209 protein-coding genes and 1 pseudogene (1 of these 210 cut by a window edge) are annotated in these 230,686 nt (G+C 55.4%); 77 read left to right on the forward strand and 133 right to left on the reverse strand.

Going from position 1 to position 230,686, the window contains the following annotated elements; all coding sequences use genetic code 11:
- Nucleotides 1–126: 126 nt before the first annotated feature.
- Nucleotides 127–690, reverse strand: a complete 564-nt coding sequence (gene gmhB / locus V6940_RS11200; protein ID WP_035891989.1) for a D-glycero-beta-D-manno-heptose 1,7-bisphosphate 7-phosphatase — start codon at nucleotides 688–690, stop codon at nucleotides 127–129.
- Nucleotides 691–878: 188 nt separating this feature from the next.
- On the opposite strand from gmhB, the gene metN reads away from it, so the two are divergent.
- From metN to proS, 6 genes are all read left to right on the forward strand, one after another.
- Nucleotides 879–1,910, forward strand: coding sequence for a methionine ABC transporter ATP-binding protein MetN (gene metN, locus V6940_RS11205; protein ID WP_333495919.1), 1,032 nt, complete (start codon nucleotides 879–881; stop codon nucleotides 1,908–1,910).
- On the forward strand, nucleotides 1,903–2,556 hold the full coding sequence (locus V6940_RS11210) for a methionine ABC transporter permease MetI (RefSeq protein WP_185669202.1): 654 nt from the start codon (nucleotides 1,903–1,905) through the stop codon (nucleotides 2,554–2,556). Before metN ends, V6940_RS11210 begins: the two co-directional genes overlap by 8 nt.
- Before the next feature lie 40 nt (nucleotides 2,557–2,596).
- Nucleotides 2,597–3,412 (forward strand): methionine ABC transporter substrate-binding lipoprotein MetQ, encoded by an 816-nt coding sequence (metQ, locus tag V6940_RS11215; protein WP_035891986.1) that lies wholly within the window; start codon nucleotides 2,597–2,599, stop codon nucleotides 3,410–3,412.
- Between the two features lie 111 nt (nucleotides 3,413–3,523).
- Nucleotides 3,524–3,928, forward strand: coding sequence for an Rcs stress response system protein RcsF (rcsF, locus tag V6940_RS11220; protein WP_185669203.1), 405 nt, complete (start codon nucleotides 3,524–3,526; stop codon nucleotides 3,926–3,928).
- Nucleotides 3,925–4,632, forward strand: coding sequence for a tRNA (N6-threonylcarbamoyladenosine(37)-N6)-methyltransferase TrmO (gene tsaA, locus V6940_RS11225; RefSeq protein ID WP_185669204.1), 708 nt, complete (start codon nucleotides 3,925–3,927; stop codon nucleotides 4,630–4,632). Before rcsF ends, tsaA begins: the two co-directional genes overlap by 4 nt.
- A gap of 113 nt (nucleotides 4,633–4,745) precedes the next feature.
- Entirely contained in the window at nucleotides 4,746–6,464 is a 1,719-nt protein-coding gene (proS, locus tag V6940_RS11230) for a proline--tRNA ligase (RefSeq protein ID WP_333495920.1), read from the forward strand.
- 174 nt (nucleotides 6,465–6,638) lie between these two features.
- Here the strand turns inward: proS and nlpE are convergent, their stop codons facing one another.
- From nlpE to V6940_RS11245, 3 genes are read right to left on the reverse strand one after another with little or no spacing between them, the layout of a single operon-like run.
- Entirely contained in the window at nucleotides 6,639–7,340 is a 702-nt protein-coding gene (nlpE, locus tag V6940_RS11235; RefSeq protein WP_333495921.1) for an envelope stress response activation lipoprotein NlpE, read from the reverse strand.
- A gap of 36 nt (nucleotides 7,341–7,376) precedes the next feature.
- Nucleotides 7,377–7,790: an alternative ribosome rescue aminoacyl-tRNA hydrolase ArfB gene (gene arfB / locus V6940_RS11240; RefSeq protein ID WP_333495922.1), complete on the reverse strand. Its 414-nt coding sequence runs from the start codon at nucleotides 7,788–7,790 to the stop codon at nucleotides 7,377–7,379.
- Nucleotides 7,787–8,332: a YaeQ family protein gene (locus tag V6940_RS11245; RefSeq protein ID WP_333011671.1), complete on the reverse strand. Its 546-nt coding sequence runs from the start codon at nucleotides 8,330–8,332 to the stop codon at nucleotides 7,787–7,789. The genes arfB and V6940_RS11245 overlap by 4 nt, the downstream gene beginning before the upstream one ends.
- A gap of 176 nt (nucleotides 8,333–8,508) precedes the next feature.
- Between V6940_RS11245 and V6940_RS11250 the strand changes: the two genes are divergently transcribed.
- A complete protein-coding gene (locus V6940_RS11250; protein WP_035891979.1) occupies nucleotides 8,509–8,709 on the forward strand; it encodes a YaeP family protein in 201 nt (66 codons plus the stop codon).
- A complete protein-coding gene (gene rof / locus V6940_RS11255) occupies nucleotides 8,696–8,956 on the forward strand; it encodes a Rho-binding antiterminator (RefSeq protein ID WP_035891978.1) in 261 nt (86 codons plus the stop codon). Before V6940_RS11250 ends, rof begins: the two co-directional genes overlap by 14 nt.
- A gap of 1 nt (nucleotide 8,957) precedes the next feature.
- Here rof and tilS read toward each other — a convergent pair whose 3' ends face one another.
- The 20 genes from tilS to rpsB all read right to left on the reverse strand — a co-directional run bounded on the left by tilS (nucleotide 8,958) and on the right by rpsB (nucleotide 32,660).
- On the reverse strand, nucleotides 8,958–10,274 hold the full coding sequence (tilS, locus tag V6940_RS11260) for a tRNA lysidine(34) synthetase TilS (RefSeq protein WP_333496124.1): 1,317 nt from the start codon (nucleotides 10,272–10,274) through the stop codon (nucleotides 8,958–8,960).
- A 63-nt stretch (nucleotides 10,275–10,337) separates the two neighbouring features.
- A complete protein-coding gene (locus V6940_RS11265; RefSeq protein ID WP_333495923.1) occupies nucleotides 10,338–10,727 on the reverse strand; it encodes a VOC family protein in 390 nt (129 codons plus the stop codon).
- A gap of 62 nt (nucleotides 10,728–10,789) precedes the next feature.
- Nucleotides 10,790–12,928, reverse strand: a complete 2,139-nt coding sequence (gene ldcC / locus V6940_RS11270) for a lysine decarboxylase LdcC (RefSeq protein ID WP_333495924.1) — start codon at nucleotides 12,926–12,928, stop codon at nucleotides 10,790–10,792.
- Between the two features lie 105 nt (nucleotides 12,929–13,033).
- The gene (gene accA / locus V6940_RS11275; protein WP_220440826.1) at nucleotides 13,034–13,993 is read right to left on the reverse strand and encodes an acetyl-CoA carboxylase carboxyl transferase subunit alpha; all 960 of its coding nucleotides are present in this window, start codon (nucleotides 13,991–13,993) and stop codon (nucleotides 13,034–13,036) included.
- 12 nt (nucleotides 13,994–14,005) lie between these two features.
- Nucleotides 14,006–17,488: a DNA polymerase III subunit alpha gene (gene dnaE / locus V6940_RS11280; protein ID WP_333495925.1), complete on the reverse strand. Its 3,483-nt coding sequence runs from the start codon at nucleotides 17,486–17,488 to the stop codon at nucleotides 14,006–14,008.
- A 36-nt stretch (nucleotides 17,489–17,524) separates the two neighbouring features.
- Nucleotides 17,525–18,121, reverse strand: coding sequence for a ribonuclease HII (gene rnhB / locus V6940_RS11285; protein WP_333495926.1), 597 nt, complete (start codon nucleotides 18,119–18,121; stop codon nucleotides 17,525–17,527).
- A complete protein-coding gene (gene lpxB / locus V6940_RS11290) occupies nucleotides 18,118–19,266 on the reverse strand; it encodes a lipid-A-disaccharide synthase (protein ID WP_333495927.1) in 1,149 nt (382 codons plus the stop codon). The genes rnhB and lpxB overlap by 4 nt, the downstream gene beginning before the upstream one ends.
- Nucleotides 19,266–20,054, reverse strand: a complete 789-nt coding sequence (gene lpxA / locus V6940_RS11295) for an acyl-ACP--UDP-N-acetylglucosamine O-acyltransferase (protein ID WP_333495928.1) — start codon at nucleotides 20,052–20,054, stop codon at nucleotides 19,266–19,268. The genes lpxB and lpxA overlap by 1 nt, the downstream gene beginning before the upstream one ends.
- 3 nt (nucleotides 20,055–20,057) lie before the next feature.
- Nucleotides 20,058–20,513: a 3-hydroxyacyl-ACP dehydratase FabZ gene (fabZ, locus tag V6940_RS11300; protein WP_004145858.1), complete on the reverse strand. Its 456-nt coding sequence runs from the start codon at nucleotides 20,511–20,513 to the stop codon at nucleotides 20,058–20,060.
- 103 nt (nucleotides 20,514–20,616) lie between these two features.
- The gene (gene lpxD, locus V6940_RS11305) at nucleotides 20,617–21,642 is read right to left on the reverse strand and encodes a UDP-3-O-(3-hydroxymyristoyl)glucosamine N-acyltransferase (protein WP_333495929.1); all 1,026 of its coding nucleotides are present in this window, start codon (nucleotides 21,640–21,642) and stop codon (nucleotides 20,617–20,619) included.
- A 3-nt stretch (nucleotides 21,643–21,645) separates the two neighbouring features.
- Entirely contained in the window at nucleotides 21,646–22,131 is a 486-nt protein-coding gene (gene skp, locus V6940_RS11310; protein ID WP_106925578.1) for a molecular chaperone Skp, read from the reverse strand.
- A 126-nt stretch (nucleotides 22,132–22,257) separates the two neighbouring features.
- Entirely contained in the window at nucleotides 22,258–24,675 is a 2,418-nt protein-coding gene (bamA, locus tag V6940_RS11315) for an outer membrane protein assembly factor BamA (protein WP_333495930.1), read from the reverse strand.
- 31 nt (nucleotides 24,676–24,706) lie between these two features.
- A complete protein-coding gene (rseP, locus tag V6940_RS11320) occupies nucleotides 24,707–26,059 on the reverse strand; it encodes a sigma E protease regulator RseP (RefSeq protein ID WP_185669217.1) in 1,353 nt (450 codons plus the stop codon).
- A gap of 11 nt (nucleotides 26,060–26,070) precedes the next feature.
- Nucleotides 26,071–26,928 carry a phosphatidate cytidylyltransferase gene (gene cdsA / locus V6940_RS11325; protein WP_185669218.1) on the reverse strand — a complete coding sequence of 286 codons (858 nt, stop codon included), beginning with the start codon at nucleotides 26,926–26,928 and terminating at the stop codon, nucleotides 26,071–26,073.
- 12 nt (nucleotides 26,929–26,940) lie between these two features.
- On the reverse strand, nucleotides 26,941–27,699 hold the full coding sequence (gene ispU, locus V6940_RS11330; RefSeq protein ID WP_185669219.1) for a (2E,6E)-farnesyl-diphosphate-specific ditrans,polycis-undecaprenyl-diphosphate synthase: 759 nt from the start codon (nucleotides 27,697–27,699) through the stop codon (nucleotides 26,941–26,943).
- Between the two features lie 237 nt (nucleotides 27,700–27,936).
- Complete coding sequence (ispC, locus tag V6940_RS11335; protein ID WP_333495931.1) at nucleotides 27,937–29,133, reverse strand: 1-deoxy-D-xylulose-5-phosphate reductoisomerase; 1,197 nt, start codon at nucleotides 29,131–29,133, stop codon at nucleotides 27,937–27,939.
- Nucleotides 29,134–29,345: 212 nt separating this feature from the next.
- Nucleotides 29,346–29,903: a ribosome recycling factor gene (gene frr, locus V6940_RS11340; RefSeq protein WP_035891962.1), complete on the reverse strand. Its 558-nt coding sequence runs from the start codon at nucleotides 29,901–29,903 to the stop codon at nucleotides 29,346–29,348.
- Between the two features lie 151 nt (nucleotides 29,904–30,054).
- Nucleotides 30,055–30,780: a UMP kinase gene (gene pyrH, locus V6940_RS11345; protein ID WP_185669221.1), complete on the reverse strand. Its 726-nt coding sequence runs from the start codon at nucleotides 30,778–30,780 to the stop codon at nucleotides 30,055–30,057.
- Nucleotides 30,781–30,946: 166 nt separating this feature from the next.
- Nucleotides 30,947–31,798: a translation elongation factor Ts gene (tsf, locus tag V6940_RS11350; RefSeq protein WP_185669222.1), complete on the reverse strand. Its 852-nt coding sequence runs from the start codon at nucleotides 31,796–31,798 to the stop codon at nucleotides 30,947–30,949.
- Nucleotides 31,799–31,934: 136 nt separating this feature from the next.
- A complete protein-coding gene (rpsB, locus tag V6940_RS11355; RefSeq protein ID WP_185669223.1) occupies nucleotides 31,935–32,660 on the reverse strand; it encodes a 30S ribosomal protein S2 in 726 nt (241 codons plus the stop codon).
- Nucleotides 32,661–32,990: 330 nt separating this feature from the next.
- Between rpsB and map the strand changes: the two genes are divergently transcribed.
- From map to V6940_RS11375, 4 genes are all read left to right on the forward strand, one after another.
- On the forward strand, nucleotides 32,991–33,785 hold the full coding sequence (gene map / locus V6940_RS11360; protein WP_333495932.1) for a type I methionyl aminopeptidase: 795 nt from the start codon (nucleotides 32,991–32,993) through the stop codon (nucleotides 33,783–33,785).
- A 63-nt stretch (nucleotides 33,786–33,848) separates the two neighbouring features.
- The gene (gene glnD, locus V6940_RS11365) at nucleotides 33,849–36,521 is read left to right on the forward strand and encodes a bifunctional uridylyltransferase/uridylyl-removing protein GlnD (protein ID WP_333495933.1); all 2,673 of its coding nucleotides are present in this window, start codon (nucleotides 33,849–33,851) and stop codon (nucleotides 36,519–36,521) included.
- 34 nt (nucleotides 36,522–36,555) lie between these two features.
- Complete coding sequence (gene dapD / locus V6940_RS11370; protein ID WP_004872026.1) at nucleotides 36,556–37,380, forward strand: 2,3,4,5-tetrahydropyridine-2,6-dicarboxylate N-succinyltransferase; 825 nt, start codon at nucleotides 36,556–36,558, stop codon at nucleotides 37,378–37,380.
- 108 nt (nucleotides 37,381–37,488) lie between these two features.
- Nucleotides 37,489–37,869 carry a DUF3461 family protein gene (locus tag V6940_RS11375; RefSeq protein ID WP_333495934.1) on the forward strand — a complete coding sequence of 127 codons (381 nt, stop codon included), beginning with the start codon at nucleotides 37,489–37,491 and terminating at the stop codon, nucleotides 37,867–37,869.
- A gap of 113 nt (nucleotides 37,870–37,982) precedes the next feature.
- Here the strand turns inward: V6940_RS11375 and cdaR are convergent, their stop codons facing one another.
- From cdaR to dgt, 3 genes are all read right to left on the reverse strand, one after another.
- Entirely contained in the window at nucleotides 37,983–39,140 is a 1,158-nt protein-coding gene (gene cdaR, locus V6940_RS11380) for a DNA-binding transcriptional regulator CdaR (protein WP_035891956.1), read from the reverse strand.
- 158 nt (nucleotides 39,141–39,298) lie between these two features.
- Complete coding sequence (gene degP / locus V6940_RS11385; protein ID WP_185669225.1) at nucleotides 39,299–40,747, reverse strand: serine endoprotease DegP; 1,449 nt, start codon at nucleotides 40,745–40,747, stop codon at nucleotides 39,299–39,301.
- Nucleotides 40,748–40,882: 135 nt separating this feature from the next.
- The gene (dgt, locus tag V6940_RS11390) at nucleotides 40,883–42,397 is read right to left on the reverse strand and encodes a dGTPase (RefSeq protein ID WP_333495935.1); all 1,515 of its coding nucleotides are present in this window, start codon (nucleotides 42,395–42,397) and stop codon (nucleotides 40,883–40,885) included.
- Nucleotides 42,398–42,494: 97 nt separating this feature from the next.
- Between dgt and mtnN the strand changes: the two genes are divergently transcribed.
- From mtnN to V6940_RS11405, 3 genes are read left to right on the forward strand one after another with little or no spacing between them, the layout of a single operon-like run.
- Complete coding sequence (gene mtnN, locus V6940_RS11395) at nucleotides 42,495–43,193, forward strand: 5'-methylthioadenosine/S-adenosylhomocysteine nucleosidase (protein WP_333495936.1); 699 nt, start codon at nucleotides 42,495–42,497, stop codon at nucleotides 43,191–43,193.
- Nucleotides 43,186–43,986: a vitamin B12 ABC transporter substrate-binding protein BtuF gene (btuF, locus tag V6940_RS11400; protein ID WP_333495937.1), complete on the forward strand. Its 801-nt coding sequence runs from the start codon at nucleotides 43,186–43,188 to the stop codon at nucleotides 43,984–43,986. Before mtnN ends, btuF begins: the two co-directional genes overlap by 8 nt.
- 14 nt (nucleotides 43,987–44,000) lie before the next feature.
- On the forward strand, nucleotides 44,001–44,624 hold the full coding sequence (locus V6940_RS11405) for a TRIC cation channel family protein (RefSeq protein ID WP_185669229.1): 624 nt from the start codon (nucleotides 44,001–44,003) through the stop codon (nucleotides 44,622–44,624).
- Between the two features lie 138 nt (nucleotides 44,625–44,762).
- Here the strand turns inward: V6940_RS11405 and erpA are convergent, their stop codons facing one another.
- The 6 genes from erpA to tkt all read right to left on the reverse strand — a co-directional run bounded on the left by erpA (nucleotide 44,763) and on the right by tkt (nucleotide 51,096).
- Nucleotides 44,763–45,107: an iron-sulfur cluster insertion protein ErpA gene (gene erpA, locus V6940_RS11410; protein ID WP_035891950.1), complete on the reverse strand. Its 345-nt coding sequence runs from the start codon at nucleotides 45,105–45,107 to the stop codon at nucleotides 44,763–44,765.
- 82 nt (nucleotides 45,108–45,189) lie between these two features.
- Nucleotides 45,190–46,608, reverse strand: a complete 1,419-nt coding sequence (clcA, locus tag V6940_RS11415; RefSeq protein ID WP_333495938.1) for a H(+)/Cl(-) exchange transporter ClcA — start codon at nucleotides 46,606–46,608, stop codon at nucleotides 45,190–45,192.
- Nucleotides 46,609–46,887: 279 nt separating this feature from the next.
- Nucleotides 46,888–48,255, reverse strand: coding sequence for a PTS ascorbate transporter subunit IIC (locus V6940_RS11420; RefSeq protein WP_333495939.1), 1,368 nt, complete (start codon nucleotides 48,253–48,255; stop codon nucleotides 46,888–46,890).
- Nucleotides 48,256–48,295: 40 nt separating this feature from the next.
- Nucleotides 48,296–48,568 (reverse strand): PTS sugar transporter subunit IIB, encoded by a 273-nt coding sequence (locus V6940_RS11425; protein ID WP_185669232.1) that lies wholly within the window; start codon nucleotides 48,566–48,568, stop codon nucleotides 48,296–48,298.
- A gap of 33 nt (nucleotides 48,569–48,601) precedes the next feature.
- A complete protein-coding gene (locus V6940_RS11430; RefSeq protein ID WP_333495940.1) occupies nucleotides 48,602–49,066 on the reverse strand; it encodes a PTS sugar transporter subunit IIA in 465 nt (154 codons plus the stop codon).
- A 38-nt stretch (nucleotides 49,067–49,104) separates the two neighbouring features.
- Nucleotides 49,105–51,096 (reverse strand): transketolase, encoded by a 1,992-nt coding sequence (gene tkt / locus V6940_RS11435; RefSeq protein ID WP_333495941.1) that lies wholly within the window; start codon nucleotides 51,094–51,096, stop codon nucleotides 49,105–49,107.
- Nucleotides 51,097–51,559: 463 nt separating this feature from the next.
- On the opposite strand from tkt, the gene V6940_RS11440 reads away from it, so the two are divergent.
- Entirely contained in the window at nucleotides 51,560–52,294 is a 735-nt protein-coding gene (locus tag V6940_RS11440; protein WP_106925532.1) for a GntR family transcriptional regulator, read from the forward strand.
- Nucleotides 52,295–52,456: 162 nt separating this feature from the next.
- On the forward strand, nucleotides 52,457–53,737 hold the full coding sequence (hemL, locus tag V6940_RS11445) for a glutamate-1-semialdehyde 2,1-aminomutase (RefSeq protein ID WP_333495942.1): 1,281 nt from the start codon (nucleotides 52,457–52,459) through the stop codon (nucleotides 53,735–53,737).
- Between the two features lie 96 nt (nucleotides 53,738–53,833).
- Here hemL and fhuB read toward each other — a convergent pair whose 3' ends face one another.
- From fhuB to hrpB, 6 genes are all read right to left on the reverse strand, one after another.
- Nucleotides 53,834–55,816 (reverse strand): Fe(3+)-hydroxamate ABC transporter permease FhuB, encoded by a 1,983-nt coding sequence (gene fhuB, locus V6940_RS11450; protein WP_333495943.1) that lies wholly within the window; start codon nucleotides 55,814–55,816, stop codon nucleotides 53,834–53,836.
- Nucleotides 55,813–56,703: a Fe(3+)-hydroxamate ABC transporter substrate-binding protein FhuD gene (gene fhuD, locus V6940_RS11455; RefSeq protein ID WP_333495944.1), complete on the reverse strand. Its 891-nt coding sequence runs from the start codon at nucleotides 56,701–56,703 to the stop codon at nucleotides 55,813–55,815. The genes fhuB and fhuD overlap by 4 nt, the downstream gene beginning before the upstream one ends.
- Nucleotides 56,703–57,500 (reverse strand): Fe3+-hydroxamate ABC transporter ATP-binding protein FhuC, encoded by a 798-nt coding sequence (fhuC, locus tag V6940_RS11460; protein ID WP_333495945.1) that lies wholly within the window; start codon nucleotides 57,498–57,500, stop codon nucleotides 56,703–56,705. Before fhuC ends, fhuD begins: the two co-directional genes overlap by 1 nt.
- Nucleotides 57,501–57,548: 48 nt before the next feature.
- Nucleotides 57,549–59,762, reverse strand: a complete 2,214-nt coding sequence (gene fhuA / locus V6940_RS11465; RefSeq protein WP_333495946.1) for a ferrichrome porin FhuA — start codon at nucleotides 59,760–59,762, stop codon at nucleotides 57,549–57,551.
- A 309-nt stretch (nucleotides 59,763–60,071) separates the two neighbouring features.
- On the reverse strand, nucleotides 60,072–62,606 hold the full coding sequence (gene mrcB, locus V6940_RS11470; protein ID WP_185669240.1) for a bifunctional glycosyl transferase/transpeptidase: 2,535 nt from the start codon (nucleotides 62,604–62,606) through the stop codon (nucleotides 60,072–60,074).
- Nucleotides 62,607–62,728: 122 nt separating this feature from the next.
- Entirely contained in the window at nucleotides 62,729–65,158 is a 2,430-nt protein-coding gene (gene hrpB / locus V6940_RS11475; RefSeq protein ID WP_333495947.1) for an ATP-dependent helicase HrpB, read from the reverse strand.
- Nucleotides 65,159–65,231: 73 nt separating this feature from the next.
- On the opposite strand from hrpB, the gene thpR reads away from it, so the two are divergent.
- The 9 genes from thpR to panD all read left to right on the forward strand — a co-directional run bounded on the left by thpR (nucleotide 65,232) and on the right by panD (nucleotide 72,419).
- Nucleotides 65,232–65,765, forward strand: coding sequence for an RNA 2',3'-cyclic phosphodiesterase (gene thpR, locus V6940_RS11480; RefSeq protein ID WP_333495948.1), 534 nt, complete (start codon nucleotides 65,232–65,234; stop codon nucleotides 65,763–65,765).
- A gap of 12 nt (nucleotides 65,766–65,777) precedes the next feature.
- Nucleotides 65,778–66,500 (forward strand): DNA/RNA nuclease SfsA, encoded by a 723-nt coding sequence (gene sfsA / locus V6940_RS11485; RefSeq protein WP_333495949.1) that lies wholly within the window; start codon nucleotides 65,778–65,780, stop codon nucleotides 66,498–66,500.
- 156 nt (nucleotides 66,501–66,656) lie between these two features.
- Complete coding sequence (gene dksA / locus V6940_RS11490) at nucleotides 66,657–67,112, forward strand: RNA polymerase-binding protein DksA (RefSeq protein WP_035891939.1); 456 nt, start codon at nucleotides 66,657–66,659, stop codon at nucleotides 67,110–67,112.
- A gap of 69 nt (nucleotides 67,113–67,181) precedes the next feature.
- Nucleotides 67,182–68,078 (forward strand): tRNA glutamyl-Q(34) synthetase GluQRS, encoded by an 897-nt coding sequence (gene gluQRS, locus V6940_RS11495; protein ID WP_333495950.1) that lies wholly within the window; start codon nucleotides 67,182–67,184, stop codon nucleotides 68,076–68,078.
- Nucleotides 68,079–68,133: 55 nt separating this feature from the next.
- Entirely contained in the window at nucleotides 68,134–69,531 is a 1,398-nt protein-coding gene (gene pcnB, locus V6940_RS11500; RefSeq protein WP_220440858.1) for a polynucleotide adenylyltransferase PcnB, read from the forward strand.
- Nucleotides 69,528–70,007: a 2-amino-4-hydroxy-6-hydroxymethyldihydropteridine diphosphokinase gene (folK, locus tag V6940_RS11505; RefSeq protein ID WP_333495951.1), complete on the forward strand. Its 480-nt coding sequence runs from the start codon at nucleotides 69,528–69,530 to the stop codon at nucleotides 70,005–70,007. The genes pcnB and folK overlap by 4 nt, the downstream gene beginning before the upstream one ends.
- 118 nt (nucleotides 70,008–70,125) lie before the next feature.
- A complete protein-coding gene (panB, locus tag V6940_RS11510) occupies nucleotides 70,126–70,917 on the forward strand; it encodes a 3-methyl-2-oxobutanoate hydroxymethyltransferase (RefSeq protein WP_185669246.1) in 792 nt (263 codons plus the stop codon).
- A gap of 11 nt (nucleotides 70,918–70,928) precedes the next feature.
- Nucleotides 70,929–71,777: a pantoate--beta-alanine ligase gene (gene panC, locus V6940_RS11515; protein ID WP_185669247.1), complete on the forward strand. Its 849-nt coding sequence runs from the start codon at nucleotides 70,929–70,931 to the stop codon at nucleotides 71,775–71,777.
- 261 nt (nucleotides 71,778–72,038) lie between these two features.
- Nucleotides 72,039–72,419: an aspartate 1-decarboxylase gene (gene panD, locus V6940_RS11520; RefSeq protein ID WP_035891933.1), complete on the forward strand. Its 381-nt coding sequence runs from the start codon at nucleotides 72,039–72,041 to the stop codon at nucleotides 72,417–72,419.
- 32 nt (nucleotides 72,420–72,451) lie between these two features.
- On the opposite strand, the gene V6940_RS11525 is transcribed toward panD, so the two are convergent.
- The 4 genes from V6940_RS11525 to V6940_RS11540 all read right to left on the reverse strand — a co-directional run bounded on the left by V6940_RS11525 (nucleotide 72,452) and on the right by V6940_RS11540 (nucleotide 75,990).
- Nucleotides 72,452–73,681: a polysaccharide deacetylase family protein gene (locus tag V6940_RS11525; RefSeq protein ID WP_333495952.1), complete on the reverse strand. Its 1,230-nt coding sequence runs from the start codon at nucleotides 73,679–73,681 to the stop codon at nucleotides 72,452–72,454.
- A gap of 63 nt (nucleotides 73,682–73,744) precedes the next feature.
- A complete protein-coding gene (locus V6940_RS11530; RefSeq protein ID WP_333495953.1) occupies nucleotides 73,745–74,185 on the reverse strand; it encodes a PTS sugar transporter subunit IIA in 441 nt (146 codons plus the stop codon).
- Between the two features lie 111 nt (nucleotides 74,186–74,296).
- On the reverse strand, nucleotides 74,297–75,067 hold the full coding sequence (locus V6940_RS11535; protein WP_333495954.1) for an ABC transporter permease: 771 nt from the start codon (nucleotides 75,065–75,067) through the stop codon (nucleotides 74,297–74,299).
- The gene (locus V6940_RS11540; RefSeq protein WP_185669250.1) at nucleotides 75,064–75,990 is read right to left on the reverse strand and encodes an ABC transporter ATP-binding protein; all 927 of its coding nucleotides are present in this window, start codon (nucleotides 75,988–75,990) and stop codon (nucleotides 75,064–75,066) included. The genes V6940_RS11535 and V6940_RS11540 overlap by 4 nt, the downstream gene beginning before the upstream one ends.
- A 102-nt stretch (nucleotides 75,991–76,092) precedes the next feature.
- Between V6940_RS11540 and can the strand changes: the two genes are divergently transcribed.
- A complete protein-coding gene (gene can, locus V6940_RS11545; protein WP_106925477.1) occupies nucleotides 76,093–76,755 on the forward strand; it encodes a carbonate dehydratase in 663 nt (220 codons plus the stop codon).
- 90 nt (nucleotides 76,756–76,845) lie between these two features.
- On the opposite strand, the gene hpt is transcribed toward can, so the two are convergent.
- The 13 genes from hpt to V6940_RS11615 all read right to left on the reverse strand — a co-directional run bounded on the left by hpt (nucleotide 76,846) and on the right by V6940_RS11615 (nucleotide 85,107).
- Nucleotides 76,846–77,382: a hypoxanthine phosphoribosyltransferase gene (gene hpt, locus V6940_RS11550; RefSeq protein WP_333495955.1), complete on the reverse strand. Its 537-nt coding sequence runs from the start codon at nucleotides 77,380–77,382 to the stop codon at nucleotides 76,846–76,848.
- 207 nt (nucleotides 77,383–77,589) lie between these two features.
- Nucleotides 77,590–77,781, reverse strand: coding sequence for a hypothetical protein (locus V6940_RS11555; protein ID WP_045341218.1), 192 nt, complete (start codon nucleotides 77,779–77,781; stop codon nucleotides 77,590–77,592).
- Nucleotides 77,782–77,790: 9 nt separating this feature from the next.
- The gene (locus tag V6940_RS11560) at nucleotides 77,791–78,141 is read right to left on the reverse strand and encodes a hypothetical protein (RefSeq protein WP_103142694.1); all 351 of its coding nucleotides are present in this window, start codon (nucleotides 78,139–78,141) and stop codon (nucleotides 77,791–77,793) included.
- A complete protein-coding gene (locus V6940_RS11565; RefSeq protein WP_333496125.1) occupies nucleotides 78,138–78,737 on the reverse strand; it encodes a tail assembly protein in 600 nt (199 codons plus the stop codon). Before V6940_RS11565 ends, V6940_RS11560 begins: the two co-directional genes overlap by 4 nt.
- A gap of 13 nt (nucleotides 78,738–78,750) precedes the next feature.
- A complete protein-coding gene (locus V6940_RS11570; RefSeq protein WP_251995702.1) occupies nucleotides 78,751–80,412 on the reverse strand; it encodes a terminase large subunit in 1,662 nt (553 codons plus the stop codon).
- The gene (locus V6940_RS11575) at nucleotides 80,396–80,752 is read right to left on the reverse strand and encodes a phage terminase small subunit P27 family (protein WP_000113647.1); all 357 of its coding nucleotides are present in this window, start codon (nucleotides 80,750–80,752) and stop codon (nucleotides 80,396–80,398) included. The genes V6940_RS11570 and V6940_RS11575 overlap by 17 nt, the downstream gene beginning before the upstream one ends.
- Nucleotides 80,710–80,901 (reverse strand): hypothetical protein, encoded by a 192-nt coding sequence (locus V6940_RS11580; RefSeq protein ID WP_014072016.1) that lies wholly within the window; start codon nucleotides 80,899–80,901, stop codon nucleotides 80,710–80,712. The genes V6940_RS11575 and V6940_RS11580 overlap by 43 nt, the downstream gene beginning before the upstream one ends.
- 126 nt (nucleotides 80,902–81,027) lie before the next feature.
- Nucleotides 81,028–81,471 (reverse strand): HNH endonuclease signature motif containing protein, encoded by a 444-nt coding sequence (locus tag V6940_RS11590; RefSeq protein WP_014072018.1) that lies wholly within the window; start codon nucleotides 81,469–81,471, stop codon nucleotides 81,028–81,030.
- Nucleotides 81,471–81,764 carry a head-tail connector protein gene (locus V6940_RS11595; protein ID WP_333495956.1) on the reverse strand — a complete coding sequence of 98 codons (294 nt, stop codon included), beginning with the start codon at nucleotides 81,762–81,764 and terminating at the stop codon, nucleotides 81,471–81,473. Before V6940_RS11595 ends, V6940_RS11590 begins: the two co-directional genes overlap by 1 nt.
- Nucleotides 81,757–82,095 (reverse strand): phage head closure protein, encoded by a 339-nt coding sequence (locus V6940_RS11600; protein ID WP_014072019.1) that lies wholly within the window; start codon nucleotides 82,093–82,095, stop codon nucleotides 81,757–81,759. Before V6940_RS11600 ends, V6940_RS11595 begins: the two co-directional genes overlap by 8 nt.
- Entirely contained in the window at nucleotides 82,092–83,327 is a 1,236-nt protein-coding gene (locus V6940_RS11605) for a phage portal protein (RefSeq protein ID WP_333495957.1), read from the reverse strand. The genes V6940_RS11600 and V6940_RS11605 overlap by 4 nt, the downstream gene beginning before the upstream one ends.
- A gap of 1 nt (nucleotide 83,328) precedes the next feature.
- Nucleotides 83,329–83,889: an HK97 family phage prohead protease gene (locus V6940_RS11610; RefSeq protein ID WP_000848270.1), complete on the reverse strand. Its 561-nt coding sequence runs from the start codon at nucleotides 83,887–83,889 to the stop codon at nucleotides 83,329–83,331.
- A 51-nt stretch (nucleotides 83,890–83,940) separates the two neighbouring features.
- Nucleotides 83,941–85,107 (reverse strand): phage major capsid protein, encoded by a 1,167-nt coding sequence (locus tag V6940_RS11615; RefSeq protein ID WP_333495958.1) that lies wholly within the window; start codon nucleotides 85,105–85,107, stop codon nucleotides 83,941–83,943.
- 288 nt (nucleotides 85,108–85,395) lie between these two features.
- Between V6940_RS11615 and V6940_RS11620 the strand changes: the two genes are divergently transcribed.
- Nucleotides 85,396–85,866, forward strand: coding sequence for a hypothetical protein (locus V6940_RS11620; protein ID WP_039671529.1), 471 nt, complete (start codon nucleotides 85,396–85,398; stop codon nucleotides 85,864–85,866).
- 47 nt (nucleotides 85,867–85,913) lie between these two features.
- Here the strand turns inward: V6940_RS11620 and V6940_RS11625 are convergent, their stop codons facing one another.
- The 11 genes from V6940_RS11625 to V6940_RS11675 all read right to left on the reverse strand — a co-directional run bounded on the left by V6940_RS11625 (nucleotide 85,914) and on the right by V6940_RS11675 (nucleotide 93,880).
- Nucleotides 85,914–86,249, reverse strand: coding sequence for a hypothetical protein (locus tag V6940_RS11625; protein ID WP_023309421.1), 336 nt, complete (start codon nucleotides 86,247–86,249; stop codon nucleotides 85,914–85,916).
- Between the two features lie 342 nt (nucleotides 86,250–86,591).
- Entirely contained in the window at nucleotides 86,592–88,727 is a 2,136-nt protein-coding gene (locus V6940_RS11630) for a DUF927 domain-containing protein (protein WP_071284467.1), read from the reverse strand.
- On the reverse strand, nucleotides 88,727–89,092 hold the full coding sequence (locus V6940_RS11635) for a hypothetical protein (protein WP_045340734.1): 366 nt from the start codon (nucleotides 89,090–89,092) through the stop codon (nucleotides 88,727–88,729). The genes V6940_RS11630 and V6940_RS11635 overlap by 1 nt, the downstream gene beginning before the upstream one ends.
- Nucleotides 89,089–89,457 (reverse strand): hypothetical protein, encoded by a 369-nt coding sequence (locus V6940_RS11640; protein WP_071284465.1) that lies wholly within the window; start codon nucleotides 89,455–89,457, stop codon nucleotides 89,089–89,091. The genes V6940_RS11635 and V6940_RS11640 overlap by 4 nt, the downstream gene beginning before the upstream one ends.
- Nucleotides 89,454–89,681, reverse strand: coding sequence for an aminotransferase (locus tag V6940_RS11645; RefSeq protein ID WP_333495959.1), 228 nt, complete (start codon nucleotides 89,679–89,681; stop codon nucleotides 89,454–89,456). The genes V6940_RS11640 and V6940_RS11645 overlap by 4 nt, the downstream gene beginning before the upstream one ends.
- On the reverse strand, nucleotides 89,674–89,859 hold the full coding sequence (locus tag V6940_RS11650) for a hypothetical protein (RefSeq protein WP_078309651.1): 186 nt from the start codon (nucleotides 89,857–89,859) through the stop codon (nucleotides 89,674–89,676). The genes V6940_RS11645 and V6940_RS11650 overlap by 8 nt, the downstream gene beginning before the upstream one ends.
- Entirely contained in the window at nucleotides 89,852–90,154 is a 303-nt protein-coding gene (locus V6940_RS11655; RefSeq protein ID WP_333495960.1) for a host cell division inhibitor Icd-like protein, read from the reverse strand. Before V6940_RS11655 ends, V6940_RS11650 begins: the two co-directional genes overlap by 8 nt.
- 598 nt (nucleotides 90,155–90,752) lie before the next feature.
- Nucleotides 90,753–91,343, reverse strand: a complete 591-nt coding sequence (locus V6940_RS11660; protein WP_045340732.1) for a Rha family transcriptional regulator — start codon at nucleotides 91,341–91,343, stop codon at nucleotides 90,753–90,755.
- A gap of 20 nt (nucleotides 91,344–91,363) precedes the next feature.
- Nucleotides 91,364–91,648, reverse strand: a complete 285-nt coding sequence (locus V6940_RS11665; protein WP_045340731.1) for a helix-turn-helix transcriptional regulator — start codon at nucleotides 91,646–91,648, stop codon at nucleotides 91,364–91,366.
- A 94-nt stretch (nucleotides 91,649–91,742) separates the two neighbouring features.
- Nucleotides 91,743–92,561 (reverse strand): hypothetical protein, encoded by an 819-nt coding sequence (locus tag V6940_RS11670; RefSeq protein WP_127348256.1) that lies wholly within the window; start codon nucleotides 92,559–92,561, stop codon nucleotides 91,743–91,745.
- Between the two features lie 92 nt (nucleotides 92,562–92,653).
- Entirely contained in the window at nucleotides 92,654–93,880 is a 1,227-nt protein-coding gene (locus tag V6940_RS11675; RefSeq protein WP_045340728.1) for a tyrosine-type recombinase/integrase, read from the reverse strand.
- Nucleotides 93,881–94,282: 402 nt separating this feature from the next.
- Here V6940_RS11675 and V6940_RS11680 point away from each other — a divergent pair, with 402 nt between their 5' ends.
- Nucleotides 94,283–96,673 (forward strand): glucose/quinate/shikimate family membrane-bound PQQ-dependent dehydrogenase, encoded by a 2,391-nt coding sequence (locus V6940_RS11680; protein WP_333495961.1) that lies wholly within the window; start codon nucleotides 94,283–94,285, stop codon nucleotides 96,671–96,673.
- A gap of 76 nt (nucleotides 96,674–96,749) precedes the next feature.
- On the opposite strand, the gene V6940_RS11685 is transcribed toward V6940_RS11680, so the two are convergent.
- Nucleotides 96,750–97,274: a hypothetical protein gene (locus V6940_RS11685; protein ID WP_333495962.1), complete on the reverse strand. Its 525-nt coding sequence runs from the start codon at nucleotides 97,272–97,274 to the stop codon at nucleotides 96,750–96,752.
- A gap of 122 nt (nucleotides 97,275–97,396) precedes the next feature.
- Entirely contained in the window at nucleotides 97,397–98,962 is a 1,566-nt protein-coding gene (cueO, locus tag V6940_RS11690; RefSeq protein WP_333495963.1) for a multicopper oxidase CueO, read from the reverse strand.
- A 143-nt stretch (nucleotides 98,963–99,105) separates the two neighbouring features.
- On the opposite strand from cueO, the gene V6940_RS11695 reads away from it, so the two are divergent.
- Nucleotides 99,106–99,453 (forward strand): YacC family pilotin-like protein, encoded by a 348-nt coding sequence (locus tag V6940_RS11695; protein ID WP_035891920.1) that lies wholly within the window; start codon nucleotides 99,106–99,108, stop codon nucleotides 99,451–99,453.
- Between the two features lie 33 nt (nucleotides 99,454–99,486).
- On the opposite strand, the gene yacL is transcribed toward V6940_RS11695, so the two are convergent.
- Nucleotides 99,487–99,849 carry a protein YacL gene (gene yacL, locus V6940_RS11700; RefSeq protein ID WP_185669254.1) on the reverse strand — a complete coding sequence of 121 codons (363 nt, stop codon included), beginning with the start codon at nucleotides 99,847–99,849 and terminating at the stop codon, nucleotides 99,487–99,489.
- A gap of 215 nt (nucleotides 99,850–100,064) precedes the next feature.
- Nucleotides 100,065–102,662: a bifunctional aconitate hydratase 2/2-methylisocitrate dehydratase gene (acnB, locus tag V6940_RS11705; RefSeq protein WP_185669255.1), complete on the reverse strand. Its 2,598-nt coding sequence runs from the start codon at nucleotides 102,660–102,662 to the stop codon at nucleotides 100,065–100,067.
- Between the two features lie 466 nt (nucleotides 102,663–103,128).
- Between acnB and V6940_RS11710 the strand changes: the two genes are divergently transcribed.
- Both V6940_RS11710 and V6940_RS11715 read left to right on the forward strand, forming a co-directional pair.
- On the forward strand, nucleotides 103,129–104,793 hold the full coding sequence (locus V6940_RS11710) for a DUF3300 domain-containing protein (RefSeq protein ID WP_333495964.1): 1,665 nt from the start codon (nucleotides 103,129–103,131) through the stop codon (nucleotides 104,791–104,793).
- 11 nt (nucleotides 104,794–104,804) lie between these two features.
- Nucleotides 104,805–105,611: a DUF2950 family protein gene (locus tag V6940_RS11715; protein WP_333495965.1), complete on the forward strand. Its 807-nt coding sequence runs from the start codon at nucleotides 104,805–104,807 to the stop codon at nucleotides 105,609–105,611.
- A 52-nt stretch (nucleotides 105,612–105,663) separates the two neighbouring features.
- Here the strand turns inward: V6940_RS11715 and V6940_RS11720 are convergent, their stop codons facing one another.
- The 5 genes from V6940_RS11720 to pdhR all read right to left on the reverse strand — a co-directional run bounded on the left by V6940_RS11720 (nucleotide 105,664) and on the right by pdhR (nucleotide 113,340).
- Nucleotides 105,664–105,948: a hypothetical protein gene (locus V6940_RS11720; RefSeq protein ID WP_333495966.1), complete on the reverse strand. Its 285-nt coding sequence runs from the start codon at nucleotides 105,946–105,948 to the stop codon at nucleotides 105,664–105,666.
- Nucleotides 105,949–106,214: 266 nt separating this feature from the next.
- Nucleotides 106,215–107,639: a dihydrolipoyl dehydrogenase gene (lpdA, locus tag V6940_RS11725; RefSeq protein ID WP_185668615.1), complete on the reverse strand. Its 1,425-nt coding sequence runs from the start codon at nucleotides 107,637–107,639 to the stop codon at nucleotides 106,215–106,217.
- A 206-nt stretch (nucleotides 107,640–107,845) separates the two neighbouring features.
- Nucleotides 107,846–109,741, reverse strand: coding sequence for a pyruvate dehydrogenase complex dihydrolipoyllysine-residue acetyltransferase (gene aceF / locus V6940_RS11730; protein ID WP_333495967.1), 1,896 nt, complete (start codon nucleotides 109,739–109,741; stop codon nucleotides 107,846–107,848).
- 14 nt (nucleotides 109,742–109,755) lie between these two features.
- Nucleotides 109,756–112,419 (reverse strand): pyruvate dehydrogenase (acetyl-transferring), homodimeric type, encoded by a 2,664-nt coding sequence (gene aceE, locus V6940_RS11735; RefSeq protein WP_333495968.1) that lies wholly within the window; start codon nucleotides 112,417–112,419, stop codon nucleotides 109,756–109,758.
- A 156-nt stretch (nucleotides 112,420–112,575) separates the two neighbouring features.
- The gene (gene pdhR, locus V6940_RS11740; RefSeq protein WP_185668515.1) at nucleotides 112,576–113,340 is read right to left on the reverse strand and encodes a pyruvate dehydrogenase complex transcriptional repressor PdhR; all 765 of its coding nucleotides are present in this window, start codon (nucleotides 113,338–113,340) and stop codon (nucleotides 112,576–112,578) included.
- A gap of 537 nt (nucleotides 113,341–113,877) precedes the next feature.
- Here pdhR and aroP point away from each other — a divergent pair.
- The 6 genes from aroP (at nucleotide 113,878) to V6940_RS11770 (ending at nucleotide 121,549) form a co-directional block, all read left to right on the forward strand.
- The gene (aroP, locus tag V6940_RS11745; protein WP_220440854.1) at nucleotides 113,878–115,248 is read left to right on the forward strand and encodes an aromatic amino acid transporter AroP; all 1,371 of its coding nucleotides are present in this window, start codon (nucleotides 113,878–113,880) and stop codon (nucleotides 115,246–115,248) included.
- 102 nt (nucleotides 115,249–115,350) lie between these two features.
- Nucleotides 115,351–116,391, forward strand: coding sequence for a LacI family DNA-binding transcriptional regulator (locus tag V6940_RS11750; protein WP_333495969.1), 1,041 nt, complete (start codon nucleotides 115,351–115,353; stop codon nucleotides 116,389–116,391).
- Between the two features lie 141 nt (nucleotides 116,392–116,532).
- Nucleotides 116,533–117,603, forward strand: a complete 1,071-nt coding sequence (locus V6940_RS11755; RefSeq protein WP_220440856.1) for an SIS domain-containing protein — start codon at nucleotides 116,533–116,535, stop codon at nucleotides 117,601–117,603.
- Between the two features lie 41 nt (nucleotides 117,604–117,644).
- Complete coding sequence (locus V6940_RS11760) at nucleotides 117,645–119,024, forward strand: PTS transporter subunit EIIC (RefSeq protein WP_333495970.1); 1,380 nt, start codon at nucleotides 117,645–117,647, stop codon at nucleotides 119,022–119,024.
- A gap of 165 nt (nucleotides 119,025–119,189) precedes the next feature.
- Entirely contained in the window at nucleotides 119,190–120,599 is a 1,410-nt protein-coding gene (locus V6940_RS11765) for a glycoside-pentoside-hexuronide (GPH):cation symporter (protein ID WP_370631780.1), read from the forward strand.
- Complete coding sequence (locus V6940_RS11770; protein WP_333495971.1) at nucleotides 120,599–121,549, forward strand: glycoside hydrolase family 43 protein; 951 nt, start codon at nucleotides 120,599–120,601, stop codon at nucleotides 121,547–121,549. Before V6940_RS11765 ends, V6940_RS11770 begins: the two co-directional genes overlap by 1 nt.
- Before the next feature lie 79 nt (nucleotides 121,550–121,628).
- Here the strand turns inward: V6940_RS11770 and ampE are convergent, their stop codons facing one another.
- Both ampE and ampD read right to left on the reverse strand, forming a co-directional pair.
- Nucleotides 121,629–122,483: a beta-lactamase regulator AmpE gene (gene ampE / locus V6940_RS11775; RefSeq protein WP_333495972.1), complete on the reverse strand. Its 855-nt coding sequence runs from the start codon at nucleotides 122,481–122,483 to the stop codon at nucleotides 121,629–121,631.
- A pseudogene (gene ampD / locus V6940_RS11780) lies at nucleotides 122,480–123,041 on the reverse strand (1,6-anhydro-N-acetylmuramyl-L-alanine amidase AmpD). Before ampD ends, ampE begins: the two are co-directional and overlap by 4 nt.
- A gap of 98 nt (nucleotides 123,042–123,139) precedes the next feature.
- Here ampD and nadC point away from each other — a divergent pair.
- The 4 genes from nadC (at nucleotide 123,140) to hofC (ending at nucleotide 127,243) form a co-directional block, all read left to right on the forward strand.
- Nucleotides 123,140–124,033 (forward strand): carboxylating nicotinate-nucleotide diphosphorylase, encoded by an 894-nt coding sequence (nadC, locus tag V6940_RS11785; protein ID WP_333495974.1) that lies wholly within the window; start codon nucleotides 123,140–123,142, stop codon nucleotides 124,031–124,033.
- A 177-nt stretch (nucleotides 124,034–124,210) separates the two neighbouring features.
- Nucleotides 124,211–124,648: a prepilin peptidase-dependent pilin gene (ppdD, locus tag V6940_RS11790; protein ID WP_333495975.1), complete on the forward strand. Its 438-nt coding sequence runs from the start codon at nucleotides 124,211–124,213 to the stop codon at nucleotides 124,646–124,648.
- A 14-nt stretch (nucleotides 124,649–124,662) separates the two neighbouring features.
- Nucleotides 124,663–126,048, forward strand: coding sequence for a type II secretion system protein GspE (gspE, locus tag V6940_RS11795; protein WP_333495976.1), 1,386 nt, complete (start codon nucleotides 124,663–124,665; stop codon nucleotides 126,046–126,048).
- On the forward strand, nucleotides 126,041–127,243 hold the full coding sequence (gene hofC / locus V6940_RS11800) for a protein transport protein HofC (protein ID WP_333495977.1): 1,203 nt from the start codon (nucleotides 126,041–126,043) through the stop codon (nucleotides 127,241–127,243). The genes gspE and hofC overlap by 8 nt, the downstream gene beginning before the upstream one ends.
- 31 nt (nucleotides 127,244–127,274) lie before the next feature.
- Here hofC and V6940_RS11805 read toward each other — a convergent pair whose 3' ends face one another.
- Nucleotides 127,275–128,318 carry a GMP reductase gene (locus V6940_RS11805; RefSeq protein WP_333495978.1) on the reverse strand — a complete coding sequence of 348 codons (1,044 nt, stop codon included), beginning with the start codon at nucleotides 128,316–128,318 and terminating at the stop codon, nucleotides 127,275–127,277.
- A 225-nt stretch (nucleotides 128,319–128,543) separates the two neighbouring features.
- Between V6940_RS11805 and coaE the strand changes: the two genes are divergently transcribed.
- Genes coaE through yacG form a run of 3 tightly spaced genes read left to right on the forward strand, consistent with a single transcriptional unit; the run spans nucleotide 128,544 to nucleotide 130,111 of the window.
- Nucleotides 128,544–129,164, forward strand: a complete 621-nt coding sequence (coaE, locus tag V6940_RS11810; RefSeq protein WP_333495979.1) for a dephospho-CoA kinase — start codon at nucleotides 128,544–128,546, stop codon at nucleotides 129,162–129,164.
- Entirely contained in the window at nucleotides 129,164–129,907 is a 744-nt protein-coding gene (zapD, locus tag V6940_RS11815; protein ID WP_333495980.1) for a cell division protein ZapD, read from the forward strand. The genes coaE and zapD overlap by 1 nt, the downstream gene beginning before the upstream one ends.
- A gap of 9 nt (nucleotides 129,908–129,916) precedes the next feature.
- On the forward strand, nucleotides 129,917–130,111 hold the full coding sequence (yacG, locus tag V6940_RS11820) for a DNA gyrase inhibitor YacG (RefSeq protein ID WP_333495981.1): 195 nt from the start codon (nucleotides 129,917–129,919) through the stop codon (nucleotides 130,109–130,111).
- 82 nt (nucleotides 130,112–130,193) lie between these two features.
- Here the strand turns inward: yacG and mutT are convergent, their stop codons facing one another.
- The 23 genes from mutT to leuO form a co-directional block, all read right to left on the reverse strand.
- Nucleotides 130,194–130,583 (reverse strand): 8-oxo-dGTP diphosphatase MutT, encoded by a 390-nt coding sequence (gene mutT / locus V6940_RS11825; protein ID WP_333495982.1) that lies wholly within the window; start codon nucleotides 130,581–130,583, stop codon nucleotides 130,194–130,196.
- Between the two features lie 59 nt (nucleotides 130,584–130,642).
- A complete protein-coding gene (gene secA / locus V6940_RS11830; RefSeq protein WP_333495983.1) occupies nucleotides 130,643–133,348 on the reverse strand; it encodes a preprotein translocase subunit SecA in 2,706 nt (901 codons plus the stop codon).
- A 64-nt stretch (nucleotides 133,349–133,412) separates the two neighbouring features.
- The gene (secM, locus tag V6940_RS11835) at nucleotides 133,413–133,919 is read right to left on the reverse strand and encodes a secA translation cis-regulator SecM (protein WP_333495984.1); all 507 of its coding nucleotides are present in this window, start codon (nucleotides 133,917–133,919) and stop codon (nucleotides 133,413–133,415) included.
- A gap of 262 nt (nucleotides 133,920–134,181) precedes the next feature.
- Nucleotides 134,182–135,099 (reverse strand): UDP-3-O-acyl-N-acetylglucosamine deacetylase, encoded by a 918-nt coding sequence (gene lpxC / locus V6940_RS11840; protein WP_185668542.1) that lies wholly within the window; start codon nucleotides 135,097–135,099, stop codon nucleotides 134,182–134,184.
- Between the two features lie 100 nt (nucleotides 135,100–135,199).
- Nucleotides 135,200–136,351, reverse strand: a complete 1,152-nt coding sequence (ftsZ, locus tag V6940_RS11845; RefSeq protein ID WP_035893043.1) for a cell division protein FtsZ — start codon at nucleotides 136,349–136,351, stop codon at nucleotides 135,200–135,202.
- Between the two features lie 63 nt (nucleotides 136,352–136,414).
- The gene (ftsA, locus tag V6940_RS11850; protein ID WP_185668543.1) at nucleotides 136,415–137,677 is read right to left on the reverse strand and encodes a cell division protein FtsA; all 1,263 of its coding nucleotides are present in this window, start codon (nucleotides 137,675–137,677) and stop codon (nucleotides 136,415–136,417) included.
- Nucleotides 137,674–138,510, reverse strand: a complete 837-nt coding sequence (ftsQ, locus tag V6940_RS11855; protein WP_220440743.1) for a cell division protein FtsQ — start codon at nucleotides 138,508–138,510, stop codon at nucleotides 137,674–137,676. The genes ftsA and ftsQ overlap by 4 nt, the downstream gene beginning before the upstream one ends.
- A 1-nt stretch (nucleotide 138,511) precedes the next feature.
- Complete coding sequence (locus V6940_RS11860; RefSeq protein ID WP_333495985.1) at nucleotides 138,512–139,432, reverse strand: D-alanine--D-alanine ligase; 921 nt, start codon at nucleotides 139,430–139,432, stop codon at nucleotides 138,512–138,514.
- Nucleotides 139,425–140,900: a UDP-N-acetylmuramate--L-alanine ligase gene (murC, locus tag V6940_RS11865; protein WP_333495986.1), complete on the reverse strand. Its 1,476-nt coding sequence runs from the start codon at nucleotides 140,898–140,900 to the stop codon at nucleotides 139,425–139,427. The genes V6940_RS11860 and murC overlap by 8 nt, the downstream gene beginning before the upstream one ends.
- Nucleotides 140,901–140,953: 53 nt before the next feature.
- Nucleotides 140,954–142,021 (reverse strand): undecaprenyldiphospho-muramoylpentapeptide beta-N-acetylglucosaminyltransferase, encoded by a 1,068-nt coding sequence (murG, locus tag V6940_RS11870; protein WP_333495987.1) that lies wholly within the window; start codon nucleotides 142,019–142,021, stop codon nucleotides 140,954–140,956.
- Complete coding sequence (gene ftsW / locus V6940_RS11875; protein WP_333495988.1) at nucleotides 142,018–143,289, reverse strand: cell division protein FtsW; 1,272 nt, start codon at nucleotides 143,287–143,289, stop codon at nucleotides 142,018–142,020. The genes murG and ftsW overlap by 4 nt, the downstream gene beginning before the upstream one ends.
- On the reverse strand, nucleotides 143,289–144,605 hold the full coding sequence (gene murD, locus V6940_RS11880) for a UDP-N-acetylmuramoyl-L-alanine--D-glutamate ligase (protein WP_333495989.1): 1,317 nt from the start codon (nucleotides 144,603–144,605) through the stop codon (nucleotides 143,289–143,291). Before murD ends, ftsW begins: the two co-directional genes overlap by 1 nt.
- Nucleotides 144,606–144,607: 2 nt before the next feature.
- Nucleotides 144,608–145,690: a phospho-N-acetylmuramoyl-pentapeptide-transferase gene (gene mraY, locus V6940_RS11885; protein ID WP_035893027.1), complete on the reverse strand. Its 1,083-nt coding sequence runs from the start codon at nucleotides 145,688–145,690 to the stop codon at nucleotides 144,608–144,610.
- Nucleotides 145,684–147,042, reverse strand: a complete 1,359-nt coding sequence (gene murF / locus V6940_RS11890; protein ID WP_333495990.1) for a UDP-N-acetylmuramoyl-tripeptide--D-alanyl-D-alanine ligase — start codon at nucleotides 147,040–147,042, stop codon at nucleotides 145,684–145,686. Before murF ends, mraY begins: the two co-directional genes overlap by 7 nt.
- On the reverse strand, nucleotides 147,039–148,526 hold the full coding sequence (gene murE / locus V6940_RS11895; RefSeq protein WP_333495991.1) for a UDP-N-acetylmuramoyl-L-alanyl-D-glutamate--2,6-diaminopimelate ligase: 1,488 nt from the start codon (nucleotides 148,524–148,526) through the stop codon (nucleotides 147,039–147,041). Before murE ends, murF begins: the two co-directional genes overlap by 4 nt.
- Nucleotides 148,513–150,282 (reverse strand): peptidoglycan glycosyltransferase FtsI, encoded by a 1,770-nt coding sequence (locus tag V6940_RS11900; protein ID WP_333495992.1) that lies wholly within the window; start codon nucleotides 150,280–150,282, stop codon nucleotides 148,513–148,515. The genes murE and V6940_RS11900 overlap by 14 nt, the downstream gene beginning before the upstream one ends.
- A 15-nt stretch (nucleotides 150,283–150,297) precedes the next feature.
- Nucleotides 150,298–150,663: a cell division protein FtsL gene (gene ftsL / locus V6940_RS11905; protein ID WP_035893020.1), complete on the reverse strand. Its 366-nt coding sequence runs from the start codon at nucleotides 150,661–150,663 to the stop codon at nucleotides 150,298–150,300.
- Nucleotides 150,660–151,601, reverse strand: a complete 942-nt coding sequence (rsmH, locus tag V6940_RS11910; protein WP_185668559.1) for a 16S rRNA (cytosine(1402)-N(4))-methyltransferase RsmH — start codon at nucleotides 151,599–151,601, stop codon at nucleotides 150,660–150,662. The genes ftsL and rsmH overlap by 4 nt, the downstream gene beginning before the upstream one ends.
- A 2-nt stretch (nucleotides 151,602–151,603) precedes the next feature.
- Entirely contained in the window at nucleotides 151,604–152,062 is a 459-nt protein-coding gene (gene mraZ / locus V6940_RS11915) for a division/cell wall cluster transcriptional repressor MraZ (protein ID WP_185668561.1), read from the reverse strand.
- 593 nt (nucleotides 152,063–152,655) lie between these two features.
- Nucleotides 152,656–153,660: a catabolite repressor/activator gene (gene cra, locus V6940_RS11920; RefSeq protein WP_185668563.1), complete on the reverse strand. Its 1,005-nt coding sequence runs from the start codon at nucleotides 153,658–153,660 to the stop codon at nucleotides 152,656–152,658.
- Nucleotides 153,661–153,805: 145 nt separating this feature from the next.
- Complete coding sequence (gene ilvN / locus V6940_RS11925) at nucleotides 153,806–154,297, reverse strand: acetolactate synthase small subunit (RefSeq protein ID WP_035893016.1); 492 nt, start codon at nucleotides 154,295–154,297, stop codon at nucleotides 153,806–153,808.
- Between the two features lie 2 nt (nucleotides 154,298–154,299).
- Nucleotides 154,300–156,024 (reverse strand): acetolactate synthase 3 large subunit, encoded by a 1,725-nt coding sequence (ilvI, locus tag V6940_RS11930; protein ID WP_333495993.1) that lies wholly within the window; start codon nucleotides 156,022–156,024, stop codon nucleotides 154,300–154,302.
- Between the two features lie 392 nt (nucleotides 156,025–156,416).
- Nucleotides 156,417–157,388 carry a transcriptional regulator LeuO gene (leuO, locus tag V6940_RS11935; RefSeq protein ID WP_333495994.1) on the reverse strand — a complete coding sequence of 324 codons (972 nt, stop codon included), beginning with the start codon at nucleotides 157,386–157,388 and terminating at the stop codon, nucleotides 156,417–156,419.
- Nucleotides 157,389–157,989: 601 nt separating this feature from the next.
- Between leuO and leuL the strand changes: the two genes are divergently transcribed.
- From leuL to leuD, 5 genes are all read left to right on the forward strand, one after another.
- Nucleotides 157,990–158,076, forward strand: a complete 87-nt coding sequence (gene leuL, locus V6940_RS22765) for a leu operon leader peptide (protein WP_100249930.1) — start codon at nucleotides 157,990–157,992, stop codon at nucleotides 158,074–158,076.
- Between the two features lie 91 nt (nucleotides 158,077–158,167).
- Nucleotides 158,168–159,739 carry a 2-isopropylmalate synthase gene (gene leuA, locus V6940_RS11940; RefSeq protein ID WP_185668569.1) on the forward strand — a complete coding sequence of 524 codons (1,572 nt, stop codon included), beginning with the start codon at nucleotides 158,168–158,170 and terminating at the stop codon, nucleotides 159,737–159,739.
- Nucleotides 159,739–160,830 carry a 3-isopropylmalate dehydrogenase gene (gene leuB, locus V6940_RS11945; RefSeq protein WP_185668571.1) on the forward strand — a complete coding sequence of 364 codons (1,092 nt, stop codon included), beginning with the start codon at nucleotides 159,739–159,741 and terminating at the stop codon, nucleotides 160,828–160,830. Before leuA ends, leuB begins: the two co-directional genes overlap by 1 nt.
- Nucleotides 160,831–160,832: 2 nt before the next feature.
- Nucleotides 160,833–162,233 carry a 3-isopropylmalate dehydratase large subunit gene (gene leuC / locus V6940_RS11950; protein WP_333495995.1) on the forward strand — a complete coding sequence of 467 codons (1,401 nt, stop codon included), beginning with the start codon at nucleotides 160,833–160,835 and terminating at the stop codon, nucleotides 162,231–162,233.
- 12 nt (nucleotides 162,234–162,245) lie between these two features.
- Nucleotides 162,246–162,851, forward strand: a complete 606-nt coding sequence (gene leuD / locus V6940_RS11955; protein ID WP_333495996.1) for a 3-isopropylmalate dehydratase small subunit — start codon at nucleotides 162,246–162,248, stop codon at nucleotides 162,849–162,851.
- 145 nt (nucleotides 162,852–162,996) lie between these two features.
- Here the strand turns inward: leuD and V6940_RS11960 are convergent, their stop codons facing one another.
- Both V6940_RS11960 and sgrT read right to left on the reverse strand, forming a co-directional pair.
- Complete coding sequence (locus tag V6940_RS11960) at nucleotides 162,997–164,175, reverse strand: sugar efflux transporter (RefSeq protein ID WP_333495997.1); 1,179 nt, start codon at nucleotides 164,173–164,175, stop codon at nucleotides 162,997–162,999.
- Between the two features lie 83 nt (nucleotides 164,176–164,258).
- Nucleotides 164,259–164,396: a glucose uptake inhibitor SgrT gene (gene sgrT, locus V6940_RS11965; protein WP_333495998.1), complete on the reverse strand. Its 138-nt coding sequence runs from the start codon at nucleotides 164,394–164,396 to the stop codon at nucleotides 164,259–164,261.
- A 98-nt stretch (nucleotides 164,397–164,494) separates the two neighbouring features.
- Between sgrT and sgrR the strand changes: the two genes are divergently transcribed.
- The 4 genes from sgrR (at nucleotide 164,495) to thiQ (ending at nucleotide 169,753) form a co-directional block, all read left to right on the forward strand.
- On the forward strand, nucleotides 164,495–166,150 hold the full coding sequence (sgrR, locus tag V6940_RS11970) for an HTH-type transcriptional regulator SgrR (RefSeq protein WP_333495999.1): 1,656 nt from the start codon (nucleotides 164,495–164,497) through the stop codon (nucleotides 166,148–166,150).
- A 351-nt stretch (nucleotides 166,151–166,501) separates the two neighbouring features.
- Entirely contained in the window at nucleotides 166,502–167,485 is a 984-nt protein-coding gene (thiB, locus tag V6940_RS11975) for a thiamine ABC transporter substrate binding subunit (protein ID WP_333496000.1), read from the forward strand.
- A complete protein-coding gene (thiP, locus tag V6940_RS11980; RefSeq protein WP_333496001.1) occupies nucleotides 167,461–169,071 on the forward strand; it encodes a thiamine/thiamine pyrophosphate ABC transporter permease ThiP in 1,611 nt (536 codons plus the stop codon). The genes thiB and thiP overlap by 25 nt, the downstream gene beginning before the upstream one ends.
- Entirely contained in the window at nucleotides 169,055–169,753 is a 699-nt protein-coding gene (gene thiQ, locus V6940_RS11985; protein ID WP_333496002.1) for a thiamine ABC transporter ATP-binding protein ThiQ, read from the forward strand. The genes thiP and thiQ overlap by 17 nt, the downstream gene beginning before the upstream one ends.
- Nucleotides 169,754–169,763: 10 nt before the next feature.
- On the opposite strand, the gene V6940_RS11990 is transcribed toward thiQ, so the two are convergent.
- Together V6940_RS11990 and araC are read right to left on the reverse strand one after the other, a co-directional pair.
- A complete protein-coding gene (locus V6940_RS11990) occupies nucleotides 169,764–170,531 on the reverse strand; it encodes a DedA family protein (RefSeq protein ID WP_333496003.1) in 768 nt (255 codons plus the stop codon).
- Between the two features lie 129 nt (nucleotides 170,532–170,660).
- Entirely contained in the window at nucleotides 170,661–171,506 is an 846-nt protein-coding gene (gene araC, locus V6940_RS11995; protein WP_333496004.1) for an arabinose operon transcriptional regulator AraC, read from the reverse strand.
- Nucleotides 171,507–171,844: 338 nt separating this feature from the next.
- Between araC and araB the strand changes: the two genes are divergently transcribed.
- From araB to rluA, 6 genes are all read left to right on the forward strand, one after another.
- Nucleotides 171,845–173,551, forward strand: a complete 1,707-nt coding sequence (araB, locus tag V6940_RS12000) for a ribulokinase (protein WP_333496005.1) — start codon at nucleotides 171,845–171,847, stop codon at nucleotides 173,549–173,551.
- 10 nt (nucleotides 173,552–173,561) lie between these two features.
- On the forward strand, nucleotides 173,562–175,064 hold the full coding sequence (gene araA, locus V6940_RS12005; protein WP_333496006.1) for an L-arabinose isomerase: 1,503 nt from the start codon (nucleotides 173,562–173,564) through the stop codon (nucleotides 175,062–175,064).
- 128 nt (nucleotides 175,065–175,192) lie between these two features.
- Complete coding sequence (araD, locus tag V6940_RS12010) at nucleotides 175,193–175,888, forward strand: L-ribulose-5-phosphate 4-epimerase (protein WP_333496007.1); 696 nt, start codon at nucleotides 175,193–175,195, stop codon at nucleotides 175,886–175,888.
- A 122-nt stretch (nucleotides 175,889–176,010) separates the two neighbouring features.
- A complete protein-coding gene (gene polB, locus V6940_RS12015; protein ID WP_333496008.1) occupies nucleotides 176,011–178,380 on the forward strand; it encodes a DNA polymerase II in 2,370 nt (789 codons plus the stop codon).
- 132 nt (nucleotides 178,381–178,512) lie between these two features.
- Nucleotides 178,513–181,419, forward strand: a complete 2,907-nt coding sequence (gene rapA, locus V6940_RS12020; RefSeq protein ID WP_333496009.1) for an RNA polymerase-associated protein RapA — start codon at nucleotides 178,513–178,515, stop codon at nucleotides 181,417–181,419.
- A gap of 11 nt (nucleotides 181,420–181,430) precedes the next feature.
- Nucleotides 181,431–182,090, forward strand: a complete 660-nt coding sequence (rluA, locus tag V6940_RS12025; protein WP_185668589.1) for a bifunctional tRNA pseudouridine(32) synthase/23S rRNA pseudouridine(746) synthase RluA — start codon at nucleotides 181,431–181,433, stop codon at nucleotides 182,088–182,090.
- A 97-nt stretch (nucleotides 182,091–182,187) separates the two neighbouring features.
- Here the strand turns inward: rluA and djlA are convergent, their stop codons facing one another.
- Complete coding sequence (gene djlA, locus V6940_RS12030; RefSeq protein WP_185668590.1) at nucleotides 182,188–183,012, reverse strand: co-chaperone DjlA; 825 nt, start codon at nucleotides 183,010–183,012, stop codon at nucleotides 182,188–182,190.
- A 243-nt stretch (nucleotides 183,013–183,255) separates the two neighbouring features.
- Here djlA and lptD point away from each other — a divergent pair, with 243 nt between their 5' ends.
- The 6 genes from lptD to apaH are packed head-to-tail and all read left to right on the forward strand — an operon-like array spanning nucleotide 183,256 to nucleotide 190,010.
- Complete coding sequence (gene lptD / locus V6940_RS12035; RefSeq protein WP_333496010.1) at nucleotides 183,256–185,631, forward strand: LPS assembly protein LptD; 2,376 nt, start codon at nucleotides 183,256–183,258, stop codon at nucleotides 185,629–185,631.
- A gap of 53 nt (nucleotides 185,632–185,684) precedes the next feature.
- Complete coding sequence (surA, locus tag V6940_RS12040) at nucleotides 185,685–186,971, forward strand: peptidylprolyl isomerase SurA (protein ID WP_185668592.1); 1,287 nt, start codon at nucleotides 185,685–185,687, stop codon at nucleotides 186,969–186,971.
- Entirely contained in the window at nucleotides 186,971–187,963 is a 993-nt protein-coding gene (pdxA, locus tag V6940_RS12045) for a 4-hydroxythreonine-4-phosphate dehydrogenase PdxA (protein ID WP_333496011.1), read from the forward strand. The genes surA and pdxA overlap by 1 nt, the downstream gene beginning before the upstream one ends.
- Nucleotides 187,956–188,777 (forward strand): 16S rRNA (adenine(1518)-N(6)/adenine(1519)-N(6))-dimethyltransferase RsmA, encoded by an 822-nt coding sequence (gene rsmA / locus V6940_RS12050; protein ID WP_035895418.1) that lies wholly within the window; start codon nucleotides 187,956–187,958, stop codon nucleotides 188,775–188,777. The genes pdxA and rsmA overlap by 8 nt, the downstream gene beginning before the upstream one ends.
- Before the next feature lie 3 nt (nucleotides 188,778–188,780).
- Nucleotides 188,781–189,158, forward strand: coding sequence for a Co2+/Mg2+ efflux protein ApaG (apaG, locus tag V6940_RS12055; RefSeq protein ID WP_035895416.1), 378 nt, complete (start codon nucleotides 188,781–188,783; stop codon nucleotides 189,156–189,158).
- Nucleotides 189,159–189,161: 3 nt separating this feature from the next.
- Complete coding sequence (gene apaH / locus V6940_RS12060) at nucleotides 189,162–190,010, forward strand: bis(5'-nucleosyl)-tetraphosphatase (symmetrical) ApaH (RefSeq protein ID WP_333496012.1); 849 nt, start codon at nucleotides 189,162–189,164, stop codon at nucleotides 190,008–190,010.
- 102 nt (nucleotides 190,011–190,112) lie between these two features.
- Here apaH and folA read toward each other — a convergent pair whose 3' ends face one another.
- From folA to V6940_RS12090, 6 genes are all read right to left on the reverse strand, one after another.
- The gene (gene folA, locus V6940_RS12065) at nucleotides 190,113–190,592 is read right to left on the reverse strand and encodes a type 3 dihydrofolate reductase (RefSeq protein ID WP_035896030.1); all 480 of its coding nucleotides are present in this window, start codon (nucleotides 190,590–190,592) and stop codon (nucleotides 190,113–190,115) included.
- Between the two features lie 157 nt (nucleotides 190,593–190,749).
- Nucleotides 190,750–192,618 carry a glutathione-regulated potassium-efflux system protein KefC gene (gene kefC / locus V6940_RS12070; protein WP_333496013.1) on the reverse strand — a complete coding sequence of 623 codons (1,869 nt, stop codon included), beginning with the start codon at nucleotides 192,616–192,618 and terminating at the stop codon, nucleotides 190,750–190,752.
- On the reverse strand, nucleotides 192,611–193,144 hold the full coding sequence (kefF, locus tag V6940_RS12075; protein WP_220440357.1) for a glutathione-regulated potassium-efflux system oxidoreductase KefF: 534 nt from the start codon (nucleotides 193,142–193,144) through the stop codon (nucleotides 192,611–192,613). The genes kefC and kefF overlap by 8 nt, the downstream gene beginning before the upstream one ends.
- A gap of 120 nt (nucleotides 193,145–193,264) precedes the next feature.
- Complete coding sequence (locus V6940_RS12080) at nucleotides 193,265–194,575, reverse strand: MFS transporter (RefSeq protein ID WP_185668618.1); 1,311 nt, start codon at nucleotides 194,573–194,575, stop codon at nucleotides 193,265–193,267.
- A gap of 57 nt (nucleotides 194,576–194,632) precedes the next feature.
- Complete coding sequence (locus tag V6940_RS12085) at nucleotides 194,633–195,583, reverse strand: 2-hydroxyacid dehydrogenase (protein ID WP_333496014.1); 951 nt, start codon at nucleotides 195,581–195,583, stop codon at nucleotides 194,633–194,635.
- A 197-nt stretch (nucleotides 195,584–195,780) separates the two neighbouring features.
- The gene (locus V6940_RS12090; protein ID WP_333496015.1) at nucleotides 195,781–196,773 is read right to left on the reverse strand and encodes a LacI family DNA-binding transcriptional regulator; all 993 of its coding nucleotides are present in this window, start codon (nucleotides 196,771–196,773) and stop codon (nucleotides 195,781–195,783) included.
- A 253-nt stretch (nucleotides 196,774–197,026) separates the two neighbouring features.
- On the opposite strand from V6940_RS12090, the gene idnO reads away from it, so the two are divergent.
- Genes idnO through V6940_RS12105 form a run of 3 tightly spaced genes read left to right on the forward strand, consistent with a single transcriptional unit; the run spans nucleotide 197,027 to nucleotide 198,801 of the window.
- A complete protein-coding gene (idnO, locus tag V6940_RS12095) occupies nucleotides 197,027–197,791 on the forward strand; it encodes a gluconate 5-dehydrogenase (RefSeq protein WP_333496016.1) in 765 nt (254 codons plus the stop codon).
- Nucleotides 197,792–197,806: 15 nt separating this feature from the next.
- Nucleotides 197,807–198,337 (forward strand): gluconokinase, encoded by a 531-nt coding sequence (locus V6940_RS12100; RefSeq protein WP_333496017.1) that lies wholly within the window; start codon nucleotides 197,807–197,809, stop codon nucleotides 198,335–198,337.
- Nucleotides 198,334–198,801, forward strand: a complete 468-nt coding sequence (locus tag V6940_RS12105; protein ID WP_333496018.1) for a YhcH/YjgK/YiaL family protein — start codon at nucleotides 198,334–198,336, stop codon at nucleotides 198,799–198,801. The genes V6940_RS12100 and V6940_RS12105 overlap by 4 nt, the downstream gene beginning before the upstream one ends.
- Nucleotides 198,802–198,849: 48 nt before the next feature.
- On the opposite strand, the gene V6940_RS12110 is transcribed toward V6940_RS12105, so the two are convergent.
- Both V6940_RS12110 and V6940_RS12115 read right to left on the reverse strand, forming a co-directional pair.
- The gene (locus V6940_RS12110; protein ID WP_035896033.1) at nucleotides 198,850–199,083 is read right to left on the reverse strand and encodes a YgdI/YgdR family lipoprotein; all 234 of its coding nucleotides are present in this window, start codon (nucleotides 199,081–199,083) and stop codon (nucleotides 198,850–198,852) included.
- 113 nt (nucleotides 199,084–199,196) lie between these two features.
- Nucleotides 199,197–200,072: an ROK family protein gene (locus V6940_RS12115; RefSeq protein WP_333496019.1), complete on the reverse strand. Its 876-nt coding sequence runs from the start codon at nucleotides 200,070–200,072 to the stop codon at nucleotides 199,197–199,199.
- Nucleotides 200,073–200,242: 170 nt separating this feature from the next.
- Here V6940_RS12115 and V6940_RS12120 point away from each other — a divergent pair, with 170 nt between their 5' ends.
- Nucleotides 200,243–201,106, forward strand: coding sequence for a MurR/RpiR family transcriptional regulator (locus V6940_RS12120; protein ID WP_333496020.1), 864 nt, complete (start codon nucleotides 200,243–200,245; stop codon nucleotides 201,104–201,106).
- A gap of 157 nt (nucleotides 201,107–201,263) precedes the next feature.
- Here the strand turns inward: V6940_RS12120 and V6940_RS12125 are convergent, their stop codons facing one another.
- Nucleotides 201,264–201,659: a RidA family protein gene (locus V6940_RS12125; protein WP_333496021.1), complete on the reverse strand. Its 396-nt coding sequence runs from the start codon at nucleotides 201,657–201,659 to the stop codon at nucleotides 201,264–201,266.
- Nucleotides 201,656–203,116 carry an N-acyl-D-amino-acid deacylase family protein gene (locus V6940_RS12130; protein WP_333496022.1) on the reverse strand — a complete coding sequence of 487 codons (1,461 nt, stop codon included), beginning with the start codon at nucleotides 203,114–203,116 and terminating at the stop codon, nucleotides 201,656–201,658. Before V6940_RS12130 ends, V6940_RS12125 begins: the two co-directional genes overlap by 4 nt.
- A 202-nt stretch (nucleotides 203,117–203,318) precedes the next feature.
- On the opposite strand from V6940_RS12130, the gene V6940_RS12135 reads away from it, so the two are divergent.
- The gene (locus tag V6940_RS12135; protein WP_333496023.1) at nucleotides 203,319–204,539 is read left to right on the forward strand and encodes an amino acid deaminase; all 1,221 of its coding nucleotides are present in this window, start codon (nucleotides 203,319–203,321) and stop codon (nucleotides 204,537–204,539) included.
- Nucleotides 204,540–204,589: 50 nt separating this feature from the next.
- On the opposite strand, the gene V6940_RS12140 is transcribed toward V6940_RS12135, so the two are convergent.
- The gene (locus V6940_RS12140) at nucleotides 204,590–205,669 is read right to left on the reverse strand and encodes a MurR/RpiR family transcriptional regulator (RefSeq protein ID WP_333496024.1); all 1,080 of its coding nucleotides are present in this window, start codon (nucleotides 205,667–205,669) and stop codon (nucleotides 204,590–204,592) included.
- 272 nt (nucleotides 205,670–205,941) lie between these two features.
- Here V6940_RS12140 and V6940_RS12145 point away from each other — a divergent pair, with 272 nt between their 5' ends.
- From V6940_RS12145 to celB, 3 genes are read left to right on the forward strand one after another with little or no spacing between them, the layout of a single operon-like run.
- Nucleotides 205,942–206,247 (forward strand): PTS sugar transporter subunit IIB, encoded by a 306-nt coding sequence (locus V6940_RS12145; protein ID WP_322263876.1) that lies wholly within the window; start codon nucleotides 205,942–205,944, stop codon nucleotides 206,245–206,247.
- A gap of 16 nt (nucleotides 206,248–206,263) precedes the next feature.
- Nucleotides 206,264–207,568, forward strand: coding sequence for a 6-phospho-beta-glucosidase (locus V6940_RS12150; protein WP_333496025.1), 1,305 nt, complete (start codon nucleotides 206,264–206,266; stop codon nucleotides 207,566–207,568).
- A gap of 49 nt (nucleotides 207,569–207,617) precedes the next feature.
- Entirely contained in the window at nucleotides 207,618–208,967 is a 1,350-nt protein-coding gene (celB, locus tag V6940_RS12155) for a PTS cellobiose transporter subunit IIC (RefSeq protein ID WP_333496026.1), read from the forward strand.
- Between the two features lie 97 nt (nucleotides 208,968–209,064).
- Here the strand turns inward: celB and carB are convergent, their stop codons facing one another.
- The 4 genes from carB to V6940_RS12175 form a co-directional block, all read right to left on the reverse strand.
- On the reverse strand, nucleotides 209,065–212,289 hold the full coding sequence (gene carB, locus V6940_RS12160; protein WP_333496027.1) for a carbamoyl-phosphate synthase large subunit: 3,225 nt from the start codon (nucleotides 212,287–212,289) through the stop codon (nucleotides 209,065–209,067).
- Between the two features lie 18 nt (nucleotides 212,290–212,307).
- Nucleotides 212,308–213,456 carry a glutamine-hydrolyzing carbamoyl-phosphate synthase small subunit gene (carA, locus tag V6940_RS12165; RefSeq protein WP_333496028.1) on the reverse strand — a complete coding sequence of 383 codons (1,149 nt, stop codon included), beginning with the start codon at nucleotides 213,454–213,456 and terminating at the stop codon, nucleotides 212,308–212,310.
- A gap of 455 nt (nucleotides 213,457–213,911) precedes the next feature.
- Nucleotides 213,912–214,733 (reverse strand): 4-hydroxy-tetrahydrodipicolinate reductase, encoded by an 822-nt coding sequence (gene dapB, locus V6940_RS12170; RefSeq protein WP_333496029.1) that lies wholly within the window; start codon nucleotides 214,731–214,733, stop codon nucleotides 213,912–213,914.
- 269 nt (nucleotides 214,734–215,002) lie between these two features.
- Entirely contained in the window at nucleotides 215,003–215,635 is a 633-nt protein-coding gene (locus V6940_RS12175; RefSeq protein WP_333496030.1) for an alanyl-tRNA editing protein, read from the reverse strand.
- A 92-nt stretch (nucleotides 215,636–215,727) separates the two neighbouring features.
- Between V6940_RS12175 and V6940_RS12180 the strand changes: the two genes are divergently transcribed.
- The gene (locus tag V6940_RS12180) at nucleotides 215,728–216,636 is read left to right on the forward strand and encodes a LysR family transcriptional regulator (RefSeq protein ID WP_333496031.1); all 909 of its coding nucleotides are present in this window, start codon (nucleotides 215,728–215,730) and stop codon (nucleotides 216,634–216,636) included.
- Here V6940_RS12180 and V6940_RS12185 read toward each other — a convergent pair.
- The gene (locus V6940_RS12185; protein WP_333496032.1) at nucleotides 216,627–217,532 is read right to left on the reverse strand and encodes a LysR family transcriptional regulator; all 906 of its coding nucleotides are present in this window, start codon (nucleotides 217,530–217,532) and stop codon (nucleotides 216,627–216,629) included. The genes V6940_RS12180 and V6940_RS12185 overlap by 10 nt on opposite strands.
- A gap of 121 nt (nucleotides 217,533–217,653) precedes the next feature.
- Between V6940_RS12185 and V6940_RS12190 the strand changes: the two genes are divergently transcribed.
- On the forward strand, nucleotides 217,654–218,352 hold the full coding sequence (locus V6940_RS12190) for an SDR family NAD(P)-dependent oxidoreductase (protein WP_333496033.1): 699 nt from the start codon (nucleotides 217,654–217,656) through the stop codon (nucleotides 218,350–218,352).
- Between the two features lie 4 nt (nucleotides 218,353–218,356).
- Here the strand turns inward: V6940_RS12190 and rihC are convergent, their stop codons facing one another.
- From rihC to ribF, 6 genes are all read right to left on the reverse strand, one after another.
- Entirely contained in the window at nucleotides 218,357–219,271 is a 915-nt protein-coding gene (gene rihC, locus V6940_RS12195; protein WP_333496034.1) for a ribonucleoside hydrolase RihC, read from the reverse strand.
- 65 nt (nucleotides 219,272–219,336) lie between these two features.
- Nucleotides 219,337–220,287 carry a 4-hydroxy-3-methylbut-2-enyl diphosphate reductase gene (gene ispH / locus V6940_RS12200; protein WP_333496035.1) on the reverse strand — a complete coding sequence of 317 codons (951 nt, stop codon included), beginning with the start codon at nucleotides 220,285–220,287 and terminating at the stop codon, nucleotides 219,337–219,339.
- Between the two features lies 1 nt (nucleotide 220,288).
- Entirely contained in the window at nucleotides 220,289–220,738 is a 450-nt protein-coding gene (fkpB, locus tag V6940_RS12205) for an FKBP-type peptidyl-prolyl cis-trans isomerase (RefSeq protein WP_185668296.1), read from the reverse strand.
- Nucleotides 220,739–220,879: 141 nt separating this feature from the next.
- On the reverse strand, nucleotides 220,880–221,368 hold the full coding sequence (lspA, locus tag V6940_RS12210; protein WP_333496036.1) for a signal peptidase II: 489 nt from the start codon (nucleotides 221,366–221,368) through the stop codon (nucleotides 220,880–220,882).
- Nucleotides 221,368–224,217 (reverse strand): isoleucine--tRNA ligase, encoded by a 2,850-nt coding sequence (gene ileS, locus V6940_RS12215; protein ID WP_333496037.1) that lies wholly within the window; start codon nucleotides 224,215–224,217, stop codon nucleotides 221,368–221,370. Before ileS ends, lspA begins: the two co-directional genes overlap by 1 nt.
- A 33-nt stretch (nucleotides 224,218–224,250) precedes the next feature.
- A complete protein-coding gene (gene ribF / locus V6940_RS12220) occupies nucleotides 224,251–225,189 on the reverse strand; it encodes a bifunctional riboflavin kinase/FAD synthetase (RefSeq protein WP_333496038.1) in 939 nt (312 codons plus the stop codon).
- Between the two features lie 328 nt (nucleotides 225,190–225,517).
- On the opposite strand from ribF, the gene rpsT reads away from it, so the two are divergent.
- Complete coding sequence (gene rpsT / locus V6940_RS12225) at nucleotides 225,518–225,781, forward strand: 30S ribosomal protein S20 (RefSeq protein ID WP_003018940.1); 264 nt, start codon at nucleotides 225,518–225,520, stop codon at nucleotides 225,779–225,781.
- A 156-nt stretch (nucleotides 225,782–225,937) separates the two neighbouring features.
- On the opposite strand, the gene nhaR is transcribed toward rpsT, so the two are convergent.
- The 4 genes from nhaR to dnaK all read right to left on the reverse strand — a co-directional run.
- Complete coding sequence (nhaR, locus tag V6940_RS12230) at nucleotides 225,938–226,837, reverse strand: transcriptional activator NhaR (protein WP_333496039.1); 900 nt, start codon at nucleotides 226,835–226,837, stop codon at nucleotides 225,938–225,940.
- A 38-nt stretch (nucleotides 226,838–226,875) separates the two neighbouring features.
- On the reverse strand, nucleotides 226,876–228,045 hold the full coding sequence (nhaA, locus tag V6940_RS12235) for a Na+/H+ antiporter NhaA (protein WP_333496040.1): 1,170 nt from the start codon (nucleotides 228,043–228,045) through the stop codon (nucleotides 226,876–226,878).
- A 174-nt stretch (nucleotides 228,046–228,219) separates the two neighbouring features.
- Nucleotides 228,220–229,359, reverse strand: coding sequence for a molecular chaperone DnaJ (gene dnaJ, locus V6940_RS12240; RefSeq protein ID WP_185668290.1), 1,140 nt, complete (start codon nucleotides 229,357–229,359; stop codon nucleotides 228,220–228,222).
- A gap of 88 nt (nucleotides 229,360–229,447) precedes the next feature.
- On the reverse strand, nucleotides 229,448–230,686 hold the 3' portion of the coding sequence (gene dnaK, locus V6940_RS12245) for a molecular chaperone DnaK (RefSeq protein WP_035896220.1). Its footprint extends 684 nt past the window's final position; only the last 1,239 of its 1,923 coding nucleotides appear in the window; its start codon lies beyond the right edge, outside the window — the gene reads right to left on this strand; it ends in the stop codon at nucleotides 229,448–229,450.

Below are 230,686 nucleotides of genomic sequence, written 5' to 3' on the forward strand. Positions count from 1 at the left end.
CTGACCCGGCGGCTTGTTTGCCGTTGTTCCGTCTCAGTGGGGCCGCATTATAGGGCGTTAATTCAGGCTGACAAGAGGAAAAATGCATTTTTCTTTCAACCGCTCACCTTTTCGCCTCTTTGCCGCTTATTTCTGCTTTTTGATAGCAGCTGGCAGGTCTGCAAGGCTATTAATCACCCAATCCGCGGCTTTTTCCGCTTCTTCGGTAACCGGTTTGCCCGTACGCACCAGCACTTTAGTACCCACGTTCGCTGCCGCAGCTGCCTGCATGTCTTCTACTTTGTCACCGACCATATAAGAAGAAGCCATATCAATGTGCAGGAACTCCTGCGCTGATTTGAACATTCCCGGATGCGGTTTACGGCAATCACACACCTGGCGGTACTCTTCTACCGTACCCTGCGGGTGATGCGGGCAATAGTAGATGCCGTCCAGATCGACACCGCGGTCTGCGAGAGACCAGTCCATCCATTCCGTCAGCGTTTCAAACTGCGCTTCGGTAAACTTCCCGCGAGCAATACCAGACTGGTTAGTGACCAGCACCAGCGCATAGCCCATCTCTTTTAATTCGCGCATGGCGTCGATAACGCCATCAATAAACTCAAATTCATCGATTTCATGAACGTAGCCATGATCGACATTAATCGTGCCGTCACGATCGAGAAAAATAGCGGGTACAGACTTTGCCACCGTGTTGCTCCTGAATAAGGCATGTATTCTTAGTATCGCATGTTTCGACAGGCAAGAAAGCGTCGATCGCATAAATCAGATTGATTTAGCCGTCTAGATGCCTTAACATCCGTTTTGTTGACGGTCATCGCCCGTCTCTGGCAGAAGAAAATGCCACGGATAACTCCTAACCGATAATAAATAATCTAATGATTAAACTTTCGAATATCACCAAGGTGTTCCAGCAGGGCCACCGCACTATTCAGGCGCTGAACAACGTTAGCCTGCACGTGCCTGCGGGACAAATTTATGGCGTCATTGGCGCATCCGGTGCAGGTAAAAGTACGCTGATTCGCTGCGTCAACCTGCTTGAACGCCCAACAGAAGGCAGCGTTCAGGTTGGCGGCCAGGAACTTACCGCACTGTCCGAAGCGGCGTTGACCAAAGCGCGTCGCCAGATTGGCATGATCTTCCAGCACTTTAACCTGCTCTCTTCACGCACGGTGTTTGGCAACGTTGCGCTGCCGCTGGAGCTCGATAACACGCCTAAAGATGAAGTAAAACGTCGCGTCACTGAGCTGCTGGACCTCGTAGGTCTGGGCGACAAGCATGATAGCTACCCGGCAAATCTGTCCGGTGGGCAAAAACAGCGTGTGGCGATTGCCCGTGCGCTGGCCAGCAACCCGAAGGTTCTGCTGTGTGATGAGGCCACCAGCGCGCTGGATCCGGCAACCACTCGCTCCATCCTCGAACTGCTGAAAGACATTAACCGTCGCCTGGGTCTGACGATTCTGCTCATCACCCACGAAATGGATGTGGTAAAGCGTATCTGTGACTGTGTGGCGGTTATCAGCAACGGCGAGCTTATCGAGCAGGATACGGTGAGCGAAGTCTTCTCTCATCCGAAGACCCCGCTGGCACAGCAGTTTATTCAGTCCACGCTGCATCTGGATATTCCAGAAGATTACCAGGCGCGTCTGAAAGATGCACAAACTGCTGATAGCGTACCGATGCTGCGCATGGAGTTTACCGGCCATTCGGTTGATGCTCCGCTGCTGTCGGAAACCGCACGTCGCTTTAACGTGAACAACAACATTATTAGCGCGCAGATGGATTACGCAGGCGGCGTGAAGTTCGGCATTATGCTGACGGAAATGCACGGTACGCCTGAAGATACGCAAGCAGCCATCGCCTGGCTGCAGCAACACCATGTAAAAGTAGAGGTACTGGGTTATGTCTGAGGCCATGATGTGGTTACTGGCGCGTGGCGTCTGGGAAACGCTGGCGATGACATTCGTGTCGGGCTTTTTCGGCTTCGTGATTGGTCTGCCGGTCGGTGTGCTTTTATATACCACGCGCCCGGGGCAAATCATTGAGAACGGCAAGCTCTACCGTATTCTCTCTGCGCTGGTGAATATCTTCCGTTCCATCCCGTTCATTATCCTGCTGGTATGGATGATTCCATTTACCCGCATTATTGTCGGTACCTCTATCGGCCTGCAGGCCGCGATCGTTCCGTTGACGGTCGGTGCCGCACCGTTCATTGCACGTATGGTGGAAAACGCCCTGCTGGAAATCCCTACCGGGCTGATTGAAGCTTCCCGCGCAATGGGCGCCACGCCGATGCAGATCGTACGTAAAGTCCTGCTGCCAGAAGCGCTGCCAGGCCTGGTGAACGCGGCAACCATCACGCTGATTACGCTGGTTGGTTACTCCGCGATGGGCGGTGCCGTCGGTGCCGGCGGTCTGGGCCAGATTGGCTATCAGTATGGCTACATTGGATATAATGCGGTAGTGATGAATACAGTACTGGTATTGCTGGTCGTTCTGGTTTATTTAATTCAAGTATCTGGCGATCGTATCGTTCGGGCAGTCACTCATAAATAGCGTTACACACAACACAACTCAAAAGTTTAAGGATATAAGCATGGCGTTCAATTTTAAAACCTTTGCGGCAGTTGGAGCCCTGATTGGTTCTCTGGCACTTGTTGGTTGCGGCCAGGACGAGAAAGATCCAAACCACATTAAAGTCGGCGTGATCGTCGGTGCAGAACAGCAGGTTGCTGAAGTTGCGCAGAAAGTCGCGAAAGAAAAATATGGCCTGGACGTTGAGCTGGTTACCTTCAACGATTACGTTCTGCCAAACGAAGCGCTGAGCAAAGGCGACATCGACGCCAACGCCTTCCAGCACAAACCATACCTGGATCAGCAGATCAAAGACCGTGGCTACAAACTGGTTTCCGTCGGTAATACCTTCGTTTACCCAATCGCAGGCTACTCCAAGAAAATCAAATCTCTGGACGAACTGCAGCCGGGCTCCCAGATTGCGGTTCCAAACGACCCGACTAACCTCGGTCGCTCCCTGCTGCTGCTGCAGCAAGTGGGCCTGATCAAACTGAAAGATGACGTGGGCCTGCTGCCAACCGCGCTGGACATCACCGAGAACCCGAAAAACCTGAAGATTGTTGAGCTGGAAGCACCACAGCTGCCACGTTCCCTGGACGATGCGCAGATTGCGCTGGCCGTTATCAACACCACTTACGCCAGCCAGATCAACCTGACTCCGGCGAAAGACGGTATCTTCGTTGAAGGGAAAGACTCTCCGTACGTGAACCTGATCGTGACCCGCGAAGATAACAAAGACGCTGAAAACGTGAAGAAATTCGTTCAGGCTTACCAGTCTGACGAAGTGTACGAAGCAGCGAACAAAATCTTTAACGGCGGCGCTGTTAAAGGCTGGTAATCGTATTACCGCTAAGCAGTATCTTTCAAGACGGGCGCATGCCCGTCTTGTCATTTATGCAAGCACCTGATTCAATAGCCCCTCTGGTCTACCCTTTATAGAGGAATTACTATGCGTGCTTTACCGGTCTGTTTATTAGCGCTCCTGTTAGGTGGCTGTTCCATGCTAAACAGATCTCCTGTTGAACCTATTCAAAGCACTGCGACCCCCGCGAAAACGGAGACCGCGAAACCTAAAGCGCCACGCGCTACGCCGGTGAGAATTATCACCAACGCCGAAGATCTGGTCGGTAAACCGTTCCGCGATCTGGGCGAAGTCTCCGGTGATTCATGCCAGGCCACTAATCAGGATTCACCACCCAATATTCCAACTGCACGCAAACGCATGCAGATTAACGCCTCTAAAATGAAAGCCAATGCGGTGCTGCTGCACAGCTGCGAAGTCACCAGCGGCGCGCCAGGCTGCTACCGTCAGGCAGTATGCGTCGGATCAGCCCTTAACGTCAGCGCGCAATGAGCCCATTCGTTTTTGAACAAATAGGCGTTATCCGTTCTCCTTATAAAGAGAAGTTTGCCGTACCTCGTCAGCCGGGGCTGGTCAAAAGCTGCAGCGGTGAGCTGCACCTGCTGCCCCCCTACAACCAGGCCGATGCCGTACGCGGCCTGGAAGCGTTCAGCCATCTGTGGGTACTGTTCGTTTTCCATCAGACGATGGAAGGCGGCTGGCGTCCCACGGTGCGGCCGCCCCGCCTCGGCGGAAATGCACGGATGGGCGTCTTTGCCACCCGTTCAACCTTCCGTCCGAACCCTATCGGGATGTCGCTGGTTGAGCTGCGCGGCGTTCGCTGCCAGAAAGAGCACGTCATTCTGGAACTCGGCGGGCTTGATTTAGTGGACGGTACGCCAGTCGTCGATATTAAGCCCTACCTGCCGTTCGCTGAGTCGCTTCCTGACGCGCGCGCCAGTTACGCCCAGGACGCGCCGCAGGCCGATGTTGAGGTCACCTTCAGCGATGAGATTGCCCAGCAGCTTATCGGCCTGGAAAAACGCTATCCACATTTACGTCGTTTTATTGCCGAAGTGCTGGCCCAGGACCCGCGTCCGGCCTATCGTAAGAACGAGGAAGAGGGGAAAACCTACGCCGTCTGGCTGCTGGACTTTAACGTCCGCTGGCGCGTAACGCCCTCAGGATTTGAGGTCTTTGCCCTGGAAGCCCGGTAATTTCTCCGCGCTCTCTTTTGACATCCCTTTCTCGCTGGTAAACTAAATCACTTTTGTTTTTGTGCCAGGCTCAACTTGAGCCTGTTCGATCGTTCAACTGGAACCGTAACAACATGCGTACTAGCCAATACCTGCTCTCCACTCTGAAGGAGACACCTGCCGACGCCGAGGTTATCAGCCACCAGCTGATGCTGCGCGCCGGGATGATCCGCAAGCTGGCCTCCGGGTTATACACCTGGCTGCCGACCGGCGTGCGCGTCCTGAAAAAAGTCGAAAACATCGTGCGTGAAGAAATGAACAACGCCGGTGCGATCGAGGTGTTAATGCCGGTAGTTCAGCCCTCTGAACTGTGGGAAGAGAGCGGCCGTTGGGAACAGTACGGCCCGGAACTTCTGCGTATTGCAGACCGTGGCGATCGTTCATTCGTACTGGGTCCAACCCACGAAGAAGTAATCACCGACCTGATTCGTAACGAGCTGAGCTCTTACAAACAGCTGCCGCTGAACTTCTATCAGATCCAGACCAAATTCCGTGACGAAGTGCGTCCACGCTTCGGCGTGATGCGTTCCCGCGAGTTCCTGATGAAAGATGCCTACTCTTTCCATACTTCTCAGGAATCCCTGCAGGAAACCTACGACGCGATGTATGCAGCCTACAGCAAAATCTTCAGCCGTATGGGTCTGGATTTCCGCGCAGTACAGGCTGATACCGGTTCTATCGGCGGCAGTGCTTCTCACGAATTCCAGGTACTGGCGCAGAGCGGCGAAGACGATGTGATCTTCTCTGACTCTTCCGACTTCGCGGCAAACATCGAGTTCGCTGAAGCCGTGGCACCAAAAGAGCCTCGCGCAGCAGCTACCCAGGAAATGACCCTGATCGATACGCCGAACGCGAAAACCATCGCCGAGCTGGTTGAGCAGTTCAATCTGCCAATCGAGAAAACCGTGAAAACCTTGCTGGTGAAAGCAGTTGAAGGCAGCAAGTCTCCGCTGGTTGCCCTGCTGGTTCGCGGCGATCATGAACTGAACGAAGTGAAAGCGGAAAAACTGCCACAAGTTGCCAGCCCGCTGACCTTCGCCACGGAAGAAGAGATTCGTGCGCTGGTGAAAGCCGGTCCAGGCTCTCTCGGCCCAATCAACATGCCGGTTCCGGTCATTATCGACCGTACCGTTGCCGTGATGAGCGATTTTGCGGCTGGCGCTAACATCGACGGTAAACACTACTTCGGTATCAACTGGGATCGCGACGTGGCGACGCCAGAAGTGGCTGATATTCGTAACGTGGTTGCCGGTGACCCAAGCCCAGACGGCAAAGGTACGCTGCTGATTAAACGCGGTATCGAAGTGGGCCACATCTTCCAGCTGGGTACCAAGTACTCCGAAGCGATGAAAGCCTCCGTACAGGGCGAAGACGGCCGTAACCAGACCCTGACTATGGGCTGCTACGGTATCGGTGTGACTCGCGTGGTTGCTGCTGCCATCGAGCAGAACTTTGACGACCGCGGCATCGTATGGCCAGACGCTATTGCACCGTTCCAGGTTGCGATTCTGCCAATGAACATGCACAAGTCCTACCGCGTTCAGGAGCTGGCTGAGAAGCTGTACGCTGAACTGCGTGCGCAGGGTATCGAAGTGCTGATGGACGACCGTAAAGAGCGTCCAGGCGTGATGTTCGCCGATATGGAGCTTATCGGTATTCCTCACACCATCGTGCTGGGCGACCGTAACCTCGACAACGACGATATCGAATACAAATACCGTCGTAACGGCGAGAAGCAGCTGATTAAAACCGGCGATATCGTGGATTACCTGGTGAAAGCCATTAAAGGCTGATCCGCTCGGTGCCTTCCCGGAGTCGGCGTTACCGCCTCGTCCGGGCTACAAAAAAGCCTCGCATTTGCGAGGCTTTTTTTATCGTTACAGGCCGGATAAAGCGTTTACGCCGCCATCCGGCAATCGGTTCCAAATTGCCTGATGGCGCTGCGCTTATCAGGCCTACAAATGTCGTTACTTCGCGCTAGTACAGTCTTTACCCGGTGCAAACGTCCCGGCTTTATCAGTCGCCAGCGTTTTCACCATCGCGCCGGTATCCGGATTCGGTTCCACGGTAAAGTGCCCTTCGACCACCAGCAGAATCGGCTTGCTGTCACTGCCCTGCGCGGCGGCGTAGTCGCGCTCCAGCTGCGCGTTATTGGCTACCGCCACGCGCTGTCCGGTAGCACAATCGGTGAAGGTGGCCGCATCAGCCATATAGAAGTACATTCCGCGCATCGCCATCGGCGTGGTTGGCAGGCTAGCTTTCACCGGTTCCAGCGTGTAGTTAAGCTTTGACTCGATCGGATTACCTTCGCGGTCAAGCATCTCCAGCTTTTCGCCCTTCGCGCGATAGTAAGACTTCTCGCCTTCGCTGTCGGTCAGCACCAGCTTGTCGGCGGTACGCGCCCAGGTGCCGTAGGAACCAAACGACGACGGGTCACGGCTCACGCCCTGATAGCGTTCGTTCATCACCCAGGTACCGTCTTTCTCAAGGAACAGCGAGGTTTCAATACCTTCGCAATCGGCGCAAGGGATCACCCCACGCCAGCTTTGCTGCATCGGCGTCAACTCAGCCGCCTGAGTCGGCTTCAGGGTTTTCACTTCCGAATGGTTGCATCCGAAAAGCCCAAACAGCATCCCCGTAGCCGCAATGGCCAATATCGCTTTTTTCACCCTCAATTCCTTATTCTTATTACATCCACGTCCGGCTTAATAGCGAACTTTACCGCGCAAGTTTTTCACTGAAGATTTTTGCGCTTTCGACGTTAGCCGCCGCTCCTTCGATGCCCGGGTTGGGCGCGTTGGTCGTCGGCTTTTTTGTTCTGCGGTCAGCATCTGGATAACCGAAACCAGGCGAGCTATCGCCGCCTCACGGTTCATTTCCTGACTGCGGTACTCCTGCGCCTTAATAATAATCACACCATCGGCAGAAATTAAGTGGTGGCTGGCTTCGAGCAGGCGCTCTTTATAATACTCTGGCAGGCTGGAGGCCCGGATGTCAAAACGCAGGTGAATTGCCGTTGAGGTCTTATTCACGTGCTGACCGCCCGCCCCCTGCGCCCGGATGGCGGTAATCGTCAACTCCGTGTCAGGAATACTTACCTGCCGGGAGATAACAATCATGCCGGCAGCTGCCACGGCGTCAGATGAATTTCCAGATTATTCTGAGCGTCAGAAAGCCAGATCGCACCTTCCTGAATCGTCGCCTGTAGCGTCATAGTGCGCTCGGCAAAGGCGCTCAGCTTCGCCAGCTGTTCGTCATCGAGGTACCAGACCGTCAGGTTTTTAAAGCCCGCCATCTTGTTCTGGTTCTGCTGCCACCAGATTTCCGCAGCACGACTATTGTAGGTGAACAACGCCACCTCCTGAGACAAACTGCAGGCTTTTTTAATTCGACGGTCGTCCGGCAGACCCAGTTCAATCCACAGATCGATGCCCAGGTGATCGTTGCGTAGCCATACTTCCGGCTCGTCTTCAGACGAGAGTCCGCGGGTAAACTGCAGACGTTCATTCGCGTACTTAATCCACGCCAGCAGGCGCAGCATCATGCGCTCCTGAGTTTCGGAAGGGTGGCGAGCCAGCGTTAACGACGCGTCCAGAAACTGGTTGCGGTCGAGATCCGCGACATTCACCACCGCTTTATAAATTGTTGCTTTCAGCGCCATGACTTCACTCCTGCGAAAAATGGGGGTCATTGTAGCGAAATCAGGGCCAAAAGGCTGTCCTGAATTGCATCCGCCGTCACTCATCCCGCTGATAATGCTTAAATGAGTATGATATAGTCACCTTGCTAAACAGAGATTATCTTCATAGGCTTATTGAAGCGCAGACAGGAGGGCACGTGGGCAACTATTGTGAGTTGATTCGTCAACGCTACGCAGAGATTGCGAGCGGTGATTTGGGGTATATCCCGGATGCGCTAGGTTGTGTACTGAAAGTGTTGAACGATGTTGCGGCGGATAATGCCATTTCCGAATCAATCAGGGAAAAAGCCGCGTATGCGGCGGCAAACTTACTGGTGAGCGATTATGTCGATGAATGATACTTATCAACCCATCAATTGTGATGACTATGACAATCTTGAGCTCGCCTGCCAGCACCACCTCGTCCTGTCACTGGAGCTGAAAGACGGCGAAGTGCTGCAAGCCAAGGCTCATGATCTGTTATCGCGTAAGAACGTGGAATATCTGGTCGTCGATAGCGCGGGTGAACTGCGCGAACTGCGCCTCGACCGTATTACCAGCTTCAGCCACCCCGAAATCGGGACCGTGGTCGTTAGCGAATCATGATTCAATCACGGGCGGCGTCGCTGCCCGTTTTATCCCACCTCAGCGCAATGCCCTCACCTGCTTCACACAACCCGTCGACCGTAACAAAGACACCGGCAGCCGCAATAAGCGTTTCACCATAAAACAGCAGCGGCGTGGTATCGCGCAGCCAGGGTGGCACGCCCAGTTCCTGCCAGATTTTCTTTAGCTTACGGCCACCATGGCGCCCGACAATATGCAGCATTCCAGGCGCTTTAAACCGTACGGAAACCGGTTCATCTGCCTGCGGCGGACGAATATCGCCTCCGGTGATGCAGTGCAGCTCACCGAGTTGCCCCGGCAGCACCAGCGGCATCGTGCGGTCAGTCCACTCCAGCACCGATTCCGTTTGCCCCTCCAGCGTCTTCACCCACCAAAGCTGCTGCTGATAGCGGCGAACCTCGAAGTTGCCCAGACGCAGGCAAGGCGTCGCGTCTTCCCGCGCCAGCGCTACCTCCTGCCATACCCGCGCGAGCATCTCACGCGAAGGCATCGGCGCACCGTGCCACGCCAGCCAGCGGCGCAAAATCGCCGCCCGTTTTGGCGCGCTCATCACCATCATTGGTTCGATGGTCAACGTCCCGGCATCCGTACGCAGCCGTGCAAGCTCATCGGCCAGCAGCTCATCCAGTAGTTGTTCCTGCTCACCGCAGAGCGCCGCGCTTCTGGCCGCCGCTTCGGCAAAGTGGGGCCAGCGGGCGTTGAGTAACGGTAGGATGCGCAAACGCAGGAAATTGCGGTCGTAGGCATCGTCCTGATTGCTCTCATCCTCAATCCACGTCAGCGCATGCGTCTGTGCCCACTGCAGCAACGCCGCACGGGTTTCCTGGAGCAACGGGCGAATGAGCTGCGTGTCACCAAACGCCGCATGCGTTGGCATTGCCGAAAGACCGGCCGGTCCGCTGCCGCGTTTAAGCGCTAACAGTAGGGTTTCACTTTGGTCGTCCAGATGCTGCGCTGTGACCAGCACTTCACCGGGCATGATCACCTCGTGAAACGCCTGATAGCGCGCGGTTCTGGCTTCAGCCTCCAGCCCAATGCCACTCTGCGCCAGTGTCACCCGCTCCACCACCAGCGGCACCTGCCATTGCGCGCAGACCTGCTGACAGTGTTCTACCCAGCTATCGGCGTTCTGGCTAATACCGTGGTGAATGTGGATTGCGCGCAGCGATAGCGTTGGCTCCTGCTGTCGCCAGCAGACCAACTGATGCAACAGCACCGTTGAATCGAGGCCACCGCTGAACGCCACCAGAAACTGGCGGTGCGGTGAGAGTCGTTGCGCGAGCGAAGATGATGTCATGGCGGTGTCGTAATGGGAGATATAGCCCGGCACGTTACCGGGCCGAGCGCTCAGTGGCAAGCCTTACTGCTGGTATAGCTCCAGCGGCAGACCGTCTGGATCATTGAAAAAGGTAAAACGCTTATCGGTAAACGGGTCGATACGGATCGCTTCACAAGCCACGCCATGCGCCTCAAGGTGCGCCACAGCCGCATCAATGTCATCCACGCTGAACGCCAGATGACGCAGGCCGCAGGCTTCCGGGCGGCTTGGACGTGCCGGCGGGAACGGGAAGGAGAACAGCTCAATCACATACTGCCCGTTTAGCGCCAGGTCGCCTTTCCATGAATCACGCGCTTCCCGATACGCTTCGCTTTGCAGCGTAAAGCCGAGAATGTCGCAGTAGAAGGACTTACTCTTAGCGTAATCGGCCGCAATAATGGCAATGTGATGAATCTGTTTTAATCCCAGCATCGTTTGTCTCCGTTAACCGTTTATCAGCACGTTACTCGTGCAGGCCGTTATCACGCAACCCCTCAATGGTTTTTTAGGACTCTCACACGGTAGACGCCATTTTCATCGCGTTTTGCACCGTGGATATCGGTTTCAAAGCCCGGATAATGTCGCCCAACGGAGCAGAGCATCAGCAGGAAATCGAGCACCGAACGGCTCTCTTCGGTGATCATCTCACCCGGCATCAACAGTGGAACCCCCGGCGGGTACGGCAGGATCATATTGGCCGAAACGCGCCCAACCAGATCCTCCAGCGCGACCGTTTCCACCTCGCCTTTGATCTGTTTCTGCCACGCCCGATGCGGCGTGAGCCTCATCTCCGGCAGCACATCGAAAGCACGCAGCATCAAGCGCGGCAGATCGTGCTGGCGAATCAAGCGATGGATCCCCTGCGCCAGATCCTGAATACGCATATTGCGATAGAAGTCAGGATCTTCGGCATAGAGATCCGGCAGCATGTTTTTGACCCGCAGGTTAAGATCGTAGGCGCGCTTAAACTCAGTGAGCCCACGCAGCAGCCCCATCGCACGGGTTTTATCGATCCCAATACTGAACAGGAACAGCAGATTGTACGGCCCGGTTTTTTCCACCACCACGCCGTGCTCATCGAGGTATTTCGCCACCAGCGCCGCCGGAATGCCGTCATCGCTCATGTTGCCCTGTTCATCCATTCCCGGCGTCAGGATCGTCACCTTCACCGGGTCGAGGAACATATGATCGGCATCGGCATCGCTAAAGCCGTGCCACGCCTCACCCGGTGACACTGGCCAGCACTCCGCTTCGTCGATGGCTTCCGGCTGCCAGATATCAAAGAACCAGCTGTCCGACTCTTCGCGCAGACGCTGAACCTCTTTACGGAAATGCAGCGCGCGTTCCACAGAGCGGTTGATCAGCCTTTTTCCGGGGTTACCACGCAGCATGGCCGCCGCCGTCTCTATGGAAGCGACGATCGGGTAGCTTGGCGAGGTGGAGGTGTGCATCATAAAAGCTTCGTTGAAAGTGTCTTCGTCGTAGTCGCCCTTAATGTGAATTAAAGAAGCCTGCGACAGCGCCGCCAGCATCTTGTGCGTGGACTGGGTTTCGAAGAAGACCTTTCCCGGCACCCGCTCGCCGCTCATGCCGCTTTTGCCCTGATAGATCGGGTGGAAATGGGTATAAGGCACCCAGGCCGAGTCGAAGTGAATCGACGGCACGTCCAGCGTCTGTTTAATCCAGTTGGTGTTATACAGCAGGCCGTCGTAGGTGGAGTTGGTGATCACCGCGTGCACCGGCCACTCGGCGCCATCGGTACTGTTCACCTTCTGCTGCAGGCTGTCGCGGGTAAACTCGCGCTTCGGAATGCCGCCGAGTATCCCCAGCGCATTACGCGTTGGCTTCAGCCAGAGCGGCACCACGTCGTTCATCATCAGCAAGTGTGCCAGCGACTTGTGGCAGTTTCGGTCAATCAACAGCGTACTGCCGCTCGGTGCGGCGTACATGCCGACAATTTTATTCGAGGTTGAGGTACCGTTGGTCACCATATAGCTCTGCTCGGCGCCAAAAGTGCGGGCGATATACTCTTCGGCTTCAAGGTGCGGCCCGGTATGATCCAACAGTGAGCCCAGTTCGGTGACCGAAATCGACACGTCGGCCTTCAGGGTGTTGGCACCGAAGAAATCATAGAACAGGCAGCCTACCGGGCTTTTCTGGTAGGCCGTACCGCCCATATGCCCCGGCGTGCAGAAGGTGTACTTACCTTCTGTGACATAGGTAAACAGCGCTTTGGTGAACGGCGGCGTGATGTTATCGAGATACTCATCGGTGTACTGCCGGATGCGCGTGGCGATATCGTCGGCCTGGCCCAGTGCATACTCAAAGAACCACAGCGCCATGCGCATATCGTGTGCGCTAACGTCCATTGTCGAGTGGTTATTGATAAAAGCGTAGAGCGGCAGATATTCATTAAGCTGATTGATCTCACCGCAGAGATCGACGCTGTATTCGTCCCAGTCAAAAATCACCCCGCAGATACGCGGGTTGTGTTCGATAAACTTCAGCAGGTCGGCACTGTTCTGTGGCCAGATAATTTTGAAGCCTTGCGCCAGCAGTGCGCCTTCCAGCTCCTTAATCGGTTCGTCTTTGTAGTAGACGCCGTGCGGGCCCATAATGGCGATAATATTCATGCGTTCCTCCTGGAAATCCTTTACCTATCATAGCGCAGGTAGAACGCAGACAATAAAAAAGGGCCACAAACTGTGGCCCTTTTCAGCAAGGTCTTAACGAAATCGTTAGGCGTAGCCGTAGCTCATCAGGCGCTGATAGCGACGGTTCAGCAGATCTTCTTTGCTCAGCACGTCGAGATCCGCGAGGTCAGCCAGCAGCTGTGCCTTCAGGGATGCCGCCATTACCTCTGGGTTACGGTGTGCGCCGCCCAGCGGTTCTGGAACGATAGAGTCGATAAGCTTCAGCTCTTTCAGACGCGGAGCGACGATGCCCATGGCTTCTGCTGCCAGCGGTGCTTTGTCGGCGCTCTTCCACAGAATGGAAGCACAGCCTTCTGGAGAGATAACGGAATAGGTGCTGTACTGCAGCATATTCACTTTATCACCCACACCGATAGCCAGCGCGCCGCCGGAGCCGCCTTCGCCGATAACGGTACAGATAACCGGTACGCTCAGACGAGACATCTCACGCAGGTTACGTGCGATAGCTTCGGACTGACCGCGCTCTTCCGCGCCCACGCCAGGATAAGCCCCCGGGGTGTCGATGAAGGTGATGATAGGCATGTTGAAGCGCTCTGCCATCTCCATCAGACGCAGCGCTTTACGGTAGCCTTCCGGTGCCGGCATGCCGAAGTTACGACGGATTTTCTCTTTGGTTTCGCGACCTTTCTGATGACCAATGATCATCACCGGGCGACCGTCCAGACGTGCGATACCACCGACGATAGCTTTATCGTCAGCATAGGCGCGATCGCCCGCCAGTTCGTCAAATTCATCAAACGCCAGGCGGACATAATCCAGGGTGTACGGGCGCTGCGGATGGCGCGCCAGTTGGGCTACCTGCCATGCGCCGAGATCGGCAAAGATTTTGCGCGTCAGCTCTACGCTTTTTTCACGCAGACGATGCACTTCTTCGTCGATATTAATATCCAGTTTCTCATCCTGACGGCTAACCGCAGTCAGAGAATCGATTTTCGCTTCCAGCTCTGCAATCGGCTGTTCAAAATCAAGGAAATTCAGACTCATAGTATTCCTGTATTAGTCAAACTCCAGTTCCACCTGCTCCGAACCGATGAGGCCACGCAGATCGTTGAGTAAACGATCGCTCGGAGAGACACGCCAGGTTGCACCGAAACGCAACCGCGCACGTGCATCCGCCCTCTGATAGTAGAGATGTACTGGAATGGTTCCCGAACGATGGGGTTCCAGAGACTGACGGAGTCGGTTTAAAAGCTGGTCATCAATTTGCCTGTCCGTCAGCGAGATAGCAAGCCCGCGAGCGTATTTTTCCCGGGCTTCGTCAATGTCCATCACTTCGCGGGCCATCATTTTAAGGCCGCCGCTGAAGTCATCAAAGCTGACCTGTCCGCTGACGATAAGTATGCGGTCGTTTTCCAGCAGATGCTGGTATTTCTCCAGGGCTTCGGTGAATAACATCACTTCTAGCCGTCCGGATCGGTCATCCAGGGTGCAGATACCGATACGATTGCCTCTCTTGGTGACCATAACCCTTGAGGCAATCACGAGCCCCGCAGCCGTGGTCACTTTACCACGTTCTGTCGGATGCATGTCTTTCAGGCGATAGCCGCCGACATAGCGCTCAATTTCTTTGAGGTACTGGTTAATCGGATGACCCGTTAAGTATAAGCCTAACGTTTCCCGCTCACCTTCCAGTACCGTGTGTTCAGGCCAGGGCTGGCAGTTCGCATAGGACTGCTCAATTTGCTCCGGCTCCTCGGCCAACACGCCGAACATATCCGCCTGACCAATAGCTTCCGCTTTCGCGTGCTGGTCAGCTGCTTTTAACGCATCGCCCAACGAGTTCATCAGCGCGGCGCGGTGTGGACCAAGGCGGTCGAACGCCCCGGACATGATCAATTTTTCCAGCACCCGGCGGTTGAGCTTTTTGGTATCAGTGCGCGCACAAAGGTCAAACAGCTCGCGGAAGTAGCCGCCGTTATTACGCGCTTCGATGATCGCTTCAATCGGACCTTCACCCACGCCCTTAATCGCGCCGATACCATACACGATTTCCCCGTCATGATTAACGTGGAAATGATATAAACCGGAATTGATATCTGGCGGCAGGATTTTTAGCCCCATTCGCCAGCATTCATCCACCAGGCCGACCACTTTCTCGGTGTTATCCATATCGGCGGTCATTACCGCAGCCATAAACTCGGCCGGATAGTGCGCCTTCAGCCACAGCGTCTGATAGGACACTAAAGCATAAGCAGCAGAGTGCGATTTGTTAAACCCGTAACCGGCGAATTTCTCTACCAGGTCAAAGATTTTCATCGCCAGTTCGCCGTCAACGCCGCGACTTTTCGCCCCTTCTTCAAAGGTGCCGCGCTGCTTGGCCATCTCTTCCGGCTTTTTCTTACCCATTGCACGACGCAGCATATCCGCGCCGCCGAGGGTATAGCCGGAAAGCTCCTGGGCAATCTGCATGACCTGTTCCTGATACAGGATGATGCCATACGTTGGTTCCAGTACCGGCTTCAGGCATTCATGCTGCCACTGCACGTCCGGGTAAGAGATCTCTTCACGCCCGTGCTTACGGTCAATAAAGTTATCTACCATCCCCGACTGCAGCGGGCCCGGACGGAACAGGGCCACCAGTGCGATCATATCTTCGAAGCAGTCAGGCTGCAGACGTTTAATCAGGTCTTTCATGCCGCGGGATTCAAGCTGGAAGACCGCGGTGGTCTCCGAGCGCTGCAGCATATCAAAGCTTTTCTTATCGTCGAGCGGAATGGCCGCGATATCCAGCGGCGGCTCTCCGTTACGCTCACGTCGGGCATTGATCATCTCCAGCGCCCAGTTGATGATGGTGAGCGTACGCAGACCGAGGAAGTCGAACTTCACCAGACCGGCATATTCGACGTCGTTCTTATCGAACTGAGTAACCGGGTGCAGACCCTGCTCATCGCAGTACAGCGGCGCAAAGTCGGTAATTTTGGTCGGTGCGATAACCACACCACCGGCGTGTTTACCGGCGTTTCGGGTAACACCTTCAAGCTTACGCGCCATATCAATCAGCGCGCGAACCTCTTCATCCGCCTCGTAAATTTCCGGCAGCTGCGGTTCGGCTTCAAAGGCTTTCGCCAGCGTCATTCCCGGATCGGGCGGCACCAGCTTCGAGATACGGTCAACGAAGCCGTACGGGTGGCCCAGAACGCGGCCTACGTCGCGGATAACCGCTTTCGCCGCCATCGTACCGAAGGTAATGATCTGCGATACCGCATCACGGCCGTACATTTCCGCCACGTGTTCAATAACCTGGTCGCGTTTCTCCATGCAGAAGTCGACGTCAAAGTCGGGCATCGAGACACGTTCCGGGTTAAGGAAGCGTTCGAACAGCAGGTCAAACTCCAGCGGATCGAGGTCAGTAATTTTCAGCGCATAGGCCACTAAAGAACCCGCACCGGAACCACGGCCCGGCCCAACCGGCACGCCGTTATCTTTCGACCACTGGATAAATTCCATCACGATCAGGAAGTAGCCGGGGAAGCCCATCTGGTTGATAACTTTAAGTTCTATCTCCAGACGTTCGTCGTATGGCGGGCGCTTTTCCGCGCGCACCTGCGGATCGGGGAACAGAAATTCCAGACGCTCTTCCAGGCCCTCGCGTGATTTGACGACGAGGAAGTCCTCAGTGGTCATGTCGCCGGTCGGGAACTGCGGCAGGAAGTACTCACCCAGACGTACCGTGACGTTACAGCGCTTGGCTATCTCAACGGTGTTTTCCAGCGCTTCAGGGATGTCTGAGAACAGCTCGCACATCTCGTCTTCGCTGCGCATATATTGCTGCGCGGAGTAGTTACGCGGGCGTTTTGGATCGTCGAGAGTGAAACCATCGTGGATGGCGACGCGGATTTCGTGCGCATCGAAGTCGCCCGGCTCGAGGAAGCGCACATCGTTGGTCGCCACTACCGGCAGGCCGCGCGTTTCCGCCAGCTCTACCGCCGCATGCAGGTAGGACTCTTCATCCTGGCGGCCGGTACGAATCAGCTCGAGGAAATAGCAGTTGGGAAAATGTTCTTCATAAAAATCAACGCACTGATCCACCAACGCCATATTACCACGCAGCAGGCCGCGCCCGACATCGCCCATACGGCCACCGGAGAGCAAAATCAGCCCCTCTTTCAGCTCAACCAGCCAGTCACGATCGATGATCGGGCCAGCCGCGCCGTAGCCACGCTGGTAGGCTTTGGAAATCAACAGCGTCAGGTTCTGGTAGCCGGTATTATTAGCCGCCAGCACCGTTAAATGGGTCAGTTCGTCGCCGAAAAGCTCGCTCTGAACGTTAAAGTCAGCACCGACGATCGGCTTGATCCCGGCACCGTGGCCCGCTCCGTAGAACTTCACCAGGCCGCACAGGTTAGTAAAATCGGTGATCGCCAGCGCAGGCATGCCAAGCGCGGCCGCCTTTTTCACCAGCGGTCCGGTTTTTGCCAGCCCATCGATCATGGAGTAGTCGCTATGCACCCGCAGGTGCACGAAACGTGGTTCAGCCATCTTTAGATTCCGGTTTACTTATTCACGACACACGAATCAGGACACAAGTCCCAGTGCACGTTTGACGGGAGCGAAGCTGCGTCGGTGATGCTCGGTAGCGCCATATTGCGCCAGCGCTTCCAGATGGAAGGCGGTTGGATAGCCCTTATGCTGGGCAAAACCGTACTGTGGGAACACTTTATCCAGCTCGGTCATTTCGGCGTCTCGCGTGACTTTAGCGAGAATAGACGCGGCGCTGATTTCCGCCACTCGGCTATCGCCTTTCACTACCGCCATAGACGGCATTGGCAGCGCCGGGCAGCGGTTGCCGTCGATCAGCACATATTCCGGCGGGATAGAGAGCCCCGCAACGGCGCGCTGCATTGCCAGCATGGTGGCATGCAGGATATTCAGTTCGTCGATTTCATGCGGCTCCGCGCGACCAAGACTCCAGCACAGCGCTTTCTCTTTGATTTCATCAAACAGCGCCAGGCGGCGTTTTTCGCTCAGCTTTTTGGAGTCGTTCAGGCCGACAATCGGACGTGCAGGGTCGAGTATGACCGCTGCAGTCACCACCGCGCCAATCAGCGGGCCGCGGCCCACTTCATCCACACCCGCGACTAAATGGGTATGGGGATATTCAAATTCAATCATTGTGCAAGCTCCAGCACCGCATCTGCCGCCTGTTCATCCGCATTGCAGCGAATCTGCAGGTGCAGGTCGCGGAACGTATCGTGCATCGCGTGGCTGGTCTTACCGTTTGCCAGCAGTGGTTGCAGCGCGTCGGCTAACGCCTGTGGCTGGCAATCGTCCTGCAACAGCTCTTTCACCAGCTCGCGGCCGGCGAGCAGGTTTGGTAGAGAGACGTAGTCGGTTTTCACCAGACGCTGCGCCAGCCAGAAGGTAAACGGCTTCATACGATAGCCGACGACCATCGGGCATTTCGCCAGCATACATTCCAGCGCCGCCGTCCCGGAGGCCAGCAGCGCAGCATCGCTGGCGATCATCGCTTCACGCGCCATGCCGTCCAGCATATGAATGGAGAGATCCGGTGCCACTTCGGCCTTGATACGTTCAAACTGTTCGCGACGCTTCGCATTCACCAGCGGGACCACGACCTCAAGGTCAGGATACTGCTGACGTAAAAGCTGCGCGGTTTTTAAAAAGTCAGCGCTGAGCATTTCCACTTCAGCACCGCGGCTGCCGGGTAACAGCGCCAGACAGTGCACATCGTGGGCGATACCCAGCGTATCCCGCGCGGCATTTTTATCCGGATCGAGCGGCATGGCATCCGCCATGGTATGACCGATAAAGCGGCACGGGACGTTAAATTTGTCATAAAACGCTTTTTCAAAAGGCAGAAAAGCGAGCACCAGGTCGGTGGCTCTGCCAATTTTGAAGACGCGTTTCTGTCGCCAGGCCCAGACAGACGGGCTGACATAGTGAATGGTTTTGATCCCCTGCTTCTTAAGGTTGCCCTCAAGGGTGATATTGAAATCGGGGGCATCAATGCCGACAAAGACGTCGGGCTTGAGATCGGTAAAGCGTTTGGTCAGGTCAGCGCGGATGTGCAGCAGACGACGCAGTCGCCCCAGCACTTCAACGATCCCCATCACCGCCAGCTCTTCCATTTCGTACCAGGCTTCGCAACCTTCAGCCTGCATACGTGGGCCCGCAACGCCAACAAAACGGGCATTGGGAACTCGCGCCTTGAGGGCGCGAATCAGACCTGCACCAAGAATATCGCCGGAGGTTTCTCCGGCGACCAGGGCAATCGTTAGCGGACGCTGCTCAGTCATTAACGAATCAGGCCACGCGTAGAGCGGGCGAAGAAATCGCTAAATGGCTGAACTTCCGGATACTGCTTCGCCAGTTCGGCGATTTCCGGTTTAGCTTCGTCCAACGTTTTGCCACTGCGGTACAACGCTTTATAGGCGTTGCGGATCGCGGTGATCGCTTCACGGCTAAAGCCGCGACGCTTCAGGCCTTCGATGTTGACGCCAAATGGCGTCGCGTGGTTGCCCTGAGCAATAACGTACGGTGGAACGTCCTGAGCAACGCCAGAACAGCCACCGACCATCACGTGCGCACCGATAATGCAGAACTGGTGCACGGCGGTCATGCCGCCGATGATAACGAAATCATCCAGCGAAACGTGACCCGCGAGGGTCGCGTTATTGGCCAGGATGCAGCGGTTACCTACGGTACAATCGTGCGCCACGTGGGCGTTGATCATCAGCAGGTTATCGCTGCCCACCTTCGTCAATCCACCGCCCTGTACCGTGCCACGGTGAATGGTGACGCTTTCGCGAATGCGGTTGCGATCGCCAATTTCCACGCGAGTTGGTTCACCAGCATATTTCAGATCCTGGTTAACTTCCCCGATAGAGGCGAACTGATAGATCTCGTTATCACGTCCAATAGTAGTATGGCCGTTAACAACAACGTGAGACTTCAGTACGGTGCCTTCGCCGATAACGACGTTTGGCCCCACAATACAAAACGGACCAATGTGGGCGTTAGCGCCGATAACGGCACCCTCTTCCACAATGGCGGTAGGATGGATAAAGGCGGTTTTATCAATCACGGATCAGGCCTCCCGGCTACGCGCACACATCATCGTCGCTTCGCAAACCACTTTACCGTCTACCAGCGCAACGCCTTTAAAGCGAGTCAGGCCACGGCGAGTTTTCTCGAAGGTGACTTCCATAATCATCTGATCGCCAGGCACAACAGGGCGCTTGAAGCGCGCTTCGTCGATGCCAGCAAAGTAGTACAGCTCGCCCGGCTCCAGTTTACCAACGCTTTTAAACGCCAGAATACCTGTTGCCTGCGCCATTGCTTCCAGAATCAGCACGCCCGGTAAAATCGGCTTGCCAGGGAAGTGGCCCTGGAAAAACGGCTCATTTACGGAAACATTTTTCACTGCGCGCAGAAAACGACCTTCTTCAAAATCCAGCACGCGGTCTACCAGTAAGAACGGGTAGCGGTGCGGCAGAAGTTCTAAAATCTCTTCAATGTGCAGAGTATGAGTGTCAGTTGTCAAAATACTCTTCCTGTCAAAATATACTAAGGGGCAATAATAACACGGCCTGCCGGATTACAAGAATGCCGACAGGCCGGAAAGTATCATGCGATACAGATGAAAATTAGTCTTGATTATCAAGCTTGCGTTCTACTGCTTTGAGACGCTTGCTCATTTCATCAATATTCATCACCAGTGCGGCAGTTTTGCGCCATGCCTTATTAGGCTGGAGCGGAATACCAGACGAGTAAACGCCTGGTTCGGTAATAGGACGCATGACCATGCCCATACCGGTTACTGTCACTTTGTCGCAAATTTCCATATGGCCGTTGATGACGCTGGCACCGCCAATCATGCAATAACGACCAATTTTCAGGCTACCGGCCATGATAACACCGCCTGCAACCGCGGTATTGTCGCCAATCACCACGTTGTGCGCAATCTGGCACTGGTTATCAATGATAACACCGTTGCCGATCTGGGTGTCATCAAGCGCACCGCGGTCGATCGTCGTACAGGCACCGATCTCTACGCGATCGCCAATAATGACGCGACCAAGTTGAGGGATCTTCACCCAGTTGCCACGATCGTTGGCATAACCGAAACCATCCGCGCCGATCACGGTGCTGGATTGGATCAGGCAATTCTCACCGATCTCGACTTCGTGGTAAATGGTGACGTTAGCCCACAGACGTGAACCCGCGCCAATTTTCGTTTTTTTACCAACGAAACACCCCGCCCCAATCACAACGTTATCGCCCAGCACAACGTCAGACTCAATCACCGCATTCGCGCCAATGGAGACGTTGTTACCGAGTACCGCAGACGGATCAATGACCGCGCTCGGGGCGATATCCTGCGCCGGCTGTGGCGTGGTATCTAAAATTTGAGCCATACGTGCGTAAGTCAGGTAGGGATTCTTCACTACCAGCGCAGCGCCTTTGGCAAAAGGCAGTAAATCTTGCGTCAGGACAATCGCCGACGCTTCGCACGCAGACAGGTGATCACGGTACTTAGGATTAACCAGGAACGTGATGTGGCCCGCTTTAGCGGATTGCATGGACGCGACAGCGGTGATGACGATATCGCCATCACCGTGTAATTCCGCATCCAACTGCTGAGCTAAGTCAGCCAGTCGAATTGAAGGCATTACTTATTTAACCTGTTTCAGTACATCAGCGGTGATGTCTTTTACATCGCTGCTGTTGAATGCAACGGCGTTAGCATCAACAACCAGGTCAATGCTCTGGCTTGCAGCAACGGATTTCACAGCAGTCTGGATACGAGTAACCAGTTTGCCACGTTCTTCGTTGGTGCGACGCTGACGGTCCTGTTCAAAGGACTGTGCTTTCTGGGAGAAAGTCTGACGCTGGGAAGAGATGTCTTTTTCCAGCTTGGTGCGATCGGCACCTGCTTTCATAGACTGCAGACGCTGCATTTTAGACTGCAGGTCACCTTCCATGCGCTGAAGTTCGCCAGCACGGCCTTTGAATTCGTTTTCCAGGGTGCTGGAAACGCCAGTTTTCTGTGCAACTTGCTGGAACAGGCTACCCATATTAACAATTGCAATTTTGTCTGCTGCTTGAGCAGATGCGGCCATTGCTAAACCCAGACCTGCAGCGACTAACCACTTTTTCACAATAATACTCCTTACCATCCCATATGTACCCGAGGGTACTGTTCTTTTGGTGGCCGAAGCCACCTTGACGCTATCGCCTAATGCCAGCAAAACTACACTGAACTTGCATTCCTTTGCAAAGAGCAATTACCAGGTTTTACCAATGTTAAACTGGAACTGCTCAGATTTGTCTCCATCGTATTTTTTATACGGCTGGGCGTAGGAGAAGACCAACGGCCCCAGCGGTGACATCCATTGTAATGCGATACCCGCGGACATACGGATATTACCCGGATCGCCATAGTCAGGCACATTCGCGTTTGCAGGAACAGATGAAGAATCCCAGTTGGTATCCCACACAGTACCAGCATCCCAGAAGAATGATGTACGGACTGAGTTAGCATACTTATCGCTTATAAACGGCGTCGGGACAATCAGTTCCAGGCTAGCCACTGCCATGGCGTTACCACCGACAGCATCGTCAGACTTACAAACTGAATTGCTTGAATTCTCATCACAGTTATCCAGCCCGTTACCACGGTAATAAACAGCCTTCGGACCGATTGTGTTGGACTGGAAACCACGCACGGTGCTGGAGCCACCGGCATAGAAGTTCTCATAGAACGGCAGTTCTTTACCGCCTAAACCGTCACCGTAGCCCCACTTGGTACGACCCAGAACCACCCACTTGTGATCTTCATCCAGCGGGAAGTAGGATGCCGTATCCACCGTAACCTTATAGAACTCGTTATCGGAGCCCGGGATAGTCACTTTACCATTCAGGTTGACGCGTGAACCATCCGTCGGGAAGTAGCCGCGGTCGAGTCGGTTATAAGTCCAACCATAGTTAAAGGTGAAGTCGTTCGCTGAGAAGCCGTTATCATCGCTCGTCTTGCTCGCACTCTGGCCGATAGAGTCCAGATAACGCCACATCGCCACCTGCGGTTCCATATTGGACAGGTCGTTGTGGACATAGCCCAGACCGGCACGCAGTGAGTTGTATTCGTTAATCGGGAAGCCCAGCGTACCGTCTACACCATAACTTTTATTGGTATAGGACGACAGGTCAGCGTCATCGGCTTTAAAGTCATTGTAGAAGACACGGCCACCAAGGCTAACACCATCCACCGTAAAGTACGGGTTGGTCACAGAAAGCTCGGTATAGGTCTGGTAGTCGTTCTTGGTACCGTTGATACCAACGGAATAACCGGTACCTAACCAGTTATCCTGCTGAACGCCCGCCTGGAAGCTCACGCCGCTTTCCGTACCGTAGCCCACACCGAAGTTAAAGCTACCGGTGTTACGCTCTTTCACCTTGTAAACCACATCCACCTGATCCGGGCTGCCCGGCACGCGTTGGGTTTCGGTGTCGACGGTTTCAAAGTAGCCCAGACGGTTCAGACGATCTTTACCCTGGTCAACTAAATCACCGCCCAGCCACGCCCCTTCCATCTGACGCATTTCGCGACGCAGAACGGAATCTTTCGAGGTGTCGTTGCCTTCAAAGCGAATGTTACGCACGTAGAAACGGTTACCCGCATCAACGTTGATATGCAGCTTAACGGTTTTATCCGTGTCGTTGATTTCAGGCTGAGACTGTACGCGTGGATACGCGTAGCCGTAGCGACCAAGAAGTTTCTTAATGTTATCTTCCATTTTGGTCACTTTCGCGCCGTTATAGAGCTCGCCTGGTTCAATCTTGGTCAGGCCTTCAATTTCAGCCGAATGCCCCGCCAGGTTACCCGTCACCTGCACGCCAGACAGTTTGTACTGGTCGCCTTCAGTGATGTTAACGGTGATGTAGATGCCTTTTTTATCCGGCGTCAGGCTCACCTGCGTGGAATCAATGTTGAAACGGGCATAACCGCGATCCAGGTAGTAGCTGCGCAGGGTTTCAAGGTCACCCGCCAGCTTCTGTTTCTGGTATTTACGATCGCCGACCACGTTCCACCACGGCACTTCGTCACGCAGCTGGAAGGTTGAGATCAGATCTTCGGTACTGAACGCATGGTTACCGACGATGTTGATCTGTTGAATCTGGGCGGAAACCCCTTCCTGGAAGACCAGCTTCAGGTCGACACGGTTACGCGGCAGTGGCGTAACAACCGCCTTCACGCTCGCGCTGTACTTACCGACGCTGTAGTAGAAATCTTCCAGTCCTTTTTCGATATCGGACAGGGTTGTACGGTCGAGAGATTCACCAACACGGACACCTGAAGCCTCAAGGTTCTGCTTCAGCATGTCATCTTTCACCGACTTATTGCCGGAGAAGGTGATGCTGGCGATCGTTGGGCGTTCTTTGACCTGCACCAGTAGCACATCGCCGTCTCTCAGAACGCGAACGTCCTCAAAGTTACCCGTGGCAAACAGGGCGCGAATGGTGTTACTGATATCATCATCAGAGACGGTATCGCCAGGACGTACTGGCATACTGAGAAGGGCCGCACCAACAGCGACACGCTGCAAGCCTTCGAAATGAATGTCCTTCACTACGAACCCGTCAGCACCGTATACGGTTGCGCTGCTAAACAGCAGCGACGCTATAAGCAACTTTTTCATCGCCATCGTTATTATGCGTTCTTCCTAACTAACTCTCTTACAACCGAGAGAAATCATTGAAAAGTGCAAGCCCCATTAACATCATCAGCAGGATCGAGCCGATGCGATAACTAAAGTCTTGAACTCGCTCGGATACCGGGCCGCCTTTCAGCTTCTCAATCGCTAAAAACAGCAAGTGTCCCCCATCTAATACAGGGAGCGGGAACAGGTTGATTATGCCTAAATTCACGCTGATGAGTGCAAGAAACATCAGGTAGTAAATCAGCCCATACTCCGCAGACATCCCAGCCCCCTGGGCGATCGAAATCGGCCCACTGAGGTTGTTCAGTTTGACGTCACCGGTGATCAATTTTCCCAGCATACTGACGGTCAGCTTCATCAACTGCCCGGTTTTTTCCGTGGCTTCGACGATAGCGCTGAACGGCCCATACTGGCGCACTGTTTTATATTCCTCAGGCAGCGGGATAACCTTTGGTACTACCCCTGCAAACCCTTCTGTTTTTCCGCTACCGTGTTTTGTATCCGGTATCAGAGTTAAAGACAAGAGACTCCCCTGCCTTTCGATCTCTAGCGGTAATGCCTTGCCTGGATTGTCGCGCACCAGCGTGACAAAGGTCATCCACTGCGTCAGCGGTTGACCGTTGACTGTAACGATCCGATCCCCTGCTTGTAAACCGGCTTTACGCGCCGCAGAGTCAGATTGCACTTCCGCCAGCACCGGTTCAATTTGCGCACCACGAGGATGAATACCGAGCGTCGTGACCGGGTCTTGCTTATCCGGTTCGAACGCCCAATGACGCAGATTAAGGATTTTATCCTGCCTCTGGTCGCTGCCGAAAGGGGCAACGGTGAGGGTGGTACTGTCATCACCAATTTTCGCCACTAACGCCATGCGCACAGCATCCCAGTCAGGCGTTTCGATACCGTCGACGGCTTTTAGTTCCGTGCCTGGTGCAATTTGTGCTTCTGCAGCGATGGAGTTGGCGGTTATTTCGCCAACTACCGGACGAACAGCCGGGACGCCGATGATAAACACCAGCCAGTAGGCGAAAATAGCAAAGAGGAAGTTGGCGATAGGCCCGGCAGCAATAACGGCAGCACGCTGGCCGACCGTTTTGTGATTAAACGCCATATGGCGCATCTCAGGCGCCACCGCGTCAACGCGCTCATCAAGCATTTTGACGTAGCCGCCCAGCGGGATAAGGGCGATAACAAATTCGGTGCCGCGTTTGTCCACGCGGCGCCAGAGCGCTTTACCAAATCCTATGGAAAAGCGCTCTACACGGATACCACAGCGCCGAGCGACCCAGAAATGACCAAATTCATGTACGGTGATCAATATCCCTAGCGCGATAATAAACGCGGCAAGGTTCCAGAGAATGCTCAGCATAAGTCCATCCGTTAAATCGTCCTGAAAACTAGCAGCAGCAAGCAGGCGAAGACCGGAACCGCCGCCGTCAGGCTGTCAATGCGATCAAGGATGCCACCGTGACCGGGGATCAGATGACCGCTGTCTTTGATACCGGCTTCACGTTTGAACATGCTCTCAGTGAGATCGCCCAAAACGGAGGCCAGCGCTGCCACGATGGAACAGGTTAACAGTGTGGATGGGGCAACGTCCAGATTTGCCCACAGACCATAGGCCCAGGAAATAATTGCCGCCGTTACCAGGCCGCCGAAGAATCCTTGCCAGGTTTTCCCCGGAGAAACCTTCGGTGCCAGCTTATGTTTGCCAAACAGTTTGCCAAACATATAGGCGCCGGAGTCCGCGCCCCAAACCAGAATCATGACGTAGAGCAGCCACAGCGCGCCGCTGTAGTGGTTTTCATCATAATGCCAGGAACGCAGTGCCAGCATGCCCCAGAAGAAAGGAACGATAGTGACGATGCCGAAAATCAGGCGCAGCGCTTTGGATTGGCGCCAGATAGCGGCGGAGCCAGGATAAGAAAGCACCAGCAGTAAGGCCACCACCCACCAAATCAGGGAGGCCCACAGCGAGGTTTCTACCACCGGTTGATGGATATTATGGTGATATTCCGGAATTAAGAAGAGCATCACCGCCAGCAACAGGCCACAGAGTACCGCCAGCCACACGCGTTGTGTTCGCGAGGTGAAACCGCTTAATTGCCCCCATTCCCATGCCGCCAGCATACAAACCACCAGCGTGACAATAGCGAAGCCGCCGGGCGGCAGCAAAAATAGGGCTGCAATAACAACCGGTATTAAGATTAATGCAGAAATCAGGCGATACTTCAGCAAAAGCTACCCCCATCAGGCCTTGTCGCCACCAGGCTCGGTGCCACCGAAACGTCGTTCGCGATTGGCGAAAGCATGCAGCGCACCTTCAAAGTCTTGTTCATCGAAATCGGGCCAAAGAACATCAGTAAAGTAAAGTTCAGCATAGGCGATTTGCCAGATAAGAAAATTACTGATTCGATGCTCTCCCCCGGTCCTAATCACTAAATCAACGGGAGCCAGTTCATGCATGCAGATCTGCTGAGACAGCAGTTCTTCACTAATTTGATCGGGGCGGAGCTCCCCTTCCTGAACCTGTTCGGCTAAGCGCTGAACTCCCTGAACAATATCCCATCGACCGCCATAGTTAGCCGCGATGTTCAATGTTAACCCCGTATTATTTTCCGTCAGCGCTTCGGCTTTGCGGATCCGTTCCTGCAGGCGCGAATTAAACCGACGGGTATCGCCAATGATCCGCAACCGAACGTTATGACGGTGCAGACTTTTCACTTCGCTGTCCAGCGCCCAGACGAACAGCTCCATCAACGCACTCACCTCTTGCTCAGGGCGATTCCAGTTTTCACTGCTGAATGCGTATAGCGTTAATGCTTCTATACCGTTGCTAGCCGCGTAGGATACGGCACGGCGCACGGATTTCGCCCCGGCTTTGTGGCCAAAGGCGCGAATCTTACCTTGCTTTTTCGCCCAGCGACCATTGCCATCCATAATGATCGCCACATGACGGCAACCGTGGGCTGGCTGATTCTCGCTGGTTGGTTGATTAGCAGACAACATAACGCGTTTTTAATCCATGAAAAGGGATGAGCGGTACCCCGGAATACAGCTATACACTTCATCCTCCAGGCAAACCCGGATGATTTTACGTATTTTTGTCTCGCAAAAAAGCCGTGCTAAATCACGGCTCTCCCAACCCCCCGGCGAAAACGCACGGTAATTGGGTGGCGCAGACTATATCACTGAAGCCAGATGCTAACAAATGCCGTGACGGGTTGTATGCTGATTCGGCTCTCATTACCTGACGAAATGTTTCGTCTGTACCGCCGCCTCTTCGCGCGCCCCGGCATCAATCATCAGCACCTCTTCCACGCTCTGTGGTTCCCGATGGTTAAGATGATTGAGCACCGCCAGATTGACGTTGGCGATATCGGTAAAGCGGATTTGACCGTCAAGGAACGCCGCCACTGAGACTTCGTTCGCCGCGTTCAGCGCCGTTGTTGCCGCCTGCCCCTGCTCGAAGGCCTCCATCGCCAGCTTCAGACAAGGGTAGCGAGCATAATCCGGTTCGGAGAAGCTCAATGCACCCATCTTGCAGAAATCTAACGGCTTCGCGCCGGAAACGACGCGATGAGGCCACGCCATAGTATTGGCGATCGGCGTCCGCATATCAGGCTCACCCAGTTGCGCCAGTACGCTGCCGTCCTGGTACCGCACCATTGAGTGAATCACCGACTGAGGATGAATCAGTACTTCCATCTGCTTAGCTGAAGCATTGAACAGCCAGCGGGCTTCGATGTATTCCAGACCTTTATTCATCATAGTGGCCGAGTCGACGGAGATTTTACGTCCCATCGACCAGTTCGGATGACGACAAGCCTGATCCGGCGTCATTGCGCCGAGATCGCTGATGGGCGTCTCACGGAACGGGCCACCTGACCCGGTAAGCAGAATGGATGATACCCCATGCTGCTCCAGGTCAGCGTACCCTAAGTTGGACTGAAAACTTTGCGGTAAACTCTGAAAGATGGCGTTATGTTCGCTATCAACCGGCAGGAGCTGCGCGCGATGCGCTTTCACCGCCTCCAGGAATAGACGTCCGCAGGTCACCAGCGACTCTTTGTTCGCCAGCAGGATAGTTTTGCCTGCACGAATTGCCGAGAGCGTCGGCAGCAGCCCCGCAGCACCAACGATAGCCGCCATCACCTGATCGACCTCATCCAGAGCCGCAACATCACACGCTGCCTGTTGCCCACAAAGCACTTCCGTACGGCTGCCATGCTCACGCAGCGCCAGCTTCACCGCATCGGCGCTCTTCGCGTCATCCATTACCGCATAGCGAGGGGCAAACTCCAGGCACTGCTCAACCATCCGCTCGACGTTTTTACCTGCCACCAGCGCCGTTACCGCAAAATGTTCACGGTTGTGACGCACCACGTCCAGCGTGTTGCAACCAATAGAGCCCGTTGAGCCCAGGACAGTTAATTGCTTCATGAGATATTCCGGATAGATTGATTTACTCTATGGATTTCAAGCAGCAGGAAGGCGGCAAGTGAACGAGCCCGATGAGCTTACTCTAGTAAGTGATTCGGGTGAATGAGCGCAGCCAACGCACCTGCGGCTTGAAAGACGACGAGTAAAAGCAAAACGCCGCCAGCAAAGCAATAATGCTTCCTGTACGGCGTTCATCGCACAACTTACACAGCTTAGAACTGCATCAGTTCCGCTTCTTTCTCAGCCAGCGCCGCTTCAATTTTCTTGATAGCAACGTCAGTCAGTTTTTGTACGTCTTCCTGAGAACGGCGATCGTCATCTTCGCTGATCTCTTTGTCTTTCAGCAGCGCCTTCACTTTATCGTTCGCATCACGACGAACGTTACGCACGGAAACGCGCGCCTGTTCAGCTTCGCCACGGACGATTTTAGTCAGGTCTTTACGACGCTCTTCGGTCAGCGGAGGCAGCGGAACGCGAATGTCGGTGCCCGCGGAGCTTGGGTTCAGACCGAGGTCAGACGCCATAATCGCTTTCTCAACGGCAGGACCCATAGAGCGGTCGAATACGTTGATTTTCAGGGTACGGGTATCTTCAACGGTGACGCTTGCCAGCTGACGCAGTGGCGTAGCGGTGCCGTAATACTCAACGACGATGCCGTCCAGCAGGCTAGGAGAAGCACGACCCGTGCGAATTTTGCTGATTTGGTTTTTGAATGCTTCTACGCATTTGTCCATGCGTACTTCAGCATCTTTTCTGATATCGCTAATCACGTTACGAATCCTTGAAAACTAGTCTCAGTCGACCAGACAATGACACATTGCTATGAATGCGCTAAGTATAGTCTCGTTTAAATCATGCCACAGAATATCTCAATTCTGCCGGATAAACGCGAATCTTACCCGGAAATGGCCGCAACGGAAATTATTCCGTAATTAAAGTGCCTTCTTTTTCGCCCATCACCACGCGACGCAGTGCGCCTGGTTTATTCATGTTGAAGACGCGAATTGGCAATTTGTGGTCACGAGCCAGCGTAAAGGCCGCCAGATCCATGACTTTCAGTTCTTTATCCAGCACTTCGGTGTAGGTCAGCTGCTCATACATGGTGGCAGACGGATCTTTTGCTGGGTCAGCGGTGAACACACCGTCAACTTTGGTGGCTTTCAGAACCACGTCGGCTTCAATTTCGATGCCGCGCAGGCAGGCTGCAGAGTCAGTGGTAAAGAACGGGTTGCCGGTACCGGCGGACAGAATCACGACGCGGTTGTTACGCAGCAGGCTGATAGCCTCTGCCCAGCTGTAGTTGTCGCAAACGCCATTCAGCGGAATCGCTGACATCAGGCGGGCGTTCACATAGGCGCGATGCAGTGCGTCACGCATTGCCAGGCCGTTCATTACCGTTGCCAGCATGCCCATGTGGTCGCCCACAACGCGGTTCATACCCGCTTTCGCCAGACCCGCACCACGGAACAGGTTGCCACCACCAATGACGACACCCACCTGGATGCCCAGCTCAACAAGTTCTTTAATCTCTTGCGCCATGCGGTCAAGAATACTTGCGTCAATACCGAAGCCTTCAGTCCCCTGCAATGCTTCACCGCTAAGCTTGAGCAGAATACGTTTGTAGACAGGTTTTGCGTTGGTAGCCATTTTCTTTCCTGGAGTGTCACGATTGGGATGGTAAAAATTCTGGTGACATCATGCGTTCCTTGCCAGAGCGTCCCTATAGGAGCTGGCTGATTCTCACATGACGATTTTGTGCGTTAACCTTTAGCGCACAAAAGAGAGCCGCCCTCAGGCGGCTCCTTTACAGCAATTAAGACTGCTTGGACATTGCAGCAACTTCTGCTGCGAAGTCAGTCTCAACTTTCTCGATGCCTTCGCCCACTTCGAAGCGGATGAAGCCAGTTACGTCAGCGTTGTGCTCTTTCAGCAGCTGACCAACAGACTTGCTTGGATCCATAACGAATGGCTGGCCAGTCAGAGAAACTTCGCCGGTGAATTTCTTCATGCGGCCTTCAACCATTTTCTCTGCGATTTCTTTTGGCTTACCAGACTGCATCGCGATGTCCAGCTGTACCTGGTATTCTTTCTCTACCACTTCAGCGGATACGTCTTCTGGTTTAACGAATTCTGGCTTGCTTGCAGCAACGTGCATTGCCAGCTGTTTAACCAGCTCTTCGTCAGCGCCTTTAGCAGCAACCAGAACACCGATACGTGCGCCGTGCTGGTAGTTACCCAGTACTTCGCCTTCCAGGGAAGCCACGCGACGGATGTTGATGTTCTCACCGATTTTAGCAACCAGCGCAACGCGTTCTTCTTCGAACTGTGCTTTCAGAACGTCAACGTCGGTGATGTTACCAGCAACAGCTGCGTCCAGAACTTTGTCAGCAAATGCCTGGAAACCGGAGTCTTTAGCAACGAAGTCAGTCTGGCAGTTAACTTCCAGAATGAAGGCGATGTTGCCGTTGATTTTGGTTTTGATCACGCCGTCAGCAGCAACGTTGCCTGCTTTTTTCGCTGCTTTGATAGCACCGGATTTACGCATGTTTTCGATTGCCAGCTCGATGTCGCCATTAGCTTCAGTCAGGGCTTTTTTGCAATCCATCATGCCTGCGCCAGTACGCTCACGCAGCTCTTTTACCAGGGAAGCGGTAATTTCAGCCATTCTAAAATCCTCGGAAGATTTGATCTGCCCGGCGTCAAACCGCACAGATTTAAAAGTGAAAAAGGGGGCCATAAACAGGCCCCCTAACCAAACGTGTTACTACCTGGTTTATAAGGGCTCTTTCGAGCGTGCCTTATTACTCAGCTTCTACGAAGCTTTCTTCCGCCTGGGAAGCCAGATCAGAAGAACGGCCTTCACGAACGGTAGCAGCAACTGCGCTCAGGTACAGGGTCACAGCACGGATTGCATCGTCGTTACCAGGGATAACGAAGTCAACGCCATCTGGATCAGAGTTGGTATCAACGATAGAGAATACTGGGATACCCAGGTTGTTCGCTTCTTTGATAGCAATGTGTTCATGGTCAGCATCGATAACGAACAGTGCGTCCGGCAGGCCGCCCATGTCTTTGATACCGCCCAGGCTGTTTTCCAGTTTCGCCAGCTCACGAGTACGCATCAGCGCTTCTTTCTTGGTCAGCTTGTCGAAAGTACCGTCCTGAGACTGAGTTTCCAGATCTTTCAGACGTTTGATGGACTGACGAACGGTTTTCCAGTTAGTCAGCATACCGCCCAGCCAGCGATGGTTCACGAAGAACTGGTCGCAGCTGTTAGCAGCTTCTTTCACAGCTTCGCTTGCAGCGCGCTTAGTACCAACGAAAAGGATTTTACCTTTACGAGCGGAGATCTTGTTCAGTTCAGCCAGAGCTTCGTTGAACATTGGTACAGTTTTCTCAAGGTTGATGATGTGAACTTTGTTACGAGCGCCGAAGATGAAAGGCTTCATTTTCGGGTTCCAGTAACGGGTCTGGTGACCGAAGTGAACACCAGCCTTGAGCATGTCGCGCATGGAAACAGTTGCCATGGTTAAAACCTCTATAGATAAAGTTGGGGTTATGCCTCCACGTATCCCATATTACCGACCCCAAAGGGCACCCCGGAATATGTGTCGATACGTGTGTGTTATTTACACAAAGTGAGATTTGTCGCTTCCGGACAAAACAATGAACGGAAGTTCGGCGCGCTTTATACCATAAAATCGATGCCGACACCAACAGTTGTTATCATCACGCGGGGCACGAAAGGCGAACTTCAGAATGATTCTCAATTTGGCACAGGACGCTTCTGGCTGTTAACATTGACATCACTAATACTCAATTATTGTCGAAAAAATCGACACTGATGGACATATTCCATGGCGATTTCTATTAAGACCCCTGAAGATATTGAAAAAATGCGCGTTGCCGGCCGCCTGGCCGCTGAAGTGCTGGAAATGATCGAACCATACGTGAAGCCTGGCGTGACCACCGGCGAGCTGGACCGTATCTGCAATGACTATATCGTCAACGAGCAGAAAGCGATCTCCGCCTGCCTGAACTACCACGGTTTCCCGAAATCCGTCTGCATCTCTATTAATGAAGTGGTATGCCACGGTATCCCGGATGACGAAAAACACCTGAAAGACGGCGACATCGTCAACATCGACGTCACGGTCATCAAAGACGAGTTCCACGGCGACACCTCCAAAATGTTTATCGTCGGTAAACCCACCATTCTGGGCGAGCGTCTGTGCCGCGTAACTCAGGAAAGCCTGTACGTCGCGCTGAAAATGGTTAAACCGGGCGTGAACCTGCGCGAAATCGGCGCGGCTATCCAGAAGTTTGTGGAAGCGGAAGGGTTCTCCGTCGTGCGTGAATACTGCGGTCACGGCATTGGCCGCGGCTTCCATGAAGAGCCGCAGGTACTGCACTACGACTCTCGCGAAACTGACGTGGTGCTGAAACAGGGCATGACCTTCACTATCGAGCCGATGGTTAACGCCGGTAAGAAAGAGATCCGCACCATGAAAGACGGCTGGACGGTAAAAACCAAAGACCGAAGCTTGTCTGCGCAGTACGAGCATACTATTGTGGTGACAGACAACGGCTGCGAAATACTGACGTTACGCAAGGATGACACCATCCCGGCGATAATCTCGCACAACGAATAACGAAGAGCCGGCGAATGCCGGCTTTTTTAATGGGTGATAGTTTTTTCTTATGGGCGGCGCGCGATGAGTAACTCCATACCAGAACTGGCTTGTACAATCCTCCCTGCTCTGCCCGGTCAGCCAGAGAACCCCGTCAGTTGGCCCGAAAGCAACCTGAACTGCGCCGATATCAAAACGCGTCTCGATGAATTCCAGCGCTGGCTGGGGGTCGCTTTTGATGAAGGTATCTCTGCCGAGGTGTTGATTGAAGCGCGCACCGAGTTTATCGACCAACTGCTGCAGAGACTTTGGCTGCTGTACGGTTTTGGCGAAGTGGATGACGCTGCGCTGGTTGCCGTTGGCGGCTACGGTCGCGGCGAGCTGCACCCGCTTTCCGACGTTGACCTGCTGATTCTGAGCCGCAAAAAGCTGCCCGATGAGCAGGCGCAAAAAATTGGCGAACTGCTGACGCTGCTGTGGGACATCAAGCTGGAAGTGGGCCACAGCGTACGCACGCTGGAAGAGTGCCTGCTGGAAGGTCTATCAGACTTAACCGTCGCCACCAACCTGATTGAGTCTCGCCTGCTCATTGGTGACGTGGCGTTGTTCCTTGAACTGCAGAAACATATCTTCAGCGAGGGCTTCTGGCCGTCAGCGAACTTCTTCCCGGCCAAAGTCGCCGAACAGGAAGCGCGCCACCAGCGCTATCACGGCACCAGTTACAACCTCGAACCGGACATTAAAAGCAGCCCCGGCGGCCTGCGCGACATCCACACCATTCAGTGGGTCGCCCGCCGTCACTTTGGTGCGACCTCGCTCGACGAGATGGTGAGCTTTGGGTTCCTGACCGAGGCAGAGCGTAACGAGCTGAACGAATGTTTGCACCTGCTATGGCGCATCCGTTTCGCCCTGCACCTTGAACTCAACCGCTATGACAACCGTCTCCTGTTCGACCGCCAGCTTAGCGTGGCCCACCGTCTGAAGTACGAAGGCGAAGGCAATCAGCCGATCGAACACATGATGAAGGATTTCTATCGCGTCACTCGCCGCGTCGGCGAGTTGAATCACATGCTGCTGCAGCTGTTCGATGAAGCGATCCTCGCCCTCACCGAAGACGAAAAGCCGCGGGCGATTGACGACGACTTCCAGCTGCGCGGCACGCTTATCGATCTGCGCGATGACACCCTATTCATCCGCGAGCCGCAGGCTATTCTGCGCATGTTCCACATCATGGTGCGTAACAGCAGCATTACCGGTATTTACTCGACTACGCTACGCCATCTACGTCATGCGCGTCGCCACCTCAGTCAGCCATTGTGCTATATCCCGGAAGCGCGTGAGCTGTTCCTGAGCATGCTTCGCCATCAGGGCGCCGTCAGCCGCGGCCTGCTGCCGATGCACCGCCACAGCGTGCTGTGGGCCTATATGCCGCAGTGGTCATATATCGTCGGCCAGATGCAGTTCGACCTGTTCCACGCCTACACCGTGGACGAACACACTATTCGCGTTCTACTGAAGCTCGAGAGCTTCGCAAAGGAAGAGACGCGTTCGCGCCACCCGCTGTGCGTTGACCTCTGGCCACGGCTGAATCATCCGGAACTTATCCTGATTGCCGCCCTGTTCCACGATATCGCCAAAGGGCGCGGCGGCGATCACTCCATTCTCGGCGCACAGGATGTCCTGAAGTTTGCCGAGCTACACGGCCTGAACTCACGGGAAACCCAACTGGTCGCCTGGCTGGTACGTCAGCATCTGTTGATGTCGGTCACCGCCCAGCGCCGCGATATTCAGGACCCGGAAGTGATCAAGCAGTTTGCCGAAGAGGTGCAGACCGAGCATCGCCTGCGCTTCCTGGTGTGCCTGACGGTTGCCGATATCTGCGCCACCAACGAAACCCTGTGGAACAGCTGGAAGCAGAGCCTGCTGCGCGAACTTTACTTCGCCACCGAAAAACAGCTGCGTCGTGGGATGCAAAACACGCCGGATATGCGCGAACGCGTTCGTCACCATCAGATGCAGGCGCTGGCGCTGCTGCGTATGGACAACATCAACGAAGAGGCGCTGCACCAAATCTGGAACCGCTGCCGCGCCAACTACTTTGTGCGCCATACGCCAAACCAACTCGCGTGGCATGCCCGTCATTTGCTCAAGCACGACCTGACGCAGCCGATGATCCTGCTCAGCCCGCAGGCCACCCGCGGCGGTACAGAGATCTTTATCTGGAGCCCGGACCGTCCCTATCTGTTTGCCGCCGTATGCGCCGAGCTTGACCGCCGTAACCTCAGCGTCCATGACGCACAGATTTTCACCACCCGCGACGGCATGGCGATGGACTCCTTTATCGTCCTTGAGCCAGACGGCAGCCCACTCTCCGGCGACCGCCACGAAGCCATCCGCTTTGGGCTGGAGCAGGCGATCACCCAGCGCAGCTGGCAGCCACCGCAGCCACGTCGTCAGGCAGCAAAATTGCGCCACTTCTCGGTCGATACCGAGGTCAATTTCCTGCCGACCCATACCGACCGGAAATCGTTCCTCGAGCTTATCGCGCTCGACCAACCCGGCCTGCTCGCTCGCGTCGGCCAGGTGTTTGCCGACCTCGGGATCTCGCTCCACGGGGCGAGAATTACAACAATTGGTGAACGAGTAGAAGATTTATTTATAATCGCCACCGCCGACCGGCGTGCGCTTAATAATGTGCTCCAGCAAGAAGTGCAACAACGGTTGACAGCAGCCCTCAATCCAAACGATAAAGGGTGACGTATTTTTTTTAAGTAAATGGAAAGAGTAAACAATGCAGCAATTACAGAACGTTATTGAGTCCGCTTTTGAGCGTCGCGCCGACATCACGCCGGCAAATGTGGATACCGTAACCCGCGAAGCGGTTAACCAGGTGATTTCCCTGCTGGATTCCGGCGCGCTGCGTGTCGCTGAAAAGATTGACGGTCAGTGGGTGACTCACCAATGGCTGAAGAAAGCGGTTCTGCTCTCTTTCCGTATTAACGATAACCAGGTTATCGACGGTGCGGAAAGCCGCTACTTCGATAAAGTACCAATGAAATTCGCTGACTACGACGAAGCGCGTTTCCAGAAAGAAGGTTTCCGCGTAGTGCCACCGGCAGCCGTTCGTCAGGGCGCATTCATCGCTCGCAACACCGTGCTGATGCCATCCTACGTGAACATCGGTGCTTACGTGGACGAAGGCTCCATGGTAGACACCTGGGCAACCGTGGGTTCTTGCGCGCAGATTGGTAAAAACGTTCACCTGTCCGGCGGCGTCGGCATCGGTGGCGTACTGGAGCCACTGCAGGCGAACCCAACCATCATCGAAGACAACTGCTTCATCGGCGCACGCTCAGAAGTCGTTGAAGGCGTTATTGTGGAAGAAGGTTCTGTTATCTCCATGGGCGTGTACCTGGGCCAGAGCACCAAAATCTACGACCGCGAAACCGGCGAAGTCTTCTACGGCCGCGTACCGGCAGGCTCCGTTGTTGTTTCCGGCAACCTGCCATCCAAAGACGGCAAGTACAGCCTGTACTGTGCGGTGATTGTGAAGAAAGTAGACGCCAAAACCCGCGGTAAAGTGGGCATCAACGAGCTACTGCGTACTATCGATTAATAAGATGCGAAAAAGCGGGGGCAACCCCGCTTTTTTTTATTCGCAAGCTGGCGGAAATAGATTATTTCGTTAATTATTCAATAGTTAATTTAGATCAGGGGTACCGCTATGTACGATAATTTGAAAAGCCTGGGGATCACCAATCCCGATGAAATCGATCGTTACAGCCTCCGGCAGGAAGCCAACAACGATATCCTGAAAATCTATTTCCAGAAGGATAAGGGCGAGTTTTTCGCCAAGAGCGTGAAGTTCAAATACCCACGCCAGCGTAAAACCATTGCCGGCGATGGTCAGGGCTTTAAAGAAGTGCAGGAGATCAGCCCGAACCTGCGCTACGTGATTGATGAGCTGGATCAGATTTGCCAGCGCGATCGCACAGAAGTCGATCTTAAGCGTAAGATCCTTGACGATCTGCGCCATCTCGAAAGCGTCGTAACCAACAAGATCAGCGAAATTGAAGCCGATCTGGAGAAGTTGACGCGTAAATAGCGGCATGTAGGTGTATTCGTAGGCCGGGTAAGGCGAAGCCGCCACCCGGCTTATTTTTGCCTGATGGCGCTGCGCTTATCAGGCCTACACAGACCACACATTATGCAGATTTATCATCTCTGTTCATCCAACTGCAACGCAATATACAGCAGTAAACGATCGTCGAAATTCCCCAAATCCAGCCCGGTCAGCTCCGAAATTCGGTTCAGTCGATACTCCAGCGTATTACGGTGAATAAACAGCGCCTTTGAGGTCGCCAGCGGCTGAACGTTGTTGCGAAACCACGCCGTCAACGTACGACGCAGCAGGCCGTTGTTATCCATCGCCTTCAAACGCATCAACGGGCGCGACAGCTCATTGGCCTGCCAGCCACCGCGCAGGCTGTCGAGCAGCACCGGCAGCATCAAATCCTGGTAAAAATAGCTGCGGCTCTCCGGCATACGCTGTTTACCCACCATCATGGTGGTGCGCGCCGTACGGTAGGAACGGGCGATGCTGCCCGGCCCGGTAAAATAGTTGCCCAGCGCCACGCGAAAACGCAGATGCCCGTTCTCTTTCATGCGGGAGATCAGCTGTTCCACGCGCTTCTGGTGGTCTTCCGCGTCCCAGCGGCCAAACTGATTGAGCGCCGGTTTCAGCACCACCATCTCGGTCAGTGAGACTATGGCAATCAGGTTATTGCGCTCCGGCGTCGTCAGCGCATTTTGCAGCTGCTGAAGCTCCGCCATCGCGCTATCAACGCCCAGTTGCCCACTGTCGACCTCCACCACCGCCGCGACACGCGGCTGATTAAGGTCAATGCCCAGCCGCTGCGCCCATTCGGTCAGCGCCGGCGTGTTCTCCTCGGCCTGAATCAGGTTCATGACCAGCTCTTCACGCAGTCGGCTATCCTGGGCCAGCAGGTGCATCAGGCGCGATTGCTCGAGCATCATCTCTGCGGTCATGCATACCAGTTCGCCATATTTGCGCAGCGTTTCCGGTTCACCGGTCAGGCCGATAACGCCAACAATCTCGCCTTCCAGGCGCAGCGGCAGGTTGATCCCCTGACGTACCCCGTGCAGATGACGGGCTACGGCATCGTCGATATCCACCACGCGCCCCTGAGAGAGCACCAGCAGCGCACCTTCGTGCAATTCACCAATACGTTCACGATCGCCGCTGCCGATAATGCGCCCGCGGGCATCCATTACGTTGATATTGGTATCGATAATACGCATCGTGCGCGCCACGATATCCTGCGCCATTTTAGTATCAAGATGCCAGCTAGCCATGAACCCCTCCTGTGAGCAGGTTACATGATAGGAAAGATGCAAAAGCGCCGCACTGTGCAAATGCACAAAGCACGGTTGAGATCTATGGAGTTGTGGGGTGCTTCACATTACGAAGGGAAAAACCCTTTCCCCGGGCGGGGAAAGGGTTGAGGTCACGATTACTGCATCAGCAGATAGATGGAGCTATCGCCACGCTGGATATTCAGCGCCAGTACCGAAGGTTTGCTATCGAGGATTTTACGCAGCTCAGCGATGTTTTTCACCGCCTGCTGGTTGGCACCGACGATAATGTCCCCTTTCTTCAGGCCAATCTGCGCCGCCGGAGAACCCGCTTTCACGGTATTCACCACTACGCCTTTGTCCTGACCTTTGTTGCTCATTTCAGCCCCTTCAATACCGCTGAAGATTGAGCTGGAGTCAACCTGAGTCTGGCTGCTCTGCTGCAGTTCCAGATCCACCGTTACCGGCTTACCGTCACGCAGCAGACCGAGGCTGATTTTGCTGCCTACCGGCATGGTGCCAACCTGCGCACGCAGTGCAGCGAAGCTGCTGATCGCCTTGCCGTTCAGTGAGGTAATCACGTCACCGGCTTTAATCCCGGCTTTCGCCGCCGAAGAGTTCGGCATCACCTGACTCACGAAGGCACCGCGCTGGGCGTCGACTTTCATCGCTTTCGCCAGTTCGGAGTTCAGTTCGGTCCCCATGATGCCCAGCTCACCGCGTTTCACCTGGCCGAATTTCACCATCTGATCAGTCAGGTTTTTCACCATGTTGCTCGGGATAGCGAAGCCGATACCGATGTTACCGCCGTCCGGTGCGAGGATCGCGGTATTAATACCGATAAGCTCGCCGTTCAGGTTCACCAGCGCGCCGCCGGAGTTACCGCGGTTAATTGCCGCATCGGTCTGGATAAAGTTTTCGTAGTTTTCAACGTTCAGGCCGCTACGACCCAGCGCGGAGACGATACCAGAGGTCACGGTTTCACCCAGGCCGAACGGGTTACCGATAGCCACGGTGTAGTCGCCGACACGCAGAGCGTCAGAGTCCGCCAGCTTAATCGCCGTCAGGTTTTTCGGATCCTGAATCTGAATCAACGCGATGTCAGAACGCGGGTCTTTACCGACCACTTTCGCGTCAAACTTACGGCCGTCGCTCAGCTGAACCTTAATGGTGTTGGCATTATCCACCACGTGGTTGTTAGTCACGACGTAACCTTTCGCCGCGTCAATCACCACCCCGGAGCCGAGGGCCATAAATTTCTGCTGCTGCTGTGGCTGATTGCCACCGTTACCGCCATCCGGGCCTGCACCGCCCTGGCAGAACGGAGAGCTCTGGAACGGAGAACCGTCCTGGCAGAACGGCGAGTTGTCGCCAAAGAACTGCTGGAAGTTACGTCCCATACGCGGCGTGTTTACCGTTGTGCTGCCCTCAACATTAATGCTGACGACAGACGGCATAACCTTTTCCAGCATCGGTGCCAGACTTGGCATTGGCTGTGCGGCGGATGCGGAAGAAGATGCCGTCTCGGCCGCGCTAGCGGACAACGGAGACAGAGCCAGACTTAAACTAAGAGCCAGTGCACTCATTGCTAACGTGGTTTTTTTCATGTGTTTCAATCTCAATATCAGATTACGCAAAATTGCTGTGTTCGTGACTATCAGATTCACTTTATGGCACTAAGTTCCGTACAACTGCATCTGCTAAAAGTAAAAATTTATTGAGCGTCTTTACAAAACTTCTGATTATTCTACCGCCATCAACCGCCGATATTCATCCCAGGCGTAGAGGTCGGTCATCCCGCTGATATAATCCTGCAGCAGGCGGCAACGATAATAATATTCCATCACCGGAAACTCAACGGAATCACGGGAGAGTTTATTCACTGCCTCAACGTAAGCTAAACGATGACGCGTTGAGAGTTTGCAAAACAACCGTGATTCGATAGGCAAGTGACGGACGCGTTCATGCTCAACCAATTCGCTGAAGTCGCTTAAGGATAATTTAAGCAAAGGCGCATAAATATCTAATAACCCGCCAATCACCCGATATCCCTGCAATTCTAACTGTTCGACTTCCGGATGGCTAAAGACATGTTTTCTAGCTACATTTTTATATAGTTTCAACAACTGGCTATAGCTACTGTCATCTTCCAGCAGTGCATGATTAAAATCACCCGGGTAGATCTGCGGCAGATTTTCAATAAAACGCTGCGCCGCATAGGGCACCAGCTTATTTAAAGTATTCACCCGCAAATACATAAAGAACTGATCTTCCGTACTGCGGCTTAATGAATTCGCCCGAGATTTATCCCAGGCATTTTCCACCACCTGGGCGAACAGCGAGCCTTTGGTATGTTCAGGCCAGGCATCATATAAATGCTGGTACAGCTGCTCAACGCTGAAGATCCTTTTTTCTACCGCATCCTCGAGGTCAGCGACGCAATAAGAAATATCATCAGCGGCTTCCATAATCCACGTTAATGGGAATCGATTGTAAGGCGCTAAATCCAGTTCTTTACGTAAGCGTTCAATATAGTGCTCTTCCGCCAGGTAGTAGCCCGGTTTTTTCATTAAATAGCTGTGCGTCGCCGGGGTCTCCGTCGACCACCACGCCGGGCGAGTATATTTTAAAATACAGCCAACCTGCGCCCAGGTCAGGTTCATACGCATCAGGGTATGCACCAGGCGGATCCCTTGCGCATTACCTTCAAAATGACAAAGATCCTGACGCACTTTGCTGCGCAGCGTATTGAGCGTGTCTTCGCCTTCACGGAGTCGAAGGTCGATAACCTCGCAGCGGTCGTGGCTCAGCGGTTGACGCAGCGCGTCTTTTGGCGCCAGGCGCTGGCTGAACCAGTCGTTGATTGCCGCCTCGCCAAAATGACCAAACGGCGGGTTGCCGATATCGTGCATCAGACAGGCCATCTCAACGATGCTTTCAAACGGCCCGGTCAGTTCGTCCAGACCGTAGGCCGCCAGCAGATGTCTTTCCTTTAAGCGACTCAGCACCTCTTTGGCGATATAACGCCCTACCTGCTGTACTTCCATCGAGTGCGTCAGGCGGGTTCGCACCGCGGCGTTACGCTCCAGCGGGAATACCTGCGTTTTTTGCTGCAGGCGACGGATGGCCGGTGAGTTGATAATGCGCCCGCGATCGCTTTCAAAAATACGCAGAATCTCATGCTCGGAGCTGACACCCTGCGGCGAGCGATAGCGCCGACGCCAGTTAATTTTGTTGCGAAAATCAATCTTAGCCATAGCCTCTCCGTCGCGAGCTTCCTATTACAAGAAATGCGCTTCCCCTGAACCACATGATAAACTATGCCTTTAAACCTGGCACATCGCGAGTAAATCTATGAAAATCGGCATTATTGGCGCAATGGAAGAAGAAGTTACGCTGCTGCGTGACAAAATCGAAAATCGTCAGACTATCACCATCGGCGGTAGCGAAATCTACACCGGCCAGCTGAACGGCGTGGATGTGGCGTTACTGAAATCCGGGATTGGCAAAGTGGCCGCCGCAATGGGCGCAACGCTGCTGCTGGAGCGCTGCCAGCCGGACGTGATTATCAACACCGGTTCCGCGGGTGGCCTGGCGCCAACGCTGAAAGTGGGCGATATCGTGGTTTCTGACGAAGCGCGCTACCACGATGCCGACGTCACCGCATTTGGTTATGAAATGGGCCAGATGGCAGGCTGCCCGGCAGCGTTCAAAGCCGACGACAAACTGGTTGCCGCCGCTGAAGACTGCATCAAATCCCTCGACCTGAACGCCGTGCGCGGCCTGATTGTCAGCGGCGATGCCTTTATTAACGGTTCCGAAGCGCTGGCAAAAATCCGCACCAACTTCCCGCAGGCGATTGCGGTAGAGATGGAAGCGACGGCGATTGCCCACGTTTGCCACAGCTTTGCCGTGCCGTTCGTCGTCGTCCGCGCGATTTCGGACGTGGCCGATCAGCAGTCTCACCTGAGCTTCGAAGAGTTCCTGGCGGTTGCCGCCAAGCAGTCGACCCTGATGGTCGAAACGCTGGTGCAGAAACTGGCGCGTGGCTAAGCGACTCCTGACAGGGCTGCTCGCCCTGCTGCTTAGCACCCCGGCGTGGCTTGTTGCCGCGCCGCGGGTTATTACCCTCTCCCCCGCCAATACCGAACTGGCCTTTGCCGCCGGCATCACCCCCGTTGGCGTCAGCGCGTGGTCTGATTACCCCGCCGCGGCAAAAGAGATCGAACAGGTTGCCTCCTGGCAGGGTATTAACCTTGAGCGTATTGTCGCTCTGCACCCAGACGTCGTGCTGGCGTGGAAAGAAGGCAACGCCGAACGTCAGGTGAACCAGTTGCGTTCACTGGGTATCACCGTGCTGTGGGTCGATTCGCACAGCATTGAAGAGATAGCCGCAACGCTTCGCCAGTTGGCGAAATGGAGTCCGCAGCCTGAAAAAGCCGAACAGGCCGCCGCCACGCTGTTGCATGACTATTCGCAGCTAAAGGCGCAGTATGCAAAATCACCGAAAAAACGGGTGTTTATGCAGTTCGGCTTTAACCCCATTTTCACCAGCAACAAAAGCGCCATCCAGAACCAGATACTGGAAGTGTGCGGTGGTCAAAATATCTTTGCAGACAGCCGCGTGGCCTGGCCTCAGGTCAGCCGTGAACAGGTGCTGATGCGCCAACCGCAGGTGATTGTTGCCGCGGGCGATGCGAGTCAGATTCCGAAAATTCAGCACTACTGGGCTAGTCAGCTCACAATCCCTATCATTCCACTCAATAGTGACTGGTTTGAACGCGCAAGCCCACGTATTATCCTCGCCGCAAAACAACTCTGTACTGCACTATCGCAGGTTAATTAATCAGGTAATGGGTCATGCTTGTCTACTGGCTGGATATTGTTGGTACCATCGTTTTCGCTGTCTCCGGCGTCTTGCTGGCAGGGAAACTACGTATGGACCCCTTTGGCGTTCTGGTACTTGGCGTGGTGACCGCCGTGGGCGGCGGAACCATTCGTGATATGGCGCTCGCCAACGGCCCGGTCTTCTGGGTGAAAGATCCGACGGACCTGGTGGTGGCGATGGTCACCTCAATGCTAACTATCGTGCTGGTTCGTCAACCGCGTCGTCTGCCCAAATGGGTGCTGCCGGTGCTGGATGCCGTGGGACTGGCGGTGTTCGTGGGGATTGGCGTGAACAAGGCGTTTATCGCCCACTCCGGTCCGCTGGTCGCCGTCTGTATGGGCGTTGTCACTGGCGTCGGCGGCGGGATTATCCGCGACGTGCTGGCGCGCGAAGTGCCGATGATCCTGCGAACCGAAATCTACGCCACGGCCTGTATTATCGGCGGGATTGTGCACGCCACGGCCTATTACACTTTCCAGATACCGCTGGAGAACGCCAGTATGATGGGGATGGTGGTAACGCTGGCCATTCGCCTGGCGGCGATTCGCTGGCACCTGAAGCTGCCGACTTTTGCGCTGGACGATAACGGGCGTTAAACCTGTGTAGCCCGGCCAAGCGCAGCGCCGCCGGGAGATCCCCGGAGTCGGCGCTAATGCACCTCGCTCGAGCGACAAGAGATGAAAATAAAAAGCCCACCAAAAGGTGGGCTTTTTAATTTCATCTGGTCAGCAGGCTTAGATGCTGAAGGAAGAACCGCAGCCGCAGGTGCTGGTTGCGTTCGGGTTGGTCACGATAAAGCGTGAACCTTCCAGACCTTCGGTATAGTCCACCGAACCGCCTACCAGATACTGCAGGCTCATCGGGTCAACCACCAGGCCTACGCCCTGTTTTTCGATGGTCATGTCGCCTTCGTTGATCTGGTCATCAAAGGTAAAGCCATACTGGAAGCCGCTGCAGCCGCCGCCTGTGATATACACGCGCAGCTTCAGGTTTGGATTCTCTTCATCCGCAATCAGGACTTTTACTTTTTTGGCTGCGGCGTCGGTAAACTCCAGCGGCAGCACTACGTCATCACTCATTTTTTGCTCCCATTAATACAGCGGGTCTGGGCAAATAATAACCCGACTCTTTTGGTCATTATCTAATACCCTGGTAAATCGTTCAAGTATTCTCCGGGGCCGACTGCCTGGCCTTAGCCTCTTGCTCGGCCTCCTGCTTCGCCAGGGTGCGCGCCAGAATCGTGGCGTAGAGCGGCTGCCCGCCAAGGAACTGTGCTAATAGCGTGGCACCAAGGCCGGTAATAATCATTGGCAAAATGAGCTGATAATTGTCGGTCATCTCCAGCACCAGCACAATGCCGGTGAGCGGTGCGCGAACGGAAGCCGCCAGCAGCGCGCCCATTCCGGCAATCGCGAAGGTCCCCGCCTCCAGATTGTAGGCCGGGAACAGATGCATCGCCGCCATACCGAAGGCCGTTCCCAGCAGCGTGCCCAGCGCCAGCATTGGCGCAAAAATCCCGCCCGGCGCACCGGAGGAGAAGCACAGCAGCGTGGTGATAACGCGGGCGACAAACAGGAACAGCAGCGAACCGACGGTAAAGTTCCCCGCCGCCGCAATCGGGATCAGGTTAAACCCGCCACCCGCCGCTGCCGATTGAAACAGCCCCAGCACGCCGCAACCGCCGCCAATCAGGCCGCCAATCAGCACCCATTTTGTCGTGTTACCGCCGTGGATACGGAAAAACATATCCTGGGTTTTCAGCACCAGGGTATTAAACAGCGGGCCTACTACGCCAAAAATCACGCCCAGCACCAGATACAGCCACAGCGTGTTGACCGGCGCGTTGGTCAGTTTACCCACTTCAATCACCGGTGTTTCACCGTTGAAGATGCGGAACATGATGCTCGACATGATAACGCCGGTGAATACCGCTTTAATCGAGATCAGACTGTAGCGGAACTGCGGGCGCATCTCTTCGATGATAAACAGAATACCCGCCAGCGGCGCATTGAACGCCGCCGACAGACCCGCCGCCGCGCCGGTTGCCAGCAGCGTGTGGCGCGACTCTTCGTCACGCTGACGGAAAATATCGCCGACCATGCGCCCGATATTGCCGCCAATCTGCACCGTCGGCCCTTCACGTCCAAGCACCATGCCCGAACCCAGCGTACCCATCCCACCGAAGAATTTCACCGGCAGCACGCGCCACCAGCGTACCGGGCGGAGGTCTTCCAGCGCACCTTCAATTTCCGGGATCCCCGAACCGCCCGCTTCCGGCGCAAAGCGCCGCATCAGCCAATAACCAAACATCGCCAGCAGCGCCGATAGCACAAACGCCAGCGGCCAGACCAGATACCAGCGGTCGGCAACCTGCGCCAGCGTGCCAATACGCACGTTCAGCACCCAGTTCACCGCATGTTCAAACGCCACGCCGACCAGCCCCACGAGCGAGCCTACGATGGCGGACATCAGCAGCACCATCAACGGGGTTTTATCGCGGTTCAATAATTTACGCACAACGTCGCGGCGGCGTAAACGCACCATCCGTTGTGCCTCTAAAGGGGGTATCTCTGCTCTCATACCGTCATCACTAATTGGTAATACAAATACGAAGGGAGGGCATTTTACCTACTCATGCGCGCGACGTCGCGAAAAAATTGCGCGGCGAATGCTTTGTTGCTACAGAGTAAAAACGTAGTTCATCACAGGTTAGTAAGATTAGAGAGAAAGTGGCGCAGAAGATCGTTTGAACGGACCTGACCGGTTGACGTCCCTGGTGTTGAGATCTCTGCGCCTGATAAGAAAGGGCTATCGTCAACATGCCTCCAGGCGGAGGCATGTTTTATGTTGTGTAATACCTTACTCTTCTACTGGCTCAGGCTTCTTTTTCGCCAACAGGTTGTAAGCCACCAGCAGAGCGAAAATACCGGTAATCGTCATGGTGATGGTGCCTGGCGTCATAAAGCGCGCCATGTTGCCAAGAATAATCCCCACTACGCCGAAGTCGGTATCAGAGAAGGTGGTGTTGGTTAAGCCCAGCGCACCCAGTACTGGAATCAGCGCCACCGGTAAGAAGGTAATCAGAATACCGTGAGCGAAGGCACCGAGAATCGCACCGCGTTTACCGCCGGTCGCATTACCGAATACCCCAGCCGTTGCCCCACAGAAGAAGTGAGGTACGACGCCCGGCAGAATCAGTACCCACTTGAGCTGCCCAAGGATGAACAGACCCACCAGACCACCGACAAAGCTTGAGATAAAGCCAACTAACACCGCGTTCGGCGCATACGGGAAGACGATTGGGCAGTCCAGCGCCGGACGTGCGTTAGGCACCAGGCGCTCGGAGAAACCGGTAAATGCCGGAACGATCTCCGCCAGAATTAAACGCACACCCTGCAGGATAATAAATACCCCAGCAGCAAAGGTGATGGCCTGGATAAAGGAGTAGACCAGGTAGTTCTGACCATGGCTAAAGTTGCTCTCGACGTACTCTTTACCTGCGGAAATCGACAGGACCAGATAAATGATCATCATCGTCAGAGAGATAGAGATCGTGCTATCGCGCAGGAAGCTCAGGTTCTTAGGCATGTTCATCTCTTCGGTAGATTTAGAACCTTTACCGACGACAGAACCGATCCACCCAGAAAGCACGTAGCCAACCGTACCGGTATGTGCCAGAGCCACCTGGTCATTACCGATAATTTTACGCATATAAGGTTGGGCAATGGCCGGGAAGAAGCCCATTAACATGCCGAGCGCCAGCGAACCGGTATAAATAAGCTGAACGCCTTCGAAGCCGGCTACCGACAGAATAATGGCCACCATACAGGCCATGTAGAAGGTCACATGCCCGGACAGGTAGATATATTTTAAACGGGTGAATCTGGCGACCACGATATTCGCGACCATGCCGAACGCCATGATAAGCGTGGTTGGCGCGCCATATTTTTCCAGCGCAATAGAGACCATCGCCTCATTGTTCGGAATAATACCCTGCACATCAAAGGCCTGCTTGAAGATATCACCTAACGGCGATAGCGAGCCGACCAGAACTAAAGCCCCTCCGGATAACACCAGGAAGCCCAGTATCGTTTTAACGGTCCCTTTAATGACATCAGGGAAGGATTTTTTTTGTGCAACCAGGCCGAATAGCGCCACCAGCCCGACAAGGATTGATGGCACCTTCAGGATATCAACAATAAGCTGTAAAACGTTTTGAACAAACATATTAACCTCTGTCGCAGGGTATTTTTCTTGCCCGACTTAATTATTGCTGGTCAAAGTAGTCTTTTATTTTTTGTTCAACTTCGTTCAGGTCGATAATGTTATTAATCACAATAACTTTATCTGCCGGTAAGTTAGCGCTGAAGGCGATATCTTTCGCCATCACGAAAACATCAGCCACGTCGGGCGTGACGGAACCCAAATCAGAGTGTTCAACGTCCGCGGTGATATTGATTTTTTTGAGCACCTTTTTGATGTTCATTTCCATCATAAAGCTGCTACCCAGACCTGAACCACATACCGCCATAATTTTCATAGTAGACCTCATATTTTTACGATTGGGGTGTCATTAACAAGAAGCCGACGTTTCACCGAGTAAAATCGCCTGCAATTCTTCAGTACTTTGCGTGTTAAAAATCTGCTGCATCACCTCATCATCTGACAACACTTCAGCGAGCTGCGAAATCATTTCAATGTGGCTATTGCTGTCCGGGGCGGAGAACATAAAAATCGCGTCCACCGGATCGTTCTCTTCCGAATTGAACTCAACCGCCTGACCCAGTTTGACGATAGAGAGCCCCAGCGCCATTGCGCCCTGCTCGGGTCGCGTATGCGGCATCGCGATGCGCGGAGCAATCACGAAGTAGGGACCGATCTCTTCTTTCTGTTTGATAATCGAATCGATATAGGCCGGTGAAATCGCCCCTTCATCCAGCAGTGGGCGACCAGCAATCTGGATCGCCTCTTTCCAGTCACTTACTGATGGAACATACTGAACTTTGTTTTTATTCAGCCAGTTGGATAATGTTGGCATGGATATTACCTATCGTTCTTAATGATAAAAATGGGTGACTACAGCATGCGACGGGCCGTTTCCGTCACATTCTCTTTCGTAAAACCAAAGTATTTAAACAGGACGCTCGCTGGCGCAGATTCCCCAAAGGAGTCCATGCCGATAACCTTCCCATCCAGCCCGGTATAACGCTGCCAGAACCCTTCGATACTGGCTTCTATCGCCAGACGGTTACGCACGCGCTTCGGCAAAACGGACTCTTTGTAGGCGTCATCCTGCTTATCAAAACGCTCGGTGCACGGCATGGAAACCACGCGAATCTGGTGGCCTTCCTGCTGCAGCGTACGCGCTGCGGCAACCGCCAACGCCACCTCTGAACCTGCGGATATCAGGATCAGCTCAGGTTCAGCGTCACAGTCGACCAGCACATAGCCGCCACGCGCAATATTGTTAAGTTGTTCCGCACTGCGAGCCTGCTGTTCAAGCGGCTGGCGAGTCAGCACTAAGGCCGAAGGCCCATCCTGCCGTTCAATTGCCTGCTGCCAGGAGACCGCTACTTCCACCTGATCGCATCCGCGCCAGGTTTCCATATTCGGCGTCAGGCGCAGCGAAGCCAACTGCTCAACCGGCTGGTGCGTCGGACCATCTTCGCCCAGACCAATGGTGTCGTGGGTATAGACAAAGATGGAGCGAATTTTCATCAGTGCCGCCATGCGCAACGCATTACGGGCATATTCCATAAACATCAGGAAGGTGCCGCCGTAAGGGATAAACCCGCCGTGCAGCGCCAGGCCATTCATGATGGCTGACATACCAAACTCACGAACGCCATAAGAGAGGTAGTTCCCCGCCCCATGCTCGGCGGTAAAATCGACGGACTTCTGATGCCTGGTCAGGTTAGACGGCGAAAGATCCGCAGACCCGCCCATCAACTCAGGCATCATATCGGCGAAAAAATTTAAGCAGTTCTGGCTCACCTGGCGCGTGGCCAGCGATACAGGATTGGCCTGCAAATCGTCAATATAGCGCTGGATATTTTCCGCCCACTGCACAGGCAGTTCGCCCTTCATACGACGCACAAACTCGGCGGCCAGTTCAGGCCATTGCAGCGCATAATCGGCAAACAGCGCCTCCCATGCCTGCTCGTCCTGCGCCCCTTTTTCGGTCGCATCCCAGGCAGCGTAAATATCGTCAGGAATTTCAAACGGCGGATACGGCCACTCAAGGCGTTCACGCACCAGCGCGACTTCATCGGCCCCCAGCGCGGAGCCGTGACACTCATGGCTGTCCGCTTTATTCGGCGAGCCGAAACCGATAATGGTTTTACAGCACAGCAGGCTCGGTTTATCGCTGACCTGTTTGGCTTCGCGAACGGCAGCGTCAATCGCCTGCGGGTCGTGACCATCAATACCTTCAATCACGTGCCAGCCATAGGCGCGGAAGCGGGCTGCGGTATCTTCAGCGAACCAGCCTTCAACGTGCCCGTCGATAGAGATGCCATTATCGTCCCAGACGGCAATCAGATTCCCCAACCCTAAGGTTCCAGCCAGGCTGCATGCCTCATGGGAGATACCTTCCATCAGGCAGCCATCGCCCAGGAACAGCCAGGTGTGGTGATCGACAATATCAAACCCAGGCTTATTGAATTCAGCGGCCAGCGCTTTCTCGGCAATGGCCATACCGACGGCGTTCGCTACCCCTTGCCCCAACGGGCCAGTGGTGGTCTCAACGCCCGGTGTATAGCCATACTCCGGGTGGCCAGGCGTACGCGAGTGAAGCTGACGGAATTCACGGATGTCATTCATGCTCAGGTCATAACCCGTGAGGTGCAACAGAGAATAAATCAGCATCGAGCCATGACCATTCGACTGCACGTAGCGATCGCGGTTAAACCACTGCGGATTTTTTGGGTTATGGCGAAGGTGATGACGCCAGACGACCTCGGCAATATCAGCCATACCCATCGGCGCGCCCGGGTGGCCGGAGTTGGCTTTCTGAATCGCGTCGACGCTCAGAATTCGAATGGCATTCGCTAATTTTCTGTTGCTCATACGTCTCTCTTTTTACCTGGATTTTACGTTTAACAATAACGTTTTCGGGGTTTTCCCCACGCCAGAATGAATAGACATGTCGAAAGAAACCTTAGTTTTTATCATTGTATTGCCCCGCCATACGGTTCAACGCGGCTTGCATTCTCTTTCGGCAACCAGAAATAAAATAAACATTAAAATACAATGAATTACTTTATATCCTCGCGCTATTACTGCATCCTTACGCCTTTCAATATAAGTCTATACATGTTTCACTTGTCTAGTCATCTTGATGATGCACATAGACGTGTCCAGATACAATATGCAAAAATGCATTTTATCGCGATGCGGCGTTTGTTCACTCAAATTCGTTAACTTGCTCACAATATGACGTTAACTGTCTGGTCGACAGAAAACAAAGTCAGGCATACATGTAAACAGGATCCAGCGGCGTTATCGCCCACATTGGTTAGGAAGAAAGTCGATGGTTGATGGCATTACAGAGAAGCAAAAAGAGGTGGTCGATTACATTCTCAGGAAGATAAAGACCGATGGCCTTTTGCCAGGGGATAAACTGGACACAGAGATTGCCATTGCCAAAAATATCGGCATCACGCGAGCCACGGTGCGCGAGGCCACGCGCTTGTTGATCGAGCAGCAGCGTATTTATCGCGTGAAAGGCTCCGGTTTGTTCGTTGGCGCCATCGGTAAAAGCAACCATTCCGGCAGATTCCACGCCCTGTCGCCTTTTGATTTTCAGGCGCAGAAGAGTGGCCATAAAGGCGTCAGAAAAGTCATTAAATTCAGTATAATGAAAGTGCCATCGCCGGAAATCGCTCAGTCGTTACGGATAAAAAATAGCGATCAGATCTATAAAATTTTACGTCTGATGTGTTTTGACGATATTCCCGTCGCCCTTGAGCACATCCATCTGCCGGTCAATATGTTTACCAGCATGGAATTAAGCCAGCTCGAAATATCAAAATACAGCTATATCGAAAGCATCACCGGCAAAAAGGTCCAGCGCCGCGATCAGAATTTAACCGCGATAAACCTGGTCGATGAAGATATCCTTAATCTATTGAACCTTAAAGAGAATGACTCCGTTCTCGAACTTGATGAAACCGTTTATCTCGATGACGGCACGCCCTGCGAAGTCAATATTGCCATCATTAACACGCGTATTTTCCCCCTGAGACAAAACTCAACCCGCTCATAAGGCGGGCTATTTTCAGACCGACCTCGCCGCTGCTGATAACAAGGCAGCCACTATCATTTCTGTTGCCCAACATTCATGCCACAATGGTCAAAAATTTCATAACCTCTATGGAATAATTTAGAATAGCGAGCAAAACATTTTCCACGAACCAGGAACCTGGCAATGAGCAAATCTGAAAACCTGTATAGCGCTGCGCGTGAACTCATCCCAGGCGGGGTGAACTCGCCGGTACGTGCCTTCACCGGCGTGGGCGGTACGCCGCTGTTTATCGAGCGTGCGGACGGCGCGTATCTGTACGACGTGGATGGCAAAGCCTATATCGACTATGTCGGTTCCTGGGGGCCGATGGTGCTGGGTCACAACCACCCAGCCATCCGTAATGCGGTGATTGAAGCCGCCGAGCGTGGTCTGAGCTTCGGTGCGCCGACCGAGATGGAAGTCACCATGGCGAAACTGGTCACCGAACTGGTGCCGACCATGGACATGGTCCGTATGGTGAACTCCGGTACTGAAGCGACCATGAGCGCCATCCGCCTGGCGCGCGGCTTTACTGGCCGTGACAAAATCATCAAATTCGAAGGCTGCTACCACGGCCACGCCGACTGCCTGCTGGTTAAAGCAGGCTCCGGTGCGCTGACCCTCGGCCAGCCAAACTCACCGGGCGTGCCAGCAGATTTCGCCAAGCATACTCTTACCTGCACCTATAACGATCTGGCGTCCGTACGCGCGGCGTTCGAGCAGTTCCCGCAGGATATCGCCTGCATCATCGTTGAACCGGTTGCCGGTAACATGAACTGCATCCCACCGCAGGCTGATTTCCTGCCGGGCCTGCGCGCGCTGTGTGACGAGTTCGGCGCACTGTTGATTATCGATGAAGTGATGACCGGCTTCCGCGTGGCGTTGGCTGGGGCACAGTCCTACTACGACGTGGTGCCGGATCTGACCTGCCTTGGCAAAATCATCGGCGGCGGTATGCCGGTCGGCGCCTTCGGCGGTCGTCGAGACGTGATGGACGCGCTGGCACCAACCGGCCCGGTTTACCAGGCGGGTACCCTCTCCGGTAACCCAATTGCCATGGCGGCTGGCTTCGCCTGTCTGACCGAAGTGGCGCAGCCAGGCGTTCACGAAACCCTGACCGACCTGACCAATCAGCTGGCGCAGGGTCTGCTGGATGCCGCGCAGGAAACCGGTATTCCACTGGTGGTGAACAATGTGGGCGGCATGTTCGGGATCTTCTTCACCGATGCCAAAGAAGTGACCTGCTATCAGGACGTACTGAAGTGCGACGTTGAGCGCTTTAAGCGTTTCTTCCATATGATGCTGGATGAAGGTGTGTATCTGGCGCCGTCGGCGTTTGAGGCAGGCTTTATGTCTATCGCCCATAGCGAAGACGATATCAACAACACCGTTGACGCAGCGCGTCGGGTGTTTGCGAAGCTGTAAGTCAGCGACACATGCCGGGTGGCGGCTTCGCCTTACCCGGCCTACGTGAATCGCACAATCTGTAGGCCGGATAAGCGCATGCGCCATCCGGCTTTTTTATCGGCTCTGCTTTCTCAGCAAATAGATAAAATACGGCGCACCGATAAAGGTCGACAGCAGCCCTGCTGGCACCTGATACGGGAACATCAGCATACGCCCACACCAGTCAGCAAACACCAGTATCAGCCCACCAATCAGCGCCGACATCACGATATGCGGCATCGTCCGACGGAAGCCCATCATGCGCGCAATATGCGGTGCCATCAGCCCAACAAAGCTTAACGGCCCGATGGTCAGCGTGGCCGCCGCCGTCAGACACGCCGCGAGCAGCAGCAGGCTAATACGCGCTGGCGACAGCGCCATACCGATAGAGCGCGCCGTTTCGCCGCCCAGCGGCAGGATGGTTAACCAGCGGCGGCAAAGCGGTACCAGCAGCAGGAAAATCACCATGGCGGTGGCCGACTGCGCCACCTGCTTACCGGTCGCGTTATAGGTTGAACCGGCAATCCACGTCAGGATCTGCGCCATGCGCGGGTCACCGCTCGCCTGCAGCATCATCAGCAGCATGGTGAACGCGGTGCTCAGCGCCATCCCCGCCAGCAGCATACGATGCGGCGAAAACCCGCCGCGCCCGGCGGCAATCAGGATAACCAGCAGCGTGACCGCCGCGCCCAGGCTGCCCGCTGGCAGCAGCCAGACAAACGCGTTACCCGGCACCACAAACAGCATCAGCACCACGCCAAACGCCGCGCCGGAGCTGATCCCCAGCACTTCCGGACTCGCCATCGGGTTGCCGGTTAAGCGCTGAATAATACAACCCGCCACCGCCAGCATCACCCCGGCAATCAGCGCCGAAGCAATACGCGGCCAGCGCCACTGAATCAACTCGTCGAGCAGCGTACCGCTCGCCCAGTGCCAGCTGTGCGCATCGCGGCCCAGCGACAGTGCAACGAACACCGCCACCAGCAGAATCACCAGCCCGCCCAGCGCAAACCACTGCACGTGCTGACGTTCATTTGCCACGCTATCACTGGCATTCATCGACGGCGCGCTCATGCTACGCAGTCGCGGCAGCAGCCAGAGCAGCAGCGGTGCACCAATCAGCGCGGTCACCGAGCCGGTGGAGACTTCCATCCACACCCGGGTAAGCCAGAGGATTATCTGATCGGAGAGCCACAGGATCAGCGCGCCAATCAGCGGTGCCAGCATCAGGCGGGAGAGCAAGCGTCGTGCACCCAGCATCTTCGCCAGCAGCGGGGCAAACAGGCCAATAAAGCCGATAATCCCCACCGCGTTGACGAGAAAGGCGCTGATAACGATCGCCAGCGTTAGCGCCCCCAGACGCGCCAGCGATAGCGCCAGCCCCAGGTTGCGCGCCACGCCGTCATCCAGCCCCATCAGCGTTAACGGGCGCAGCAGCAACAGCGTGAGCATCACGCCGCCCAGCAGCTGCGGCCACAGACGTTGCACGATGCTCCAGTCGGTCTGGGTCAGCGTCCCGGTGCTCCACAGGAACATACTTTGCAACTGGTCGTGATGGAAAATCACCATCAGCTGGTTTATCGCACCGCAGTACAAACTCACCACCAGCCCGGCCAGAATCAGCGTCACCGGCGAGAGGCGTTTACCCCACGCTACGCCGAAGACCAGCGCGCCGACGATGCAGGCCCCTGCCAGCGCTGCAAACTGCGAGGCCAGCACGCCTGGAATGGCCCACAGCGCGGTAATGGTCATCCCCAACTGCGCGCCGGTAGCCACGCCAAGCGTGGTTGGCTCAGCCAATGGGTTACGCAGCACCTGCTGGAACAGCACGCCCACCAGCCCCAACCCGGCACCGACCAGCAGTGAGATAGTCAGGCGAGGCAGCAGGCTGTAGTGAAACAGCATTTGATCGATGGCGTTAATATCCGGCTGGCGCATCGCCTGGAACCAGAGCGCATGAGGCAGCGCGAGGTTGAAGTTAAACCAGGTCAGCGCCAGCCCGACAATAAACAGCGTCAGCAGCAACAGCGTGGCAAAAGGAGAGCGGGTCGTTTTCACGCTTTGCCTCCCAGTGCGTTATCAAGAATGTGAGCGAAGTTCATCGCCGACAGCGTCGCACCATAGAACCAGACCGCCGGAACGTTCTGCACCCGGTTCGCGCGAACAAACGGCATCGCCTGCCATAACGGCGTAGCGGCCAACTGGCGCATATCGGCGGCATTGCCGTGGTCAAAGCAGAGCACATCAACGTCTTTGTAGGCCGCCAACCGGTCGATCCCGACCACCGTGCTGCCCCAGAAGTTTGTCTCCCCCTGCCAGGCGTTCTTCACGCCCAGACGATCGAGGATCTCCTGGAAGAGGCAGTTCGGGCCAAACACCAGCATATGGCGCGGATCGAGCAGCGACATGATCAGCACGGGACGTTCGCCACGCGAGGCAAAGCGCGGCTTGAGGCTGTCGATGTAGGCATCAAATTCCGCCAGATGGCGATGAGCGACGTCCTGCTTATTGAGCAGTTCCGCCATCTCCAGTAGCGATCGCCGCGCCTGCTCCAGCGGCTGCTTGCCGTCGCTGAAAGCAAAGCTGCGCCCAGGCGCAATACGCGCGAGGATCTTTGGTGAAGGACCATATCCTGCAGACCAGACCAGCATCGATGGCTTCATCTGGGTTAGCAGTTCAAGATTGGGTTCGGTACGCAGTCCCACGTCAATCACCGAGTCCGGCAGCACCGGCTCGTTGACCCACATGCGATAGTTGGGGATATCCGCCACGCCGTATGGGGTGACGCCCAGCGCCAGCATCAGCTCGACCGGCAGCCACTCCAGCGCCACGATACGTTCAGCGTTCACCGGTGCGGCCTGGGCTTTTTGCATCTGCCAGAGCAGCGGCGAGAGCGCCATCGCCGCCAGAAAACGGCGACGGTTTATCAAATTCGAATCAGTCATCAATAGACAAAACTTACCGGTGCAGCACCGGCTGGATGCGGGAGAATGCCCATCGGGATGCCGTAAATCTGCTCCAGAGTGTCGCTGCGCATCAGCTCATCCGGCGTGCCCTGAGCAATCATTTCACCGCCACGTAGCGCCACCAGATAGTCGCAGTAGCGCGCCGCCATGTTGATATCGTGCAGAACCGCAACCACCGTCAGACCGCGCTGCTGGCTTAAGCGGTGCACCAGCGCCAGCACGTCAACCTGATGGGCAATATCGAGCGCCGAGGTTGGCTCATCAAGCAGCAGACAGCGGCTATCCTGCGCCACCAGCATGGCAATCCACGCACGCTGGCGTTCACCGCCGGAGAGACTGTCCACCAGGCGATGCGCCAGCGGTTTCAGCCCCACGAGGGAAATCGCTTCCTCGACCTTTTCACGATCGGCCACGCCAAAGCGGCCCAGCGCGCCGTGCCACGGGTAGCGACCAATCGCCACCAGTTCACGGACGGTCATCCCTTCTGCGGGCGGCAGCTGCTGCGGCAGATAGGCAACCTTACGAGCAAAGGCTTTGCTGTTCCAGCTCGCCAGCGGCTGACCATCCAGCAGGATCTCGCCTTCCGACGGCGGCTGATGGCGGCCAAGCATTTTCAACAGCGTGGACTTACCCGAGCCGTTATGACCGATAAGGCCGGTCACTTTGCCCGCAGGAAAAGTCAGGGAGAGAGGATGAAGAAGCGTACGGCCTGGAACGCGAAAAACGACCTGTTCCAGAGAAAAGGTCGTATCAGAATGAGTTGTCTTGTCCTGCATAACCGTCAACATGTTAAAGGGCGCGGAAAATCCGCGCCCTGGAGGTGGTTAGAAACGGAACGTTGCGGTAGCAACAACCTGGCGCTCAGCGCCCCAGTAGCACGCATATTCGCTGTAACAGCTGGAGACGTATTCACGGTTGAACAGGTTATTGACGTTAACGGCAATGGATGAACCCGGCAGGCCTACGCGCGCCAGATCGTATTTCACCATCGCATCAGCAACGGTATAACCGCCTACGCTAAACTGCTCGTTTTTCTTGCCAGTCGTGGTATCGCTTTTGTAGTAGCTGACGGTAGAGCCCGTATAACGAACGCCAGCACCAAAGGTCAGGCCACTCAGAGCGGTATCGTAGAAGGTATAATCCGTCCACAGAGAGGCCTGATTACGCGGTACTTCCGCCGGGCGTTGGCCATTGAAGGTTGTGTCATTCGTGTATTCAGCATCTGTATAACTGTATGCAGCCGTCACGTTGACGTTTTCATTCACCGCCGCTTTGGCTTCGAGTTCAAAACCGCGAGAACGAATTTCACCTGCCTGAATGCTGAACCCTGCGTTATTCGGATCTGCTGTCAGGTTTTTATTTTTGGTCAACTGATAAACCGCCCCCGTAATGACGACCGGCATATCTTTCGGTACATACTTCACACCCGTTTCATATTGCTTACCACGGGACGGATCAAAAGGCTGCCCCGCTTTGGTTGAACCGGATGTTGGTTCAAAGGATTCGCTGTAGCTAAAATATGGTGAAATACCATTATCAAACAGGTAGTTAACACCACCACGCCAGGTAAACTGCTGGTCATGATTCATTGCTTCAGAACCAGTGGTACGGGTCAGAGTAGACGTTTTCGCATAGTCATAACGACCGCCTAACGTCAGAACCCATTTGTCCCATTCCATCTGATCTTGAGCATACAGGCCCGTCTGCTCCATGCGATTCAGTACTTGATACTTCGCATAAGGACCGCTCACATTGATATTCGGGCTGCCGTATTGCGGATTCAGCATATCGATTGGATCGGCAGAGCCATAAAGTGCATCAACGTCATTACGCATGCGTGAGTAGTCCACGCCAGTCAGAAGAGTATGGTCAACATCACCGGTCGCAAAGTTGGACTGCAACTGCGTATCGACGGAGAAGGAGTTCATATCTTCATCAGAACGAACGTACTGACGGTTAATTTTACCCGCACCATCGTAGCCATAACCATAGACTGAACGGTACAGAGTTTTTACCTGGTCGTAGCGCAGGTTCTGACGCACGGTGAAGGTGTCGTTAAATTCGTGAGAGAAGCTGTAGCCCACCATCTGCTGGCGACGCTGCATTTTGTTATCTCTCTCACCTTCGTTGAAGTCGGTCGGCAACTTGTGAGAATTGCCGTTCGCATCAACGTAAGGAACCACTGTACCTTCACGCGGCAGCCAGCCGTAGTAACCCGCATCCGGATCGCTCTGGAAATTGCTCAGGAAGGTGAAGTCAGTTTTATCATCTGGTCGCCAGCTAAAGGACGGTGCAACGGCATAACGGCTCGACTTCGCCATATCCTGCTGCGCATCCTGGCTACGGCCTAAACCGGTCAGGCGATATGACCACACGCCTGCGTCATCAATCGCATCACTAAAGTCAAAACCGGTCTGCCAGAGGTTGTCTGTGCCCATTTTGAATTGAATTTCACGCAGCGGTTCAGTGGTCGGGCGCTTGCTGACCATGCTGACGATACCACCAGGGTTGCTGTTGCCGTACAGCACGGAGGTTGGTCCGCGCATCACTTCTACGCGTTCAAGGAAATACGGGTCTACTGAGACTTCAGAGTAGTTGTTGCCCTGCAGTTTCATACCATCCAGGTACTGGTTCGTGTTCACGGTACTGGAGGTGGTGAAACCACGGATAGTCACAACGTCATAGGTTGTAGAGCTACCGCGAGTCGCAAATACGCTAGGCGTGTATGCCATCGCTTCTTTAACGGTCGTCGGCTGATGGATATCCATCTCCTGACGGGTAATCACCGAAACAGACTGTGGAGTCTTCTCAATCGGAGTATCAGTCTTGGTTGCCGTTGCTGAACGCTTCGCCGCAATGGTCGGAGCCGGGCCCCAGGCACTTTCCTGAGCCGCCGGAGCTGCGGTGACGGTGATGGTTTCTTCTTTAGGTTGTTCTGCTGCCTGTGCGTATACAGACATGCCGCTAACCGCCGTGGCTACTACAACTGCGAGTTTACGCAGTGAGTGGGTTGGCTGAGCAGTTTTTAGACGCGCCATTGGTATATCTCTGATGAAGTGAATGATAACGTAAACGAGAATTATTATTATAACGATGGGAATAATAGGTCATGCATTGGACGCATAGCAAGCGATATAAGTCCCTACCAGAATTAAGGGGTTAAGAATTAGACAGATGAAAAAGTGGCGTTAATAAAAAGAAAAAACTTAGAGATAAAAAAAGCCCCTGCACGACGCAGAGGCTTAGTACTAATACGGTACCGAACCATCCCGGAGTCGGCGTGAACGCCTCGTCCGGGCTACAAGATAGGGTGTAGCCCGGCCGAACGAAGTGACGCCGGGGCGGTATTAATTCCCGCCGAACATATCCTTAATCCAGCCAGCCACGCCGTCGCTGTCTTTCTTCTCCTGCGCCGGCTGCTGCTGTTGCTGCTGAGGCTGTGAAGAAGATGAGTCAAACGGGTTCGCTGACTGCTGCTGCTCGATAGCCTGCTGGCTCTGCTGGCAGAGTGAATCCGGGTCGGTAGTCCAGACCGGCAGCATACGGGTGCCACCGCCGCCGCAGACAAAGTTACCGCCATCGTCCACGCCCATGTTCACCACATCTTCCGGCGGCGTCAGATCCAGCGCGATAGGCGACTGGGTCTCCAGATAACGCTGGTAGATAGACATCGCACCGCTGGCGCCGTACAGCTTGGTCGGCTGGTTATTATCGCGGCCTACCCAAGTGATCACCACTTCACGACCGTCAATCCCGGCAAACCAGGTATCGACGTTGTTGTTGGTAGTCCCGGTTTTCCCTGCCAGATGCAGGTTCGGGTATTTCGCGCCCAGCTGACGGCCGGTACCACGCTGCACAACCTGCTGCATGGTCCACAACGTCAGATAAGCCGCCTGCGCTGGAACGGCACGCTCAGCCTGCGGATAGCTCTGGTACAGCACGGTACCATCTTCCGCAATTACCGAACGCAGCGCCGACAACGGTGCACGGTTACCGCCGCTGGCGATGGTCTGGAACGCCTGGGCCACTTCAATCGGCGTCAGGTTCAGCGCCCCCAGCAGCATCGCCGGCACGGCGTTGAGCTGATCTTTCGGCGCACCCAGCTTCAGCCAGGTGTCAGTGACCGCTGGCAGACCCAGCGCCATACCGAGGTTAACGGTCGGCACGTTCATGGAACGCGTCAGCGCGTCCACCAGCATCACCTGACCGCTGTAGCGACGGTCATCGTTCTGCGGTGACCACACCTGGCCATTCGGCTGACGCAACGCAATTGGCGCATCGGCAATCCAGGTATTCAGGCGGTACTGGTTCGGCTGGCTTAAGGCCGTCAGATAGGTCGCCGGTTTTGCCAGAGAACCAATCGAACGACGTGCCTGCATGGCTCGGTTGTAGCCCGCAAACTGCGGTTCAGCGCCGCCAACCATCGCACGCACTTCGCCGCTGAAACGGTCGACCACCACCATCGCGGTTTCAAGGTCGCTCAGCTTACGCTGTTTCTTCAGCACCGGAATGCCATCGGTCGCCGCTTTTTCTGCGGCATCCTGCGCGACCGAGTCGAAGGTAGTAAAGATCTTCACGCCGGAGAGATCTTTCACCTTATCACCCAGCTTCGCCTGCAGCTCCTGACGCACCATCTGCATAAACGCAGGCTGCGGTGAAATCACCCCGCCGCGCGGCTGTACGCCCAACGGACGCGCGCTCAGCATGTCGTACAGTTCCTGATCGATAACCTTCTGCTGCTGCAGCAGGCGCAGGACCAGATTACGACGCTCCAGCGCCAGTTTTGGGTTACGCCACGGGTTGTAGACCGAGGCCCCTTTCACCATCCCCACCAGCAGAGCCTGCTGGTCAAGGCTCAGCTCTTCCACCGGGCGGCCAAAGTAATAGAGGCTCGCCAGCGGGAAGCCGCGGATTTCATTGTCGCCGCTCTGACCGAGGTATACCTCGTTCATATACAGTTCAAGAATACGGTCTTTGCTGTAGCGGGCGTCCATAATCAGCGCCATGTAGGCTTCGTTCGCCTTACGCCAGTAGGAACGTTCGCTGGAAAGGAACAGGTTCTTCACCAGCTGCTGGGTCAGCGTACTCGCCCCCTGCACCGTTCTCCCGGCGGTCAGGTTCGCCAGCACCGCACGGCCCATCGAGTAGAAACTGATACCATCATGCTCGTAGAAATGACGGTCTTCGGTGGCAATCAGCGTATCGATCAGCAGATCCGGGAAACCACTGCGCGGCACAAACAGACGCTGCTCACCGTTTGGCGAGGACATCATAGTGATAAGGCGCGGGTCGAGGCGGAAGAAACCGAACTGGCGGTTGCTGTCCAGGTTCTCGATGGTTTCCAGGTGATCGCCATCAAAGGTCAGACGCGCGCGCACCTGCCCCTCTTTGCTGTCCGGGAAATCGAACGGGCGACGGATCATCTCAATGCTGTTGGCCTGCACGGTAAATTCACCGGGCCGCGTCATCGCCGACACCTGGCGATACTGGGTTGCCGTCAGCAGCTGAACCATCTCTTTTTTGCTGATCGGCATGTCCGGCTCAAGGCTCACCATGCGGCCATAGACTGCCGCTGGCAGCTGCCAGACCTTACCGTCGATGCGGCTACGGATTTTTTGATCCAGATACACGCCATAAATGGCCATCAGCACGGCAAAAACGATGCCGAGTTTTACCAGGAACCAGAACCAGCGGTGTTTACCGCGAGGTTTTTTCCCTTTTCCGCCGCCTTTACGCGAGCGCGGTTTTTCATCGTCGTAGCCATCATCATCATAATCGTCGTCATACTCATCGTCTCTGAGCTGTCGACGGCTTACCTTTTGCTTTGCCGGACGTGCAGGCTTGCCTTTACGTCCAATCGGCTCGCGGTCATTCCCCGCCATGCTTTCTCTCCGCAACATTCAGGCATAAAGGCCTGATTCTCAATTCTTCTGCCACGGGACAGAAGAAGATATCTCTCAATTTTATGCAACACGTTCCCTATCCCACTGGGAGAGGGAGACAATCACGAATACTTTTTCGTCCGCCGCGTTGGCGCGGTGTTTGCCGGATCGTCCGGCCAGACGTGCTTCGGATAACGCCCTTTCATCTCTTTTTGCACTTCCCGGTACGCCCCCTGCCAGAACGCGCTTAAATCGCGCGTGATCTGCAGCGGGCGCTGTGCCGGTGAAAGCAGCTCGAGCACCAGCGCGACTCGCCCTTCGGCGATAGTCGGCGTGCTGGCTTCGCCAAACATCTCCTGCATACGCACCGCCAAAGCCGGTGGGTTTTCATCATCATAGCGAATAGCTATCCGACTTCCTGTGGGCACAGTGTAATGAGTTGGCAGCAAACTCACCAGACGTTGTCGTAATGACCAGGGCAACCACTCCAGCAGCGCCTGATGAACATCCAGCGATTTCAATCCGCGCAACGAGTGGACGCCGCTCATGTGCGGCAGCAACCAGCTCTCCAGCGCCGCCAGCAGCGAGGCGTCATCCACCGCAGGCCACTCATCTTCCGGCAGCCAGCGCGCGGCGCACTGTAAACGCAAGCGTAGCTGTTCCGCTTCGTTCGTCCAGTTGAGTACGCTTAACCCTTTCTCGCGAATGCCGGTGAGCATCGCCCGATGCAGTTCCTCTTCCGACGGTTTCGCCAGCGGGCGCACGCTCAGCGTCAACTGGCCAATCTGGCTTCGGCGCAGCGCTTTAAGCGTGCCCTGGTTATCATCCCACTCGATAGTGTCAGATTGTTGAAGCAGCTGCGGGCAGCGCGCCACCAGCGCATCAATATCCAGCGCACAGGCCTGCAAGATTCGCGCATCCGGCGAAGCATTGCCCTGTAACAGCAGCGGTGCAATCAGCCATTCGTGGCGATTCAGCGCATCGTCGGCGTCTAACATCGCCCCCATACCGTTAGCGAGCTGATAGCGTCCTTCCTGCCCGCGTCGGCGCGCGATGCGGTCGGGGAAGCCCTGCGCCAGCAGCGCGGGAATCGCGTCGCTGTCAGGCTGCCCTGCACGGCGATTAAGCCGCTTACAAAGCTGCTGGCTACGCTGCTGCCACTGCCCCTGCGAACGGGTGAAGGCCTGCATCAAATCGCCGCTGCCGCCGCGCGGAGGCTCTTCCAGAATGGCTGCCAGCCGCGCCGCCGTAGCCACTTCGTCGTCGCTATCCGCCGCCACCAGCATCGCGGCAAGACGCGGGTCGTTCCCCAGCGCCGCCATTTTCTGCCCTTTCGCCGTTAATCGCTCATCGGCCAACGCGCCAAGCTGCGTCAGCAGGCGTCGCGCCGCCGCCAGGTTCACCGCGGGAGGCGTATCCAGCCAGCAGAGCTGCGATGGGTCGTTACAGCCCCACTGCAAGAGTTCGAGCAACAGCGACGAGAGATCGCTTTGCAATATTTCCGCTTCGCTCTGCGCCGCCGCACGTTCGGCCTGATCTTTTGCTAACAGGTGCACGCACACGCCCGGCTCCAGACGTCCCGCGCGCCCCGCACGCTGGGTCATCGAGGCCTGGCTGACGCGCTGGGTTATCAGCCGTGTCAGCCCGCTACGTACGTCAAAACGCGCCACACGCTCCTGGGCGCTGTCCACCACCAGGCGAATACCTTCAATGGTCAGACTGGTTTCGGCAATATTGGTTGCCAGCACCACCTTCCGCTTGCCCGATGGCGCGGGAAGAATCGCCTGACGCTGTTCGCTCAGCGGCAGCGCGCCATAGAGAGGACAGAGCAGGACATCGTCGGCTACGCGCTCCGCCAGATAATTCTGCACTCGCTGAATTTCGCCAACCCCAGGTAAAAACAGCAGCAGCGAACCGCTTTCTTGACGCAGCAGCTCTGCCGTCGCAATAGCCACCGCCTCATCAAAGCGCTGGTGCGCAGGCAGCGACTGATAGCGACGATCCACCGGAAACGCCCTCCCTTCAGAGATAACCACCGGCGCATCCGGAAGCAGACGCTGCAGCTTGTCGTTATCAAGGGTGGCCGACATGATCAGCAACTTGAGGTCATCGCGAAGCCCCTGCTGAACGTCCAGCAGCAGCGCCAGCGCGAGGTCTGCCTGTAGACTACGCTCGTGAAATTCATCGAGGATCACCAGCCCCACGCCCGACAGTTCGGGATCGTGCTGGATCATACGCGTCAGGATCCCTTCGGTCACGACCTCTAACTGGGTAGTTGGCCCCACGCAGGTTTCCGCACGCATGCGGTAGCCGACCGTTTCTCCCGGCTTCTCACCCAGCAGTTCCGCCAGGCGCTGCGCCACGTTGCGCGCCGCCAGACGGCGCGGCTCCAGCAGCAAAATACGCCCGTTGATGCTGCCTTCGCGTAAAATTTGCAGCGGCAGCCAGGTAGATTTACCCGCCCCCGTTGGTGCGTTCAGCAGCACCTGCGGCGATTGCTGTAAGGCATGAAGGAGTTCAGGAAGGATGCTTGCGACCGGCAACAGGGACACGAATGGCTCCAGAGGGTTAACATTAAACGGCGGACATTGTAGCATCGCCTCAATTCATAACCGAGTCCCCACCATGTCAGAGTCAAAAAGGCTGTTTTTCGCCGTTGAGATCCCAAAGCCCATCCAGAAGCAGCTGGTGCAGTGGCGTGCCGATAATTTTGCTGACGATGCCGGTATTCCCGTCGTCGCAGCTAATTTGCACATCACGCTGGCGTTTTTGGGCGAGGTAAGTGAGGAGAAACAGCGGGCGCTGGCCGCCATGGCAGGACGAATCCGCCAGCCGGGTTTTACGCTGAACCTTGATGATGCCGGGCAGTGGTTGCGCTCGCGCGTGGTGTGGCTCGGCACGCGCCAGCCGCCGCGCGGGCTGCTGCAGCTCGCCAATATGCTTCGCGCTCAGGCTGCCCGCAGCGGCTGTTATCAAAGCCCGCAGCCGTTTCACCCGCACCTGACGCTGCTGCGTAACGCCGCGCAGGCGGTGCCTATTCCCGCTCCCGGCTTTCTCTGGACGTTTCCGGTGACCGAGTTCGCGCTATACGAATCACGCTTTGTTCGGGGACGCACAAAATATACGCCGTTACAGCGCTGGACGCTCAGCGAATCATAATAAGGAAAACGTATGAAGTTTACGCCACCGCTCAAGCACGCCACGCTGATCCAACGCTACAAACGCTTTCTCGCGGATGTTGTCACCCCCGAAGGTGAAACCTTCACGCTGCACTGCCCCAACACCGGCGCAATGACCGGTTGTGCAACCCCAGGTGACACCGTTTGGTATTCGACATCAGAAAATACTAAACGAAAATATCCACATACGTGGGAATTAACTCAAACCCAGCAAGGGGCATTTATCTGCGTCAATACGCTGCGGGCAAACACCCTGGCAAAGGAGGCAATTCTGGCCCAGCGCCTTCCCGAACTTACCAGCTACAACACCCTGAAAACCGAAGTGAAATACGGTGAAGAAAGCAGCAGAATTGACATCATGTTACAGGCAGATGATCGTCCCGACTGCTATATTGAAGTGAAGTCAGTCACACTTGCGGAAAATGAATTTGGTTACTTTCCGGATGCCGTGACCGTGCGCGGACAGAAGCATTTACGCGAGCTGATGGGCGTTGTCGCCAGGGGCGAACGCGCCGTTTTACTGTTTACTATCTTGCACTCAGCCATTGAATATTTCTCTCCTGCACACCATATTGATGCTAAATACGCAGAGTTACTCATTGAAGCAAAGAGAAAGGGGGTAGAGATTTTGGCTTATAAAGCGGAACTTTCTGCCGATAATATGACTCTGATATCGCCGTTACCCATTGCGTTATCACCGGGGGTATCTGCATAGAAAGTGTTCGGGCTGCGGCGCAAATACGCTTTTCTTCACAGCATTGTCAAGTGTTACGTTTAGATAATTGCCATGTGGAAAAGCATCTGTTATTTATAGCGGCCTGATTTTTCCCCCGAACACGGGGATCGATAGTGCGTGTTAAGGAGAAGCAACATGCAAGAAGGGCAAAACCGTAAAACATCGTCCCTGAGTATTCTGTCCATCGCAGGGGTGGAGCCGTACCAGGTGAAACCGGGCGAAGAGTATATGAACGAAGCCCAGCTGGCGCACTTCCGACGTATTCTTGAAGCATGGCGTAATCAACTTAGGGATGAAGTCGATCGCACCGTTACTCACATGCAGGACGAAGCAGCAAACTTCCCTGACCCGGTAGACCGTGCCGCGCAGGAAGAAGAGTTCAGCCTCGAACTGCGTAACCGCGATCGTGAACGTAAGCTGATCAAAAAGATCGAGAAGACGTTGAAGAAAGTGGAAGATGAAGATTTCGGCTACTGCGAATCCTGCGGTGTAGAAATTGGTATTCGTCGTCTGGAAGCACGTCCAACGGCCGACCTGTGCATTGACTGCAAAACGCTGGCAGAAATCCGCGAAAAGCAGATGGCAGGTTAATAGAACGCTAACGCTCTCACTTCAAGGCGGGAATCTCTCCCGCCTTGTTGTTTTTTTATTGCCATAAATATGTCAACACAACCATACATTGGGCGCTTTGCCCCTTCCCCTTCCGGTGAGCTGCATTTTGGTTCGCTGATTGCCGCGCTGGGAAGCTATCTACAAGCTCGTGCTCAGCAGGGCATCTGGCGCGTTCGCATCGAAGATATCGATCCCCCTCGTGAAGTTCCCGGTGCTGCAACCACCATTTTGCATCAGCTGGAACATTACGGCCTGCACTGGGACGGCGACGTTCTTTGGCAATCACAGCGTCACGAGGCCTATTGTGAAGCGCTGGCGTGGCTGAAAAGCCAGAACCTATGCTACTACTGCACCTGCACCCGCGCGCGCATCCAGAGCATCGGCGGCACCTACGATGGCCACTGCCGTGACCTCAACTACGGCCCCGAGAACGCGGCCCTGCGTCTGCGTCAGACGCACCCGGTAACCGAATTCACCGACCTGCTGCGCGGCACGATCAAGGCCGACGAACGTCTCGCGCGTGAAGATTTCATTATTCATCGTCGTGATGGTTTGTTTGCCTATAATCTCGCGGTGGTGGTCGATGATCAGTTTCAGGGGGTGACGGAGATTGTTCGCGGTGCCGATTTGATTGAACCCACCGTGCGACAGATTTCGCTCTACCAGCAGTTTGGCTGGCAGGCACCGGACTATATTCATCTGCCGCTGGCATTGAATGAAGAAGGTGCTAAACTTTCGAAGCAAAATCATGCACCTGCCCTACCAACTGGTGACCCGCGCCCTGTACTTATCGAGGCGCTGCGCTTTTTAGGCCAGGATATTCCGGCGCAATGGCAGGATTTCAGCACGGCAGAATTACTGCACAATGCGGTCGCGCTATGGTCGCTCAATCAGGTGCCTGAAATGGTGAAGATCAATCCGCCATTCTCAAATGCGTTATGCTGAGCTATGATTAGCCGCTATTTTTTTGTCCCAAAGTCAGATATTACCGAGGTGCACCATTTTTACCCGAGTCGCTAATTTTTGCCGCAAGGTGCTGAGCCGTGAGGAGAGCGAGGCTGAAAACGCCGTCGCTAAACCTGCTATGACCGTTATTCCGCGCGAGCAGCACGCTATTTCACGCAAAGATATCAGCGAGAATGCCCTCAAGGTTCTTTATCGTCTGAACAAAGCAGGCTACGAGGCTTACCTCGTTGGCGGCGGCGTTCGCGACCTGCTGCTGGGCAAAAAACCCAAAGATTTCGACGTGACCACCAGCGCCACGCCTGACCAGGTTCGCAAGTTGTTCCGCAACTGCCGTCTGGTGGGTCGCCGCTTCCGTCTGGCGCACGTCATGTTCGGCCCTGAAATTATCGAAGTTGCTACCTTCCGTGGTCACCACGAAGACGGCCAGTCCGATCGCACCACCTCACAGCGTGGGCAAAACGGTATGCTGCTGCGCGATAACATCTTCGGCTCCATCGAAGAAGATGCCCAGCGCCGCGACTTCACCATCAATAGCCTCTATTACAGCGTGGCGGACTTCACCGTTCGTGACTACGTCGGCGGTATGCAGGATCTGATTGACGGCGTGATCCGCCTGATTGGCGACCCGGAAACCCGCTACCGTGAAGACCCGGTGCGTATGCTGCGTGCCGTGCGCTTTGCCGCGAAGCTGGATATGCGTATCAGCCCGGAAACCGCTGAACCTATTCCACGTCTGGCAACCTTGATGAACGACGTGCCGCCGGCGCGCCTGTTTGAAGAAGCGCTTAAACTGCTGCAGGCAGGCTACGGCTTAGAAACCTACAAGCTGCTGCGCGAATACAATCTGTTCCAGCCGCTGTTCCCGACCATCACCCGTTACTTCACTGAAGACGGTGATAGCCCGATGGAACGCATCATCTCTCAGGTGCTGAAGAACACCGACACCCGCATTCATAACGATATGCGCGTTAACCCGGCGTTCCTGTTCGCCGCGATGTTCTGGTATCCGCTGCTGGAGATGGCACAGAAAATCGCTCAGGAGAGCGGGCTGGCCTATTACGATGCCTTCGCACTGGCGATGAACGAGGTGTTGGATGAAGCCTGCCGTTCGCTGGCGATTCCAAAACGCATTACCACGCTGGTGCGTGATATCTGGCAGTTGCAGCTGCGGATGTCCCGTCGTCAGGGTAAACGCGCCTGGAAGCTGATGGAGCATCCAAAATTCCGCGCCGCTTACGATCTGCTGGCTCTGCGTGCCGAAGCCGAACACAACGGTGAACTGCAGCGTCTGACTCAATGGTGGGGCGAGTTCCAGGTAGTTGCGCCACCGGCACAGAAAGATATGCTCAACGAGCTGGGTGATGAGCCAGACACCCGTCGTCGTCATCGCCGTCCGCGCAAACGCGCACCGCGCCGTGAGGGCAGTGCGTGACCGTTGCCTATATCGCCATCGGCAGCAATCTCGCCTCTCCGCTGGAGCAGGTGAACGCTGCCGTTGAGGCGCTCAATGCGATCCCGGAAAGCCGGGTCGCTGCCGTCTCTGCGTTCTACCGCACCCCGCCGCTCGGCCCACAGGATCAGCCCGATTACCTGAACGCCGCCGTGGCGCTAGAAACCGCGCTCGCCGCCGATGTGCTGCTTAGCCATACCCAGCGTATCGAACTGCAGCAGGGGCGTCAGCGCAAAGCCGAACGCTGGGGGCCGCGTACTCTCGATTTAGACATCATGCTGTTTGGTCAGGATATTATTCATACCGATAATCTGACCGTCCCGCACTACGACATGTACAACCGTGGCTTTATGCTGTGGCCGCTGTTCGAAATTGCCCCAACGCTTATCTTCCCGGATGGCATCAGCCTGCGTCAGCGCCTTGATGCACTGGCGGAAAACTGCCCTGCGCGCTGGTAGCGCGCCCTCCTTTTTTAGCGATCCCTGCGCTACCTGGTATCGTTTGCCTAAAGTCATTGCCCCCCTGATTTCGGCTGTTAGAATGCCGGGTAATACGATCTTACCATCAGGGATTATTATGAAACCGACCACCATCGCTTTATTGCAGAAATGCAAACAAGAGAAAAAACGCTTCGCGACCATCACGGCATACGACTACAGCTTTGCCAAACTGTTCGCAGACGAAGGCATCAACGTGATGCTGGTTGGCGACTCTCTTGGCATGACCGTGCAGGGCCACGATTCCACGCTGCCGGTGACCGTTGAAGATATCGCCTACCACACCCGTGCCGTTCGTCGCGGTGCGCCACACTGCCTGCTGTTATCCGATCTGCCGTTTATGGCCTACGCCACGCCGGAACAGGCGTTTGAAAACGCGGCAGCGGTCATGCGTGCTGGTGCCAATATGGTCAAGATTGAAGGCGGCGCCTGGCTGGTTGATACCGTGAAAATGCTGACCGACCGCGCCGTACCGGTATGCGGTCACCTGGGGCTGACGCCACAGTCGGTCAACATCTTCGGCGGCTATAAAGTGCAGGGCCGCGGCGACGCCGGTCAGGTTCTGCTCGACGATGCGCTGGCGCTGGAAGCCGCAGGCGCGCAGCTGCTGGTGCTGGAGTGCGTACCGGTTGAGCTGGCAAAACGCGTCACCGAAGCGCTGTCGATTCCGGTTATCGGCATCGGTGCAGGCAACGTCACCGATGGGCAAATCCTCGTGATGCACGATGCGTTCGGTATCACCGGCGGCCATATTCCTAAATTTGCCAAAAACTTCCTCGCCGAAGCGGGCGACATGCGCGCCGCGGTACGGCAGTATATGGCGGAAGTCGAGTCCGGGGCGTATCCGGGCGAAGAACATAGTTTCCATTAAGGAGTCATGTTGTGCTGATTATTGAAACCCTGCCGCTGCTGCGCCAGCATATCCGTCGTCTGCGTCAGGAAGGTAAGCGCGTTGCGCTGGTTCCCACCATGGGCAACCTGCACGACGGCCATATGACGCTGGTTGAAGAAGCCAAAACCCGTGCGGACGTAGTGGTAGTCAGCATCTTCGTTAACCCGATGCAGTTCGACCGTGTCGAAGACCTGGCGCGCTACCCGCGTACGCTGCAGGAAGATTGCGAGAAGCTGAACAAACGTAAAGTCGATTTCGTTTTTGCGCCGTCGGAAGCGGAAATCTATCCGCAGGGTACCGAAAGCCAGACCTTCGTCGACGTACCGGGCCTCTCAACCATGCTGGAAGGCGCGAGCCGTCCGGGACACTTCCGCGGCGTATCAACCATCGTCAGCAAGCTGTTCAACCTGATCCAGCCGGATATCGCCTGTTTCGGTGAGAAAGACTTCCAGCAGCTAGCGTTGATCCGCAAGATGGTGGCCGATCTTGGCTACGACATTGAGATCGTCGGCGTGCCGATTATCCGCGCCAAAGACGGTCTGGCACTCAGTTCCCGTAACGGTTACCTCACCGCAGAGCAGCGCAAAATCGCGCCGGGTCTGTACAAGGTGATGAGCCGCGTGGCGGAAAAACTGAAGGCCGGTGAGCGCGACCAGGGAGAGATGATTGCTATCGCCGAACAGGAGCTGAACGAGAAAGGCTTCCGCGCCGACGACATCCAGATTCGCGACGCGGATACCCTGCTCGACCTGACCGACAGCAGCAAACGTGCGGTGATCCTGATGGCGGCATGGCTGGGCCAGGCGCGTCTGATTGATAATCAGAGCGTAGAGCTGTAGTTTTCGCGCCATTCCCGGCGGCGCTCCGCTTGGCCGGCGACAATCAGGTAGCCCGGACGAGGTGCGTTAGCACCGACTCCGGGGTGTCATTCTGCAATGACGACATCGTTTGCAGCAGGTTATGCGTGACGATACGCAATTAATCGTAAGCAAGGTTATTCGCATATGGACACCTGGTATAAATCGGGCAATACTGCCTGCGAAATTTCTCAAAGCAGTCGTGAACTGCTTTGTTTCCGTTAAGAATTAAAGGTAGACGCTATGATTCGCACAATGCTGCAGGGCAAACTCCACCGCGTGAAAGTCACGCATGCCGACCTGCACTATGAAGGCTCCTGCGCGATTGACCAGGACTTCCTCGACGCCGCCGGTATTCTGGAAAACGAAGCCATTGATATCTGGAACGTGAACAACGGCAAGCGTTTCTCCACCTACGCCATCGCGGCTGAACGCGGTTCTAAAATCATCTCCGTCAACGGCGCTGCGGCGCACAACGCTGACGTCGGCGACATCGTGATCATCGCGAGCTTCGTCACCATGAGTGATGAAGAAGCCCGTACCTGGCGCCCGAACGTAGCTTACTTCGAAGGCGACAACGAGATGAAACGCACCGCGAAAGCGATCCCGGTTCAGGTTGCGTAATGCCGAGCGCTCCGTCACGGCGGAGCGCTTGTTTACCCCTGCGGTTGGTTGCTGATTAACCGCGACATCGTCTCCAGCGAATCCGTCCGCAGAATATACAGACGCTTCAACAGCATCGGATTATCCCCCGGCTTCACCTTCCCTTTCACCGTCGTCACTGCCAGATGAAAACCGGCATCACCCGCTGCCTGTATCGCCGTCGCGTTATAGCCACCAAACGGGTATGACAGGTACAGCACGTGCGGATTGAACTGCGAGAGCGCCCGTCGCGAGTGCGCAAAATCAAACAGGATATTGTGATAGCTACGGCTCAGTAAAATCGGCCGACGCTGCGCATCCACCCGGTGCAGGAAGTGGGTGTGTGACTGGAAATCAAAGACGTCTTTAATCTCTTCCAGCTCGGAAATGCTCATAAACTGCAGCGACTTCGGCGCCCACTTCTGCGGGTGGCGCTTAATACGCGAGGTGATAATAAACGCCGTGGCTTTAAAACCGTACTGCCTGAGTATCGGGTAAGCGTAGCGACTGACTGATTTCAACCCATCGTCAAAGGTGATCACCACCGCGCGGGCAGGTAAATTGGTACGGTTATGGACGTAATCCTCAAGCTGATACATGGTCAGCGTGGTATAGCCCATATCGCGCAGCCAGGTCATCTGGTTGCTAAAGGCGCGCACCGAAGTCGTGGTAGAGGTATGACGAAAACGGGTGTTCTCTTCATCGCGCAGAATATGGTGATAGGTGATGACCGGAATGCCGTTATCCACCTGGGCATCCAGCGCACTGATATAGGCCAGGCGTTCACCGATGCGAATCTGATACCAGGTCTGATTGAGGCGGTCTTTCAGCTTGTTGATAACCGGATAGCGCAGGTTCTCCGCCAGCGTACCGAACGGCGCGCTGCCGATATCCGGCGCGTTGTAGACGGGAGTATCTTTCCAGGTGACCAGATTCTGATTGCTCAGCGGCTTGTTTAAATCTCCCAGCCCATCCTCAATGCGCTGCTTCCCCTGTACCGGCTCAAGGTGCTCCTTATCGATAAAGCCCTTACCGAAGCCGAAGCTAAAGGTGTAGTAATCTTCCACGTCCGGCTCAATGGCGATAATTTGTCCGGCACGCAGGTTGCCGACGGTCATGGTTTTATTGCCGATACGTGCCCAGATAGCGGCGTCTTCCGTCGTCTGCATATAGCGCGTGGGCAACGCGGCAGCGACGCTACCGGTGAGGAAAAACAGCAGGAAAACAACCGAACGTATAGCCATGAGCAGTAACCGAAGCGGGAAACGACTCTACTATTGTAACAAAAGCTACATCAATACCAATGTTTAAGACTCATACAGGTCATGTAGCAGAACAAACGGCGGATTTTTCTGCTGCTGATGCCACAGGCTGGTCACTCCGGGCGAACCCAGCGTCACAATGCGTTCGCGAAAGTCGCTGCTGCTGAGGGAATCCCGCAGAGGAATCATTTGTTCGATTAATGAATAGTGGATGCCCGCGATCACTTCGCAACCGCTGTGCTTATGGCTCATCAGTGCGGCCACGCGATAGGGAGCGGCGCCCGCGTTATCAGTGAGAAAGATAACGCCCTCGCCGGAATCGGTCTGATGCAGCGCGTCACACATCATGCGGCTGAGCATATTTGAGCTCTGGCCTCGCCAATAATTAACTGCCCGACACTGCGGCAGCGGCCCATATTTTTTTTCCAGACGATCCAGCAGTTCCTGTGCTTTGTCGTCATGGCAGGAAATGACCCAACCTAACATTGCTTACCTCCTTAGCAGGCAAGCAGTTTAGCCGAGCAATCAATAAATAGGGGTGATGGCTGTCAAAGAACGGTTCCCGGCAGATAAAACCCGCCGGGAAATGCAGCATGATTAGCTGCGCAGGCCGCGGCCGCGCTGAATGAGATACCAGCACAGCAGGTAAAACGCCGCGATGAATACCACCAGCACGCCAAACGTCGTGACCAGCGGGACATCGTTAATGCCGAGGAAGCCGTAGCGGAAGCCGCTGATCATGTAGACGATCGGGTTCAGGTGCGACAGCCCCTGCCAGAACGGCGGCAGCAGCGTTAGCGAATAGAACACCCCGCCAAGGTAGGTCAGCGGCGTCAGCACGAAGGTAGGGATCAGGCTGATGTCATCGAAGGTCTTGGCGAAAACCGCGTTAAGCAGGCCGGCAAGCGAGAACAGCACCGCGGTCAGGATCAGCGTCAGCGCCACGAACACCCACGAATGAACCTGGAACGGTACGAAGAACAGCGAAATCGCCGTCACCAGAACCCCCACGCACAGACCGCGCGCCACGCCGCCGCCGACAAACCCGGCGATGATGACGTGCGTTGGCACCGGAGCCACCAGCAACTCTTCAATATTGCGCTGGAACTTAGCGCTAAAGAACGACGAGGCCACGTTGGCATAAGCGTTGGTGATCACCGCCATCATGATCAGGCCCGGCACGATAAACTGCATATAGGTAAAGCCGTGCATTTCCCCGATACGGGAGCCGATCAGATTGCCGAAAATAATAAAGTACAGCGTCATGGTGATGACGGGCGGCACCAGCGTCTGGATCCAGATACGCATAAAGCGGTGGATCTCTTTCGCCCAGATGCTTTTCAGCGCAACCCAGTAAAGCTGCATCATGCGCGATCTCCTTGTTTTTCATGAACCAGCGACACAAACAGCTCTTCAAGGCGGTTCGCTTTGTTACGCATACTCAGTACCTGTATTCCCTGCGCACTCAACTGCGCAAAAACGCTGTTAATCCCCTGCTCACGCAGCACTTCCACTTCCAGCGTCGAGGTATCCACCAGCGTGTGCTTGTAACCTTCGAGCTTCGGCAGCGGGCTTTTCGGCGCCAGGTCGAGAATAAAGGTTTCAGACTTCAGCTTGGAGAGCAGCGCTTTCATCGAGGTGTTCTCTACCAGTTCACCACGCTGGATGATGCCGATATTGCGGCACAGCATTTCTGCCTCTTCCAGATAGTGGGTCGTCAGAATGATGGTGGTGCCTTTATCGTTAAGATCTTTGAGGAAGCCCCACATGGAACGGCGCAGCTCGATGTCTACACCCGCAGTCGGTTCGTCGAGGATCAGCAGTTTCGGTTCATGCATCAGCGCGCGGGCAATCATCAGGCGACGCTTCATCCCGCCGGAGAGCATCCGCGCACGTTCGTTGCGTTTTTCCCACAAATCGAGCTGCTTCAGGTATTTTTCGCTGCGGATGACCGCTTCTTTATGCTCAACGCCGTAGTAACCCGCCTGGTTCACCACGATTTGCTGCACGGTTTCAAACGGGTTGAAGTTGAACTCCTGCGGCACCAGCCCGAGCTGACGTTTGGCATTGACCACATCTTTTTGCAGGTCATAACCAAATACGCTCACCCGCCCGGAGGTTTTGTTCACCAGCGAACTGATAATCCCGATGGTGGTCGATTTACCCGCCCCGTTCGGCCCCAGAAGCGCGTAGAAATCACCGGCTTCGACTTGCAGATCGATCCCACGCAGCGCCTGTACGCCACCGGGATAGGTCTTTGTCAGTTGCTCTAATTCCAGTGCAATGGTCATAGATTCTCGCTTACCTTACATTCTGATACTTGATATTTAGTTTTAATAATTCAGGAGTTGCCCTATATTAGCCCAACGCACTTCACTTGGTTACAAGCCTCCATGAAAGACATTGATACACTCATCAGCAATAACGCACTATGGTCAAAAATGCTGAGAGAAGAGGATCCCGGCTTTTTTGCGACACTGTCGCAGGCGCAAAAACCCCGTTTTTTATGGATTGGATGTTCTGACAGCCGCGTCCCCGCCGAACGTCTGACCGGGCTTGAGCCTGGCGAACTGTTTGTCCACCGTAACGTCGCAAACCTGGTTATCCACACCGATCTCAACTGCCTTTCCGTGGTGCAGTATGCCGTTGATGTGCTGGAAGTTGAACACATTATTATTTGCGGGCACTACGGCTGCGGTGGCGTACAGGCGGCGGTGGAAAATCCTGAACTGGGGTTAATCGACAACTGGCTGCTGCACATTCGCGATATCTGGTTCAAACATAGTTCATTGCTGGGCGAGATGCCGCCGGAACGCCGCATGGATACGCTATGCGAGCTGAACGTCATGGAGCAGGTTTATAACCTGGGCCACTCAACGATTATGCAATCGGCATGGAAACGTGGGCAGAAGGTGATGATTCACGGTTGGGCGTACGGTATTCACGACGGCCTGCTGCGCGATCTTGATGTAACCGCTGTCAGTCGCGAAACCCTCGAGCAGCGTTACCGCCACGGAATTTCCAACCTCAAGTTAAAGCATATCAATCATAAGTAAGGGAAATCATCCCTTATAGCCCGGCCGAACGCAGTGACGCCGGGCGTGTCCCGGAGTCGGCGTTCCGCCTCGTCCGGGCTACCTGCAAACTTACTCGTCTAACAGCACCACTTTGCCAACGTATGGCAGATGGCGATAGCGCTGAGCATAGTCAATACCGTAACCCACCACGAATTCGTCCGGGATGGAGAAGCCGACAAACTCAACCGGCACTTCAACTTCGCGACGGGTTGGTTTATCCAGCAGCGTACAAATCGCCAGCGACTTAGGCTCACGCAGGCCCAGAATCTCACGCACTTTCGACAGGGTGTTGCCAGAGTCGATGATGTCTTCAACGATCAGCACGTCTTTACCGCGGATATCTTCATCGAGATCTTTGAGGATTTTCACGTCGCGGGTGGTGGACATACCGCTGCCATAGCTGGATGCCGTCATAAAATCGACTTCGTGCGGAACCTGTACTTCACGGCACAGGTCAGCCATGAACATGAACGAGCCGCGCAGCAGACCGACTAACACCATTTCGCTACCGCTGTCCTTATAACGCTCGTTAATCAGACGACCCAGTTCAGCGATACGCGCCTTGATCTCCGCTTCCGGGATCATCACTTCAACAATATGTTTCATAATCTATATATCTCACTGATTTTAATCAGTTAAATTCAATCTCACACTATGCAATTCAGTAAATATTGATACACCGATTGATATACGGATTATCGCACAAACCAGAAAAAATGCGAAAGCATGAGTACCGAGGAAAGGCGGCGAGTATACAGCATCGAGCAAAATAATAAAAAAAGCACCGCATGATGTCGGTGCTTTAATGGTTGTTTATCGTCTGGGGTTTTCCGGTTTACGCCACTGATAAGGTGGAGACTTCATGCGTTGGCGGTGCCGCTGTTTAGCCCCCAACACCATAGCTGTTTTTGTGCGGATTAATAGCCTATCTTGCCCGTTAAGTTTATGGCCCTGTAGTTCGGCCGCGACCATTATTGCTTTCTCTATTACTGCCCGATCCAGCATACGCCCCCCTCAGTTGATTGACTGGCTGCAACCTGTGAAAAGCTGCTCATTTACCGTCATAACTTCTTTCATATGCTCATACCATCCGGCAAAAATAGCTTCATCTGTACCGGGGTAAGCTGTCAGAAAGCACATAAGTATTTCGTCGGTGAGTTTGTCCTGCTGATCCCAGTCAACAATGAATTGTCTAAACAGAGCGTAAGCCTTAGCTGGGTCTCTGTTCTGCCACGTTTCGACAACGATCTCGAAAGGAGGAACGGTGTAAGTGACTTCAACTGGTAATGGCTCGTACTTCGTCGGTATCAATACCTCTCGGGTAAATACCTCACCTTCCGGCCAGAGTTGTGCATGAGTTGTCAAAGTTGATCCTCCACATAGATACCAGCTGAGATAATTGCACCGCCGATACGGCGCTTACCGTAACCCAACGGTACGGGATTCCCCTGGGCGGTTGTATTCGTAACGCCGCCAAATGCGTATGAGGCTTTATTATCAGCGCTTTGTTTACTTGCAAGCCCCGTAGCCTGAGGGGAAAGAAGTTGAGCTACCCCTCCTACAGTCATCGCAGTACCAGCAGCAAACATCATATTACTTGCGGCAATTCCAATACCAGGCATCCAGATCGAGGCAGCCACAATAACAGCACCTAAAATAGTTTGTAGCAACCCTGCCTTTTTACTTCCAATTACCACCGGCACGATATGAATCTCGCGTCCATTGTTCGGAAATTCCAGGTCATCTGCCCCAATGTTCTTTTTTCCGACATAAATCGCATATGTTAAACCGCGAGCCCTGCTTGTATTCATGTATTTTTCGAATCCGGGAATTGTTACGGCCAGAGCCCGAAAAGCCTCATGCGTAGTCCTTACAAGGCGCTGGTGAGTTCTACCGAAGGTTTTGCCGAGCGGGCCAAACATACGGATAGTCGCAAGTGTTTCATTATTAGCTGTATTCATCATTCTACTCCTGTCAGATACCGTTAAATGTCGCCAGCCGTTGCTTGTGGCTGTCGCTCATATCGAAAGCAAAATCCTCATGCTCAGCCTGGAAGGTACCGAACGCCATCAGCGCAGATACAGCCGGGTCTATCTTGTTGGAGGATTTCTTCTTGTTGGGCTTAATGTTGGCGTTAGCGTCGGACTCCATCACCACGTTACCAATCGCCCAGGCCAGAACTGGATCGCCACGGTGGCGCACCACTCTGCGGTTAACGAACACCTCAAAGGATTTCGCTACCGGACTGAATTTGAGATAGGTTTGCGGGAACGGCTCCACATCGAGGCCCGCCCCCTGTAGCTGGGTGCGCAGGTGCGTGGCGTTCCACGTATCAAAGCCCACCAGCCGGATATTGAAGGTTTCAGCGTCGCGCAGAATATCGTCACGGATGCGGTCATAGTCGATGCAGTCGCCGGGTGTGGTGCGTATCCATCCCGCTTTTACCCACTGGCGGTAGATGGCGCGGTTTTTGTTGGCGACGTTAAGCAGCTGCGCTTCCGGCAGATAATGACGGGTAAGGAGTCTGATCTCCCTGTCGAACGGGAACGCATAGCTTACGCTGGTGATGTCGCTGGTAGAGGACAGGTCAAACCCGGCATAACACTCCATTCCGGCCAGATCGACTTCGGTATAGTCGAGCGCACAGGCATCCCATGCACCGGCGCCCATCCACGGCGTGGAGCCCTGACACCAGATATTGAAACGTTTGGTCAGCATTTCGACCCACTGCGACGGTATGCCCCGCGCTTTCTGGATGGTGGACTCCAGTTTCGCCGCATCCACGGACACATGCAGATTAGGGTTAGCCTTGATCCACATTTCCGGCTGTTCAACCTCGCTTTCGTCGTCCAGCTCGTAGATCAGGACAAACAGTGAATCGTTGCTCTCTTCCCCGGCCAGAATCTGACAGCAGTAGTCATAATGCTGCTTACATGCTGAGACAACGTTACTCCCGGCGGTCGTGATGGCGAATAAAATCGCCTCCGGACGTGCGCCCATACCCAACTCAAGCGCGGAATAAACACCGTTATCCGGGTGAAGGTGGTATTCATCGACAATCGCCAGGCTGGGGTTAGTCCCCTCAATGGTGGCCGCTTTCGCCGCCAGCGGCTTTAACAGGCTATTGCTCTTCGGGAAAATTACCTTATGCGCCTGGATATTGACGCGCTTTTTCAGCGGTTTTGACAGCAGGCACATCTGGCGGGCATCGTCGAACACGATTCGGGCCTGATCCCGACTAACCGCCGCCGTGTAGATATCCTGCTGGCCCTTCTCCATCACCAGAAACCAGTTAGCCAGCATGGCAGCCACGGTGGATTTGGCGTTCTTACGCGGCACCTCAATAAATGCGCTGCTGTACTTCCGGCGGTCTGACTCCCTGTTCTTAAAGCCCAGCAGGTTAGCAAAGGCGAACTGTTGCCACGGCTCCAGCTCTATAGGCTGGCCGCGCAGCGGGCCTTTGACGTGTGGACAGAGCCGGGAGAAAGCAATAAACCGCTCCACGGTCGCCGTATCGAACTCATAACGGGGGTCATTCAGGTCTGAAAAGTACCTTTCAACGGCCTGTTTTACGCGCTTACAGGCCGGAATTTCACCGGATTTAATGGCGTTTGCGTAATCATTCCAGACGGTCAAGCTCGTCCTCCTCTTCCGTTTCTACCGGATTACGGCGGCGGCTTACAGGATCAAAGCCCAGCAGCGACGACATTTTAATCATGATTTTTTCAGCGTCGGCCTTTGCGCTAAGCGCCGGATTACGGCTCTCGCCGCCCTGGCTGTTAACAATGCTGAATCCGCGGCTGGCAAGGTCTTCTACGGCTTTGCGGTACATCGAATAGTTAACGCAAAAAAGCTCAAGGTTGTTCCAGTCGGCGGGAGTCAGATCCCCGCGTTCGGCCAGTTGCTTTGCCTTCGCCTTCCACTGCTGCGCGGCTAACTCATCAAGGTAAGCGGGCGGTTTTGGTGGTCTTGCCATAAAAATTTTTCGTTTCCATCGCGTTTTATTTTCAAAAAAATCACCGTGCGTAAAAATTTGAGGGGGCAGGCGGTGCCTTGCAGCAGGGGGTTTGTCTTTAAAACCTCCCCCACCCCGCCCATGCCGCCTGTCATCGGTTGCGGAAGCATTCCATAAGCTCCCGGTCACGCTGGCTCATGCGCTTTGCTACGGGCTTCGTGTGCGCTCTCTGTCTGGCTGGTTGCCATGCCTCGCGCTGCTTTATCAGCCCACTAATCAGCCGCTGCTGTTCCTGCTCAGTCATTGTCAGCCTCATGCATCCAGTCATTGCGATGGGCTGCACGATCTTCCTGCTCACGATACAGCCCTGCTTTTCGCTTCGCTTTGGTGGTTGGGTCTTGCTGTGTGGTCTTCTGGTTATGATGCGCCTGGCATAACGGCTGATGATTCCACTCAGGCCAGAACAGAACATCATCACCGCCGTTGATAGGGATGATGTGATCGACAATCTTTGCAGGAACGTAGAGGCCCAGCTTCTGACACTCAACGCACAGCGGATAGCGCTTAAGGTACTGAGCGCGGTACTTCTCCCATGAGGCTGAATAACCACGGGCGCGTCGGTGGCCGCGTCTGGCATCCTCTGCCCGCCACGCTTCCCGCTTATGCTCGTCACACTTGCCAGACTTCACCCGTTTATTGCATCCCGGCTCTGTGCACCGGCGTAGTGGTTGCCACGGCATCAGTACACCCCCACATCTCGGTAGACAGACCACAACGCAGAGACAGCCATCGGTATCTCTTTGGCGTCGGTGTCACCGATCATCGTGCGGTACTCGTACAACTGAGAAACGTACATCAGACAGCCGATCTTGATAGCAGGGGTGAACTCCAGACCGTTATCAAATCGCTTGCCGATATGCTTCTGGCAGACCTCCAGCGCAGCTTCGATGTACGCCTGTATCAGCGTATCTTCGTAATCACCATCAATACGGCAATGCAGCTTTGCTTCTTCCAGACCGATTAACTCACTCATTGAAAATGCCTCCCTTGCACAGCAACTCAAGCCGGGTGTGATCCACATCAGGAATGACGGCCACGATGCCGTAAACCTGCCCCCGGACGTTTGGCGAGCGATACAGAATGCGGTTTGCGGTGGTGATATCGTCGCGGTAGCGCGTCCAGATTCGCACAGTGGCTTCGGAGTAAAGCGCCCCGGAAGACATGCGCTCACGCCCACTGATAGCACGAATTTCAGCCCAGACGGTGGCAAGGTCAGACCATACGTAGATAACCTGCCCCATCTGATCCCGATGAGATTCGGACTTCTGGAAGGTGATGCGGCGCTTCATCTTTCCGGCTCTCATTCATCACCTTCCTTGTTGTCCTTGCTGATCTTCACTTCCTGCTTCCATGCCTGGCTAAATTCGTCACCACCTTCACGCGGCGGCATCCCCTCACGTTCACGGGCTTCGTTCGGGTTCATGATCCCGTTCTTAATGCCGCGCTCATAAGTGGCGTAGCGTTCGGTTGGCGTGGCGCGGAGAAGGTCAGCGGAGTCAAACTCCACCTGATAGCGGGTTCCCGGAACCGGAGAGGCCACCAGCAGCGCAGATTTGATTTGTTGTTCGAAGTTCGCCAGCCACGGACGCATCGTCATGGTGAGAAATGCGCGGCTCGCTTCGCTGAAGTTGCTGTAGGTGCTGTTGCTGTATTCCTGGAGGAAAATAGGCGACACGTTGAACATGCGGGCAATATCTTCAATAGTGAAGCGACGGGAGGCCAGCCACTCGGCATCCTGATTACTCATGCCAAGCTGCTTATAGTCCATCCCACCTTCAAGGATCGGCACTTTCCCTGCATTTTTAGCGCCTTTGTAGCGATCCAGCGCATCCATAGCCTGCTTGCCCTTCACGCTGTCGAGATACTCTGATGTGGTTATGACTCCCGCCGCCATCATGCCATCTTTCATAATGCTGGCACCGTGGCGCTGTTGGGCCAGACCTAACCCCAGCGCCTCACGGCAGATGGATATCGGGGAGCGCCCCAGAAAGCCATCATCGGTGGAGTAACGCAGGTGCAGAATCTCTTCCTGCAGGTAGGTGCGCACAGCCCCGGTAAACGGCTCGGTAACGGTATATTTGTACTTATGCTGGCCGATACGCTCAGGTACAACCGCCCCGGGTGCATATGGATGCAAGGATTGCGGCTGGCCGTCGCGGCCCCACTGGATCACCGCATAGGCGTTACCGTTCAGCAGACAATGGCGCATCATTGTGCGTTTAAACTGGTAAGGGGTCTGGCAGTCGTTCGGCTGCTCGTTCAGGAGAAAATCTACCGGATGATTGCTCAGCCATTCCCGCGCCTCGCGCCCGTTATCGTTGCGCACGCGGTAGAGGTAGCAGGGCATTGTTGCCACCGCCTCACTGATAACTGACACGGCGTTCATGACCGCCGGCAGAGATTCCGCAGTACCCGCAGACACGTACTCGCCTGATCCGGTATTTGGAATCCCTGCCATCGCCAGAAACTCATCAATGGTCATGCTGCGCTGCTCAGAGGATTCAGACTTACGGCCAAACGGCCAGATATTCCACATATCAGAGCCCCGCTAATTCAGCCCAGCGGCGGCGGTTATCGCCAGCGCGGCGCAGTTCAGGATGTTGGGAGAAAAGCGAACGATGCGCGATTTCCACGCCAGACTCAGGATAAGCAGGCATAGAAGTAACTGTGATTTCCCGTAGTTCGGCAGCGGTCACGGTGCGTAGGTATGGAGACTGGCCGATATCCCACGCCTCTTTCAGCGCCCGGAAACCAAAGCTCATGCCGGAGATATCCCCGCGCTCCACCAGCTCCAGCACATCGTTGCCAAGCTGGGTATTCGGCGGGGTCAGCTCGAAGCGCAGCCCGGTATCGTCTTCGGACAGCACCAGCGTGCCGGATTTGGTGCGGCCCAGCAGTTGGGTATAGTTATGCTCGTACAGCGCACGCACATCGCTACCGGATGCCAGGCTGTCTTTAAACGCTCCCGGCGCAAACTGCTCGCGGAACTCGTCCCAGATAATTTCTGAGAGACTGTTCCAGCGCACGGCATAGCCCACCAGCTTTTTGTTGCTGGCGCTCACTTCGGAAGTACGGATTTCAAAATCGATAGTTTTCATTACTGGACTCCACAGAGGGCAAAAAGGGGCCGAAGCCCCTTAAACGTCAAATCAGGAACCGGAGCCGGAAAGCTCAAGCACCTTGATGGCGTTGGAGTCCACCACGCCGCCACCCAGGTATTTATCGGTATGCACCTTGTAGAAACCCGGTTCGGTGATGTTGTCAGGACGGGTACGCACGCCAGTGGTGTGATCCACGATGAAATAGCCGCGCTTGAAGTCGCCAACCGCGAGGAACGCTTTACCCGCCTCCGCATCCGGCATGGTTTCCAGATACTGAACAGGACGGCCCAGCAGCGTATCGGGAGAACCGGCAACCAGCCGATCGCGCCAGATGTAATCCCCGTTGCCGTTTTTCAGCTTTTGCAGTTTGGCGGCGGTGTTGGAGTTCATCACCCATACGGCGTTTTTGCGGTATTTGGCTTTCAGCTTATACAGCAGGTCAATCAGACCATCAGAAGAAACGTCAGCGGCTTCCATCTTCTCCAGCGTGCCGAACGGACGGGTTTTATCGGCAGTGGCCGCGCGAGGGTAAGACAGGAAGCCTTTGGATTTTTTATCACCGTCGCCGTTCACAAAGTCGCTTTCTTCGGTAGCGGTGAAGGTGTCAGCGATTTCAGAAGACAGCCAGCCCAGAATATCCACCTCGGAGAAGTCGAGAATCTCCTGGGTGGTTTTCGGGTAGGCGTAGATCGGGTTGAGTTTGATATCAACACGCTCCATCTTCGGCGTGCTGGTTTCGGTACGTGCTTCACCTTCTGTACCGCGATTAACGGTAGTGCCGCCCACAGATACCAGCTTCTGGTATTCGTTGGTTTTAGTGGTCTTCACCGTTGCGATGGAGCGCATCACGCTATCATCCTGCAACTGGCGCATAATCTCTTTGTCCAGCTCAGGGATAACGGTATAGCCGCCATCAGCCTGCACCAGCGTGGAGAGAGAACGGGTATCACCTGTCATGATGTAGTGGCGCAGCTCGTCGTTGCTTACTGGCTCACCTTCAACGGAAGTACCAGGCAGATTGCGCTGATCGTCGGCGACGGCTTCTAGACGGGTGATTTCAACTTCGAGCGCATCAGCCTGGGCGCGTAGTTCGTCGAACTTTTTGCCCTCTTCTTCGTTCAGGCTGCGCTTTTCGGTGTCAGCTTTGTCCAGCAAGGAACGCATCTGGGTTTTGAGTGCGGCTTTCTGCTGGCGTAATTCGAGTAATTTCTTCATGGAGTGGTTTCCGTAACAATTAACGTTGAGACGTGAAACCAGCGCTTGGAGGGAAGGCCGTTAAATCTTTTTCTGCATCCCACAGACTGTACTCGCTACAGCTTGATTTAACGGCCAGTGGCGGCTCACGTCTGAGTGCCACTCTTCAAGATATACATAATAATCAATGAGTAAACACCTCTATGTTGTCGCAAACAGCAGCGAAAACAGGAGAACAAATAATTTACAAAAGCAGGAATAAACCATATTGTTTTGAGGTTTACTTTTTACTCTGGACGAGGGATTAACATGTCTGACCACAACATCATGCAGGCTCTTTTTAACCAGCAGCGCATTCAGATAATGCATATCGGAAAGCATCACGATGAGTTCAGCAATGCTTACCTGTATGCTTGGGAGTCTGGAGTTTATCCAGCTCTCCATGATACGGACGGTAGCATCCCGCAAAAACCCCATGAACCCTTTGCTGATTTTTTCACTACCTCAAAGGAAAAAACACTTTTTCTTGCCAAGCGACTTGATGATGCATGGATAAAAAAAGAAAGGCTCACCTTCTACGCGCTAGAGGATGAACTTCAGGTTCGATACAAGCCTGAATGGGAACGAGGTGATCTCTTAGGAATTTGCCGATATTTTTACCTCGACCGTCGTTTCGATCAGAAGTTCTGGGAGACGCTGATTACTAACGGAGAATGCCCCTCAGAAGCCCACGGCATTATTGATGTATTCGAACGGGGAGAAGATATTTATTTCATGTAGTCTTGACGGCCTGGAGAAACCAGGCCTTTTTTTGCTAAGCAGGATGATTATTCTTTATCCAGCCCCCACTGATAGAAAGCCCAGCTTGCTGTTGATTGTGCGCTATGGATAGCGTTCTCAAGGCCAGAGGTTGGGTACGACAAATCAGCCGCCATCCTCTGTAGAAGATCGAGGTAAGCGCTGGCGTCTTTCGACAACTCTTGCCCCCCTTCTTCCAGCCCAGACTGGTACGCTTCCAGATCAAGCTTTTCAGAAGTGACAAAAGCGCTCAGTGCCAGAAAATCCGTCACCGTAATCTCATCTTTATTTGAAAGCTCATCAACGGCGCTGTAGAGAAACTTAAGATCGCTCATATGCCCGTTATCTTTGCCAATCAGTTTCATTAATGACCTCTTTATTTTTCACGTATATATACAAAACTATGTTGGTTCAGTTAGTTCAGTTGGTTCAATTTGTAAAGATGATTGTTTTATAAGGATTATTTTCCGTTAATTGAACCAACAATGCCCCGATTTGAACCAACATTGGATATTTTCATGTTGGTTCAGTCCATGAGGTTCTAAAATGTTGGTTCAAACTGCCCGTTTGTTGGTTCAAAACTGCTATTTGTTGGTTCAGTGTTGGTTCATTTTTTTGACATTAAACCCATATAAAACAGCCATATGAACATAACCAATAGACACTGAACCAACTGAACCAACTTTAATAACCCTCACATGTGTAATTTATTCTTCTCCATCTTCCGCAACCTGGTGAAGCACATAAACGTTGATTTGACGCCCATCAATACGCGGGGATTTCTGCTGGTATCCACGCCCGCTGGACGGCTCAGAAAGCAAGCCAGCAGCGGCAAGCACGCGGGCAAACTGCCTGGCGTTAAAGCCCTGAGCTATCTCCTTCTCAAACGTTGCGGGGAACGTATAGAACACCAGCGGCGCATCATCATGGCTGCTTTTGCGCTTTCGATACCCTGCCAGATCGCGAATCGGCATACTGGACGGATCATAGGGCAACGGTGCAAAGCGGCTTAAACCGTAGGCATTCAGGAACGCCTCGCACTGCTCGATGATCTGCTGGTGCTCCTTGTTACCCGTGCCGAACTCTTTCACCCAGGCGTTAAAGCTATGCTGGATAGCGTCACGGCTGGCCTGTTCACTCCATCCGGTGATTGATGCACCAGTTACCAGCGCGGCTTCGAGGATTGCAAAGCGTTCGGCCACGCGGTGTACCTGCTCACCGTAATCCGCCGGGATGAGGCCGCGCCAGCGCGTTTGCGCGTCACGTACCGCCTGTTTAGCCTCCTGCTGGTGGTTTGCCAGCCATTTAACCCACTCACGCCCCGCTGCGCCATGGTTATCAATCCAGGCTTCTTTCAGTGCGTCAGCATGAGCCTTGCCGTTTGGCAGGCCGTTAAAGGCCGTCGATTTCTCCATAGGGATGTTGAGCAAGCGCACCAGTTGGCCCGCTTTAACTTTCAGCCCACCAGCAGCCAGGAAGGTTTCAATATCCATTTCCCCGGTGCTGATCGCCACAGTGCGCCAGCGTTTAAGCTCCCGATTGCCGCCCTCTTTGGCTCCCTGCAATTTTCCGGCACCGTTAAACAGGGTGTAAGCAGAGGTGGCAACATCTTTGGCACTACTGCCCTGTCCTACCTCATCAAGCGGTAATAGGCTATCGTTATGCGCCTCCGCTTCATTTGCTATGCCAAGCGCAGTACCGTACCAGGTAAGCCGCAACGCATCAGGCTCACCCCAGAGACTGCTAGCAATATTGGCGGTGGTGGTCTTACCGGCACTCGACTGTTCGAACAAATGGACACCGAAACCATCAGCACCCACAAGGCCGATAAGCGGCGCGGATAATGCCGCGGCCACGCCCAGCATCATAGAAGGATTGCCCCCGGCCAGACGGGCGACGGAATCCCGCCAGGTGGCAGCAGTACCAGCAATGGCATACCCGGAAGATGCAGCGCTGCGACCGTTAAAGAGAATGGGTGTCTCTGGATCACCAATCACTTCACCATCAGGCATGATATATGCCCCATGATGCCAGCCAGTGGTATGGCTTATGATCCATTCGCGCCCTGAACCACATTGCTGCAACCAGTCGGCCAGAATCGCCCTGAAGGTGCTTTTAGTGGTCACATTCACTCCACCAGCTTTAAGTGAGCGCCAGCCGTCACGCTCACCGATATCAGCACAGGGGATCGCCCTAGTAATATCTTCGTGGCCACGCGGCGAACGCCAGCGCAAAACAAGATAGCGATCGGCACCGTCACTACCGGAGCCGACCACCTCGAGAGGCGAGCACAACCACGTTTCGTTATTGATTATTTCTCCGCTGTCCTTATCCACCTTTGGCGTGATCCAGTACAGGCCATCGTTACGGCTCTCTACGCGGGGTTTCAGTTCATCACCCGGTTCAGGCTTTGGCTCCCTTTTTTTCACAGGCAGATTTACCACAATACTTTCCCCACGCTCGGCCTCTTCCCTTAGCCGTGGAAGTACATCCGTCCAGTTCTCTTTTGGCTGGGGCTCAAACATACCGTTAAACAAACGTGCCTCTTTCACATCAGACAGTGCCAGTTTGGTAGCAATGATACTCACCTGAGTTTCTGAAAGCTCACCAGCTCTAATCACGCGGACGCAACGACGCCCCTGATCGATGATATTCAGCCTTTCAAGCTCCTCCAGCTGTTTTTTACCCAGATATACTGGCGGCACATCATCCCCCGCCCTTTTCCCCTCGCTCTCGATCCAGTGCTGCGCGTGTGAATAAGCATCATCACCCGCAAAAATAATCGCCTCAGTAAACTTGTCCTTTGGCAGACACTTAATGTTTGGAGCGTTTTTCATCTTCATCAGTGCAGCACCTTATTGGAAAGATCCGCTTCCAAATCTTCATGCAGGTATTCAAGGTGGCAGCTTTTCACTATCTGCAACCCCATTTCGCTAATATCGCCATCGTCGGTAAAGCAGGTCAGCAGAATATCGCGCAGCCTTGTTAATCCCTGATCACGGCCAAACTCTTTAGCACAACCGAAAACCATTGTTTTCGCCAACACGTTATAAGTGGCTACTGGTTCAAGCGTGAAGCGATAACGGGCCATATACTTATCGCTCTCCACCAGCAAGGTTGCCGAACCGGTTTCCGCTATCTGGTGAGCAATAACGGTTTCAGTGAGCTTACTGAACAATGATCCCAGCACTTCAAAAATATCGGTCATTGTGGGATACCTCCGCTCATCTGGAATTTACCGATCAGGGGATGGAACCAGTACGCAGAGCCATATTTACGCTTAGCACTGCGCAGCACCAACCGTGCCGCTTCCCTGAACTTTTCATCAGGCGCAACGAACCCGCCAGATTTCAGCTTAACCAGCATCACCCCTGTGTTTTTCGCCAGCTCCTCAGCCTTTTTGGTTGAGATTCCGTATTCAGCGGCCAGCGTTGCTACTGGCGTCATACCCGGAGGGATTTCTCCACCCTGACTATCGGTGAGTGACTTAACCTGTGCCTCAAGGTGCAAAACCTTTTCAACCAGCAGATCAACGCGGTTAGCCAGCTCGTTAAACTTCACATTGCTGATCATGGTTTTGCCTCCAGAGTTTCAGGGTCTGAAAAAGTAGAAATATCCAGTGAGTTTGCCAGTTCGTCAGAAAGGCGCTGAGCCAGGTGCGTTAAACTCATTACATGGATACGCTCCGCCTCCCCCTTGATAGTTGAAAGGTAAGCAGCACATGACAGAAGCGCGGCAACCTCTTGCGGCAGTAACAGCAAATCTTTTTTGCTGCGGTAGGTGTAAAAGTTATCCATTGAGCCCCCCCGTTGAATTCTGCTCGACCATGCTTGCCGCCAGTTGATCCGATACTCGTCTAGCCAGGCTGATAAGATTTTCACGCCCAACGGAATCAATTTCGCACTCTTCAACAACCATTAGCAAAACAGCCAGTTCGCAAGCCATTGAAGCGCTTTTATTTGCTAACTCACGCATGACGTACCTCCATGAGCTGAAAGGCATGTAATGGGAGGCGAGCTGCAAAAATGAGGTTTACCCCCGGCATAGTGTCGCGGGCCTCCTGCTCACTGGATGCGTTGACGTAGATCACCAATGGTTTGGCGGTAGGGTAGCGCTCAGAAGCGGAGAGAAATCTCCATGTAAATTCAGGGCGAGTTTGGGTATGCTGTTTATCAGCCATAACTGTTACTCCAATTAACGGTTTGGTAAGAGGCCCTGTCAGTGTTCGAGCACTACAGGGCTTCGTCATATTTAGCAGTTGCAAAACCATTTTGGTTACGTTGTAATTACAACCACCAGCCGATAATATGGATTTTGTAATTACAATGTCAAGCACTAAAACCAAAACTGACCAGTACCAGATCCGTCTCCAGCATGAGTTACGCGCACAACTTGAAGCTGAAATGAAAAAAGACGGAGACTCTTCTCTTGCCACTTGGATAAAGCGAGTTTTGCGGAAAGAGCTACAATCACGCGGCATCGAACCAAAAGGCTGATACCAAATATTTGAGTTTCCCCAGGGTTGGGGAGATGTACCGAGTTGCATTTGTGCAACTCTAAATGAGGTGCGCAAAATCAATGTACCCGCTACCGGCTCACACTCCCCCCATTGGGGGAAGTATTGGGTATGCTGCAATGCAGTACCCCCAACACTGAGAATACAACCGACTATCTTTGAGCTAACCAGACTCAAATTTGAGCTTTGCTTGGATATCAGTATGTTGTGATTTAACTGCGCCGTTGGCGCGGTTCCCGATGCACTAAAAATTGCATTGCCCGACCTTTGACCACCAGCAACTGGCCTGGTATGCTGTTTCTGCTTAAGTTTTTGGTAGTGACATTGGCAGCTCTGCAAAGCTGCCTTTGTTTTATTTCTCACCAGAAGTACCTCCCCCGAAGTTAAGCGGTAACTGACTCAGGTTTTTAACCAGATATTCCGCTCTCTCCAGTAGCACTAAATCATCCTGACGTTTTCTCAGTCGAAGACCTGCATCACTCGAATCCTCATCGGAGAACTGACGAGCGGAAGCAACAATATGCTGAAGTTCATTGATGGTATGGGCCAGATAACCGCCCTTCTGGCGATCCAGCTCTTCCATGTAGTCATATACTGCCGCCTGAAGTTCATAGCTGTAGCTCATAGCCATTAGGCAGGCTTCGCGCTTAGGGAACTGATAGCAAGGCAGATATCTTCCTGTACTGTCTTTGTACTGAGCGAAAAATTTCGCTGAGTGCTCCCCACCTAAAACCTTCGGAGTTTTCTTGAGAAAATCCTTGTGTTGCAGTACCCGGTATTCTTTACACGGGAAAGCCAACCCCTCCGCTTCGGACTTTGCTTTCCGATCAGCATTGATGTATTCAACCATTTGCAAGCTGCTCATCGTTGGTACTGAATTATCAATCAGGCTGTTTTCAGAGTGATCGAATCCCTGCCCCACGCGGGCATTTAATTTTTTCATCGTTGATTACCTGTAGTTAATTATGCTGATTTGCGGCTGTACGGATTATTGACGTTTTCCACGGCAGGAGGGTTCCGAACCCACCAGAGCACATCCGAAAGAAGCCAAGCGCAGCTATTGCGGCCAAAGTGGCAGCGGGGAGGAAAGCGGCCCTCTTGCTCCATCTTCCAACGGCTGGAACGGGAAAGACTGGTCATTTCACTGCACTCATCTTCACGAATACGGCGATCGAACTTGAATCCGTACTCTTCCAGAAGGCTGCGGCGTTGCTCAGGATTTGGCGGGGTAAAGATGATATTTGGCATGTTGCCTCCACTGTTTCTGCGTTTTGTGGAGGCTATTGTTACGTCTAGAAAAATGCTCTGCTGGAATTTTCCGGAAAATTACTGGATTTTCCAGTTATGATTTTCCTTCAATGAAGGGAATATCAACCATACTTAACCAAGCTTGCACAGTCCTGCCATTGGGAGCCTTTATTCCTTTTGCTTTAAAAAGCTCACTTATTTCACTATCAGGATTATCAAAGTATTTTCTTGGATTTTCAGCAACATCAGAATCGTACATTGTGTATAAAAGTGACTTGATAAATTGCGCACGGCTATTTATTGTTTTGGTCGATAATTTATCTTCATGTCTCACCAATAATTCACCATTGGGCTTAACATTGATATTATCGATATGTTCATCCGATCTATCAGGCAATCTCTTCCCTGCATAATTTATAATTTTTTCGATGTCAGCACCTAATATATACATATCTTCCGGTTGTATGTTTAATAATTGTTCAACACCCCACTCCGAACCGGGAAAATCTAGAATTGCAAGAAATGGTCTGTCAGTACCAGTCAAGACCACCATACCTTCACAGGGAATTTGTGTAAATGGTTGACCAAAATCAGAACAACGCAACATACCCCACAGGCCACTGATAAAAGCAGGAATTCTAAACTCATATTCATAATCCTCTGCATGTTCCATTGGTTCATCAACAGTCACAAACTCAGAGTATTTTCCGCGAGAAGACCATTCTGCTTCAATATCATAAACGGTTTCTTCATCTTTTTTGAAGACATGAACCATTGCCTTTGTTGATGAAGGTACTTTAATACAAATAGTTACCGTACCAATCTCACCAAAATGTAGTAAGTCGCCAATCTCACAGCCAATTAACTTTGATGCTCGCTCTAAAGTACAATATTCTGGTATTGGAATATTCATGACGCCACCCTCAACGCCCCTAAATAACTTGCGAGCCAGACGGGTAGGGTTTCCCGCTTTTCGGTTGGCCGACCTAGACCCGCAATATCAGTTTAATCTCTATTCATTACAGGTAACAGAACCACATTTTGATGATTACCCGCAAGAAGTTCTAATCGGTCATACCACTTATTCAAAGCGTCCAGCTTCTCAGGCAAGTACAGACTACGGTTATAAATCGCCATAACGCCTGGCAAGGCATGACCCAGCAACAGCTCGACTATATGCGGTGCTATACCCATATTGTTCAGCCCTGTGGAGAACGTGCGGCGTAAATCATGCAATGTCCACGGCTCGTTATGGTGAAAATCTTTAAAAAGCCTGCGTCCTTTCAATGATACAGCCTGACGGGTACGATCTTCTCCCAGTAACAAGCCTGTTTTCCCTGTCTCGCGCTTTAACTCTTCCAGCCACGGCCGTATAGCTTCTGGTATCGATCTCACGATTTTCTCGCGAGTTTTGCTGTGCTCTTTCGGTACTGTCCAAATCCACGAGGTAAAATCCCATTCTGACCATCGGGAAAGGCGAACCTCCATCGTTCGCGCACCAAAGAGCACCAACATTTTGAGAAGCCGTGAATAATACGGCTGCTGATCCTCGCTGTCAGTGCAGCGCCATACATCAGCCAGTTCGCTATCTGACAAAACGCGGTCACGTTGGCCGGATGGCTGGCCTACATCCTGAATGGTGAGAAAGACCAAGGCATCACTGGCAGCATAGCGGCGAACTTTGCAGAAACGTAACGCCTGTTTGGAAATCTGAAACATGCGACCGGCGGTCATGGGCTTAGTCTGGTTTATTTCATCAAAACAGGCCACCCAATGGCGGGTTTCACATCTGGAGAGTGGATAACGACCAAGGCGCGGGTAAATATGCTTGCGTAGCTGTGCCCTTACCAGTTCTTCATCGCTACGCTTTCTCCTAGCATAATTCACCAGCCAGTATTCAAGAGCATCCTGTACTGTCACAGGTTTAAGCGTTTCTTCTGTGCTCAGTTCAAGCTCTGTTTTTGGATCAAGTCCACCAGCCAGCCACTGGCGACACTTTTCCCGCTTTTCTCTCGCAGCTTTTAGCGACAAATCAGGGTAACGGCCAAGCGTTAGACGTTCGAGTTTGCTCCCCCTTCCACCCAACCGGTACGAGAATACCCAACTTAGTTGACCCTGTTTTGATGCCCTGACGCTTAAACCTTCACCATCAGCATACATTTCTGGCGCATCACGGCTGGCCCCCTGGAGTGCCTTGAGCTTTTTATCACTTAGCTTGTTAGTGCCCGCCATAGCCCGCCCCGCCTGAATTCGTGATTGAGATTGATACACCGATTGATACACCGTTCGTTGCTACAGTCGAAAAAACCGCATAAACACACAAACAAAAACAAGCGTATCTTACTGATAATAAAACTCAAAATAGAGAATTCACGAAATCATATAAAAGCATGAAAACATGAAGTTTTTTGCTTCAACAGTATGTTTCATTTAACTAACCACATGATTTTAAATGTAAATCACTCAACCCGTTAACCCAGAGCCGCGAGGTTGATCAGCAAGCGTGAAAGTATACCAGCAAAACGATTGACGCGGCTAATTCGATAATAAAGCTCAATTTGTGATTTCGATCACACTTGTTAAATCCTATAATGAAATGAAAGCAATAATTAACAAACAAACGGACACTTTTCTATGGCTGAAACAAATCATCAACGTCCAGGGCTGCTCGGGAGGCTAACCGCCCTCTTTGCGGCGTTCTGCGGCTTGTATCTACTGATTGGCGGCGTATGGCTGGTCGCGATTGGGGGTTCCTGGTACTACCCTATCGCTGGCCTGGTGATGCTGGGCATTACGGCACAACTCTGGCGCGCGAAGCGTTCAGCGCTGTGGCTTTACGCCGTGCTGCTGCTGGCAACCATGGTATGGGGCGTGTGGGAAGTCGGCTTCGACTTCTGGGCACTGACGCCGCGCAGCGACGTGCTGGTTATCTTCGGTGTCTGGTTGATTTTGCCGTTTGTCTGGCGCCGTCTGGTGGTGCCATCAAGCGGAGCCGTTGCGGCGCTGCTCGTCGCGCTGATTATCAGCGCCGGCATCCTCACCTGGGCCGGTTTCCACGACCCGCAGGAGGTTAACGGCACGCTGAGCACAGACGCTACACCGGCGGAACCAATCTCTCAGGTTGCAGATCAAGACTGGCCAGCCTATGGACGCAACCAGGAAGGCCAGCGCTTCTCGCCGTTGAAGCAGATTAATGCCGACAACGTGCATAACCTGAAGGAAGCCTGGGTATTCCGCACCGGCGACCTGAAGCAGCCAAACGATCCGGGTGAAATCACCAACGAAGTCACGCCGATCAAGATTGGCAATATGCTCTACCTCTGTACCGCTCACCAGCGCGTGTTTGCCCTGGATGCAGCGACCGGTAAAGAGAAATGGCACTTTGACCCACAGCTCGGCACTGACCCTAGCTTCCAGCACGTGACCTGCCGTGGCGTCTCTTACCATGAAGCGACCGCCGCAAACGCGTCACCTGACGTGGTTGCCGACTGTCCGCGCCGCATTATCCTGCCGGTAAACGATGGCCGTATCTTCGCCCTCAACGCCGACACCGGTAAGCTGTGCGAGAGCTTTGCCAACAAAGGTATTCTCAATCTGCAAACCGACATGCCAGTCACCACGCCGGGCATGTACGAACCAACTTCACCACCGATTATCACTGACAAAGTGATCGTGATTGCCGGTGCGGTCACCGATAACTTCTCTACCCGTGAGCCGTCTGGCGTGATTCGCGGCTTTGACGTTAACAGCGGCAAACTGCTGTGGGCGTTTGACCCGGGTGCGAAAGATCCAAATGCTATCCCGCCAGCGGGTTCGCACTATACCTTCAACTCGCCAAACTCCTGGGCGCCAGCGGCCTATGATGCGAAGTTGGATCTGGTCTATCTGCCGATGGGCGTAACCACACCGGATATCTGGGGTGGCAACCGTACGCCAGAGCAGGAACGCTACGCGAGCTCAATTGTGGCGCTGAATGCCACCACCGGTAAGCTTGCCTGGAGCTACCAGACCGTTCACCACGATCTGTGGGATATGGATATGCCGTCCCAGCCGACGCTGGCAGATATCAGCGTTGACGGTAAGACGGTGCCGGTCATCTACGCGCCTGCGAAAACCGGTAACATCTTCGTGCTCGACCGCCGTAACGGTGAGCTGGTTGTACCGGCCCCGGAAAAACCGGTTCCTCAGGGTGCAGCCAAAGGCGACTACGTCACCAAAACCCAGCCGTTCTCCGATCTGAGCTTCCGTCCGAAGAAAGATCTGACCGGTGCGGACATGTGGGGCGCCACCATGTTCGACCAACTGGTGTGCCGCGTGATGTTCCACAAACTGCGCTATGAAGGCATCTTCACCCCGCCGTCCGAGCAGGGCACGCTGGTGTTCCCAGGTAACCTGGGGATGTTCGAATGGGGTGGTATCTCCGTTGACCCTAACCGCCAGGTGGCGATTGCTAACCCGATGGCGCTGCCGTTCGTGTCGAAGCTGATCCCACGCGGTCCTGGCAACCCGATGGAGCCGCCGAAAGACGCGAAGTCGAGCGGTACCGAGTCTGGTATTCAGCCACAGTACGGCGTGCCGTTTGGCGTGACGCTGAACGCGTTCCTGTCACCGTTTGGCCTGCCGTGCAAACAGCCAGCCTGGGGTTATATCTCGGCGCTGGATCTGAAAACTAACGAAGTAGTGTGGAAAAAACGTCTGGGTACGCCGCAGGATAGCCTGCCGTTCCCATTGCCGGTTCCGCTGCCGTTCAATATGGGTATGCCGATGCTGGGTGGCCCAATCTCCACGGCCGGTAACGTGCTGTTTATCGCGGCAACTGCCGATAACTACCTGCGTGCTTACAACATGAGCAACGGTGAGAAACTGTGGCAGGGTCGTCTGCCAGCAGGCGGTCAGGCGACGCCGATGACCTATGAGGTGAATGGCAAGCAGTACGTGGTCATTTCCGCAGGCGGTCACGGATCGTTTGGCACGAAGATGGGTGATTATATCGTCGCCTATGCGTTACCTGACGACACGAAGTAAGCGTTAGCGCCATATCCGGCCTACAGGAATGTAGGCCGGATAAGGCATTTATGCCGCCATCCGGCCTACATTTCAGTCACTTATCAAACTTAATCGACAACAGCGAAGCCCTGGCCACATCCTTATACTGCCCTTCCAAATCCTTTGTCATGTTAAACGCAGCCTGCACGGCCTTATCGTTTTCTGACGTCACCAGCAGCATATTCAGAATGTCAGTATCCGGTGCCTGAGAGCGGAAGGTAATCAACCACGCCTTGTGCCCATCCACCGTAACGGCTTCCGCTTTCGGCTTGAAGTTATTCAGCATTTTCAGCGTCGCATCCTTTGCCACGTCGAGCTTGTCTGCGGGCAGCGCATGGCGGCCGTTGCTGATACCTAAGGACGCTTTACCGCGTTCGTCGCCATAGATCACCTGCGGGCGGTTTTCAGAAGGGTATTTGATTTTCGCCATGTCATCAGACATTGGCGTAAGCGTCTGCGGGATCTCGATGCTCAGCTTTAATGCAGGAATGTCTTTACGTTCCATCTTTATGTCAGCGTGCGCCGATACCGCCACCAGCATGACAAAAGAGGCTGCCAGAGCCTTACCAAAGATAGCCATTCTTACCTCATGATTAATCGTTAACCACAGGAGTATAGCGAGAAGTTGGCTGAATGATATGGCGGAAATCTGTATCTACGCCAGAGAGTTACCGGATAGCGGGGACGCTATCCGGTGGCAGGTTAAACGGTAAAGCCAAGCATCATGCCGGTATCTTCATGTTCCAGCAGGTGGCAGTGCGCCATGTAGGCCTGCTCTTTCGGGGCGCTATGGTCAAACTTCACCAGCACCTCGCTGACGCCGCCTTCAACGCGAACCGTATCCTTCCAACCTGCACGGTGCGCCGCCGGGGCCTGACCGTTCTCACGCAGTATGCGGAACTGGGTGCCGTGAATGTGGAACGGGTGCAGCATCATGTCGCCCTCGCCGGAAATGATCCAGCGCTCATACTGCCCTTTGGCCGCGGCAAACATCGGCACGTTCATATCGAACGCTTTGCCGTTGATGCGGTTAGCGTTGTGGAAATCAAACCCGCCGTCGCCGTGGTGCATATTGCCCATTCCGCCGTGATCCATTTTCATACCGCCGTGGCCCATCATGCTGCCGTGATCCATGCCGCCCATCGCCTGATTGCCATACTTCTGCATCAACGCCTGCATGCCCATCATGTCCAGCATCGGGTCCATTGAGAGCTGGAGCTTACGCTCGGTCAGCCCATCAAGCGACGGTAGTGCAGGCATTGCTACGAGAGTATCCGGCAGCGTTGCCGATCCCGGAATCCCGATAGGCTGCACGTGCAGTACCGGCACCGCCTTATCGAACGGCGCGACGGCCATGCCCATCTGCGTCACCGGGAGAGTCAGGAGATCGAATGGTTTACCGTCGCGAGCATCCACCAGCACTTCAAAGCGTTCGCCCATCAGCATCGGCAGTTCACTCACTTTCACCGGCTCGGCCAACAACCCGCCGTCGCTGGCAACGACATACATCGGGCGCTTATCGCTGGTCGCGATAGTCAGCGAACGTGCGTTACAGCCGTTCAACAGACGCAGGCGCAGCCAGCCTCTTGGCGGCGTATGCTGCGGGTAGGTCACACCGTTAGTCAGTAGCGTATCGCCAAACCAGCCCACCGCGGCACTCATCACGTCCAGCTGGTAGTCAATCTCACCGGCGGCGGTAAATCTTTTGTCCTGCATAATCACCGGCACATCGTCGATGCCCCACTGCTTAGGCAGCATCAGCTTCTGGCTATCTTCGTCTTCGATAAGCACGAGGCCGGCCAGCCCCATCGCCACCTGTCGGCCGGTTTTGCCGTGCTGATGTGGATGGAACCAGCAGGTCGCCGCGCGCTGGGTTGGCGTGAAGGTCACGGTTCGACTGCCGCCCGGTTGGATAACCCCCTGAGGGCCGCCGTCAACCTCACCCGGCACTTCCAGACCGTGCCAGTGCACGGTGGTCGCTTCCGGCAGGGTATTGTTAATTTTTACCGTAATAGGTTTGCCCTGCTGCAGCTGAATAGCTGGCCCTAACAGGCTGCCGTTGTAGCCCCAGGTTGTCGCTGATTTTCCAGCAAACGACGTCTTTCCGGCCTGAACGGTCAGCAAGATCTGATTATTGGCGTCGGCGGCAAGCAAGGGAGGAATGGGAAGCATGGTGCGCTCAGCGGCGAATACCGCACGGCTCCACAGAGGCAAGGCGCTGGCAACGCCGATAGCGGCGCTGAGTTTGATAAAATCACGACGATGCATCGTTACATCCTTTTCGGCTTCTGGTGATTAATTGAGCTTAAACCCTACCCCTGCGGGAAGGTCAAGCAGAAAGCTTTAAGAAAGCCTCCCGCCGCTTCTGGAAGTATGTTAACGTTGAATATCGACGATGTAAGGTAGAAGAAATGAAGACGTTTTTCCGAACGGTACTGCTTGGATCGCTGCTGGCGATGTCCAGTTCCAGTTATGCTTTAAGCGAGTCTGAAGCAGAAGATATGGCCGATCTCACGGCGGTATTTGTCTTCCTGAAAAACGACTGTGGTTACCAGAATCTGCCGAACACGCAAATTCGTCGCGCATTGGTCTTTTTTGCCCAGCAAAATCAGTGGGATCTCAGCAACTACGATACCTTTAACATGAAAGCGCTGGGTGAAGACAGCTACCGCGATCTCAGCGGCATCGGCATTCCTACCTCGAAGAAGTGTAAAGCGCTGGCTCGCGACTCGTTGAGCCTACTGGCCTACGTCAAATAATGCGCGTCGCGGAGCCCGCAGGCTCCGCATCCGTTAGCGCTGCTTCATAAACTCACGGTAGGCGGCAACGACCTGCAAAAAGTCCTCAACGCCGCACAGTGACAAGCTCTCTTCATCGTAGTAGCTCATCCCCTCTTCCATCTCATCGCCGGAAATCTCCAGCTGATTAGCGCGAACCATCACTTCTTCGCCGTCCAGCCACAGGGTGTATTCATGCCCCGCGCGCTGCCATGAGCGTTCGCTGCCTTTGACGGTACGTGCAGCCTGTTCGACTTCGTCCAGTAGCGAGAGGTTATCTTTGACCTCTTCATTAAACCAGTGACCGACCACTTCGTGGCCCATCGACATACGTACTTTTACCCCTCCGGTAACGTCACGCAGAAATTCATAATCCATAATCTGTTCCTCTACAAAGGCAATGCGTCACCGCTGCATTGTACCTATAGGTAATTATCGCAGTCCTAAGGAATAAAAAAAGCGTAGCGGCGGGAGGAATAGAAAATAAAAAAGGCGAGAGTTCAAACTCTCGCCTTTATGAGTTCCCCGGCCAAGCGTAGCGCCGCCGGGGAGCTCCCGGAGTCGGCGCTAACGCACCTCGTCCGGGCTACTTTTTATACTGCGGTCTGGAAGATGACGCCGTCCGCTTTCTCGGTGTACTGAGAGAGCTGGTCGAAGTTCAGGTAACGGTAGGTATCTACCGCCGTCTTATCCACCTGAGCCACGAAGGTCTGATACTCTTCCGGGGTTGGCAGCTTACCGATAAGCGCGGAAACTGCCGCCAGCTCTGCAGACGCCAGGAAGACGTTCGCGCCGGTCCCTAAACGGTTCGGGAAGTTACGGGTAGAGGTCGACACCACTGTCGCACCGTCTGCTACACGCGCCTGGTTACCCATGCACAGGGAGCAGCCAGGGATTTCGATACGCGCACCGCTCTTACCGAACACGCTGTAGTAACCTTCTTCGGTCAGCTGAGCCGCGTCCATACGGGTTGGCGGCGCCACCCACAGGCGGGTTGGCAACTGGCCTTTATGGTTATCCAGCAGCTTACCAGCAGCACGGAAGTGGCCGATGTTGGTCATGCAGGAGCCGATGAACACTTCGTCGATCTTCTCGCCCTGAACGTCAGACAGCAGACGCGCGTCATCCGGATCGTTTGGCGCACACAGAATTGGCTCTTTAATGTCAGCCAGATCGATGTCGATCACCGCCGCGTATTCTGCGTCAGCATCAGCTTCCAGCAGTTGCGGATCCGCCAGCCATTTTTCCATGCCCTGTACACGACGTTCCAGCGTACGACGGTCGCCGTAGCCTTCCGCGATCATCCACTTCAGCAGAACGATGTTGGAGGTCAGGTACTCAACAATTGGCTCTTTGTTCAGCTTGATGGTACAGCCCGCAGCGGAACGCTCTGCGGAAGCATCGGTCAGCTCGAACGCCTGCTCAACTTTCAGATCCGGCAGGCCTTCGATTTCCAGGATGCGGCCAGAGAAGATGTTTTTCTTACCTTTCTTCTCAACGGTCAGCAGGCCCTGGCGAATCGCGTACAGTGGGATCGCATGAACCAGGTCACGCAGGGTGATACCCGGCTGCATTTTGCCTTTGAAGCGCACCAGTACAGATTCAGGCATATCCAGCGGCATCACGCCGGTCGCTGCGGCAAACGCCACCAGACCAGAGCCCGCCGGGAAGGAGATACCGATTGGGAAACGGGTATGGGAGTCACCGCCGGTACCCACGGTATCTGGCAGCAGCATACGGTTCAGCCAGGAGTGGATAACGCCGTCGCCCGGACGCAGGGAGACACCGCCACGGTTCATAATGAAGTCTGGCAGCGTGTGGTGCGTGGTCACGTCTACCGGCTTAGGATACGCGGCAGTGTGACAGAAGGACTGCATCACCAGGTCAGAAGAGAAGCCCAGGCACGCCAGGTCTTTCAGTTCATCACGGGTCATTGGGCCGGTAGTATCCTGAGAACCTACGGAGGTCATCTTCGGTTCGCAGTATGCGCCCGGACGAATCCCTTTCACGCCACAGGCGCGGCCGACCATTTTCTGGGCCAGAGAGAAGCCGCGGCTGCTTTCCGCCACGTCTTTTGCCTGACGGAATACGTCACTGTGCGGCAGACCCAGCGCTTCACGCGCTTTGGTAGTCAGGCCACGGCCGATAATCAGCGGGATACGGCCACCGGCGCGGACTTCGTCGATCAGTACGTCGGTTTTTAGCTCAAAGGTTGCCAGCAGTTCGTCGGTTTCGTGGTTACGCACTTCGCCTTTGAACGGGTACACGTCAATCACGTCACCCATGTTCAGGTTGGAAACGTCGACTTCAATTGGCAGTGCGCCCGCATCTTCCATGGTGTTGAAGAAGATAGGTGCAATTTTGCCGCCGAGGCACAGGCCACCACCGCGTTTGTTCGGCACATGAGGGATATCGTCACCCATGAACCACAGTACGGAGTTGGTCGCTGATTTACGGGAAGAACCGGTACCCACAACGTCGCCCACGTAGGCCAGCGGGAAACCTTTCTGCTGCAGGGCTTCGATCTGTTTAATCGGGCCAACGGCGCCCGGCTGATCCGGGTCAATGCCTTCACGGGCGTTTTTCAGCATCGCCAGGGCGTGCAGAGGGATGTCCGGGCGAGACCAGGCATCCGGCGCCGGAGACAGGTCATCGGTGTTAGTTTCACCCGTTACTTTGAAGACGGTAACGGTGATTTTGTCTGCCAGCGCAGGGCGGTTCAGGAACCATTCGGCATCAGCCCAGGACTGAACAACCTGCTTAGCATAGGCGTTGCCCGCTTTGGCTTTCTCTTCTACGTCGTAGAAGTTATCGAACATCAGCAGGGTATGGGACAGCGCTTTGGCAGCAATCGGGGCCAGTTTTGCATCGTCCAGGGCATCAATCAGCGGATGGATGTTGTAACCACCCTGCATGGTGCCTAACAGTTCGATGGCTTTTTCTGGGGTAACCAGTGGGGAGGTGGCTTCGCCTTTTGCGACGGCAGCGAGGAAACCCGCTTTAACGTAGGCGGCTTCATCAACGCCCGGCGGCACACGGTTGGTTAACAGGTCTAACAGGAATTCTTCTTCGCCAGCAGGCGGGTTCTTCAGCAGCTCAACCAGCGCGGCCATTTGGGTAGCATCTAAGGGTTTGGCAACAATCCCTTCGGCGGCACGCTCAGCTACGTGCTCACGGTATTCTTTTAGCACGACGGTATCTCCTCGCTCTCATTGTCATATGCGGTCGGCGATCTCTTCACGCTCCTGTGAGACAGCAGTTTGTAGGGTAAAAGCCCGGTACCGCGAGGCCAGCATAGCAGGATTTCTGGAGGGTGTTAATCTGTTTACAAAAAAGCAACATTAAATATTTGCTGAATCGTTAATGTTGATATAACAGATTAAAAAAAGCCTTTTTACGATGAAAAAAAACCATCGATTGGCCGGGGTATTAAACATTTTGTTATGAAAGTATGACATCTAAGAGGATGAAAAACGGGCGATGCCGGCGTCGAAACCCGATTGTTTTTCCCTCTCTCTGCCAGAGTAAACTTGTGTCCGATTTCCCTGCTAACTGCAAAAATCCCTGCTTTAATCAAAAAATAAACAATAGCCTCATTATACTCGCGGCATATCCGACTCCTCTGTTACGGACTGTGTAGTTCCCTGGAGAACCACCATGACTTTGCCCTTTAAGCCTCACTATATTGCGCTTATCTGCAGCGCCGGGCTGCTCGCGGCCGCCGGTACGTTGTACGTCAAAAGCCGGGAGCCCGTCGCCCCTGACACTCCTCCTGCGGTCACGGCGACGGCACCTGAAGCTGCCCCTGCCCCGGTCACCTACACCACCGCGCAAATCACGCAGTGGGTAGCGCCTATCGCACTCTACCCAGACCCGCTGCTGTCGCAAGTGCTGATGGCCTCAACCTATCCGGATAGCGTGACACAGGCGGTGCAGTGGTCGAAAGATCACCCCGGTCAGCAGGGTGATGCGGCGGTGAAAGCCGTGGCGAATCAGCCGTGGGACGCCAGCGTAAAATCGCTGGTCGCTTTCCCGCAGTTGACGGGCATGATGGGGGAAGATCCGCAGTGGGTGACTAACCTCGGCAACGCGTTTCTGGCGCAGCCGCAGGACGTGATGGACGCCGTGCAGAAACTGCGCCAGCTCGCCCAGCAAACCGGCTCGCTGAAGTCGACGCCGCAGCAGACGGTCACTACCACCAAACGCGTGGCCTCATCTACCTCGACGCATACCGCCAGCAGCACGCCAACGGTTATCAAGATTGAGCCGAGCAATCCTCAGGTGGTCTACGTGCCGAACTACAACCCAACGGTGGTTTACGGCAGCAGTTGGCCTTATACCTCCGCACCGCCGGTCTATCTGCCGCCGCCTCCGGGAGAACAGTTTGCCGACAGCTTTGTACGCGGCTTCGGCTATAGCCTTGGGGTTGCCACTACTTACGCTATTTTCAGCAATATCGATTGGGATGATGACGACCATCATCATCACGACGATGACCATCATGACGATCACCATGACGATCATTATGATCACGGCGGCTATCAGCATAATGGCGATAACATCAACATTAACGTGAATAACTTCAACAAGATAAGCGGTCAGAACATCAGCGGCCAGACGATGGGCTGGCAGCATAACCCGGCGTATCGTGGCAACACGCCGTACCCAAACAACAGCGTGGCTCAGCAGTTCCACCAGACCAACGTCGCCGGGGGGCTGAGCGCCACACACCAGACGCCGGGCGTGGTTGCTCCACATCAAACCGATGTGGCCGGCGGGCTGAGCGCGACTCAGCACGCGCAGCCTAACCGCGACAGCCAGCGTCAGGCGGCGATGTCGCAGCTGCAGCAGCGTACACATACGGGTAGCGGCAACGCCAGCCCAGCAGCGCTGGGTTCGCGTGATGCCCAGCGTAATGCGGCAACACAGCAGTGGAATCAGGCGGCGCAGCGCAATAACTTCCGCGGCTATGACGCGCCGACAAACCGTACGCAGACGCACCCTGTACAGCAACGCGCGGCGGCGACTCAGCATACCCAGCAGCGTCCGCAGCTCAACGCGACTCAGCGTCAAAATCTGCAAACGCACGAGCGCTTGAACGGCCAGGCGCCGCATCTGAACGCCGGAATGATGGGCCAGAACAGCGCGCTACGCGCCAACGGCGGCGGTCTGCATAACACGGCGCTCAGCGGTAACGAAAGCCGCGCACCATCATGGCAGGCACAGCAATCTCGTGGGCTGCAGAGCCGCCATGCCTCCGGGCTAAGCGGCGAGCAGCACAGCGGTAGCCCTGCCGGGCACCATGAGTTCCGTCGACGCTAAAGGATAACGTGATGAAAAAGCAGATACAGATAGCGCTGCTAGCGCTGGCAATGTCACCACTGATGGCGCTGGCGCAGCAAACCTTCCCTACCCCAGACCAGGCCGCTAGCGCGTTGGTCAATGCGGTGACCCAGAAAGATGATGCTGAGCTGGATAAGCTACTCGGCGATAACTGGCAGCAGTTCCTGCCGCCGGACGGCGTCGACCAGGATGCCGTTGACCGCTTCCTGCGAGACTGGCAGGTCAGTCACCGCATTGTCACTCAGGCCAACACCGCCTGGCTGGACGTTGGCAACGACGGCTGGCGGCTGCCGATTCCGATGGAGAAAAGCGCCAAAGGCTGGGAATTTAACATGGCCGCTGGGAAAGATGAGATTCTGACTCGCGCTATTGGGCGTAACGAGCTGTCGGCTATTCAGGCGATGCATGCTTACGTCGATGCTCAGCAGGACTACTACCAGTTGAACCACGCCTGGGCGCAGAAAATCATCAGCAGCGACGGGAAAAAAGATGGCCTCTACTGGCCTGTAGCCCCAGGCGAAGCACCAAGCCCATTAGGGCCAAACTTCAGCCCGAATGCGCCGGGGGAAGGCTATCACGGCTACCGCTTCCGCATTCTGCCGGAAGGCGATAAAGGTGACGTTGCCCTGCTGGCCTGGCCGGTTGAGTGGGGGCAGACCGGCGTGATGAGCTTTATGATCGACCAAAACGATCGTGTCTATGAGGCGAATCTGGGCGCCGAGTCTGAACAAAAAGCGCAGGCGATTGCCCACTTTGATCCCGATGCCAGCACAGGCTGGCAGGCGGTCGCAGAGTAAAAAAATGCCCGGCGGCGTCTGCACGCTGCCGGGCACCCTTCACACCGTTAACTTAGCCCTGATGCGGCATCAGTTCCGGGTGGCCCTGCACCAACGGTTTGCTGCTGGTCAACGCGGCTTCATCAGCGCTGATGCTACCGGAGTTATCGGCCCATACCCCTTCCTGCGTCTTCGTAATCTGCTGATGCTGTGCATTCAGATCCTGCCCCATCGCGGCAATGTGCGTGCTTTCCGTACCGCCGCTATTATCCGCCCACGGGATTGTCGCATCACTCGCCATCGCCATACCGGAAACCAGCGTGGCCGCCAGGGCCGCCGTCGTCAGAAGCGTTTTCATTTTTTGCACTCCAATTTGTTAGTCTGCTATCAGTTTAGCTCGTGATTATTGTTCAAAGTGCAGCAAGCTATAACAGAACGTTTCACGTCTTAGGGAGGAAAAACGGAGGAAAGCGCCAAAAACGCGGCAGTGGTGCTGGGAAACTGTAACCCGCTTCGTAATCTTTGCTACGGTTTGACATAAGTCGTTGACAGAAAGCATAAAAAAAGCGGCCGTTAAGCCGCTTATTCTATGGTAGCCCGGACGAGGGGCTACGGGTCAGAAGATTACTTCTTCTTCGCTTTCGCGTTCGGCAGGTCGGTAATGCTACCTTCAAAGATTTCTGCCGCCAGGCCCACGGACTCATGCAGAGTCGGGTGCGCGTGGATGGTCAGCGCGATATCTTCAGCATCACAGCCCATTTCGATAGCCAGACCGATTTCACCCAGCAGCTCGCCGCCGTTGGTGCCGACAATCGCGCCACCGATAACACGGTGGGATTCTTTGTCGAAGATCAGCTTGGTCATACCGTCTGCGCAGTCGGAAGCGATAGCACGGCCAGAAGCAGCCCACGGGAAGGTGGCGGTTTCATAGCTGATGCCTTTCTCTTTCGCTTCTTTCTCGGTCAGACCAACCCAGGCAACTTCCGGATCGGTATACGCGATGGATGGAATCACTTTCGGATCGAAGTAGTGTTTCTGGCCTGCGATAACTTCTGCAGCAACGTGGCCTTCGTGAACACCTTTGTGCGCCAGCATTGGCTGACCGACGATATCGCCGATAGCAAAGATGTGCGGCACGTTGGTGCGCAGCTGTTTGTCGACGTGGATGAAGCCACGCTCGTCAACTTCTACGCCAGCTTTGCCCGCGTCGAGGTTTTTACCGTTCGGTACGCGGCCGATAGCCACCAGCACGGCGTCATAACGCTGTGCTTCTGCAGGTGCTTTTTTGCCTTCCATGGAAACGTAGATACCGTCTTCTTTTGCTTCAACGGCGGTCACTTTGGTTTCCAGCATCAGGTTGAATTTCTTGCTGATGCGTTTGGTGAAGACTTTAACGATGTCTTTGTCTGCAGCCGGGATAACCTGGTCGAACATTTCAACCACGTCAATCTCTGAACCCAGCGCATGGTACACGGTACCCATTTCCAGACCGATGATACCACCGCCCATAACCAGCAGGCGTTTTGGCACTTCTTTCAGTTCCAGTGCATCTGTGGAGTCCCAAACGCGTGGATCTTCATGTGGAATGAATGGCAGTTCGATCGGACGGGAACCCGCCGCGATGATAGCGTTGTCGAAGTTGATCACGGTTTTGCCGTTCTCGCCTTCCACTTCCAGGGTGTTTGCCCCGGTGAATTTACCCAGACCGTTTACCACTTTAACTTTACGGCCTTTGGCCATACCAGCCAGACCACCGGTCAGTTGAGTGATAACTTTCTCTTTCCAGGTACGAATTTTGTCGATATCGGTTTTCGGCTCGCCGAAGACGATACCGTGTTCAGCCAGTGATTTGGCTTCTTCGATAACTTTTGCAACGTGCAGCAGTGCTTTAGAAGGGATACAGCCAACGTTCAGACAAACACCACCGAGGGTGCTGTAACGTTCTACGATTACGGTTTCCAGACCTAAATCAGCGCAACGGAATGCAGCAGAGTAGCCCGCAGGGCCCGCCCCAAGTACCACGACCTGAGTTTTAATTTCAGTACTCATCATGACCTCTATCATTTGTATCCGGCGGTCTGACGTTATAGTTATTACGCCCATCATCCACCGGGACGTTCTATCCGCGTGTATTTTACAAAATTGTTAACAATTTTTAAACAACAAACGGCAAACGATTTTGTCCTTTGTTGCTGATAGCCCCAAATCACTCTGAGGTTACCAGAAAAAAGCCGGCCGTCAGGCCGGCTTTTTTATTACATCACCAGACGGCGAATGTCGGACAGCATATTGTTAATGATGGTGATAAAGCGCGCACCATCCGCACCGTCGATCACGCGGTGGTCGAAGGAAAGAGAAATTGGCATCATCAGACGCGGCATAAACTCTTTACCGTTCCACACTGGCTCCATAGAGGACTTGGAGACACCGAGGATCGCCACTTCCGGCGCGTTAACAATCGGCGCGAAGTGGGTAGTACCCAGGCCGCCGATGCTGGAGATGGTGAAGCAACCGCCCTGCATTTCGCCAGCAGTCAGCTTACCGTCACGCGCTTTCTTAGAGATCACAGTCAGTTCACGGGACAGCTCGGTAATGCTCTTCTTGTTCACGTCTTTGAAGACTGGAACAACCAGACCATTTGGCGTATCAACCGCAACACCGATGTTGATGTATTTCTTCAGGGTCAGGCGCTGACCATCTTCAGACAGAGAGCTGTTGAAGCGCGGCATCTGTTCCAGAGCGGCAGCAACGGCTTTCATGATGAAGACCACTGGGGTGAATTTCACGTCCAGTTTACGTTTTTCAGCTTCGGCGTTCTGCTGTTTACGGAACGCTTCCAGATCGGTGATATCGGTCTTATCGAAGTGAGTAACGTGCGGGATCATCACCCAGTTACGGCTCAGGTTAGCACCAGAGATTTTCTGGATACGACCCAGTTCCACTTCTTCGATTTCACCAAACTTGCTGAAGTCGACTTTCGGCCAAGGCAGCATGCCCGGGATACCGCCGCCAGCCGCTGCTGCAGCCGGAGCCGCTTCAGCGCGTTTAACGGCTTCTTTCACGTAAGCCTGAACGTCTTCGCGCAGGATACGGCCTTTACGACCCGTGCCCTTCACTTTCGCCAGGTTAACGCCGAATTCGCGCGCCAGGCGACGAATCAGCGGAGTCGCGTGAACGTAAGCGTCATTCTCAGCGAACTCGGCTTTACCTTCAGCCTTCGCAGCCGGTGCCGCAGCTGGTTTAGCAGCCTGAGCCGGTGCAGCAGCAGGGGCTGGAGCCGCAGCTGCTGGAGCGGCAGCTGGTGCTGCGCCTTCCACTTCGAAGACCATAATCAGGGAACCAGTAGACACTTTGTCACCGGTGCTGATTTTGATTTCTTTCACGGTACCCGCGAACGGAGCCGGAACTTCCATAGAGGCTTTGTCGCCTTCTACGGTGATCAGTGACTGCTCAGCGGCAACTTTGTCGCCCACTTTCACCATCACTTCGGTCACTTCAACTTCGTCACCGCCGATATCCGGAACGTGAACGTCTTTCGCGCCCGCTGCTGCTGCCGGAGCCGCCGCTGCTGGAGCTGCAGCCTGTGCCGGAGCGGCTGCTGGAGCGGCGCCCGCCACTTCGAAGACCATGATCAGGGAGCCGGTAGACACTTTGTCGCCGGTATTCACTTTGATCTCTTTCACGGTGCCCGCGAACGGTGCCGGAACTTCCATAGAAGCTTTGTCGCCTTCTACGGTGATCAGAGACTGCTCAGCGGTCACGGTGTCGCCCACTTTGACCAGAATCTCAGTGACTTCAACTTCGTCACCGCCGATATCTGGAACGTGTACGTCTTTTGCTGCTGCAGCAGCAGGTGCTGCCGCTGGCGCTGCTTCTTTCTTCTCTTCTGCCTTAGCAGGTGCAGTAGCTGCTGCACCGTCGGCGGAATCGAAAATCATGATCAGTTTGCCGGTCTCAGTTTTATCGCCAACAGAGACTTTGATCTCTTTAACGATACCAGCCTGAGGAGACGGAACTTCCATAGAGGCTTTGTCGCCTTCTACGGTGATCAGCGACTGTTCAACTTCAACTTTGTCGCCTACTTTGACCAGGATCTCGGTGATTTCAACTTCATCAGCCCCGATGTCCGGTACATTGATTTCGATAGCCATTGTTCTTTTACCTCTTACGCCAGACGCGGGTTAACTTTTTCTGCATCGATGTTGAATTTGGTAATTGCTTCCGCAACCACTTTCTTATCGATTTCGCCACGTTTAGCCAGTTCGCCCAGTGCCGCTACTACCACGTAGGAAGCATCAACTTCGAAGTGGTGACGCAGGTTTTCACGGCTGTCAGAGCGGCCAAAGCCGTCGGTACCCAGTACGCGGTAATCATCAGCCGGTACATAAGTACGAACCTGCTCAGCAAACAGTTTCATATAGTCGGTAGAGGCTACAGCTGGCGCGTCGTTCATCACCTGAGCGATGTAAGGCACGCGTGGAGTTTCCATTGGGTGCAGCATGTTCCAACGCTCACAATCCTGGCCATCACGTGCCAGTTCAGTGAAGGAGGTTACGCTGTACACATCGGAGCCAACGCCGTAGTCGTTCGCCAGGATCTGCGCTGCTTCACGTACGTGACGCAGGATAGAACCGGAGCCCAGCAGCTGAACTTTACCTTTGCTACCTTCGATGGTTTCGAGTTTGTAGATACCTTTACGGATACCTTCCTCGGCACCTGCTGGCATTGCCGGCATGTGGTAGTTTTCGTTCAGCGTGGTGATGTAGTAGTAAACGTTCTCTTGTTTCTCACCGTACATGCGCTCCAGACCATCGTGCATGATGACTGCAACTTCGTACGCGTAAGATGGATCGTAAGAGATACAGTTCGGGATAGTCAGAGACTGAATATGGCTGTGACCATCTTCGTGCTGCAGACCTTCGCCGTTCAGCGTCGTACGACCGGAAGTACCCCCTACCAGGAAGCCGCGAGCCTGTTGGTCGCCTGCCTGCCAGCACAGGTCACCGATACGCTGGAACCCGAACATGGAGTAGTAGATGTAGAACGGAATCATCGGCAGGTTGTTGGTGCTGTAAGAGGTCGCAGCAGCCAGCCAGGATGCGCCAGCACCCAGTTCGTTGATACCTTCCTGCAGAATCTGGCCTTTCTCGTCTTCTTTGTAGTAGGCAACCTGCTCGCGGTCCTGCGGAGTGTACTGCTGACCGTTCGGGCTGTAGATACCAATCTGACGGAACAGACCTTCCATACCAAAGGTACGCGCTTCATCGGCGATGATCGGCACGAGGCGGTCTTTGATGGATTTGTTCTTCAGCATCACGTTCAGGGCACGTACGAACGCGATAGTGGTAGAGATCTCTTTGTTCTGCTCTTCCAGCAGCGGGCCGAAATCTTCCAGGGTCGGCAGCTCCAGCTTCTCATCGAAGTTAGGCTGACGGCTTGGCAGATAGCCGTGCAGTTTTTGACGCTGGGCGTGCAGATAGGTGTGCTCTTCAGAACCTTCCGGGAAGGTAATGTAAGACAGTTTTTCAACCTGCTCGTCGGTGACAGGAACGTTGAAACGGTCGCGGATATAGCGCACGCCGTCCATGTTCATTTTCTTCACCTGGTGAGCGATGTTTTTACCTTCAGCGGTGTCACCCATGCCGTAACCTTTAATGGTATGGGCGAGGATTACGGTTGCTTTGCCTTTGGTTTCCTGCGCTTTTTTCAGTGCAGCAAAGACTTTCTTCGGATCGTGACCACCACGGTTCAGGGCCCAGATCTGCTCGTCAGTCCAGTCGGCAACCAGCGCTGCGGTTTCTGGATATTTACCGAAGAAGTGCTCACGTACGTAAGCGCCGTCTTTGGATTTGAAGGTCTGGTAGTCGCCGTCAACGGTTTCGTTCATCAGCTGGATCAGTTTACCGCTGGTGTCTTTACGCAGCAGCTCATCCCAACGACCGCCCCAGATAACCTTGATAACGTTCCAGCCAGCACCCGCGAAGATACCTTCCAGTTCGTTAATGATCTTGCCATTACCGGTAACCGGGCCATCAAGGCGCTGCAGGTTACAGTTGATAACGAAGACCAGGTTGTCCAGTTTTTCACGGGTAGCGATGGTGATCGCACCTTTAGATTCTGGCTCATCCATCTCGCCGTCGCCCAGGAAGGCATAAACGGTTTGCTTGGAGGTGTCTTTCAGACCACGGTGTTCCAGATATTTCAGGAATTTAGCCTGATAGATAGCACCGATTGGGCCCAGACCCATAGATACGGTCGGGAACTGCCAGAAGGTTGGCATCAGTTTCGGGTGCGGGTAAGAAGACAGACCTTTACCGTGAACTTCCTGACGGAAGTTGTTCATCTGCTCTTCGGTCAGACGGCCTTCCAGGAACGCACGTGCGTATACGCCCGGAGAGATGTGACCCTGGAAGTAAACCAGGTCGCCGCCATCCTGCTCGTTGCGCGCACGGAAGAAGTGGTTGAAGCACACTTCGTAGAAGGTCGCTGAAGACTGGAAGGAAGCCATGTGGCCGCCCAGCTCGAGGTCTTTTTTAGACGCACGCAGCACGGTCATGATGGCGTTCCAGCGGATAGCAGAACGAATACGACGCTCCAGCTCCAGATTACCCGGGTATTCCGGTTCATCTTCAACGGCAATAGTGTTGACGTAACCGCTAGCACCTGCACCCGCAGCTACCTGAACGCCGCCTTTGCGGGCTTCAGAAAGCAGTTGGTCGATAAGATACTGAGCGCGCTCAACACCTTCTTCACGGATGACCGATTCGATCGCCTGTTGCCAGTCGCGAGTTTCGATCGGATCCACGTCATTGAGTAAACGTTCTGACATGGGTTATTCCTTATCTATCTAGTACGTTGATTTGTCTGGAACCTGTCCCATTGTGTTTTCGTGGGAAAGCACAATAAGACAGGTTCTGCGTTTAGTTGCCGCGCTCTAATGGCGCATTTTCCACATTTCCCGGTCAAACGACTGCCGGAAAAAATATTAATCCTTTCGCTGCTGGAGACGGCGTAACGAGCGCTCACGGCGGCTCTGTTCACGGCTTCTGTCCAGCAAAATCTCTTCGATGAAGGCCAGGTGGCGGTGCGACGCTTCACGCGCCTGCTCGGGCTCGCCGGCCATAATCGCATCAAAGATGCTTGTACGGTGGTTACTGACCTGCGGGAGCATCTCCCGGCGGGCATACAGCAACTCAAAGTTTTGGCGAACGTTTTGCGCCAGCATAGGCTCCATACACCGTAGCAGATGAAGCAGTACTACGTTGTGGGCGGCTTCGGTGACCGCAATTTGATACTGGACGACGGCGTCAGATTCAGCGTCGAGGTCGCCCGACTGCTGAGCCCGTTCGATGGCCTGATGCAGCTCGCGAATGCGTACGCGATCCTCATCAGTGCTGCGCAGTGCCGCGTAATAAGCCGCGATACCTTCAAGCGCGTGACGGGTCTCAAGCAGATCAAATTGGGATTCAGGGTGATCGGACAGAAGCTCAACCAGCGGGTCGCTGAAGCTCTGCCATAGGCTGCTTTGAACAAAAGTCCCGCCGCCCTGGCGACGAAGCAGGAGCCCTTTGGCTTCGAGGCGCTGGATAGCCTCACGCAGCGAAGGGCGAGAAACGTCGAACTGTTTTGCCAGTTCGCGTTCAGGTGGAAGTTTTTCGCCGGGGCGTAACGTCCCCTCAAGAATCAAAAACTCCAACTGCTGCTCAATCACATCGGATAGTTTTGGTTGGCGGATTTTGCTGTAGGCCATTGTTCCCTGTCTCTGCCATTAGCCCGGAGTCAATTGGTCTTACCAATTTCAAGTTCGTAGCGCTAAAGTAACAAAGTATTCACCTTATGTCCATACAGGTTTTGATTGAAATCAGTAAACCCGGCACTTTTTAACAACATTACAGAAATGATGTTTCAGAAATGTAACTTTGCACAAAAAACAACTTTACCTATAAAGAGGTACAATTAACTAAATAAAAACAATATTACGCAAACTGAACCGTTTCAATTACCAATAAATTGAATATAAATTCACTTTAAAAATATAAATACTCATTAATAGGTCAATGTAATATTTGCACGCTCTCGTGACAGCTGTCGGCTTTTTACCCAGGTCGTCATCATCCCTTCATAAAGCAGGTGCATTCCGGCGCACTTACCACTATTCTGCACATGACGAAAGAGCCTTACCTCTATTTCAGAAAAGCGATTCGTAAACATAACAATACAGAAAACGGAATTTTCTAAGTACATACGCAGACAGCGTGACAATAATAACCACACACGAGGTTTCACAATGGAAGGTCAACAACAAGGCGCACAGCTTAAGCGCGGCCTTAAGAACCGCCATATACAGCTGATCGCTCTGGGCGGCGCTATCGGCACAGGCCTGTTTCTCGGCAGCGCCTCCGTTATCCAGTCTGCCGGTCCGGGTATCATTCTGGGTTACGCTATCGCGGGCTTTATCGCCTTTATGATCATGCGCCAGCTCGGCGAAATGGTGGTTGAAGAGCCGGTTGCAGGCTCCTTTAGCCACTTTGCCTATAAATACTGGGGCAACTTCGCAGGCTTCGCATCGGGCTGGAACTACTGGGTGCTGTACGTACTGGTTGCCATGGCGGAACTGACCGCTGTGGGTAAATACATCCAGTTCTGGTGGCCTGAGATCCCTACGTGGGTGTCGGCGGCCGTCTTCTTTATCGCCATTAACGCCATCAACCTGACTAACGTAAAAGTGTTCGGTGAGATGGAGTTCTGGTTTGCGATCATTAAAGTCGTTGCCGTTATCGCCATGATTCTGTTCGGCGCGTGGCTGCTGTTTAGCGGCACCGCTGGCCCGCAGGCTACCGTCCGCAACCTGTGGGAACAGGGCGGCTTCCTGCCTCACGGCTGGATGGGGCTGGTGATGATGATGGCGATTATCATGTTCTCCTTCGGCGGCCTTGAGCTGGTAGGTATCACCGCAGCAGAAGCGGATAACCCAGAGCAGAGCATTCCAAAAGCCACCAACCAGGTTATCTACCGTATCCTGATTTTCTATGTGGGCTCGCTGGCGGTACTGCTCTCTCTGATGCCGTGGACCCGCGTCACTGCAGACGTCAGCCCGTTCGTGCTTATCTTCCATGAACTGGGCGACTCGTTCGTGGCGAACGCCCTGAACATCGTGGTCCTGACCGCTGCGCTCTCCGTGTACAACAGCTGCGTCTACTGCAACAGCCGCATGCTCTTCGGCCTGGCGCAGCAGGGCAACGCCCCGAAAGCGCTGCTGAGCGTTGATAGACGCGGCGTGCCGGTGAACACCATTCTGGTTTCCGCCGTCGTTACCGCGCTGTGCGTGCTGATCAACTACCTGGCACCAGAATCCGCGTTCGGCCTGCTGATGGCCCTGGTGGTCTCCGCGCTGGTGATTAACTGGGCGATGATTAGCCTGGCTCACATGAAGTTCCGTAAAGCCAAACAGCAGCAGGGCGTTACCACTCGCTTCCCGGCGCTGTTCTACCCGTTAGGGAACTGGATTTGCCTGATCTTCATGGCGGCCGTTCTGGTCATCATGGTGATGACGCCGGGCATGGCTATCTCGGTATGGCTGATTCCAGTGTGGATCGTCATTCTGGGTATTGGCTTTATGTTTAAACAGAAAAGCGCCAAAACCGCGAAAGCACATTAATCCTGTCCACGCTCTGTACCCATTGGGTGCAGAGCGTTCTCCCCTGCGCAAAAGTGATGTACCATTCCAGCGTTACCGTCGACAAAAGGACCTGGGTGGCTAATGAAAAAAAATCTCACGATCAAAGACATTGCCGAGCTGGCAAACGTCTCTATTGCCACCGTGTCACGCGTGCTCAACAACAACAGTTGGGTATCCGACAAGACCCGCGCCAAAGTGCAGCAGGTCATCGACGAACACCAGTTCAGCCCTAACCTGATGGCGCGCAGCATGATATCGCGCAAAAGCATGACGCTGGCCGTTGTTGTCTCGGACATCACCAACCCCTACTTCGCTACCCTGGTTGAGCAAATCGAAAAAGCCTGCCTGCAGGCCGGGTACAAAATCATCCTTTTCGATACCCAATCGGCAAACAAACGCTCCAGCTCCTCGCAGGTGATTGCCGAAGATCAGATCTTCAGCACCATCATCGACAGCCAGCTCGACGGCGTGATTATCCTCGGTGGCAACATCGACTACCTGAAAATCCCTGAGAGCTATCTTGAAGGGTTGCAGAAGCTTATCGCCTCGCTGCCGGTACTGGTGGTTGGGCGCAAGCTGGCGCGCTACGACTACACCTGCCTCGAACGTGACCAGACTAACTGCGTGCAGATGATCACCCGTCATCTGATCGACAAAGGCTATCGCGAGATGGCATTCATCGGCGGCTCGTCTAACGTCTACATGACCGGACAGCGCGTCAACGCCTTCCTGAGCACGCTCAATACCGCCGGTATTGCCAGCGACAGCGCGGTGATTATCGAAACCAACTTCTACCCGGAGCATGGCTATGAGGCCGCGCTACGGCTGATTAAATCTGAACGTCCCCTGCCTCAGGCGATTCTGGCGATTAACGATCGCGTCGCCATGGGCGCGATGCGGGCGCTGAAAGATAACGGCCTGTCCGTTCCCGACGACGTGGCTATTGCCAGCTGCGAGTATTTCCCAGGCAGCGAGTATTTTATCCCGCGCATCACCACCGTTAACCATAAAAACGACGAGATTGGTCAACAGGTTATCCGCCAGATGATGACCTTGCTGCAGGATATGCTGCCAGAAGCTCATACCATTACACCGGTGCTGGTCGCCGGTGAATCCGCGTAGTTCCCCGGCTGGCCTGCGGGCCAGCCGAACACTAAATATTCAGATCCGCATCACAAATCAACATACGTAAAATTGACGATACATTTTCTCTCATAATATTTTACTGAAAACGTTTTCAGTTTTCAGTCAAGAGAGGCCGCAATGAAACCCACCATGATGACCTATATCCACGAAGAGCAAGCGACGCTTGCCCATATCCTGGATAACTATCCGCACAATGTTCCGGCCATTACCGATGCTCGCGAGTGGCTGGTGCTGGCAACCGGCTCCAGCGCGAACGCGGCGGTCAGTGCAAAATACTATGTGGAAAGCCTCTCCGCGGTTCGCCTGACCATCGCAGAACCGTTCCACTATCAGCATTTTGAAAAACATAATCCGGCGATTGGCACGGTTGTCGCCGTCTCACAAAGCGGTGAAAGCACCTCGACGCTGCACGCGCTGGAAACGCTGAAAAAGCAGTACGCCGTGCAAACCGTCGGCCTGACCAGCAAGCCTCAGAGCGAGCTAGCCAAAACGGCGGACCGCTTTGTCCTGCTCGATATCGGTGAAGAGCGCGTGGGCTACGTGACCAAAGGCTACGTTGCCACCATCCTGACGCTGATGCTGCTGGGGCTACGCCACGCTCGTGCCGTTGACGCTATCGACGATGCGCGTGAGCAGCAGGAGCTGGCGATGCTGCGCGAGGCGGTCAACGCTATCCCTTCAATCATTGATGCGACCGAAACGTTCTTTACCCGCTGGCAGCCAGAGCTGACCGCCTCCCCGCGCTTCACCAGCATTGGCTACGGCCCGGCGGTAGGCGTGTGCATGGAGATGGCGACCAAATTTACCGAAACGGTGCGCGTCCCTTCTCAGGGAATTGAGATGGAAGTCTTTATGCATGGCCCGTACTTCGAGATTAATCCACAGCACCGCCTGTTCTTCCTCGACGTGCCGAGCGTGGCCCGCGAGCGACTGGTGCTGCTGCGCCAGTATGAACAGCGTCATACCGACTACGTCTATACCGTCACCCCACAGGCAAGCGATGACCCGCATACCCTGGCGCTCAACGTCGCGCTGCCGGAAACCGCGCTGCCGCTGGTGATGGTGATTCCCTTCCAGATCCTCGCGCATCACATCGCCGAGGCGAAAGGCAATAACCTGCCGCAGCGCATCTTCACCGACTTCGGCGTGGCGGTAAAAAGTAAAACCAAACCAGGCGACTACGCCTGAACAACAGCCTGTACCCTACCTACTGATAAAGGTGCCTCGTTATGGCGACTCAATATTTAGCCGTTGCACAACACATCCTGACCGCCGTTGGCGGTCAGGAGAATATCGAACACGCAAACCACTGCGCGACTCGCCTGCGTCTGAATCTGAAAGACGATACGCAGGTCGATGAGAAAAGCCTGTATGAGCTTTCCGAGGTCGTGAAGCTGGTCAATAACGGCAGTCAGTTCCAGATTGTGATCGGTCCGAAGGTGGAGAAGATCTTTGCGGCGTTGAGCGAGCTGATGCCCGGCGCGCAGGGTGCCGCACCGGTGCATAAGCAGGAGCAAGAGCAGAAGGCGTCCACATTTAACCGCCTGCTGAGCACGCTTTCAGCGATTTTTACCCCCTATATCGGCGTCCTGGCAGGCGTTGGGGTGGTAAAAGGTCTGGTCGTGCTGCTGCAAACGCTGGAGCTTATTTCGACCAAATCCTGGCTGTTCGTGGTCTTTAACGCCCTTTCCAGCGGCGTGTTCGTGATGCTACCGCTATTTATTGCTGTCACCGCGTCGGATAAGTTCAAAACCAACCGCTTCACCGCGCTGGCGCTGACCGCTGCGATGGTCTTCCCGCTGACCGACGCCGCCACCCCGGATCACGTTGAGATCTTTAGCCTCGCCTTCCCGCTGAAAATCTACGGCGGTGCGGTGATCCCGGCGATTTTCGCTGTCTGGTTCCTCAGCTATGTCGAGCGCTGGTGCAAAAAGTGGGTGCCAGAAATCGCCGCGCTGGTGTTCGTGCCGTGCCTGTCGTTGATTATCAGTGGCTTCGTGGTATTCACCGTGATTGGCCCCATTGCTGACTATGTCGGTATCGGTATCGCTAATAGCTACACCTGGCTTTATAACCTGAGTCCAATGCTGTCTGGCGCGCTGCTGGCGGGAATTGGTCAGCTGTTTGTGGTCTTCGGCGTGCACTGGGGGATCATCCCGATTGCCCTGATTAACATGCAGGTTAACGGCTACGATACGGTGATGGCGATGTTTATGTCCGCAGTGATGGGTCAGTTCGGCGCAGCGTTTGGCGCTATCTTTATCGCCCGCAACCTGAAGGACAAGCAGCTGGCTATCTCCGCTTCCATCTCGGCCTTCTTCGGTATCACTGAACCGGCGCTGTACGGCGTGAACCTGAAGTATCGGATGCTGTTTATCTTCGGTTGTATCGGCGCGGCGCTGGGCGGGGCGATCACCGGGCTGCTGGAGGTCAAAACCTACAGCTTCCTGCCGGTGCTCAACGTCTTCGAGCTGGGGCTGTTCAGTGGGCCAGAGTCGAAAGCCATTTATGAAGTGTTTGCGATTATCGTCGCCTTCAGCGTCCCGATGATCCTCACCATTATCTACGGCAAAACCCGCGTGCTGGTTCCAGCCGCCGACCTTCGCTGATTATCCACATGTGGTAGCGGCTGCAAACCGCTACCACGGCCTGTTACCTGCTTCACACTTTCCCCATAGCAGCAATATTATCCATATCAACAACGTTATCCTGCTAAGCGTTCCCCCATTCTGCGGCCAATAATCGTCTCTATACTCCCCATGAGAGACCTGGCGATGAACACAAGTAAACTGTCAGTAAAAGAGAAGATTGGCTATGGTATGGGCGACGCGGGATGCAACATCATCTTCGGCGCTATCATGTTGTTCGTTAACTACTTTTATACCGATATTTTTGGTTTGGCCCCGGCGCTGGTGGGCGTGTTACTGCTGTCCATTCGCGTGATTGACGCGGTCACCGATCCCATCATGGGCGCAATGGCCGACCGTACTCGCAGTAAATATGGCCGCTTTCGTCCCTGGCTACTGTGGATAGCCTTCCCCTACGCCCTGTTCAGCGTACTGATGTTCACCACGCCGGAATGGAGCTATAGCAGCAAAGTTATCTATGCCTTTGTCACCTACTTCCTGCTCTCCATCACCTACACCGCGATCAACATTCCTTACTGCTCGCTGGGAAGCGTTATCACCAACGATCCGAAAGAGCGCGTGGCCTGTCAGTCCTATCGCTTCGTTCTGGTCGGTATTGCCACACTGTTGCTGTCGCTGACCCTGCTGCCGATGGCTGACTGGTTCGGCGGCGCGGATAAAGCCAAAGGCTACCAGATGGCAATGACCGTGCTGGCGTTTATCGGTATGTGCATGTTTCTGTTCTGCTTTGCCACCGTACGAGAACGTGTACGCCCGGCGGTGCAAACCAACGATGAACTGAAGCAGGATTTAAAAGACGTCTGGAAAAACGACCAGTGGGTACGCATTCTGTTGTTGACGCTGTGTAACGTCTGCCCCGGCTTTATCCGCATGGCGGCGACCATGTATTACGTCACCTGGGTTATGGGGGAAAGCACCCACTTTGCGACTATATTCATCAGCCTCGGCGTGGTCGGTATGATGATCGGCAGCATGCTGGCAAAAGTGCTGACCGACCGCTGGTGCAAACTGCAGGTCTTCTTCTGGACCAACATCGCGCTGGCGATTTTCTCCGTGGCCTTCTACTTCTTCGACCCACATGCCACCACGCTGATTGTGGTGCTCTACTTCCTGCTGAACGTGCTGCACCAAATCCCTTCCCCGCTGCACTGGTCGCTGATGGCTGACGTGGACGACTACGGCGAATGGAAAACCGGCAAACGCATTACCGGCATCAGCTTCTCCGGCAACCTGTTCTTCCTCAAGGTAGGCCTGGCGGTAGCAGGCGCGATGGTGGGCTTCCTGCTCTCCTGGTACGGCTACGACGCTGGTGCCAAAGCGCAAAGCGATACCACTATCAACGGCATTATGCTGCTGTTCACCGTCATCCCGGGCGTAGGCTATCTGATTACCGCAGGCGTCGTCCGCCTGCTGAAAGTAGACCGCAGCCTGATGAAACAGATTCAGGAAGATCTGGAAAAACGCCGCACCAACTACCGCGAGCTGAATGAATACCAGCAAGAGTTACAATCCACTGAACACGCAAGGAAAGCCTGATGAAGAACTGGCCTAACCCCTTTATTGAGCAACGCGCCGACCCGTTTATTCTGCATCATCAGGGGGCGTACTACTTTATCGCCTCGGTACCGGAGTATGACCGGCTGGAGATCCGTCGCGCCAATAGCCTCGACGGACTGAGAACCGCAGCGCCGGTTGTGGTCTGGCACAAGCCGGAAAGCGGCCCGATGAGCAACCTCATCTGGGCCCCCGAGCTGCACGCTATCGACGGTAAATGGTACATCTACTTCGCGGCGGCCCACACGCAGGCGCTGGATGCGCTGGGGATGTTCCAGCATCGCATGTTTGCACTGGAATGTAGCGATGCCGACCCGTTAGCTGGCACGTGGGTAGAGAAAGGCCAGGTCAAAACGCCGTTCGATACCTTCTGTCTGGACGCCACCACCTTCCATCATCAGGGAAAACAGTGGTATCTCTGGGCGCAGAAATCGCCGGATATTGCCGGTAACTCCAACCTCTATCTGGCCGAACTGGAAAACCCATGGACGATTAAAGGCGAGCCAGTATTACTCAGCAAACCGGAGTTCGACTGGGAGTGTCGAGGCTTTCTGGTCAACGAAGGGCCCGCCGTGGTGAAGCACGGTAACCGCCTGTTTATCAGCTACTCCGCCAGTGCCACCGACAAAAACTACTGCATAGGGCTGCTGTGGATTGATAAAGACGCCGATATGACGCAGCCCGCCAACTGGCACAAATCACCGCAGCCGGTGTTTACCACCAGCGATGAAAATCGTCAGTATGGGCCGGGGCATAACAGCTTTACGCAAACCCCTGAGGGCGAAGATGTGCTGGTCTATCACGCGAGGAACTACACGGAAATTGAAGGCGACCCGCTGTATGACCCGAATCGCCATACGCGCCTGAAAACGGTGCGCTGGAAAGAGGATGGCATGCCCGACTTCGGTATTCCGCCGGCAGATACGCTTTAACCCTTATGCCCGGTGGCACTTCGCTTACCGGTCCTACAATATCGTAGGCCGGATAAGCGCAGCGCCATCCGGCAACAAACTACACCAACGTTCCGTAAATCGTCAGCAGCGCCATCACCACCACCACCGCGTACGAGGTCTTCTTCGCCATCGACACCGCGGCTTTTGGCGTTGCCACTTTATCCACGTGCGGCTCGCGAGCGAGCGAATATTGCGCCAGATGAGTCAGCACCTGATACTGCGAAGAGTGACGGTCGCCCAGTGACGCAAACCACGCCGGAAGCGCTTTCTCACCGTGTCCAACCAGCGCGTACACCACGCCGACCAGACGTACTGGAACCCAATCCACCACGTGTAAAATCGCATCAATGCCCGACTGCAAACGATGATGCGGCGTCTGGTAGCGCGCCAGCCAGGACTGCCAGGCACGTAAAAACGCATACCCCATCAGCGCTACCGGCCCCCAGGAACCGCCCACCACAAACCAGAAAAGCGGCGCCAGATAGAAGCGGTAGTTAATCCATAGCAGCGCATTTTGCAGCTCCCGCAGAAATTCGCGCTCATCGCAGCCTGCCGGCACGCCGTGGATCATCGTCAGCTCGCTGGCCATCGCCTCACGCGCATGGGCATCGTCGCGGGATGCCGCTTTAAGATACGCATGGTAGTGCATGCGCACGCGGCCCGCGCCGATGCACAGCAGGCCTAGCAGGATCCAGAACAGCAGCTCCGGAACATTAAACAGCAGCCCATCCAGCGCACGCTGGATAATACCCACGATGACCATCGCGGCGATGGTCATCACCAGCGTGCCCGCCATGGAATAGTGCTTCACTCGCCGGAACAGCGTCTCGAGGCGGTGATCGAGCTGCCAGTGCTCGCCAAGCTTAAATAGCCGCTCCGCAAACAGAACCAGAAGCGTGGTAAACAGCGTCATGTCATCTCCTTATTCGACGGGGGTGACCAGTGCACGAAAACGAGCCCAATCAAATGCTGGGCCGGGGTCAGTTTTACGCACGGGCGCGATATCACAGTGGCCGGTCATATTATCTGCAATCGCGGGGTACTCGCGAATGAGCAGCTGGGTTAACGCCGCCAACTGCTGGTACTGCTCATCGGTATAAGCCAGCGTATCGGTGCCTTCAAGCTCAATGCCGATAGAAAAATCATTGCAGCGCTCGCGACCATGGTAGGAAGAGACTCCAGCATGCCAGGCGCGTTTATCAAAAGGAACGTACTGCACAATTTCGCCATCCCGGCGAATCAGGCAGTGGGCAGAAACACGTAAATGGGCAATTTCCGCAAAGAACGGATCGGCATTGGGATCGATCGTGCCGGTAAACAGCGCGTCAATCCACGGGCCGCCAAACTGGCCTGGCGGCAGACTAATATTATGCACAACCAACAGTGAAGGCGCTTCATCCTCCGGGCGACCATCATGGTGCGGAGACGGCACGTGCCGCACGCCCACCAGCCAGCCCTTATCTAACTGCATTCAGGATCTCCTTATATACGGCTTAAATATGGTTATGCTAGACGGTTCAGAGTAGCATGTTTCAAACTTTCGCATCGTTACCAATTTGGAGCTTTATTATGCCGCCTCGCCGTTATAACTCAGACCATCGACGTGACGCGCTACTTGAACGTATCAACCTCGATATTCCCAACGCGGTTGCCCAAGCGCTGCGTGAAGATTTGGGAGGAGAAGTTGATGCCCATAATGATATTACCGCACAACTGCTGCCGGAAAACAGCCATTCACATGCCGTCGTCATCACCCGTGAAGACGGCGTATTTTGCGGCAAACGCTGGGTTGAAGAGGTCTTTATTCAGCTCGCCGGTGATGACGTCACGCTCACCTGGCACGTGGCCGACGGCGACGCGGTAAAAGCCGACCAGCCGCTGTTTGAAATCGATGGCCCTTCCCGCGTGCTGCTGACCGGTGAACGCACCGCGCTGAACTTCGTGCAAACGCTCTCCGGTGTGGCCAGCGAAGTCCGCAAATATGTCGAACTGCTGGAAGGCACCCACACCCAACTGCTGGATACCCGCAAAACGCTGCCGGGCCTGCGTACTGCGCTGAAATATGCCGTACTGTGCGGCGGCGGTGCAAACCACCGTCTGGGGCTTTCCGACGCATTCCTGATTAAAGAGAACCACATTATTGCCTCCGGCTCCGTGCGTCAGGCGGTAGAAAAAGCCTTCTGGCTGCACCCGGACGTTCCGGTGGAAGTCGAAGTAGAAAGCCTGCAGGAACTGACCGAAGCACTGAAGGCCGGGGCCGATATCATCATGCTCGATAACTTCAATACCGAGCAGATGCGTGAAGCGGTGAATATCACCCAAGGCCAGGCACAGCTGGAAGTCTCCGGCAACGTCACCTTCGATACCATCCGTGAATTTGCTGATACCGGCGTGGACTACATCTCCGTCGGCGCGTTGACCAAGCACGTCCGCGCCCTCGATCTCTCCATGCGTTTCCGCTAAATCGTTACCCAATGCCCTCCTTCGCGAGGGCATTTTTTCGAGCCTGATTCCCGTATCCCCTGCAACGCTGCAACAGCAGTAAAAAGTCTGGGAGGCCGTTTCCTGTCTGCGTTTTTGTCCCTCGAGATGCCGGTACCGCTCTGACACAGTGGCTCCAGATTCAGCAAGGAGCAGATCATGGATAAACAAAAAGGCTTCACTCTTATCGAACTGATGGTGGTTATCGGCATTATCGCCATTCTCAGCGCCATCGGCATACCGGCCTATCAGAACTACCTGCGCAAAGCCGCACTCACCGACATGTTACAAACCTTTGTGCCCTATCGTACGGCAGTCGAACTCTGCGCGCTCGATCGTGGCGGCATAGATAACTGCGATGCGGGCAGTAACGGTATTCCTTCACCGACCACCACGCGCTACGTCTCAGGCATGAGCATTGCCAAAGGCACGGTCACGCTCACCGGGCAAGAGAGTCTGAATGGCTTGAGCGTTACGCTAGTCCCCGGTTGGGATAACGCCAATGGCATTACCGGTTGGCAGCGTACCTGCGCCATTCAAAGCGACAGTGCCTTGCAGCAAGCCTGTGAGGATGTCTTCCGCTTTGACGCACAATAACCAGGACTCTCACCATGAAACACGAACAGCTGTTAACGCTGTGCCAGCGCCATCACGCGGTGCTGTTGAATAATGACGTAGGGGAGCTGAATATTGCCGTCGTCGGCGCGCCGCCTGGAGAGCTGCTGGAGGCCCTACGCTTCGCGACCCAAAAGCGGGTCGATATTGAATGCTGGGACCAGCTGCGAATGGACAAATACCTGGAGCAAAATGCGCAAAAGGCGGCACCAACCGCTCCAGAAGAGAGTGATAACGTGGTAGTCAGACTCGATCGGCTCCTCAAGCAGGCGCTATCGCAGCGGGCATCCGATATCCATTTTGAACCTTCGGAACATTACCTGCGCATCCGGTTACGGGTAGACGGCGTGCTACACGCGCTACCCACGGTACCGCTGCCGCAGATGACGCCGCTGATTGCCCGCCTCAAGGTGCTCGGTAACCTGGATATTGCCGAACGTCGGTTGCCGCAGGATGGTCAATTTACGCTGGATATCGCTGGGAAGCCGCTCTCCTTTCGCATCTCGACGCTGCCCTGCCGCTACGGTGAAAAGGTGGTGCTGCGTCTGCTGCATAAGGTCGAACAGGCGTTAGATCTCCAGCGAATCGGCATGTCATCTGCAGCCTTAGCGCTATTTCAGACTTCGCTGAGCCAACCACAGGGACTTATCCTGGTGACCGGACCTACCGGCAGTGGGAAAACCGTCACGCTCTATAGCGCACTGCAAAGCCTTAACCATACCGGGGTGAATATCTGCAGCGTGGAAGACCCGATCGAAATTCCGCTGGATGGTCTTAATCAGACTCAGGTGAGCGTGAAAAGCGGGCTGACCTTTCAAAGCGTTCTGCGATCCCTGCTACGTCAGGACCCGGATATTGTGATGGTCGGCGAAATCCGCGACGGGGAAATGGCAGAGATAGCCATCAAAGCGGCGCAAACCGGGCATCTGGTGCTCTCAACGCTGCATACCAACTCAACGGTCGAAACCTTAATCCGTTTAGAGCAAATGGGGGTGGCGCGCTGGATGGTGTCGTCGGCGCTGGTGATGGTTGTTGCACAACGACTGGTACGCAAGCTATGTCCCCACTGCCGCCAGAAAACCAGCGATGAGCACACGTTCCCACACGCCCTATGGCCACGCCCGCTGCCGCACTGGGCGGCTCCCGGTTGCCGTCACTGCTACGGTGGCTATCAGGGGCGCCTGGCGCTGTTTGAGGTTCTCCCCGTCACCGCTCCCATACGCCAGGGCATTGCCAACGGCGCAACGCCTGCTGAACTAATGCAGCACGCCAGGCTGGCGGGAATGAGTACGCTCTTTGAAAGCGGCTGCCTGGCCGTGGAACAAGGACTGACGACGCAGGAAGAGCTGTTCCGCGTTCTCGGAATACCAAAAGATGAGTGAGCAGCTATGGTACTGGCAGGGATTAACGGCCAGCGGAGAGACACAAAGCGGCACCCTATGGGCCGCCCACCGTCCGGCGGCGCTGCTAGATTTGCAGCGCCAGCATATCACCGTGACCAAACTGAAGCGCCGTGCGGTCAACCGTGCCTTATGGCGAGCACAGCATAGCTGCGCGGTTATCAGCCAGCTCGCCACGCTGCTACAGGCTGGGCTTACGCTCTCCGACGGGCTGACGCTTCTCGCTGAGCAGCACCCTGCGCCGCAGTGGCAGGCGCTGCTCAGTACGCTTGCTGAACGACTGTCACAGGGCGTCTCGCTCTCCGAGGGCCTTCAGCAGTGGCCGCAGGCATTCCCTCCACTGTATCTATCGATGATTCGCACCGGCGAAATCACCGGTAAATTAGAGCACTGCTGTCTGGCGCTCGCCCATCAGCAGAAGGCCGAACTGCTGTTAAGAGCCAAAGTAAAAAAAGCCCTGCGCTACCCGCTGATTATTCTGTCGCTCGCCGTGCTGGTGGTTATGGCCATGGTCGGGTTTGTGTTGCCAGAATTCACCGCTATTTACCGCACCTTTAATACCCCGCTTCCCGCGCTGACCCTCGCGGTAATGGCCACGGCGGCATTCGTTGAGCGGTGGTTTGTGTTCATCATTGGAATCCTGCTTTTACCCTCTGGAATCAACGTCGCGTTACGTCACCATCCACCCTGGCTTCGCCTCCGCCAGCGGGTACTATTGGCGCTGCCAGTAATAGGAACACTTATCCATCGGCAGAGGCTTAGCCAGATATTTACCGTGCTGGCGCTTACGCAACGCGCGGGGATCGCGTTCTTACAGGGGCTGGAAACCGTAGAAGAGACGCTAAACAGCCCGTGGTGGCAAGATGTCGTGACAAAGTTACGCCAGGAGATAGCGCAGGGCAACGCTATCTGGCAGGCGATGGAAAACAGCCGTGCTTTTACGCCCTTGTGCTTACAGTTGGTGAGAACCGGCGAGGCGTCCGGTGCGTTGGATGACATGCTGGAGAATCTGGCGCGCCATCATCATGAACACACGCAAAATGTAGCCGAGAATTTAACCGCGCTGCTGGAGCCTGCGCTATTGATTGTGACCGGGGTGATTATCGGGACGCTGGTGGTGGCGATGTATCTGCCCATTTTTCATCTGGGCGATGCCATCAGCGGCGGGATGGGATAACGCTGGCGCAGGGTGCGCCAGCGTGAGCGAATTACAGGCTGTTGAACACGCGGTTCTCTTGTTCCTGTACGCGGATAAAGGTGGTGCGTTTGGTCAGCTCTTTTAAGCGCGATGCCCCAACGTAGGTGCAGGCAGAGCGCAGGCCGCCCAGGATGTCACGCGCGGTATTATCAACCGGGCCGCGCAGCGGCAGCTTAACGGTTTTGCCTTCGGCCGCACGGTACTGCGCAACGCCGCCGACATGACGCTTCATCGCTGACTCAGAGCTCATGCCGTAGAACAGCATGAATTTTTCGCCGTTTTCTTCCACTACGGTGCCGCCGCTCTCGTCGTGACCGGCCAGCATACCGCCAAGCATCACGAAGTCTGCGCCGCCGCCGAATGCCTTAGCGACATCGCCCGGCATAGTGCAACCGCCATCGCTGACGATTTGGCCGCCGAGGCCGTGCGCCGCGTCGGCACATTCGATAACCGCAGACAGTTGCGGATAGCCCACGCCGGTTTTCACACGGGTGGTGCACACGGAACCAGGACCGATACCCACTTTCACGATATCAGCGCCGGACAGAATCAGCTCTTCACACATTTCACCCGTCACCACGTTGCCTGCGCAGATGGTTTTGGTCGGCCAGGCCGCACGTGCTTTTGCCACAAACTGAACAAAATGTTCGGAGTAACCGTTCGCGACGTCAATGCAGACGAAGTTCAGCGACGGATGCAGTTTCAGGATCTGCTGCGTTTTTTCGAAGTCAGCATCGGAGGTGCCAGTTGATACCATCACGTGACGCAGGATGTCTTCAGACTCAGCCTGAACAAACGCGCTCCACTGTTCAACGGTGTAGTGCTTGTGTACGGCGGTGAGAATATCGAAAGAGGCCAGTGCTTTTGCCATCCCGAAAGTGCCCACGGAGTCCATATTCGCAGCAATGATCGGCACGCCAGACCAGCGTTGTCCTGAATGTTTAAAGGTGAATTCGCGTTCCAGTTCAACATCGGAACGGCTTTTAAGAGTAGAGCGTTTAGGGCGGATAAGAACGTCTTTGAAACCTAACTTCAGATCTTCTTCGATACGCATGTGCGAATTCCTGGGGTTAATGGCAATTAAATTGAGAGCACAACTCCAGTAATGCAATCATACGCACTAATCAGGGCTTCGCAAGACTGCGAATTTCAGTTTTTTTACGCTACAATCCCATAAATTTACCTGGCGAATAGTACCGTGCAACATTGATTCACGCGTACCGGCCTGATAGTTTTTTAACCAAATGATTTTTATACTAAAAATTCAGGGCTAAGCGGTATGACTTACACAGTAGCGTTAACGGGCGGCATCGGTAGCGGCAAAAGTACAGTCGCAGATGCGTTTTTTCGCCTGGGTATTTACGTTATTGATGCCGATATTATTGCCCGTCAGGTGGTCGAAACGGGTACACCGGCGCTAGCGGCTATTGCTGAACATTTCGGCGCATCTATTCTGACCGAGGAAGGCACGCTAAACCGTCGCGTGCTGCGCGAACATATTTTCGCCCATCCTGATGAAAAAGCCTGGCTAAACGCCCTATTACATCCCCTCATCCAGCAGGAAACGCAGTGCCAGCTACAGCAGGCTACCTCGCCTTATGTGCTCTGGGTTGTTCCTTTGCTGGTGGAAAATAGACTCTACGAACGGGCCGATCGCGTACTGGTCGTCGATGTATCACGTGAAACCCAGATTCTGAGAACCATGCAGCGTGACCAGGTGTCACGAGAGCATGCGGAAAATATCCTTGCTGCCCAGGCCACTCGCGAAGCGCGTCTGGCGGTAGCTGATGACGTCATTAATAACAACGGCACACCAGATGCGATTGCATCGGATGTCGCTCGCCTTCACGCCCTCTATCTTGAGCTCGCGGCACAGGCTGTATCACAGGAAAAATCGTAATGCACACCCACATCCTTTTTGAGCATCCCCTGAACGAAAAAATGCGTACCTGGCTGCGTATTGAATTTCTGACGGAACAATTGAACGCCAATTTACCCATCAGGGATCACGCCAGCGCACTGCATTTTTTTCGCAATGTAGGGGATTTACTGGATGTGTTCGAGCGCGGTGATATCCGCACCGAACTGCTCAAAGAACTGGAACGCCAGCAGCGCAAACTGAACGCCTGGAGCGAAGTTGAAGGCGTGGACTTAACCCGTATTGATGCTCTGCGCCAGCAGTTAAAGAACAGCAGCAGTATCCTGATGGCCGCGCCGCGCGTAGGGCAATTTCTGCGTGAAGACCGGTTGATTGCGCTGGTTCGCCAGCGTCTGAGCATTCCGGGCGGCTGCTGCAGCTTCGATTTGCCAACGCTGCATATCTGGCTGCACTCAAAGCAGCATCAACGCGATGTACAGGTTGATACCTGGCTGGAGAGCCTGGCGCCGCTGAATCAGGCGCTGTCGCTGATTCTCGATCTGGTACGCAACTCCGCCCAGTTCCGCAAACAGACTAGCCTTAACGGTTTCTACCAGGACAACGGTGAAGATGCCGACCTGCTACGCCTGAAGCTGGAAATTACCTCGCAGCTGTATCCGCAGATCTCCGGGCACAAGAGCCGCTTTGCCATCCGCTTTATGCCGCTGGATAGCGAGCATGGCCTGGTGCCAGAGCGCCTGGATTTTGAACTGGCCTGCTGCTAAGGAGAGACCATGACTGACGTCACCACGGTAAACTGCCCAACCTGCAACAAACCGGTTATCTGGGGCGAACAGAGCCCCTATCGTCCGTTCTGCTCCAAACGCTGCCAGCTGATCGATCTCGGCGAATGGGCGGCTGAAGAGAAGCGTATTCCAAGCAGCGGCGACCTCTCCGATAGCGACGACTGGAGCGAAGACCAGCAGTAAACCACAGGTAGCCCGGCCAAGCGTAGCGACGCCGGGGACTTCCCGGAGTCGGCGCTAACGCACCTCGTCCGGGCGACAAATCTTACTCTGCAATCAGCTTTTCAATCACCGGTGCGTTCGCAGGCGGAAATTCCTCCGCGACCAGTTTCTGCTGCGCCACCCAGCGTCCCGGCTGCCCTTCTTTACCCCACGGCTCGCCTTCCCAACCGTCAACCAACCAGAACCACAGCGTGATGTGGCGGTCCGGGAACTGATACTCCAGCTTATCAAACTGATGCAGCGACGTGGCAGCGATACCTACCTCTTCCTGCAGTTCACGGATAACCGCATCCTGAGGCGTTTCGCCTGCCTCAATTTTCCCGCCGGGAAACTCCCATTTATGGGCCATATGTGCGTCGGCAGCACGCTGGGTAATGTAGATCTCACCAGCGGTATTGCGAATGATGCCAACGGATATTTGCAGTATTTTCATTTTGTCTTATCCATAAAAAAGGCGCAGTCATCTGCGCCTTTTATCTTCTTATCGTAACCTTAGCTCAGACGGCCGTGGCACTGTTTGAATTTTTTGCCAGAACCACAAGGGCACGGATCGTTACGACCCACTTTACGATCGCCAGTTTGTGCAGCCAGATCTTCTGCAACGGCTTCGTCATCGCTCTTATGGCTCAGTTGCTGCATCTGCGCCAGACGTTCAGCTTCCAGACGACGCTGCTGCTCCATCTCTTCAACCTCTTCCGGCATGCGAACCTGAACCTTGCTCAGGGTGCTGATCACTTCATATTTCAGTGACTCCAGCATCGCAGCAAACATGGCGAAGGATTCACGCTTGTATTCCTGCTTTGGATCTTTCTGCGCATAGCCACGCAGATGGATGCCCTGACGCAGGTAGTCCATCGCCGCCAGATGCTCTTTCCACAGGGAATCGAGCGTCTGCAGCATCACGCCTTTCTCGAAGTGACGCATCATTTCGGTGCCAACCACTTCTTCTTTACGCTGATAAACCTCAACGGCGCTGGCCAGAATACGCTCACGCAGCGTCTCTTCGTGCAGCTCAGGCTCTTTGTCCAGCCACTCAGAGATAGGCAGTTCGAGGTCGAAATCGTTCTTCAGACGTTCCTGCAGGCCAGGGATATCCCACATCTCTTCCAGAGACTGCGGTGGAATGTGCGCATCGATGGTCGCTTTGAAAACATCTTCACGGATACTGTTGATGGTTTCGCTCACGTCAGACACGTCCAGCAGTTCGTTACGCTGGGTGTAGATAGCGCGACGCTGGTCGTTGGCAACGTCATCATATTCCAGCAGTTGCTTACGAATATCGAAGTTGCGGCTTTCTACTTTACGCTGTGCGTTGGCAATCGCTTTAGTCACCCACGGGTGTTCGATAGCTTCGCCCGGCTTCATCCCCAGTTTACGCATCATGCCGGACACGCGGTCAGAGGCAAAGATACGCATCAGGGCATCTTCCATGGACAGGTAGAAACGGGAAGAACCCGCGTCACCCTGACGACCGGAACGACCACGAAGCTGGTTATCGATACGACGAGATTCGTGACGTTCGGTACCAATGATGTGCAGACCACCTGCCGCCAGAACGGCGTCGTGACGAACCTGCCAATCGGCTTTAATCTGGGCAATCTGTTCTGGAGTTGGATCTTCCAGCTGTGCGACTTCCGCCTGCCAGCTGCCGCCCAGCATAATATCGGTACCACGACCCGCCATGTTGGTGGCGATGGTCACGGCAGAAGGATAACCCGCCTGAGCAACGATATCCGCTTCGCTGGCGTGGAATTTGGCGTTCAGCACGTTGTGCTTGATGCCCGCTTTGGTCAGCTCATGGGAAACCACTTCAGATTTTTCGATAGAGATAGTACCGACCAGCACCGGTTGGCCTGCGGCAGTACGCTCTTTAATATCTTCGATGATCGCCTGAATTTTTTCCGCTTCGGTCATGTAGACCAGATCCGGCATATCTTTACGGATCATTGGGCGGTTAGTTGGTACTACTACGGTATCCAGCTTGTAGATGGAGCTGAATTCGAAGGCTTCAGTGTCCGCCGTACCGGTCATACCGGCCAGCTTTTCGTACAGACGGAAGTAGTTCTGGAAGGTAATAGATGCCAGGGTCTGGTTTTCGTTCTGGATCTCAACGCCTTCTTTCGCTTCTACCGCCTGGTGCAGACCATCGGACCAGCGACGGCCCTGCATGGTACGACCGGTGTGTTCATCGACGATGATAACTTCGCCATCTTTGACGATGTAGTCGACGTCGCGGGTGAACAGCACGTGGGCACGCAGCGCAGCGGTAACGTGGTGCATCAGCATGATGTTAGCCGGAGAGTACAGGGACTCGCCTTCTTCCATAATGCCTTCGTTCACCAGCAGTTCTTCAATCAGCACCAGACCGCGTTCGGTCAGGTTTACCTGACGAGATTTTTCATCTACAGAGAAGTGACCTTCACCCTGGAAGGTATCGGAATCTTCCTTCTCCTGACGCACCAGGTGAGGGATGATTTTGTTCACTTTCTTGTACATTTCGGAGCTGTCTTCCGCCGGACCGGAGATGATAAGCGGCGTACGCGCTTCATCGATCAGGATGGAGTCAACTTCATCGACCAGCGCATAGTGCAGTTTACGCTGTACGCGCTCTTCCGGGCTGAATGCCATGTTATCGCGCAGGTAGTCAAAACCGTATTCGTTGTTGGTACCGTAGGTGATGTCCGCGTTGTAGGCTTCGCGCTTAGCAGGAGCCGGCAGGCCGGACATGTTGATACCGACGGTCATGCCGAGGAATTCGAACAGCGGGCGGTTGTTTTCGGCGTCACGCTGCGCCAGATAGTCGTTGACGGTAACCACGTGCACGCCCTTCCCGGACAGTGCGTTCAGGTAAGCCGGCAGCGTTGCGGTCAGGGTTTTACCTTCACCAGTACGCATTTCAGCGATGCAGCGGTCATTCAGAACCATACCGCCGAGCAGCTGCACGTCAAAGTGACGCATACCGAATACGCGCTTACTTGCTTCACGAACCACCGCAAACGCTTCTGGGATCAGGCTCTCAACAGATTCGCCTTTCTCAATGCGCGCGCGGAACTCGTTGGTTTTCGCTTTCAGCTCGTCGTCGGAGAGTTTTTCCATCTCCGGTTCCATCGCATTGATGATGCCTACAGCTTTGCGCATACGGCGCAGGGTACGGTCGTTACGGCTACCAAAAACTTTGGTCAATAATTTGATTAACATAATAAAATCTCAAACGCCCCGACATTTCGGAGTCAGAAAAATAAAGGATATAAAGCGGTTATTTTCAGACGAGGCGCTGCGGCCCGGCGCGGATGCCCTGCACCTGGCTTATCCAGGTCGGGATACTAAAAGCGCGAGGGGGTAATGCAGGTAAAATGACGGCCTGGGCGATCACCGCCGGCGGCTGACTTTCAACATTGAGTAACGCGTTGAGCGTATCGAGCAGAGCCAGATGCTGTGCAGCCTGAAGCGGCGACGCGGGCTCGGTGACCGGTGACGCAGTAGGCGCCATGGCAAAAGAGAGGTGGCGAATAACCGTGCGAATGGCATGCTGATGCCAGTAGTCCACGCTAAAGGATGGGCGGCGGTTGTTCTCAAGGCGCGCCAGCTGCGTGAAGTCGATTTTCTGCGACGGATGATGGTTACTGGTGGTTTCGCGGGCAGGCGACGCCGGCTCGGTATTACTCGCAAGCGCAGGCAAGCCAAAACTGGCAGCAACCATCCCCAACAGGAGATGCGGCCAGAAGTAGCGTCTGCCAAACTGTCGCCAACGCGTCAGCATTCCACTCACGTAATGTTCCACCTTCGGTTTTAAGTACCGTTATTCTATTTTCGCGCCAAGATATTATCATTAATGCAGCGCTGCGACAGCAGGAATGACGAAATCATCACCGAAAAACGGGTTAAGAAAGCAGCGGTTGCACAGGAGTGTGATCTTTGCAAAGACACTGACGGCGGGAAAAGGGAGTTTCGAGCGCTAAAAAGAAAAAACGACTGGTTCCCTGACCGGAGAGAGTGCCAGGTTGCCAGTCGAATTTACGCGATGGTCAGGCTTACGCCAGAACCATTGATGGTGCTTTGAACGCCAGCGGCAGTTCTGCGTCGTCCTGGAAGGTCACGAATTCCCAAGCTTCCTGTTTTGCCAGGACCGCTTGCAGAAGTTTGTTATTGAGCGCATGACCGGATTTGTACGCGGTAAATGCACCAATAATGTTGTGACCACACATGAACAAGTCACCGATAGCATCCAGCATTTTGTGACGAACGAATTCATCTTCAAAACGCAGGCCGTCTTCGTTCAGTACGCGATAATCGTCAACAACGATGGCACAATCGAAGCTGCCGCCCAGGCACAGGCCACGGGACTGCAGATATTCGATATCACGCATGAAACCGAAAGTACGGGCACGGCTGATCTGGCGCATGAACGCATCTGCGGAGAAGTTCATCGCATAACGCTGCGTGCTGGAATCAATCGCCGGGTGGTTAAAGTCGATGGTAAAATCCAACGAGAAACCATTGTACGGTTTGAATTCAGCCCACTTATCGCCATCTTCAACGCGAACGGTGTCTTTAATACGGACGAATTTCTTCGCGCAGTTCAGTTCATCGATGCCGGCATCCAGCAACAGATAAACGAATGGCGCAGCACTACCGTCCATAATCGGGATTTCTGGTGCATCGACTTCAACAACGATGTTGTCGATACCCAGGCCCGCCAGCGCGGCGTTGAGGTGCTCTACGGTAGAAATCCGCACGTCATGCTCGTTGACCAGGCAAGTACAGAGCATAGTATCACGCACAGATTTGGCATCGGCCGGGAAATCTACCGGAGGATTCAAGTCGGTGCGACGATAGATGACCCCGGTATTTGCCGGCGCAGGGCGTAACGTCAGTGTGACCTTTTTGCCGGTGTGTAAACCGACGCCAGTCGCCTGAACGATACGTTTAAGAGTCCTTTGTTTGATCATCGTATAATCTCGCCAAATTAACTATCCAACCGAAGTGTATAACACATTCGGTGGGCCAGTTTAGCACAAAGAGCGCAGATTCCCAACTTCCAGCTAATTCTTAGTCAGCTTGCTTACGCAGGAAGGCAGGGATATCCAGGTAATCCGGTTCTTTGGTGGTCTGCGGCGTATTGTCGTTGACCACTTTAGCTGCCGGTTTCTGTTCTTGCGTCAGCGGCGCCATTCCATGCTGCTGATAGCGATCCAGCGCGGGCTGCTGCGTCTGCTTGTTGGTCACCAGGGTAATCTCTGGACGCTTGTCCATGCCAATACCGGTGGCAACAACGGTAACGCGCAGTTCGTCGTTCATATCCGGGTCAAGGGACGTACCGATAACCACGGTCGCATTGTCCGACGCAAACGCACGGATAGTATTACCTACGGTTTCGAACTCATCCAGGCGCAGGTCGAAGCCCGCGGTGATGTTGACCAGAACGCCACGTGCGCCGGACAGGTCGATGTCTTCCAGCAGCGGAGAAGAGATAGCCATTTCAGCCGCTTCTTCCGCACGGTCTTCACCGCTTGCCACACCGGAGCCCATCATCGCGTAGCCCATCTCGGACATCACGGTACGGACGTCCGCGAAGTCGACGTTCATCAGGCCAGGACGGGTGATCAGCTCAGCGATACCCTGTACCGCGCCTTTCAGCACGTCGTTCGCCGCGCCAAACGCGTCGAGCAGGGAGATACCGCGACCCAGAACTTTCAGTAACTTGTCGTTCGGGATGGTGATCAGGGAGTCCACGTGCTTGGACAGTTCGGTAATACCCTGCTCCGCAAACGCCATACGCTTCTTGCCTTCAAAGTTGAAAGGCTTAGTCACGACAGCAACGGTCAGGATACCTAAATCTTTAGCCACTTCAGCAACCACTGGCGCTGCACCGGTACCGGTACCGCCGCCCATACCTGCTGCGATAAACACCATGTCTGCACCGTCTAACGCTGCACGCAGTGCTTCACGGTCTTCATCAGCCGCGTTGCGACCGACTTCTGGGTTTGCCCCAGCGCCCAGACCTTTGGTAATACCGCTACCGATCTGGATAGTCTGGCCAACCGCCGTTTTACGCAGTGCCTGCGCATCGGTGTTAACAGCAAAAAACTCAACACCTTCGATGCGTTCGCGCACCATGTGTTCAACGGCATTACCGCCGCCGCCACCGACGCCGATGACTTTAATCACCGCGTCGTTGGTCAGTTCCATAGGTTCAAACATAGTTTCTCTCCGTTTTGTGCCTGTCGCCCGAGACCGTGAATTGTGCATGGGTCTCTTTAAAAATTAAAACTCTTTGCGTAACCAGCTATTCAGTCGTTTGATCCACGATCCGACCGATGCGGTGACGCGCTTTTCTACCTCTGCTTCACCACTTAAGTGGGATTCTTTCCCGTAGTGCAGCAGGCCCACCGCCGTTGAATAATACGGCTCCTGGGCATAGTCCGTCAGACCAGTAATATTCAGCGGCGCACCAATACGAACCTGCGTATGGAACACTCGCTGTGCACAAGCCGCTAACCCTTCAATTTGCGCTGCGCCACCGGTCAATACAATCCCCGCCGCTAGATGGTGTTTGACACCCTGCTGACGAAGCTGTTCCTGTAACTGTAAAATCTCTTCATTGACGAGGTTCAGCAGCTCGGTATAACGCGGCTCAATGACCTCTGCCAATGTCTGGCGCTGCAGGCTACGCGGCGGACGACCGCCTACGCTTGGCACTTCAACGCTCTCATCTTTGCCCACAATGGAGCCCAGCGCGCAGCCGTGGCGCACTTTAATGGCCTCAGCATCGCTCGGTGGCGTGCCAAAGGCATAGGCGATATCGCTGGTCACCACATTCCCTGCGTAAGGGATCACTTTGGTGTGACGCAGCGCGCCGCCGGTATAGACCGCGATATCCATTGTACCGCCGCCGATGTCCACAACGCAGACACCCAGCTCACGTTCATCTTCCGTTAACACGGAATAGCTGGAAGCCAGGCCAGCAAAAATCAGCTGATCGACCTTCAGGCCACAACGCTCCACCGCTTTGACGATATTTTTCGCCATGTCGTTGTGACAGGTAATCAGATGTACCTTCGCCTGCATACGCACACCGGATAAGCCTACCGGGTTTTTGATCCCTTCCTGATAATCAATTGCGTATTCTTGCGGAATGACGTGCAAAACACGATGTTCATCACGTACGCGAACGGATTTCGCCGTGTGAACGACGTTCTCCACGTCTTCCTGCGTGACCTCTTCTTCTGAAATAGGCACCATACCTATCTCATTTTGACAGCTAATGTGCTTACCGGAAAGCGCCAGATATACCGAAGAGATCTGGCAATCCGCCATCAGCTCCGCCTGGTCGATAGCGCGCTGTGCGCATTTCACTACCGACTCAAGGTCGTTAACCCCGCCTTTATCCATACCACGGGACGGACAACTGCCGACCCCAATGATATTAATCACTCCGTCGGGCAGAACTTCCCCTACTAAAGCGGCTACTTTTGCAGTGCCAATCTCCAGTCCAACTACCAGTTTTCTGTCCGTCGCCTTGATCATTGTTGTTCTGCCTGTGCCTGATTCTGTTGTTGATTAGTATCCGCCGCAGGAGCAGGTTCCCAGCCTACTGCCGCCCCCGAGTCATAACGCAAATCAACATAACTAATCCGATTACCGTCTGTTTGCGCCTGCTGCTGTAGCACCGGGTACAGTTCTAAAAAACGTTCCAGCCGCTTCATCGTATCGCCCCGTCCCAGGTTCAGCTTGATACCGTTATCAAGCGTCAACTGCCACGAACGGCGCGCGGTCATCGCCGCAACCTTCAACGTGAACTTCCCTTTCGCGAGCATCGCACCCATGTCGTGATAGCCCTGCAATACTTCGCTTGCGCTGCCCTCAGGGCCATAGAGCATAGGTAAAGTTTGCTTACTGGTACGATCGGCGGGAACGCTAAAGGCATTCCCCTCGGCATCCACCATGTGCTGATCATTCCAACGTGCAATGGGCACATATTCAACCAGATGAATCTTCAATTCGTCCGGCCACTGCTTTCTGACGCTTGCCTGTTTAATCCACGGCAAGCGTTCAATCTGACTCTGGACGATATTCACATCCTGAGTCATAAAGGTTCCCGGCGATCCCAATGCCAGAATGGACTGTCGAATATCATCGTTACGCGTGTAATGACGATCGCCAGTCACCACCAGTTTTGAGATGGGCAATCGTTGCGCATCTTCCATCCAGCCCAGCACGACCCAGCCGCTAACAAACACGGTACACAACACCGCCAGCAGGAAAACAATTCCCACCAGATGCGTTCCATTATTGCGCCGTGAAGCGGCATACTCTTCCTCTTCTTCACGGTTCCGCGTATTCAGCGCAGCCTGCGACATATCACCCCGCCAGGTCCAGAATTCGTACTACCAGCTGCGAGAAGCTCATTCCCGCCTGACGCGCCGCCATCGGCACCAGACTGTGGCTGGTCATCCCCGGAGAGGTGTTCGCCTCCAGCAGATAATACTGGCCATCACTGTCCTGCATCACGTCAATGCGACCCCATCCACGGCAGCCTAAGACTTTCCAGGCTTTCAGTACTAAAGACTGCATTGCCGATTCCTGGGATGAATCTTCACAGCCAGGGCAGAAATATTTCGTCTCATCAGAGAGATACTTCGCTTCATAATCATAGAAGGTTCCGGCAGGTTGGATGCGAACTGTCGGTAAAATTTCTTCACCAAGCACCGCAACCGTAAATTCCGGCCCACTGAGCCATTTTTCTACCAGAACTTCGTCATCGTGTTGAAACGCTTGCGTTAACGCTTCAGCCAGATCAGCACTCTCGATGACTTTCGACATCCCGACGCTTGAGCCTTCACGACTCGGCTTAACGATAAGCGGCAGGCCAAGCGCAGCAATCTGTGTCTGAACCTCGCTAGAAAGCCCGGCATTAAAGGCTTCGCGCTCAACGGCGACCCAAGGAGCAACCGGTAATCCGGCCCCCTGCCACAGCAATTTACTGCGCAGTTTATCCATTGAAATGGCCGATGCCATCACGCCGCTGCCGGTATACGGAAGTTTTAAGAGCTCCAGTAATCCTTGCAGCGTGCCATCTTCGCCGCCACGGCCGTGCAGCGCAATAAACGCTTTCTGAAAACCCATATTTTTCAGTTGGGTAACATCAGTTTCTTTTGGGTCTACCGCATGCGCATCAATGCCCGCTTCGCGAAGACCGGCCAGCACCGCCGCGCCGGAGTTTAACGACACGTCGCGTTCGGCTGAGGTTCCACCCAAAAGAACCGCGATCTTATCAGCCATGACGCGGTTCCTCCTGAGTTTGCGGCTTCAGTTTGATTTCAGCTAAGTTACGCGCGATTTTACCAATATTTCCCGCGCCCTGAATTAGAACGAGATCATTACCCGTCAGTACTGATGCCAGCATTTCCGGGACCTGAGCGCTGTCAGAGACCAGAATCGGGTCCACTTTTCCGCGACCACGAATGGTACGGCACAGTGAACGGCTATCGGCACCAGGAATTGGCGCTTCGCCCGCCGGGTACACATCCAGCATCAGCAGCGCATCGACCTGAGTCAGCACGTGGGCAAAGTCATCATACAGGTCGCGCGTGCGGGTGTAGCGGTGCGGCTGGAATACCATCACCAGCTTTTTGTCCGGCCAGCCAGCGCGGGCGGCTTTGATCGTTGCATCCACTTCCGTTGGATGGTGACCGTAGTCGTCCACCAGCAGCGCGGTGCCTTCTTTACCGTTCACCTCTTCCAGTGGGAATTCCCCCAGGAAGTCAAAACGACGACCGGTGCCCTGGAAACTTTCCAGCGCGCGCAGAATCGCCTCATCTTCAATGCCTTCTTCCGTCGCCACTGCAACTGCCGCAGCGGCATTTAGCGCGTTATGACGGCCCGGCGCATTCAGCGTCACGCGCAAGTCTTCTTTATCCTGACGCACCAGCGTGAAGTGTCCCTGCGGGCCAATCTGCTGGTAGCTTTCCACACGAACGTCCGCATCGTCGCTGAAGCCGTAGGTAGTGGTCTGACGGCCAACGCGCGGCAGCAGCTCGCGAATAACAGGATCATCAACGCACATCACCGCACGGCCATAAAACGGCAGGTTATGCAGGAAGTTGATAAACGTCTGCTTTAAATTCTCGAAGTCGCCCTGGTAGGTATCCATATGGTCGGCTTCGATGTTGGTGACAATCGCCACCATCGGCTGCAGATGCAGGAACGACGCGTCGCTCTCATCGGCTTCCGCAATCAGGTAGCGGCTATGGCCCAGACGCGCATGCACGCCTGCCGCCTTTACCAGGCCACCGTTGACGAAGGTCGGGTCCAGCCCGGCTTCCGCATAAATGCTTGCGACCATCGCGGTGGTCGTAGTTTTACCGTGTGTCCCGGCAATGGCGATGCCGTGACGAAAACGCATCAGCTCTGCCAGCATTTCCGCGCGGCGAATCACCGGGATACGCGCTTCATGTGCGGCAACGATTTCCGGGTTATCGGCAGAGATAGCCGTAGAGACCACCACCACACTCGCATCGCGAACGTTTTCCGGGCGGTGGTTGAAATAGATGGTGGCGCCCAATTTCGTCAACTGCTGCGTCACCGGGTTCGGTGCCAGGTCGGAACCGCTGATCTGATACCCTTCGTTGGCCAGTACTTCAGCAATACCGCCCATACCGGCGCCGCCGATGCCAACAAAGTGAATGTGCCGGACGCGACGCATCTCGGGCACAATAGAACGCAGTTTCGCCAGTTGTTGTGTATTCATTCTCTAAACGCCATCACTTCTGAAATTCGGGCGACGCAAATGCGCCGCGATGATTAAGCCTTTGCAGCCAGGCTTACTTCTTTTGCTACCCGCTCGGTAGCGTCCGGGATGGCCGTCGCACGAGCACGCTCAGCCATCTCTAATAATGTGTTGCGATCCCAGCTTGCCAGCGTGTCAGCGACCGCTTGCGCCGTAAACTGCGGCTGCTCGAAGATCTTCGCCGCGCCGGCTTTCTCCAGCGGCAGCGCATTCCAGTACTGCTGACGGTCCTTATGCTGGAACGGCACGAAGATGGCAGGCAGCCCGGCTGCCGCAATCTCGCTGACCGTCAGCGCGCCAGAGCGACAGACGACGACATCGGCCCATGCGTACGCTTCGGCCATATCATCAATAAATTCGGTCACTTTATGCTGTGGCTGACCCGCATCGGCGTAAGCCTGCTCAACGGTCTGTTGACCGCCTTTACCGCTCTGATGCCAGATGGTTACCGCATCACCCAAACGCTGCGCCACCTGAGGCAGAGTCTGGTTGAGAATACGCGCCCCCTGAGAGCCGCCAACGACCAGTACGCGAATCGGGCCTTCGCGGCCGACCAGACGCTGTTCCGGCAGCGCCAGCGCCAGCACATCAACACGCACCGGGTTGCCGACCACTTCCGCATTCGGGAACGCGCCCGGGAAAGCCTGCATCACTTTGGTGGCAATCTTCGCCAGCCATTTGTTAGTCAAGCCAGCGATGCCGTTCTGCTCGTGCAGGACAACCGGAATACCCAGTGACCACGCTGCCAGACCGCCCGGCCCGGAAACATACCCGCCCATTCCCAGCACCACGTCCGGCTTAAAGCGTTTCATGATCGCGCGCGCCTGACGCCAGGCGTTAAAAATACGCATCGGCGCCAGCAGCAGCGCCTTCACGCCTTTGCCACGCAGGCCGGAAATATGGATAAAATCAATCTCGATGCCATGTTTTGGCACCAGGTCGGCTTCCATACGATCCGCGGTTCCCAGCCAGCGTACTTGCCAGCCCTGATCCATTAAATGGTGCGCAACCGCCAGCCCCGGGAACACGTGTCCGCCGGTACCGCCCGCCATCACCATTAACCGCTTTGTTTGACCGCTCATCGAGAACCTCGGGTAAACGCCTGGGCTTTCTCCAGACGCGTTTCATAATCAATACGTAATAAGAACATGATGGCTGTCGACATAATCAGAAGACTGGAGCCACCGTAGCTTATCAACGGTAGGGTCAGGCCCTTGGTCGGTAACATCCCGGCCGCCGCCCCTACGTTGACCAACGCCTGGAAGCTGAACCATACGCCGATTGCGCAAGCCAGGAAGCCAGAAAAACGTTGGTTTATCTCCAGCGCTTTGCGACCAATAGACATGGCGCGGAAAGCGACGAAGAATACCATTAAAAGTGCCAGTACCACACCGATATAACCCAATTCCTCGCCGATGATGGCGAAGATGAAGTCGGTATGTGCCTCCGGCAGATACTCCAGTTTCTGCACCGAGTTGCCTAAACCCTGGCCCCACATCTCACCGCGCCCGAAGGCCATCAGCGACTGCGTCAGCTGGTAACCGCTGCCGAACGGGTCTTCCCACGGGTTCCAGAACGAGGTCACGCGGCGAATACGGTACGGTTCGGCGAGGATCAGCAGCACCACGGCCGAGATACCCATGCCGATAATCGCGATGAACTGCCACAGCTTGGCGCCTGCCAGGAACAGCATCGCCAGGGTGGTGACAAACAGCACCACGACGGTACCGAGGTCCGGCTGCGCCAGCAGTAAAATTGCCAGCACGAAAATCACGCCCATCGGCTTTAAGAAGCCGCGCAGGTTGTTGCGCACCTCGTCGGCTTTACGCACCAGGTAGTTGGCGATATAGCAAAACAGCGACAGCTTGGTCAGTTCGGCAGGCTGGATACGCAGCGGACCGAAAGCAATCCAGCGCGATGCCCCGTTAACCGAGCTACCGACCACCAGTACAATCAGCAACATACCAATAGAAGCAATCAGCATGAACGTACTGTGCTTCTGCCAGAACGACATCGGCAGTCGCAGCGTCACTAGCGCCAGCACAAACGCCAGCAGAATATAGAGACCGTCACGCTTGGCAAACAGGAACGGATCGTTCGCCAGACGCTGACCCACCGGCATCGACGCCGAGGTCACCATAATAAAACCAATCGCCGCCAGGCCAAGCGTCAGCCACAGCAGCGTGCGGTCATACATAATCAGGCTATCGGTATCTTTTTCCCGAGAGCCCATCACCCAGCCCTTAAGCGCGGCAAACATCCAACCAAACAGCCATGCGAAAACGCGCATGCCCGGCAGACGCGGCAGCCTCAGTCGAGGCAGTCTCAGGCGCGGGAGCGATAAACGCATCAACCTAACTCCTTCGCCAGGCGAGCAAACACGTCGCCGCGCTGTTCAAAGCTTTTAAACTGATCGAGGCTAGCGCAGGCCGGAGACAGCAGCACCATATCGCCCGCTTTAACCTGCGGGGCAATCAGGCGCATTGCCTCTTCCATGGTTTCCGTTTGGGTGGCGATTTCCGGACGCAGCGCGGCCAGCTCACCGCCGTCGCGGCCAAAGCAGTAAAGGCGAATGTTATCGCCGGTCAGGTAGCGTCGCAGCGGTTCAAAGTCGGCAGATTTACCGTCGCCGCCCAGCAGCAGATACAGCGTGCCCGCTACGTGCAGGCCGTTTAAGGCCGCTTCGGTACTGCCGACGTTGGTCGCTTTTGAGTCGTTAATCCAGCGCACACCGCGGTGGTCGAGCACAATCTGGAAACGGTGAGCCAGCCCGGTAAAGGTGGTCAGCGCTTTCAGGCTGGTCGCGCGCGGCAGGCCGACGGCATCCGCCAGCGCCAGCGCCGCCAGGGCGTTGCTGTAGTTATGCTGCCCGGTGAGCGGCATCTCTTTAACGTTCAATACCTTTTCACCCTTCACGCGCAGCCAGGTCTCCCCTTGCTGGCGGTTCAGGTGATAGTCACCGACGTCCACGCCGAAGCTCACACAGCGCTCGTCCGCACCGCGGACCGGCATAGTCAGGCCGTCGTCAGCATTCACAACGCAAACTTTGGCGTTTTCATAGATACGCAGCTTCGCCGCACGATACTGCTGCAGCCCAAGCGGATAGCGATCCATATGATCTTCGGTGACGTTCAGAATGGTAGCGGCCGCGGCATGCAGGCTGGAGGTGGTTTCCAGCTGGAAGCTGGAAAGCTCAAGCACGTACAGCTCGCGGGCCGGATCCAGCAGCATCAGCGCGGGCAGGCCGATATTCCCACCGACGCCGACGTTCACGCCTGCGGCTTTAGCCATCTCACCAATCAGCGTGGTGACGGTGCTTTTACCGTTGGAGCCGGTAATGGCCACAATCGGTGCCTGCGCTTCACGGCAGAACAGTTCAATGTCACCGACGATTTCAATACCGGCATCCGCCGCACGGCTCAGCGACGGATTTGCCAGCGCCATACCGGGGCTGGCAACAATCAGATCGGCCGCCATCAGCCAATCTTCATTCAGCCCGCCGACGTAGCGTTCAACCGCTTCCGGCAGCTTATCCAGACCGGGTGGCGTCGCTCGGGTATCCATCACGCGTGGCGTAACGTTCTGCGCGAGGAAGAAATCCACGCAGGAGAGCCCGGTCAGTCCAAGACCAATGATAACGACGTTTTTACCCTGGTAATCTGCCATGATTAACGTACCTTCAGCGTTGCCAGGCCAATCAGCACCAGCATCAGCGAAATAATCCAGAAACGCACGATAACGCGCGGCTCTGGCCAGCCTTTCAGTTCATAGTGGTGGTGAATCGGCGCCATACGGAAGATGCGCTGACCGCGCAGCTTGAAGGAGCCCACCTGCAGAATCACCGACAGGGTTTCCACCACGAAGACGCCGCCCATGATCACCAGCAGGAACTCCTGACGCAGCAGCACGGCAATAATGCCCAGCGCGCCGCCCAGCGCCAGCGAACCAACGTCGCCCATAAAGACCTGCGCCGGATAGGTGTTGAACCACAGGAAGCCTAAGCCAGCACCGACAATCGCCGTACAGACGATGACCAGCTCGCCGGCGTGACGCAGGTAAGGAATGTGCAGATAGCTTGCAAAGTTCATGTTACCGGTCGCCCACGCCACCAGCGCAAAGCCCGCCGCCACAAAGACGGTCGGCATAATGGCCAGACCATCGAGGCCATCGGTCAGGTTAACGGCGTTGCCGGTCCCCACGATGACGAAATAGGCCAGCAGGATGTAGAGCAGACCGAGCTGCGGCATGATGTCCTTGAAGAACGGCACCACCAGTTCGGTGGCTGGCGTATCTTTACCGGCGAGGTACAGCGCGAAGGCCACGCCCAGCGCAATGACCGACATCCAGAAATACTTCCAGCGCGCGATAAGCCCTTTAGTGTCTTTGCGGACCACTTTGCGATAGTCATCAACGAAACCGATAATGCCGTAGCCAATCAATACCGTCAGTACGCACCAGACGTACGGGTTTGACGGATAGGCCCACAGCAGCACGGAGACCGTAATCGCGGTCAGGATCATAATCCCGCCCATCGTTGGGGTACCGCGTTTACTGAAGTGAGATTCAGGACCATCGTTACGAACAACCTGACCAAACGACATTTTTTGCAGACGGGCGATCATGCGCGGGCCCATCCACAAAGAGATGAACAGCGCGGTCAGCAGGCTGACGATGGCGCGAAACGTCAGATAGGAAAAGACGTTAAAGCCGGAATAATATTTGACCAGATGTTCGGCCAGCCACACTAACATGTCCCGTTCTCCTGTAATGCGCGTACAACCTCTTCCATGGCGGCACTGCGTGAACCTTTCACCAGAATGGTGATAGATTTGTGTTCGTTAATCAGCGTGTTAAGACGAGCAATTGCCGATGCTTTATCGGTAAAGTGCTCCCCTTCCCCACTGGCAATGCTAATCGCCTGGCTTAATTTGCCAACGCTCAGCACGCGATCAATACCCGCCGCTTTCGCCGCTTCGCCAACCTGAATGTGGCAAGCTTCGCTCTCAGCGCCAAGCTCGGCCATATCGCCGACCACCAGTACGCGGTAGCCCGGCATTTCAGACAGCACCTGTACCGCCGCCGTCATCGAACCAACGTTAGCGTTGTAGGAGTCGTCCAGCACCAGTTGGCTGTCCGTCAGATGAATCGGGAACAGGCGCCCCGGCACCGCTTTCAGCTGCGCCAGACCGGCTTTCACCGCGCCTAAGTCAGCACCCACAGCGGTTGCCAGCGCGGTTGCGGCCAGCGCATTGGCGATGTTGTGGCGACCCGGCAGCGGCAACAGCACATCAGTGTTGCCGTTCGGCGTATGCAGCGTAAATTCCGTACCCTGCGAGGTAATGCGCACGTCAGAAGCGTAGAAATCACTCCCCGCCGCGTTGGGTGAGAAACGCCAGACGGTACGCTCGCCAATCACCTGCTGCCAGTTGGCCCAGTCATTGTTATCGGCGTTCAGAATCGCAATGCCGCTGTCCGGCAGGCCGGTGAAGATCTCACCCTTCGCTTTCGCGACGCCCGCCAGCGAGCCAAAACCTTCCAGATGCGCCGCCGCCAGGTTGTTCACCAGCGCGGCTTCCGGGCGGGTCAAACTCACGGTCCAGGCGATTTCGCCCTGGTGGTTTGCCCCGAGCTCAATAACCGCAAACTGGTGCACCGGGGTCAGACGCAGTAATGTCATCGGCACGCCAATGTCATTGTTTAGATTGCCTGCGGTATAAAGCGTGTTGCCGCACTGCCCCAGAATGGCGGCGGTCATCTCTTTCACCGAGGTTTTACCAGAAGAACCGGTCAGGGCCACCACACGAGCAGGTACCTGCTGACGAACCCAGGCCGCCAGTTCACCGAAGGCCAGACGGGTATCACTCACCACCAGTTGCGGCAGGTCGATGTCCAGCTTGCGGCTGACCAGCAGCGCGCCTGCGCCGCCGTCTTTTGCCGTCTGCGCAAAATCATGCGCATCAAAACGTTCACCCTTCAGCGCCACAAACAGACAACCCGGGGTTAATTTCCGGGTATCGGTGGTCACATCTTCAATAAGGGCATCGCTGCCGCAAAGCTCGCCGTTCAGAACGTTGGCAAGCTGGCCAAGCGTTACGCCAATCATGCCACCACTCCCAGCAGACGCGCTGCGGTAATACGGTCGGAGTAATCGAGACGACGGTTACCCACAATCTGATAATCTTCATGGCCTTTACCAGCCACCAGCACGACGTCATCCGCTTTTGCCTGCATGATGGCGTTGGTGACCGCTTCAGCGCGGCCTTCCATCACCTTCACGTGGCCAGCATCAACCATGCCCGCGAGAATGTCGTTAATGATGTCACGCGGCTCTTCGGTGCGCGGGTTATCGTCGGTCACCACCACCACGTCGGAAAACTCTTCGGCAATGGCACCCATCAGTGGACGTTTGCCTTTGTCACGGTCACCGCCGCAGCCAAAGACGCACCACAGCTTGCCGGAGCAGTGCAGGCGCGCGGCCTGCAGCGCTTTTTCCAGCGCATCCGGCGTGTGGGCGTAATCGACCACCACCGTCGGTTTGCCCGGCGCGCTAAACACTTCCATGCGCCCACAAACCGGCTGTAAACGCGCTGCGGTTTTCAGCAAATCAGCCAACGGATAGCCCAGCGCCAGCAGCGTAGCCAGCGCCAGCAGCAGATTGCTAACGTTAAACGCGCCCATCAGGCGGCTTTCAATTTCGCCTTCGCCCCAGGTGGAGTCGAAGCGGATGGTCGCGCCGCTGTCGTGGTAATTCACCGTCACGGCGTTCAGCCAGCGGCCGTGGCAGTCTGGATTAATGTGACCGTCCATGGAGACCGCAACGGCATCCGGCAGGCGGCCTAACCAGCGACGGCCCACTTCATCGTCAGCGTTGACGATGGCCTGACCGCAGTGGTGAGTGGAGTACAACAGCCATTTCGCCGCTTCGTAGTGCTCCATATCGCCATGATAATCAAGATGGTCGCGGCTCAGGTTAGTGAACACCGAGGCGGCAAACTTGAGCGCAGCCACACGGTGCTGCACCAGGCCGTGAGAGGAAACCTCCATCGCGGCTACCGTCGCACCCTGCTCAACCAGACCGGCCAGCACGTGCTGTACGTCGACCGCCGAGCCGGTGGTGTTTTCCGTTGGGATGACTTTATCCAGCAGGCCGTTACCGACCGTGCCCATCACCGCACTGGTTTCACCCAGCAGTTGGCACCATTGTGCAATCAGCTGCGTGGTGGTGGTTTTACCGTTGGTCCCGGTCACGCCAATCAGGCGCAGGCTGTCGGACGGCTCGTGGTAAAAACGCCCGGCCAGTGCCGATAAGCGCTCGTTTAACTGGCTGAGGTAGATAACCGGCACGCCGTGCATCTCGCGGATTTCACCGTCGGCGGCCTCATCTTTTGCCTCGGCTATAACAGCAGCGACACCTTGCGCAATTGCCTGCGGGATATAACGACGCCCGTCCGCCTGATGACCCACCACCGCTACGAACAGATCGCCCGATGCAGCCACACGGCTGTCGAGCGTCATCTCTCGCAGTAATCGCTCCGGCGCATTTGGCACCCACGGAGCGAGAAGGTCGCGCAAATTACGATCTGCCACCTGTACCCTCGCCTTGATTCGTTACTAATTCACTTTTATCGCCGCCCGTCGCCAGCGCATCCGGCTCAATGTTCATCGTGCGCAGTACGCCGCCCATGATGGCACCAAAGACCGGCGCGGAAACGGCGCCACCGTAGTATTTACCCGCCTGCGGATCGTTGATCACCACCACCAGCGCAAAGCGCGGCTGGCTGGCTGGCGCAACGCCCGCGGTGTAAGCAATGTATTTGTTGATATAGCGCCCGTCCGGACCGACTTTTTTCGCCGTACCGGTTTTAATCGCGATACGGTAGCCTTTAATCGCCGCCTTCACGCCGCCGCCGCCTGGCAGCGCCACGCTTTCCATCATATGAACGACGGTGCGGACAATAGATTCCGGGAAGATACGCTCGCCGGGAACCGGCGGGTCAACTTTGGTTATCGACAGTGGACGGTAGATCCCGTAGCTGCCAATCGTTGCGTAGACACGCGCTAACTGTAACGGCGTTACCATTAGCCCGTAGCCGAAAGAGAAGGTGGCCCTCTCTATGTCAGACCACCGTTGTTTTTGAGGATATAAGCCACTGCGTTCTCCGACCAACCCCAAATTGGTCGCTTTTCCCAGCCCAAAACGTGAGTAAGTATCTACTAACGCTGAGGACGGCATCGCTAACGCCAGCTTGGAAACACCGACGTTACTCGACTTCTGTAGAACCCCGGTCAGGGTCAATTCGCTGTAGCGCGCCACGTCTTTGATTTCGTGGCCGTTAATACGGTAAGGAATGGTGTTCAGCACGGTGTTTTCGCGCACCACGCCGCGCTGTAGCGCGGTCATCACCACCATCGGTTTCACCGTAGAGCCCGGTTCAAACACGTCGGTGATGGCCCGGTTACGCATGGTGTCTTTGGCCGTACCGGTAAAGTTGTTCGGGTTGTAGGATGGGCTGTTGGCCATCGCCAGCACTTCACCGGTGCTCACGTCGACCAGCACGGCGCTACCGGATTCCGCTTTGTTAAACGCCACGGCGTTGTTCAGTTCGCGGTACACCAGCGCCTGCAGGCGCTCATCAATGCTCAACGCCAGGTTGTGCGCGGCCTGGCTGTCGGTTGAGGAGATATCTTCAATCACCCGGCCATAGCGGTCTTTACGCACGATGCGCTCGCCCGGTTGGCCGGTGAGCCACTTGTCGAAGCTCTTCTCAACCCCTTCAATCCCCTGGCTGTCAACGTTAGTGAAGCCGATGAGGTGAGCGGTTACTTCTCCGGATGGATAGTAACGGCGCGACTCTTCGCGCAGATAAATCCCTGGCAACTTGAGCTTTTTGATGTAGTCAGCCATGTCAGGGTTCACCTGACGCGCCAGATAGATGAAGCGCATGCGCGGGTTGGTATTGATACGGTTCGCCAGTTGGTCCAGCGGGATGTTCAGCGCATCAGCCAGCGCTTTCCAGCGGTTGTTCAGCATCACGCCGCCCGCTTCATGCAGCTCTTTCGGGTCAGCCCAAATCGCTTTTACCGGCACGCTCACCGCCAGCGGGCGGCCGGAGCGGTCAGTTATCATACCGCGAGAGGTGGAAACCTGCTGAACGCGCAGGGAACGCATGTCGCCCTCACGCACCAACTTATCCGGGGCAATAATCTGGAGCCAGGCCGCGCGTCCCAGCAGGAACGCGAGCGCGAGAAAAATACAGCCGCAAAGCAACGCAAAACGCCAACTGATAAAGTTGGCCTGTTCTTCCTGACGTTTTGGCTTATGCGTTTTTGCCGCTGGTTTCATGCGTTGCAATAATCCTTATTTCTGTACAACAATGTTTTCTTTTGATGGATCAACATGTTGCATCTGCAACTTTTCAGTAGCGATACGTTCGACGCGGCTATGATCGCCAAGAGCATTCTCTTCGAGGATCAGATTTCGCCACTCAATGTCTAACGCATCGCGCTCCAGCACCAACTGTTCTCGTTGGGCCGTTAACAGGCGAGTATGGTGGGCGGTCGTCACCACCGTTACCGCCGTGACAATGATGCAAATGAACAGACAGAGTGGCAGCTTCCCGAATTGCAAAAGGTCGTCGCGAATAACGCCAGGCAAGGCATGGCGCTCGCCGTTTCCTAACGACCCGGTTACTTTGCTTAGGGCTTCTGTCACTCTGCCGATCATGCGTTCGTCCTTTCTGCAATACGCAGTACTGAACTACGGGCACGCGGATTCTCTGCCACTTCATCTTCGCCCGGCATCAACTTGCCTAGCGCTCGTAAATGACGGCCACCCAGCTTCCTGAGTTGCTCTTCAGTCATCGGGATCCCCGCTGGAACTTGTGGACCGCGGCTCTGTTCACGCATAAAGCGTTTCACAATGCGGTCTTCCAGCGAATGGAAGCTGATGATCGACAGCCGCCCACCCGGGGCCAGCACGCCAAGCGAGCTTTTTAGCGCTTGCTCTATCTCCTCCAGCTCACTATTCACCCAAATGCGCACCGCCTGGAAGGTACGGGTTGCGGGGTGTTTGAATTTGTCTTTCACCGGCATGGCCGCCGCGATAACTTCCGCCAGCTCTTTGGTGCGGGTCATCGGCTGCTCGCGATTACGCTCAACGATGGCGCGAGCGATACGTTTACCGAAGCGTTCTTCGCCAAAGGTTTTAATCACCCAGGCAATATCCGCTTCCTCTGCCGTTTGCAGCCATTCTGCTGCTGACTGACCGCGGGTTGGGTCCATGCGCATGTCCAGCGGGCCATCGCGCATAAAGGAAAAACCACGTTCAGCGTCATCAAGCTGCGGTGAAGAAACGCCAAGATCGAGAAGGATACCGTCGATCTTGCCGACAAGGTCACGCTCGGCAACGTAGTCCGCCAGCGCTGAGAAAGGGCCATGCACGATGGAAAAGCGTGGATCATCGATGGTCTTAGCCACCGCGATCGCTTCTGGATCGCGATCGATCGCAATCAATCGCCCCTGTTCGCCAAGCTGCGACAGGATAAGGCGCGAGTGACCACCGCGACCAAAAGTACCATCAATATAGATACCGTCAGGACGAATATTCAGGCCGTTAACGGCCTCATCCAGCAGTACCGTGGTGTGTTTAAAATTTTCCATCATATTTATAAGGACAAATCCTGCAATCGCTCCGACAGCGCCCCTGAAGCAGATTGCTCAGCGTCGATATCTTCCTTGACCTGTTGATACCAGGCCGTTTCATCCCACAGTTCAAATTTGTTGAACTGCCCGACCAGCATCACTTCTTTGGTCAATCCGGCGTGTTGCCGTAAAACCGGCGCAATCAATAATCGCCCGGCATTATCCATCTGGCATTCGCTGGCATGCCCTAACAGCAATCGCTGTACGCGACGCTCAACGGGATTCATGCTCGACAAACGCGAGAGTTTTTGCTCGATAATTTCCCATTCAGGCAGAGGATAAAGCAGCAGGCAGGGGTGATGGATGTCAATGGTACAAACCATTTGACCGGTAGCGCTCTCGACAAGCTGGTCCCGATATCGGACAGGGACGGCTAAGCGCCCTTTGCTGTCGAGATTGACTAACGTTGCCCCTCGGAACATGCCAGCTTCACCCCCGATTACCACTTTGCCCCACAAATTCCCACTTTAAGGAGTTTACGGAGCAGAGGAAAAGCTTGTCAAGCCAGCATGAATGCCAACAGAGTCCAAAAAACCACTATTTGCGGCCGACAATAGCCCTGATTAATAATTATCCAACAGACGAGGCAAATTAACGCCATGAATACCCGTAAGAAAAATAGAGGCTGATTCACATGCCGTTAACGCGACTTAATATCATCGAAAGAATATATAAAGTGTCAGTTTGCGACGCGAGCGGCATTTTAGGACATTCTGTTGCTCGTTAACAGTCCCTCTGGCGCGCCCTTACAACGAATTCGGAGTAGAGGGATTGCCCATTCTGGTAGGTAAGCTGAGAAGTGTTTGTTATTTCGGCAATCCGCCGCGAGAATGTAACAAAATAATACACAAATAATTTAATTTTACTTTGCGTTCACATTATTAAGCACTATTCCGCGATCTTAGCGGGGGAATTAAATAGAGGGCTAACCAAAATGGAGAATTATCTTAATTAAGATTTGAAAGGCTTTTTTTGTTCAATGAAGGCCACTATTCGCAGCCTTCATTGAAAGAGTCTATCGACGGCTCAGGCTACCGCGACGATAAAGGTTACGACGAATACGGCTCAAGCCAGGCTTCGGCTTACGCGGTTCGTCGAGGCTTGCCAGCACAATCTCCAGCACGCGTTCGGCAACATCACGGTGACGCTGGGCAACCGCAAGCACCGGACACTGCAGGAAGTCGAGCAGTTCGTTATCACCAAAGGTCGCAATCGCCAGATCGGTCGGCAGCTTGCCTTCACGACGCAGCGTAACGTCCATTACCCCTTGCAGCAATGCAAATGAGGTGGTGAATAGCGCCTGCGGCATCGGGTGCGTTTCCAGCCATTTTTCAAACAGCTGCGCCGCCGCTTCACGTTCATAGCTATTGGCATACAGGAAGTGCACGTCGCGCGGGTCATCTTTCCAGGCGGTACGGAAGCCCTGCTCACGCAGGAAGCTCACTGACAGTTCCGGCAACGCACCAAGATAAAGTACGGTTTCTGCCGGGAAGGTACGCAGTTCTGCAGCAAGCATTTCCGCATCGTCCTGATCGGCGCCCACGACGCTGGTGAAGTGTTCACGATCGAGCGCACGGTCAAGCGCGACAATCGGGAACGAATCGTTCGCCCAACGCTGGTAGAAAGGGTGCTCCGGCGGCAGCGACGTTGACACGATGATCGCATCAACCTGGCGTTGCAGCAGATGTTCGATACAGCGCATTTCGTTATCCGGCTGATCTTCAGAACAGGCAATCAGTAACTGATAGCCGCGCTGACGGGCCTGGCGCTCAAGATAGTTTGCGATGCGCGTGTAGCTGGTGTTCTCCAGGTCGGGAATAACCAGCCCAATAGAACGAGTGCGTCCTGCACGCAGACCGGCGGCTACCGCGTTAGGGTGGTAGTTATGCTCACGCACAACGGCCATCACTTTTTCGACAGTCTTGTCGCTGACGCGGTACTGCTTAGCTTTGCCGTTAATCACATAGCTGGCGGTGGTTCGGGAAACACCGGCAAGCCGGGCGATTTCATCCAGTTTCACAATTGCCCCTTGCTTTATAAGTATAATCCGTAACATCTAAACGCAGATTGATCTCATCGGCAATAGCTTTTCTTCGCACTTATTGCTGATTTCGCAAAAAAAAGCCCGACTTCAGGCCGGGCTACGATAAAGCGATGAGAGGTGATTAGCGCATAATCTTGTCGCCACGCGACAAACCGACCACGCCGGAGCGCGCTACCTCAACAATTCTGGCGACGTCGCGCAAAGAAGCAAGGAACGCATCCAGCTTGTCGCTCGTCCCCGCCAGCTGCACGGTATAGAGCGATGGCGTGACGTCGATGATCTGCCCGCGGAAGATTTCCGTGTTGCGTTTCACCTCATCACGGCCATAGCCGCTGGCCTGGACCTTCACCAGCATGATTTCACGTTCAACGTGTGCGCCCTGCCCCAGCTCGTTCACTCGCAGTACGTCCACCAGCTTGTGCAGCTGCTTTTCGATCTGCTCGATGGTCTTTTCATCACCGACCGTCTGGATAGTCATGCGGGATAGCGTCGGATCGTCGGTAGGTGCGACGGTCAGACTTTCAATGTTGTACCCGCGTTGCGAAAAGAGGCCAATCACGCGCGACAGCGCGCCGGACTCGTTTTCCAGTAATACAGATAATATCCGGCGCATAATCAGGTTCTCTCCGTTTTGCTCAGCCACATCTCGTCCATTGCCCCGCCGCGAATCTGCATCGGGTAGACGTGCTCGCTGCCATCGACGCAGACGTCGACAAATACCAGGCGGTTATTGCGCACCTGCTCCAGCGCCTGTGTAAGCTTACTCTCAAGCTCAGCGGGCTCGGTGATACGAATACCCACATGACCGTAGGCTTCCGCCAGGCGGACAAAGTCCGGCAGCGACTGCATATAGGACTGAGAGTGACGGCCAGAATAGATCATATCCTGCCACTGCTTCACCATGCCCAGATAGCCGTTGTTTAGGTTTAGCACCAGCACCGGTAGCTCGTACTGCAGCGCAGTTGAGAGCTCCTGAATGTTCATCTGAATACTGCCGTCGCCCGTCACGCAGACCACGGTCTCTTCCGGCAGCGCCATCTTCACGCCGAGCGCCGCCGGCAAGCCAAAGCCCATGGTGCCGAGGCCGCCGGAGTTGATCCAACGACGCGGTTTATCAAACGGGTAATACAGCGCGGCGAACATCTGGTGCTGACCCACATCTGAGGTGACGTACGCTTCACCGTTGGTCAGCTTCCAGATAGTTTCCACCACTGCTTGCGGCTTAATCTGCCCGCTTTGAGTGTCATATTTCAGGCATTGGCGCGCACGCCATTGCTCGATTTGCTGCCACCAGTCGCGGATCTCATCCAGCGGCTGCGCGGCGCTTTCCTGATCCAGCAGCTCCAGCATTTGATCCAACACTTGCCCCGCATCGCCGACGATCGGAATATCCGCCGGTACTGTCTTAGAGATCGACGTGGGATCGATATCGATATGCAGCACCGTGGCATCCGGGCAGTACTTCGCCAGATTGTTGGTGGTGCGATCGTCAAAACGCACCCCGACGGCAAAAATCACATCGGAGTGGTGCATCGTCATATTGGCTTCATAAGTGCCGTGCATCCCCAGCATCCCCAACGACTGACGATGCGTTGCCGGGAAACCGCCCAGCCCCATCAGCGAAGAGGCTACCGGCAGGTTCAGTTTTTCAATCAGCGTACGCAGCTGCGTGTGGCATTCGGCGTTCACCACGCCACCCCCCACGTATACCACCGGCTTTTTCGCCGCGATAAGCGTCTGCAGCGCGCGTTTGATCTGACCTTTATGGCCGGTCGTGGTTGGGTTGTAAGAGCGCATGCTGACCGCATCGGGCCAGACGTACGGCAGCTTCTTAGCCGGGTTCATAATATCTTTTGGCAGGTCAACCACCACCGGGCCAGGACGGCCGCTGGCTGCCAGCCAGAAGGCCTTCTTGAGCACGCCGGGAATATCTTCGGTCTGCTTCACCAGGAAGCTGTGCTTCACCACCGGGCGCGAGATCCCGACCATGTCACACTCCTGGAAGGCATCATAGCCAATCAGCGACGTCGCTACCTGACCGGAGAGCACGACCAGTGGAATCGAGTCCATATAGGCCGTGGCAATGCCGGTGATAGCGTTTGTCGCCCCAGGGCCGGAGGTGACCAGCACCACGCCCACTTCCCCGGTCGCACGCGCCAGGCCATCAGCCATATGCACCGCCGCCTGTTCATGGCGCACCAGCACATGGTCAATACCTCCCACCGTATGCAGCGCGTCATAAATATCGAGGACGGCGCCTCCAGGGTAGCCAAATACCTGCTTTACGCCCTGATCGATTAACGATCGGACGACCATCTCGGCTCCAGACAACATCTCCATGGTTTGCCTCCCGGCTTCTGTGCTTAATGGCCCGAGAATTCATTTCTCTACGGCCATATACCAGCGGTACGCGATACGTCCACCGGCACTAAATTATCGGTAACGACCTAACATAACCGCTCGCCACAAGGCAGGCAATTCACACGTCTGACGTAGATGCGGTACTAAAAAGAGGAAAAATAAAGGGAAAAGGGAAAATGATGGATGATTACTTCAATGCCCGGAAAAGAATAGCGTAGATGCTCGGGCGAATGGAGCCATTACAGCAAAACCTGCATTTTTCACTTTATTGCCCCGACGACCAATCGGCAATAACAGCATAAAATTCTTATTTGTCACAAATAGACAAAACAAACAGAATGCAAATGCACCCTGTTTGCCTTCGAAGTCGATTACTGCTGACGGCAGGCGTTAATCAACAGTTCTTCCATCCATTGATGGCCTTTATCGCGACCGGCCGCTTCATGCCAGGAAAGATAGCAGGTACGACTGTTTAGCTTCATTGGCAGCGGTAAAATCTGCAGGTGAAGCTGTTCAGCAAACTCTTCGGCCAGACGACGTGGCGCCACGGCGACCATCTGGGTCTGGGAGACCACATTCAGAACGCTAATCAGCGCCATACCTTGATAGGCTACGCGACTTTGCTTATCAATGGTGTCATACCACGGCTGGCTAAACGATGCATAGCGATCGAGAGAAACAACGGCATGCTCTTCGTTATAAATATCGGTTTCCGTTACCGGACCATGCACCCGTGGGTGCTTGTTGCTTGCCACCAGAACCATTTCATCATTAAAGAGTGGAATGCAGGCAAACTCCGGGCGGCGGAACTCTTCATAGCCCAGCACAAACTCAATTTCCTGATAACGCAACTGATGTTCGGTATTTTGATTTAACGATGATTTGAAAACCATATGAATATGCGGCGCGACTTCATTCACTTTATTGAGAATGACGGAAGTCAGGTAATTATCGAGAGGGCTGCACACACAAAGATTAAATACGCGTTCGCTGCTCAATGGTTCAAAACCTGAGCCGGGTAATTCATTTTGCACCAGCTGCAAAGCTTGACGAACAGAACCAAAAAGCTGGAATGCACGCGCCGTCGGCTGAATACCGCGCCCATAGCGCACAAACAATTCATCATTGAACATGACTTTCAGGCGAGCGACAGCATTACTGACCGCAGGCTGCGACATGCCTAGCATGTGGGCTGCGCGCGTAATGTTTTGCTCCTGCATTACCGCATCAAATACGGTCAGCAAATTTAAATCAACCATCCGGAGCTGAGGTTTATTTCCTTCATTAGTTGATGTGCGTTGCTGCTCCGGCACGTTAATTACGCTATCAGACTCCAATGTCATACAAAACTCCCTTTGCAAAATAGCAAAAATATATTGAGGCTATATGATTTACCATGCATATAAGATCCAAAGAAGAGAATTCAATAAAAAATAGGAATATATAAAGAGGCAAAGTGACATTATTGATGAGTAAAAACCGACCTCATCTATATCACCAAGCGAATGACATGTAGTTTACCCATAGATCGGACGAATAGACAACAATCCAAAATCGGAACAATAAATTAAGTTTTATTAAAGTGTTTTATTTTTCTCGATTTTAAAATTAACATTTTATATCAAAAATGGCTTTTATCGATTTACAAAACAAGAGCCTGTTTTATATAAACATCTACTTATCATGCAGATAGCTTCAAACTTAAGAAATGTCAAACTCATGAGCATTTACGATGAATCATGTTCAGATGCGACAAAGTATGTAATTCGTGAATTAACAAAAGAAACTATCATCTATAGATAACGGCATTCTTCAGCACAATTAGCTAATTCAGCCGTTTCGTTTCCATAACGAATTCCCCTTCATTTCATACGTCAGGGTTGACATCAGAAACCATATCCAGTACCACTAAAAGCATATCGAATTCATCTGGAGAATGATGACATGTTCCGTACCACTCGCTTCAACGGCCTACTACTACTAAACGCCTCTTCTGTGCGCGGTAGGCTGGTGTGCGACGTTCAACGTTAAGTCATCATCAGTTAAACGAAAAACCCGCGCCGCTGCGCGGGTTTTTTTATGCTCGTAGCAAGGCGCCCCAAGTTAACCAAGGACCTAAACCATGAGCCAGCAAGTCATTATTTTTGATACGACCTTACGTGATGGTGAACAGGCATTACAGGCAAGCCTGAGCGTGAAAGAGAAACTGCAGATTGCCTTTGCTCTCGAGCGTATGGGCGTTGACGTGATGGAAGTCGGGTTTCCGGTCTCTTCTCCGGGCGATTTTGAATCGGTACAGACCATCGCGCGCAACATTAAAAACAGCCGCGTCTGTGCGCTGGCTCGCTGCGTAGAGGCGGATATTGATGTTGCCGCCGAGTCATTGAAGGTAGCCGAAGCGTTCCGTATTCATACTTTTATTGCCACCTCACCGATGCATATCGCCACCAAGCTGCGCAGTACGCTGGATGAAGTCATCGAACGCGCAATCTATATGATTAAGCGGGCACGTAATTACACTGACGACGTTGAATTCTCCTGTGAAGATGCCGGTCGTACCCCAATTGACCAGCTGGCGCGCGTAGTAGAAGCCGCGATTAACGCTGGTGCGACCACCATCAACATTCCAGACACCGTCGGCTACACCCTGCCGTTTGAATTCTCCAATATTATTACCGGCCTGTACGAACGCGTGCCAAACATCGATAAAGCGATTATCTCCGTTCACACCCATGACGACCTGGGCATGGCGGTCGGTAACTCTCTGGCTGCGGTCCATGCGGGCGCTCGTCAGGTTGAAGGCGCGATGAACGGTATCGGTGAGCGCGCGGGTAACTGCTCGCTGGAAGAAGTGATCATGGCGATTAAGGTGCGCAAAGACATTATGAACGTGCACACCGCTATCAACCACAACGAAATCTGGCGTACCAGCCAGACCGTCAGCCAGATCTGCAACATGCCGATCCCGGCCAACAAAGCTATCGTCGGCACCGGCGCGTTCGCCCACTCTTCCGGTATCCACCAGGATGGCGTGCTGAAGAACCGCGAAAACTACGAAATCATGACGCCGGAATCCATCGGTCTGAACCAGGTGCAGTTGAACCTGACTTCCCGCTCTGGCCGTGCCGCCGTGAAGCACCGCATGGAAGAGATGGGTTACAAAGATACCGACTACAACATGGACCACCTGTACGACGCATTCCTGAAGCTGGCGGACAAAAAAGGCCAGGTCTTCGATTACGATCTGGAAGCCCTGGCGTTCATCAACAAACAGCAGGAAGAGCCAGAGCATTTCCGCCTGGATTACTTCAGCGTGCAGTCAGGCTCCAGCGACATCGCCACCGCATCCGTGAAGCTGGCCTGCGGTGAAGAAACCAAAGCCGAAGCCGCTAACGGTAATGGCCCTGTTGATGCGATTTATCAGGCGATTAACCGTATTACCGGCTACGACATTGAGCTGGTGAAATACGACCTGAACGCCAAAGGCCAGGGCAAAGACGCGCTGGGTCAGGTGGATATCGTCGTTAACTATAACGGTCGTCGCTTCCACGGCGTCGGTCTGGCAACGGATATCGTTGAATCCTCCGCCAAAGCGATGGTTCACGTGCTGAACAACATCTGGCGCGCCGCAGAAGTCGAAAAAGAGTTGCAACGCAAAATTAAGAATAACGAGAACAACAAGGAAACCGTGTAATGTCGAAGAATTACCATATTGCTGTGTTACCAGGTGACGGTATTGGCCCGGAAGTCATGACACAGGCATTGAAAGTACTGGAAGCCGTGCGTCAACGTTTTGATATGCGCATTACCACCAGCCATTACGACGTGGGCGGCATCGCCATCGATCGTCATGGCGAACCGCTGCCGAAAGCAACCGTTGACGGCTGTGACCAGGCGGATGCGATTCTGTTTGGCTCCGTGGGCGGCCCAAAATGGGAAAACCTGCCGCCGAACCAGCAGCCAGAGCGCGGCGCGCTGCTGCCGCTGCGTAAACACTTCAAGCTGTTCAGCAACCTGCGTCCAGCGAAGCTGTATCAGGGGTTGGAAGAATTCTGCCCGCTGCGCGCTGATATCGCCGCTAACGGCTTCGATATCCTGTGTGTCCGTGAACTGACCGGCGGTATCTACTTCGGTCAACCGAAGGGTCGCGAAGGCAGTGGCCAGCACGAGAAAGCGTTTGATACCGAGGTGTATCACCGTTTTGAGATCGAACGTATCGCCCGTATCGCGTTTGAATCTGCACGTAAACGCCGTCACAAAGTGACCTCAATCGATAAATCCAACGTGCTGCAGTCCTCCATTTTGTGGCGCGAAATCGTCAGCGAAATCAGCAAAGAGTATGCCGACGTTGAACTGGCGCACATGTACATCGACAACGCCACCATGCAGCTGATTAAAGACCCGTCGCAGTTCGACGTGGTGCTGTGCTCCAACTTGTTCGGCGACATTCTCTCCGACGAATGCGCGATGATCACCGGCTCTATGGGCATGCTGCCGTCTGCCAGCCTGAACGAAGAAGGCTTTGGCCTGTACGAACCTGCCGGTGGCTCCGCGCCGGATATCGCTGGCAAAAACATCGCCAACCCGATTGCGCAAATCCTCTCTCTGGCGCTGCTGCTGCGCTACAGCCTGGACGCCAACGACGCGGCGACTGCCATTGAAAATGCCATTAACCGCGCGCTGGAAGAAGGCGTACGGACCAGTGATTTAGCTCGCGGTGCCGCGGCAGTCAGTACCGATGAAATGGGCGACATCATCGCCCGCTATGTTGCCGAAGGGGTGTAATCATGGCGAAGACCTTATACGAAAAGTTGTTTGATGCTCACGTGGTTTATGAAGCGCCAAACGAAACGCCGCTGTTGTACATCGACCGCCACCTGGTGCATGAAGTGACGTCACCGCAGGCGTTTGACGGCCTGCGTGCGCACAACCGTCCGGTGCGCCAGCCGGGTAAAACCTTCGCCACCATGGATCACAACGTCTCTACGCAGACCAAAGACATCAACGCCTCCGGCGAGATGGCGCGCATCCAGATGCAGGAGCTGATTAAGAACTGCAACGAGTTTGGCGTTGAGCTGTATGACCTGAACCACCCGTATCAGGGCATCGTGCACGTCATGGGGCCAGAACAGGGCGTGACCCTGCCAGGCATGACCATCGTCTGCGGCGACTCCCATACCGCGACGCACGGCGCATTCGGCGCACTGGCGTTCGGTATCGGCACCTCCGAAGTGGAACACGTGCTGGCAACCCAGACCCTGAAACAGGGTCGCGCCAAAACCATGAAGATTGAAGTGAACGGCAAAGCGGCGCCGGGCATCACAGCCAAAGACATCGTGCTGGCGATTATCGGTAAAACCGGCAGCGCAGGCGGCACTGGCCACGTGGTCGAGTTCTGCGGTCAGGCTATCCGTGACCTGAGCATGGAAGGCCGCATGACGCTGTGCAACATGGCGATTGAACTGGGCGCGAAAGCGGGCCTGGTGGCGCCGGACCAGACCACCTTCAATTACGTGGAAGGCCGTCTGCATGCGCCAAAAGGCAAAAATTTCGACGAGGCGGTTGCCTACTGGCAGACCCTGAAAACCGACGATGGTGCCACCTTCGACAGCGTAGTCACCCTGCAAGCGGAAGACATTGCGCCGCAGGTGACCTGGGGCACCAACCCAGGCCAGGTTATCTCCGTGAATGATAATATTCCGGACCCTGCCTCCTTTAACGATCCGGTAGAGCGCGCCAGCGCCGAGAAAGCGCTGGCCTATATGGGCCTGAAGCCAGGCATTCCGCTGACCGACGTCGCGATTGATAAAGTGTTTATCGGCTCCTGCACCAACTCGCGTATTGAAGATTTACGCGCGGCGGCAGAAATCGCCAAAGGCCGTAAAGTCGCCCCAGGCGTACAGGCGCTGGTTGTACCTGGCTCCGGCCCGGTGAAAGCGCAGGCGGAAGCCGAAGGTCTGGATAAGATCTTTATCGAAGCGGGCTTTGAATGGCGTCTGCCGGGCTGCTCCATGTGCCTGGCAATGAACAACGATCGTCTGAACCCAGGCGAACGCTGCGCCTCTACCAGCAACCGTAACTTTGAAGGCCGTCAGGGCCGCGGCGGTCGTACTCACCTGGTCAGCCCGGCTATGGCCGCAGCGGCCGCGGTAACCGGCCATTTCGCCGACATTCGTAGCTTGAAATAAGGAAACACCATCATGGCTGAGAAATTTACCCAACATACGGGACTGGTGGTGCCGCTGGATGCCGCGAACGTCGATACCGATGCCATCATTCCAAAGCAGTTTTTGCAGAAAGTGACCCGCACCGGCTTTGGCGCACACCTGTTTAACGACTGGCGCTTCCTGGACGACAAAGGCGAGCAGCCGAACCCAGAGTTCGTACTGAACTTCCCTGAGTTTAAAGGCGCTTCCATTCTGCTGGCGCGCGAAAACTTCGGCTGCGGTTCGTCACGCGAACACGCACCGTGGGCGCTGACCGATTACGGTTTTAAAGTGGTGATTGCCCCAAGTTTTGCCGATATTTTCTACGGCAACAGCTTTAACAACCAGTTGCTGCCAGTGACCCTGAGCGATGCGCAGGTCGACGAAATGTTTGAATTGGTGAAAACCAACCCGGGCATTACGTTTGAAGTGGATCTGGAAGCACAGGTAGTGAAGGCGGGGGAGAAATCCTACAGCTTTAAAATTGACGACTTCCGCCGCCATTGCATGTTGAACGGGCTGGATAGCATTGGCCTGACGCTGCAGCATGAAGACGCTATTTCTGCTTACGAAAACAAGCAACCAGCGTTTATGCAGTAATCCGTAACGCCGCTGCCTCCCCGGAGGCGGCGCTTTCGCGCCTTGTCCGGGCTACAAACGCGTGCCAATTGTAGGCCGGATAAGGCGTTTACGCCGCCATCCGGCGTAGCCCGGCCGAGCGCAGCGACGCCAGGACGGCTCCAGACTAAACGTCCTTCACCCGCGCGGTCATTACCAGCGCCACCAGCGAAATCCCGGCAATCACCCAGTACACCGAGAAGTGGCCAAAGCTCTGCGCCAGCGCCCCCTGAATAATCCCCGCCAGAATCACCCCGGTTGAAATGCTGTTGGTAAACAGCGTAGTCGCCGCTCCCGCACGACCCGGCATCAGGTCCTGGAACCACAGCATACCAATCCCGGCGACAATGCCGATAAACACCGCGTTAAACAGCTGGAGCACCAGCAACGACGTATGGCTATGGAAAAAGATTAGGCCTACGTAGAACAGCACTCCGGCGGCCACCGCCGTTACCATCATTCGCCGCTTGCCGAAGTGCTTCACGTAGTAACCCGCCAGGATCATCGCCGGAATTTCCAGCCCCGCTGCCGTCCCCATCAGGATCCCCGCTAGACTATCCGGCAGGCCGAGATCGCTGCTGATCCATAGCGGCATATCGATGATATACATGGTGTTACAGGTCCACATCAGCGTCGACGCGATAAACAGCATCCGCACGTTGCTGTCTTTCCAGCCGCTAATCTGGTTCTGCACCGCATCGGCGGGCTGTTCGACTCTGGCTACCGACGGTAGCGTCAGGGCAATCAGCGTCAGGCTAATGACGAAAATGACGGCAGCAATAGAAAACATGGCGGTAAAACCGTAGTTGAGCGCCAGCATAAAGGCCAACGGTGGGCCAATCACCCACGCCAGCGAGAGCTGCGCACGCATTACCGAACTGAACATCACTACTTCACGCGCCGAGCTATCGGCATATTCACGCGCCAGCGCGAACAACTGCGGCATCGCAGCATTGGCGATCGAGGCCAGCAGTACGCCGCAGGTAATCAGCGTCAGATAGTGGCGGTTGAAGGCGAAAAGTAGCGCGTTGCCCACCGCCATCAGGCAGCAGAACATAATCAGCTTGCGCCGATCGCCCCGGTTATCGGATCGTTTTGCCAGCCCAAGGCTGACGACGATCCCGGCGATGGCGTTGACGGTATAGAACAGCCCCACCCAGAATGGCTGCACACCGACTTCTCGACTGAGGTACAGGCTCAGCGTCGGCGCCTGCAACGCCCCCGCTATGCCCATCATAAAGGCCACCAGCATAAAGGCGGCATACACACCGTTGAGACGTCGTCCCATCGTCATTAACCAGAGCATCAGAGATCCTTTCGCGAAAGAATAAAAAAAAGCCAGCAGATGATACCTGCTGGCAAATACTCAGTCACACATGATTAGGCGAATTAATAATCAGAGGTCGGGTTCGTAACTTCCCACTGCATCAGATAGTTCAGCACTTCAAGCCGCTGTGCGGTCGCCTGACGGGCCAGCCAGGAAACATTTTTGGTAGCAGAGAAATAACGCTGGTAGAACTGATACATGGTGACCTCCTCATTTCCCCTTCGCTTCATCGAAATCAATTATTGGCTTAATATAGGGATTAATAAATTGCTGAGTTTTTATCAGGAGTTCCCCTTTTATGCCTTCAGGTCGATTACAGCAGCAGTTCATCCGTTTATGGCAGTGCTGCGAGGGAAAATCGCAGGAGACCACGCTCAACTCACTGGCCGAGCTGCTCAGCTGCTCTCGTCGCCATATGCGCACGCTTTTGAACACCATGGAGGCGCGGGGATGGCTGACCTGGGAGGCGGAAGCCGGGCGTGGCAAGCGCTCTAAGCTAACTTTCCTCTATACCGGGTTAGCCCTTCAACAGCAGCGCGCAGAAGATCTGCTCGAGCAGGACAGGATCGATCAACTGGTACAGCTGGTCGGTGACAAGGCCGCGGTACGACAGATGCTGGTATCGCATCTGGGCCGCAGCTTCCGTCAGGGGCGGCATATTCTGCGAGTGCTTTACTATCGCCCGATGCGCAATTTGCTGCCGGGAACGGCGCTCCGGCGCTCGGAAACCCATATTGCGCGGCAAATCTTCAGTGCGCTGACCCGGGTAAATGAGGTAAATGGGGAACTGGAAGCGGATATTGCGCACCATTGGCAGGCCTTATCCCCATTACACTGGCGTTTTTACCTACGTCCCGGCATTCATTTTCATCACGGTCGCGAACTGGAGATGGACGACGTTATCAGTTCGCTGCATCGCAGCATGACGCTGCCGCTCTTTTCCAACATCACGCGCATTCATTCCCCTACCGCCTGGACGCTCGATGTCCATCTGAGCGAACCCGACCGCTGGCTGCCGTGGCTGCTGGGCCAGGTATCGGCGATGATCCTGCCGCGCGAATGGCAATCGCTCAGCGACTTCTCGCGCATGCCGGTGGGTACCGGGCCGTATGCCGTCGCCCGCAACAATCAAAACCAGCTGAAGATTCATGCGTTTGATGACTATTTCGGTTTTCGGGCGCTGATTGACGAAGTGAACGTCTGGGTACTGCCGGAAATCAGCGATGAGCCGAACGGCGGCCTGACGCTTCAGGGCACCACCCAGAGCGAGAAGGCGGTAGAAAGCCGCCTCGAAGAGGGCTGCTACTATCTGCTGTTTGATGCGCGCAGTTCGCGCGGCAACAACCCAGCTGTACGCCAGTGGCTGAGCCACATTTTCCACCCGAACAACCTGCTGTATCACGCGGGCGAGCAGCACCAGAGCCACTGGTTCCCGGCCTACGGCCTGCTGCCGCGCTGGCACCATGCCCGTAGCCACGCATGTGAAAAACCGGCAGGTCTTGAGTCGGTCACCCTCACCTACTACCGCGATCACGTTGAACACCGGACGATCGGTCAGATCATGGAGGCGCTGCTGGCGGCCCATCAGGTCAGACTAGTTATTCAGGAAGTGGATTACGACGAGTGGCATCGCGGTGAAGTGGTCAGCGATATCTGGCTGAACAGCGCCAACTTTACGCTGCCGCTCGATTTCTCGATCTTTGCCTACCTTTATGAAGTGCCGCTGATCCGCCACTGTATTCCCATCGATTGGGAGCAGGACGCGCAGCGCTGGCGCGAAGGAGAGCTTTCACTGCCCGACTGGTGCCAAAGTCTGCTGGCAAATCAGTCCATTGTGCCGCTGATTCACCACTGGCTGATGCTACAGGGCCAGCGCAGTATGCGCGGCGTTCGCATGAACACCCTGGGCTGGTTTGACTTTAAATCCGCCTGGTTTGCACCGCCGGATCCTTAAGGCTTTTGATTTATTCACGTAATCATTACAATGTGCCGTTCTCAACGGGGTGCTGATAAACATACACAAAATCATTCGTGCTGTATCACAAAACGCTTTAGCGTTTTGAACAGCGCTAGCGCTGGCCCCAAAGGGGCGAGGCTGGAAGCCGAGTAACGCGGCAAGTGAGTGAGTCCCCAGGAGCATAGATAACTATGTGACTGGGGCGAGCGAGCGTAGCCAACGCAGAGACAGCGCGAAGGATGAAGTGTATGGGCTGAGAGATACCCGTCGAACCTGATCCGGATAATCCCGGCGAAGGGATTTGAGGCTAACTCAAAATCCTTTGCCACCATTTTATAAAGGTGCAAAGTGCTCAAAAAATTACTCCCCCTGCTGGTGTTGGTTGCCGCTCCGGCCCTCGCCAAGCCTGTACTGACCGTCTATACCTATGACTCTTTTGCCGCTGATTGGGGCCCGGGCCCGGCGGTGAAAAAAGCGTTTGAAGCCGACTGCAACTGCGAGCTGAAGTACGTAGCGCTGGAAGACGGCGTTTCGCTGCTCAACCGCCTGCGCATGGAAGGCAAAAACAGCAAAGCCGATGTGGTGCTGGGGTTGGATAACAACCTGCTGCAGGCGGCAACCGACACCAAACTGTTTGCCAAAAGCAATGTGTCTACCACCGACGTTACCGTCCCGGGCGGCTGGAACAACGACACCTTCGTACCGTTCGACTACGGCTACTTCGCCTTCGTCTATGACAAAAACAAACTGAAGAACCCGCCTAAAAGTCTGAAGGAACTGGTCGAGAGCGATCAGAAATGGCGCGTAATTTATCAAGACCCACGCACCAGCACGCCGGGTCTCGGCCTGCTGCTGTGGATGCAAAAAGTCTACGGCGACAAAGCGCCGGAGGCCTGGCAGAAGCTAGCGGCGAAAACGGTCACCGTCACCAAAGGCTGGAGCGAAGCCTACGGTCTGTTCCTCAAAGGAGAAAGTGACCTGGTGCTGAGCTACACTACCTCTCCGGCGTACCACATCATCGACGAGAAGAAAGACAACTACGCGGCGGCGAACTTTAGCGAAGGCCACTACCTGCAGGTTGAAGTGGCGGCGAAAACCGCAGCCAGCAAACAGCAGAAGCTGGCAGATGAGTTCCTGAAGTTTATGGTCTCCCCGGCCTTCCAGAACACCATTCCCACCGGCAACTGGATGTACCCGGTGACCAACGTCACCCTGCCAGAAGGCTTTAATGGTCTGGTGAAACCGCAAACCGCGCTGGAGTTTACCCCTCAGCAGGTGGCTACCGAACGTCAAACCTGGATTAACGCATGGCTTCGCGCAGCCAGCCGCTAATCCCCCGCTGGCTGTATCCTGGGCTGACGGCAACCACGCTGATGGTTGCCGTCGCACTGGCGGCGTTTCTGGCGCTGTGGTTGAACGCGCCGGAAACGTCGTGGTCAACGCTACTCGGCGATAGCTATCTGTGGCACGTGGTGCGCTTCTCCTTCTGGCAGGCGTTCCTGTCAGCACTGCTCTCGGTTGTACCCGCCATTTTCCTCGCCCGGTCTCTCTACCGCCGACGTTTTCCTGGCCGTACGCTGCTGCTGCGACTGTGCGCCATGACGCTGATTCTGCCGGTACTGGTCGCCGTCTTCGGTATCCTGAGCGTCTACGGACGTCAGGGTTGGCTGGCCCAGCTTTTTGCCTGGCTTGGCTGGCAGTGGCGCTTCTCGCCCTACGGCCTGCAGGGTATTCTGCTAGCGCACGTTTTCTTTAATATGCCAATGGCGACCCGCCTGCTATTACAGGCGCTGGAGCAGATTCCCGGCGAGCAGCGCCAGCTTGCTGCCCAGTTGGGGATGCGCGGCTACCCGTTCTTCCGTCTGGTGGAATGGCCGTGGATGCGCCGGCAAATTCTGCCCATCGCCACGCTGATTTTCATGCTCTGCTTCGCCAGCTTTGCCACCGTACTTTCACTTGGCGGCGGGCCTTCCGCGACGACTATCGAGCTGGCTATCTACCAGTCGCTGAACTTTGATTACGACCCGGCGCGCGCAGCGATGCTGGCGCTGATTCAGATGGGCTGCTGTTTGATGCTGGTGCTGTTAAGCCAACGATTAAGCCGGGCGATTGCCGTCGGCAACAGCCACGTTCACGGCTGGCGCGACCCGGACGACCGCTGGCACAGCCGGATAGCTGACTCCGTGCTGATTCTTCTCACTTTACTGCTGCTGCTCCCCCCGCTGCTGGCAGTGGTGATTGACGGAGTCAATCCGTCAATGTCGCAGGTCTTTACCCAACCGGTACTCTGGCAGGCGCTGGGCACCTCGTTACGTATCGCCATTGCCGCTGGGGTTATCTGCGTGGTGCTGACCATGATGCTGTTGTGGAGCAGCCGCGAGCTGCGCGCCCGCAACCAGCCGCTCGCCGGGCAGGCGATGGAGCTAAGCGGCATGCTGATCCTCGCGATGCCGGGTATCGTACTGGCGACCGGCTTCTTCCTGCTACTCAACAATACCATTGGCCTGCCCGACTCCGCCGACGGCATTGTGATTTTCACCAACGCCCTGATGGCGGTACCTTATGCCCTCAAGGTGCTGGAAACGCCAATGCGCGATATTACCGCCCGCTACAGCATCCTGTGCGAGTCACTGGGGCTTTCTGGCTTTAATCGCCTGAAGGTGGTTGAGCTGCGTGCCCTGAAACGCCCGCTGGCGCAGGCGCTGGCTTTTGCCTGCGTGCTGTCGATTGGTGATTTCGGTGTGGTCGCGCTGTTCGGCAATGAGAATTTCCGTACGTTACCGTTTTATCTCTATCAGCAAATCGGCGCCTACCGCAGTCAGGACGGTGCGGTCACCGCGCTGATTTTGCTGCTGCTCTGCTTCCTGCTGTTCACCGTTATTGAAAAGTTACCCGGACGCCATGCTAAAACTGAATGATGTCACCTGGCTTTACCAGCACCTGCCGATGCGCTTTAGCACCTCGATTGCCCGGGGCGAAAAAGTGGCTATTCTCGGCCCCAGCGGCGCGGGAAAATCGACGCTGCTCAACCTGATAGCCGGCTTTCTGACGCCCGCCAGCGGTACGCTGATGCTCGAAGGCAGGATACATACCCATACGCCACCGTCGCAGCGCCCGGTATCGATGTTGTTTCAGGAAAACAATCTCTTTAGCCACCTGACCGTGCGTCAGAACATTGGGCTGGGCATGAGTCCGCGCCTGTCGCTCACCACTGAACAAGTGCGAAAGTTACAGGTGATTGCCGGGCAGATGGGCATTGAGTCGATGCTGGACAGGCTGCCCGGAGAACTCTCCGGCGGGCAACGTCAACGCGCCGCACTGGCACGGTGTCTGGTGCGCCAGCAGCCGATTCTACTGCTGGACGAACCGTTTTCGGCGCTCGACCCGGCGCTGCGACAGGAGATGCTGCAGCTGGTTGATGAAGTGTGTCAGCGACAAAACTTAACCCTGCTGATGGTTTCACACAGCGTAGAGGATGCAGCAAGCATTGCGCCGCGCGCGATGGTGGTTGCGGAAGGACGTATTGCCTGGGACGGGGATACGCAGAAATTATTGAGCGGGAAAGCGAGCGCGTCCGCGCTGCTCGGCATTCGTGCGTGATGTTCACACATCACAACCCCACCACCTTACGCAAAATCTCGATATACACCGGCATCAGTGGGTGACGAATTACGCTCACCAGCGCCACCACGCCCACACCCAGCATCAGCGGTGCCAGCAACAGCAAGCGCTGGCGCGTTAACAGCGCGCTCAGACGATCGTGATTCTCTTTTGCGCTGCGCCATAAGCGCCAGCATAGCCACGCCGCCAGCCACAGCAGCAGCGCCGCCGCCAACAGCAGCCATTTAAAGCTTGCGCTGTGCTCATCCGCAGGAATGTCGATTGCCGCACCGGCGAGAATCCCCGGCAGGAAGTAGAGCGGCGGCCACAGCAGGCAGCCAATAATATTGGGGGTAATAAACTTAGAAACCGGCAGATCAAGCATACCGGCAACCATCGGCACCAGCGGCCGCGTCGGCCCGACAAAGCGCCCCACCAGAATGGTGAACATGCTGTGCTGATGCAGCGCATGCTCGGTTTTATCCAGCAGGGATTTGTTTTTCTTCATAAATGACCAGCGGTGCAGCGGCTTTTTAAAGCGCCAGCCCAGCCAGAAAGAGACCCAATCGCCCAGCAGACAGCCAATAATGCCCACCATCCACGCCTGCCAGAAATTCACCTCACCGCTGCCGATAAGCGCGCCCAGCCCCGCCATCATTACGGTACCCGGCAGAATCAACCCGACCAGCGCCAGAGACTCCAGAAACGCCACCAGCGCCACCGCAATCAGTGAATAGGTCGTGGACTGAGTAATAAAGTGTTCCAGCAGTGCTTGCATAGTGTGTCCGGTTTGAAAACGAAGCAGGGATTCTCCAGACCGTCTCCCCCATCGTCAAGCCTTCAATTGTCTTTAGAGTTTACTGGCAAAGACAAAAACCAACACACCGCATTTCCTTTTCTTTACTTTTTATTCACACCCCGCGCGAAATTCGCTGGGGCTCGCGCCGGTGCATTTTTTAAATACGCGGGAGAAATAGAGCTGATCCTCAAAGCCAACGTTGCGCCCTACCGTGGCGATAGGCATACGCGTGGTGCTGAGCAGTAGCTTGGCCTGGCTGATGCGCTGATCCTCGCGCCAGCTCAGCACGCTCACACCAAGCTGCTGGCGGAACAGGTGCGACAGGCGCGACGGCGACAGGCACACGTGCTGCGCCACGCTGGCGATATCGAAATGGCTATCGGCAAGATGGTCGCTGATGTACTGGCAGGCATCGCGGACGCGGTTGTCCATCGGCGGGTGCAGCGATTCATTGATGGCTTCCATGCGGCGCAGCAGCAGCTGCTCCAGCAGGTTAATCGCCAGGTGCTCAGAGTAGCGCCCGATGCCCTGCCCGGCGTCGATAATCTTGCCAAACAGCTCGGAAACCTCCGCCTGATGCGCTTCATCCGGGCGATAAAAACCGGTCTGCGCGACGATGGCTGGCCAGTTGAGCCACTCGTGCCAATAGGCGCGCGGACGGAAGTAGACCCACTGGTGATACCACTCGCTGGCGTCCGGATGGCGGCCATAGTGGTGAATCTCCCCCGGAGGGAACAGCAACATATCACCCTGCCGGCAGACGAACTGTTTGCCCTGATTCTCTATCACCCCTTCACCACGCACTGTCAGGTTGAGGATAAACCCCTTCATGCCCAGCGGACGGTCGATAAAGAAATCCAGATAGCCACCGGCTTCAATCGGCGTTAAGCCCGCGACCAGATGGGCGTTAAATGAATAGCCCGGTAGCAGGGGATCGTTTTGCATTTCAGCCATGGCTGCTCGCTCTCGCTTATCTCAGAAGAAACCAATTATCCATATTCGGCTTTTTAGCGTTATCCCCAGCATGCGCCAGGAGCAATGTCGGCCTTGCTTCAGACACCCCTTGATGAACAAGGCATTCAGAGAGCAAATCCGCGAATCTGTCCTCTTCAGGGTAACAACTAAAGTGTCTATAAAGACGGCAGAAAAGTCCACATTGAATATTTGCACGGCGTCACACTTTGAATGGTCACAGCAAGATTATCCATAAGATTAGCGGTTCCAGCCTGACGGTTTTTAGCGGGGATATCTACTGTTTCACTATCACGTATTCTTTGAGATGGAGTAACACGATGGCAATCGCAATTGGCCTCGATTTTGGCAGTGACTCAGTCCGTGCCCTGGCGGTAGATTGTGCGACGGGCGAAGAGATCGCGACCAGCGTCGAATGGTATCCACGCTGGCAGGAAGGGCGTTTCTGCGACGCGCCAAATAACCGTTTTCGCCACCATCCGCGCGACTATATCGAATCGATGGAAGCCGCGCTAAAGGGCGTAATGGCCGAACTCTCCAGCGCACAACGTGCTGATGTGGTCGGCATTGGCGTCGACAGCACCGGCTCAACGCCCGCGCCTATTGATGCCGACGGCAACGTGCTGGCACTCAAAGAGGAGTTCGCCAATAACCCGAACGCCATGTTCGTACTGTGGAAAGACCATACCGCAGTAGAAGAGGCGGAAGCCATCACCCGCCTGTGCCACCAGCCGGGCAAAGAAGACTACTCCCGCTATATTGGTGGCATTTATTCCAGCGAATGGTTCTGGGCCAAAATCCTGCACGTTACCCGCGAAGACAGCGCGGTGGCGCAGGCTGCCGCTTCGTGGATTGAGCTGTGCGACTGGATTCCAGCCCTGCTCTCCGGCACCACTCGCCCGCAGGATATTCGCCGCGGCCGCTGCAGCGCCGGGCACAAGTCGCTGTGGCACGACAGCTGGGGCGGCCTGCCGCCTGCGGCGTTCTTCGATGAGCTCGACCCTATTCTGAATCAACATCTGCCGTGCCCGTTATTTAGCGAAACCTGGACGGCGGATATTCCTGTCGGCAACCTGACCGCCGACTGGGCCGAACGTCTGGGGCTTTCCACCAAAGTGGCGATCTCCGGCGGCGCATTCGATTGCCACATGGGCGCCGTTGGCGCAGGTGCTCAACCCAATGCGCTGGTCAAAGTTATCGGCACCTCAACCTGCGACATCTTAATTGCCGACAAAAATAGCGTCGGCAGCCGCACGGTAAAAGGCATCTGCGGCCAGGTTGACGGCAGCGTAGTACCGAACTTTATCGGCATGGAAGCGGGCCAGTCCGCCTTCGGCGACATCTACGCCTGGTTTGGCCGCGTGCTCGGCTGGCCGCTGGAACAGCTTGCCGCGCAGCACCCCGAGCTGAAAGAGCAGATCAAAGCCAGCCAGAAACAGCTGCTGCCAGCCCTGACAGAAGCCTGGGCCAACAATCCGTCGCTCGACCATCTGCCGGTGGTTCTCGACTGGTTTAATGGCCGCCGTACCCCGAACGCCAACCAGCGTTTGAAAGGGGTGATCACCGATCTTAACCTCGCCACCGACGCCCCGGCGCTGTTCGGCGGGCTGATTGCCGCCACCGCTTTTGGCGCCCGCGCCATTATGGAGTGCTTCACCGAGCAAGGTATTCCGGTCAACAACGTGATGGCATTGGGCGGCATCGCCCGTAAAAACCGCGTCATCATGCAGGCCTGCTGCGACGTTCTGAACCGTCCGTTGCAAATTGTCGCCTCTGACCAATGCTGTGCGCTGGGCGCGGCCATTTTCGCCGCCGTTGCCGCACGCGTACATAGCGATATTCCGGCGGCCCAGCAACAAATGGCCAGCCGCGTCGAACACACCTTACAGCCGCGACTACAGCAGGCGCAGCGCTTTGAAGCGCTTTATCAGCGCTACCTGCAGTGGGCCGAGAGCGCCGAACAACACTATCTCCCTGCTGCATCCGCGGAAAAATCCGCGGCTTCTCAGGCAGCCCTGACTCATTAAGGATACGACTATGACCGTTTTTGATAATTATGAAGTGTGGTTTGTCATTGGTAGCCAGCACCTGTACGGGCCGGAAACGCTACGCCAGGTAACGCAAAACGCGGAGCAGGTCGTCAAAGCCTTAAATACCGAAGCGAAGCTGCCGTGCAAACTGGTGCTGAAACCGCTGGGTACGCGCCCGGATGAGATCACCGCCATCTGCCGCGATGCGAACTACGATGACAAATGCGCGGGAATGATCGTCTGGCTGCACACCTTCTCTCCGGCGAAGATGTGGATCAACGGCCTGACCATCCTTAACAAACCGCTGCTGCAGTTCCACACCCAGTTCAACGCGTCTCTGCCATGGGACAGCATTGATATGGACTTTATGAACCTGAACCAGACCGCGCACGGCGGCCGCGAGTTCGGCTTTATTGGCGCACGTATGCGTCAGCAGCACAGCGTGGTCACCGGCCACTGGCAGGATAAACGTGCCCACGAGCGTATCGGCTCCTGGATGCGCCAGGCCGTGTCTAAACAGGATACCCGTCAACTGAAAGTGTGCCGCTTTGGCGACAATATGCGTGAAGTGGCGGTAACCGACGGCGATAAAGTGGCGGCACAGATTAAGTTCGGTTTCTCCGTCAACACCTGGGCGGTCGGCGACCTGGTGCAGGTGGTTAACGCCGTGACCGACGGTGAAATCAGCGCGCTAATCGACGAATACGAAAGCAGCTACCGCTTCACCGCTGCCACCCAAGTCCATGGCGACAAACGCCAGAACGTGCTGGACGCGGCGCGCATCGAACTGGGGATGAAACGTTTCCTGGAAGAAGGCGGTTTCCACGCCTTCACCACCACTTTTGAAGATTTGCACGGCCTGAAGCAGCTCCCAGGCCTCGCCGTGCAGCGCCTGATGCAGCAAGGCTACGGCTTTGCCGGCGAAGGCGACTGGAAAACCGCCGCCCTGCTTCGCATTATGAAAGTGATGTCGACCGGTCTACAGGGCGGCACCTCATTTATGGAAGATTATACCTACCACTTCAACGGCGGTAACGACCTGGTGCTCGGCTCGCACATGCTGGAAGTGTGCCCGTCCATCGCCGTGGCGGAAAAACCGCTGCTTGATGTGCAGCATCTGGGCATTGGCGGTAAAGCGGACCCTGCGCGTCTTATCTTCAACACCCAGACCGGCCCGGCCGTTGTCGCCAGCCTGATCGACCTCGGCGACCGCTATCGCCTGTTGGTTAACACCATCGAAACGGTGAAAACCCCGCACGACCTGCCGAAACTGCCGGTAGCCAATGCGCTGTGGAAAGCCCATCCGAATCTGGAAACCGCCTCAGAAGCGTGGATCCTGGCCGGTGGCGCACACCACACCGTGTTCAGCCACGCGCTGACGCTGGACGATATGCGCCAGTTCGCTGAACTGCACGATATCGAAATTGCCGTCATCGACAACGACACCCACCTGCCAGCGTTCAAAGACGCGCTGCGCTGGAATGAAGTGTATTACGGGTTCAAACGTTAAGCCGATTTTCCCCTCACCCTAACCCTCTCCCCCCAAGGGGAGAGGGAACCGATCGCCCACATATTCGCCTTTCCCCTCTCCCTCCGGGAGAGGGCCGGGGTGAGGGAAATTCAGACTCGGAGCAAAACATGCTAGAAGAACTCAAACGCCAGGTGCTGGAAGCCAACCTGGCGCTGCCAAAACACAATCTGGTCACTCTGACCTGGGGCAACGTCAGCGCCGTCGACCGCGAGCGCGGCGTACTGGTTATCAAACCCTCAGGCGTCGATTACAGCGTGATGACCGCCGAGGATATGGTGGTAGTGAGCCTGGCAACCGGTGAAGTGGTTGAAGGCAATAAAAAACCGTCCTCGGACACCCCGACTCATCGCCTGCTGTATCAGGCATTCCCCACGCTCGGCGGCATTGTCCATACCCACTCCCGCCACGCGACCATCTGGGCACAGGCGGGACAATCCATCCCGGCAACCGGCACCACCCACGCGGACTATTTCTACGGCTCGGTGCCCTGCACGCGCCTGATGACCGACGCGGAGATCAACGGCGACTACGAATGGGAAACCGGCGCGGTGATCGTTGAAACCTTCCGCGAGAATGACATCGACCCGGCGCAGATGCCCGGCGTGCTGGTGCACTCCCACGGCCCGTTTGCCTGGGGCAAGAATGCCGAAGACGCGGTACATAACGCCATCGTGCTGGAAGAGATTGCCTATATGGGCATCTTCTGCCGCCAACTCGCACCGCAGTTGCCGGATATGCAGCAGACGCTGCTGGATAAACACTATCTGCGCAAGCATGGGGCAAAAGCCTATTACGGGCAGTAGCAGGAGATAGCCTGTAGCCCGGACGAGGCGCAGCCGACTCCGGGAACTCACCACCAACCCCTGTATAAACCACCAGCACTCTCCCGTAAACCAGGCTATAATCAAGCCTGGTTTTTTTATGGATGAGCTCACGCGTGACCCAGCCCCAAGCAGGTTTTCTCCTTACCCGTCACTGGCGGGATACCCCGCAGGGTACTGAACTGGCTTTCTGGCTAGCGACCGATAACGGCCCGCTGCAGGTCACGCTGCCGCCGCAGGAATCGGTAGCCTTTATCCCCGAAGCTCAGCGCGCGCAGGTTGAACGCCTGCTGCGGGGCGAAAACGGCCTGCGACTGGCTCCGCTCACGCTCAAAGATTTCCACCGTCAGCCAGTTTTCGGCCTCTACTGCCGCGCCCATCGCCAGCTGATGCGGCTGGAAAAACTGCTGCGTGAAAACGGCATTACCGTTTACGAAGCCGATATTCGTCCGCCAGAGCGCTACCTGATGGAGCGTTTTATTACCGCGCCGGTATGGGTGGAAGGCACGCCGCGCGGTTCGATACTGACGCAGGCGCGCATGAAGCCCAACCCGGAGTACCGCCCGCCGCTGAAGTGGGTGTCGCTGGATATCGAAACCAGCCGCCACGGCGAGCTTTACTGCATTGGCCTTGAAGGCTGCGGTCAGCGCACCGTCTATATGCTTGGTGCAGAACCTGAGCAGCCGCCGCAGGTGGATTTTCATCTTGAATATGTCGCCAGCCGCCCGCTGCTGCTGGAAAAGCTCAATGCCTGGTTTGCCGAACACGACCCGGACGTACTGATTGGCTGGAACGTGGTGCAGTTCGACCTGCGCGTGCTGCAAAAAAGCGCCGAACGCTACCGGGTGCCGCTGCTATTAGGGCGCGGCAACAGCGAGCTGGAGTGGCGTGAGCACGGCTTTAAGAACGGCGTGTTCTTCGCACAGGCTGCCGGTCGCCTGATTATCGACGGCATTGACGCACTGAAATCCGCTTTCTGGAGCTTTACCTCGTTTTCACTGGAGAACGTCGCTCGGGAGTTGCTGGGTGAAGGCAAAGCCATCGATAACCCATGGGATCGAATGGACGAAATTGACCGCCGTTTCGCCGAAGATAAACCCGCATTAGCTACCTATAACCTCAAAGACTGCGAGCTGGTCACGCGCATCTTCCACAAAACCGAGATCATGCCATTCTTGCTGGAACGCGCAACGGTCAACGGACTGGCGGTTGACCGGCACGGCGGTTCAGTGGCGGCCTTCAGCCACCTCTATTTCCCCCGTATGCACCGCCTCGGCTACGTCGCGCCCAATCTCGGCGAAGTGCCACCGCAGGCGAGCCCCGGCGGCTATGTTATGGACTCACGACCCGGCCTCTACGACTCCGTGCTGGTGCTGGACTACAAAAGCCTGTACCCGTCGATCATCCGCTCGTTTCTGATTGACCCGGTTGGGCTGATTGAAGGCATGGCGCATCCGGATACGCAGCGCAGCACCGAAGGCTTTCTCGACGCCTGGTTCTCTCGCGACAAACACTGCCTGCCGGGGATCGTCAGCCAGATCTGGCACGCCCGCGATGAAGCCAAGCTGCATAAAAACAAACCCCTGTCGCAGGCGTTGAAGATCATTATGAATGCCTTCTATGGTGTGCTGGGTACCAGCGCCTGCCGCTTTTTCGATCCGCGCCTGGCGTCGTCGATCACCATGCGCGGTCACGCGATCATGCGTCAGACTAAAGCGTTGATTGAGTCCCAGGGCTACGACGTGATCTACGGCGACACCGACTCCACCTTCGTCTGGCTTAAACGCGCACATGGCGAAGAAGAAGCTGGGGCAATTGGCCGTTCGCTGGTCGATTTTGTGAACACGTGGTGGGCCGACGAGCTGCAGAAAAAAGGGCTGACCAGTGCGCTGGAGCTGGAATTTGAAACCCACTTCTGCCGCTTCCTGATGCCGACCATCCGCGGCGCCGATACCGGCAGCAAAAAGCGCTATGCGGGGATGATTCAGGAAGGCAGCGAACAGCGGATGCTGTACAAAGGGCTGGAAACGGTACGTACCGACTGGACGCCGCTGGCGCAGCAGTTCCAGCAGGCGCTTTACCTGCGCATTTTCCGCAATGAGCCGTACCGGGACTTTATCCTTGAAACCATTGATAAGCTGATGGCGGGCGAGCTCGATGAACAGCTGGTCTACCGCAAGCAGCTGCGCCGTCCACTGGCGGAATATCAGAAAAATATTCCGCCGCACGTGCGCGCCGCCCGCCTTGCCGATGAGCACAACGTGCGGTTAGGCCGCCCGCAGCAATATCAGCAGCGCGGCAGCATTCGCTACGTCTGGACCACCAACGGCCCGGAACCCGTGGCCTACCAGCAATCACCGCTCGATTACGACCACTACCTGACGAAACAATTAGCCCCGGTAGCCGAAGGAATTCTCCCCTTTGTCGACGATGATTTTGCTACAATAGTGACAGGGCAACTGGGTCTATTTTGACAGGTGACTAACGTCTCGCCATCCAGTACCATAGCGCCCTTTCCATTCCTGGACCAAATTCACTCGCCGCCTGCTTTCAAAGGTGGTGGATGGATATTGCCTGCAATTTATTAAAGATAGAGCCGAACGCATATGCCTTTTACACTTGGTCAACGCTGGATCAGCGATACAGAAAGCGAACTGGGACTTGGTACCGTTGTTGCAATGGATGCACGCACCGTCACCCTACTCTTTCCGGCAACCGGAGAGAATCGTCTGTATGCCCGTAGCGACTCCCCCGTGACCCGCGTAATGTTTAATCCCGGCGACACGATCACAAGCCATGAAGGCTGGCAGTTGCTCGTTGACGAAGTTATCGAAGAAAATGGCCTGTTGGCCTACATTGGCACCCGCCAGGACACCGAAGAGACCGGCGTCATGATGCGTGAAGTGCTGCTCGACAGCAAACTGGTGTTCAGCAAACCGCAGGACCGTCTCTTTGCCGGGCAGATCGACCGTATGGACCGCTTTGCTCTGCGCTACCGCGCGCGTAAATACCAGAGTGAACAGTACCGCATGCCGTGGAGCGGCCTGCGCGGCCAGCGCACTAGCCTTATCCCGCACCAGCTCAATATCGCCCATGACGTGGGCCGTCGCCATGCGCCGCGCGTCCTGCTGGCGGACGAAGTGGGCTTAGGCAAAACCATCGAAGCCGGGATGATCCTGCACCAACAGCTGCTGTCCGGTGCCGCTCAGCGCGTACTGATCATCGTCCCGGAAACCCTGCAGCATCAGTGGCTGGTTGAAATGCTGCGCCGCTTCAACCTGCGCTTTGCGCTGTTCGACGACGAACGCTACGCCGAAGCCCAGCACGATGCCTACAACCCGTTTGAAACCGAACAGCTGGTTATCTGCTCGCTGGATTTCGTGCGCCGCAACAAGCAGCGTCTGGAAAACCTGTGCGAAGCCGAGTGGGATATCATGGTGGTCGACGAAGCGCACCACCTGGTGTGGAGCGAAGAGGCGCCAAGCCGCGAATATCAGGCCATTGAACAGCTCGCCGAACGCGTGCCTGGCGTACTGCTGCTGACGGCAACCCCGGAACAGCTGGGAATGGAAAGCCACTTCGCTCGTCTGCGTCTGCTGGATCCAAACCGCTTCCACGATTTTGAGCAGTTTGTTGAAGAACAGAAAAACTACCGCCCGGTAGCCGATGCCGTCGCCCTGCTGCTGGCAGGCAACAAGCTCAGCAACGGCGAACTGAACATGCTGGGTGAGCTGATTGGCGAGCAGGATATCGAAGCCCTGCTGCAGACCGCTAACAGCGATCGCGACGGCGCAGAAGCCGCTCGTCAGGAACTGATCAGCATGCTGATGGACCGCCACGGCACCAGCCGCGTGCTGTTCCGTAACACCCGTAACGGCGTGAAAGGCTTCCCGAAACGCGAACTGCACACCATCAAGCTGCCGTTGCCGATGCAGTATCAGACGGCGATTAAAGTCTCCGGCATTATGGGTACCCGTAAGAGCGCAGAAGAACGCGCCCGCGACATGCTCTACCCGGAGCAGATTTATCAGGAATTCGAAGGCGATACCGGCACCTGGTGGAACTTCGACCCGCGCGTAGAATGGCTGATGGGCTACCTGACCAGCCACCGCTCGCAGAAAGTGCTGGTTATCTGCGCCAAGGCCGCCACCGCGCTGCAACTGGAGCAGGTTCTGCGCGAGCGCGAAGGCATCCGTGCCGCCGTGTTCCACGAAGGCATGTCGATTATTGAACGTGACCGCGCCGCCGCCTGGTTCGGCGAAGAAGATAGCGGCGCGCAGGTACTGCTGTGCTCGGAAATCGGTTCGGAAGGCCGTAACTTCCAGTTCGCCAGCAACCTGGTGATGTTCGATCTGCCGTTCAACCCGGATCTGCTGGAGCAGCGCATCGGCCGTCTGGACCGTATCGGTCAAGCGCACGACATTCAGATTCACGTGCCGTTCCTGGAAAAAACCGCCCAGTCGGTACTGGTTCGCTGGTTCCACGAAGGGCTGGACGCGTTTGAGCATACCTGCCCAACCGGCCGTACCATTTACGACAGCGTGCATGACCAACTGATTAACTACCTGGCGGCGCCGGAGAACAGCGATGGCTTCGACGACCTCATCAAGAGCTGCCGCGAACAGCACGAAGCGCTGAAAACCCAGCTGGAACAGGGGCGCGACCGTCTGCTGGAGATCCACTCCAACGGCGGTGAAAAAGCGCAGGCGCTGGCGGAAAGCATCGAAGAGCAGGATGACGACACCAACCTGATCGCCTTCGCCATGAACCTGTTTGATATCGTCGGTATCAACCAGGACGATCGCGGCGAGCACCTGATCGTACTGACCCCATCTGATCACATGCTGGTGCCGGACTTCCCGGGTCTGCCGGAAGACGGTTGTACCGTGACCTTCGAGCGTGACGTCGCGCTGTCCCGCGAAGATGCGCAGTTCCTGACCTGGGAACACCCGCTGATTCACAACGGCCTGGATCTGATCCTCTCCGGTGATACCGGCAGCAGCACTATTTCCCTGTTGAAGAACAAAGCGCTGCCGGTGGGTACACTGCTGGTCGAGCTGATTTATGTGGTTGAAGCGCAGGCGCCGAAACAGCTGCAGCTCAATCGCTTCCTGCCGCCAACGCCAGTGCGTATGCTGCTGGATAAGAATGGCACCAACCTCGCCGCCCAGGTCGAGTTTGAGACCTTTAACCGTCAGCTCAGCGCGGTAAACCGCCATACCGGCAGTAAGCTGGTGAACGCGGTACAGCAGGATGTGCATACCATTCTGCAAAAAGGCGAAGCGCAGATTGAGCAAGCCGCTCAGGCGTTGATTACCGCGGCCCGTGAAGAGGCGGACGAGAAGCTCAGCGCTGAACTGTCGCGTCTGGAAGCGTTGAAAGCGGTGAACCCAAACATCCGCGACGACGAACTGTCCGCGATTGAAAGCAACCGCCAGCAGGTGATGGAAAGCCTGTCACAGGCGGGATGGCGTCTGGACGCGCTGCGTCTTATCGTCGTCACTCACCAGTAATCGGAGCCGCTATGGGCATGGAAAACTACCATCCGCCACGGGATCCGTGGCTGGTGATCCTCTACCAGGACGAGCACATCATGGTGGTCAACAAGCCCAGCGGCCTGTTGTCCGTCCCTGGCCGTCAGGAAGAGCATAAAGACAGCGTCATGACCCGCGTACAGCGCGACTATCCGCAGGCGGAGTCCGTACACCGCCTCGATATGGCGACCAGCGGCGTTATCGTCGTCGCCCTGACCAAAGCGGCAGAAAGAGAACTGAAGCGTCAATTCCGCGAGCGCGAGCCGAAAAAGCAGTATGTGGCACGCGTGTGGGGTCACCCGCAGCCGCAGGAAGGCCTGGTGGATTTACCGCTGATTTGCGACTGGCCAAACCGGCCAAAGCAGAAGGTGTGTTATGAAACCGGGAAGGCCGCGCAGACGGAGTATGAAGTGCTGGAGTATGCGCCGGATAACACCGCGCGGGTGAAGCTCAAGCCAATTACCGGGCGTTCACACCAGCTGCGCGTGCATATGCTGGCGCTGGGCCACCCGATTCTGGGCGACCGCTTTTATGCCCACGACGAAGCGTTAGCGATGGCGCCGCGCCTGCAGCTGCATGCGGAGACGTTAACCATTACCCATCCGCAGTTTGGCAACAGCATGACGTTTAAGGCGCCGGTCGATTTTTAACTGGCGTACATTGCCGGGGGCGCTACGCTTGCCCGGCCTACAACAAAAAATGTAGGCCGGATAAGGTGACAGCCGCCATCCGGCAACTCACCACACCTTACTTAAATCCCTTCTGTTCTTTTATTAACTCGTACGCTTTCTGAATTTCCTGTGCCTTCTGCTTGGCCATCTCCATCATCTCCGGCGGTAACCCTTTGGCCACCAGCTTATCCGGGTGATGTTCGCTCATCAGCTTACGATAGGCGCGTTTGATGGTCGTAGCATCGTCGCTCGGCTTCACACCCAGCACGTTACACGCATCTTCAAGCGTTGGGCCGCGCTGCGCCTGCTGCCAACCGCCCCCCTGGCCGCCCTGAGACTGCTGATGATAGCCGCCGCCAAACTGTGCGCCGCCCTGCATCATACGCAGGAACTGGTCAAACTGAGCGTGGGAGATCCCCAACTCTTCAGCAATGACGTACAGCACGTCGCGTTCGTTCGGGTGCAGAGAGCCGTCGGCAAAGGCCGCCTGGATCTGAATCTCCAGGAACATACGAATAAGATCAAAACGACCAAAGCAGACGCTACGGAACTGACGCATTTTTTCGCGCAGCGGGTAGTTATCGGCTTTACCAACGCGAAACGCCTGCTGCGCTGCGGTACGAGATTCACCGTGCAGATTCATCCGGTCCATAAACAGACTAGCGACATGAATATCCGCTTCGGTGACACGACCTTTCGATTTGGTCAGGTGGCCCATCACTTCAAAGGTGGTGGCAAAAAACAGCGACTGACGCTGCTGCTGATTGGCAAACCAGTTCATGCGACGGCTGCGCGCCTTATCAAACATGTGGCCCACGAGCAGCCCGAGGACAACGCCCCAGAACCCTCCGCCCATCATCAGAGCGACGGCCACACCAATCACTTTTCCCCAATACTGCATATACTCCCCAAATCGTCATGCCAGCGGCTAAAATATGCATTATCATACCTGTCATTCAATGCCGTGCATAACACCTCTGGCACGAACGGGCAGGATAGACTCGATCAATTTCACGTTGCGGCCTACGGTAATGCAACTTAGAAGCCGACGAGCATTAACACTAGCGTCATCACGATGAGTACGTTAGTCTCTGACCGTTTGCAAGCCGCAATGCTATAGATGACGGAACAACAAATACAACGTATGAAAAAACGTATTCCCACTCTCCTCGCGACTATGATCGCCAGCGCCTTGTACAGCCAGCAGGGAATGGCTGCAGATCTCGCATCTCAATGTATGCTTGGCGTACCCAGTTACGATCGCCCGTTAGTGAGTGGTAAACCTAACGACCAGCCGGTGACTATCACCGCCGATCACGCGAACGGTAACTACCCGGACAACGCCGTCTTTACCGGCAACGTCGATATTAATCAGGGAAATAGCCGTTTGCAGGCCGATGAAGTCCAGCTTCATCAAAAGCAGCCTGATGGGCAGCCTACACCGGTTCGTACCGTCGATGCACTCGGCAACGTTCACTACGATGATAATCAGGTTATTCTTAAAGGGCCGAAAGCCTGGTCAAACCTGAATACCAAAGATACTAACGTCTGGAAAGGTGACTACCAGATGGTCGGCCGTCAGGGCCGTGGTACCGCAGATGTCATGAAACAGCGCGGCGAAAACCGCTATACCATTCTGGAAAACGGTACCTTTACCTCCTGTCTCCCTGGCTCAAACACCTGGAGCGTGGTGGGTAGCGAAGTGATCCACGACCGCGAAGAGCAGGTAGCGGAGATCTGGAACGCCCGCTTCAAGCTTGGGCCAGTACCTGTATTCTACAGCCCGTACTTACAGCTTCCGGTAGGTGATAAGCGACGCTCTGGCTTCCTGTTACCAACCGCCAAGTATGGCAGCACAAACTATTTCGAGTTTTCGCTACCGTACTACTGGAACATCGCTCCGAATATGGATGCCACCATTACGCCGCACTTTATGGACAAGCGCGGCGGCGTGATGTGGGAGAACGAATTCCGCTATCTGTCGCGAGCAGGTGCCGGTATCTTTGAACTGGATTACCTGCCATCAGACGATGCGTATGCGGGCGAACCAGGTAACCAGGGTAAAGAGTCGCGCCGCTGGTTATTCTACTGGAACCACTCCGGGGTATTGGATCAGGTGTGGCGCTTCAACGTCGACTACACCAAAGTCAGCGATCCAAGCTACTTTAACGATTTCAGTTCAAAATACGGCTCGAGTACCGACGGCTACGCTACGCAAAAGCTGAGCGTCGGTTATGCGGTGCAAAACTTCGATGCCACCGTGTCAACGAAACAGTTCCAGGTCTTCGACCGCAGCAACAGCAACTCCTATTCGGCTGAGCCACAGCTGGATATTAACGCCTACCAGAACGATGTCGGTCCGTTTGATACCCATCTCTACGCGCAGGCGGTGAAGTTCACCAACACCAACAGCACCATGCCGGAAGCAACGCGTCTCCACCTGGAGCCGACCATCAACCTGCCGCTGGGCAACCGTTGGGGGAGCCTCAATACCGAAGCGAAACTGCTGGCAACGCACTATAACCAGAGCAATATCGACGACTACAACAACGACTCGAGCAACGCGAACACGCTGGCCAGCTCGGTCAACCGCACCCTGCCGCAGTTTAAGATTGACGGTAAAATGGTGTTTGAGCGCGATATGGTGCTGAGTCCGGGCTATACCCAGACGCTGGAACCACGTATGCAGTATCTGTACGTGCCGTACCGCGATCAGAGCAAAATCAACAACTACGACTCCACGTTCCTGCAGTCCGACTACTCTAGCCTGTTCCGCGACCGTACCTACAGCGGTCTTGACCGCATCGCCTCCGCAAACCAGTTAACGACCGGCATCACATCGCGTATTTATGATGACGCTGCCGTTGAACGTTTTAACGTTTCTGTTGGTCAAATCTACTATTTCACCGAGTCCCGTACCGGTGATGACAACATTAACTGGGAGAAAAACGACCAAACGGGCTCGCTGGTTTGGGCAGGTGATACCTACTGGCGCATCAGCAACCAGTGGGGCTTACGCAGCGGCGTTCAGTACGATACGCGTCTGAACAACATCTCCACCAGCAGTACAGCCATTGAATGGCGTCGGGACGAAGAGCGTTTAGTGCAGTTGACTTACCGTTATGCGAGCCCGGAATATATTCAGGCAACGCTGCCTACGAGTTATTCCACCAACGATCAGTATCGTGAAGGTATTTCGCAGGTAGGCGCCACGGCAAGCTGGCCAATCGTCGATCGCTGGTCCGTTGTCGGTGCTTACTACTATGACACCAACACCGGTAGCGCCGCCGACCAGATGCTGGGCGTGCAGTACAACTCCTGCTGCTACGCTATCCGCGTAGGCTACGAGCGTAAACTCAACGGCTGGGACTACGACAGCAACAGCAAGACTGGCGGGCAGGCCAAATATGACAACTCCATCGGCTTCAACATTGAGCTGCGTGGTCTGAGCTCCAACTACGGTCTGGGTACCCAGCAGATGCTGCGTTCCAACATCATGCCGTACCAGAGCTCTCTGTAATATCACTGGTTAGACACATCATCCGCATTGCGGTTAATTGAAATGGAAAAAGTATGAAGAACTGGAAAACGCTGCTTCTCGGTATCGCCTTAGTTGCGAATACCAGCTTCGCTGCCCCGCAGGTTGTCGATAAAGTAGCAGCCGTCGTGAACAACGGCGTTGTCCTTGAAAGTGATGTTGATGGTCTGATGCAGTCCGTCAAAATGAACTCCGGCCAGGCGGGTCAACAGCTGCCGGACGATGCGACCCTTCGCCACCAGATCCTGGAACGTCTGATCATGGATCAGATTATCCTGCAGATGGGGCAGAAAATGGGCGTGAAGATCTCTGACGAGCAGCTCGATCAGGCGATCGCCAACATCGCGAAGCAGAACAACATGACGATGGATCAGATGCGCAGCCGTCTGGCCTACGATGGGATGAACTACAACACCTATCGTAACCAGATCCGCAAAGAGATGCTGATCTCCGAAGTGCGTAACAACGAAGTGCGTCGCCGCATCACCGTGCTGCCGCAGGAAGTGGACGCGCTGGCAAGCCAGATTGGCAACCAGAACGATGCCAGCACCGAGCTGAACCTCAGCCACATCCTGGTTCCACTGCCGGAAAACCCAACCTCCGATCAGGTCAACGAAGCGCAGAGCCAGGCCGAATCTATCGTTGAGCAGGCTCGCAACGGCGCCGACTTCGGTAAGCTTGCGATCACCTACTCTGCCGATCAGCAGGCGCTGAAAGGCGGCCAGATGGGCTGGGGCCGTATTCAGGAGCTGCCAGCTATCTTCGCCCAGGCGCTGAGCACGGCGAAAAAAGGCGATGTCGTCGGTCCAATCCGTTCCGGTGTCGGCTTCCACATTCTGAAAATCAACGATATGCGCGGCCAGACGCAGAATATTAATGTCACCGAAACCCACGCTCGCCACATCCTGCTGAAGCCGTCGCCAATTATGACCGACGACCAGGCTCGTGCGAAGCTGGAGCAGGTTGCAGCAGATATCCGCAGCGGCAAAACCACCTTTGAGAAAGCGGCTAAAGAGCTGTCTCAGGATCCAGGCTCTGCTAACCAGGGCGGTGATTTAGGTTGGGCAACGCCGGATATCTACGATCCATCATTCCGCGATGCGCTGATGAAGCTGAACAAAGGCCAGATGAGCGGCCCGGTTCACTCTTCCTTCGGCTGGCACCTGATTCAGCTGCTCGATACGCGTAACGTTGACCGTACCGACGCGGCGCAGAAAGATCGTGCTTACCGCATGCTGATGAACCGTAAGTTCTCTGAAGAAGCAGCGACCTGGATGCAGGAACAGCGCGCAAGCGCCTACGTTAAAATTCTGAGCAACTAATGACGCAACACGCTCGTGTCGTTATCACTCCCGGCGAACCCGCCGGGATTGGTCCGGATCTCGTCATCCAACTGGCCCAGCGCGACTGGCCGCTTGAACTGGTCGTTTGCGCTGATGGCCGCCTGCTCACCGAGCGGGCCACGCTTCTCGGCCTTCCTCTCACGCTATTGCCCTACTCTCCCGAAAACCCCGCTGCACCACAGCGCGCCGGTACGCTCACGCTGTTACCTATCGCCCTGCATGCCGAGGTTACGCCGGGAACGCTCAATGTTGAAAACGGTCGTTATGTTGTTGAAACGCTCGCCCGCGCCTGCGACGGTTGCCTGAGCGGTGAGTTTGCCGCACTGGTCACCGGGCCGGTGCATAAAGGCATTATTAACGATGCCGGCGTCGCCTTTACCGGGCACACCGAGTTCTTCGAAGAACGTGCTGGCGCACCGAAAGTGGTGATGATGCTGGCAACCGAGGAACTGCGCGTCGCGCTGGCGACTACCCATCTGCCGCTGAAAGCGGTGAGCGATGCCATCACACCAGACCTGCTGCGGGAAGTGATTACCATCCTGCACGACGACCTGAAAAACAAGTTTGGCCTTGCCGAACCTCACGTTCTGGTCTGCGGCCTGAACCCGCACGCGGGCGAAGGTGGGCATATGGGTACGGAAGAGATAGACACCATTATTCCGGTGCTGGAAGAGATGCGGGCAAAGGGGATGAATCTAAGCGGGCCGCTGCCTGCCGATACCCTTTTCCAACCAAAGTATCTGGACCATGCCGATGCGGTGCTCGCAATGTACCACGATCAGGGCCTACCCGTGCTAAAATACCAGGGATTTGGTCGCGGCGTGAACATTACGCTCGGTCTACCCTTTATTCGCACCTCCGTTGACCATGGTACCGCCCTCGAACTGGCAGGCCAGGGGAAAGCGGATGTCGGCAGTTTTATTACGGCGCTTAATCTCGCCATCAAAATGATTGTTAACTCTAATGAATAATCGAGTCCATCAGGGCCACTTAGCCCGTAAACGCTTCGGGCAAAACTTTCTCAACGATCAATTCGTGATCGACAGTATTGTTGCGGCCATTAACCCGCAAAAAGGCCAGGCCATGGTTGAAATCGGGCCGGGTCTTGCCGCGCTGACCGAGCCGGTTGGCGAACGTCTTGACGAAATGACCGTTATCGAACTGGACCGCGACTTAGCCGCGCGTCTGCAAACGCACCCGTTCCTGGGGCCGAAGCTGACTATTTATCAGCAGGATGCCATGACCATGAACTTTGGCGAGCTGTCTGAGAAGCTCGGCCAACCGCTGCGCGTGTTCGGTAACCTGCCGTACAACATCTCCACGCCGCTGATGTTCCACCTGTTTAGCTATACTAACGCTATTGCGGACATGCACTTCATGCTGCAAAAAGAGGTGGTTAACCGTCTGGTTGCCGGTCCAAATAGTAAAGCCTATGGTCGTCTGACCGTCATGGCGCAATACTACTGCAACGTGATCCCGGTACTTGAAGTGCCGCCAACCGCGTTCACTCCACCGCCAAAAGTGGATTCCGCCGTCGTTCGTCTGGTGCCGCACAGCACTAAGCCGTACCCGGTAAAAGATGTCCGCGTTCTGAGCCGTATTACGACCGAAGCCTTCAACCAGCGTCGTAAAACTATCCGCAACAGCCTGGGCAATCTGTTCAGCGTTGAGCTGTTGACGGAGCTGGGTGTAGACCCGGCCATGCGCGCGGAAAATATCTCTGTTGCGCAGTACTGCCGGATGGCCAACTATCTGTCAGAGAATGCGCCCTCGAAGGAGAGCTAAACCATGATCGATTCGCCGCGAGTTTGCGTCCAGGTACAGAGCGTCTACATTGAGACGCACTCCCAGCCGGAAGAAGAGCGTTACGTTTTTGCTTATACGGTGACCATTCGCAATCTCGGGCGAAGCGCGGTGCAGCTTCTCGGCCGTTACTGGCTGATTACTAACGGCCACGGTCGTGAAACTGAAGTTCAGGGCGAAGGTGTGATCGGCGTGCAGCCGCACATCGAGCCCGGTGAAGAATATCAATATACCAGCGGCGCCGTGCTGGAAACTCCGCTCGGCACCATGCAGGGTCACTACGATATGGTCGATGTAGACGGCGTGCCGTTCTCCATCGACATTCCCGTTTTCCGTCTCTTTGTTCCCACGCTGATTCATTAAAACATGGCTACATACCTTATTGGCGACGTTCACGGTTGCTTTGACGAGTTAATTGCTCTGCTCGAGCAGGTGGCGTTCACCCCGGACGTCGATACCCTGTGGCTGACAGGTGACCTGGTTGCTCGCGGCCCCGGTTCGCTGGAAGTGCTGCGCTACGTAAAATCGCTGGGCGACTGCGTAAAAGTCGTGCTCGGTAACCACGATCTGCACCTGCTGGCGGTGTTTGCCGGCATCAGCCGCAATAAGCCGAAGGATCGCCTGAACCCGCTGCTGGAAGCGCCGGATGCCGACGAGTTGCTCAACTGGTTGCGTCGTCAGCCGTTGATGCAGGTCGATGAAGAGAAAAAGCTGGTGATGGCGCACGCGGGTATCACGCCACAGTGGGATATGGAAACCGCTAAACAGTGCGCGCGCGACGTTGAAGCCGTGCTCTCAAGCGACTCCTATCCGTTCTTCCTCGATGCCATGTACGGTGATATGCCCAACAACTGGTCGCTGGATCTCTCCGGTCTGGCGCGCCTGCGTTTTATCACCAACGCCTTTACCCGCATGCGCTACTGCTTCCCGAACGGCCAGCTGGATATGTACAGCAAAGAGTCGCCGGAAAACGTGCCTGCGCCGCTGAAGCCGTGGTTTATGCTGCCGGGGCCGATTACCGATGAGTACAGCGTAGCCTTTGGTCACTGGGCGTCACTGGAAGGTAAAGGTACGCCGGAAGGAATTTATGCGCTGGATACCGGCTGCTGCTGGGGCGGGGATTTAACCTGTCTGCGCTGGGAAGATAAAAAGTATTTTGTGCAGCCTTCAAACCGTAAGCTGGCGCCGGGCGAGAGCGAGGCGGTGGCGTCGTAGTTTTGTGCGCCCCATAGAAAAATAAAAACGCCGGGTTTTCACCCGGCGTTTTTTTGTTTTGGTAGCCCGGGCAAGCGAAGCGCCGCCGGGAAAGGCTCGGTCTTAACGACGCTCAAGCACCTCAAAGCAGTAGCTATGAGAGTTCTGCTCATCCGCATCATGGAACTCGCTGAACACCGACTCCCACTGGTCAGGATCGTAATCCGGGAAATGGGTGTCGCCTTCAACTTCCGCATCAATGTGCGTCAGATACAGCTTCTGCGCTTTCGGCAGGAACTGCTCGTATACGCGACCACCGCCAATCACCATAATCTCTTCCACGTCTCCGCAGGCAGCGATCGCTTCATCGACCGATTTCACCCACTGTACGCGGTCATCAGTGCCCGGCTGGCTGCTGATGACGATGTTCTTACGGCCCGGCAACGGGCGGCCAATGGACTCCCAGGTCAGGCGGCCCATTACTACCGGTTTGTTCAAGGTGTTACGTTTAAACCAGGCCAGATCGGCTGGCAGGTCCCAGGGCATGGCGTTTTCCATACCAATAACGCGATCTACCGCTAGTGCAGCAATCAGACTGATCATTGAGTGTGTCCCAGATACGAAAAAAAATTGTCGCCACTATACGGAAAGCTTAATCTTTCGTCGACTGGCAGCCAGGTAAAGAAGAAGAAAATTTTTCGTTTTGCTGGCAAGTCCACGGTAGGTTAAGTGGACAGCCAGCATTACACCTAATACGACATTAGAGCGTCGGCTTTACTTCTGGCTCATCTTCAGGATTGCCGCTGTGTTTTCCCTCTTCCGTGCCCTGCCAGCCGTGGCGCTGAATCACCGACAAGTGGTTGCGATCTTCGTTGATAATCTCGGTCAGCATGGCGCTGGTGCGTTTAAATGCCGCTGCCCGTGAAGTGTCATCGTTTTCCGCCATCTCCACCATCTCTTCCATCAGCTGGGTGTTAAAGCGGCGGAACAGGTCGGCACGCTCGCGCGCCTCATAGGCGCCAAGCCCCAGCGACTCCAGCGCCTGACGCCCCGACTTCAGCGCCCCTTCGAAGGTTTCACGCTCCGGTGCGTCTACCCCGGCCTGACGCAGCTTGATGTAGTGCTCAACGTCGCGGGCGCGTGCAATAATCGTCAGATTCGGGAAGTGCTCTTTCGCCACCTCGGTCAGCTCAAGGCTTGCCTGCGGATCGTCGATGGCGTTAATCAATACTTCCGCTTTCGCTGCCCCTGCTGACTCCAGCAGATCGGCCCGCGTAGCATCGCCGTAAAACACCTTCATATCGAATTTACGCAGCGTATCGACATGGTCCGGGTCGTGATCGAGGACCACCATCTTCACGCCGCTCGACAGCAGTAAGCGGCCGGTGATCTGCCCGAAACGCCCGAAGCCCGCAATAATCACCCGCGGCTGCTCTTCGTCGATTTCATCCGCTTCACGGGCATCGCCCGCGCTGTTGCGTTTTTCCAGGCGGGTCAGCAGCACCAGCAGAATCGGCGTCGCCGCCATCGACAGGGCTACCGCCAGCGTCAGCGCCTTCGCCCATTCTGGATCCAGCACGTTGGCCATCTGCGCGGCGCCAAACACCACGAAGGCAAACTCACTGCCCTGCCCCAACAGCGCCGCAAACCACAGGCGCTGCGAGCGCGGCACCTGGAGCGGTCTGGCAATCAGCCACAGCAGCACGGACTTAATCACCAGGAAGCCGACCAGCAGCGTAATAATGCGCAGCGGGTTATGAATCAGCGTACCAAAGTCGATGGACATCCCGACGCCGATAAAGAAAAGCCCCAGCAGCAGCCCTTTGAACGGCTCGATATCGCTTTCCAGCGCGTGGCGGTACTCCGAGCTTGCCAGCAGTACCCCGGCGAGGAATGCGCCCATCGCCATCGATAGCCCGACCTCTTCCAGCAATAAACCGAAGCCAAAGACCAGGAACAGGGCCACGGCGCTGAATACTTCGCGCAGACCGGAGCGCGCCACGAAGCGTAACAGTGGTCGTGTAACATAGCGCCCCAGCATCACCACCAGCGCCAACGCACCGGCCACCTTCAGCGCCGAGAACGCAAACGCGCCAAGCGTAGTGGAACCGCCGCTGCTCGCCAGCAACGGGATCATCGCCACCAGCGGGATAGCCGCGATATCCTGGAACAACAGCACCGCAAAGGCGCTACGCCCCACCTGCGTCACCGTCAGATTGCGCTCGTTCATCGCCTGCATAGCAATCGCGGTAGACGATAGCGCCAGCGTCATGCCGATAAGCTCCGCCACCTGCCAGCGCAGGCCAAGGAAGATACAGAAGACGCCGATTAACGCGCCGCACAGCACCATCTGCAACAGCCCGCCGCCAAAGACCGAGGCGCGAAGTTTCCAGAGGCGCTGCGGGTCCAGCTCGAGGCCAATCACGAACAGCATCAGCACCACGCCGATTTCAGCAAAGTGCAGAATAGACTCGGCGTCGGTCACCAGCCGCAGACCCCAGGGGCCAATAATGCAGCCCGCAATCAGGTAGCCGAGCACCGAACCCAGCCCCAGACGGACGGCGATGGGCACAATCAGCGCCGCGGAGCCGAGGTAAATCAGCGCCTGTATTAGCGTATGGCTATCCATTGTTGTGCTCCTCCTGCCAGGCCAGTAACCGTTGTTTGTAGTGTCGCGCCTGCGCCTGCAGCGTCTCTTCGTCGCAGATAAACGTACAGTGCACGGCAAACGGCGGCAGCCATTTCATGCCGCAGTACACCGCGGTGGCCTCCAGCGGCTGCCCCAGCACGTCAAAGCCTGGATGTGAGCCAATATCGAAGTGGCTTTCGCCGCCGCCGGTGGTAACCGCCCACATCACACTTTTGCCGTGCAGCGCCGTGCCACCGTGGCCATAGGCCCAACCGTGCGCCAGCACTTTGTCCAGCCACAGCTTCAGCAGCGGCGGCGTGCTGTACCACTGCATCGGGTGCTGCAGAATGACCAGATCGGCACGGGAGAGCGCCTCCTGTTCGGCGGCCACGTCGATATTAAAATCGGGATAGAGGTGATAGAGAGAACGGACTTCAACGCCGTCGAGCGTCCTTACCTGCTCAAGCATCCGCTTATTCGCATGCGAGTGATGCGGATAAGGATGCGCATAAATAATAAGAATCATAATTCGCCTGTCTTACTTCATTATTTTATTCCTGAGTTTAGACAGTTAATGATGACACTTACAGGATCAGTTCACACAACAGCAGGAATTGGGGGGCGTGTGAACCACGCCCCGGCAGGGTCAGGAAGGTTGGTTGGCCGGTTTATCCGCCACCGGCGGTTCGTCAGATGATGCGGTCAGGTCGCACTGTTTTGGCAGGAAGAAGGTGATGGTCCCGGCGATAATCAACGAGCCCGCCAGCGCACACACCGCCACGTTCTGACCATAGAAATAGATCATCACACCGACCAGATACGGCCCGCAGAAGCCACCCAGGTTACCCAGACCGTTGATCACGCCACGCGCGCTGCCCGCCACTTCCGGCATGGCAATACGCCCCGGGATCGACCAGAACGGGCTGGTCGCCGCTTTCAGGAAGAAGCCACAGACCACCAGCGCGATATAGGCCGCCACCACATGGTCGCGCAGCACCACCGAAGCCAGCAGCGCGGCGGCAAAACCGTAGAGCGAGAAGCGAACCCACAAACGCCGCTTCCCGCTGCGGTCGCTGAACAGGGAGATAATGTAGATCCCGGCAAGCGTGGCGATAAACGGCAGGATAGCCAGCACGCCCACGCTCGCCATATTGGCGCCAGTCAGGTTTTTGAGGATGGTCGGCAGCCACAGCGTGTAGCCGTAATCCCCGGTCTGGTAGAAGAAGTTGAGCAGCACCAGCTTCATCAGCCCTGAGTTGCGGAACACTTCCCGCACCGGCGCGTTGCTGACTGGCGCTTCTGACCGTCGAGCCTCTCGTTCGGCGGTCAGCGCGGTAATCAGATATTCACGCTCACGCTCCGGCAGCCAGCGCGCCTCTTCCGGCCGGTCGCTAATCATCAGCCACCATACGGTCAGCACTACCAGCGACAGCAGCCCTTCGATGATAAACAGCCAACGCCAGTCGAGCGCCGAGATAATCGCCCCGGAGACCGGCGCGGTGAGCATACCGCCCAGCGGCGCAAACATCATCACAAAGGCGTTCGCACGGCCAATCTCTTTTTCCGGGAACCAGTTACTGACCATCGTCAGCACCACTGGCAGCATGCCACCTTCGGACACGCCGAGGATAAAGCGCAGCGCCAGCAGTTGGTACTCGTGGGTCACAAAGCCGGTAGCAATCGAGACAATTGCCCACGCCAGCAGCGACCAGGCGATAAAACGCTTACCGCTGCCGTGAACCGCAATACGCCCGCCCGGTATTTGCAAAAAGAGATAGCCAATAAAGAATATCCCACTCGCTACCCCCGCCATCTGGCTGGTAATACCCAGGTCGGACTCCATACCGCCGGGCAGCGCAAAACTGATATTAACCCGGTCCATAAACGAAATAATGCACGCGATGAGAACAGGCGCAATGATGCGCAGCCAGCGAGTGCCAGGTATTTTCTCATTCATCATTCATACTCTCTCTCGAGGGGAAGCCATGCTCAGCACGGCGGAAAGAACCGAGGATTAATCAATGGCATTCGGTAATGGCGTCGCGTTGAAAAAGGCGTCGACATTTTTAAATACCACCTCACTCATCCGTTGACGGGTTTCGTGGGTGGCACTCGCCACGTGCGGCAACAGCACCACGTTATCCATGGCGATCAGCGCCTCAGGCACGTGCGGCTCCTCTTCGTACACATCCAGCCCAGCACCGGCAATGACGCCATTTTGCAGGGCGTGAATCAGGGCTTTCTCATCCACCAACGTGCCGCGCGCGATGTTAATCAGCCACGCGTGTTTTGGCATCACGTTAAACACGCTGGCATCAATCAGCCCGCGGTTTGCCGCGCCGCCTGAAGCGGCAATCACCAGAAAATCGCTTTCGTGGGCCAGGGTGTGCAGGTCGGCGCACCACTGATAGTCAACGTGATTTAGCTTTTTACGGTCGGTGTAGAGGATCTCCATATCAAATCCGCTGGCGCGACGGGCAATGGCCTGGCCGATATTGCCCATGCCGAAAATGCCGATGCGTTTGCCGCTAACCTGAGTCGCCAGCCCCGGCCCTTGTTTCAGCCATTTGCCTTCGCGAACAAATTTATCGCCCTGGCAGAGCTGACGTGCACCTGCCAGCAGCAGCCCCATCGCCAGGTCGGCAACATCGTTGGTCAGCACGCCGGAAGTGATGGTGACGGCAATGTCATGAGCGCGAGTGTATTCAAGGTCCACCGCGTCGGTACCGACACCAAACACCGCCACCAGCCCAGCGTTCGGCAATTGCTCCAGCACGGCGCGGGTGACACCGATATCACCACGGGTGACCACCGCCTGCACCTGATGGCCGACGTCGCGCAAGAAAGCCTGCGGGTCAGTCTGTTCGTAGAGGCGATAGACCTGGAAAGCAGTGGAGAGTTTATCCAGCAGGCCGTCTACGACCGGGGCAATCAACAGTACCGTGTTTGGGTTTGCAGTATTCATCGTGTTACCTGTTTAAGCGTTTAGAAATTTGTTACGCCTATCAAACGGGTTTTCACGATGTCATTTTGCGATCTGCATCACGCCAGATCGTGTTAGAAATCCGTGTTACGGATGGCGTGATCGTGGAAGCAAAAGCCCGCGGGAATGCGGGCTGGGTGGCAACAATTGAATAACATTACAGTGATGGCACACGAAAGCTAAATGGTTTCACCCATCGATAAACGATAGTGCAGGTCAACCTTCTCGATGGTAGGCAACCCTTTTATTTTCTTGATTAAAATCTCGGTAGCGACCTTGCCCATTTCAAAACGCGGGGTCAATACGCTCGCCAGACGCGGGCTCACCACCTGGCCAATTTCCAGCCCGTGGAACCCGGCAATCGCCATCTCCTGCGGCACCGTGATACCCGAAGCGATGCACTCCTGTAACACCCCGACCGCCAGGTCATCGTTGGTGCAGAGAATGGCGTCCATCTCTTTATACATCTGGCGAGCCAGGGTCATCATGCCGGTGCCAATCGACACCGAAGAGACCTTGTTTGGCGCAATGCGCCCAACTGCCAGACCCGCCTCTTCCATCGCCCGGCAGTAGCCCGCATAGCGCTGCTCATCGCGAATATCCGACATCGAGCCAAAATAGATAATCTGCTTTTTGCCGCTGGCCAGCAGCATGTTGGTCATATCCAACCCGGCGCGGTAATTATCAAAGCCCACGTTGATGCGGTCGGCGTTATCCGATAAGCCCATCACCTCGGCAATGGGTATTTTTGCGGCTTTCAGGTATTTCTCCGCCCGCAGCGTATGGACCGATTCGGTTAACAGCAGCGCCTTGACGTTCAGCGCCAGCACGGTAGCAATCTGTTCCTCTTCACGCTGGCTGTCGTAATCGTAGTTCACCACCAGCGTTTGATAGCCGTGGGCGGTGGTGACCGATTCAATGCCTGCCAGCACGTCGGAAAAAATCTGATTATTAAAAGAGGGGATCAGTACGCCAATGCGCGGCGCAACGTTACTACTTATGGCGGGATTGTCGGCATCCGGCTGGTAGCCCACCTCTTCAATCACGCTGGCAATACGTTCGGCAGTTTCCGGCTTCACCTTCTCGGGGGTGCGTAAATAGCGGCTGACGGTCATTTTGGTTACCCCCGCCAGCGCGGCGATATCCTCTAACGTGATGCGTTGTACTTTCATTAGTCCTGCCCGTCATTGGCGAAATCCTGTGGCCTATTATGCCAGCAGGTTACAAAAAAGAGAAAGCGATACCCCATCGTCAAAGCCCCGTATGGCGCGGTTTTCGCCCTGTTTTCCTCTTCAGGATCACACATGCTGTAACCCCTTTTTGTAACATAGTTGAGAGTGATCTTCATCACAGTTTCACCGAGGTAAAAACCGTGAGATAGGGAACATCTTCTTGGCGCATCGGCTCGCAATACAGGACACAGTGATGAACAACTTATTCAGCCTGCAAGGCAAACGCATTTTAATTACCGGTTCGGGACAGGGCATCGGCTACGTGATGGCTCAGGGACTGGCCCAGTACGGCGCGGAAATCATCATCAACGATATCTCCGCAGAGCGTGCCGAGCAGGCCGCGATGAAACTCCGCGACGAGGGTGCCGTCGCCTATACCGCAGTCTTTAACGTCACTGACCCCGAGTCGGTGGAAAACACCATTGCCGATATTGAAACTCGCATCGGCGCTATCGACGTGCTGTTTAATAACGCCGGCATCCAGCGCCGTCACCCGTTCACCGAGTTCCCGGTGAAAGAATGGAACGACGTGATTGCCGTGAACCAGACCGCCGTTTTCCTGGTGTCGCAGGCCGTGGCCAAACGCATGATGACGCGCGGCGCAGGGAAAATCGTCAATATCTGCTCGATGCAGAGCGAACTGGGCCGCGACACCATCACCCCGTACGCCGCCGCCAAAGGCGCAGTCAAAATGCTGACCCGCGGAATGTGCGTGGAGCTGGCGCGCCATAACATTCAGGTTAACGGTATTGCCCCAGGCTACTTTAAAACCGCTATGACCCAGGCGCTGGTCGACGATAAAGCCTTCACCGACTGGCTGTGTAAACGTACGCCAGCCGCCCGCTGGGGCGACCCGCAGGAGCTGGTTGGTGCGGCGGTATTCCTGTCGTCGAAAGCCTCTGATTTTGTGAATGGGCATCTGCTGTTTGTTGACGGCGGCATGCTGGTTGCCGTTTGAGTCGGGAGCAAAACCATGGCAGGACAATGCATTATTTTAATGGGCGTCTCCGGCACCGGAAAAACCACTGTCGGACAAGCACTTTCCCAGGCGCTGGGAGCGAAGTTTATCGACGGCGATGACCTTCACCCACGGGCCAATATCGTCAAAATGGCCGCCAGCCAGCCGCTGGAGGATAGCGACCGCCAGCCGTGGCTGGAACGTATTGGCGATGTGATCTTTAGCCTCGGGCAGAAAAATGAGTCCGGCGTGCTGGTCTGTTCGGCGTTGAAAAAGCGCTACCGCGACCAGCTGCGCGCGGGTAATCCACATCTGCGTTTTCTGTGGCTAACCGGCGACTACGACTGCATCTTGCAGCGTATGCAGGCGCGCAAAGGCCACTTTATGCCGGAAGCGCTGCTGCAAAGCCAGTTTGCCGCACTGGAAGCCCCTGACGATCGCGAGCCGGACATTCTGCCGGTCGATATTTCCGGCGATGTTCCGGGCATTGTTGCCCGTTCGCTCACCCTTTTAGCCCATCAACCCGCATCGGGAGTTCCGGCATGATTATCGACACGCTGTACAACGCGGAGAAAACCGCCTTTTATCCGCAGGTTATCCGCAAGGCGCTACGCGCCGTGATCCAACAGGAACCACACACCCTGCCGCCGGGTAAATATACCGTCGATGGCGATAACCTGTTCTTCAACGTGGTAGAGGGGGAAAGCAAGCCGCTTGCCGAGCAGCGCCCGGAGTACCATCGTCAATATATTGATATTCATATCGTACTGAAGGGTGAAGAGATTATTGGGGCAGGAAATAAAGGGCTGGAGATTATCGAGGACGGCGCCTTTAACGACGCGCATGATATCGGCTTCTGCACGCAAATCAGCAGCGAAACGCTGATTCACCTACACCCAGAGGAGATTGCGATCGTCTTCCCCGGCGAGCTTCACCGCCCAATGAGCAGCCTCAGTGCGGGCGCGCCGCTGCGTAAGATCATTGTCAAAATTAATAGTGCACTGATTTAAACGTTACGGGCCAGCCCCGCACAACACTCGCGGGGCCACGAATAACGTTTAATTATCGAGCTCACCCATCGACCGCACCTGATCGCGGTTGATCTGTTCGGTTTTGCCGGTTTCAGCATTTTTGTACGACACCAGGCCGGTATCCTCATCGACCTGCGGTTTCCCATCAGTGACGATCGTTTTCCCGTCGGTGGTTTTTAACGCCTGGTTGGATGAACACCCAGCAACGGTAAAGAGCGCGCCGGCGGTCAGAATCGCTACGGTAAGTCGCTTATATTGCATCATGTTTCCCTCCTGCTTCTCAGCTAAAATCGTTATCACTCTAACCATTTTAGATTAGCTGGCTGAATGCGAGAGGGAAACCAGAACACTCCGAAGCGGCGCTTTCGCCGATTTTAGCCCCGCTGTTGCTTAAAGCTCACCGCCGCACCGATAAGATTGGCATCATTGCGGTACTGGCAAAGCAGCAGTTTCGGCATAAATTCCGCGAGATCCTTTTCCGCGACCAGATCCGTCAGGCGAGAGGCGATCCCGGCAAAAATAGCATCGCTGGCAGAGATCCCTCCGCCAATCACCAGACAATCCGGATCGTAACAGACCTGCAAATTCAGCAGCCCGACGGCCATCCAGTGATAGAACTGCGCCACTTCCTGTTTCGCAACCTCATCGCCCTGTTCGGCCAGACGGAACACCTCAGCGCCGGAAACGGAATCCAGCTCAAGCGACATCCGTTGCGCGTAGCGCCGCGCCATCGCCACGGCGGTACCCAGCTCGCTGAACGTCTGCCCGCCCTCCAGCGTCATCAGGCCAAACTCACCGGCATAACCATGACTACCGCGACGCAGCACTTTATCTTCAAGGATAGCCCCGCCCACTCCTGAGCCGACGATCACAAACAGCACGTGCCGATAGTCTCGCCCGGCCCCCAACGCCGCTTCGGCAATGCCCGCCGCGTTGGCATCGTTCTCAATGCTGACCGGCAGGCCAAACAGCGCCGTCAGCGCCTCAACAATCGGGAAGTGGTGGATGTAAGGAATGGCACTGAGGCCGCCAATCACGCCGCGTGCGGGGTCTACGCTGCCGGGAGCGCTGATTGCCACGCCCTGAATGTCATAGCGCAGCTGGTACTGGCGACAGATCTCCAGCAACTGGGCCTGCATCTTTTCCCAGCTATCAGGCGTTTTTACTGCCCCCGTATCCGTTAAAGCTTCCTGATGCCAGACGCCGTACTTAATTGAACTCCCACCCCAATCAAATAACAAAATAGCCATATATATTCCGCAGTTATGAGTTATGACAGAAAGAAAGAGGGCTATTATGCCGGGTGAGAGAGTGCTGAAAATTGAGCCCTCTCTCAACATTGAACGGCGCGACAAGTCCGTTTTCCCGCCGCAGGATTTTTATGGTACAAAGTATCAGCTATTTTTTTCAGGGGTTTACCATGTCTGTACCCATCGACATCATTTCCTGTATTACCGACCGCTTTGTCGAACTGACCGCCACCGAAAAACGGATTGCCCAGTTTATTCTCGATGATGTGCAGACGGCGACCACCTTACCAATTGCCGAAATGGCGAAGCTGACAGATACCAGCCAGGCATCGATCACCCGCTTTGCGCGGGCTATTGGCTGTAAAGACGTGCGCGAGCTGAAGGTGAAGCTCGCCCAGTCGCTGGCGGTTGGGCAGCGTTTTATTCTCGATGTGCCAGATCTGGAGGGCGTGCAGGGGATCTACGAGACGATCATCAACGTACTGGAGATGAACCGCCGGGCGCTGGATCCCGACTCGCTCAGCCGCGCCGTCGCGTGGCTAGGCGGCGCGCGACAGATCCTTGCCATCGGCATGGGCGGCGGCTCCACTATCTGCGCCCAGGAGGTGCAGTTCCGCCTGTTCCGCCTTGGTTTACCGGTGGTAAGCCAGAGCGACGGACTGCTGGTGAGAATGATGTGCTCCGCGGTGTCGTCAAACGATGTGGTACTGGCGCTGTCGCTGGGCGGCTATACGCAGGAAGTGGTGGAAAGCGCGGCGATTGCGCGTCAGTACGGTGCGAAGGTGATTGCGATTACCCCGGAGGCGACGCCGCTTGCCGAGCATGCAGATTTGGTATTGCCACTGATCGTGCGGGAAAACGACTATATCTTTAAGCCCAGCACCTCACGTTACGCGATGCTGGCGATGGTGGATGTGCTGGCAACAGAGCTCGCGGTGATGAATAAGGCAGAGACGAAGAATCGTCTGCGGCGGATTAAGCTGGCGCTGGATAGCCATCGTGGCGGGGCGGACCGGCAGCCGTTGGGGGATTAGTGCGGGGGTTTCCCCTCACCCTAACCCTCTCCCCGAAGGGGCGAGGGGACGGTATGTGCGGCCAGAAACTACGGCATTCAAGACGGGCGCGCTTTTCTCCCTCTCCCTTTCAGGGAGAGGGCCGGGGTGAGGGTAAAACCCGCACCCATCCCACAAGTTACTTCACCCGCTCCGCGTTGTAACAGGTCAAATCCACCTCAACCTTACAATCCACCACCAGATCCGCCACGCAGCACACACGCGCCGGCGGGTGGTCGGCAAAGAACTCGCGGAACACCTTGTTGAAAGACTGGAAATAGCGCGCATCGGTCAGATACACCTTCACATGCACCACGTCCGCCAGGCTGTATCCCGCGTCCTGCATAATATCCACGCAGTTCTGGATGGCCAGACGAGACTGTTCAATAATTCCCCCCTCCACCACTTCGCCGTCTTTCATCGGCGTTTGCCCGGAGACATACAACCAGCCACCAGCCTCTACGGCCTTGGCAAAGGGCAGAGACTGCCCGCCGGTCCCAGTGCTATCGCCGACGCCATAACGTTTAATACTCATTGTTGCTGCTCCTTAATTTTGCCGGCGGACCGGCGTAAGAATCGCCCGGCGCGCCCGATAACGTTGTGATTGTGCCCGTAGCTCATGACACCGTTAACCATCACCACGTCAATACCAGCGGCGGGCTGCTGCGGGTCGCTAAAGCTCGCGACATCGCGAATGGTCTCTGGGTCGAACAACACCAGATCGGCAAAGTAGCCACGCTTGATAAACCCGCGGTCGGTAAGCTGAAAACGCACCGCCGACAGGCCGGTCATCTTGTGCACCGCGATGGTCAGCGGGAACAGTTTTTCATCGCGGCTGTAGTGCCCCAGCACGCGTGGGAACGCGCCCCACAGGCGGGGATGCGGCATTGGGTCATTGGGTAAGCCGTCCGAGCCGACCATGGTCAGCGGATAGCGCAGCACCCGCTGTACGTCCTGCTCGTCCATGTTGTAGTAAATCGCCCCGGCAGGCATCAACCGCCTGCCCGCCTCTTCCAGCGTCAGCGACCAGCTTTGCGCAATCTGCTTTAAGGTTTGCCCGGCCATCTCCGGATGCGGCGTCGACCAGGTGATAACGATGTCGAAATCAGCGGTGATCTGCTTCATATCCAGCGTCGATGAACTGGCAGAGTATGGGTAACAGTCGCAGGCGACCTCCTGCTGTTCGCGGGCTTTATCGAACCGCGCCAGGGTTTCCACAGTGCGCCCCCAGTTGTTGGCTCCGGCACATTTGTGGTGCGACACCACCACCGGCACCTTGCCGTGGCGGCCAATACGGAACGCTTCGTCGAGCGCATCGAGAATGGGTTCAAATTCCGAGCGTAGATGAGTGGTATAGATACCGTTCTCTGCCGCCAACTCTTCCGCCAGCGCCATCACCTCTTCGGTCGTCGACTGGAAGGCGGAGGCGTAGGCTAACCCAGTGCTGAGGCCCAACGCACCCTGCTGAAGCGCCAGCCGCAGCTGTTCACGCATGGCATGAATCTCCGCCTCATTGGCCGGGCGGAACAGAGAATCCATCTGATTATTACGCAGCGCGGTATGACCCACCAGCGTGCCAACGTTCACCGCCGGACGCGCCTGCGCGACGGCGTCTGCGTAGGCGTTAACCGTCGGGTAGATAAACTGTTCCGCATTGCCCAATAAGTTCATCGGATCCGGCACCGCGCCTGCGATCGTCGCCCCCGCAGCGCTGATCCCGCAGTTACCGACGATCACCGTGGTCACGCCCTGGCTGATTTTGGGCAGATACTCCGGCATGCGGATCACGTTAATGTCATCGTGGGTGTGAACATCAATAAACCCCGGCGCCAGCACGCGGCCGGTGCCGTCAATCTCATGCTGCGCCTGCCCGTCGATAGCGGGCGCTATCTCCACAATGCGATCGCCCTTGATGGCAACATCGCCGCGATACTGCGGGCCGCCGCTACCGTCAATAACCGTGACGTTCCTGAACAGATAATCGAACTGCATCTCTTTTCTACCCCTGACGTTTCCTGCCTTGAATTTGACCATTTACAAGCGCTGAAAACAGTGAAAGACTACACAAATCACGCATCAATTAATGATACTTTTATTCATTAAAATCAACACCAATAATAAAAATCATTTATTTACAATGATATAAACAATCAAATCTTCATGATATAAGCTAAAAACCGTAAGGATTTATGTTATGAAATACCAATCAAATCTTATCGTACCCCACAAATCAGCCACGCTATTTAGCCCGACCAACATCCTTAACGAAGATGTCTGCCTGCCTGCTGCGATCATCAAAAAAACGGCGTTGGACAACAATATCCAGTGGATGCAGCGCTACGCCGATGCACGGGGCGTGTCGCTGGCACCACACGGTAAAACCACCATGACGCCGTGGATCTTCTCCCGGCAGCAGCAGGCGGGAGCCTGGGCAATCGGTGTTGGCAGCGCCTGGCAAGCCAGCGTTGCGGCAGCCAGCGGTATCCGTCGTGTGCTGATGGTTAACCAACTGGTCGGCAAGGCCAATATGGCGCTGATTGCAAAGCTCAAATCGGCGTATCCCGCCGTGGATTACCTGTGCTGCGTCGATAGCATCGATAACGCCCGCGTGCTCTCGGCGTTCTTCGCTGCACAAAACCAGACGCTGGATATCCTGCTGGAGCTAGGCGTACCGGGCGGCCGCTGTGGCTGTCGCTCCACAGAACAGGCGCTCGCACTCGCCGAACAGATAGCCACCCTACCGGCGCTGCGCCTGCGCGGCCTTGAGCTGTATGAAGGCGTGCTGCACGGCGATAACCCACAGCCGAAGGTGGAAGCGCTGCTGCGCGATGCCGCCGCGCTGGCCTGCCAGCTTGAGCGCTATGTCGTGGGCGAGTTTATCCTCACCGGCGCGGGCTCCGTGTGGTATGACGTGGTGTGTAACGTCTGGCTTGCCGAGCCGAAACCGGCCAACTGCCGGGTGGTCATCCGCCCCGGCTGCTACATCACTCACGATGCGGGGATCTATCTGGAAGCGCAGGACGCCATCATCGCGCGCGATAAGACGGCCTGCGATCTCGGCGGCGATCTGGTCTCTGCGCTGGAACTGGTGGCGATGGTACAGTCGGTACCGGAAAGCGGCCGGGCGATCGTCAATTTCGGCAAGCGCGACAGCGCGTTTGATGCCGGGTTACCGCAGCCAGTAGCACATTATCGCGCGGGGAAAACGGTTGAAATGGCGACGAACAGCATTGAAACCACGGGAATTATGGACCAGCACGCCATGTTGAAGCTTGCACCGGGCGTTGACGTGAAGGTGGGGGATATTCTGGTATTCAGCACCTCACACCCTTGTCTGACGTTCGATAAGTGGAAGGCGCTGCTGCTGGTTGATGACGAGTACAACGTGCTGGAAACGTTAGAGACGGCGTTCTGAGCCCCCGGCGTCGCTGCGCCGGGCTACATGCCGGGCGCAACGATGCAAACTCACATCGAATCACATATCAAATCGACAATCATCAGCGACCCGTAACGCGAGTCGTTAAGCGGTAGCGTGACGTTTTGCTGATGGCTGAGCGCACTCTCCTGCTGGCCAATTACGATAATATCCGCCCCCGCCCACCGCGCCTGATGCACGGCGGCAATCAGCGCGCTGCCCGGCGGCGTACCGGCAAAGACGACCAGCACCTGCCCGGCACCGAGCATCGAGGCAGTAATCCCCATCAGCGCCGGATCCTGGCAGACGTTGGCCGGGAAACCCTGCGTTAACAGACGGTACTGCAACAGGCTGGCAAAAGGGTTATCAGCGGTGCTGGCGCTAAAGATATGCACCGCTTTCGCCTGCTTGAGCAGGCTTGCTGCACGCTCCACCGACGTGGGCGACAGCTCGTGAAGCTGCGCGTTCAGCGAATACTGAATCTGGTTAAGCCGCTCGCGCCACGGCCCCGGCATATCACCGCTGGCAACCGGCGCGCTGGCCTGCGCCAGCTTCATGCGCAAATCGCGAATATCATCACAGCCTGCCGCGCGGGCAAAACGCGTGATGGTGGCCGGACTCACGCCTGCAGCCGTCGCCAGCTGATCGATGGTGGCGGAGGCTGCAAACGCCACGTCGCTGAGGATCGTCTGCGCCACGCGGGACTCCTGCTGGCTAAAATCCTGCAGCCGCTGGCGAATCAGACTCAGAATGTCATCGCTGCCCTCGCGACCAATAGAGTGAGAAAAGCGATCGAGGATCTCACTGCCGATCCCAGCGTTTTTCGCCAGCTTCTGTAGCGTACCGGTGTCCACCCATGCCGCGTCGCCCAGCATCGGCGCCGCCGTCGTTTTCAAACGATTCTCCTGCTGCTGATGTCGCACCTGGCCAATAAAATCATTGAGATCGGCGCAGCCAATGCTGCGCGAGAAATGCTGTAACGTTGCGGGGCTCACACCCGCCTTTGCCGCCAGCTCCTCGATGGATGCCTCAGGGATCTGGGCAAAATTATCGAGGAAAAAGCGCGCCAGCCGGGATTCCTGCGCCGGCAGGCCCGATAGCCCATTCACCAGCTGATAAACAATATCCATAACCAGAGAGTCCTAATGTCGGCAAATGCTGCTCGTTAAAAACATCATAATTTATTGAAATTATTTTTCAATTCATTCGATCAACAGAACGAATCTTAGTCGCCATCTGAGCGAGAAATATTGTTTTTCCTTACCGCGATCACACTTTAACGTCGACAACATACCGTAAAGCAATATTTTAACAGCGATCACACTCATGAAAATAATTTTCATACATGCTACGTAAAACGACTAATGTGTGAAATATGTTTTCAAGTGAGAGGAATGTTGTCATGAAAAAGATCATGTTGTGCTGCGCCGCCGGAATGTCCACCAGCATGCTGGTACAGAAGATGCGTACCGAAGCGGAAAAACGCGCGTTGGCGGTCGAGATTAATGCTTATCCGGTTGCCGAAATCGAAAGCATGCTGCCCCAGGCCGACGTGGTGCTGCTCGGCCCGCAGGTACAGTTTGAACTCTCTCGTCTGCGCGAGCTGTCTGCACCATTGGGCAAACCGGTCGAAGTGATCGACATGATGGACTACGGCACCATGCGCGGCGACCGCGTACTCGATAAAGCGATCCAACTGATGGCCTAAGGGCTCGGAGAGGACAATGAAAATTACCGTGATTGGCGGGGGCAGCAGCTATACCCCGGAACTGGTTGAAGGATTAATTGCGCGTCATGCTTCCCTGCCAATGGCGGAACTGGCGCTGGTTGACGTCGAAGCAGGCCGTGAAAAAGTAGACATTATTGCCGCGCTCGCCCGCCGTATGCTCGATCGCAACGGTCTGGAGACGGTCAAGGTCTCCGTACACTTCGATGCTGATGAAGCAATTACCGGCTCAAGCTTCGTGCTCACCCAACTGCGCGTAGGCCAGCTACCGGCTCGCGCCGCCGATGAGCGTCTGGGTTTAAGTCACAAACTGCTGGGCCAGGAAACCACCGGCGTGGGCGGCTTCGCCAAAGCACTGCGCACCATTCCCGTGATACTGGATATCGCCAAACGCGTCGAGCGTCTGGCACCGAATGCCTGGATCATCAACTTCACCAATCCGGCAGGTATCGTCACTGAAGCGGTATCTCGTCACAGCAAAGCGAAGATTATCGGCCTGTGCAACGTGCCAGTGACGATGCACCACATGATTGCCGACATGCTGAAGCTGCCTTACGGCGACGTCTCGCTGCGCTTTGCTGGCCTGAACCATATGGTTTGGGTGCATCAGGTGCTGGCAGCGGGTCGCGATGCGACCGACGAGGTTATCGAGATGCTGTGCGACGGCGAACAGCTGTCGATGAACAACATCAAGGCCATTCCATGGCCACCGGAACTGCTGCGTGCGCTGCGTGCCATTCCCTGCCCGTATCACCGCTATTTCTGGCAGACCCGTACCATGCTGGAAGACGAACTGGCGGATGCCGACAGCAAAGGCACTCGCGCCGAGCAGGTAATGAAAGTCGAAGCGTCGCTGTTCAAACTGTACGCCGACCCGAATCTGGACAAGAAACCAGAGGAGCTGAGCCAGCGCGGCGGTTCGTTCTACTCCGAAGTAGCCGTACAGCTGATTAACGCACTGCACAACAATCTTGGCATTGAGATGGTGGTAAACACCGCCAATAACGGTGCCATTCAAGGACTGCCGGACGACGCGGTGATAGAGACCAACTGCCTGATTGATGCGCTGGGTGCGCATCCGCTGGCCTTTGGCAAACTGCCGCCGCTGATGAACGGCCTGACCCAGCAGGTGAAGGATTTTGAGCGTCTGACCATTGATGCCGCCGTATATGGCGATAAGCAAAAAGCGCTGCTGGCGCTGGTCGCTAACCCGCTGGTCGCCGATGTGAATCTGGCGTCGGCGCTGGTCGATGAAGTATTAACCATCAATAAAGCGTGGCTGCCGCAGTTTAGCCAACCATAAATAAAACAATAGCCCGGTCGGCAACGTCTGCACCGGGCAGGGGGTGTCTGTGAATAAGTCGATAATAGATAAATACGTTTTACCGACCGCGCTCAAAATCGCCGGACAAAAACATGTACTTTCGGTGCGTGACGGGATCATCCTGAACATGCCGTTTATGCTGATAGGTTCGTTCTTTCTGATCTTCGCCTATCTGCCGGTGCCGGGTTACGGCACGCTGATGACCGAGCTTTTCGGCCCAACGTGGCAGGAAAAAGTGCTCTATCCGGTGAAAGCGACCTACGACATCATGGCGCTGATCTCCAGCTTCGGTATCGCCTACCGTCTGGCAGAGAAGTACCGCACCCTCGACCCGTTGACCGCCGGGGCTGTCTCCCTGGTGGCCTTCGTGATGACCATTCCACAGCACATCATGTTTACCCCGGCGGGTAGCGATGTGGCGCAGCTGGTGAAGGGCGTGATGCCGATGGGCCAGATTGGCAGCCAGGGGCTGTTCGTCGCTATCCTGATTGCCCTGCTCTCAACCGAAATCTACCGCTTCGTTAACGACCGCAACCTGGTGATTCGCATGCCGGAAGGCGTTCCACCGGCGGTAGCAAAATCGTTCCTCGCCCTGATCCCTGGCTTCTGCGTGCTGGCGGTGGTGCTGGCACTGCGCCTGCTGGTTGAAGCCACGCCGTTTGGCGATATCAACACCATGATTACCGAGTTGGTCGGTATTCCGATGAGCCACGTCGGCGGTTCGCTGCCGGGGATGATTATTTCGGTACTGCTGATTGGCATTCTGTGGATGCTCGGCCTGCACGGCGACACCATCGTGCTGGTGTTTATCCGCCCGGTCTGGCTCAGCAATATGTCCGAAAACCTGGAAGCGTTTCAGAATGGCCTGCCAATCCCCCACATTATTACCCAACAGTTCTACGATCTGTGGATTGCGCCGGGCGGTACCGGGGCGCTGTTAGGGTTGGTTATCTTTATGATCCTGCGCAGCCGCAGCGTGCAGATGAAGCAGCTCGGTAAAATTGCCGCACCGGGCAGCCTGTTTAACATCAGCGAGCCGATGGTGTTCGGTATTCCAATCGTGATGAACCCGTACCTGGTGGTGCCATTTATCCTGACCCCGGTGGTGCTGGTGATTGTCTCCTACGTGGCGATGACCACCGGTTTAGTAGCCAAACCGGCCGGGATTGCGCTGCCGTTTACCACGCCGATTGTGGTCAGCGGGTACCTGGCGACCGGCGGGCATATCTCTGGTTCAGTGCTGCAAATCGTCAACCTCGGGATTTCGCTGGTGATGTATTACCCGTTCTTCCGCATCTGGGATAACCTGAAATTCCGCGAAGAGCAGGCCAGCAAGTCGCAACAGAGCGCGGCGACGATGCCAGCAACGGAGCAGTAAATCGTCAATACTCGTAGCCCGGCGGCGCTTCGCCTGGACGGGCTACAAAAACAAAAACGCCGGGCAGTTGCCCGGCGTTTTATTTTATCGCTCGCACTTATTTTTTAATCTGTGCGTGCATTTCCTGGACGGAAGTCACTTTGTCTTTGGCATCCGCATTCAACGCCATCGCCGTCGCGAAACCGCCGTTCAGGGTGGTGTCGTAATGCACCTTGTACTGCAGCGCGCTGCGGCGAATCAGCTTGGAGTCTTCAATCGCCTGACGACCTGCGGTGGTGTTGATGATGTAGGTGTATTCGCCATTCTTGATACGGTCCTGAATGTGCGGACGACCTTCATGCACCTTGTTCACCAGACGCGGGTTGATACCAGCTTCGCCCAGCACAATCGCAGTACCGTGGGTCGCATCCAGTTCGAAGCCCTGTTTCAGCAGCTTAGCGGCCAGGTCAACCACGCGCTCTTTGTCGCCTTCGCGAACGGAGAGCAGCGCACGGCCCTGTTTCTTCATAGTGGAGTTACTGCCCAGCTGTGCCTTAGCGAACGCTTCCGCGAAGGTACGGCCCACGCCCATCACTTCCCCGGTAGAGCGCATTTCTGGCCCTAACAGTGGGTCAACGCCTGGGAATTTGTTGAACGGCAGCACCACTTCTTTCACCGAGTAGTACGGTGGGATGATTTCTTTGGTCACGCCCTGCTCGGTCAGGGTTTTCCCTGCCATCACACGCGCCGCCACTTTCGCCAGCGGTACGCCGGTCGCCTTGGAGACGAACGGTACGGTACGCGCCGCACGTGGGTTGACTTCAATCAGGTAGACTTCGTTGTCTTTCACTGCAAACTGCACGTTCATCAGGCCGCGTACCTGCAGTTCGAAGGCCAGCTTCTGCACCTGCTCACGCATCACATCCTGAATTTCCTGGCTCAGCGTATAGGCTGGCAGGGAACACGCGGAGTCACCGGAGTGAACACCCGCCTGCTCGATGTGCTCCATGATACCGCCAATCAGCACCATTTCGCCGTCGCAGATAGCGTCGACATCGACTTCAATCGCGTCGTCGAGGAAGCGGTCCAGCAGCACCGGCGCGTCGTTGGAAACGCTGACGGCGGTCTGGAAGTAACGTTTAAGGTCGACTTCGTCGTAGACGATTTCCATCGCACGGCCGCCGAGTACGTAGGACGGGCGCACCACCAGCGGGTAGCCAATCTCTTTCGCCTTCTCAACCGCTTGTTCAATCGCGGTCACGGTGGCGTTCGCCGGCTGCTTCAGCTTCAGACGGTCAACCGCATGCTGGAAGCGTTCACGGTCTTCCGCACGGTCGATGGCATCCGGGCTGGTACCGATAACCGGTACGCCTGCGGCTTCCAGCTCACGCGCCAGCTTCAGCGGGGTCTGGCCGCCGTACTGTACGATAACGCCCTTCGGCTTCTCGATGCGCACGATTTCCAGCACGTCTTCCAGGGTGACCGGCTCGAAGTACAGACGGTCGGAAGTGTCGTAGTCGGTAGAGACGGTTTCCGGGTTACAGTTGACCATGATGGTCTCGTAACCGTCTTCGCGCAGCGCCAGTGAGGCGTGTACGCAGCAGTAGTCGAATTCGATGCCCTGACCGATACGGTTCGGGCCGCCGCCGAGGACCATGATTTTATCGCGGTCAACGGACGGGTTGGACTCGCACTCTTCTTCATAGGTGGAGTACATGTAAGCGGTGTCGGTGGCGAATTCTGCCGCACAGGTATCCACACGCTTGTAGACCGGGTGCAGGTTGTACTGGTCACGCAGCTTGCGGATTTCCGCTTCGCGCACGCCCGCCAGTTTAGCCAGACGCGCATCGGCAAAGCCTTTGCGTTTCAGGTGGAACAGGAAGTCAGCATCGAGGCCGTTGATGCCCACTTCCGCCACTTTCTCTTCCAGACGCACCAGCTCTTCAATCTGTACCAGGAACCAGCGGTCGATGTTGGTCAGGTTGAACACGCCGTCGACGGAGAGGCCCGCGCGGAAGGCATCGGCGATGTACCAGATACGCTCAGCGCCCGCGTCTTTCAGCTCACGGCGGATTTTAGTCAGCGCTTCAGGGTCGTCGAGGCTTACTTTCGGGTCGAAGCCGGTCGCGCCCACTTCCAGGCCGCGCAGCGCTTTCTGCAGGGATTCCTGCTGCGTGCGGCCAATCGCCATCACTTCACCGACAGATTTCATCTGCGTGGTCAGACGGTCGTTCGCGCCAACAAACTTCTCGAAGTTGAAGCGTGGAATCTTCGTCACAACGTAGTCGATGGACGGCTCGAAGGACGCAGGGGTACGGCCGCCGGTGATGTCGTTCATCAGTTCGTCGAGGGTATAACCCACCGCCAGCTTGGCCGCCACTTTCGCAATCGGGAAGCCGGTTGCTTTGGAAGCCAGCGCCGAGGAGCGGGATACGCGTGGGTTCATTTCGATAACAATCAGACGACCGTCTTTCGGGTTCACCGAGAACTGTACGTTAGAACCGCCGGTTTCGACGCCGATTTCACGCAGTACCGCCATCGAGGCGTTACGCATGATTTGGTATTCTTTGTCGGTCAGGGTCTGCGCTGGCGCCACGGTGATGGAGTCACCGGTGTGGATGCCCATCGCATCGAAGTTTTCGATAGAGCAGACGATGATGCAGTTGTCGTTCTTATCGCGCACCACTTCCATCTCGTACTCTTTCCAGCCGATCAGCGATTCATCAATCAGCAGCTCGTTGGTTGGCGAGAGGTCCAGACCGCGTTCACAGATTTCTTCGAACTCTTCGCGGTTGTAGGCGATACCGCCACCGGTGCCGCCCATGGTGAAGGACGGACGAATGATGCACGGGAAGCCGACATCAGCGGCAACCGCCAGCGCTTCTTCCATGGTGTGCGCGATACCGGAACGGGCGGTGTCGAGGCCGATTTTCTTCATCGCCACGTCGAAACGGCGGCGGTCTTCTGCTTTATCAATCGCGTCGGCGGTAGCACCAATCATGGTCACACCGAACTCTTCGAGCACGCCCTGACGCTCCAGCTCCAGCGCGCAGTTCAACGCGGTCTGGCCGCCCATGGTTGGCAGAACTGCATCCGGACGCTCTTTTTCGATGATTTTGCGTACCACTTCCCAGTGAATCGGCTCGATGTAGGTCGCATCGGCCATTTCCGGGTCGGTCATGATGGTGGCTGGGTTGGAGTTCACCAGAATGACGCGGTAGCCCTCTTCACGCAGCGCTTTACACGCCTGGGCACCGGAGTAGTCAAACTCACACGCCTGACCGATAACAATCGGGCCCGCGCCCAGAATCAGGATACTTTTTATGTCTGTACGTTTTGGCATGGCTCTTATTACTCCTGATTATTTCGCGGACTGACGGTATTGCTCAATAAGCTCGATAAAGTGGTCGAACAGCGGCGCCGCATCGTGCGGACCTGGGCTCGCCTCTGGGTGGCCCTGGAAGCTGAACGCCGGTTTATCGGTACGGTGAATCCCCTGCAGGGTACCGTCGAACAGAGATTTGTGGGTCACGCGCAGGTTGGCTGGCAGCGAATCTTCATCAACCGCAAAACCGTGGTTCTGTGCGGTGATCATCACCACGTTCTTGTCCATATCTTTCACCGGGTGGTTACCACCGTGGTGACCAAACTTCATCTTGATGGTCTTCGCACCGCTCGCCAGCGCCAGCAGCTGATGGCCGAGGCAGATGCCAAATACCGGCACATCGGTCTGGAGGAATTTTTCAATTGCGTCGATAGCGTAGTCGCACGGTGCCGGGTCGCCAGGGCCGTTAGACAGGAACACGCCGTCTGGATTCATCGCCAGGACTTCTTCAGCGGAGGTTTTCGCCGGCACTACCGTCAGGCGGCAGCCGCGGTCAACCAGCATGCGCAGAATGTTGCGCTTCGCGCCAAAGTCGTAGGCCACCACGTGGAACGGCAGCTCTTCTTCAGATTTCGCTTCCGGCAGGTCACCCGCCAGCGTCCAGCTACCCTGCGTCCAGCTGTAGGCTTCAGCCGTGGTCACTTCTTTTGCCAGGTCCATCCCATTTAAGCCCGGGAACGCTTTGGCTTTTTCTAAGGCCAGCGTAGCATCCAGGTTATCGCCTGCGATGATGCAGCCGTTCTGAGCGCCCTTCTCGCGCAGCAGTCGCGTCAGCTTACGGGTATCGATATCGGCAATCGCCACAATGTTATGGCGCTTGAGGTAAGAAGAGAGGTCTTCGGTGTTGCGGTAGTTGCTGGCAATCAGCGGCAGGTCGCGAATAACCAGACCCTGAGCGTGAACCTGAGAGGACTCTTCATCGGCGGCGTTGGTGCCGACATTACCAATATGGGGATAAGTAAGGGTGACGATTTGGCGAGAATAGGAAGGATCAGTGAGGATTTCTTGATAACCGGTCATTGAAGTATTGAAAACGACTTCCCCAACCGCCGAACCCGTTGCCCCGATGGCCCGACCGTAAAACTGGGTTCCGTCTTCCAGAACCAATAGCGCTGACTTAATCAAAACACCCTCCAGAGAATATTTACTCGCTTTATTTGCATATTAATTCATAACAATGGCACAAATCAATGCAAATCTGCTTACCGACGTATTTCTGGCAAACGGCGGCATTCTAGAGATAGCCTCGGCAAATGTCTACCTTAAAGGACAATTTTTATTATTATTTTGCGCCACTGATGTGACAGCAAGGCGATAGCCATCAAAAAGATCAACTAACTCATTGTAGAAAACGCTTGCGGGGCAGGAAGAGTGTTAAATTTCACTGAGGGGAGTAAAAAAGTAGACCAGATGGTCAAAATTTACATTTAACCAACACATTCAAGCCTGATAAGTTATGAAAACAAGTCTTTCATAAACAAATCACAAAAAAAAGACAAAATAAAAGGGCAATAAAATATTGCCCTGTGTAATCAAGTAATTATGACTACAATAACCACATCACGATGGGTAATAAATACTTATAATTCATTCAAATTCAGCACATCACGCATGTCAAAAAGACCATTTGACTTTGTTTTTAGCCACAATGCCGATCTGACCGCACCGTTGGCAAACGTCATGCGGCTGGAAGCCTTGTGTGTGATCTCTACACGCTCGCCAATATCGGCAAACATCGCGGTGTGTTCACCGACAATGTCACCTGCGCGAACGGTGGCAAAACCAATGGTGCCCGGCACGCGTTCGCCGGTATAACCTTCGCGCGAGTAGACCGCGCAGTCCTTCAGATCTTTATCCAGCGCCCCGGCGATCGCTTCACCCATTGCCAGCGCCGTACCCGATGGCGCATCGACTTTGTGGCGGTGGTGCGCTTCAATAATTTCGATATCGGTATAGTCGCCCATTACCTTGGCCGCTTTCTCCAGCAGCTTGAGCATGACGTTTACGCCAACGCTAAAGTTGGCCGCGAAAACGATCGCAATCTCTTCTGAAGCCTCGCGAATGGCCTGTTTACCGGCATCGTCAAAGCCGGTGGTACCAATGACCATACCTTTGCCGTGCTGGCGGCAAAACGCCAGATGCGCAAGTGTGCCTTCCGGGCGGGTAAAATCGATGAACACGTCAAAATCATCTTTTACCGCATCCAGGCTGCTCTGAACGGTGACGCCAGACTTGCCTGCGCCCGCCAGTTCACCGGCATCGCTGCCCAGTAAAGAAGAGCCTTCACGCTCCAGCGCGGCCCCTAATTGAACCCCTTCCATCGCCAGGGTTGCCTGGATTAACTGCCGTCCCATGCGGCCGCCAGCGCCAGCAATGGCGACGCGGATTTGTGCATCATGCATAGCTATTCTCTTTTGTTAAAATTGCGTAAATCGTTTTCAGAGTAACCAGCCCGCTGCAGGGTCGCCAGCCGAAAACGCCCATAATTAGAATTTAATGATAAACAGAGAGGAATATCAGTAAAAGACATGATTCATCCCGCAGGATGAATCATTGCCGCAGCAAAGGAAAGAAGTCAAACTCGCTCGGGATGGCGAGAAGAGGTGGGGAAACCGCGGGAAAACCGAGCAGTGGCCAGCGAATCCGCTAAGATAATTTCGCGACGTCGGTTTTATGCCTCGAGCGTATAGTTGACGATCATCTGCCCCTTTTTCATCTTCACCTGGGTAATCGTGACCGGCCCAATCTCAGAAAGATGGGCAACGTGCGTCCCGCCGCACGGGTAAGCCGGGAGATGGCCAAAGCCAACCTGCCGCAGTCCGCCAGAGAACGTCACCTGGCGGGCGAGATTTTCCGCCTGCCAGGCGCTGATTTTCGCCAGCAGCGACAGCACATCCGGCAACGCGCCGTTTCCACCAGCGGCGAAAGTAATACGCCCCTCATTGGGCCAATGATGCGCTTTGACCGGGTGCCAGCCGTACTCTGTCCCCGCCTGGCCGATCAGGTGCCCGGCGGAATGCAGCCGAGTGTGAAGCTTGCGCTGCGCGGCATCCACGCGCAGATTCACTGCGCCGGGGGATAATGGTTTTGCCACGATATGCAGCACATCGTCACCGCGCGCAAGCACTGCCTCAACCGGCTCATTGTCAATCCAGCCCACATCCGCAGGCTGCCCGCCGCCCTGCGGGTGAAACAGGGTGCTATCCAGCACCACCGCATACAGCCCGTCGTGCTCTAGCGTACAACTCAGCACGTTGGCCCGGCCTTCAGTGTCATCACAGGTGTAATAAAGACGTTCAGTCATGGTTGTTCTCCTCTTAATGAGAAGAGTATATTCACTTTATCAACGGCGATAATCCTGTTCACATTCAATGCTTCTTTGCCCGGTACGCACAAATGAACCCTAACCTTCTGCCCGACCTTGCCACCTTTGTGTTGATTATCGACCAGGGCAGCTTTACCGCGGCGGCAAAAGCCGCTGGAGCCACGCCTTCCGCCATTAGCCGCAGCGTGTCGCGCCTGGAACAGGCCCTGGGCAGTAAGTTGCTGCATCGCACCACCCGCAAGCTAGCATTGAGCGAGACGGGGAAAATGGTGTACGAACACGCGCAGGAGATGCTGAATGCCGCGCAGATGGCGATGGACTCCGGCAGTAGCCGTCAACAAGTGACACAGGGTAAATTGACCGTTAGCGTACCGAAAGCGGTGGGACGTTTTGTGATTCACCCGCTGATGGCCGAATTCCTTGAGCGCTACCCGGACGTAGACGTGTGCTTACGTCTTGAAGACCGCTATATGGATTTGATTGACGACGGCGTCGACCTGGCGCTGCGAATCAGCCAGTCACCCTCCCCCGGTCTGTACGGTAAAGCACTGATGCCGGTCAGCCATGTCATTTGTGCAACCCCGGCGTATTTGCGTCAGCACGGCATACCAGACACGCCGCAGGCATTGCGCCACCATAGCTGTATCAGCCTCGGTGAAACACCCGCCGATGCACGCTGGAAATTCCGGCTTGGCGAGAAGAGCGAGACGATTCAAACTCGCGGACGCTACGCCGCCAACCATACCGGCGTGCGGCTGGATGCGGTGAAAAACCATCTCGGCATCGGCAGCCTGCCGCTATTTACCGCGCGGGAAGCGCTGGCTAACGGTGAGATTGTGCAGGTACTGCCGGAGTGGGAGTTTATCAGCGACTACAGCGGCGATCTGTGGCTGTTATGGACGCGTAACCAGCATATGCCCGCCAGAATGCGGGCGATGATTGATTATCTGAGCGAAAAGCTACCGCAGCGCTATGACTGACAAACGCTTAGCACCAAATGCCGCAGCCAGCGGTGCGCGGAGTCGACGTCCATACGCGGGTGCCACATCTGCGAGACGGTAATTTCAGGTGTCTCTACCGGCAGCGTAAATGAAGAATACCGCTCGGTTCCAATACGGTTCTGTAGCCCCATAAACCAGGACAATGGCACCTGCGCAATCAGGTCGGTATCCTGCACAACCGCCAGCGCCGCCGTATACCCCGGCACAATCGCCGCCACGTAGCGCGATAGTCCTAGCGCTGCCAATGCCTCATCAACCGGCCCTTGCCCGCTTCCATGACGTGAAGCCACCACATGCCCCCAGCGCGTGTACGCTTCGGCGCTCAGCGAACTCGCCAGTAGCGGATGGTTTTCCCTCACCACACCGATAAAGCGATCCCGGAACAACGCCTGCAAACGGATCTCCGGCCCCATCTCCTTCTGCACGCCAATCTCCAGGCACACCCGCCCTTCACGCAGCGGCGCAGACTCCTTTTCCGGTTTGGCGACAAAACAGAGACGCACACCAGGCGCTTCCGCTGCTGCCGCGGCGACCAGACGGGCGCCAAAGGTTTCAACAAAACCTTCATTGGTGCGCAGCATGAAGGTTCTTTCCAGCGTCGGTAGCGTCAGCGCGGAAAGCGCCGGGCTGAGCACCTGACGTGCCTCCAGCGCTGCGCTGTTAGCCCTTTCCCGAATCGCTTGCGCATGGGGCGTGAGCACCATCTTTCTTCCCGCTCTCACCAGCAGTGGGTCGTTCGTCGCCGCACGTAAGCGACTCAAGGTGCGACTCATCGCCGAGGCGCTCAGCCCCAAACGGCGCGCCGCACCAGCCACGCTCGCTTCACTGAGCAGCGCATCAAGCGCCACCAGCAGATTGAAATCAGGTTCCGTCATGTCATCTCTTTTTGATAAGGCGTTTGGTGCAGGTTATTACTGTAGATGCTGCGTCTTCCGCCGTATATGAAATGCGCCTATATTTTCTGCAACTCATCCGTATTACCGCAGGAGATACCCCATGCAGGCAAAAACCGTACTCATCATTGGCGCATCACGCGGCCTTGGGCAGGCAATGGCAGAGGCGTTTATCGGTCATGGCTGGAATGTGATTGGCACCGTACGTCAACTGACACCCGCTACTCCTTTACATCAGTTGGCGCTCCAGCATCCGGGCAGCGTGCGTATTGAGCTGCTGGATATTTGCGACGAGGAGCAGATAGCCGCGATGGCGCAGCGCCTGCAAGGCCAGCGCATCGATATGCTGTTTGTGAACGCCGGTACCACCAATCGCGACCCTTCTCAGGGCATCGGAGATATTACAACGGAAGAGTTTATGCAGATAATGCTGACTAACGCGCTGGCCCCGATGCGGGTGATTGAGAAGCTGGAACCGCAGGTTACCACCGGAGGACTGATTGGCGTGATGTCCTCAGGACAGGGGAGTATTGCTAATAACGAAAATGGGCAGCGGGAACTGTATCGCGGCAGTAAGGCGGCGCTAAATATGTTTATGCGCAGCGTTGCCGCACGCCCGGCCATGCAAAGCCGGCCAATGGTGACCATGGCACCGGGGTGGATCAAGACCGATTTAGGCGGCCCTGATGCCCCTTACACCATCGCCGAGACCATTCCCTCACTGGTGAACGTGCTGCTGGAAAAACAGCAGCGCCCCGGGCTGGAGTACCTCGATTTTCGCGGCAACACCGTTCCCTGGTAAACGCTTATGGCGCTAATGCAAACACTTCCGCGACCCATTGGCGGAAGCCTTCGACGTCCAGCCCCAGTGCCACCTGCGCGTTAGCGGGCTGTCCGAGTTTCCCTTCAATATCCACGACCGTTGTCCCGGCGGTAAATTGCCCCTGCGTTTCAACGGCGACGTAGCAGCTTTGCAGGGTAAACAGCGCCGGGCGTGCCAGCCAGGCAATCGCGCACAGGTCGTGCATGCGCAGGCCGCTCTGCATACTCCCGCTGCGGTAGTGGCTGAATAACGCGTGGAGCATGTCACCGGTTTTATTCAGCGCGGGCAGCGAGGCCAGATATTCCGGCGAAAGCGTTGCCTGATTAGTCACATCCAGCCCGCACATCACAATCTCCAGACCGCTGCGGAACACCAGTGCCGCCGCTTCCGGGTCGATAGCGATATTAAACTCGGCGTTCGGCGTAAAGTTACCGCGTCCGGCGGAACCGCCCATAATCACCAGGCGGCGAATATTGAAGCGGCACTCAGGGTACTGCGTCAGCAGTAGCGCGATATTGGTCAGCGGGCCAATCGCCACCAGCGTGACCGGTTCAGATGCCAGCATCAGCGCATCGCGGATCGCCTGAAACGCCGGTTTTGCCACCGGCTGGCGATTATGCTCGACAAAATCATAGCCCTCCATGCCAGATTCGCCGTGCACCGACGCTGCATCGCGCAGCGGGCGAACCAGCGGTGCGGCCGCGCCCTGTGCCAACGGCACATCCGCCTCCCAGAAATGCAGCAGCTGCAGGCCATTACGGGTAGTTTTCTCGACGGAGACGTTGCCGGCGACGGTGGTCATGAGCTGGAGATCCAGCTCGGGAGCAAACAGCGCGGCAGCAATCGCCGCGGCATCGTCGATACCGGGATCGGTATCCAGGAAGATAGGCAGTCGCATGATTTCTCCATAAAAAATGCCAGACGTTAAGCCTGGCATTTTTTCACATCTGCGGGAGAATTAATTTATTCGACTTCACGAACATCCACACGCAGCTCGCGCGGAACCTCAAAGACGATATTCTCTTCGCGGCCTTCAAGGGTAATCGCCTCGCCGCCGCCCAACGATTGCAGGCGAGCAATGACATTCTGCACCAGAATATCCGGCGCGGATGCCCCAGCGGTGACGCCAACGCAGGCTGCCTCTTTCACCCAGGCTTCCTGGATGTCTGATGCATCGTCAATCAGATAGGCTGCTTTACCCATCCGCTGCGCCAGTTCGGCCAGACGGTTAGAGTTAGAAGAGTTCTTCGACCCGACGACCAACACCACGTCTGCCTGCTGGGCGAGCGATCGCACGGCTTCCTGACGGTTGGTGGTGGCGTAGCAGATATCATCTTTGCGCGGGCCGACGATTTTCGGGAAACGCTGGCGTAACGCATCGATAACGTCGGAAGTATCATCTACCGAGAGCGTGGTCTGGGTCATAAACGACAGCTTGCTTTCGTCTTTCACCGCCAGCTTCAGCACGTCTTCCGGCGACTCAACGAGGTACATCCCCCCTTTCGGGTTGCTGTACTGGCCCATGGTGCCTTCGACTTCCGGGTGACCAGCGTGGCCGATAAGAATCGACTCTTCGCCGCGACGGCTGGCACGCGCCACTTCCATATGCACTTTGGTGACTAACGGGCAGGTCGCGTCAAAGACCGTCAGGTCACGGCTTTTCGCTTCGTTACGCACGGCCTGAGAAACACCGTGGGCGGAGAAGATCAGGATAGCGCCGTCCGGCACTTCGCTAATCTGCTCGATAAAGATCGCGCCACGAGCGCGCAGACTGTCCACCACGTAGCGGTTATGCACCACTTCATGACGAACGTAGATTGGCGCGCCATAAATGGCGAGCGCATTTTCAACAATGCTGATAGCGCGGTCAACGCCTGCACAAAAGCCGCGTGGGTTGGCCAACAGGATCTGCATGTTACGCCTCCAGTACCGGATCGACTTCCAGTACTTCAATATCAAAATGAACGGTATGGCCCGCCAGCGGGTGGTTGAAATCAACCGTGATGGAGTCACCGTTAATCTCGCGGATCACGCCTGGCATCTCGCTGCCGTCCATTGCGGTGAACAGCATGATAGCGCCGATTTCTGGTTCGCCCGCATCCATAAATTCGCGGCGGGAGAAATACTGGATAAGATCGGGCGTAGAAATACCAAACGCCGCGTCAGGCTCCAGAGAGAATGCTTTTTTGTCCCCGGCCTTCAGGCCGAGAAGATGCTGCTCCAGCCCTTCAGACAGAGAGGCATCGCCCAGACGAAACAGCGCCGGTTTACCGTTGTTACGGGTCGACTCTGCGGTAGAGCCATCGTCCAGTTTCAGCGTGAAGTGCACCAGCACCGCACTATTGCTTTGAATCGAGTTAGACATGCAGGGACAGCCTTTTATCTTACGACATTGGAATGACGATTATTGTTATACGTTCGGCGCAACGATTGCCCGGTGGGGCTACGCTTACCGGGCCTACAACGAATTGTAGGCCGGATAAGCGCAGCGCCATCCGGCATTATCTTACGCCTGCTTTTTCGGCAGGAAACCTTCCAGCACGATAAGCGCTGCACCGATACAGATTGCCGTATCGGCCAGGTTGAAGGTAGCAAAATGCCAGTCGCCGACGTAGAAATCGATCATGTCGACAACGAAGCCGTGCCACAGACGGTCGAACAGGTTACCCAGCGCGCCGCCAATAATCAGCGCGTAGGCAATATTGTTCAGCTTTTGCGTGGCCTTAGCGCGATACATCAGCACCGCCAGCGCAATACAGATACCGATAGCGATACCCGCAAAGAACCAGCGCTGCCAGCCGCCGCTGTCGGCCAGGAAGCTAAACGCCGCGCCATAGTTACGCGCATAATGCAGATTAAGCGACGGGAACAGCGAAACCGTCTCCCCCAGAGCAAAGTTCTGGAGGATCAGGTATTTACTGCCCAGATCGATAATCAGCACGACTACAACCAGCCACAGCCAGCGCAGCCCTGTTGAACAAATCGATTTACTCATCAGGCAAACTTACGTTTTTCGCCGTCACCGGCCACGTTGCTCACACAGCGTCCGCAGATTTCTGCGTGTTCCGCCACCTTACCGACGTCCTGAGTGTAGTGCCAGCAACGCGGGCACTTCTCGCCTTCGGCTTTATTCAGCGCCACTTTCAGCCCTTTCAGCAGTTCGCTCTGCTGGGCGTCAGCGGTTGCCGCTTCATAATCCGCAACGGTTGCCCCGGAGGTCAACAGGACAAATCGTAATTCGTCGCCGAGTGCATTCAGCTTAGCCGCCAGTTCCGGCTGAGCGTACAGGGTGACTGCCGCTTCCAGAGAACCACCAACTTTCTTGTCAGCACGCGCCTGTTCGATGACCTTGTTCACTTCGCCACGAACCTGCAGCAGCGTTTCCCAGAACGCATCGTTCATCGCTTCGCTGTCGGCCAGACCAAACAGACCTTCGTACCATTCACCGGTGAAGACGTATTTCTCGCGGTTACCCGGCAGGTAGCCCCAGATTTCGTCGGCGGTGAAGGACATGATTGGCGCCATCCAGCGAACCAGCGCTTCTGCGATATGGTACAGCGCAGTCTGGCAGCTACGACGCGCCACGCTGTCCGCTTTCGCGGTGTACTGGCGGTCTTTGATGATGTCGAGGTAGAACGAGCCCATTTCTACGGAGCAGAAGCGCATCAGACGCTGTACCACTTCGTGGAAATCATAGGATTCGTAGGCTTTCATGATGTCGGCCTGCGCTTCTTGCGCACAACCCACGGCCCAACGATCCAGCACAACCATCTCTTCCGGTTTCACCATGTCTTTTACCGGATCGAAACCGTTCAGGTTCGCCAGCAGGAAGCGCGCGGTGTTACGGATACGACGATAGCTGTCGGCAGCACGTTTCAGGATCTCATCCGATACCGCCATTTCGCCGGTGTAGTCGGTCGATGCCACCCACAGACGCAGGATATCCGCGCCCAGTTTGTTCATCACGTCCTGCGGAGAAACGGTGTTACCGATAGATTTAGACATCTTACGGCCCTGACCATCGACGGTGAAGCCGTGGGTCAGTACCTGGCGATACGGCGCTTTGCCTTTCATCGCGACGCTAATCATCAGGGAGGACATGAACCAGCCACGGTGCTGGTCAGAACCTTCCAGATACATGTCAGCCGCGTGACCACCAAATTCTGGGCGCGCATCGACGACGGAGTAGCTGGTTGAACCGGAGTCGAACCATACGTCCAGCGTATCTGGCACTTTGACGTAGTTGTCTGCGTCGTCACCGAGGATTTCACGCGGGTCGAGATCCCACCACGCCTGAATGCCGTCTTTCTCAACGTATTTGGCGACCGCTTCCATCAGTTCGGTGGTGCGCGGGTGCAGCTCTTCGGTGTCTTTATGCACGAACAGCGCCATTGGTACGCCCCAGGTACGCTGACGGGAGATACACCAGTCAGGGCGGTTCGCCACCATGGATTCGATACGTGCTTTACCCCAGGCTGGGATCCAGCCACTCAGATCTTCTTTCGCCAGGCCTTCCTGCTCGATGCGGTCGATCTCTTTGAGAGACTGAATACGCAGGCCTTTTTTATCCATGCTGACGAACCACTGCGGGGTCGCACGGAAGATGATCGGTGACTTGTGACGCCAGCAGCATGGGTAGCTGTGCTGCATTTTTTCTACGTGCAGCAGTGCGCCTTTTTCCGTCAGCAGCGCAACGATTTTGTCGTTGGCTTTGAAGACGTTCACGCCGTCCAGTTCTGGGTAAGTGCCTGCCAGGTAAGCGCCATCAGGGCCAACCGGGTTAGCGATCTCCAGACCATATTTCTGGCTGATCACGTAGTCGTCAGGGCCGTGGCCACCGGCGGTATGTACCGCACCGGTACCGGCATCCAGCGTCACGTGGTCGCCCAGAATAGCTGGAACGTCGAAGCCCATGAACGGGTGAGTAAAGCGCAGCAGTTCCAGCTCGGCGCCTTTGACGGTGCCCAGAATGGTGTAGTCGCTCACGCCGATGCGCTTCATCACGCTCTCAACGAGGTCGCTTGCCAGAATCAGCGCCTGACCGTCAATTTGCACCAGCGCATAGTCAAAATCAGGCGCCAGAGAGATGGCGCGGTTCGCTGGCAGAGTCCACGGGGTGGTGGTCCAGATAACCAGGGAGACTGGGCCGGTCACATTCGCGGCACCAAATTTCGCTTTTACCGCATCCGGATCGGCAGCGTGGAACGCCACGTCGATGGACGGAGAGGTTTTGTCGTAATACTCAACTTCCGCTTCCGCCAGCGCAGAACGGCAGTCAACGCACCAGTGCACCGGCTTCGCGCCTTTGTGCAGGTGGCCGTTAGCAACGATTTTGCCTAACGCACGAATGATGTTGGCTTCCGTTTTGAAGTCCATAGTCAGGTATGGCTTCTGCCAGTCGCCCAGCACGCCCAGACGGATGAAGTCGGTACGCTGACCGTCAACCTGGGTTGCGGCGTATTCGCGGCACTTGGCGCGGAACTCGGCGGCGGTAAATTTCTCGCCCGGCTTGCCAAATTCTTGCTCAACTTTCAGCTCGATAGGCAGGCCGTGGCAGTCCCAGCCAGGCACGTACGGAGAGTCATAACCGGAAAGCCCTTTGGACTTCACGATAATGTCTTTCAGAATCTTGTTAACCGAGTGACCAATATGAATGTTGCCGTTCGCATATGGAGGGCCATCATGCAGAATGAACGTTTTTTTGCCTTTTTTGGCTGCACGAATGATGCCGTACAGGTCATCATCAGTCCAACGCGCCAGCATTCCCGGTTCACGCTTGGCGAGATCGCCGCGCATCGGGAACCCTGTTTCCGGCAAATTCAGGGTTGATTTATAGTCACTCATCAGATTCTCGGTTCCGTATATTTACGTAGGCATTTAAGCCGGGTTTGAAAGCCCAAAAAACTCGCGGGCCGTTAATTCATCACGCGCAATCTGCGCTTTTAGTTCATCCAGCGACGCAAATCGCTGCTCGTTGCGTATTTTTTTACGCAGCACTACATCTATATGGCGACCGTAAAGGTCCATTACAACGTCGAGCAAATGCACTTCCAGCTGCTGACGAACGCCAGCAACGGTCGGGCGCGTACCAATGTTTGCCACGCCCGGCAGAGGCTTATCACCCAGCCCCATGACTTCTACCGCATAGACCCCTTTTACCGGGGACACCTGACGACGCAGCGGTAAATTCGCCGTCGGGAAACCGATGGTTCGGCCCAGTTCATCGCCGTGCACCACGCGCCCGGAAATGATAAACGGATGGCCCAGAAGGCTTTCGGCCTGTTCGAGATTATCCTCGGCCAGCGCCTGACGCACAGCGGTGCTGCTGATGCGCACGCCACCGTGACAGAAGGTTTCGGTACTGGTGATATCGAAACCAAAATCTTCGCCAGCCTTCTGTAATAACAAGAAATCGCCCTGACGACCAGCGCCGAAGCGGAAATCATCGCCAACGGCGAGGAACTGCACCCCCAGGCGCTTCACCAGCAGTTCGCTGATAAAGTCCTGTGCGGTCAGCGCCGCAAAGCGGCGATCAAAGCGCAGGCAGAGGACGTAGTCCACTCCACTCTCGGCCAGATAGCGCAGCTTTTCACGCAGGCGCGTCAAGCGAGCCGGGGCCTTATCAGCCGCGAAAAGCTCCAGCGGCTGCGGTTCAAAAATCATCACCACCACAGGCAAACCGCGCGCTCTGCCCTCGGCACGTAAGCCTTGCAGTAACGCCTGATGCCCGCGATGCACACCGTCGAAATTACCAATGGTCAGCACGCACCCATGCGGTGCCTGACTGAGATTATGTATGCCGCGTATCAGCTTCATGTCTGGCTCAAAAGAGTGAAAATCGTCAGAGTATACCTTGTACAACCCGCCACGTTAACCCGCGATTACGCCTCACGGCGGAAAGAAGGAATGTTTTCATCAGCATCCGCTGGAAAGGTAAGAAAATATGGCCGACGCGCATGATTTTTGTGCCGGAAGGACTGTATTCGTTGCCCACAAGCTGGTAGAATCCTGCGCCATCAATACGTAATGCAGCGTTGTCAAATTAACGGCGCTTATTTGCACAAATCCATTGACAAAAGAAGGCTAAACGGGCATATTCCTCGGCCTTTGAATTGTCCATATAGAACACATTTGGGAGTTGGCCTTGGCTAATATCAAATCAGCTAAGAAGCGCGCCGTTCAGTCTGAAAAGGCTCGCAAACACAACGCTAGCCGTCGCTCTATGATGCGTACTTTCATCAAGAAAGTATACGCAGCTATCGAAGCTGGCGACAAAGCTACTGCACTGAAAGCATTTAACGAAATGCAACCAATCGTGGACCGTCAGGCTGCTAAAGGTCTGATCCACAAAAACAAAGCTGCACGTCATAAAGCAAACCTGACTGCACAGATCAACAAACTGGCTTAATCGCCTGCTTGTTATCAGCTTTGAAAAAGACCCGCTTAATGCGGGTTTTTTTATGCCTGTTATTTGGGTGATTCCCCAGCGGCGCTTCGCCTGGCCGGGCTACAACCCTTTGTAGCCCGGGCGAGGTGTGTAACACCGACCCCGGGGAACCACCAGTTACTTCAACGGTTCGGCAAACAGCGCCGAATAATCGCGGTGGCAAATACGCTGCACCGCCGGGTGCTGAATCATCCGTTCGGCGAATATCGCGTGATACTCTTCCATCACGTTGTCCATCCGGCCAATCTCGACGATATTGTCATCGGCGTAGAAGTCATGCGCGTACAGCGTTGGCGCGACGAAGATAGCGTTATGCGCCGCACCAAATGCCTTCATCAGCGCCGCATCGTCAAACTCACCCAGAATCTCGACTTTCAGCCCCTGCACGTTAAACCAGTTCAGCAGCTTACGGCCCAACATGGAGCGGCGGCCTGGGATCAATAGTCGACGCTCCTCCAGGCAGGCTGGAAACGGTTTTTCCGGCGGCGGATTCATGCACCAGAAGCTGACACTGCATTCGCCGATTTTCACCGAGAACAGCCCTTCCTGCTGCGTAGAGTCGATCGGGCAATCGGAGATAATCATATCCAGCTTATGTTGGCTCAGCTGCTCCAGCAGCATCTCATGCGTCGATTCAAAGCAACGCAGATGGATCTGCTCATCTTCCACCACTGCGGCATCCAGCACGCCGCTAACCAACCGCTTAGACAGCGCATCCGCCACACCGACGTCGAACAGCAGGTTCGACTCTTTGCGGTAGTTGACGATATCCAGCATCTCCTGGCTTAGGGTGAACATTTTATCCGCGTAGCGGAAGACCAGTTCACCCAGCTCGCTCGGCTCAATCCCGCGCCCTTTACGTTTAAACAGTTTGCCCTGCAACCGTTCTTCCAGCGCCTTGATCTGCCCGGTAATGGTTTGCGGCGTCAGGAACAGCGCTTCCGCTGCCCCCACCACCGAGCCTTCCTTGTAGACATGCCAGAAGTAGTAAAGGTGGTTGTAATTAATATGCGACATGCCCTGTGCTCTCCTCTCCTTTGATTTTCATCTTGTGCTTAGGCCATCTGCGGCTTCAAACGCGCACGTAATAAACTGTATCCAACGACCGCCGACATCACCGAGCCAATCAGGATGCCGAGCTTCGCCCAGTTAATCAGCGACGGGTCGACGCTGCCGAAGGCGAGGCTGGCGATAAAGATAGACATGGTGAAGCCAATCCCGCACAGCAGGCCAACGGCCATAATCTGTGAAAAGTCTGCACCTTCCGGCAGCTTCGCCAGCTTGAGCTTCAACGCCAGCCAGCAGAACAGGCTGATACCCAGCGGCTTACCGATAAACAGACCCGCGATGATGCCCAGCGGCAGCAGCGAGGTCAGCCCGGCAAGCGTGACGCCTTGTAAAGAGACACCCGCGTTGGCAAAGGCAAACAGCGGTAGGATCATAAAGGCCACCCATGGGTGCAGCACATGCTCAAGCTGCTTCGCCGGTGACTTACCGTTCTGCTCGCGCAGCGGGATAAAGAAGCCAACAATCACTCCGGCCAGGGTGGCATGAACGCCGGACTTCAGCACCGCCGTCCACAAAATCACACCCACCAGAATATAGATACCGGTACGGCGAACACCGCTCATATTCAGAATCGCGAGCACCACAATGGCGGCAGCTGCAACAGCCAGCGACAGCAGCGACAAATCGTTAGTGTAAAACAGCGCGATAATGACGATGGCACCCAAATCGTCGATGATGGCTAACGCCATCAGGAAGATCTTGAGTGAGGCCGGTACACGGCTGCCCAGCAGCGCCAGCACGCCAAGAGCAAAGGCAATGTCCGTAGCCGCAGGAATAGCCCAGCCGCCGCTCGCAATCGGATCCTGAGCGTTAAACGCCAGGTAGACCAGCGCAGGCACCACCATACCGCCCAGCGCGGCAATAACCGGGAAAATAGCCTGACGACGCGTAGCCAGCGAGCCCTGCATCATCTCGCGTTTGACCTCAAGACCAATCAGCAGGAAAAACACCGCCATCAGGGCATCGTTAATCCACAGCAGCATATTCTTATTAATTTCTAATGCGCCTACGCGCAGCTGCACTGGCGTTTCCAGAAAGGCATGATACAGGCCGCTGGTCGCCCCCATGTTGGCCATCAGCATGGCCAGGACCGCAGCAATAATCAGGATGATGCCACCAGAGGCATCGTTGCTAAAAAAGCGCTGAAGATGCTTCACCTTTACTCTCTCTATAAGCAGATATTCATCGATAAAACCATGTTATCGCGTCTAACAGATCGGTAAAATCAGATTATAACTGGATGATAATTCAGTTTAGCCGAACAATAAAAAACCCGAAGCGGAAGGCTTCGGGTTTTTATCTGGTCCGCACTCGCCCGAGGGGGCGAAGGGTTAACGGGTCAAATCGTCAAAGAACTTCTTCACGCCGTCGAAAAAGCTTTTCGAACGCGGGCTGTTGTTCTCGCCGGTTGGACCACCGAAGCTTTCCTGCAGGTCTTTCAACAGCTGTTTCTGCTTCTCATTCAGGCCGACCGGGGTTTCTACCACCACACGGCAAAGCAGGTCACCCTGCACGCCGCCGCGGACGGATTTAACGCCTTTGCCGCGCATACGGAACAGTTTGCCGGTTTGTGTTTCGCCTGGAATTTTCAGCTTCACACGACCGTCGAGCGTCGGGACTTCAATCTCGCCGCCCAGGGCAGCCATAGAGAAGTTAATCGGCACTTCGCAGTACAGGTTGTTGCCTTCACGCTCAAAGATAGCGTGCTGCTTCACCTGAACCTGAACGTACAGGTCGCCTGCCGGTGCACCATGTTCGCCCGCTTCGCCTTCGCCGGTCAGGCGAATACGATCGCCGGTATCCACGCCTGCCGGAATTTTAACGGACAGGGTTTTGGTCTTCTCAACGCGACCGTGGCCGTGACATTTGTTGCACGGATCTTTAATCAGCGTACCGCGGCCCTGACAGTGTGGACAGGTCTGCTGTACGGCGAAGAAGCCCTGACGCATCTGCACCTGGCCGGAGCCATGACAGGTTGGACAGGTCTGCGGCTGCGAGCCCGCTTTAGCGCCGCTGCCGTGGCAGATGTCGCACTCTTCAAGCGTCGGGATGCGGATCTCTTTGGTCACACCACGAACCGCTTCTTCCAGCGTTAGATCCATGTTGTAGCGCAGATCTGCGCCACGGGACGCGCGCTGGCGACCACGACCACCACCAAAGATATCGCCGAATACGTCACCAAAGATATCGCTGAAGTCCGCGCCGCCGCCGAAACCACCCGCGCCGCCGCCGCCCATACCGCCCTGTTCAAAGGCCGCATGTCCGTACTGATCGTAGGCTGCACGCTTCTGCGCGTCGGTCAGGATCTCGTACGCTTCTTTGATCTCTTTAAACTTGGCTTCGGCCTCTTTATCACCCTGGTTGCGGTCCGGGTGGAATTTCATGGCCAGGCGCTTGTACGCCTTTTTGATTTCACGCTCTTCCGCTGTTTTGGAAACGCCCAAAATCTCGTAATAGTCTTGCTTTGCCATTGGTTTTTTTCAGCCCCTTAACATGCGAGCACGGGCGGAGAGGAAACCCTCTTCGCCCGTGCTGATTAATTACCCTGCATCAGGGCGATTATTTTTTGTCTTTCACTTCTTCGAACTCAGCGTCAACAACGTCGTCGTCTTTCGCATTGTTCGCGGAAGCGTCAGCGCCTGCGGCACCCGCCTGCTGCTGTGCGTGCTGCTGCTGAGCGATTTCCATCAGTTTCTGGGAAACCTGCGCCAGCGCCTGCATTTTCGCTTCGATGTCCGCTTTGTCTTCGCCTTTCAGAGACGCTTCCAGCGCGGTCAGCGCAGACTCGATGGCAGTTTTGTCGTCAGCTGGCAGCTGTTCGCCTGCTTCTTCAACCTGCTTACGAGTGCTGTGCAGCAGATGGTCGCCCTGGTTACGGGTCTGAACCAGCTCTTCAAACTTACGGTCAGCTTCGGCGTTAGCTTCGGCTTCACGAACCATTTTCTGAATTTCTTCTTCGTTCAGACCGGAAGAAGCCTTAATGGTGATCTTCTGCTCTTTACCGCTGTTTTTGTCTTTCGCGGAAACGTGCAGGATACCATCAGCATCGATATCGAAGGTGACTTCGATCTGCGGCATGCCGCGCGGTGCTGGGCTGATACCGTCCAGGTTGAACTGACCCAGTGATTTGTTATCGGATGCACGTTTACGCTCACCCTGAATCACGTGGATGGTTACCGCAGACTGGTTGTCTTCAGCGGTAGAGAACACCTGGCTGTGCTTAGTTGGAATGGTGGTGTTTTTGTTGATGAGCGCAGTCATCACACCGCCCATGGTTTCGATACCCAGAGACAGCGGGGTAACGTCCAGCAGCAGCACGTCTTTTACTTCACCGGTCAGAACGCCGCCCTGAACCGCTGCACCGATAGCAACAGCTTCGTCCGGGTTAACGTCTTTACGCGGTTCTTTACCGAAGAACTCAGCAACTTTCTTCTGCACCATTGGCATACGAGTCTGACCACCGACCAGGATAACGTCCTGGATATCGGATACGGACAGGCCAGCATCCTGCAGCGCAACTTTCAGCGGCTCGATAGAACGGTTAACCAGGTCTTCTACCAGGCTTTCCAGTTTCGCACGGGTCACTTTGATGTTCATGTGTTTAGGACCGGTCGCGTCTGCAGTGATGTACGGCAGGTTCACGTCGGTCTGCTGAGCGGAAGACAGTTCAATCTTCGCTTTCTCAGCGGCTTCTTTCAGGCGCTGCATCGCCAGCGGGTCGTTACGCAGGTCGATGCCCTGATCTTTCTTAAACTCGTCAACGAGGTAGTTGATCAGACGAGTATCGAAGTCTTCACC

It is taken from the genome of Kluyvera sp. CHPC 1.251 (assembly GCF_036759945.1).
Taxonomy (GTDB): Bacteria; Pseudomonadota; Gammaproteobacteria; order Enterobacterales; family Enterobacteriaceae; genus Kluyvera; species Kluyvera sichuanensis.

Excerpts from the sequence above, each read along its gene's own strand:
- V6940_RS11755 (WP_220440856.1), top strand. The coding sequence starts at position 116,533 with ATGAAACCCACCATGATGACCTATATCCACGAAGAGCAAGCGACGCTT.
- sfsA (WP_333495949.1), top strand. The coding sequence starts at position 65,778 with ATGAAGTTTACGCCACCGCTCAAGCACGCCACGCTGATCCAACGCTAC.
- degP (WP_185669225.1), bottom strand. The coding sequence starts at position 40,747 with ATGAAAAAAACCACGTTAGCAATGAGTGCACTGGCTCTTAGTTTAAGT.
- V6940_RS12120 (WP_333496020.1), top strand. The coding sequence starts at position 200,243 with ATGTCTGTACCCATCGACATCATTTCCTGTATTACCGACCGCTTTGTC.
- folA (WP_035896030.1), bottom strand. The coding sequence starts at position 190,592 with ATGATCAGTCTGATTGCTGCACTAGCGGTAGATCGCGTTATTGGTATG.
- dnaE (WP_333495925.1), bottom strand. The coding sequence starts at position 17,488 with ATGGCTGAACCACGTTTCGTGCACCTGCGGGTGCATAGCGACTACTCC.
- rapA (WP_333496009.1), top strand. The coding sequence starts at position 178,513 with ATGCCTTTTACACTTGGTCAACGCTGGATCAGCGATACAGAAAGCGAA.
- V6940_RS11375 (WP_333495934.1), top strand. The coding sequence starts at position 37,489 with ATGTACGATAATTTGAAAAGCCTGGGGATCACCAATCCCGATGAAATC.
- ileS (WP_333496037.1), bottom strand. The coding sequence starts at position 224,217 with ATGAGTGACTATAAATCAACCCTGAATTTGCCGGAAACAGGGTTCCCG.
- gluQRS (WP_333495950.1), top strand. The coding sequence starts at position 67,182 with ATGTCAACACAACCATACATTGGGCGCTTTGCCCCTTCCCCTTCCGGT.
- leuB (WP_185668571.1), top strand. The coding sequence starts at position 159,739 with ATGTCGAAGAATTACCATATTGCTGTGTTACCAGGTGACGGTATTGGC.
- V6940_RS11265 (WP_333495923.1), bottom strand. The coding sequence starts at position 10,727 with ATGCTGGGATTAAAACAGATTCATCACATTGCCATTATTGCGGCCGAT.
- pdxA (WP_333496011.1), top strand. The coding sequence starts at position 186,971 with ATGACGCAACACGCTCGTGTCGTTATCACTCCCGGCGAACCCGCCGGG.
- V6940_RS11615 (WP_333495958.1), bottom strand. The coding sequence starts at position 85,107 with ATGAAGAAATTACTCGAATTACGCCAGCAGAAAGCCGCACTCAAAACC.
- gspE (WP_333495976.1), top strand. The coding sequence starts at position 124,663 with ATGAAACACGAACAGCTGTTAACGCTGTGCCAGCGCCATCACGCGGTG.
- hpt (WP_333495955.1), bottom strand. The coding sequence starts at position 77,382 with ATGAAACATATTGTTGAAGTGATGATCCCGGAAGCGGAGATCAAGGCG.
- clcA (WP_333495938.1), bottom strand. The coding sequence starts at position 46,608 with ATGAGAGCAGAGATACCCCCTTTAGAGGCACAACGGATGGTGCGTTTA.
- fhuC (WP_333495945.1), bottom strand. The coding sequence starts at position 57,500 with ATGCAGGACAAGACAACTCATTCTGATACGACCTTTTCTCTGGAACAG.
- rseP (WP_185669217.1), bottom strand. The coding sequence starts at position 26,059 with ATGCTGAGCATTCTCTGGAACCTTGCCGCGTTTATTATCGCGCTAGGG.
- rnhB (WP_333495926.1), bottom strand. The coding sequence starts at position 18,121 with ATGATTGAATTTGAATATCCCCATACCCATTTAGTCGCGGGTGTGGAT.
- dapD (WP_004872026.1), top strand. The coding sequence starts at position 36,556 with ATGCAGCAATTACAGAACGTTATTGAGTCCGCTTTTGAGCGTCGCGCC.
- leuA (WP_185668569.1), top strand. The coding sequence starts at position 158,168 with ATGAGCCAGCAAGTCATTATTTTTGATACGACCTTACGTGATGGTGAA.
- lpxC (WP_185668542.1), bottom strand. The coding sequence starts at position 135,099 with ATGATCAAACAAAGGACTCTTAAACGTATCGTTCAGGCGACTGGCGTC.
- V6940_RS11600 (WP_014072019.1), bottom strand. The coding sequence starts at position 82,095 with ATGAGAGCCGGAAAGATGAAGCGCCGCATCACCTTCCAGAAGTCCGAA.
- rcsF (WP_185669203.1), top strand. The coding sequence starts at position 3,524 with ATGCGTGCTTTACCGGTCTGTTTATTAGCGCTCCTGTTAGGTGGCTGT.
- fhuA (WP_333495946.1), bottom strand. The coding sequence starts at position 59,762 with ATGGCGCGTCTAAAAACTGCTCAGCCAACCCACTCACTGCGTAAACTC.
- V6940_RS11960 (WP_333495997.1), bottom strand. The coding sequence starts at position 164,175 with ATGCTCTGGTTAATGACGATGGGACGACGTCTCAACGGTGTGTATGCC.
- V6940_RS12185 (WP_333496032.1), bottom strand. The coding sequence starts at position 217,532 with ATGACGGAACCTGATTTCAATCTGCTGGTGGCGCTTGATGCGCTGCTC.
- V6940_RS11595 (WP_333495956.1), bottom strand. The coding sequence starts at position 81,764 with ATGAGTGAGTTAATCGGTCTGGAAGAAGCAAAGCTGCATTGCCGTATT.
- sgrR (WP_333495999.1), top strand. The coding sequence starts at position 164,495 with ATGCCTTCAGGTCGATTACAGCAGCAGTTCATCCGTTTATGGCAGTGC.
- V6940_RS12190 (WP_333496033.1), top strand. The coding sequence starts at position 217,654 with ATGCAGGCAAAAACCGTACTCATCATTGGCGCATCACGCGGCCTTGGG.
- V6940_RS11555 (WP_045341218.1), bottom strand. The coding sequence starts at position 77,781 with ATGCTGGATCGGGCAGTAATAGAGAAAGCAATAATGGTCGCGGCCGAA.
- V6940_RS11695 (WP_035891920.1), top strand. The coding sequence starts at position 99,106 with ATGAAGACGTTTTTCCGAACGGTACTGCTTGGATCGCTGCTGGCGATG.
- V6940_RS11665 (WP_045340731.1), bottom strand. The coding sequence starts at position 91,648 with ATGCCAAATATCATCTTTACCCCGCCAAATCCTGAGCAACGCCGCAGC.
- cueO (WP_333495963.1), bottom strand. The coding sequence starts at position 98,962 with ATGCATCGTCGTGATTTTATCAAACTCAGCGCCGCTATCGGCGTTGCC.
- ilvN (WP_035893016.1), bottom strand. The coding sequence starts at position 154,297 with ATGCGCCGGATATTATCTGTATTACTGGAAAACGAGTCCGGCGCGCTG.
- V6940_RS11670 (WP_127348256.1), bottom strand. The coding sequence starts at position 92,561 with ATGAATATTCCAATACCAGAATATTGTACTTTAGAGCGAGCATCAAAG.
- leuO (WP_333495994.1), bottom strand. The coding sequence starts at position 157,388 with ATGACATTGGAGTCTGATAGCGTAATTAACGTGCCGGAGCAGCAACGC.
- V6940_RS12090 (WP_333496015.1), bottom strand. The coding sequence starts at position 196,773 with ATGAAAGTACAACGCATCACGTTAGAGGATATCGCCGCGCTGGCGGGG.
- V6940_RS12080 (WP_185668618.1), bottom strand. The coding sequence starts at position 194,575 with ATGAATGAGAAAATACCTGGCACTCGCTGGCTGCGCATCATTGCGCCT.
- leuD (WP_333495996.1), top strand. The coding sequence starts at position 162,246 with ATGGCTGAGAAATTTACCCAACATACGGGACTGGTGGTGCCGCTGGAT.
- sgrT (WP_333495998.1), bottom strand. The coding sequence starts at position 164,396 with ATGTATCAGTTCTACCAGCGTTATTTCTCTGCTACCAAAAATGTTTCC.
- V6940_RS11420 (WP_333495939.1), bottom strand. The coding sequence starts at position 48,255 with ATGTTTGTTCAAAACGTTTTACAGCTTATTGTTGATATCCTGAAGGTG.
- ispH (WP_333496035.1), bottom strand. The coding sequence starts at position 220,287 with ATGCAGATCCTGTTGGCCAACCCACGCGGCTTTTGTGCAGGCGTTGAC.
- ilvI (WP_333495993.1), bottom strand. The coding sequence starts at position 156,024 with ATGGAGATGTTGTCTGGAGCCGAGATGGTCGTCCGATCGTTAATCGAT.
- surA (WP_185668592.1), top strand. The coding sequence starts at position 185,685 with ATGAAGAACTGGAAAACGCTGCTTCTCGGTATCGCCTTAGTTGCGAAT.
- V6940_RS12125 (WP_333496021.1), bottom strand. The coding sequence starts at position 201,659 with ATGAGTATTAAACGTTATGGCGTCGGCGATAGCACTGGGACCGGCGGG.
- V6940_RS11900 (WP_333495992.1), bottom strand. The coding sequence starts at position 150,282 with ATGAAACCAGCGGCAAAAACGCATAAGCCAAAACGTCAGGAAGAACAG.
- V6940_RS11645 (WP_333495959.1), bottom strand. The coding sequence starts at position 89,681 with ATGGATAACTTTTACACCTACCGCAGCAAAAAAGATTTGCTGTTACTG.
- V6940_RS12135 (WP_333496023.1), top strand. The coding sequence starts at position 203,319 with ATGAAATACCAATCAAATCTTATCGTACCCCACAAATCAGCCACGCTA.
- mraZ (WP_185668561.1), bottom strand. The coding sequence starts at position 152,062 with ATGTTCCGAGGGGCAACGTTAGTCAATCTCGACAGCAAAGGGCGCTTA.
- V6940_RS12105 (WP_333496018.1), top strand. The coding sequence starts at position 198,334 with ATGATTATCGACACGCTGTACAACGCGGAGAAAACCGCCTTTTATCCG.
- metQ (WP_035891986.1), top strand. The coding sequence starts at position 2,597 with ATGGCGTTCAATTTTAAAACCTTTGCGGCAGTTGGAGCCCTGATTGGT.
- apaG (WP_035895416.1), top strand. The coding sequence starts at position 188,781 with ATGATCGATTCGCCGCGAGTTTGCGTCCAGGTACAGAGCGTCTACATT.
- hofC (WP_333495977.1), top strand. The coding sequence starts at position 126,041 with ATGAGTGAGCAGCTATGGTACTGGCAGGGATTAACGGCCAGCGGAGAG.
- V6940_RS11660 (WP_045340732.1), bottom strand. The coding sequence starts at position 91,343 with ATGAAAAAATTAAATGCCCGCGTGGGGCAGGGATTCGATCACTCTGAA.
- V6940_RS11610 (WP_000848270.1), bottom strand. The coding sequence starts at position 83,889 with ATGAAAACTATCGATTTTGAAATCCGTACTTCCGAAGTGAGCGCCAGC.
- V6940_RS12175 (WP_333496030.1), bottom strand. The coding sequence starts at position 215,635 with ATGACTGAACGTCTTTATTACACCTGTGATGACACTGAAGGCCGGGCC.
- V6940_RS11630 (WP_071284467.1), bottom strand. The coding sequence starts at position 88,727 with ATGAAGATGAAAAACGCTCCAAACATTAAGTGTCTGCCAAAGGACAAG.
- V6940_RS12100 (WP_333496017.1), top strand. The coding sequence starts at position 197,807 with ATGGCAGGACAATGCATTATTTTAATGGGCGTCTCCGGCACCGGAAAA.
- V6940_RS11715 (WP_333495965.1), top strand. The coding sequence starts at position 104,805 with ATGAAAAAGCAGATACAGATAGCGCTGCTAGCGCTGGCAATGTCACCA.
- V6940_RS11685 (WP_333495962.1), bottom strand. The coding sequence starts at position 97,274 with ATGGCTATCTTTGGTAAGGCTCTGGCAGCCTCTTTTGTCATGCTGGTG.
- V6940_RS11650 (WP_078309651.1), bottom strand. The coding sequence starts at position 89,859 with ATGCGTGAGTTAGCAAATAAAAGCGCTTCAATGGCTTGCGAACTGGCT.
- V6940_RS11760 (WP_333495970.1), top strand. The coding sequence starts at position 117,645 with ATGGCGACTCAATATTTAGCCGTTGCACAACACATCCTGACCGCCGTT.
- V6940_RS12150 (WP_333496025.1), top strand. The coding sequence starts at position 206,264 with ATGAAAATTACCGTGATTGGCGGGGGCAGCAGCTATACCCCGGAACTG.
- rihC (WP_333496034.1), bottom strand. The coding sequence starts at position 219,271 with ATGCGACTGCCTATCTTCCTGGATACCGATCCCGGTATCGACGATGCC.
- lpxD (WP_333495929.1), bottom strand. The coding sequence starts at position 21,642 with ATGCCTTCAATTCGACTGGCTGACTTAGCTCAGCAGTTGGATGCGGAA.
- V6940_RS11430 (WP_333495940.1), bottom strand. The coding sequence starts at position 49,066 with ATGCCAACATTATCCAACTGGCTGAATAAAAACAAAGTTCAGTATGTT.
- accA (WP_220440826.1), bottom strand. The coding sequence starts at position 13,993 with ATGAGTCTGAATTTCCTTGATTTTGAACAGCCGATTGCAGAGCTGGAA.
- ftsZ (WP_035893043.1), bottom strand. The coding sequence starts at position 136,351 with ATGTTTGAACCTATGGAACTGACCAACGACGCGGTGATTAAAGTCATC.
- V6940_RS11525 (WP_333495952.1), bottom strand. The coding sequence starts at position 73,681 with ATGGCTATACGTTCGGTTGTTTTCCTGCTGTTTTTCCTCACCGGTAGC.
- arfB (WP_333495922.1), bottom strand. The coding sequence starts at position 7,790 with ATGATTGTTATCTCCCGGCAGGTAAGTATTCCTGACACGGAGTTGACG.
- thiP (WP_333496001.1), top strand. The coding sequence starts at position 167,461 with ATGGCTTCGCGCAGCCAGCCGCTAATCCCCCGCTGGCTGTATCCTGGG.
- tsf (WP_185669222.1), bottom strand. The coding sequence starts at position 31,798 with ATGGCTGAAATTACCGCTTCCCTGGTAAAAGAGCTGCGTGAGCGTACT.
- murG (WP_333495987.1), bottom strand. The coding sequence starts at position 142,021 with ATGAGCGGTCAAACAAAGCGGTTAATGGTGATGGCGGGCGGTACCGGC.
- nhaR (WP_333496039.1), bottom strand. The coding sequence starts at position 226,837 with ATGTCGCATATTAATTACAACCACCTTTACTACTTCTGGCATGTCTAC.
- ampE (WP_333495972.1), bottom strand. The coding sequence starts at position 122,483 with ATGACGCTGTTTACCACGCTTCTGGTTCTGTTTGCGGAGCGGCTATTT.
- V6940_RS11580 (WP_014072016.1), bottom strand. The coding sequence starts at position 80,901 with ATGCTTCCGCAACCGATGACAGGCGGCATGGGCGGGGTGGGGGAGGTT.
- panD (WP_035891933.1), top strand. The coding sequence starts at position 72,039 with ATGATTCGCACAATGCTGCAGGGCAAACTCCACCGCGTGAAAGTCACG.
- lpxB (WP_333495927.1), bottom strand. The coding sequence starts at position 19,266 with ATGACTGAGCAGCGTCCGCTAACGATTGCCCTGGTCGCCGGAGAAACC.
- leuC (WP_333495995.1), top strand. The coding sequence starts at position 160,833 with ATGGCGAAGACCTTATACGAAAAGTTGTTTGATGCTCACGTGGTTTAT.
- V6940_RS12140 (WP_333496024.1), bottom strand. The coding sequence starts at position 205,669 with ATGGATATTGTTTATCAGCTGGTGAATGGGCTATCGGGCCTGCCGGCG.
- araB (WP_333496005.1), top strand. The coding sequence starts at position 171,845 with ATGGCAATCGCAATTGGCCTCGATTTTGGCAGTGACTCAGTCCGTGCC.
- tilS (WP_333496124.1), bottom strand. The coding sequence starts at position 10,274 with ATGACATCATCTTCGCTCGCGCAACGACTCTCACCGCACCGCCAGTTT.
- araD (WP_333496007.1), top strand. The coding sequence starts at position 175,193 with ATGCTAGAAGAACTCAAACGCCAGGTGCTGGAAGCCAACCTGGCGCTG.
- fhuD (WP_333495944.1), bottom strand. The coding sequence starts at position 56,703 with ATGACTGATTCGAATTTGATAAACCGTCGCCGTTTTCTGGCGGCGATG.
- polB (WP_333496008.1), top strand. The coding sequence starts at position 176,011 with ATGAGCTCACGCGTGACCCAGCCCCAAGCAGGTTTTCTCCTTACCCGT.
- erpA (WP_035891950.1), bottom strand. The coding sequence starts at position 45,107 with ATGAGTGATGACGTAGTGCTGCCGCTGGAGTTTACCGACGCCGCAGCC.
- ppdD (WP_333495975.1), top strand. The coding sequence starts at position 124,211 with ATGGATAAACAAAAAGGCTTCACTCTTATCGAACTGATGGTGGTTATC.
- V6940_RS11720 (WP_333495966.1), bottom strand. The coding sequence starts at position 105,948 with ATGAAAACGCTTCTGACGACGGCGGCCCTGGCGGCCACGCTGGTTTCC.
- aroP (WP_220440854.1), top strand. The coding sequence starts at position 113,878 with ATGGAAGGTCAACAACAAGGCGCACAGCTTAAGCGCGGCCTTAAGAAC.
- V6940_RS11590 (WP_014072018.1), bottom strand. The coding sequence starts at position 81,471 with ATGCCGTGGCAACCACTACGCCGGTGCACAGAGCCGGGATGCAATAAA.
- aceF (WP_333495967.1), bottom strand. The coding sequence starts at position 109,741 with ATGGCTATCGAAATCAATGTACCGGACATCGGGGCTGATGAAGTTGAA.
- V6940_RS12180 (WP_333496031.1), top strand. The coding sequence starts at position 215,728 with ATGAACCCTAACCTTCTGCCCGACCTTGCCACCTTTGTGTTGATTATC.
- murF (WP_333495990.1), bottom strand. The coding sequence starts at position 147,042 with ATGATTGGCGTAACGCTTGGCCAGCTTGCCAACGTTCTGAACGGCGAG.
- ribF (WP_333496038.1), bottom strand. The coding sequence starts at position 225,189 with ATGAAGCTGATACGCGGCATACATAATCTCAGTCAGGCACCGCATGGG.
- ispU (WP_185669219.1), bottom strand. The coding sequence starts at position 27,699 with ATGTTGTCTGCTAATCAACCAACCAGCGAGAATCAGCCAGCCCACGGT.
- secA (WP_333495983.1), bottom strand. The coding sequence starts at position 133,348 with ATGTTAATCAAATTATTGACCAAAGTTTTTGGTAGCCGTAACGACCGT.
- V6940_RS11680 (WP_333495961.1), top strand. The coding sequence starts at position 94,283 with ATGGCTGAAACAAATCATCAACGTCCAGGGCTGCTCGGGAGGCTAACC.
- proS (WP_333495920.1), top strand. The coding sequence starts at position 4,746 with ATGCGTACTAGCCAATACCTGCTCTCCACTCTGAAGGAGACACCTGCC.
- tsaA (WP_185669204.1), top strand. The coding sequence starts at position 3,925 with ATGAGCCCATTCGTTTTTGAACAAATAGGCGTTATCCGTTCTCCTTAT.
- mrcB (WP_185669240.1), bottom strand. The coding sequence starts at position 62,606 with ATGGCGGGGAATGACCGCGAGCCGATTGGACGTAAAGGCAAGCCTGCA.
- murC (WP_333495986.1), bottom strand. The coding sequence starts at position 140,900 with ATGAATACACAACAACTGGCGAAACTGCGTTCTATTGTGCCCGAGATG.
- pyrH (WP_185669221.1), bottom strand. The coding sequence starts at position 30,780 with ATGGCTACCAACGCAAAACCTGTCTACAAACGTATTCTGCTCAAGCTT.
- V6940_RS11530 (WP_333495953.1), bottom strand. The coding sequence starts at position 74,185 with ATGTTAGGTTGGGTCATTTCCTGCCATGACGACAAAGCACAGGAACTG.
- mtnN (WP_333495936.1), top strand. The coding sequence starts at position 42,495 with ATGAAAATCGGCATTATTGGCGCAATGGAAGAAGAAGTTACGCTGCTG.
- V6940_RS11710 (WP_333495964.1), top strand. The coding sequence starts at position 103,129 with ATGACTTTGCCCTTTAAGCCTCACTATATTGCGCTTATCTGCAGCGCC.
- rof (WP_035891978.1), top strand. The coding sequence starts at position 8,696 with ATGTCGATGAATGATACTTATCAACCCATCAATTGTGATGACTATGAC.
- V6940_RS11245 (WP_333011671.1), bottom strand. The coding sequence starts at position 8,332 with ATGGCGCTGAAAGCAACAATTTATAAAGCGGTGGTGAATGTCGCGGAT.
- kefC (WP_333496013.1), bottom strand. The coding sequence starts at position 192,618 with ATGGATAGCCATACGCTAATACAGGCGCTGATTTACCTCGGCTCCGCG.
- leuL (WP_100249930.1), top strand. The coding sequence starts at position 157,990 with ATGTTCCGTACCACTCGCTTCAACGGCCTACTACTACTAAACGCCTCT.
- bamA (WP_333495930.1), bottom strand. The coding sequence starts at position 24,675 with ATGGCGATGAAAAAGTTGCTTATAGCGTCGCTGCTGTTTAGCAGCGCA.
- glnD (WP_333495933.1), top strand. The coding sequence starts at position 33,849 with ATGAGTAACTCCATACCAGAACTGGCTTGTACAATCCTCCCTGCTCTG.
- V6940_RS12085 (WP_333496014.1), bottom strand. The coding sequence starts at position 195,583 with ATGAATACTGCAAACCCAAACACGGTACTGTTGATTGCCCCGGTCGTA.
- mutT (WP_333495982.1), bottom strand. The coding sequence starts at position 130,583 with ATGAAAATACTGCAAATATCCGTTGGCATCATTCGCAATACCGCTGGT.
- dnaJ (WP_185668290.1), bottom strand. The coding sequence starts at position 229,359 with ATGGCAAAGCAAGACTATTACGAGATTTTGGGCGTTTCCAAAACAGCG.
- V6940_RS11640 (WP_071284465.1), bottom strand. The coding sequence starts at position 89,457 with ATGATCAGCAATGTGAAGTTTAACGAGCTGGCTAACCGCGTTGATCTG.
- V6940_RS11575 (WP_000113647.1), bottom strand. The coding sequence starts at position 80,752 with ATGGCAAGACCACCAAAACCGCCCGCTTACCTTGATGAGTTAGCCGCG.
- lptD (WP_333496010.1), top strand. The coding sequence starts at position 183,256 with ATGAAAAAACGTATTCCCACTCTCCTCGCGACTATGATCGCCAGCGCC.
- coaE (WP_333495979.1), top strand. The coding sequence starts at position 128,544 with ATGACTTACACAGTAGCGTTAACGGGCGGCATCGGTAGCGGCAAAAGT.
- thiQ (WP_333496002.1), top strand. The coding sequence starts at position 169,055 with ATGCTAAAACTGAATGATGTCACCTGGCTTTACCAGCACCTGCCGATG.
- kefF (WP_220440357.1), bottom strand. The coding sequence starts at position 193,144 with ATGATTCTTATTATTTATGCGCATCCTTATCCGCATCACTCGCATGCG.
- yacG (WP_333495981.1), top strand. The coding sequence starts at position 129,917 with ATGACTGACGTCACCACGGTAAACTGCCCAACCTGCAACAAACCGGTT.
- dapB (WP_333496029.1), bottom strand. The coding sequence starts at position 214,733 with ATGCATGATGCACAAATCCGCGTCGCCATTGCTGGCGCTGGCGGCCGC.
- V6940_RS12115 (WP_333496019.1), bottom strand. The coding sequence starts at position 200,072 with ATGGCTATTTTGTTATTTGATTGGGGTGGGAGTTCAATTAAGTACGGC.
- V6940_RS11770 (WP_333495971.1), top strand. The coding sequence starts at position 120,599 with ATGAAGAACTGGCCTAACCCCTTTATTGAGCAACGCGCCGACCCGTTT.
- idnO (WP_333496016.1), top strand. The coding sequence starts at position 197,027 with ATGAACAACTTATTCAGCCTGCAAGGCAAACGCATTTTAATTACCGGT.
- yacL (WP_185669254.1), bottom strand. The coding sequence starts at position 99,849 with ATGGATTATGAATTTCTGCGTGACGTTACCGGAGGGGTAAAAGTACGT.
- araC (WP_333496004.1), bottom strand. The coding sequence starts at position 171,506 with ATGGCTGAAATGCAAAACGATCCCCTGCTACCGGGCTATTCATTTAAC.
- V6940_RS11440 (WP_106925532.1), top strand. The coding sequence starts at position 51,560 with ATGGTTGATGGCATTACAGAGAAGCAAAAAGAGGTGGTCGATTACATT.
- ldcC (WP_333495924.1), bottom strand. The coding sequence starts at position 12,928 with ATGAATATTATCGCCATTATGGGCCCGCACGGCGTCTACTACAAAGAC.
- thpR (WP_333495948.1), top strand. The coding sequence starts at position 65,232 with ATGTCAGAGTCAAAAAGGCTGTTTTTCGCCGTTGAGATCCCAAAGCCC.
- V6940_RS11625 (WP_023309421.1), bottom strand. The coding sequence starts at position 86,249 with ATGAAACTGATTGGCAAAGATAACGGGCATATGAGCGATCTTAAGTTT.
- V6940_RS12145 (WP_322263876.1), top strand. The coding sequence starts at position 205,942 with ATGAAAAAGATCATGTTGTGCTGCGCCGCCGGAATGTCCACCAGCATG.
- V6940_RS11535 (WP_333495954.1), bottom strand. The coding sequence starts at position 75,067 with ATGATGCAGCTTTACTGGGTTGCGCTGAAAAGCATCTGGGCGAAAGAG.
- lpdA (WP_185668615.1), bottom strand. The coding sequence starts at position 107,639 with ATGAGTACTGAAATTAAAACTCAGGTCGTGGTACTTGGGGCGGGCCCT.
- V6940_RS11805 (WP_333495978.1), bottom strand. The coding sequence starts at position 128,318 with ATGCGTATCGAAGAAGATCTGAAGTTAGGTTTCAAAGACGTTCTTATC.
- ftsL (WP_035893020.1), bottom strand. The coding sequence starts at position 150,663 with ATGATCGGCAGAGTGACAGAAGCCCTAAGCAAAGTAACCGGGTCGTTA.
- V6940_RS11635 (WP_045340734.1), bottom strand. The coding sequence starts at position 89,092 with ATGACCGATATTTTTGAAGTGCTGGGATCATTGTTCAGTAAGCTCACT.
- ftsW (WP_333495988.1), bottom strand. The coding sequence starts at position 143,289 with ATGCGTTTATCGCTCCCGCGCCTGAGACTGCCTCGACTGAGGCTGCCG.
- ispC (WP_333495931.1), bottom strand. The coding sequence starts at position 29,133 with ATGAAGCAATTAACTGTCCTGGGCTCAACGGGCTCTATTGGTTGCAAC.
- carB (WP_333496027.1), bottom strand. The coding sequence starts at position 212,289 with ATGCCAAAACGTACAGACATAAAAAGTATCCTGATTCTGGGCGCGGGC.
- murD (WP_333495989.1), bottom strand. The coding sequence starts at position 144,605 with ATGGCAGATTACCAGGGTAAAAACGTCGTTATCATTGGTCTTGGACTG.
- V6940_RS11425 (WP_185669232.1), bottom strand. The coding sequence starts at position 48,568 with ATGAAAATTATGGCGGTATGTGGTTCAGGTCTGGGTAGCAGCTTTATG.
- nadC (WP_333495974.1), top strand. The coding sequence starts at position 123,140 with ATGCCGCCTCGCCGTTATAACTCAGACCATCGACGTGACGCGCTACTT.
- aceE (WP_333495968.1), bottom strand. The coding sequence starts at position 112,419 with ATGTCAGAACGTTTACTCAATGACGTGGATCCGATCGAAACTCGCGAC.
- fkpB (WP_185668296.1), bottom strand. The coding sequence starts at position 220,738 with ATGTCTAACTCGATTCAAAGCAATAGTGCGGTGCTGGTGCACTTCACG.
- panB (WP_185669246.1), top strand. The coding sequence starts at position 70,126 with ATGAAACCGACCACCATCGCTTTATTGCAGAAATGCAAACAAGAGAAA.
- V6940_RS11750 (WP_333495969.1), top strand. The coding sequence starts at position 115,351 with ATGAAAAAAAATCTCACGATCAAAGACATTGCCGAGCTGGCAAACGTC.
- V6940_RS11620 (WP_039671529.1), top strand. The coding sequence starts at position 85,396 with ATGTCTGACCACAACATCATGCAGGCTCTTTTTAACCAGCAGCGCATT.
- ftsQ (WP_220440743.1), bottom strand. The coding sequence starts at position 138,510 with ATGTCGCAGGCTGCGCTGAATACGCGGAACCGTGAAGAAGAGGAAGAG.
- rsmA (WP_035895418.1), top strand. The coding sequence starts at position 187,956 with ATGAATAATCGAGTCCATCAGGGCCACTTAGCCCGTAAACGCTTCGGG.
- V6940_RS12110 (WP_035896033.1), bottom strand. The coding sequence starts at position 199,083 with ATGCAATATAAGCGACTTACCGTAGCGATTCTGACCGCCGGCGCGCTC.
- ftsA (WP_185668543.1), bottom strand. The coding sequence starts at position 137,677 with ATGATCAAGGCGACGGACAGAAAACTGGTAGTTGGACTGGAGATTGGC.
- V6940_RS11540 (WP_185669250.1), bottom strand. The coding sequence starts at position 75,990 with ATGACCATTGCACTGGAATTAGAGCAACTGACAAAGACCTATCCCGGT.
- V6940_RS11990 (WP_333496003.1), bottom strand. The coding sequence starts at position 170,531 with ATGCAAGCACTGCTGGAACACTTTATTACTCAGTCCACGACCTATTCA.
- V6940_RS11605 (WP_333495957.1), bottom strand. The coding sequence starts at position 83,327 with ATGTGGAATATCTGGCCGTTTGGCCGTAAGTCTGAATCCTCTGAGCAG.
- V6940_RS11655 (WP_333495960.1), bottom strand. The coding sequence starts at position 90,154 with ATGGTTTTGCAACTGCTAAATATGACGAAGCCCTGTAGTGCTCGAACA.
- metN (WP_333495919.1), top strand. The coding sequence starts at position 879 with ATGATTAAACTTTCGAATATCACCAAGGTGTTCCAGCAGGGCCACCGC.
- zapD (WP_333495980.1), top strand. The coding sequence starts at position 129,164 with ATGCACACCCACATCCTTTTTGAGCATCCCCTGAACGAAAAAATGCGT.
- V6940_RS11565 (WP_333496125.1), bottom strand. The coding sequence starts at position 78,737 with ATGAATACAGCTAATAATGAAACACTTGCGACTATCCGTATGTTTGGC.
- V6940_RS11210 (WP_185669202.1), top strand. The coding sequence starts at position 1,903 with ATGTCTGAGGCCATGATGTGGTTACTGGCGCGTGGCGTCTGGGAAACG.
- V6940_RS11860 (WP_333495985.1), bottom strand. The coding sequence starts at position 139,432 with ATGGCTGATAAGATCGCGGTTCTTTTGGGTGGAACCTCAGCCGAACGC.
- map (WP_333495932.1), top strand. The coding sequence starts at position 32,991 with ATGGCGATTTCTATTAAGACCCCTGAAGATATTGAAAAAATGCGCGTT.
- dgt (WP_333495935.1), bottom strand. The coding sequence starts at position 42,397 with ATGGCTAAGATTGATTTTCGCAACAAAATTAACTGGCGTCGGCGCTAT.
- pdhR (WP_185668515.1), bottom strand. The coding sequence starts at position 113,340 with ATGGCCTACAGCAAAATCCGCCAACCAAAACTATCCGATGTGATTGAG.
- araA (WP_333496006.1), top strand. The coding sequence starts at position 173,562 with ATGACCGTTTTTGATAATTATGAAGTGTGGTTTGTCATTGGTAGCCAG.
- rluA (WP_185668589.1), top strand. The coding sequence starts at position 181,431 with ATGGGCATGGAAAACTACCATCCGCCACGGGATCCGTGGCTGGTGATC.
- apaH (WP_333496012.1), top strand. The coding sequence starts at position 189,162 with ATGGCTACATACCTTATTGGCGACGTTCACGGTTGCTTTGACGAGTTA.
- dksA (WP_035891939.1), top strand. The coding sequence starts at position 66,657 with ATGCAAGAAGGGCAAAACCGTAAAACATCGTCCCTGAGTATTCTGTCC.
- mraY (WP_035893027.1), bottom strand. The coding sequence starts at position 145,690 with ATGTTAGTGTGGCTGGCCGAACATCTGGTCAAATATTATTCCGGCTTT.
- V6940_RS12130 (WP_333496022.1), bottom strand. The coding sequence starts at position 203,116 with ATGCAGTTCGATTATCTGTTCAGGAACGTCACGGTTATTGACGGTAGC.
- V6940_RS11675 (WP_045340728.1), bottom strand. The coding sequence starts at position 93,880 with ATGGCGGGCACTAACAAGCTAAGTGATAAAAAGCTCAAGGCACTCCAG.
- V6940_RS11405 (WP_185669229.1), top strand. The coding sequence starts at position 44,001 with ATGCTTGTCTACTGGCTGGATATTGTTGGTACCATCGTTTTCGCTGTC.
- djlA (WP_185668590.1), bottom strand. The coding sequence starts at position 183,012 with ATGCAGTATTGGGGAAAAGTGATTGGTGTGGCCGTCGCTCTGATGATG.
- cdaR (WP_035891956.1), bottom strand. The coding sequence starts at position 39,140 with ATGGCTAGCTGGCATCTTGATACTAAAATGGCGCAGGATATCGTGGCG.
- rsmH (WP_185668559.1), bottom strand. The coding sequence starts at position 151,601 with ATGATGGAAAATTTTAAACACACCACGGTACTGCTGGATGAGGCCGTT.
- rpsB (WP_185669223.1), bottom strand. The coding sequence starts at position 32,660 with ATGGCAACTGTTTCCATGCGCGACATGCTCAAGGCTGGTGTTCACTTC.
- lspA (WP_333496036.1), bottom strand. The coding sequence starts at position 221,368 with ATGAGTAAATCGATTTGTTCAACAGGGCTGCGCTGGCTGTGGCTGGTT.
- can (WP_106925477.1), top strand. The coding sequence starts at position 76,093 with ATGAAAGACATTGATACACTCATCAGCAATAACGCACTATGGTCAAAA.
- hemL (WP_333495942.1), top strand. The coding sequence starts at position 52,457 with ATGAGCAAATCTGAAAACCTGTATAGCGCTGCGCGTGAACTCATCCCA.
- V6940_RS11765 (WP_370631780.1), top strand. The coding sequence starts at position 119,190 with ATGAACACAAGTAAACTGTCAGTAAAAGAGAAGATTGGCTATGGTATG.
- tkt (WP_333495941.1), bottom strand. The coding sequence starts at position 51,096 with ATGAGCAACAGAAAATTAGCGAATGCCATTCGAATTCTGAGCGTCGAC.